The sequence below is a fragment of the Mitsuaria sp. 7 genome, from assembly GCF_001653795.1.
In the GTDB taxonomy this organism is placed as follows: Bacteria; Pseudomonadota; Gammaproteobacteria; order Burkholderiales; family Burkholderiaceae_C; genus Roseateles.
Map to the genome: position 1 here is coordinate 507,291 of NZ_CP011514.1, position 230,686 is coordinate 737,976.

The following is a 230,686-nucleotide window of genomic DNA, read 5'->3' on the forward strand; positions in this document are numbered from 1 at the left end:
GCGCAACGGCCGCGAGGCGGTCGAGATGTTCGAGATCCATCGGCCCGACATCGCCTTCCTCGACGTGCACATGCCCGGTCTGAACGGGATGGAGGCGGCGCGGCAGATCGCGCGCCAGGCGCAGGTGGTGTTCGTGACCGCCTTCGAGGACTACGCGTTGCAGGCCTTCGAACGCGGCGCGATCGACTATCTGGTCAAGCCGGTCGACGAGGTCCGCCTGGCCGACACGGTCGGCCGGCTGAAGGATCGTCTGGCGGAGCTGCCCCAGCGCTCGCGCGCGGACGGCAGCCAGGCGGCGCTGGAAGCGGTCATCGACGAGCTGGCCCGGCGCATGGCCCGCCCGCCGGGCGCGGCCGCGCCGACGGCCGGCGGCCTGGCGACCGACACCGGCCCGCTGCAATGGATCCGTGCCTCGGTGGGCTCGACGCTCAAGCTGATTCCGGTCGACGAGATCCTGTTCCTGCGCTCGGACGAGAAGTACACGCTGGTCGTCACCGCCGAGGGCGAGGCGCTGATCCGCACGCCGATCCGCGAGTTGATCGAGCGGCTCGATGCGCAGCGCTTCGTGCAGGTCCACCGTTCGGTCGTGGTGAACCTCCACGCGATCAGTCATGTCACGCGCGGCCCCAACGAGACGGCGGACCTTCACCTGAAGGCCAGGCCCGAGGTGCTGCCGGTCAGCCGCAGCTACCTGCACCTGTTCCGTCAGATGTGAGACGGCCCGGGGGGCCGGCATGGCCGGCCCTGAGGCGTTCAGCGCCGGGGCTGCGCCTGTTCCAGCGGCTGCGGCGCGGCGGGCAACGGCAGCTGCTGCGCCTTGCCTTGCACGACGACAGGCTCCAGCTGCCACATCGGGGCGGCGACGTTGACCATCTGCACGACGGCCATCACGGCCACCGCGATGATCGCGGCCATCAACGCGGTGTGCATGGCGCCGTCGGAGAAACGGTGCAGCTCGCGTTCGTCGTTGGTCGACGGCCGATGTCGCGCCAGTGCGCGCCAGCCGTTCCACGCTTGAGAGAGTCGGGTGTCCATGGTCTCTGCTCCTCGTCGACAACCTGCAACAAGTCTAGGTGGCGGCATGGAGCGCTTCCAGCGAAGCCGGACGTAAAAAAGCGCGGCTCAGCCGCGCTTTTCCGCTGTCCGTCGCATGGACGGTCGGACGCTCAACGTTGCAGCGCTTCGGTGCGGGTGTTCAGCCACGCGAGCGCCTCGCCCTCGACCAGCGGCGCCAGGCGGCGGCGCACTTCGGCGTGATATGCATTCAGCCAGGCGAGTTCTTCTTCCGACAGCAGGGCCACTGCGATGCAGCGCGTGTCGATGGGGCACAGCGTCAGCGTCTCGAAGGCCAGCATCTCGCCGAACTGCCCCTTTTCGGGGGTGTCGAAGGCCACGTTCAACACGAGGTTCTCGATCCGCACCCCCCATTGGCCGGGGCGGTAGAGGCCGGGCTCGATCGACGTGATCATGCCGGGCTCCATGGCCATGTTCGCATCGGGCACAGCCTTCGAGATGCTCTGCGGGCCTTCATGCACGTTCATGAAGTAACCGACGCCGTGGCCCGTGCCGTGGCCGTAGTCCAGGCCATGCGCCCACAGCGGCGCGCGGGCGATGGCGTCGAGCATGGGGCTCAGCGTGCCGCGCGGGAACGCGGCGCGCGACAGCGCGATCGTGCCCTTGAGCACCAGCGTGTAGTCGCGCCTGTGGTCGTCGGTGATGGTGCCGATCGGCCAGACGCGGGTGATGTCGGTCGTGCCGCCGAGGTATTGGCCGCCGGAGTCGATCAGCAGCAAGCCGTCGCCGTCGATCTGGGAGAAGGACTCGGGCACCGCGCGGTAATGCGGCATCGCGCCGTTGGCGTTGAAGCCGGCGATCGTCGAGAACGACAGGCCCACGAAGCCGGGGCGCCTGGCGCGCTCGGCGCTCAGGCGCTCGTCGATGGTGAGCTCGGAGATCGCCTCGCCACGCGCCATCGCTGCCTCGAACCACGCGTAGAACGCGCACATCGCGGCGCCGTCCTGCTCCATCGCCTGACGGATGAACTGCGCCTCGGCGGCGTTCTTGCGGCTCTTCAGCAGCGTGCTGGGATTGATGGCCTCGACGACGGCCGCCGATGCGGGCAGCGCTTCGCGCAGGCCGAGCGTCACGCGGCGCGGATCGATGAGGACCTTCGCATCGGCGGGCAGGGCGCCGAGCGACGCGCGCGCATCGGCATAAGGCGCGAGCCGCACGCCGTCGGCCGCGAGCCGCTGCTCGAGCGCCGCATCGATCTTGCCGGGCTGCACGAACAGCGTCGCGCCGTTCCTGTCGAGCAGCGCGTGCGCGAGGAACACCGGGTTGTAGGTGACGTCGGAGCCGCGCAGGTTGAACAGCCAGGCGATGTCGTCGACGCTGGAGATCAGGTGATGCGAGGCGCCATGTCTGGCGATGCCTTCGCGGACCTGCTGCAGCTTGTCGGCGCGGCTGACGGTGGCTTGCGGCGCGGCGTGTTCGTAGATGGGCGCGTCGGGCAGGCCGGGACGGTCCTCCCAGGCCTGGTCGATCAGGTCGAGTGACGTGTCGATCAGCACGCCCTTGGCGCCGAGCGCCGCGCGCAGCTGCTGCGCGACGGCGAGTCCGAGCACCTGGCCGTCGACGACCAGTGTCTGGCCGCTCTGCAGCGTGTCGGCGATCCAGGTGATGTGCTGGCTGGAGGCGCCGGTGGGGATCTTGAAGAGGGTGATGCCGCTGTCGGCGAGTTCGCGTTCGGCGGAGGTCCAGTAGCGGCTGTCGGCGAAGAGTTGGGCGTCATCGAGCGTGACGACCAGCGTGCCCATGGAGCCGGTGAAGCCGGAGAAGACTTCGCGGGCCTGCCAGCGTCGCGGCAGGTATTCGGAGAGATGCGGATCGGCCGAGGGGACCAGGATGGCGTGGGCGCCGGCGTTGCGCAGCGCGTCGCGCAGTCTGGAGATGCGCAGCTTGATCTGGGAAAGGCGGGTATCCATGGCGGGCCTCGGCGGGTTGGCGGGCAGACCGCGGGCGGCCGGATAGGCCGCCCACATCGAAGCCGTCGATTGTAGGAGGCTCCGTCAGAGCTCCGTCACAGTTCGGTCCGCAAGGCCCACAGCTCCGGGAACAGCACGACGTCGAGCATCTTGCGCAGATAGCTGACGCCGCCGGTGCCGCCGGTGCCGCGCTTGAAGCCGATGACGCGTTCCACGGTCGTGACATGGCGGAACCGCCAGAGCCGGAAGGCGTCTTCGAGGTCCACGAGTTCCTCGCCCATCTGGTACAGGTCCCAATGCGCCTTCGGATCGCGGTAGACCTCGAGCCAGGCGGCCTTGACGCCGTCGTCGGCGGAGCGCGGCTGCGTCCAGTCGCGGTCGAGCGCCGCGGCGGGCACGTCGATGCCGCGGCGCTTCAGCAGCCGCAACACTTCGTCGTACAGCGACGGCGCCTCGTAAGCCGCCTGCACCTCGGCCAGCAGATCGGCGCGGTGCGCGTGCGGCTTGAGCATCGCGGGGTTCTTGTTGCCGAGCATGAACTCGATGCGCCGGTACTGCGCGCTCTGGAAGCCGCTGCTGTTGGAGAGGTAGGGCCGGATGGCCGAGTACTCCGGCGGCGTCATCGTGCTGAGCACGTCCCAGGCGTGGACGAGCTGCTCCATGATCCGCGACACCCGCGCCAGCATCTTGAAGGCTTCGGGCAACTGGTCCGAGGCCACATGCGTCACCGCGCCATGCAGCTCGTGCAGCATCAGCTTCATCCACAGCTCCGAGGTCTGGTGCTGGATGATGAAGAGCATCTCGTTGTGGTCAGGCGAGAGCGGGTGTTGCGCGCTCAGCACCTGGTCCAGGCGGAGGTAGTCGCCGTAGCTCATGTCCTTGGAGAAGTCGAGCTGCGCGCCTTCCTCGCGGACGATGGCCTCGCCGCCTTGTCCGACGTCTTTCCCCGCCTTGTCGTCCGCCGCGCCGGCGCCATGTCCCATCGGGCAACTCATGTCACTGCCGCCTTCTTGTTGAAGCGCGCCTCGCGCCATTCCCCGGTGGCCAGCACCTGATGCAGATGCTCGACCGCGTCCCACGCGTCGGTGTAGCCGATGTACAGCGGCGTGAAGCCGAAGCGCAGGATGTGCGGCACCTCGTCGAGCCGCGTCGGGTCGCCGGCGCGGAAGTCGCCGATCACGCCGCGCTCGATCAGCGCCTGCACGACCGCGTAGCCGGTCGTCTCATGCAGCGGTGCCTTCAGCGCGAGGCAGACCTGGCTGCCTCGATGCGCGGCCTCGCGCGGCGAGACGACGTAGACGCCTTGCCCGCCGCAGCGCTGCTCGGCCAGGCGCGCGAAGAGCTCGGTCAACGCGATCGACTTCTCGCGCAGCGCGGCCATGCCACCGAAGGGCTCGGCCGCCAGCAGCGTGTCGACGCCGCACTCCAGCGCCGCCGTCGACAGGATCGCCGGCGTGCCGCAGATGTAGCGCTTGATGCCTGGCGCGGGCGCGTAATTCGAGGTGAACTGGAACGGCGCCGCATGGCCCAGCCAGCCTGACAGCGGCTGCCAGAAGCGGTCCGCGTGACGAGGATGCGCCCAGACGAAGGCGGGCGCGCCGGGGCCGCCGTTGAGGTACTTGTAGCCGCAGCCGATGGCGAAGTCCGCATCCGCGCCGTTCAGGTCGACCGGGATCGCGCCCGCCGAGTGCGCGAGGTCCCACACCGTCAGCGCGCCGGCCGCGTGCGCCGCGGCCGTCACCGCCTTCATGTCGTGCTTGCGGCCGGTGCGGTAGTTGACCTCGGTCAGCATGAGCACGGCGAGCTTGTCGTTCAGCAGGCCGGGGATCTCGTCGACGTGGTCGACGAGGTGGAGCGTCATGCCGAATTGCTCGGCGAGGCTCTCCGCGATGTAGAGGTCGGTGGGGAAGTTGCTGCGCTCGGAGACGACGACCGTGCGGCGGCCGTCAGCGTCGCCGGCCCTGACGATGCGCAGCGCCGCGCTCAGCACCTTGTAGAGGTTGAGCGAGGTGGAGTCCGCGACGATCGTCTCGCCGGGTTTCGCGCCGATCAGGCGGCCGATCTTGTCGCCGATGCGTGAGGGCAAGTCGATCCAGCCGGCGGTGTTCCAGCTCTTGATCAGGTCGCGGCCCCATTCCTCGGCGATCACCTGCTGCACGCGCGCCGCAGTCGCCTTGGGCATCGCGCCCAGCGAATTGCCGTCCAGGTAGAGCGTGCCCGCGGGCAGCGAGAACTGGTCCTTCAGCGGCGCCAGCGGATCGGCGGCGTCCAGGGCCAGGCAGTCTTGTCTAGTGGTCATCGATGTTCCAGATGATGTCGGAAGAGGGTCACAGCGAGCGCAGCACCGCGCGCACCGGCGACGCGCAGGCGCCGGCGAGCTTGAGCGGCAGCGCGATCAGTTCGTAGTCGCCTTCGGGCACGTCGTCGAGCACGAGGTTCTCCAGCACGCGCAGGTCCAGCCGCAGCAGGCGCTGATGGCTGTCCAGCGTCTTGCTGGTGGCGGGATCGACGCTCGGCGTGTCGAGTCCGATCAGCTTCACGCCGCGCGCGGCCAGCCACTCGACGGTCTCGGGCGCATAGGCGCTGAACTCGGGATTCCAGACGGTGTCCGCGCGCTCGTTGCAACGCACCAGCACACGCGCCGGAAGATCCTGCGCCGCGTGTTCCAGATGCTCGACGCGGATCAGCGGTCCGCAGCCGATCGCATGGATCACGCGGCAGGGACCGAGGTAGGGATCGAGCGCGACCTCCGCCGCGCTCGCGACGCCGTCGGCGTAATGCAAGGGCGCATCGGCATGCGCGCCCACATGCGGCGACATCGTGATCGCGCTCAGGTTCACCGGGCACTCCGGCGACAGCCGCGCGGTCCACTTCAGCGCGTAGGGCTCGTCGCCGGGAAAGATGGGCGCGTCGGGCGCCACCACCGGCGAGATGTCCCACAGCGAGCGTGGAGAGGATCGCTCGGACGATCGTTGGGAGGATGGGCTGGTTGACTTCATCTGCTGCTCCTGCCGGGCCTTCGGCTAGACGGCGCGCACCTTAGCGCGCGGTCCTGGACCGTGGTGTCGGTTAATTCCAACAAGGCCGGGTGCTTTGCGCAAGCCGCCCGGGGCGGCGACGTCGACGGGTTCAGGGTTATCTAGCGCCCGTCAATCGTTGACACCTCAACTATCCAGGCCTAAAGTGATCCCGTCAAGCAGTCCTCGCCCGACGCTCGCCGGGTTTTCCACCATGCGTATCACCTGCATCGGCGGCGGTCCCGCCGGCCTGTACTTCGCGCTGCTGATGAAGCGGCAGAGCCCGGCGCACGAGGTCACGGTGCTGGAGCGCAACCGCGCCGGCGACACCTTCGGCTGGGGCGTGGTGTTCTCGGACCAGACGCTGGCCGCGCTGCGCGAGGCCGACCCGAAGACGGCCGAGCAGATCCTGCAGTCCTTCAACCACTGGGACGACATCGCCGTCCACATCGACGGCCGCACGATGGTGTCCGGCGGACACGGCTTCTGCGGCATCGGCCGGCGCAAGCTGCTGGACATCCTGCGCGACCGCTGCGAGGAACTGGGCGTCGTGCTGCGCTACGAGACCGATGTCGCCGACGACGCCGACATCGACGCCGACCTGATCATCGCGGCGGACGGCCTCAACAGCCGTCTGCGCCAGAAGTACGCAGCGACGTACCAGCCCGACATCGACCTGCGGAACTGCCGCTTCGTGTGGCTGGGCACGACCCGGCTCTTCGACGCCTTCACCTTCGACTTCCAGAAGACCGAGTGGGGCTGGTTCCAGGCGCACGCCTACCGCTACGACGACACGCATTCGACCTTCATCGTCGAGACGCCGGAGCAGGTCTGGAAGGACGCCGGCCTCGAGGACATGAGCAAGGAAGAGGGCATCGCCTTCTGCGAGCGGCTCTTCGCGAAAGTGCTCGACGGCCATCCGCTGATCTCGAATGCGGCGCATCTGCGCGGCTCGGCGCAGTGGATCCGCTTCCCGCGTGTCGTCTGCAAGCGCTGGGTGCATCACAACGGCCGTGCGCCGGTCGTGCTGATGGGTGACGCCGCGCACACGGCGCATTTCTCGATCGGCTCGGGCACCAAGCTCGCGCTGGAGGATGCGATCGCGCTGGCGCGCGACATCGAGCGCCATGGCGGCGGCGTCGACAGCCTGCCCGCCGCGCTGGAGGCCTATGAAGCCACGCGCGCCATCGACGTGCTGCGCATCCAGAATGCCGCGCGCAATTCGACGGAGTGGTTCGAGAACGTCGACCGCCACGCGCGCCTGGCGCCGGAGCAGTTCGCGTACTCGCTGCTGACGCGCTCGCAGCGGATCTCGCACGAGAACCTGCGGCTGCGCGATGCGCGCTACGTCGGCGAGTACGAGTCGTGGCTCTCGCGACGCGCGGGCCTGGACCGCGCCGCGCCGCCGATGTTCACGCCTTTCCAGCTGCGCGGCACACGGCTGAAGAACCGCGTGGTCGTGTCGCCGATGGCGCAGTACTCCTGCGAGGACGGCCAGCCGGCGGACTATCACCTGACCCACCTCGGCGCCCGCGCGATGGGCGGCGCGGGGCTGGTGTTCGTCGAGATGACCTGCGTCTCGCCGGACGCGCGCATCACGCCGGGATGCCCCGGCCTGTGGAACGACGCGCAACGCGACGGCTGGAAGCGCATCGTCGATCACGTGCACCGCAGCTCCACCGCGAAGATCGCGCTGCAGCTCGGCCACGCCGGCGCGAAGGGCTCGACGCGCGTGGCCTGGGACGGCATCGACCAGCCGCTGGACGACGGCAACTGGCCCTTGATCTCGGCGTCGCCGCAGCAGTACCTGGACGGTGTCAGCCAGTGGTCGCGCGAGATGACCCGTGCGGACATGGATCGCGTGAAGGCGGACTTCGTCGCCGCGACACGGCGCGCCGCGGAGGCCGGCTTCGACTGGCTGGAGCTGCACTGCGCGCACGGCTACCTGCTGTCGAGCTTCCTGTCGCCTTTGACGAACCAACGTAGCGATGAATTCGGTGGTTCTCTGGAGAACCGCCTGCGCTACCCGCTCGAAGTCTTCGCGGCGATGCGCGCCGTGTGGCCGCAGGACCGGCCGATGTCGGTGCGGATCTCCGCGAGCGACTGGGTGCCCGGCGGCACGACGACCGAGGATGCGGTCGCCATGGCCGAGGCCTTCAAGGCCGCGGGGGCCGATCTCATCGACGTCTCCTCGGGTCAGGTGAGCAAGCAGGAGCGGCCCACGTACGGGCGCATGTGGCAGACGCCCTTCAGCGAAAGCGTGCGCAACCGCGCCGGCATCGCGACGATCGCGGTGGGCGCGATCTCCGAAGCGGACCACGTCAACAGCATCATCGCGGCCGGCCGCGCGGACCTGTGCGCGATCGCGCGTCCGCATCTGGCCAATCCGGCCTGGACGCTGACCGAGGCCGCGAAGATCGGTTACCTGTCGGGTCCGGGCCTGGACTGGCCGATGCAGTACCTGTCCGGCAAGAGCCAGATGGAGCGCGAGTTCGAGCGCCAGCGCGCCACGGGCGGCGGCGCCGCCGCGCAGGAACAGGCCAACAAGGCGCTCGGTGTCTGAGGCGGTGGTCATGACAACAGCAGACATCGGCACGACGGGACACATCGGCAAGGAGTCGGCATGAGCAACAGGTATCCGCTCGAAGGCCTGCATGCCGTCGTCACCGGCGGCGGCTCCGGCATCGGCGCCGCGATCGCGCAGGCGCTGATCGCCGACGGCGCGCGCGTCACGTTGATGGGCCGGCGCATCGGGACGCTGAAGGCGCAGCGCGACAAGCTCAACGTCGACGGCGGTCCGTCCGTCGAGCTGCAGGTCTGCGACGTCGGCGACGAGGCCAGCGTGCGCGAGGCCTTCGCAGCGGCAGTGGCCGCGGCCGGACCCATCGACCTGCTGGTCAACAACGCCGGGCAGGTCGAGACGGCGCCGCTCGCGAAGACCTCGCTCGATGTCTGGCAGCGCCTGCTCAACGTGAACCTGACCGGCAGCTTCCTGTGCAGCCGCGAGGTGCTCCCCGCGATGACTGAGCGCCGCTTCGGCCGCATCGTCAATGTCGCGAGCACCGCCGCGCTGAAGGGCTATGCCTACGTCGCCGCCTACTGCGCGGCCAAGCATGGCGTGCTCGGCCTGACGCGCGCGCTGGCGCTGGAGACGGCGCGCAAGGGTGTGACCGTCAACGCGGTCTGCCCGGGCTACACCGAGACCGACATCGTCGCCGGCGCCATCGACACCATCGTCGCCAAGACCGGCCGCACGGCTGACGAGGCGCGCGCCGAGCTCGCCTCGGTCAATCCGCAGGGACGGCTGGTCGATCCGGCGGAAGTCGCCGCGTCGGTGGCGTGGCTGGCGCGTCGCGACAGCGGTTCGATCACGGGCCAGGCGATCGCCGTCGCCGGCGGGGAGGTGATGTGATGCGCGACGCGACCCGGAATGACGACGAGTCAGACGCCGGCCCGGCACTCGTTCCGGACCTGGAGTCGCGCATGCACGACGGCGACCACCAGGCCCTGCGCGTCTGGCTGCGTCTGCTGGCCTGCACGACGCGCATCGAGGACCAGATCCGCCAGCGCCTGCGCAACGACTTCGGCACGACGCTGCCGCGCTTCGACCTGCTCGCGCAGCTGGAGCGCAGCCCTGACGGGTTGACGATGCGCGAGCTGTCGCAGCGGCTGATGGTCACCGGCGGCAACGTCACCGGCATCACCGACCAGCTCGAGGCCGAGGGTCACGTCGTGCGCGAACCGCATCCGTCGGACCGGCGCAGCGTCACCGTGCGCCTGACGCCGGCCGGCCGGCGCCAGTTCAAGCGCATGGCTGCGACGCATGAGGGCTGGATCGTCGAGCTGCTGGCCGGCTGGCCGCCCGAACAGAAGACGCAGGTGTACGAGCTGCTCGCGGGGCTGAAGGGCCACCTCGCGCAACTCGACGCCGCCCGCAAATGACCGTCACCGGCTCATGACCGCCATCGGCCACTGACCGCCGCAGACGAATCCAAGGAATAACAGGAGTACTCATCGATGGACAGCCATCTCATCAGCGGCAACACGCGCAGCCTGAAGGGCTTCGAGCCGAAGCACTTCAGCTGGCGCCAGGAGGGCGCGGTCGGCGTCGTCACGCTGAACCGCCCCGAGCGCAAGAACCCGCTGACCTTCGAGTCCTACGCCGAACTGCGCGACCTGTTCCGCACGCTGGCCTATGTGGACGAGGTGAACGCCATCGTCGTGCAGGGCGCGGGCGGCAACTTCTGCTCCGGCGGCGACGTGCACGAGATCATCGGCCCGCTGACGAAGATGTCCATGCCGGACCTGCTGGCGTTCACGCGCATGACCGGCGACCTGGTCAAGGCGATGCGCGCCTGTCCGCAGCCGGTGGTCGCCGCGATCGACGGCGTCTGCGCCGGCGCGGGCGCGATCATGGCGATGGCCTCGGACCTGCGCCTCGGCACGGCGCGCAGCAAGACGGCCTTCCTGTTCACCCGTGTCGGCCTGGCCGGTTGCGACATGGGCGCCTGCGCGCTGCTGCCGCGCATCGTCGGGCAGGGACGCGCGTCGGACCTGCTCTACACCGGCCGCAGCCTGGGCGGCGACGAGGCGCTCCAGTGGGGCTTCTTCAACCGCGTCGCCGAGCCGGACGTGCTGGAGGCACAGGCCGTGGCCTGGGCGGCCGAGATCGCCGCCGGTCCGAACTTCGCGCACGCGATGACCAAGCGGATGCTGCATCAGGAGTGGACCATGGGCGTCGACGAGGCCATCGAGGCCGAGGCGCAGGCGCAGGCGATCTGCATGATGACGCAGGACTTCCACCGCGCGTATCACGCGTTCGTCGCGAAGCAGCGGCCCGAGTTCAAGGGCGATTGAGGACGGCCATGAATCATCTGAAGCATCTGGACTGGCCGTTCTTCGAGGACAGGCATCGGGCGCTCGCGAGCGAGCTGGACGGCTGGTGCGCGCGCAATCTGGCGCACGGCTCCGTCGATCACGAGGACGTCGACACCAGCTGCAAGTCGCTGGTGAAGGCGCTCGGCGCCGGCGGGTGGTTGAAGCACGCCGTGGCGGGCGAGGGCGAGGCCATCGACACGCGCGCCATCTGCCTGCTGCGCGAGACGCTCGCACGGCATGACGGCCTCGCGGACTTCGCCTTCGCGATGCAAGGGCTGGGCTCGGGCGCGATCTCGCTGATGGGCACGCCGGCGCAGCGCGAGGCGTATCTGCCGCGCGTCTCTCGGGGCGAGGCGCTGGCGGCGTTCGCGCTCTCGGAGCCGGAGGCCGGATCCGACGTCGCCGCGATGCAATGCGCCGCGCGTGAGGACGGCGAACACTACGTGCTCGACGGCCAGAAGACCTGGATCTCCAACGGCGGCATCGCGGACTTCTACGTCGTCTTCGCTCGCACGGGCGAGGGCGAACGGTCCGAGGGGGCCGTTCGCGGCTCGCGCGGCATCAGCGCGTTCATCGTCGACGCCGGAACGCCGGGCTTCGAGATCGCCGAGCGCATCGATGTGATCGCGCCGCATCCGCTGGCGCGGCTGCGATTCACCGGCTGCCGCGTGCCGAAGACCGCGATGGTCGGCGCGCCGGGCGAGGGCTTCAAGGTGGCGATGCGCACGCTGGACGTGTTCCGCACCTCGGTCGCCGCGGCGTCGCTGGGCTTCGCGCGACGAGCCCTTGAGGAAGGGCTGAACCAGGCCAAGGAACGCGCGATGTTCGGCGCCACGCTGGCCGACCTGCCGCTGACGCAGGCCAAGCTGGCCGACATGGCCTGCACCGTCGACAGCAGCGCGCTGCTGGTCTACCGCGCGGCGTGGGAACGCGACCAGGGCCGCACGATCACGCGCGAGGCCGCGATGGCCAAGCTGATGGCCACCGAAGGCGCGCAGCGCGTCATCGACGCCGCGGTGCAGCTGCACGGCGGCCGCGGCGTGCGGCGCGGCGAGATCGTCGAATCCCTCTACCGCGAGATCCGCGCGCTGCGCATCTACGAAGGGGCCAGCGAGGTCCAGCAGCTGATCATCGGCCGAGACCTGTTGAAGAACGGCTGAGCACGAACGAGCACGCAAGCACGAGCACGGACAAGGACTTCCTCATGCATCGCACTGCCCACCAGGACACTTTCGCTCGCGACCACCTGCCGCCGCAGGACCAGTGGCCGGCGCTGGTCTTCGACCTGCCGGAGCTGCAGTTCCCGGAGCGCATGAACTGCGCGTGGGATCTGCTGGACCGCTGGGTGGACGAAGGGCAGGGCGGTCGGACCTGCGTGATCGGCGGCGACGGTCGCGGCGGCGAGATCCGCTGGACCTACGCCGAGCTGCAGGCGCAGGCGAACCGCATCGCCAACGTCCTGGTGAACGAGCTGGGTGTCGTGCCCGGGAATCGCGTGCTGCTCCGCGGCGCCAACACGCCGCAGATGGCCGCCTGCTGGTTCGCGGTGATGAAGGCCGGCGCGATCGCGGTCGCGACGATGCCGCTGTTGCGCGCGAAGGAACTCGGCCAGGTCATCGAGAAGGCGCGCGTCTCGCATGCGCTGTGCGACGCGGCGCTCGCCGAGGAGCTGGAGACCGCACGGTCGCAGTTCCCCGTGCTGAAGCGGGTGTGCCTGTTCCGCAGCGATGCGGCGGACGGACTGGAAGCGCTGGCCGAGCGCCAGCCCACGAGCTTCGACAACGCGGACACGGCGTCCGACGACTGCGCGCTGATCGCGTTCACCTCGGGCACGACGGGACAGCCCAAGGGCACGATGCACTTCCATCGCGATGTCATCGCGATCTGCCGCTGCTGGCCGGTGCATTGCCTGCGCGCCCGTGCCGATGACGTGTTCATCGGCAGCCCGCCGCTGGCCTTCACCTTCGGACTGGGCGGCCTGCTGCTGTTCCCGCTGAGCGTCGGCGCGACCGCGGTGCTGCTGGAGAAAGCGTCGCCTGATGCGCTGCTGCCGGCGATCGCGAAGCACCGCGCGACGGTGTGCTTCACCGCGCCGACGTCCTATCGCGCCATGGCGGCCCAGGCCGCGTCGCACGACCTGTCCTCGCTGCGCAAATGCGTGAGCGCCGGCGAGGCGCTGCCCGCCGCAACGCGCCAGCTGTGGAAGGACACGACCGGCCTGGAGATGATCGACGGCATCGGCGCGACCGAGATGCTGCACATCTTCATCTCGCACACCGAAGAGACGGCGCGCCCCGGCGCGACCGGCAAGCCGGTGCCGGGCTACCGCGCCCGCGTGGTCGACGACGACGGCAACGACGTGCCGCAGGGCAGCGTCGGCAAGCTGGCCGTGCTCGGTCCGACCGGCTGCCGCTACCTCGCCGATGACCGCCAGCTGAAGTATGTGCAGCACGGCTGGAACCTCACCGGTGACGCCTACCTCATCGATGCCGACGGCTACTTCGTCTACCAGGCGCGCACCGACGACATGATCATCTCCGGCGGCTACAACATCGCCGGCCCGGAGGTCGAGTCCGCGCTGCTCGCGCATCCGGCGGTGGCCGAGTGCGCGGTGGTCGGCGTGCCCGACGACGAGCGCGGCCAGGTGGTGAAGGCCTTCGTGGTCCTCAAGCCGGGCGCGATCAGCGGGACCGACGACGCCGCGCTGATCAAGGCGATCCAGGACTTCGTCAAGGCCACGATCGCCCCGTACAAGTACCCCCGTGCGATAGAGTTCCGCGCCAGTCTTCCCCGCACCGAAACGGGCAAGCTGCAGCGCTTCCGCCTGCGTGAGCAGTAACCGCAGTCTTCCGACCGACCGTCCCCCGATCGTCCCGTTCCCTCTCCGGAGAAGCCGATGAAGATGCCGTCGAAGTCCCCCGCGTTCCTGCCCGTCCAGACCGTCGTCCCTGCAGCGCTCACGGCGCTCACGGCGCGTGTGACGATCACCGCGCTCGTGACGCTCACGGCGCTGGCCGCGTCTGTCCCCGCTGCTCATGCGGCCGACAAGCTCAAGGTCGGCATGCTGAGCACGCTGTCCGGCGCGGGCGCCGGGCTGGGCGTGGACATCCGCGACGGCTTCGCGCTCGCGGTGCAGCAGAACGGCGGCAAGCTCGGCGGCCTGACGGTGGAGACCGTCATCGCCGACGACCAGCAGAACCCCGAGGTCGCCAAGCAGTCCGCCGAGCGCCTGCTCAAGCGCGACAAGGTCGACGTGATGACCGGCATCGTGTTCTCCAACGTGATGCTGGCGGTCGGCCCCGGCGTCTTCGCCGCGCAGGTGCCCTACATCAGCGCCAACGCCGGCCCGTCGCAGTACGCGGGCGAGCAGTGCAACCCGTACTTCTTCAACGTCGCCTGGCAGAACGACAACCTGCATGAGGCCATCGGCAAGACGGTGATGGACAAGGGCTTCAAGAAGGTCGTGGTGCTTGCGCCCAACTACCCGGCGGGCAAGGACGCGGTGGCGGGTTTCCGCCGCTACTACAAGGGCGCGGTCGCCGACGAGATCTACACCAAGCTCGGCCAGCTCGACTATTCGGCGGAGCTGGCGCAGGCCCGCGCGGCCAAGCCCGACGCGATGTACATCTTCCTGCCCGGCGGCATGGGCATCAACTTCATCAAGCAGTTCGTCGGCGCGGGGCTGTCCAAGGACATCACGCTGTTCGGACCGGGCTTCTCCGCCGATGAGGACGTGATCAAGGCCGTCGGCGAGCCGATGCTGGGCATGTTCAACAGCTCGCACTGGGCGCACGACCTCGACAACGCCGCCAACAAGCGCTTCGTCGCGGACTTCGTGAAGGCCTACGGCCGGCTGCCCTCGCTGTACGCGAGCCAGGGCTACGACGCGGCGCTGCTGATCGCCGCCGCGGTGCGCGACGTGAAGGGGAAGATCGAGGACAAGCCCGCGCTGCTGAAGGCGCTGAAGGCGGCGAAGTTCGAGTCGGTGCGCGGAGCCTTCCGCTTCAACCACAACCAGTACCCGGTGCAGGACTACTACCTGCGCGTGATCACCAAGGACCCGCAGGGCCGCGTGACCAACCGGACGCTGGGCAAGATCTTCGAGCAGCACGCGGACGCGTACGCGCCGCAGTGCAAGATGAAGTGATGGCGCAGGGACGTTGACGTGACCCGACGACCGCCGCTCGCGATGACGTCTTCCCGGAGCGTTCCGCCATGGACCTGATCCTCGTCGCCGAACAGGCCCTCAACGGGCTGCAGTTCGGGCTGATGCTGTTCCTGCTGGCCGCCGGCCTGACGCTGGTCTTCGGCATCATGGACCTGATCAATCTCGCGCACGGCTCGCTGTACATGATCGGCGCCTACCTCGCCGCGGCGGCGATCGCGGCGGGCGCGTCCTTCCTGGTCGCCGTGCTCGCGGCGGTCGCGGGCACGGCGCTGTTCGGCATGCTGCTGGAGGTGACGCTGCTGCGCCGGCTCTATCAACGCGACCACCTGAGCCAGGTGCTGGCGACCTTCGCGTTGATCCTCATGCTCAACGAGGGCGTGCGCATGATCTGGGGCGAACAGCCCTTGCTGCTCAACACGCCGGCCGCCTTGTCCGGACCGGTCGAGCTGCTGCCCGGCCTGATGTACCCGGCCTACCGGCTCCTGATCATCGGCGTGGGACTCGCGGTGGCCGTGGGGCTCTATCTGCTGGTGACGCGCACGCGCTGGGGCATGTGGGTGCGCGCCGGCGCGTCCAACCGGGCAATGACCACGGCGATGGGCGTGCCCGCGGACCGGTTGTTCACGGCGGTCTTCGGCATCGGCGCGGCGCTGTGCGCGCTCGCGGGCTCGCTGCTGGGACCGCTGCTGGCGGTGCAGGTCGGCATGGGGGAGAGCATCCTCATCCTGGCCTTCGTCGTGATCGTCATCGGCGGCATCGGCTCGATCCGCGGCGCGCTGGTCGGCGCGCTGCTGGTGGGGCTGGTGGACACCGGTTCGCGCACGCTGCTGCCGGCGGTGCTGCGGCAGGTCGCGTCGCCGGAGGTGGCGTCCACGCTGGGCCCGTCGATCGCGGCCATCCTGATCTACGTGCTGATGGCGGCGGTGCTGTTCTGGAAACCGCGCGGCCTGTTCCCCGCGAGAGGCTGATCCGATGACCGAGTCCCTGCGCCCGCGTCGCACCCTGCTGCATCACCGCGCCGGCGGAGCCTGGGTCTGGGCGCTGTTCGCGGCGCTGGCGGCCTTGCCGCCGCTGCTGCAGGCGGTGGGCCTGGAGTTCTACACGGTCGTCGCCACACGCGTGCTGATCTTCGCGATCGCCGCCGCGAGCCTGAACCTGATCCTCGGCTTCGGCGGCCTGGTGAGCTTCGGCCATGCGGCCTTCGTCGGCATCGGCGCGTACACCGTGGGCGTGCTCGCGGACGCGGGCGTGGCGTCGGCGTGGGTCTCGTGGCCGGCGGCGATGCTCGTGTCCGGCGCGGCGGCGGCCGTCATCGGCGCCATCAGCCTGCGCACGCGCGGCGTCTACTTCATCATGATCACGCTGGCCTTCGCGCAGATGTTCCATTACCTGGCCGTCTCGCTGAAGGCCTACGGCGGCGACGACGGCCTGCCGGTGCCGGCGCGGTCCGCGTTGAACGGGCTGCCGGTGAACCTGGCCGACGACGCGTCCTTCTACTGGGTCGCGCTGGTGCTGTTCGCGCTGGTCTTCGCGGGATTGCGGCGGCTGGTGAACTCGCCGCTGGGCTGGCTGCTGCAGGCCGCGCGCGAGAACGAGACCCGCGTCGCCGCGACCGGCGGCCGCGTCTTCGCGGTGCAGTGGACGGCCTTCGTCGTCGCGGGCGCGATCGCGGGCCTCGCCGGCGCGCTGCTGGCCAATCTCAACGGCCTGGTCTCGCCGCACCTGATGCACTGGTCGCAGTCGGGACAGCTGATGGTGATGGTGATCCTGGGCGGCGCCGGCGCCTTGTGGGGCGGACCGGTCGGCGCGGCGGTGTTCCTGCTGCTGGAGGAACTGCTCTCCGGCGTGACCATCCACTGGCAGTTCGCGCTCGGGGCGATCCTGCTCGCCGTGGTGCTGTTCGCACCGCGCGGATTGGCGGACCTCTTCGATCGCTTCGGTGTGAAGAGGGCGGATGCCAAGGGAGCTGCGAATGCGTGAGGTCGCGACTGTCTCCTTGCCAGCGGCGTTGCCTGAGCTGTCGCTGCTCCAGGTCCATCGCCTGGTGAAGCGCTTCGGCGCGCTGACCGCGACCGACGAAGCGGGCTTTGATGTCCGCGCCGGCGAGACCCACGCGCTCATCGGCCCGAACGGCGCCGGCAAGACGACGCTGATCCACCAGATCTCCGGCGCGCTGGCGCCTGACGGCGGCGGGATCTTCTTCGACGGCGAGGACGTGACCGCGTTGTCGATGCCGCGCCGCGTGCAGGAGGGCCTGGTGCGTTCCTTCCAGATCACCAGCATCTACAAGCGCTTCACGGTGCTGGACAACGTCGTGCTGGCGGTGCTCGCGCGGCGGCCGAAGGCGCCGCCGTGGTGGCGCACTGCGCGCGCGGATGAGGCGGCGTATGCCGACGCGGAGGCGATGCTGACGCTCGTCGGGCTCGCGCCGATGGCCGACCGCGTCGCGGGCAGCCTGGCCCACGGCGAACAGCGCCAGCTGGAACTCGCCCTTGCGCTGGCCGCGCGCCCACGCCTGCTGCTGCTGGACGAGCCGATGGCCGGCATGGGGCCGGACGAATCCGCGCGGATGGTGGAACTGTTGTCCGCCCTGAAGGCGCAACACCTGACCCTGCTCCTGGTCGAGCACGACATGGACGCCGTGTTCAAACTTGCCGACCGGGTCTCGGTGCTGGTGAGCGGGCGCGTCATCGCGACCGGCACGCCCGACGAGATCCGCAACGATGCTGCGGTCAAGCAGGCCTACCTCGGCGACGAGGCGACGGAGGAGTCTGCATGAGCGACGCGCTGCTCGAGATCGACGGCCTGCGAGCCGGTTACGGCGACAGCCAGGTGCTGTTCGGCCTGGACCTGAGCATCGCCCCGGGCGAGGTCGCGACGCTGCTGGGCCGCAACGGCATGGGCAAGAGCACGACGCTGCGCTGCCTGACCGGCTGGCTGGCGCCCAGCGGCGGTCGCATCCGTTTCGCCGGCGAGGACGTCACCGGCTGGCGCGCCGACCGCATCGCGCGACTGGGGCTGGCGATCGTGCCCGAGGGCCGGCAGATCTTCCCCAACCTCAGCGTGCTTGAACACTTGAAGGCCTTCGAGGCCAACCGCTGCCGCGCGACGGAACCGTGGACGGTCGATCGCGTCTTCGCGCTCTTCCCGCGGCTGAAGGAGCGCGCCGCCAACATGGGTCAACAGCTCTCCGGCGGCGAGCAGCAGATGCTCGCCATCGGCCGCGCGCTGGTGACCAATCCGCGGCTGCTGGTGCTGGACGAAGCCACCGAGGGCCTCGCGCCGCTGATCCGCGAGGACATCTGGCGCTGCCTGGACACGCTGCGGCAGGCCGGGCAGACGATCCTGGTGGTCGACAAGTACGTGAAGCGGCTGATCCGTCTGGCGGACCGGCACAGCATCCTGGAGCGCGGGCAGGTCGTGTGGCGCGGGGACTCGGCGGCGCTCGCGGCCGATCACGGGCTGTGGCATCGGCATCTGGGCGTCTGAGTGGAGAAGGAACGACATGACGAGGAGGACGACATGACGGCAGCTTTCGAGCGCGAGGTATTGATCCGCTTCGGGCACTGCGACCCGGCGGGCATCGTGTTCTTCCCGCGTTACTTCGAGATGCTCAACGCCTTCGTCGAGGACTGGTTCAACGAGGGGCTGAGCGTGCCGTATGCGGAGCTGCTCGGCCCGCGCCGCGTCGGCCTGCCGACGGTGCAGCTGCAGACCAACTTCGAGCGCATCAGCCGCCAGGGTGAGCGGCTGACGCAGCGGCTGTGGATCGAGCGCGTGGGGCGCAGCTCGCTGTCGCTGCGCGTGAGCTTCGACGGCGCGGACGGCCCGCGCGTGAGCTTCGGCCAGGTGCTGGTGTGCACCTCGCTGGAGACGCACCAGTCGCAACCTTTCCCCGAGGACGTCCGCGCCGCGCTGGTGCGGGCGGTCCAGCAGCAGCAATCCCATCAATCGTCAGAGCAGTAGAGGAGTCAAGACGATGAACGACAACAACGAGAAGACGAGCACGGGCACCGGCGCCGGCAGGAACGCCGGCACGAGCGCCGCCAAACGCGTGCTCCAACCCGCGGGCTGGGCGGCGCCGCGCGGCTATGCGAACGGCGTCGCTGCGAGCGGCACGCTGGTGAGCGTGGCCGGCCAGATCGGCTGGAACGGCCAATGCCAGTTCGAGAGCGACGACTTCATCGACCAGTGCCGCCAGGCGCTGCGCAACATCAAGGCGGTGCTGGCCGAAGCCGGCGCCGAGCCGCGCCACATCGTGCGCATGACCTGGTATCTGCTCGACAAGCGCGAGTACGTCGCGCGCGGCCGCGAGGTAGGCCAGGCCTACCGCGAGGTGCTCGGCAGCGAGTACGGCATCGCCATGACCGCGGTGCAGGTCGCGGGTCTGATCGAGGATCGTGCGAAGGTCGAAATCGAGGTGACAGCGGTGGTGCCGGCACGGGACTAGGATCGGTTTGAACGCATTCAAGAACGGAAGAGACACATGAGCCACGCATCCAAGGCCGCGAAGGCCGCATTCCACTGGGACGATCCGCTGCTGCTGGACCAGCAGCTGACCGACGACGAACGGGCCGTGCGCGACGCGGCGGCGGCCTACTGCCAGGACCGTCTGGCGCCGCGCGTGCTGGAGGCCTTCCGGCACGAGAAGACCGACGTGGCGATCTTCCGCGAGATGGGCGAGCTGGGCCTGCTCGGTCCGACCATCCCGGAGGAGTACGGCGGCGCCGGCCTCAACTACGTCTGCTACGGCCTGGTCGCGCGCGAGGTGGAGCGGGTGGACAGCGGCTACCGCTCGATGATGAGCGTGCAGAGCTCGCTGGTGATGGTGCCGATCAATGAGTTCGGCAACGAGGCCACCAAGCGCAAGTACCTGCCCAGGCTGGCCAGCGGCGAGTGGATCGGCTGCTTCGGCCTGACGGAGCCGGACCACGGCTCGGACCCGGGCTCGATGGTGACGCGGGCGCGCAAGGTCGACGGCGGTTATGCGCTGACCGGCAGCAAGATGTGGATCACCAACAGCCCGATCGCCGACGTGTTCGTGGTCTGGGCCAAGGACGACGGCGGCCAGATCCGCGGCTTCGTGCTGGAGAAGGGCTGGAAGGGCCTGAGCGCGCCGGCCATCCACGGCAAGGTGGGCCTGAGAGCGTCGATCACCGGCGAGATCGTGATGGACGAGGTCTTCTGCCCGGAGGAGAACGCCTTCCCCGACGTGCGCGGCCTCAAGGGTCCGTTCACGTGCCTGAACAGCGCGCGCTACGGCATCGCGTGGGGCGCGCTGGGCGCGGCGGAATTCTGCTGGCACACGGCGCGGCAGTACACGATGGACCGCAAGCAATTCGGCAAGCCGCTGGCGGCCAACCAGCTGGTGCAGAAGAAGCTCGCGGACATGCAGACCGAGATCACGCTGGGCCTGCAAGGCTGCCTGCGGCTGGGTCGCATGAAGGACGAGGGCACGGCGTCGGTGGAGATCACGTCGATCATGAAGCGCAACAGCTGCGGCAAATCGCTGGAGATCGCGCGCACGGCGAGGGACATGCTGGGCGGCAACGGCATCAGCGACGAGTTCGGCATCGCCAGACACCTGGTCAACCTGGAGGTGGTCAACACCTACGAGGGCACGCATGACATCCATGCGCTGATCCTGGGGCGGGCGCAGACGGGGATCGCGGCGTTCTGAGACGTCAGTTTCCAGAGGAAGAGAAGGGCGCTGCGGCGCCCTTTTTCGTACCCAAATCATATGCAGAAAGTTGCAAAATTGCGTCTTTCTGCGTATGGATTGGGCGATCTGAAATCGTCAGAGGTGCCTGTTCATCGATGGTCTGAGCCAATGCGAGGCGAGCTTCATCAGACGCGATCGACGAGGACCTGAAGCGTCATGGCGACGATGTTCTGAAGCACGTGGGGAATGAGAAGGACCAGGAAGTGCACCGAGCGTCCCGAGTCTCTCCATCCCAGCCATGCCCACGCGAAGACGGTGAACGATGCGGCGGTGGACAGTCAAGATGAACGCTTCACGCGTTACTTGAGTCAACACCGCAAGGCATCCGACGATCTGTCCTGAATGCGACAGCGACCCAGGAAGTCCGGTAGCACGATCCGCCGCTGACCGGCCCCGTTCGAGGGTCCGGCGCGATCTGGAGACGCTCATGGACGACATCACCGCCCGCATCCCTTCGCTCAAGGGCCAGGTCAGCGACGCCGAATGGCAGCTGCGCGTGGACCTCGCCGCGTGCTACCGGCTGGTCGCGCGCTACGGCTGGAGCGACCTGATCTTCACGCACATCAGCGCGCGGCTGCCCGGCGACGCGCACGAGTTCCTGATCAATCCCTACGGCCTGATGTTCGACGAGATCACGGCCTCCAGCCTGATCAAGGTCGACGCGTCCGGCAACAAGCTGCAGGAGACGCCGTTCCCGGTGAACCAGGCCGGCTTCATCATTCATTCCGCGATCCACGCCGCCCGGCCCGACGTGGGCTGCGTGCTGCACACCCACACGCGCGCCGGCGTGGCCGTGTCGGCGCAGAAGGGCGGCGTGCTGCCGATCTCGCAGCAGTCGACCTTCGTGCTGGCCTCGCTCGCGTACCACGACTACGAGGGGGTGGCGATCCGCCCCGACGAGCAGCCGCGACTGCAGAACGACCTCGGCGACAAGATCTTCTACTGCCTGCGCAACCACGGGCTGCTGACCGTCGGCAAGTCGATCGCGGACGCCTTCCTGTCGATGTACACCTTCGAGAGCGCCTGCCAGATCCAGATCGCGGCGCAGGCCGGCGGCGTCGAGCTGACGCCCGTCCACGACGCGATCATCCGCGGCACCGCCGAGGCCATGCGCGTGCAGACCGGCGGCCTCGGCGGGGCCTTCGTGTGGCCCACGCTGCTGCGGCAGGCGCAGCGGCAGTGCCCCGGCTTCGACGTCTGAAGACGGACGGACATCCGTTCGGAACGGGCGCGATCAGGGCTTGATCGTCGCGAGCAGCGCGATCGCGACGACGCCGACGATGGCGATGACCGGTGCCTGGCGGATCCAGCCCGGCGCAGGGCGCTCGCTCTGCTCGAGGTGTCGGCGCAACGTCGCCGACAGCACCCCGTGCAAGCCCGACAGCACCACCACGATCGGCAGCTTCGCGTTCAGCCAGAGCGCGCCGAACCAGCCGCCCCAGCTCGCGAGTGCGATGCCCAGGGCCCAGACGGCCAGCATCGCCGGCGTGGTCACGCGCCGGTCCCAGTGCAGGATGGCCGTGCCGAGGCGTTTCTCGTGGGGCAGCAGGACCGAGTCCTTGACGGACCGCAGCGCGGCCGTCGTGACACCCAGCAGCACCAATCCGCCCACCCAGGTCAGCACGGCCGCGAGGTGCAGCCCCTTGAGCCACAGGTACATCACCGCGCGGCCTCGCGACCCAGCGCGAACCAGCTGTAGAGGCCGCCGAGCGGGATGACGGCCGCGATGAGCAGTCGCCATGCGGTCGCGCCGTCGACGGCGCGCTCCGTCGCGGCCTGCGCAAGCTGCCAGCAGAAGACGAGGAAGGCCATCCCGTGTACCGGACCCATCACGGACACCGCGATCGGCAGACCCGCCAGGTGCTTCAGCGGCACTGCGACCAGCACAAGCGCCAGCAGCGTGAAGGCCTCCAGCAGACACAGACGTCGGAGCACGGAGAGGCGCGGGTGGGCGTTCGGGCGAGGCGGATGAGAACGGTACGAATGAGGCAACTGGCACTCCGTTAGGTCCGTGAAGAACAGGAGGATTCTTCCCATCGGACGCCATCGATGAAAGTGGCTGAATCGACGGCCTTCGACTGTTTTCAGCCAGCTGCGTGGAGAATGACGGATCGCCCACGCCTGGCGTCTCACGCCTCGCGCCTTCCGCCCGGAGTTCTTTCCCATGCCCGCCTCACGATCCCCTCGCTCGTCGCTCCGAACTCCCTCTCCCGCATCGCGGGAGATGGCGGGGGGTGAGGGCCAACCCCAGGTGGCCGTGCTCGCTCTGCCCGGCGTGGTGCCGTTCGACCTGACGATCGCCGGCGAGGTCTTCGGCCGCGTCGTGCTGGACGACGGACGCAAGGGCTACACCGTTACCGTCTGCGGCGAGCACGACGAGATCGACGTCGGCGGCTTCACGATCGGTGTGAAGCGCCGCCTCGCGACGCTCAGGCACGCGCACACCATCGTCGTGCCGGGCATCGAGTCGCCCGCAACGCCGATCAGTCCGGCCGTGAAGCACGCGCTCGTGGCGGCGCACGCGCGCGGCGCGCGGATCGCATCGATCTGCACGGGCGCGTTCGTGCTCGCGCAGGCCGGGCTGCTCGACGGCCTGCGCGCGACGACGCACTGGGCTGCCGCGCCCTTGATGGCGCGGCACCATCCCGAGGTCGACCTCGATCCCGCAGTGCTCTTCGTCGACAACGGACGGATCCTCACCTCGGCCGGCGCGGCCGCCGGCATCGACCTCTGCCTGCACATGGTGCGCAACGACTACGGCACCGCCGTCGCGGCCCGCATGGCGCGCCTGTCCGTCGTGCCGCTGCAGCGCGAAGGCGGCCAGGCGCAGTTCATCCAGCCCGCCGACCTCCCGCCGGATCGCGACCTGCAGCCGGTCATCGCCTGGGCGCTGCGGCAGTTGCACCGTCCGATCTCGATGAGCGAACTGGCGGGCAAAGGCTGCGTCAGCCCGCGCACGCTCCACCGGCGCTTCCAGGAGCAGCTCGGCCTCGCGCCGGTGCAATGGCTGATCCAGGCGCGGGTGCGCCGTGCGCAGGAGCTGCTCGAGACCGGCTCCTCGAGCATCGAGCAGATCGTCGAGGCCGTCGGCCTCGGATCGGCCGCGAATTTCCGGAACCAGTTCCATCGCATCGCCGGCGTCAGTCCGAGTGCCTATCGCAAGAATTTCGGAGCACGCGACGCGCGCCGAGGTCCCCGGACACCTTAACGGCCGCACAACGCTCACCCCAGGCGGCCGCGCTACATTCCGCGGTTTTCCGCCTGCACCTTCTACCTGTACCTTCTGCCGTGACCCTTCGCCGACACCACTTCCTCCGCCTGGCCGCCGCCGCGGCCGCCGTCATCCTGGCCGGTTGCACGATGACCCACGCGACCGGTCGCAAGAACGACGACCGGGAGCCCGCCGCCCGCAAGCTGGCCGTCGTTTTCGTCGCCGGACATTTCGGCGGCGCCAACCTCGCCACCATCAAGGGCGAGGGCGACACGACAGCGTTGCTGCCTCACCTCGCGGAGCGGATCCCGCTGGTCTTCCAGAACAACGGCGTGCCGACGCGCACGCTGGGCTACGTGGAGACGCCGGAGCAGGTCTTCGAGCGCTACACGCTGCAGCCGGGCGAGCAGTTCCTCGTGCTGGCGCCCAACCGCGCGACGGTGTGGAACGGCAAGACGCTGTCGTTCAAGGCGCAGACCTTGATCGAGCCGCAGCCCAAGGGCCCGACCTGGACCGGCGAGGTCAAGCTGATTGCGCATACCTTCGTCACCTTCGATGCGAAGACGGCCGACGGCTTCGCGCTCAAGCTGCTGGAGCAGTTGCGCACGGACAAGGTCGCGCGCGTGAAGGCCGGGCCCTTGAATGCGCCGTGAGCCGCCATTCATGCGCTGAGGCCTGCGCGAGCGCCGGGAGGCGGGCGGCGATCCATTCCCTGTGGGAACGAATGAATGATCCGGACCGACATGCCGGTCCCCTGGCCCCGGCCTAGGATGGGGCGACCCCGGCGCACGACCGGGGCCTCACAGGAGACAAGATGATTCGCAGATCCCTGATCGCGGCGGGCTCGGCAGCGCTGGCGGCGGCGCTGCTGCCGGCGAGCGCCTTCGCGCAGACCTACCCGGACCGCCCCGTGCGGCTGATCGTGCCCTACGCGCCCGGCGGCAGCGCCGACATCGTCGCGCGACTGATCTCGGACGAATGGGGCAAGGCGCTCGGCAAGCCCCTGGTGGTCGAGAACAAGGCGGGCGCGGGCGGCAACGTCGGCGTGGCCGAGGTCGCGAAGTCCGCCGGCGACGGCTACACCATCGGCCTGCAGACGGTCTCGCTCGCGATCAATCCGGCGCTGACGCCGAAGATGCCCTACGACACGCTCAAGGACCTGGCGCCCATCGGCATGGTCGCGAGCTCGCAGCACGTGCTCGTCGTCAACGAGCAGGTGCCGGCGAAGACGGTCAAGGAGCTGGTCGCGCTGGCCAAAAGCAAGCCGGGCAAGCTCTCCTACGCGTCGGCCGGCACGGGCAGCACCTTCCACATGTCGGCGGAGCTGTTCAAGGCGGTGGCGGGCGTGAGCATCGTGCACATCCCGTATCGCGGCGGCGGTCCCGCGCTGAGCGACACGATAGGCGGGCAGGTCGAGATGTCCTTCCCGGTGCTGTCCGCGGCGCAAGGCCATGTGGCGTCCGGCAAGCTGCGCGCGCTGGGCGTGACCGGCCCGAAGCGTTCACCGCTGATGCCGGACGTGCCGACCATCGCCGAGGCCGGCGTTCCCGGCTACGCCTTCGAGACCTGGTTCATGGTCTTCGCGCCGGCCAGCACGCCGCGGCCCGTGATCGACAAGCTGAACGCGACGCTGCACGCGGTGCTCACGGCGCAGACGGTCAAGGATCGGATGGCCAAGGAAGGTTTCGAGGCCACGCCGTCGACGGCGGCGCAGGCGCGCGCACGGCTGGAGAAGGAACTGCCGCAGTGGGCGAAGCTGGTGAAGGAGCGGGGGATCACGGCGGATTGATCCTGCCGCAGGGGATAGCCACGGCAGGCGCGGCCCTGGCACGAGTGCCAGGTCTTGCGCGGTCAGAGCCAGACGCGCGGTCTCCGGCCGAGGCTCGCATCGACGAGCAGCTTGTGCGTCTTCTTGTCGATCGCCTCCGGCGGCACGTGCGCGAGCACGAGTCTCGCGAACTCCGGCAGGCCGGTGAGGGTGGACGACACCCGGGCCTTGTTGCTCGCGTCGTCCGTGAGCACGAACCACTTCATCGTCGGCGAGAAGCGCACGAGCCGCACGTCGGCCCAGCGCATCGTGCCGCGGCCGCCGAAGCGGCGGCCGAAGTCGATGGCCTCGTCCGACAGGTGATGCCGGGCGAAGAAGTAGTCGGCCACCATGGGCAAGGCCATCAGCCCGAGCCCGACGAAGCAGAGCGTGGTGCCGAACGTGGCCGCGGGATGCTGGCCGGTGGTGAACGACACGGCGGCGAGCCAGAAAAAGAACGCCGCGCTGATCGTGCCGATCACGAGCGAGCTCATCGGGTGGCGCAGTGGGATCGACGTCGGCGGGGTTTGTTCCATGGGACTGGCATGCAGCGCTGTGAGTCGCGGGCGCCGAGTATCTACGCGGCCACCTTCGGCCGGACCAGCGGCTGGGCGTTGAGGAACAGCACCAGTCCGCGCACGGTGGTGGTGTCCTTGTAGAACGGATTGGAAGCCCAGTCGTCCAGCGACCGGCACGCGCGATTCGCGACGGTCGGGGCCACGCTCAAGTCGAGGTCCTCGGGATCGATGTGGAGGTCGGCGACCATCCGGTCGTCGGCGCGGACGGGAAAACCGGTCAGGCCGAAGGCGCCTTCCATCTCGCTCTGAAGCTCGTCGTAGACCGCTCGCACGATCCACGGATCGACCGCGCGGAGATCGAAGTCGCGCGAGAACTCGCAGATCGACTGGCCGGCGCGGGCGGCCGCCAAGGCGCGTACTGCTTCCTCCGTCTGTTTGAACCGCGGAAGGCCCCATCCGTAGTGCCATAGGGCAGACGCTCCCGCGAAGGCGATGGTCGCGCCGAGGACTGGGATGGGCGCTTGAACCAGCGCCTTCAGAAACCACCCCGCGATGGCCAGGAGCATGGCGCCCAATGCCGCCATTGCGACGACCCGCCGCCAGCCGGAAAGCGGCTGGTGATGGGACTTCGACATTCGGCGGGAGGGGATGCGCATCGGGGGATTCTCTGCGATGGAGATGCAGGGGCGCGTCGTCCGGTCAGTCCGCGTTCGCTGATGCCGTCAAGCGGGCCGGAGGCCCGATGCGAGCAAGCGCCCACGCGGCGTACGCCTCTGCGGCAATGCGTGCAGCGGCATCGACATGGGATTGAGGATTCCCCTTTGCAATCAAACGGCGGTAACGATCTTCCGAAATGGCCCCATGGGTGGCGACCGAGTGGACCAGGTTGACCATGTCATTGTTATTCATGTCCACCCTGCGATTGACCTCACGGTAGATCCCATCGAAGAGCCTCTCGTAGTCGGCTTCCTCGTCCAGTGCTGGCGTGGATTCAGTTGGGTTCATGTTGTGCGCTGAGCTGATTTTGGAAGCCGGCATCGTTCCTAAATTTGAATCGTTGGTCTCTGCGAAAAGTCAAAGACGGAGCGAATCAAACTTCAGAGGGAAATGCCTTTGGAAGCGGGGGACTCGCGCTTCAGTTCGACCTCAGTCTTTCGTCTCCACACACCCCAGCATCGCCGCCACCAGCGTCGCCCCCTGCCGCTCCCGCAGGCAGTAGAGATACTCACGCACCAGCGGCATGTCCTGCGCGAAGGGCAGGGCGAGGAGGTCCGGGTGCCGCCCGGTCTCGTGCGCCGCGAAGATGCTCAAGCCGAGCCCTCGCACCACCGCCTCGCGCAGCGCCTCCCGGCTGGCGATCTCCATCTGCGCCTTCGGGCGCACCCCCGCCGCGTCCAGTGCCTGCTCGGCCAGCGCGCGCGTCATCGAGCCGCGCTCACGCACCAGCAGCGTCTCCTCCGCCAGCGCCGTCAGCGGCACCGTCGCACGGCGCGCCAGCGCATGGCCGCGCGGCAGCAGCAGCACCAGCGGATCGGCGCCCAGCTCGACACGGTGCAGCCGCGCGTCGTCCACCAGGTGGCTGGAGGTCGCCAGGTCCACCTCGTAGGCCAGCAGCGCATCCACCATCTGCCGTGAATTGCCCGCCGCGATGCTCAGCTCCACCCGCGGGTGCCGCGTCCTGAAGCGCTGCGCCAGCGTCAGCGTGTAGTACGGCGCCGTCGCGCCCAGCCGCAGCGTGCCGCCGCGCAGCTCGGCCGAGTCGCGCAACGCGAACTCGATGTCCAGCTCCTGCTGCAGCAGCGCGTCCACCTGCGGCATCAGCCGCCGGCCCGCGTCGCTCAGGCTCAGCCGCCCGCCGCCCCGGTGGAAGAGCTCCACCCCGTACTGCTCCTCCAGCGCGCGGATCTGCGTCGTCACCGTCGGCTGGGACAGGCCCAGCTGCCTGGCCGCGCCGGTGATGGACCCCAGCCGCGCCACGGCGAAGAAGGCCTTCAGCTGGTTCACGAGCACTGCGGGCCTCCCCGATCTCCGGCGTCTCCGGCCTCTGCGGAACCTCCCGAATCGTCCGGATCGCTCGAATCCCCCAAAACGGCCAATACCGGTTTCCGGGAACTTGGGGCGTTTGACGCGTCAATGACATATGCCATTCCTACAGTGTCCCCCATCCCTCCCATCGACCTCCCCGCTGGAGCGCCCATGCCGATCACCTCCCTGTCGACCACCCGGTCGTCCCCCCTGTCCACCGTCCTCCACGCCGCCGCGGCGCTGGCCCTGGCGGCGATCGCCGCATTCACCAGTCCCGAGGTCCGCGCCCAGGGGACCCAGGGCGCCCAGGGCAAGACCGAGCTGCTCGTCTACAGCGCCCTCGAGGCCGACCAGATCAAGGCCTACAAGACCGCCTTCGAGCAGGACCATCCCGCCATCGAGCTCAAGTTCGTCCGCGAGTCCACCGGCATCGTCACCGCCCGGCTGCTGGCCGAGAAGGCCAACCCGCAGGCCGACGTCGTCTGGGGCCTGGCCGCCACGTCGCTGATGCTGCTGGACAAGGAAGGCATGCTCGCCGCCTACGCGCCCAAGGGCCTGGAGCAGGTCCGCGCGACGATGCGCGACCCGCGTCCGCAGCCGACCTGGGTCGGGATGGACCTGTGGTCGTCGGCCGTGTGCTTCAACACCGCCGAGGCCGCGAAGCACAACCTGCCCAAGCCCACGTCCTGGGCCGACCTCACGCAGCCGGTCTACAAGGGCCTGCTGACGATGCCGCATCCGGCCTCCAGCGGCACCGGCTACCTGATGGTCTCCGCCTGGCTGCAGATGATGGGCGAGACCAAGGGCTGGGCCTTCATGGACGCGCTCCACCAGAACATGGGCGTCTACACGCACAGCGGCTCCAAGCCCTGCCGCCAGGCCGGCGCCGGCGAGTTCCCGGTCGGCCTGTCCTTCGAGTACCGCGCCAACAAGACCAAGAAGGAAGGCGCGCCCATCGACATCGTCTTCCCGAAGGAAGGCCTGGGCTGGGACGTCGAGGCCACCGCCGTCATGAAGACGACCAGGAAGCTGGACGCCGCCAGGGCGCTGGCCGACTGGTCCGTGACGCGCAAGGCCAATGAGCTCTATGCGAAGAACTTCGCCGTGCTGGCGCTGCCCACGGTGCAGGAGCAGCTGGAGTTCGTGCCGTCCGACCTCGACAAGCTGCTGGCGAAGAACGACTTCAACTGGGCCGCCGCGAACCGCGACCGCATCCTCGCCGAGTGGTCGCGCCGCTACGAGGCCAAGGCCGAGAAGAAGTAATCGCAAAGAAGTCATCCGGACCTCCCCATGCTGCATCTGCGCCAGATCACCAAGCGCTTCGGCCTGCAGTCGGTGCTGCAAGGCATCGACCTCGACCTCGCGCAGGGCGAGTTCGTGTCGCTGCTGGGACCGTCGGGCTGCGGCAAGACGACGCTGCTGCGCGTCGTCTGCGGCATCGAGACGCCCGAGGCCGGCCAGGTGCTGATGCACGGCCTGGACATCACCGCCTGGCCCGCGTCGCAGCGGCGTTTCGGCGTGGTGTTCCAGTCGTATGCGCTGTTCCCCAACATGACCGCGCGCGAGAACGTCCGCTACGGCCTGAACGAGCGGCCCCGGCGCGAGGCCGCCGCCCGCGCCGACGAGATGCTCGCGCTGGTGGGGCTGCTGGAGCAGGCCGGCAAGTTCCCCGCGCAGCTGTCCGGCGGCCAGCAGCAGCGGGTGGCGCTGGCCCGCGCGCTGGCGCCGGGACCGAAGCTGCTGCTGCTCGACGAGCCGCTGTCGGCGCTGGACGCGCAGGTCCGCCAGGAACTGCGCACCGAGATCCGCGCGCTGCAGCAGCGGCTGGGCATCACGACGCTGATGGTCACGCACGACCAGGACGAGGCGCTGGCGATGTCGGACCGCGTGGTGCTGCTCGCCAAGGGACAGATCGCGCAGCAGGGCGCGCCGCGGCAGCTCTACGAGCAGCCGGCGAGCGCGCTGGTGGCCGGCTTCGTCGGCCGGATGAACTGGATGGACGGGCAGGTGGTGGCGGAGGGACGCGTGCGGGTCGGGACCACGCTGCTGGACTGCGACAGCCGCGTCTACAAGACCGGCAGCCTCGTGCGCGTGGGCATCCGGCCGGAGGCGATCCGCCTGATCGACGGGGAGGGCGCGATGATCCGCGCCCGCATCGAGACGCTGCAGTTCCACGGCGCGGTCACGCAGGTGCTCTTGCGCTGCGAGGCGCTGGGCGCCGGTGCCGGAACCGGCGCGGGCGTCGGCGGCGCGCTGATGCTCGAGATCCCCAGCGGCGAGGCCGCCGGCCTCAGCGAAGGCGAGATGCGCGGCCTGCGATTGCCGGCCCAGGCGCTCCAGCTCTTCGATGCGCCGCTGTCGATGCGGAGAGCCGCGTGAGCCTGGTCTTCGATCCGTCGGCGCGGGCGCCCGAGCTGCCGCGGCCGCGCCCGCAACGCCGGAATGTCGAGGCCTGGGTGCTGCGCGCGCTGCTGGCGGCGGGGCTCGTCGCGCTGACGGTGATCATCCTCCTGCCCCTGGTGTCCCTGCTCGCGCAGAGCGTGCTCGACGGACAGGGGCGCTTCGTCGGCGCCTCGCATTTCATCGCGTACTTCTCGACCGGCCGATGGAGCGCGCTGTGGAACAGCGTGGCGCTGTCGGCCGTCTCGGCCGTCGTCTGCGTCGCACTGGCCTACGGCTATGCCTGGGCGCTGACGCACACCGCGCTGCCGGCCAAGGGCCTGTGGCGCGCGCTGGCGCTGCTGCCGCTGCTCGCGCCGTCGCTGCTGGCGGCCATCGGCCTGGTCTACGCCTTCGGCAACCAGGGCCTGCTGAAGGCGACGATGCAGGCGCTGGGCATCGCCAGCATCTACGGGCCGGCCGGCATCGTGCTGGGCTCGGTGCTGTGGACTTTCCCGCACGCGATGCTGATCCTCGTCACCACGCTGTCCAGCAGCGACGCGCGGACGATCGAGGCCGCGCGCTGTCTCGGCGCGAACGGCTGGCGCGTGTTCCGCACGGTGACGCTGCCGGCCAGCCGCTACGGGCTGCTGATCTCGCTGGTGGTGGTGTTCGTGCTGGTGCTGACCGACTTCGGCGTGCCCAAGGTCGTCGGCGGGCAGACCGCGATGCTGGCCACCGACATCTACAAGGAAGTCGTCGGCCAGCAGCGCCTGGACCGCGGCGCCGTGGTCGCGCTCCTGCTGCTGCTGCCGGCGCTGGGCGCCTTCGTGCTGGAGCAGCGGCTGCGTGCGCGGCAGCGCGCGGTGCTGAGCCTGCGCGCCGTCCCGCATGTGCCGTCGCCGAGCGCGGGACGCGACCTCGCCGCGCTGCTGTACTGCGCGCTGATCGCGACCGCGCTGGTCGGCGTCTTCGGCATCGCGGTCTACGCGTCGTTCGCGCAGTACTGGCCGTACCAGCTCGCGCCGACGCTGTCCCACTACCAGTTCGACATGAGCGACGGCGGCGGCTGGGCGAGCTACGGGAACTCGCTGCGTCTGGCCGTGTGGACCGCGCTGGCCGGCACGGGCCTGAGCTTCGTGCTGGCCTGGCTCGTGGACAAACCGCGGGGCTTCGTCGCCGCGCGCGGCGTGCTCAACGCGCTGGCGACGCTGCCGATGGCGGTGCCAGGTCTTGCGCTGGGCCTGGGCTACATCCTGTTCTTCAACGCGCCGTGGAATCCGCTGCGCGGCTGGTATGGCGGACTGGGTCTGCTGGTGCTGTGCACGGTGGCGCATTACTACTCGGTGGCGCATCTGACGCAGTTGGGCGCGCTGCGGCAACTCGACCCCGAATACGAACGTGTCGCCGAGTCGCTCGGCCTGCCGTTCTGGACGCACCTGCGCCGCGTGCACCTGCCCATCGCGATCCCGACGCTGGTGCAGGTGGCGGGCTACTTCTTCGTCAGCGCATTGACGACGGTGTCGGCGGTGGTGTTCCTGTACTCGCCGGATACGACGCTGGCCGCGATCGCGGTGCTGGCGATGGACGACGCCGGGGATACCGCGCCGGCGGCCGCGATGGCGACGCTGCTGTTCGTGACGGCGGCCGCCGGACGCGGCGTCATCGGACTCGTCGGCCACGTCCTCATTCAACGGACCCAGCGCTGGCGCGCGAGATGAGCGCCAGCGGCTCCTTTCTTACTCCCTCTCCCGCTTGCGGGAGAGGGCAGGGGTGAGGGCCAGCAGACTCGGCAGTCAAAGGGCTTCCTTACTTCCGCCGCCGCTGACCCTCACCCCCACCCTCTCCCGCAAGCGGGAGAGGGAGTAACGAGCACCGAGCTTCGTTCATTCGAGGCGTCTTCATTCGATTGGTTGTCTCATGACTCATGACCTTCTGGTGGTCGGCGCCGGCATCGTCGGCCTGGCTCACGCGTGGGCCGGCGCGAAGCGCGGCTGGCGCGTCGTCGTCGTCGAACGCGACGCGGCCTGCATCGGCGCGTCGATCCGCAACTTCGGCTTCGTCACCGTGACCGGCCAGCAGCGCGGCGCGCACTGGCGCCGGGCGCGGCGCTCGCGTGATCTGTGGGCCGAGCTCGCGCCCCAGGCCGGCCTGCGCATCGAGCACGCCGGCCTGCTGCTGGCCACGCGCTGCGAGGAATCGGAAGCGCTGCTCGATGCCTTCCTCGCCACCGAGATGGGCGAGGGCTGCGAGTGGCTGAGCGCCGCTGGCGCAATCGATCGCCAACCCGGTCTGCGCGCTGACGGCGCGCATGGCGACAGCTCGCACGGCGACGCCTTGCGCAGCGACGCCTTGCGTGGCGCCCTGTACAGCCCGCACGAACTCCGCGTCGAATCGCGCGACGCGATCCCGCGCATCGCCGCCTGGCTCGCCGAGCAGCACGGCGTCGAGTTCCGCTTCGGCGAATCGGTGCTCGAGGTCGAGGCCCCGCACGTGCGCACCTCCCGCGCGAACTACCGCGCCGAGCGCGTCGCCGTGTGCTCGGGCGCGGAGCTGCACGGCCTCTTCGCCGACCGCTGGACGCCGCATGCCTTGTCGCTGTGCCAGCTGCAGATGCTGCGCGTGCGACCGCCGTCGGGCTGGCGTCTGAACGCCGCGCTGATGGCCGACCTGAGCCTGGTCCGCTACGAGGGCTACGCCGCGCTGCCCGAGGCGCAGCCGCTGTTGCGGCGCCTGTCGGCGGAGCGGCACGACGCGCTGGCCCACGGCATCCACCTGATCGCGGTGCAGAGCGCCGACGGCACGCTGGTCGTCGGCGATTCGCACCACTACGGTCCGGTGCTGCCGCCTTTCGCGAGCGAGACGGTGGACCGCTTGATCCTCGATGAGTTGCACCGCCAGCTGGCGCTGCCTTCGCTGGAAGTGGTCGAGCGCTGGACCGGCGTCTATCCGGTCAGCGCCGCGGCGCCGTGCCTCGTCGAAGCGCCGGATGAGCGCACGCGACTCGTGATGGTCACCAGCGGCACGGGCGCCAGCACCGCGTTCGGCCTGGCCGAGGAAGTGCTGGCCGGATGGTGAGCTCAGCCGTGCGGCGACCCGAGCAGCAGGTGCTGCGCTTGCACCGGTGCGGCGTGTTGTCCGGACGACCCGGCGACCGCGTGGCCATCCCCGTCCGCGGCGCCCGCCTGCGTCAGCAGACCGGCCAGCACGGCATTGCGCGCGGCGGCGGGTCGCGCGGTGCACGCCGGTGGCGAGTGCCGAGCATCCTTCGCGCCGACCTCCGCCGTGGTGAAACCCACTTCGGAGATCCACGTCCCGTCGGGCCATTCGGCGGGGATCCCGTCGATCCGGTAGCGACGGTACGGGACGGCACTGTCGAGCGCGATCGTGTGCTCAGAGGTCTGCCCAGAGGTTTGCGCTGAGGTTTGCGCTGAGGTCTGCGGCTGGATGAGGACGGGCTCGGAGACCTGGATCCACTGGCCATCGCGGGCCTGCGCCCGGACCGTCCAGCGCCCCAGGCCCGCTCCGCCCGCGGCTCGGGGCTTGGCGTCGACAGGAACGGCGGCGTCCCGCGCCAGATGCAGGCTCACGGTGGACAGCGCGACGGGGTGTCTGAAGTCGAACTGGAGGGCGCGGATCGCCTTCCCGACATCGGCACCGGCACCGGCGTCGCCGGACGACGTCGCGAGACCGTCAGGCGGCCGCCAGGCCGTCGCCTCTCCTGCCTTGGCGACGCCGTCGACCAGGTTCCCTGGCGTGCTGAATCCCTGGCCGTCGCTGCCCGGCAGCGTGACCTGCTCCACCGACACCAGGCCCTTCGCTGCCATCGCGTACAGCGACGACGGTTCGAGGAGGCTGGTCCGCAAGTGCCGGGGCCAGAACAGTTCCCGCGCGCTGGTGGACGGGGCCCACCGGTCGAGCAGCGTGCGGGGGCGATCGACCTCATCCCAATCCCGGTCGAACTTGGCGCGCAGGGACTTTTCAAACCGCGCCCGCCGCTCACCCACGAGCGGATCCGGCGATGCGCCCGTCGCGTCGAGGAGCGTGCCGGGCGTCAGGTCGTAGACCCGGCCCCTGCCGGGAACGGCGTCGGCGATGAATCCGTCGCCCGCGTCGTCCAGCCGCAGATGGTCCTTGACGACGTATCGCGTGGCGGTGGTCGACGCCGTCCTGAGTCCTGGCGTCGTGCTGACCTCGATCAGGTGCGCGCGGTTCGTCATGCCTTCGTAGGCCCGTCGATGGGCGTTGCCGATGACCACGTCCTGCACCGGCACGCGGGCCGCCCGCAGGCGTCGCAGCGACCCGTGATCGGTGACGCCGGCCTGCAGCATCCCGTCGACCCAGTCCTCGTCCAGCGTCCCCGCGGCGACCATCGCCGCGGCGAGCGGTCGTGCGATCTCACGGGGCCGGCCCCTGAGCTGCAAGACCATCTCCAGCAGCGCGGTCGTGTCCTGTCCCGAGACCGTTGCCGATACCGTGTCCGATGCCGTGTTCGATTCCGTGTCCGAGACCGGCCGCGCGTCCGGCCCACTCGACAGCAGCCGGGCGAATCCGTCCAGACGGTCCAGCGCAGCGGGCGCATCCAAGGCCTGCCCCGGCCACTGTCGGGCGCCCGCCTCGAAGGCGGCGACCTGCTCCGTGTCCAGCCCGTGGCGCAGCACGCGCTCGGCGTAGGCCCAGGGCGTGCCGTCCGCGGCGAGGTGCCGGAGCAGGGCGCCGTCGACCGCCTCCCGCCGCGGCAGGTCCAGCGTGCTCGCGGCGTAGGCATCGAGGAACGCGGCGGGCAGCAGCGGCGCGGCAACGGCCGTCGCTGCGAGGAGGCTGCGCAGCCGCCGCAGTTGCCAGGGCGTCGTCGATCGGAGGGCATCGGCCACGGTCGACGGCAGGCCCATCATCCGGAAGTAGGCGCGGACGGCGCCCGGCTCGCGCGGGGCCGTGTCGAGGGGGTGCGGAGCGCCGATGAACAGACGGTGGACGCGGGCGATGCCCCTGAGCAGAACGGGATCCGCGATGCCGTACAAATGCGGCAAGGCAAATCTTGCAGGGGAAAATTCCCGGTCCCGTTGAATGTCCGACGGCGAGAACGCGAAGCGGGCCGGGGCGCGGGCGTAGTCCTGCACGAACACAGTGGACGACGGACTGCCGGCGGGGGATTCGATGATCAGTGAAACGCCCGCCCTGTGGAAGGTGGCGCTGGCGCGCAGGCTCACGTCGACCGGGCCCTCGGCGGCGTCCGTCCATGCGGCCCCGGGCAGGGCCGGGAGCAGATGGATCCCGGGCACGAACGCCGGCACGCGCTCTTGCGTGCGCGACGGGTCGTACACCATCACGCCGCTGTGGTGAACCGTCGGCAGCGCGTAGCGGATCGGGGACGGGGCCGAGGAGGGCGCCGTCAAGACCAGCGCGAGATGCCGGGACATCGGATCCACCGCGTGGCGGCGCAGCCGCACGGTGCCGCCATGGCCGTGGATGAGCAGGTCGTCGCCGTCGCGCCGCAGACGCAGTTGATCGGCCGTCATGGGCAGTTCCAGCACGTCCGTCGCCAGATCGGCGGCGGCGTTGTCGATCACGACCGACCGTCCCGCCGGTACCCGATAGGTGTCGGCCCCGTTGCCGCCGGCGAGCACGACGGCATCGGCCAGCGATGCGGCATCGAGGACATCGTCGAGCGGCGTGCACAGTCCCGGGGGCCTCGTTCCAGGGCTTCCCTCGCCGTCCGGCAAGCGCTGCGCCGCAGGGGCCGGCGTCGGGGTCGACTCGTGCTGGCCGCCCCGCGTGCGCATCGGTCCCTCGCGCGGTCCGTCCCCCTTGTCGTCGTCCTTCTTGTCGTCGCGCGCCGGGAGTTGCAGCAGCGCCAGACCCGCCGGCCCTTCACCGGCCCGGGCCCACAGCGTCGGCACGTGGTGCGCGGCGCGCGCGTCGTCGTCGGCTCTGCCGTTGCGGTCGTGCTCGCGGCCGTTGAAGCCGGGCAGTGTCAGGGTCGTCGGCCGGTAGCCCGGCGACGCATCCTGGGGCGGTGTCTCCTCGATGATCAGGTCGTCGCCCGCTTCGCGGTAGCGAAGTCTTTGCACGGCGATCTCGAAGCCGATCTCCAGGGGCCTCGCGGTCCGCGGCACCGCCCGGAAATCGCCCGCGCCCGCGGCGAGGTAGTGCCGCGTGCGGCCGTGCGCCCCCGTCAGCGTCCGGCGCGCGGCGTCCGTGCCGGCATCGAGGAAGAGATGCCGGTCCATCGCCGTCGACGCCTGCGGCCGGTCGCCCACGGCGCGCAGGTCCTGCAACACCATCTGCGTGCCCAGCGCATCGAGGAGGACCAGGGTCGGATCCTGCATGGGAAGCAGACCCGCCTGTGCCTTCGCCTGGGCCTGCGCTTGCGTCTCCGAATCCGTGACCAGGCTCCTCGCCACCGCGGCGCGCCGGCCGTGCGAGAAGAATCCGTTCAGTTGCAGCGTGTCGTCGCCTGCCAGCACGAGCAGGTCGTCGCCGTTCTGGCGGAACGACAGCGCCTCGTGCAGCACGTCGACCTTGAGCAGCAGGGTGACGGGCTGGAGGGGCGCGTAGACGGAGGACGGGTCGATGTCGAGCGCGACGACCGCGCTCACGCCGCTCCCCCAGACGAACGCGTCGCTGGACGTGCTGAGCACGCGCACGCCCGGGCGCAGCACGTAGGTGTTGCGCCCGCCGCCGCCGGCGACCTGGCCCTCGCGCGCCTGGACGTCGTAGCGCTCGTCGCCGTCGGTGCCTTGGACATGCGCGGACTCGGCGTTGCGGATCACCACGCTCTCCACACGCGCCATCCCCATTCCCATTCCCATTCCCATTCCCATTCCCACGCCGATGCCCATCCCCTGGGCATCGCCCCGGCGCACCGGCGGCGAGCGATCGCAGGTCAGGCTCCACCAGTCCGGCGAACCGGCGCGCAAGGTGACGTGACCGCCCGTCGCGTCCATCACGACTTCGTCCATCCCTTCGCCGCCGTCGATGAAGCCCCGGCTGGCGCCGTCGATGAGAAAACGGTCGCGGCCCTTGCCGCCCGTGATCTCGCCCGCAGCGCCCTGGAGTTCGAACATCTGGTCCGCCGCCATGGCGGTCAGGGCTCCGATCCGGCGGAGATCCGCCCCGGACAGCCCGATCCATGCCGTGGCGACTTCCGCGGGCGCGGCGGGCCCGCCCCGCCGCGTCTCCTTGAAGGGACCGGGCTCGAAGTCGCCGTCCTGCAGGACGAAGGTGTAGCCCGACTCCAGTTCCGGCACCTTGAACGTCGCCTGCCGGACCTGACGCTTTGAAGCCGGCGACCGGATCGAGCCGAAGCCGGAGGTCGCCAACTGCTCCGACCGGATCTCGACGTAGCGATCCCAGTGCGCTTGGAGCGCCTCGGCACGCGCGCCGGCGGCCTCGACGGCCGCCTTCTGGACCTCCGCGCGCTGGGTGACCGAGGTGCCGAACCCGAAGAATTTGGCCAGCACCGCGGCCACGATCTGGCCGTCGGAGGTCGACGGCCGGATGTGGTCGCCGAACTCATGGATCCATTGGGACGCGTTGACCGCCCCGAAGACCGCCATCGTGAGCAAGGCCACCGGCAGCGCCGCCGCCCCGACCGCGCCCGCGGCGGCACCCAGCGCGGCGCCGGCGCCTCCCGAAAAGGCCGCCGCGAGCTGCACGCCGCTCATCGCCAGGCTGACGGTGGTGAAGGTCCCGACCATGGCCGTGTTCGCGACCAGGGACCGGTACGCGAAGCTGTCGGTGCCCAGTCCGCTCTTGTTGAATTCCTCCCATTGCAGGCCGATCACGACCAGGCCGAGGCCCGACAGTCCGATGTCGGCCACGCCGCCGGCCAGCGCCGTGGAGACCACGCCCAGCAGGCGGCTGCGGCCCACGGCCCCCAGCGTCGAGAGCCAGGCCCCCAGCCTCATGCTCATCGGCGTGACCACCAGCCCGCTCATCTGCGCGAGGGTCAGGCCTTGCATCGGCGCCTGCATCAGGTGCCAGTCCCGGGCCAGCTGGAAGGCGCCGATCACCGTGTTCACCAGGCCCAGTCCAAGATTCGTGGCGTGGAGCCCGTCGAGGTCCGATCCCTTCGCTCCGGGAGTTGCTCCCGCAGTCGCTCCCGGCGTCGTTCCCAGCCTCGCGCGCAGCGCCGTCCGCATGGCGCGGGCCTTGTCGAGGAACGGCCGGCCCGGGTCGCCGGCGGACGACGACAGACGGTCGAAGACCGCGTCCGACACCCGGAGCAGGCCCGCCGCGCCGCGCAGCGTCGCCGCCTCGTCCTGGCCCGCGCTCAACGCCGACAGGCGCGCGGCGTTCAGCCGCGGTCCGCCGTCCGCGTCGACGTCGATCAGCCCGCGGGCCCGCAGTTCGGACAGGGCATCGTCCGCCGTCCACCCGGCCAGGTCCTGCAGATCGAACGGATCCCTGGCGACATCGGCGGCGATGGCGGCCATCTCGCGCTCCAGCGGCGTGCCCGGCGACGCCTTCGGCGCCGGGCGACCCAGGGCGGTGTCGGCCACGTCCTGGGTCAGGTCGATCGGCTCGGCGCGCGACGTCCCGGCGGCGTATTTGTCCCTGCGCCGGAGCGGCTTTTTGTTTACCGGTCTATCGGTGACGATGGTGCTGCCCCTGGCCCGGATCTGCACGTGCTCGCCGGACAGCGTCGGCGCAGCGCGACGGGTGGACATCGGTGAATCGTCCGGGAACAGCACCGGTCGGCTGAAGCTCGTCAAGGCGAAGCGGGGCGTCGAGAGGCCCGCGTCGGTGAAGCGCATGAAGAACTCCTTGGAAAAGCTCGACAGGGCCAGCGGGCTGTCCAGCGCGCAGGAGAGCAGGGTCGCCTTGTGCACCCGGGTGCCCGCGCCGAACCTCTCCCTCAGGACGCGCCTGAGGTGCTCGGTCAGGGTGTCGGCGGTGTAGCCGCTCAGGCGACGGTGGTGATCGACGTCGGTGGACGCCTCGCCGACGATCATCAGCTTGAGCTCGGGGTTCAGCCCCGCTCGGGCCAGCGCGGCTTCGCCCATGACGATCCGGCTGTCGCCGTGGCGGTCCAGCTGGATCCAGACGGTCGAGTCCTCGCGCTTGGTCGCGTGGCGCAGGGCTGCCTCGAGCGATGCCGGTTCGTCGTCCATCTGCAGCACCAGTTGCAGCCCCTCTCGACGGGACCGCTTGGGCGCGGGCGGATCGACGGGCGCGTTGGCGGACGTGTCTGCGGACGTGTCTGCCTGCGCATGAGCCAACACTTGAGCCAGCGCGTCCCGCCATTCGGCCGACCCGGCGTGCGCTGGCGTCAGCGCGTTCCTCCAGGCGGTCACGGCGGGTGGCGCGGTGTCGACGCTCCGGACCTCCCCCAGGAACGAACGGACCTGCCTGAAGCCCTCCGGATCGGCACGCAGGGTGCCGTCGGGCTGGCGCACCGCGAAACGCACGACGGGTTCGCTCAGGCCGTCGGCGGCGTAGAGATGGCCGGCCTCATCGGATTTGATCCGTCGCAGCATCCGCTCCGCCTGGAAGCCGTCCTTGCCGGGGAACAGGCGCAGGCTCCACTCGTCCACGTCGTCGGCGAGCGTGGTCAGGGACCATGCCGACGTGGGCTTCACGTGGATCGCCAGGAGACTTCGTTGCCCGCTGCCCTGTCCCCCCGGTAGGCGCAGGCTCAGCTCGATCCGGGATTGCTTCTCATTGAACTGAGGTCCTTTGCCTTGGCTGTTCTTCGCGGTCGAGAAACGCTGGAAGACGTGCCATCCCGGCATGGGCGCGTCGGGACGGACGACGCGTCCTCCCTGCGGCGTGACGGCAGGATCGAGACCCAGCAGCGCACGTAGCGGACGGGCGGTATCGACGCGCACCTCGGCCTGGGCCGTGCCGTCAGGAGCGGCGCCGGCCGCGTGGCGCGACACGGCGACCAGCGGGCCGAGGACCCCGCGTCGCGACAGGTCCTCCAACGCGGGAAGCAGTTGTCGGAAGTGATCCGCGGCGCCGGCGCCGTCGGCCAGCCAGGCCCGTGCGAGGTCGATGTCCACGTGGAAAGGCTGGCCCGCCCGGGCGGCCTGCGCGCCGTAGAGCGTGATCTCGGCGACCAGTCGCGCGGACGACCATCGGCCCTGCGTCGCATCCGGGCCCGTGGCATGGGCCTCCTGCAGGTAGGCCAGCGTGTCGGCGACGGACCAGAGTTCCATCGCGTCTACGTTCACGCCCTCGTTGCCGCCGTTGTTCCCGGCCTCGAGCGCCTGCCGCGCGTCGTCGCCCAGCAGCCCGGCGACACCGGCGCGCACCGGCCCGACGGGAGCCGGGATCACGCCCTGCGCGATCCGCCGGAGGTGATCGTGCAGGCGCAGGAAGGCCACGGGCTCCGTCCTGCCCTTGCCGAACAGCGGCGTGAACCAGTGGTTGGGATCCGCGGGCCAGTCGACCGACAGGACGCCCTGAGCCGCGGTGTGCATGGCCTCCGTCGCCGGGCCGATGGTGCCCCTCATGAGGCGCGTGACGAACCAGGATCGCAGCTTCTCGTGCGAAAGCATGACGGGTGGCAGAAGCAGCGGCGGACCGCCGACGGCCTGCATGGTCAGGCGTCCCGCGACGAGCGCTTCGGCGGCCAGGGGGTTGTCCCAGGCCAGAAGGGGAGGCCGTGCCGGCACCGGCTCCGGCTCCCGCGTCGTGGGGTTCGAGGGCCCCGGCATGGGCTGCGGCTGCGGCTGCGCATCGGGCGCATCGGGCGCGGAGGGCGACGAGGGCGACGAGGGCGAGGAGGGCAGGGCGCCCCCCTCGTCGGGCGCGGCGACGACGGTCTTGTCCTGCGTGGGTCCTGCCGCCTGGGCGCTGAGTCGCCGGGACAGTCTGTCGATGGCATCGCCGCTGGCGTCGCTGCCGGCCCCGAAGTTGGAGTCGAGGCTGAACTCGCTGCCGAAGCTGAGGCTCGCCGGCAGCTCGATGTCGGACCACCTCTGTCCGCTGCTGGTGTTGGAGACCGCGGTTCTGATCGTCGGCTGCGGATCGGCGAGGCCGGACTGGCCGGAGGGGCCTGCCGAAGGCTCCTGGTTGCCGGTCGCGGACGAGCCCGGCGACGGCGGCTGGATCACGATGGCGGGCGTCTCCACCGGGGCGCTTCCGAAGGTCCTGGCGTGGACCGGCACGAAGCCGTCCTGGGCATCGAAACGCCAGGTCGGGCTGACGTGCGCCCGCACGTCGTCCTCGCTCTGGAAGCGCGCGCCGACGGCAGTCCAGTGACCGAAGGGCGGGGCATCCGCCGACTCCCAGACCACGCGTCCGATCAGCCGGCTGTCGCGCAGACGCAGCAGGGCGTCGTGCAGCTCCAGCGGGACGCCGACCCTTGCCGCCTCCAGCGGCGTGGCATGGTCGGCCGGAACCAGGGTGTGCGACGCCAGGGGCTGGATCAGCGTCTGCCCCGGCGGGCAGTCGACCGCGGCGATGAACAGCTCGCCCAGCGCGCGCGAGGTCGCCAGGGCCTGCGGCATCTGCCGCTGGTCGAAGAGCGTCCAGGCCTTGTCCAGCAGACGCTTGAAGTAGGTCGATCCCAGCGCCTGCGCTCTCTCCGTCTCGGCGACGCTCGCGAACGACGACGACGACGACGGTCCCGACTCGGGCACTGCCGACAGCGCCCCCAAGGCGTCCCGATAGCGCAACATCGAGTCGCCGAGCAAGGCGTCGACGATGTGCCCGCAGGCCATGTCGCGATGGACGGGGGACAGCTCCGGCATCGCCTGCGCGGCGAAGCGGGCCAGTTTGAGCACCAGCTCTTGGGCCTGCGCCCGCTCATAGGGGAAGGTCCGACGCCAGCCGGCCATCGCCGCCTGCATCTCCGAGGCGATGGCTGTCGGGCGCGCCCTGACCATGAAGGCCGCCAACTGCTGCGTCAGCGGCGTCAGGTCCTTGGGCGGTGGCGCCGACAGGCCCTGGATGAACGCCGCCAGCAGGGCTTTCGCGCGGACCTGGCGATATTCGCTGTGCTCCGGCCATACATGGATCACCAGCAGATCCGTCAAGGCGAGGAAGGCGGTGAACGGCGAGCGTCCCCGGCTGGCCAGACCGTTGAAGGCCAGCGAGACGTGCGTGTACGCCGCGGCGAAATCTGCGAGGGAGCCCCCCTTCGTGATGCCGTCGCGCAGTCGCTGCATGGCGCTCGCGGCGGCTTCGCGGAAGCGGGGCGATCGATACCTGTGGTCGAGGATGGAGTCGAAGGTGTTCGTCAGCTCGCACAGGACATCGGTGGGCCCGAGGGTCGGGCCGTCGACATCGGTGACCGCCGCCTGCAGGGTCTCGGCCACGTGCTCCGCCCAGGCCGTGGAGGGCGACTCGACCATGCGCCGGGTGGTCCGGCCGGCGCCGGGGTTCTGCAAGGCGGGAACGTCGGAGAGCAGGAAGAAAGCCATGGGTGCCTCGCGCAGGGATCGATGAGGCGCGGTGAGTAGGCGACGCACGTGCATCGCGTCGCCGCCCACCGTGCCTTCCCGCGTCCTACCGCGCTCTCCCGCACCCTCCCGCGTCCAGGCTTCCCGTGCGCCCTCAGCGCTCCTTCAGGCTCTCGCTGCGCACGTGTTCCAGCGGACTCAGCAGGAACTCGATGACACGCCGCTCGCCGGTGCGGACCTCCGCGCTCAGGGCCATGCCGGGTCGCAGCGGCACGCGCGCGCCGTCGACCTCGATGTCGCGCGCCTCCAGCGTCAGCGTCACGGCGAAGCGCGGCCCCAGCTGTTCATGGTCGATCGCGTCGGGGCTCACCCGCGTGACCGTGGCCGGCAGCGTGCCGTGACGCGTGAACGGGAAGGCCTCCAGCTTGATCGCCGCCGCGTCGCCCACGCGCACGAAGCCGATGTCCTTGTTCTCGAGCATGACCTCCGCCGTCACCGGCGCGTCGTCGGGCACGATGACCATCAGCGCCTGCGCCTCGGTCACGATGCCGCCGGCCGTGTGGACCGCCAGCTGCTGCACCGTGCCGTCCACCGGCGAGACGAGCCGCGTCAGTTCCTCGCGCCGGCCCGCCTTGCGGCGCTCGGCCTCGACCTGCGCCAGCCGCGCGGCGGCCTGCTCGCGCGCGGTGTGCCAGCGCTGGCGGACCTCGGCGATCAGCGCCGCGCGGGTCGCCCGGGTCTCGGTCAGCGCGGCGTCGGTCTCGCGCGACCGCGCACGCTGGGTCTCGAGTTCGCCGCTGAGGTCCAGACGCTCGCGCCGCCTGTCCTCCCACGCATGCGTGGAGGCGAACCCCTCGCCGTGCAGGGCGCGCAGGTCGTCCTCGCGCCGGGTGGCCTGCGGCAGCGCCGCCGCCAGCCGCGTCGCCGCGGCCAGGGCGGTGTCGCGTTCGGCGCGGCGGCGGTCGGCCTCGGCGTCCAGACGCTCCAGCCGGGCCTGCAGGTCGGCCCAGTCGGCGCGCAGCATGGCCAGCGCCTCGCGCCGTCGCGCGGCGGGCCAGTCGTCCGGCGGAACGTGCGTCGTCTGTGTCGTGTGCGTCGTGGGTGTCCCCGCGCCCGCCGACCGCGCGACGGTCGGCCCGGCGCCGCGACCCTCGTCGATGGATTCGAGCGTCCGGATCGCGGCGATCGCCTGGAGCGAGGCCAGCAGCCGTTCCGCGCGCCAGCCTTCGGCCAGCGCGGCCAGGCGCTGTTCGTCCAGGCTCTCGCGGTCCGCGGCGGGCGCCGTCGGATCGAGCTCGACCAGCGTCTCGCCCTTCGCCACCTGTTCGCCGTCGCGCACCCGCACGCGCTGGACCACGGAGCGCTCCAGCGGCTGGACCACCTTGCTGCGATCGCTGACGACCAGCCTGCCGTCGGCCACGGCGACGATGTCCACGCGGCCCACGAGCGACCACACCAGGGCGATCGCCGCCAGCGCGATCAGCACGAAGACCGTGCGCCGCGGCGCCGGGTGCAGCGGCGTGTCGCGCACCGCCAGCGCCGCGGGCAGGAAGGCGGCTTCCTCGGCATGGCGCGCCGGCCCGACGAGGTCGCGGCGCGCGGTCCAGGCGGCGGCCAGCACCTCGCGGTAGCGGCGCAGCACTTCCACCGGCGCGCCGAAACGATGCGACAGCGCTTCGCCGAGGTCCTTCAGTCGTCGCAGATGCTTCAGGCGCTTCATCCGTGAAGCGGCCGCCGCGTTCCAGCGGGCCTTCCATCGGCGGTTCATGCGCGTGCTCCCGGACCGTCCTGCATGGACCACAGCCGCCGGTACAGGCCGTCGGGCAGGGTCAGCAACTCGTCGTGAGGCCCTTGTTCGACGACGCGGCCGCGCTCCATCACCACGATGCGGTCGGCGTGGCGCACCGCGCTGAGCCGGTGCGCGATGATCAGCACGGTCCGGCCCCGGCAGATCTGCGCCATGTTGCGGTGGAGCACGGCTTCGCTCTCATAGTCCAGCGCGCTGGTCGCCTCGTCGAGGATCAGGATGCGCGGGTCGGTGAACAGCGCGCGCGCGATCGCCACGCGCTGGCGCTGGCCGCCGGACAGCGAGCCGCCCTGTTCGCCGACGACGGTGTCGTAGCCTTCGGGCAGTTCGCTGATGAACTCGTGCGCGCCCGCCAGGCGCGCGGCGTGCACCACCGCCTCGATGGGCGCCGCCGGATCGGCGATGGCGATGTTCTCGCGCAGCGTGCGGTTGAAGAGCACGTTGTCCTGCAGCACCACGCCGATCTGGCGCCGCAGCTGCGCCGCGTCGATCAGGCCGCTGTCGACGTCGTCGATCAGCACGCGTCCCTCCTGCGGAAGGTGCAATCGTTGCACCAGCGTGGTCAGCGTGCTCTTGCCGCTGCCGGAGCGGCCGACGATGCCCACCACCTCGCCGGCGCGTATCGACAGGTCGACGCCGCGCAGGGCCGGCGCGGCCTCGGGCCGGTAGCGGAAGCTCACGTCGCGCAGCGCCACCGCGCCGCGCAGCGCGGGCAGCTGCGCGGCGCTGGCCGGCGGCGCCTCGGTGCGCGTGTTCAGGATGTCGCCCAGCCGCGCCATCGACAGGCCGGTCTGCTGGAAGTCCGTCCACAGGTTGGCCATGCGCATCACCGGCTGCGCGACGTGCTGCGCGAACATGTTGAAGGCGACGAACTGGCCCACCGTCAGCGCGCCGTCCATCACCTCCTGCGCGCCCCACCACAGCGTCGCGGCCTGCGTCAGCTTGCCGACCAGGCCGACACCCTCGTGGCCCCAGGCGCCGAGGTTCTGCGTCCGGAAACTGGCCGAGACATAGGCCGCCAGCTGCCGGTCCCAGCGCCGCGAGAAGGCCGGTTCGAGCGCGCCGGCCTTCACCGTCTGGATCGCGGTCACGGATTCGACGAGCATGGCCTGGTTCTCGGCGCCGCGCGCGAACTTCTCGTCCAGGCGGCGCCGCAGCACCGGCACGATCAGCACGCTCAGCAGCACGTAGCCGGGCAGGCTGGCCAGCACGATCAGCGTCAGCGGCACGCTGTAGAGGAACATCACCGCGATGAAGACGATGGAGAAGAACAGGTCCAGCACCACGGTCAGCGCCTGGCCGGTGAGGAAGGCGCGGATGTGTTCGAGCTCGCGCACGCGGGCCACGGAGTCGCCCACGCGCCGCGCCTGGAAGTAGGCCAGCGGCAGCGCGGCCAGGTGGCGGAACAGCCGCGCGCCCAGCTCCACGTCGATGCGGCTGGTCGTGTGGCTGAGGATGTAGTGGCGCAGGCCGGAGAGCAGACTCTCGAACAGCATCACCACGACCAGGCCCACGACGATGACGTGCAGCGTGGACAGCCCGCGGTGCACCAGCACCTTGTCCATCACGACCTGGAAGAACAGCGGATGCGCGAGCGCGAAGCCCTGCAGCACGAACGAGATCAGCAGCACCTCGCCGAGCAGGCGCCGGTGCTTGACCAGCGCGGGGATGAACCACGAGAAGTCGAAGTGGGCCATCTCGCCCACGAGGCTGGCGCGGCTGGCGACCAGCATCAGCTCGCCGTTCCAGCGCGCGAGCAGCGCCTCGCGGGTGAGCTTGGCGGGGCGGCCGGCGTCGACGGCGGGATCGGCGATCAGGGCCTCGCTGGCGCCGAAGCGGCCCAGCACGAACGGGTGCACGGGGGCGTCAGGCGGATCGCCGTCGTCGCGCAGCCAGATCACTGTCGGCAAGGGCACGCGCGCGAGCCGGGCGGCGTCGCCGCGCAGGCGGCGTGCCTTCAGGCCGAGCAGCCGCGCGGCGCGCAGCAGGTCGTCCGGCCCGACGGGTTCGTTCGGCCCGAGGCCGAGCTGGTGCGCCAGCGCTTCGGGTTCTGCGGCGATCTCATGGAAGGCGGCCACCAGGCACAGCGCCGCGAGCGGGGAGACCCGTCGCGGCGTGTGCCCGGGCGTCGGTTGCGGCGGCGCCAGTCGGGGAGGAAAAATCGTATCGGCCATCGGGACTCACGGTCTCGGGAAAGACGCGTCAGTGCAGACGACCGGGCCTCCGGGTCGGCGATCAGGTCGATGAGGTCGACAACATCGCCATCGCGTCGGGACGGGGCGGGGCGGACGGCGTGGAGACGCCGCCGCCGAGACCGTCCTCGCCCTGCGCGGCGATCTCCTGCGCCAGCACGGCCGCCAGCCGGTCCGAGGTCACGGGCTCCCGCCAGGTCACGTCCTGTAGCCGCTTCGTGCTCACGCCACTGACGCGCGGAAGGTCGGCCACGCTCAACCGGTGGAGATCGTTCGCCGCGCGCATGAACACCCGGGCCTCGGCGATTTTCTGTGGCGTATCGAAGCCGTCGATCGGCAGGCTGAGGGATTTTTCGTCACGCGCGCGCCGGAGCACCTCCACCGCGAGCCGCAACGGTGTCAACGCCTCGACGGCCTTCCGTTCCCCCGCCGAGACCTTCAGCCGCGTGAGCATCCCTTTGTACAGATCGGCCACGGCATCGAGGATCGTCGACACCGCCGGCGCCTGCTCGAGGGCCTCGGTGAAGGCCGCCGTCTCGCCGCAGAGCGCCTGGAGCATCAGGTCCGCGATGTCTGCCGAGGCTTGCGGACTCATCGAGGTGGCGAGGTGTTTCGCGATGTCGGCGCGCAGCGGCTCGACGTCCGCCGGCGCGAACACGTGATCGCTCCACGTCCTGTACGGGAGCCGGTCAAGCACCAGTCGCGCCCTTTCCTTGTCCGACACGCCGTCGCCGAGGATCTGGAAGACCTCTGTCGTCGCCAGTCCCAGGTGCCGCATGCGACGCATCCAGCGGACATTGCCGGCATCGAGGACGGGGCGCGGGTCGCTCAGCGCCCAGGCGATGCCGAGATCCTCGTCGGGCAACGCCTTGCTGAACTCGAGGAAGCGGTCGACCAGCGCGGCTGTGCGGAGCCCCGCGGCGAGCAGTCCGTCGATGCTCCTCGCGCTCAGGCCCCGTATCAGCAGGTAGACGGCGGGCTCCCGGAACACCAGGGGCAGGGCAGCGTCCGTGGTCCATGCCTTCGAATGGGCACGCTGCTCCCAGGTCAGCGCACCGAACTCGGGTTTCTCCTCTGCGCTCACCCGCACCTTGAGCAGACCGGCTTCGCGGGCGGCCTGGATGTCACTGGCGCTGCGAGACCGGACGAAGACCTCGGCATTGTTCGGCGACAGTTCGGGCGCGAGGGGGAGGCCGGAGCCCGAATGCCTTCGCCTGAACGGGACCTCGGCAAGATCGGGGGACGGCAGGCGGAATTCATACGGCGTGTCCGACGCGACAGCCTGGAGCATGTCCGCGACCATCGCCACCGGGAGGGTGTAGATCGCATGGGTCTGCAGGCTCAGGTGTTCGAAGGTGGATCGCCACCGCCCCAGCACGGTCCGGAGAGCCTCGCCCAGCGACGACAGCGCGAGCTCCTGGGTCGCCTTGTCGACCGGTACGTCGCGCAGGGGCCGCGTGCCGGAAGCGTCGCCCGCACGGAGGTGGTGGGCGAGGCTGCCCGCCAGCGGCGCCGCTTCGAGCAGCGCGTCGCGGTCGCCGTTCGCCGATCGGAGGACCAGGTCGGACAGCCGCCACAGGGCTTCGTCGACCTGGGCCGACGGCGGCGTCCCGACCCCCGCGAGCAGGCGCTCCGCCAGCGATCGCTTCACGTCGGGCTTGAAGGGGGCGAGGACGCGGATCTCCAGACGGCCATAGCCCCAGTCGCGGTAGGACAGGTGGCCGATCAAGGCCATTGCCCGCTGGATCGGGCCCGGTACGGACGGACCTTCGGCATCGGGAGACGATGCGAATGAAAGATCCTGCAGGGGAAAGTCCAGGGTCAGGCCTTGCGCGTCAAGGCCGCCTTCCGCATCGCCCTGCGCAGGGGAGCGGACCGGCATCGACGCCGCGAGCGACGCCAGACGCCTGCCTTCAGCCTGCCCGATGGCGTCCGGCAGGGGCATGTCACCGATGTAGATCTTCTGGTGCGAACCCGCGCCGTGCGTCCCCGCCCAATGGCTCGATGCCGGATCGGGTGCGAGGGGCGAGGCGATCGCGACCCTCAGCAGACCGAGATCCTCGGCGGTCTGCAGGTCGGCGGCGACGTCCTTCAGCAGGGACCGGATCGCCTCGTCCCGCAGCGACGGGCCTGCCGGGAGTGTGAGCCTCAGGGGCGGCGCCATCGCACCGCTTTCCGCGCCGCCTTCCGGCACGGCGCCGAGCGCGGCGAGCAGCAGGAACGAGGGCAGGGTGGCCGCCAGGGCGTCGCGTTCGCCTCCCTGGTCCTGCCTGTTCCGGATCTGCCTGTACAGATCGTCCGCAAGCCGGGCGAAGGTGGTGACGGCAAGGTGGACGGCCGCTGTCCGGAGCACCGGGCTGGGCCCCTGGTCCTCCAGGACGCCGTCGATGAGCCTGGCCACCGGCGCGGATCCCCAGGTCGGCGGCGTCGGGACGGCGGCGAGGCCTGCGGGCGTGTGTGCCTCCAGCCGCAGAAGGGCCCGGCCCAATGCGCCGCGATCGGTGCCGGCCGCCGCCAGCAGCAGCAGGTCGGCGACCTCGGCCAGGACCGGCGTGAAGGCGTCGGTCTTCAGCCCGTCCTGTCCCGCCTTCAGCCAGTCGATCACCTGCTGCCGGCGAGAGGCCAGCAGGTCGGCTGGGACCGCGGAAGGCGATCCGGCGCGGTGCGGCAACGATGCGATCAGCAGACGCATCGTCTGGCTGGGCGACGCCGTGTCGCGGAGGAGCGCCAGGGCGTTCCCGGCTGTCTCGCCGACCTTCGCCATCTGGCGCAGCAGCGACCCGTCGCGCGGGGTCAGGTCGTGCGCCAGCACATCCTGCGCGACGAAAGCCGGCGGCAGCGCGCCGAAGATCCCGCGCAGCGTGACCGCCCGTTGCACCATTTCCTCGGACTGCACGCCCAGCGTCAGCAGGGCCTCGGCCTCCCGCCGGTCGTATCCGCCCGCCTGCAGCCGCGTGAGCAGCGGGCTGGCGCCGACCTCGGCCGTCGTGAAGCTCACCTCCTTGAGCCAGAGTTCCCCCGGCAGATCGTGAGGGATGCCGACGATCCGGTAGCGTCGATAGGGAACGCCGTCTTCCGCCGGCACCCAGCGGTCGTCGCGGTTCTGCGCCTGGAGCGACCAGGCTTCGGTGACGCTGCCGCCGCCCGGGACCTTGCCGTCATGCTGGAGATCGACCTGCCAGCCCGACAAGGCGACGGGATGCATGAAGTCGAACAGGATCGCGCGTTCCTGCGTACCGCCGGAGGACGAGGACACGGCGGGCAGACCCGCCGGCGGCCGCCAGGCGGTCGCTTCTCCCGCCTTGTCGACGCCGTCGACCAGGTTGGCAGGACTGCTGCGGCCGAAGCCGTCGCTCCCGGGCAGCGTCGTCTCGCTCTCCGTGACCAGAGCGTTGTCGTTGATCTTCGTCTCGACCATCGCGTACAGCGACGAGCGTTTGGCGTAGGCGCCGAACCGGGCTTCGGGCCAGTACTTCTCGCGATCGGAAGCGGGCCTTTGATCGCGGGTGCTGAGAATGTTCGAAGAGTCGTAGTACGACCTGGACGCCGGCTTCTCGAGGTCGTCATGCTTCCGGTCGAAGGCCTTTCTGGCGTCCTTCTCGAGCTTGTCGCGTCCTTCCCGGTCGAGCAGCGCCGGCGATTGTCCCGAGGCATCCAGCAGCATGCCGGGAATGAGGTCGTAGCCGACACCGGGCAACGGGATGTCGTGCGCCGTGACGAACTTGTTGCCGTTGCCGTCGAGCGCCAGGTAGCGCTTCACCTCGTACTGCGGGACCTTGATGGCGGGCGTCCTGAAGGCGTCGCTCACGCCGACCTGGATGAGGCCGCCGCGATTGCCCTTGCCTTCGTAGCTCAGCCGGTTGGCGTTGGCGAGCAGGACGTCGCGCACCGGGACACGCCCGTTCCACAGCTTGCGCAGCACCGTGTGATCGATGACGCCCGCCTGGAGCATGCCATCGATCCAGGCTTCGTCCAGGGACACGGCGACCATCGCCCGGGCCATCTGCGCCGCCACCTCATCGGGCCGGCCTTTCAACTTCAGCGCGACCAGGAGCAACTCGTGCGTGTCCGCCGTGGTCGCGTGGCCGTCCCCGAACCCGGCGAGCAGGCGGCTGAATTCCCGCAGGCGCGTCGCCGACGCGTCGTCGCCCAAGATGCCGGCATCCCGGCTCGCGGCCCAGGTCTCGAAGGCGTCCAGGGCGTGCGGCGACAGCCCGCCGCCCACCACGGCCTCCTGATAGGCCCAGGGCCGTCCGGCCGCCGTGAGGCGACGCAGCATCGTGCCATGACGCGCGGCCGACACCCTCAGGGGGGCGGGGCTGGCGGCGCAGTCGTCCAGCAGCGATGCCGGGGGCCAGGTCTTGCCATCGGCCATGGCGGCCAGCAGCCTGCGCATCCGCCGCACCTGGCCGATCGACGTCGAGCGGACGGCGTTGACGATGTCGACGGGCAGGCCGCTCATGCGGAGGTAGTCGCGGACGGTCTCGACCGGATGGGTCTTCTCTGGCGCGATACGGCTGTTGTCCAGGTTCCGTCTCAATTCGATGACGGCTCCCATCCGCGGCACGTCGCGGATGCCGGCGTCCTCGAACCCGCGCGCCTGGAGGATGCCGCCCGGCAGGCCCGCCTGCTCCTGGCGTTCGAAGGCCTCACGCCAGGCCGGGTCGAGGATCTCGGGCGCGAGCCGCAGCGACGATCTGTCCGGCTGTTCGAGTTGGAAGGCGCCAGCCTCCTGCGCGAATGAAGGGAGATCCTTCAGGATCACCCGGCTGCCCGTTCCGGCGGACTCGAGATCCACGCTGCGGCCGATCCGGCCCGCCTTCGAGACGGAGGTCATGACCACGGACCGGAGGACCGGCGTCGTCGACCACGCGGCATCGACGGCCATCTGCACGACATGGATGCCGGGCAGCGTGGCGAGGACGTCGCCGTCGCCGTTGCCGCCGTCCGGCCCGTAGACCATCACGCCGGTGGCGTTGATGACCGGCAGGACGTAGCGCCTGCCGCCGAACTCCATGGACAGATGCCGTGCCAGCGGATCCACCGCATGGCGGCGCACGGTGACGCTGCCGTCCAAGGTGTCGATCACCAGGTCGTCCCCTGATCGCCGCAGCCGCAGCGGTGCGGCAGCGAGCTTCAAGACGTCACGGGTCGACGTTAGCGCGGTGTTGTCGATCACGACGTGAGTGCCTTCGGCGATCTCGTAGACGTCGGCCCCGTCGGTGCCGGTGCGATGGTCCGCCGGGACGGTGGTCGTGGCCGTGTTCGCGCTCGCGCTCGTGCTCGTGTTCGTGTTCGTGTTCGTGTTCGTGTTCGTCGGTGTCAGTGTCAGTGTCGGTGGCGTTGCGTTCGTCGTCCCGCTCTCGGGGGCGTCCGGTGCCGCCCCCTGCATCCGGCCCTGGTCCGGGTCGCCCGGCGCGGGATGGCGCAGCTTGATCGCGGCGCGCGCGCCCTTGTCCTGGCTACCGCGCGCCCACAGAGCCAGCTGGCCATGCATCGCGGCCCAGTCCCGCGTGGCGTAGCCGGGCAGCGTCAGCCGCAACGGGGTGAAGCCGGCTTTCGTGTCGGCGGGCGGGGTTTCGGTGATCACCAGATCGTCGCCTTCGCGGCGGTAGCCCAGGCGGTCGACGGGCAGGTCCAGCGTGACGTCCATGGGCATGGACGTGCGGGGTCTCAGCCTGAAGTCGCCGCCGCCGGACGCGAGGTGGTGGCGCGTGTGGGCCTGGTCGCCGCTCAGCGTCCTCCGGAAGGCCGGCGTGGACGCGTCGAGGTAGAGGTGCTTGTCCACCGAGGACGACGACGCCAGCCCCGTGGGCAGGCGGCGCGGATCGACCAGCGTCAGATGGGTGCCGAGCGCGTCCACGATGAAGAGGGACGCCGTTGCGGCAGCGGGCGCGCCGGGCGACGTCGGGGCCGGCGTCGGGGTCGGCGTCGGCAGGGCCGGGAAGAAGTTCTCCAGCCTCAGCTGCATCACGGCGTTCGTGCTGATGATCAGGCAGCGGTCCTCGCGTTCGAAGTACAGGTCCTCGTGCGGCACATCGACCTTGAGGAGCAGATTGCCGGGTCGCCCGCCGGCGAAGCGGAGGACCGCGTTCACGGTGCCGTTCCAGATCGCGGCGTCGTCCGACACGCTGCTGATGTCGTTGCCCTCGCGCAGCACGTAGGTGTTGCGCCCGCCGCCGCCGGTGATGGTGGAACGGCCGGCGCCCACGTCGAAGCGCTCGTCTCCCGGTCCGCCGGTCACGTCCGCCTCGGCGGCGTTCCGGATGGTCACGTTTTCAATCCCGAACAGGGAATGGACCCTGTGGCTGCCCGACGGGAGCGCCGAGCGACCCTTGGCGAGGGTGAGCGCACCGGCGATGGCCTGAGCGCCGACCTTCACGTGCAGGCCGGTGGCGTCCAGGTCCACCTCGTCCTCGCCGCCCTTGCCGTTCACATGCACGCGGCTGCGCCCGTCCAGCAGGAAGAGGTCGCGTTCGCTGCCGCCGTCGACGTTGCCGAGGGCCCCCTGCAGTTCGAACAGTTGCGCCGCCGCGCCCTTGCTCGTCAGCTTGGCGGTGCCGAAGTCGTTGCGCAGGTCGAGCCAGGCTGTTCCGGTACGCGGGGCATCGCCCGCCGATGGCGGCGCCTCCCAGGCGTCGAAGCGGTCGGAGGCGAGCGGCTGATCGACCCGGGACAACAGCCCCCGGTCCTGCAGGACGAAGGTGAAGTTGGGATCGTTGCCGGGCACCCGGAAGCTGGCATGCGCGACCTCGTGCTTCCGGCGGGGATATTTCACCGTCCCGTAGCCGGCCTTCGCGAGCTGCTCGCCGCGGAAGACCATGTAGTCCCGACGCGCCTGGTCGAGCATCGTCGCGCGCGCCTTCGCGGCCGTGTCCGCAGTTTTCTCGATCTCCGCGCGACGGAGCACGTCGGTCTCGAAGCCGAAGAACTTGGCGAGGCCGGCGCCGATTGCGTCGCCGAGGTCGGTCGAGGTACGGATGTAGTCGCCGAATTCCTCCGTCCACATGAAGCTGCCGACCGCGCCGTTGACCGCGATCATCAGCAGGGCCAGCGGCAGCGCCGCTTCGGCCAGCACGCCGGAGACCAGGCCGAGCGCCGTGCCCGCGATGGCTTCCGCGCCGCCGGCGAAGGCGGCGCCGACCTGCACGCCGGCCGACACCAGCGAGGTCGCGGTGAAGAAGGTCATGATGGTCGTATTGGCGACCAGGTTGCGGAAGGCGAAGCTGTCCGTGCCTTGACCGCTCTTGCGGAACTCGTCCCACTGCAGCCCGATCACGACCAGGCCGAGCGCGGACAGGCCCAGATCGGCGGCGCCGCCTTCCAGCGCCGTGCCGATGGTGGCGAGGGCGGACTCCAGCGTCGTCGCCGCGCGGGCGCCGCCCGACAGCTGCGAGGCCGCGGAGAGCTCGCGCAACCACTGGCCCACCTTCACCGTCAGCGGCGTGATCACGATGCTGGACGTCTGGGCCGTGAGCAGGCCCTTCATCGCCGCATCCATATGGCGCCAGCCCTGCACGAGCTGCGCGGCGCCGATGACCGTGTTCATCACGCCCACGCCGTGGCCGGCGACCGCTTCCGCGATGCCGCCGGACGGCTCGGAGAAACCTCGACGGACGTCGCGCGCCTTGTCCAGCAGACGTTCCCCCTCCAGGCCCGCGCCGGCGCGCAGGCTGTCGAACACCTCCTCGGGCAGGTGAAGCAGCGCGGCGCCCGCGCGCATCAGGCCGGCGTCGTCGTTGCCGGCCACGAGCGCCTGCAGTTGCGGCTCGATCAGCTGCACGCCGCCGTCGCCGTCCAGGCCCACGACGCCGTTCTCCAGCAACACGGGCAATGCGCCCTCCGGCGTGATGCGCGAGGTCTCATCCAGGCCGAGGGTGTCCTCGTCGAGCGTCTGGCGGACCAGTTCGTCCAGATGACGCTCGTCCCGCAGGGCGCTCAGGACCGGCACCTCCCGGCCGTCGATGTCGAGCACCTGCCCGGCGAACGAGTCGGCGAGCAGCTTGTACGCCGGGACGGTGGGACGCTCGGCCTCGGGCACGGCTTCGATCGCCGTCGCCAGATCGGCTTCGAGCTGTCGTGCTTCGGCGGGATCACTGGCGATGCGACGCAGCCGGTCCAGGTCGACTTCGCCGTCGGCGCCGGTGAAGAGCCGGACCAGCTCCGTCGGTACCGTGCCGCGCAATGTCGCGTCGTACAGGAGCTGCATCTCGGCGGCGGGTCGCTGCCATTGCGAAACCGAGTCCAGTTCGGGGTCGACGTACTTGTCGGTGATCTCGATGGCGCCGGTCTCCGGGTTCTTGCGGATCAGCTTCGTGTCGCCCGGCAGCCGGTGCCTCAGCATCAGGCGACCCTCTGCATCGAGGCGGCCCGTCAGCTTCATGATCGCCGTCGGATCCTCGCCGACGTCGACCTCGACTTCCGCCATATGGACATGGCCCGTCCTTGCCGTCACCTCGGCGTCTTGCGTCCAGAGGGCCGCGTCGGTCAGGTGCTGGAAGAACTCGACGGCAAACGACTTCTCCAAGGATGGCGAGTGCAGGTCGCAGGCGACCAGGCTGGCGCGACGCAGTTTGGGCGAGCTCTGGAATCCGTCGCGGAACTGCTGGCTCAGCCCGCTGGCCAACTCGCCCGGCCCCCAGTCGCTCAGGGTCTGCTGTTTCGCGAACCGCATCACGGAGTGGCCGACCACGTAGATGTCGACCTGGGTCTTCGAGCTCGCCTTGGCCTTCAGCTCGTGCCCGGCGCGGATGTGCATGTTGGGCACATCGTGGGGGGCGGCCCCCCGATCCATCTGCACCCAGGCCATCTGCCCCCGGTACTTCCTGGCCAGCAGCATGGCCGCCGTCTCGCTGTGTTCGTCGCGCCCGACCTGGACGATCAGCTTCAGGGTCAATGGCGCTTCCACGGGCCAGGGTTGCGACAGATCGAACAGCTCTTCGCTGAATGACGGACCGCTCCGGCCCGGCGTGGCTCGCAGGGGCCGGATCGCCGACTCGACGCCGTCGGGATCGACGACCCAGGACGCGACGCCGGTGACGTCGTCGACGTCCGGCGCATCGCTCGACCGCCGGGCAACCACCGTCTCGTTCACGCTGAACTCGCCGTTGCGCAGGCTCATGAGGCGCGGCAGGTGTCCCAGGGCATGGGCGAGGTCGGGCGCCACCAGCGGCGTGGTGTCGAGGTGGCGGATGATCAAGGCCTCCGCGGTCCGGATGTCGGCATCCTGAAGGGCCATGGCGGCCAGTTCGCTCCCGCCGTCCGATCGGTAGGCGCTCAACGGGTCGACCTGCAGCACCGTGTCCAGACGCGTGGCCGGATAGTTCACCCGGATCCGGCCCGTGGCGCGGTCCAGTCGCTGGCGCACCATCGGCGCCCGCTCCACCAGCGCCGCCAGCGGCCGGTCTTCGGGCAGCAGGTCCAGGGACTCGGGCTTGGTGGCCGGTATCTCGTCGACCAGGTAGCTGGAGTACTTCCGGAATTGCGTCTCGAGCACCCTCATCGTCCGGCCGTACGTTCTCCTGACCTGTTCCACCCGATCGGGCGCAACGTCCTGAAGCAGCCGCTCCACCGTCGCCGCATCGAGCGCATCCCGATGCAGGGGCTGGACGCCGCCGTGCGTCAGGATCTCCGCCTTGATCGCGTCGAACGTCCACGCCTGCTCATGTTCGCCGGCGCCGTGCAGACGCTGGAGGCGCCCCCGGATGTCGTCGGCCAGCGCCTTGAGGGTGGTAGCTTCGGTCGAGCCGGCGGGGGCTTCGGTCTCCCACCGGCGCAGCGCTTCCTCGGCCTCCGCCAGCGACTCCTTCATCTGGATCACGTCGATGGCGATCGTCTGGGTCCCCAGGGTGGACCAGTAGACCTCCCCCTGCCGGATGCCACGCATCATGGGGGGCAGGGCTTGCCCGATCAGCGCGTCCGTGAAGGGCGCCTCCTGGACGTGGACGTCGCGCGCGCCATGGCGGCGGGTGGCGGGGAGGCGGACGGCCTTCAGGGAACTCCATCCTTGCCCGGTCGGTCGCGGATCATCGAAGGTGATGGCGACCACCCGGTTCACCGCGCCGACGTCCTGCAGATGGCGAAGCGCCGTGCGGGCACGGAAGAGCTCGATGTCCCTGGATTCCTGCCAGGCCGAATGGTCCTCCGGCCTGATCCGGGAGAGGTCGACATAGAGCGTGCCGTTGGTGGCCGCGGCCCCGACGACGGACTTGAGCAGGTCGCTGCGTCCGTAGATCCTGTGGTCGATCTCCCGGACATTCGGACCGGCGGCGAAGACGCTGTCCCGGGCCGCCACGAGCGCGTCGATGAACACGGCGGATCCGGTGCTGATCCTGACCCAGTCGTCGCGCACGGTCGGGTTCAAGGTCTCCTTCGCCAACTGCGAGTCGTTCGCGCGGGCCCGCCAGGCGATCGGCGAGTCGTAGGGCCGCTGGTTGACGGTCAGGCCGAGGACGGCGTCATAGGCCGGCAGCAGCAGCGACATGTCGAAGAGCACGCCTTGCGTGATCTGGTCGACCACCGGGCGCAGCCGGGCCAGCAGTGCTTCGTCTTTCAGGCCCAGCTTGGTGGACAGCCGGTGCAGGATCGCCGTGCGCATGGCGACGGCGCGTTGACCGTCGTCGACCTGCCAGGAGAAGGGCTCTTCCAGCGGAATCTGCCCGAGCACCGCCAGGGCCTGGCGCACGCGCCGGGTTTCAAGGGCCAGTTGTTGCGGCGTCAGCCGGGCTGCGGCCCTCGCCGCAGCGGCTGCGGGGTCGACGTCCAGGGCGGTGTCGAGGGCGGCGGTGGTCTGCGCCTCGGACAGGCGATTCAACTGGCGGTTGTCCGGATACTTGGGCCGCGGGATGAGCTGATCCTTTCGCCGGACGGCATCCACGTGGGTGACGAAGACGCCCTCCCTGGCGCGGTTCACCGCCTGGGTCTCGCCGAAGGGCAGCGTCCATCGCCGGGTCAGCGCGGGGCCGTTGGCCGCATCGGCGGAAAACAGCACCTGACCCTGGAAGGTGGTGATGTCATAGTTGGTCCCGGGCTGGAAGGAGTCACCGAACTTCCGGGAAAAATGGTGGCGCGAATACGGGGACTCCAGGTCGCATGCCAGCAGCGTGACCTTGGTGGCCCGGGGACGCGACCCGCCGAAATGCAGGTCCAGGGCCCTGTCCACCCGCACGCTCAACTCGTGGCCGCTGTAGCCGCTCAGATGTCTGGCCTGGTCGTCGGCGGTGGACCCCTGGCCGATGACCACCAGCTTGACCTCGGTGTCGTGGCTCGTCGTGCCGGTCAGGCCTTTGCCGGCAACGATCCGGGACGCGCCGTGGCGGTCCAGCTGGAGCCAGAGCACGCGCCCCTTGTTGTCGGTCTGCAAGGCGTGGCGCAGGCTGGCCTCGAAGGCCTGCGGTGAATCGTCCATCTGCAGGACGACCATCTTCAGATCCAGCCGCGGCTGCTTGGCCGTCGGCCCGGCAGCCGTCAGCCCGTCGCCCGCCGAGGCCCAGGGCGCGGACGGCAGCCTGTCGGGCGGCAGCTCGTCGCGCCATCTGGAGACCGGGCGGTCGAGCACATCAGGGGACGCGCCGACGTCGTCCGCGAAGTGGCGGTAGCGCCGGATCTCGGCTTCGTTCGGGACCAGCGTGCCGTCCGCCAGCCGTTCGAACAGCCGCGGCAGCGGGCGCAAGCCATGCTGCCCGTGCCGCGCGGCCACCAGATGCTGGTTGTTCCAGGACAGGGCATAGGGCAGCCGTCGCGACACCGGCCCGTCGCCGATGAGACGGGCGATGGCCAGGTCCAGGTCCATCGCCGATTCCTCCGGGTTCTGCGGGTCACGCAGACGGTACTCGTAGTAGCGCCTTTTCCTGTCCCGCAGGACCGTCAGGGCCACCGTCCCCGGCACGCGGTTCTTGAGCAGCAGGTGGGCGTTGGGAAAGGTCGGATGGTGGGGGCTGCGCCAGTTGATCGTCGACGTCAGGTGGACGCCGGGAAGCACGTTCCGGGGACTGTAGACGCGGGACTTCACGGCACGCTGCCCCAGGATCTCATGCAGCGGGCTGCCGGAGACGTGGCGGCTGCCCTGCTCCCGCCAGACGCCGTGCTGGCGGGCGGTTGCCGTGGAGGAGGTGCAGAGCACCCCGCCGATGACGCCGCGCCGCGAGAGCTCCCGCAGCACGGGCTCCAGGTCGGCGACGTCCTTGACCGTCGACTGGTCGGGCGGGCCGCCGAGCGGTCCTCCCGCCACCAGGCCGTCGACGTCGATGTGCAGATCCGTCCTGTTGCGCGCCGCCTCCACCGTGTCGAACAGGATCTTGGCCAGCACGCCCAGCCGGGATCCTGGCGCGGACGGCGCGCGATCCTTGTCGAAGAGGGCATTCAGGAAGGAGACGGTGTCGGTGCGCGACCAGGCTTTTTCCCGTCCTCTCATGGCGGCGAGCTCGCTCAACCGGGCGTCCAGGTGCAGCATGCTGTGGACGTCGTCGGCGAGGTAGGCCATCGGCAGGACGGGCTTCGAGACACCGGGCAGCCCGCAGGCCTCCAGCGCCGCGATGATCCGTTCGTCGCTCGGCGCGCTGTCCTTCTGGCTCGGCGCGCTGTCCTTCTGGCGCAGTGCGATCCAGACCGGCTGGAGGCTGAACGGGTGCCACTGTTTCAGGAACCACGACTCGATCATCATGTCCATCGCGGAGATGGGCTCGCGGAGCGGGCCGCCGTCGGCGGCGGTTGTCGCAGGACCGGGCGACTGCGTGACCCTGTCGCCGGTCACCGGATCTGGGCTGCCGCCGGAGCCAGGGCCTTCGGGCGGGCGCGTGGTGGACGCGGTCGTCCGGTCGGTCTCCTCCATCACATCGCTGGGTCCCGCGGCGTCCTTGTCGTTCCTGGGATCGAAGGGCTCCGTGGCGTCGGTGTCCTCGGCGGGGTCGACCGTATCCGTGACGTCCCGGCCGGACGTCGAGCCGACGACGCTGAAGTCCGCCTCGGCGCCGGTGTCCGTGGAGGACGACCCACCGGCGTCCGCCGGGCGCGCGCGGGGCGGCGGCGGGTCGATGCGGCTGGCGAGCAGGTCGCCGCCGACGGTGCGCAGTTCACGGCCGTCGTAGCTCAAGGCCCACGGCAGGTCGACGAGGTTCAGCGGGCCGTCGGGGGAGAAGCGGCGGACGGTGACGAAGACGTCCAGCTCCCGCAGCGCCTGGTCCTGTTGCCAGGTCTTCGCCGGTCCGGCGTCGGCCTTCACGGGCAGCTGCCAGGTGACGGTAGTGCCGCCCTGCGTCAGGTGGATCACGCCCGCGGCGCGGTCCACTTGCTGCGACACCCCCGGCGCGATGCGGCGCAGCAGGGGCAGCGGCAGGGCGTCATCGACCGCGGGCCAGGTGCCGCGGCCGAAGGCGGCCTGCTGGGCGGGCGTCGCCGCGGCGGCCGCGGCCTTTTCCGTGAACGCCACCAGATCGTCCGCGTTGGTGAGGACCTCCTCTCTCACGCCCTGCTTGTGGATCTCGTTGCGGATCTCCTTCGACGCCGCCACGCGGCGGGACCACGCCGCTTCGTCCATCGCGGCCGACCGGTCGGCGGGCGGTTTCCCGAGCAGTTCCTCCAACTCGTCGCCGATGTCACCGGCCTGCTCCGTGATGCGGTTGAGGGCCTCGTTGTCCTCGTCGTTGTCGTACCGGATGGCGTTCAACTCGGCCTCGAACTCATGCCAGCCTTTCACCAGATGCTCCTTCTTGAGCACCCGGACCGTCCCGGTGGCCGGCTCGACGCCGGCGCTCGACCATCGCTCGGCGAGCAGGTCCTCCTCCGTCGTCCAGCGGTTGCCCTCGCGCCGCCATTCGGAACTCTCGTCGGAAGGGACGAGCCTGGCGACATAGCGGACCGGACCGATGACGCCGGTGGCGGTCATCACGCGGAGCTGATCGCGCAGGGACAGCACGAGACCGGCATACCGGGTGGATGCGGGATCCTTGACGTGGGGACGTTCCAGCGCGTTCCGCAGCCGTTCGACATCCAGCGTGAGCGGGGCGTCGAGGGCGGCGGAGGTCAGCAGGTCCGCCATGAAGCCGGCCAGCGGGCGCCCCGGATGGCCGCTGATCGACGCATGCCGGGCGTCGGGCAGGCCCGCCAGGAAGCGGTCGGCGCTCGCTTGCAGCTTGCTGAAATCCTCGGCCGCCTGCCGGCGCAGGGTCGCCTGATCCAGATCGGTCCCGGCCGCACGGACGATCAGGTCATACGCCCGACGCAGCGTGGGCACGGACGCGTCCAGGACGCCGGACAGGAAGGTCTCCGCCACGGGGCGCATCGACAGCGGGCGGCGGGCCTCGTCGAAACTGCTGCTGAAGGGCTGGAGACCGAAAGCGTCGATGAGCGCCGTCTTTTCCTCCTCGGTCAGGCCGGCCGGCGCGGGCAAGGGGGCATTGGCCGTGTGCAGCAGCGAGGTGATCACCACGGCGCGGCCGGCGCCGTGCGTGGCGGGCGGCGCTGCGGCGCCGGCGGCCTCCGGGAGGCGCCGCGCCTGGAGCGGCGACCTCTCGAAGCGCCAGCTTGAATCGATGCTGTGGGCGATGACGCCCCGCTTGTCGAGAAACTGCCCGTCGGCCAGCCGCAGGTTGGGCGGCAGCGCATTCAGGTCTGCAGCGCGGGCGCGTGCGACATGCGCCGAGACCAGCAGGTCGAGCTCACGCAGCTGCGCATCCGCTGTCGCGGTATCGGCCGGCGAGTGCGCTTCGTAGGTCAACTGGACATATCCGCGAACGCCCCGGGAGGTCCAGGCGAGCCGCACAGTGCCCGCGGCCCTGTCCAGCGTCTGCCTGACGTCGGGGGCCAGCACGGCCAGGATGCGAAGCGGTCGGGCGTCGTCGATGGGCGCCTGCTCCACCGCCTTGGAGACGCGGCGTTGCAACAGTCCGGAGTCGGGCTGGAAGTTCCATCGAGCCCGCAGGCCGGGCATGGGGTCGGTCGACGTGAATCCGGCGCTGGTGTGCGTCCATCGCCCCTCGTCCTTCGGCTTGACGGCGATCCAGGTGACCGGTCCCGTCAGTCCCGCGCGTTCGAGTTGCCTGAGGACGTCGTACAGCTGGAAGACGACGCCCGCGGCGAAGTCGGCTGGCGCCGGGAGGTTGTCCCTGGGATACCAGCGCATCTGGTCGGCGTCGAGCGTGAGCGGCGTGCCGGGTGGGGCGTTGACGGTGGCGAGGTAACGCTCGACCAGCGCAAGGGACGTGGCGGTCCGGCGATCGGGGCTTGCCTTCGCGACCCGCTCCCTGGCCAGTTGCTTCAGCGCGGTGAACCGGGTCGAGGCGTCCGCCAGATCGGCCGGCGTGCGCCGGCGCGACGGATCGACGGCGTCGAGCAGGGTCAGGTAAGCGTCGCGGGCATGCAGCGGTGAACCCAGGAGCAGGGCGTCCAGCAACTGGGCGCTCGCCGTTTCCACCGCGCGGGCCGGCACGGTCTTGAGTCGCAACGACAGGTTGCCCGCGCCGCGCAGCATCGGAAGCAGTTCCTTGCGCAAGGTGGCGGCATTGAAGAGCGCCAGGTCCCACGCGCCGGTGACCGTCTGGAAGGCCGCCGCGATCGTCGTGGCCCGCTGCTCGATGGTCAGCGCGCCGGTGGGATCCTGCGACCAGCGCGAGGGCGGCGGGGCGGTGTCGACGATCGTGGCCGTGCCCTTGCTCGTGCCCGGTCCTGGATCCCTGCCCGACGGCGGGTGGGTGGCCGACTCGCTGACCGGCACCTTCTTCGCCTCGTCGAAGGTGGGAACCGGTGTCGGCTCCGAATCGGCATCCGATGTCGAATCGGACGAGGACATCGGCAACTCCCACGGCTGCGGACTGGCCGCCGGCCGCAGCGGCGGGCCCACCAGGGTCGTGGTGTCGTCGACGGACGCGAAGCCCTCGGCGATGGCGCCGTTGACCGTCAGGATGCCATCCTCCAGGATCATCACCTCGGGGACGTCATCGAGCGACCGGACGTCGCCGCGCCAATGGCGGCGGATGAGGGCCACATCCATCTGGCGCAGCGACATGTCCAGCGCGATCCGGGGCCCGTGATCAGCCTCCTCGGGCAGCGCCTTGACCCACAGGGCCCGCTGGCCGCCGACCCCCAGGTCGAGTTCGACCATGCCCGTGGAGCGATCCAGCCGTTGACCCACCTCCGGCGCCAGCGCGGCCAGCAGGGGCAGGGGCCGCTCGGGGGTCACGGTCTCCAGCGCATGCTGGCCGAGTTCGGACTCCCGCACCCACTCGCCGTTCAACAGCGCCGGGAGTGCGGTCGTTACCACGTTTTCCAGGAGCACGGTGAGATGACGGACCGCGGGGTCCAGCAGCGTAGCGTCGGCGCGCAACGCCGCGATCAACGCGTGGGCCTCGGCTTTCTGGGCTTCCCTGGCTTGCGGTCCCAGTTGGGCGGCCCGATCCAGCGGCGGCAGATTTTCCGCATGGATGACCTGGTCGAGCATCCTCCCCCCCAGATCGTCCAGCCGGGCGAGGGCCTTCTTCGAGCCCGCGTCTGGCGGCTGGGCGGTCTTCGCGATGGCGAGGACGAAGTCGTACCACGGTTCCACCAGGAGGTCCCAGTCCGGCCGGACGATCAGCGCCTTCGCGGGATCGAAGTAGCTGCCTGCCAGCGCACGGTCCGCGCCGGTGGCGGTGGTCGCAAGGCCGCCGTTGATGGGGGTCCAGGGGACCTTGTCGTCGGGCGTACCGGACGGCCTGGACGCCGCCGCGTACCGCATCGGACCGATCACGTGGGCGGCGCTCAGCAGGCGCAGGCGCTCCAGCGCGGCCAGCCGCAGGCCGGCGCGGATCCGCAGGGACCGGTCCAGGCCGGCGTCCTGCGCGTGGTGGAGCTCATCCAGCCTGACCGTGAACGATCGGCCGGGACCGATCGATGCCAGCATCTCGCCGAAGAAGGCGGCGAGTTCGCGGCCCCGTACCGTCCTGCTTCGGGCCAGGGCGTCGGCATGCGTCATGAGGAGCTGCGCCGCTTCGTCGACCAGGCCCTGGAAGCTTTTCGCCGCGCGCACGTCGGCGCCGTCGCTGCCCCGATGCGCCTGCTCGGATTCGAGCAGCGAGGTGTAGACCTGACCCATGGCCAGCGGGTTCTCGTCCAGGATGGCGTTGAACAGCGCCTTCGCCAGTTGGCGCAGATCCGTGGAGTCCAGCTGGGCGTCGATCATCGACAGGTCCGCGCGGCCGAAGGCCTCGACCAGCCCGGTCCTCAGCGGGTCCGGCAGTGCGGGGTCGTCGGGCCACGACTGCGTGAGCCGGTCCAGCATGACCGCGATCACCGCGCCACGGCCGGGATCGGCCGGGCGCGCGGCGGCCATCGGCGGTGGCGCGATGGCGGAGGAGGTCGCGACCGGCTCACTCAGCTTCTGGAGGAAGGTGTCCGCCAGGGCCTTCGACGCGGCCCTTTCATGCGGCGCAACGGCTTCTTCCGGCATGAGGAGACCCTCGACCACCTTGTCCTTCAGGACCCCGAACCGGCGGAGCGCCTGCTCTTCTGCCCGCTGCGGCGTGAGGCCCTGGCGCACGCTGGTCTCCAGCAGGGACTGGTAGGCCACGGCGAGGTCGTCGAAGTTCCCGTTCAGCATGCCGGACACGAGATGCTCGGCCGCCTTGACCAGCAGACCCGACTCGTCGTGGAAGAAAACGTTCTGGGCGACCACGCCGAGCCACCGGCCGATCCGATGTGTCTGTTCCTGCTGGGGGGCCTGCAGCGGCGGGGTCTTCAGATCCTGCTGCAGCGTGCGGGCCAGCGCGGCCGTGCGTCGCTTGACCGCTGACAACACGTCCGCCTCGGCGGACGGAGCGACGGGGTCGTGGGAAGCGGGAAGGGGGAGTGTCATGGCGGCGTCTCACGCGAAAGAGTGAAACGCCTCAGTGAATGACGCCTGCGGGGCGGCATGACACCCGCCGCCGGCACGGCTGCGGCTTCAGCCGCTGGCAGGCCGCCTGCTTCACGCCTTGCGCCGGCCGCGCCGGCGCGCGCTCAGCGGCTGTGCGCCGTCAGCTTGGCCAGCGGCGAAGCCAGGCTGATGCCGGGCGCGGCGCGGTGCGCGCCGGCGCGTCCGTCCGCGTCGGTCTCGTCGAGCTCCGGATGCGCCGCGCCGAGCGCCAGTCCGGACGCACCGGCGTTGTCACGCCGCATCGCGACGCCCACCGCCAGCATGTCGATCACCAGCAGGTGCAGGATGCGGCTGATCATCGGCAGGTGCGTGGCGACATCCTCGACGTGGTCGACGATCAGCGCCGCGTCGGCCTTCTTGGCCAGCGGTGACTGGCTGGCGGTGATCGCCAGCACGTAGGCGCCGCGCTCGCGCGCCGCGTCGGCCACGGCGATCAGCTCGGGCAGCTTGCCGCTGCTGCTGATCAGCACGGCGACGTCGCCCGTCCTCAGCGTCTGCGCGGCCAGCAGCTGCAGCCGCGGCTCCACATACGCATTGCACGCGACACCGAGTCGCAGGAACTTGAACTGCGCATCCTGCGCCACGACGCCGTAATGGCCGATCGCGAAGAACTCGATGCGCGAGGCCTTGAGCAGCAGCTCGATGCTGCGGTCGATCATGTCGCGGTTGAGCTGGCTGCGCACCTGCAGGATCGCCGAGGCGGTGTTGCCCAGCACCTTCTCGCCGAGCTCCACCATCGAGTCGGCCTGCGTCACCTGCGTGTGGCTGACCGGCACGGTGCCGGTCAGGCCCGAGGCCAGGCGCAGCTTGAAGTCGGACAGGCCCTCGCAGCCCAGCGAGCGGCAGAAGCGGATCACCGTGGGCTGGCTGACGCTGGCCGCGCGGGCGATCTCCGCGATCGGGTCGTTGAGCACCCTGCGCGAGTGCGCCAGCACGTGGTCCGCGACGCGCTGCTCGGCCGGCGACAGGCCGTCGCGCGCGCGCCGGATCTGGCTGACGATGGCCGAGGCGCCGCCGCTGCTCTGCAGGCTGCGCAACTGCGCTTCGAGGATCGCCGAGGCGCCCTTGAAGGTCGCGTGCTCGGCCGTGATCACGAAGGTCGGGATCGCGGAGACGTAGTCGGAGAAACGGCCCTTGTCCTGGAAGCGCTCGCGGAAGCGCGAGCGGTCGAAGTACTCGCCGAGCCGCGGCACGATGCCGCCGCCGATGTAGATGCCGCCCAGCGCGCCCAGCGTCACCGCCAGGTTGGCCGCGGCGGTGCCCAGCAGCGTGCAGAACAGGTCCAGCGTGGCCTCGCAGACCGGGTCGGCGGCCTCGAGCGCGCGGGCGGTGATGTCCGGCGCCGTCAGCGGCTCCGACGGGCGCTGGAGGTAGTCCGCCATCGCGCGATGGATGAGCTCAAGACCTGGCCCCGAGAGCAGGCGCTCGAAGGAGACGTGTTCGTGCTCGTTCCACGCGAAGCGCAGCAGCGCGATCTCGCGCTCGTCGCGCGGCGCGAAGTTGGTGTGGCCGCCTTCGGAGCCCAGCGAGATCCAGCCTTCGCCCGCCGGGATCAGCCCCGACACGCCCAGCCCGGAGCCCGAGCCCAGCAGACCGATGACGCTGTGGGGGCGGGCCTCGCCGCCGCCGATCTGGCGGATCTCGCTGCCGCGCAGCCGGGGCAGGGCCATCGCCAGCGCGGTGAAGTCGTTGACGACCACCAGCGTGTCCAGGCCGAGGCGCTGACGCGCTTCCTCGATCGAGAACTGCCAGTGGTAGTTGGTCATGCGCACCAGGTCGCCCTCGACCGGATTGGCGATGGCGATCGCCGCGTGCGCCACCTTCAGCTGGCGGGGCAGCCGGTCCATGTAGGCGCGCACCGCCGCATGGAAATCGGCATGCTCGGCGCAGCGCAGCAGCGCGATGTGCTCGAACTCTCCCGGAACGGTTTCCAGGGCGAAGCGGGCGAAGGTGCCGCCGATGTCGGCGATGAGCCGTGGACTGTCGAATTCACGCATGAAGCGGCGATTATGGCGTGCCGTCCCGCCGCTCCCGGAAGGGGTTCGCCCTAGCCGCGCCGCGCCGTCGTCATGCTTCGTTGTGTAGCGTGACTACAGCGTGGAAATCAGGCGAGAATCCGCGTCGCTGAATGAAAAACTCCTTCAGTGACAAGCCATTGAGCGCGAGATGCGAAGTGTCGACATCGCGGGAGAAGCGGCCTCGGAGCGCCTTGGCAACATCTCTCTTGTGTGACTGATGTAGTTTTGCTACCTTGCGCGGATTCGCCGCGGACGCGGTCTCGGACGTGCCCGAACGGCACGACTTCCAGTCAGAGAGCAGGACAAGAACAGTGCAAGCAGAACAGGGTGTGCAGGGTGGGGATGCCGCGGGTTATCCGTGGCTGGTGGCGGACATCGGCGGCAGCAACGCCCGCTTCGCCTGGGTCGATGGTCCCGGCAAGGCCGTGGACCACGTGCGCAAGCTGCCGGTCTCCCACTACGAGTCGCTGCGGGCCGCGGCCGAGGCCTATCTGAAGGAGCTCGCCGGCCTGGGCGTGACGGCGCGGCCCAGGCGCGCCTCGCTGGCGCTGGCCACGGCGATCAACAGCGACCGCATCGAGCTGACCAACAGCCACTGGACCTTCTCGCGCAGCCAGTTGCAGGCCGACCTGGGTCTGGACGAGCTGCGCTTGCTGAACGACTTCGAAGCGCTGGCGCTGTCGCTGCCGGGCCTGCGCGCGGACCAGGTGTCGGCCGTGCCGGGACCTGCGCTGTCCACGCCGCGCGGCACGCTCGCGGTGATCGGCCCGGGCACGGGCCTGGGCGTCGGCGGCGTGATCGAGACCTCGGGCGGCTGGGTCGCGCTGCCGGGCGAGGGCGGTCACATGACGCTGGCGCCGACCAACGACTACGAGAGTGAACTGCTGGCCGCCGCGCGCAAGGAGTTCTCCCATGTCTCCGCCGAGCGCTTCCTGTCCGGCATCGGTCTGCCGACGCTGCATGCGGCGGTGGCGGCCGTGGCCGGTCAGGCGTCGACGCGGCGCCTGACGGCCGAGCAGATCGTCGAGGGCTCGTTGTCCGGCGACGCCATCTGCGTCAAGACGATGGACCAGTTCTGCGCCTTCCTCGGCAGCTTCGCCGGCAGCGTCACGCTGGCGCTGGGTGCGCGGGGCGGCGTCTACATCGGCGGCGGCATCGTGCCCCGCCTGGGCGAGCGCTTCTTCCAGTCGTCCTTCCGGGCGCGCTTCGAGGACAAGGGCCGCTTCGCGCCCTACCTGGCCTCGGTGCCCTGCGTCCTGATCACCGACACGCTGACCGCCCTGGCGGGCGCGGCCTTCGCGCTGGAGCAGTCGGTGCGTTGAGCGTGTAGTTCAGGCAAAGGCTGGTTGTAGTCCAGCTACATCACCCTCTCTTAACGGCGGCCCGCGTGGCCGCCGTTTTTCATTTCTTCTCCCTAATTCACAGGTTTGTAGGTGGAAACCCGACGTAACTTCGTCGTTTTTCCGCCATGGCGCCTGTGGTTTGCGACGTCCAGGGTTTGCGAGAGCTTGGATCGTGATCTAGTTTTAGTACAGAATTCTTTTCAGAACGTTGGGTACCGTCGTTCAAACAGGAGACAAAGAAATGAAGACATCGCACGCCTCGCGCGAGTTGTTCCGGGTGCAGCCCGTCGCTGCCGGTTGCCTGATGACGCTGGCCCTCATGGCCGGCGCCGCGCACGCGCAACAGGCTCAGACCGAAGCCGACAGGGCCGCCGCCGAGAAAGCCGCCGCCGACCGCCAGCTGGAAACCGTGACCGTCACCGGCATCCGCCGCGGCATCGAGGCCGCGATTTCGGTGAAGAAAAACTCCGACTCCATCGTCGAGGCCGTCTCGGCCGAAGACATCGGCAAGCTGCCCGACGTGTCGATCGCCGAATCGATCGCGCGCCTGCCCGGTCTGTCCGCCCAGCGCGTGGCCGGCCGCGCGCAGGTGATCTCGGTCCGCGGTCTGTCGCCGGACTTCGCGACCTCGCTGCTCAACGGCCGCGAGCTGGTCTCCACCGGCGACAACCGCAGCGTCGAGTTCGACCAGTACCCGTCCGAGCTGCTCAGCGGCGTGGTCGTCTACAAGACGCCGGACGCCGGCCTGGTCGGCCAGGGCCTGTCGGGCACGATCGACATGCAGACGGTCCGTCCGCTCAACTTCAGCAACCGCGTGGTGACGCTGAACGCGCGCGGCCAGCGCAACTCGCTGGGCAAGGCGGCGGACGCCAGCGCCTTCGGCAACCGCCTGAGCGCCAGCTACATCGACCAATTCGCCGACCGCACCATCGGCGTGTCGCTGGGCTACGCGCACCAGGAAACGCCGACGCAGGAAGAGCAGGTCGGCCTGTACGAACCCTGGGACACCTCGGCCCGCACCGGCCTGGCCGCGGGCACCTACAACTCGGGCGGCATCAAGGCGCTGCGCCGCACCGGCAAGACCGAACGCGACGCGCTGATGGGCACGATCGAGTTCCGCCCGACCAAGAACTGGACCAGCGTCGTCGACGGCTTCTGGACCAAGGCCAAGGCGGAAGACACGGCCAACCAGTTCGAGATGAGCATGACCTGGAACGGCAACAACGCGCCGCTCGACTGGTCCGGCGTCACGACCAACAGCGCCAACACGCAGACCGGCGGCACGCTGCTGAACGCGTACCCGCTGGTCCGCGGCATGTACAACAAGCGCGACGACAAGATCGTCGCCACCGGCTGGAACAACAAGCTGAAGTTGGCCGGCGGCCTGACGCTGACGGCCGACGTCAACTACTCGCGCGCCACGCGCAACGAGATCAACCTCGAGAACAACACGCAGCTGCTGGCGGTGCCGGGCGCGATCCCGCTGGACAACGTCAAGCTGGCGTTCAAGTCGGGCGACTTCTCGCAGATCGTGCCGGGCCTGAATTATTCGGACCCGACCAAGCTGTACCTGCAGAACACCATCTACGGCTCGGGCTACGGCAAGACGCCCAGCGTCAAGGACGAGCTGACCGGCTTCAAGCTGGTGGGCAACATGCCCGCGCCCGCGCTGGTGAACGGCTGGTTCTCGGACATCGACGTCGGCCTGAACTACGCGGACCGGTCCAAGAAGAAGCGCCAGCCCGAAGGCGCGATCAACGTCGGCGCGCAGGGCAACACGGCGATCGGATCGGAGTTCCAGTACAGCCCGGTGGACCTGAGCTTCGCGGGCCTGGGCATGATCCCGGCGTGGAACGTGCCGGGCGCCGTCGGCCGCTACATGACCTTCAACCCGACGGACACGGAGAGCTACCTGATCTCCAAGGCCTGGGACGTGAAGGAAAAGGTCGCGACGCTGTTCTTCAAGGGCAACATCGACTCGTCGGCCTTCGGCATCCCGATGCGCGGCAACGTCGGTCTGCAGGTGATCCACACGGACCAGTCGTCGCAGTCGAACTACTTCGACGGCACGGCCCCGGCGGGCCAGCAGGTCAAGCCGCTCAACGGCGGCAAGAAGTACACCGACTACCTGCCGGCGCTGAACCTGGCCTGGTCGCTGACGGATGACCAGACGCTGCGCTTCGCGGTCGCCAAGCAGATGGCCCGCGCGAAGGTGGACCAGCTGCGATCGGCGCTGGACTTCGGCGTCGACTCCAACACCGGCAAGCCGGGCGCGAGCGGCGGCAATCCGGAACTCGATCCGTGGCGCGCGAATGCCGTCGACCTGTCCTGGGAGAAGTACTTCGGCTCCAAGGCCTATGTGTCGGTGGCGGGCTACTACAAGGACCTGCGCAGCTACATCTACACGCAGGGCAACGACCGCTACGACTTCTCGCGCTTCGTCGCCGGCTACACGCCGCAGCCGGGCCAGCCCGCCGCGCAACCGATCGGCACCTACACCGCGCCGTACAACGGCCAGGGCGGCAAGCTGCGCGGCCTGGAGTTGACCGCCTCGCTGCCGTTCAACCTGATCAGCCAATCGCTGAACGGCTTCGGCATCGTCGCGAGCGCCAGCTTCAACAGCAGCAACATCCAGATCAAGGATCCGGAAAGCGCGAGCAGCGTGGGCTCGGGCAACATCTCGCTGCCGGGCCTGTCCAAGCATGTGTACAACCTGACCGCGTACTACGAGGCCAACGGCTTCGAGGCCCGCATCAGCCAGCGCAAGCGCTCGGACTTCATCGGCGAGATCGGCAACTTCAACGGCGCGCGCACGCTGCGCTACGTGGTCGGCGAGAGCATCGTCGACGCGCAGATCGGCTACAACTTCACCGAAGGTCCGCTGAAGGGACTGGGTCTGCTGGCGCAGGTCAACAACCTGACCGACGAGGCCTACCGCACCTATGCGGCCACGAAGGACCGCCCGCTGGAATACATCAAGTGGGGCCGGACCTACCTGATCGGCGCAACGTACAAGTTCTGATGAGCCTCTGAATCGTCAGGCTCCGATCGGTCCACCGGTTCAGGTCCTGCGAGCGATGAAGCCCCGTCCGGCGATAGCCGGACGGGGCTTCATTCCTTGGCTGTGCTCCGCGGCTGACGCGAGGCCTGCACCGAAGGCCAGGTCTGCTCGAACCACTGCCTGGCGGCCCGTGCATCGGCAACGGCCCAGCCTTTCCTGATGAACAGGTCGAGGTCGTACAAGGGTCCTTCCCGGAGGTCCTCCTCCTTCTGGAGGTGGGTCAGCGTCCTGCGATACCAGACGGTGGCCTGCGTCGGGTCCGATGCCAGCAGGAAGCTGTGCCCCATGTTCACGAGCGCATTGGCATGGGTGGGGTCCAGGTCCACCGCCGTCTGGCACAACGGACGGGCATCCAGCGGCTGATTGCGTTCCAGCAGGGACCAGCAGAGGTTGTTGTAGTCGTTGCTCGTGGCGCCGGGGCGTTTGACGAGTTCCTGCCTGGCCTCGGCAGCCTCGACGTTCTTGCCCTGTGCCGCGAGTACGCGGGCGAGCTGCCGCCAGTCGGAGGCGTCGCTCTGCGATTGCGCCACCATCCGCCGCGCCACGGCCTCGGCCGCCCTCCAGTCCTTGGCCTTGGACGGCGCCTCGAATTGCTGTCGCAGGTCGGCCAGCGACTGGGCCTGCGCCGCGGGAGTCCATGAAGTGCTCAGCGCCAGCGTCAACAGGCCGGCGGTCGCGCGAAACGTGAGTCGTGTCCGCGTGATCGCGGTGGATTCCTGGCGCATGGTGTTGTCTTCGTCGATGGGGAGGGCGGCGCGCGGTCAGCCGCCTGCCACGGCCGGCCGCGCATCCCGGCACCCAAGGACGTCCCTCAGAAGTCCATGCGGGCGCCGATCGAGACCAAGCGTACATTGGATCGCTCGCCCAGCAATTTGGCACGGGTCACGTCCACGCCCGCTTCCAGACGGACGGTGTCGGTCACGGCGTAATTCAGTCCCACGCCCACGATAGGTTGCGTGCTGGTGCCGGTGTACTTGGTCCTGATAGCGCCGATGTTGGCCACCGCCTCGCTGCGGACGCGCGCGAGACCCACGCGTCCGGTCAGGCCGATGCTCGGGGTCAGCGCCGCGGTGTACGCGCCGCCCAGGGTGAGCGCCCTCGTCTTGCCGTCGAGGCTGCCGGTCGCATCGCCGCCGCTGTACTTTCCGAAGGTGGCGAAGCCGCCTTCAATGGCGAAGCCGTTGGAGAACGCATACCCGATCGTCACCTTGCCGCCGACCGCGTTGGCGTCGCAGCGCGGCACGCCGCCGCAGGCGCCGTTGAGGTGCCCCTGGCCAATCGCCACGAGGCCATAGACATTGCCGTCACCGGTCCTGGCTGATTGCGCCTGGGCGGACAGGGCGAAGAACAAGGCCGCGAGCAGGAGGGGAGTTCGATTCATGACTGCTTCTTTCCGATGTCGACATCGGTCGTGCTGAAGAAGGGGCACATCGATGGAGATGGCCCGTGGATAAATGCGAGCAACTCGTCGCATTTAAAGAATAGAAGGATTCGCCTTTTCCGCCTATTCGCATTCAGGCGCCATCGACATCGGAGCAGCGGCGACGCAAGGAATGCAGAGCGACGCTCTCGATCAGACGGGTGTGGACATGCGAGAACAGTCCGACGCCGGCAAAGGCTTCGACCGGCCGCCTCGTCGCGTTTGTCGCGTCAATCCCCGACCAGCACGCGTCCCGACATCGGTCCGATCTCGACCAGCAGCTTCCCGTTGGCCCCGGCTTTCATCGGTGCGCCAGGCGTCATGGCGTCGATGAACGGCGTGCCGCGCAGCGCGGCCGGCAGCGTGAGCTCGACGCGCATCGGCTCGGCGGCGTTGTTCATCGCGACGATCGCAGTGCGCTGGCCGTCCTGGCGCAGCAGCACGATGACGTGCTCGTCGAGCCACATCGGCGCCGACAAGGTCCCGTGCCGCAGCACGGGTTGCGCGTGCCGCATCGCCACCAGGCGCTTGAACTGTTCGCGCAGCGCGAGGTCGGGCTGGCCGCCTTCATCGGCCCACGGATAGGGCGCGCGGTTGTACGGATCCTCGCCGCCGCCCAGGCCGACCTCGTCGCCGTAGTAGATCGTCGGCGCGCCCGGGTAGCTCATCTGGAAGAACACCGCGAGCAGCAGGCGGCGCTTGGCCTCGGCAATCTTCTCCGGCGGGCTGTCGTCGCGCACGCCGAAGTGATGCAGCGCGCGCGGCTGGTCGTGCGACGAGAGCAGCGTCATCGACGCGAACAGCGACGGCGCCGGGTAGGACTCGCGCAGCAGCTCGAGGTTCTGGTAGAGGCGCTCCGCGTTGCCACCGGCGGCGTAGTCCAGCACCGTGTTGCGGAAGATGTAGTTCATCGTCGCGTCGAAGGTGTCGCCGAGGAAGAACTTGCTCGCGTCGAACCAGGTCTCCGCGATCGTCAGCGCGCCGGGCTGGTGGCGCTTCACGGCGATGCGCCAGGCGCGCCAGAAGTCGTCCGGCACCCACGGCGCCACGTCCATGCGCCAGCCCGCCGCGCCGCGGTCCAACCAGAACTGCATCACGCCGTCCCGGCCGAAGGCGTAGTCGCGGAACGCGCGGCTGGACTTGTCGAGCTCGGGCAGGTCCTTGATGCCGATCCAGGCGGCGTACTGGTCGTCGGGTGTCGTCTTCGTCAGGTCGAACTTGAACCAGCTCGCGTAGGGCGAGGCGGGGTTGGGTTTGCCTTTGTCGAAGGCGCCGCCGACCGGGAAATTGCCGAAGCGGTTGAAGTAGGGCGAGTCCGCGCCGACGTGGTTCAGCGAGGTGTCCGGGATCACGCGCAGGCCGCGCTTGCCGGCCTCGCTGGTGAGGCGCTCGAAGTCCGCGTTGCTGCCGAAGGCCGGATCGATGCGCTTGTAGTCGCCGGTGTCGTACTTGTGGTTGCTGGCGGCCTGGAAGACGGGCGTGAGGTAGAGCGCGTTGGCGCCGAGGTCGCGCAGATCGTCGAGCTTGTCGATGATCCCGGCGAGGTCGCCGCCGAAGAAGTCGTTGTTGTAGACCGCGTCCGAGCCGTCGCCGCTGCCGGGCTTGTACGGCCGGTCCAGCCAGCGCGGATGGCGCTCGATGCCGTGGTCCTGGTACTTCGCCTTCCCGACCTGCGGATCGTTGGTCTTGTCGCCGTTGCGGAAACGCTCGGGGAAGACGTAGTAGTAGACGAGGTCGCGGGCGAAGTCCGGCACGGCGAAGTCGGAGGCATGGATCGTCTGCCGGTAGCGACGGATCGCGAAGGGCGGCACCGGCCCCTTGGCATCGGGGCTGTCGGGCATCGGAGCCACGGTGGCCGCGCCCATCGACCCCTTCTCCTTGGTCCAGTAGATGGTGTCCGCGTTGTTCTGCACGACGTAGCGCGCGCCGGCGATGGTGGCGACGAAGTAGTAGCCGTAGACGCCCGGCGCGCCGAAGCGGTGGCGCGCCTTCCACACGTCGCGACCGGCAGCGGCGCCGGCTCCCGCGCCGGCCTTGTGAAGCGGCACGCGGGCCTCCTCGGCGTAGGCGATCAGGTCTTCATTGCCTTCGACGCGGCGACGCTCGACGACGAGTTCCAGCTTCTCCACGCCGGGCAGGGCGGTCAGCTGGAAGTCGATCCAGCTCTTGGCGGGCAAGGCGCCGAACGGCTTCTTGAACTCCGCGAGGCGCGAGTCGTAGCGCAGGCTCGCGGCGATCGGCGTCAGCGCGGGCAGGGCGGCCGCGGAGGCTGAGGAAGCCGGAGCTTCCGCCGCCGATGGCACCGGTGCCGGCACCGGCGCCTGGGCGAGCGCGAGCAGCGGCATCAACAGCGACATGCACGACAGGCGGCGGGGCAAGCGGCGAGGAATGCGGAGGAGCGGTGTCATGGGCCGACGCTACCCCGAAGCGACGCGCAGGGATGCTGGTGTTCTTCCGCATCCCGGCGTGCCCGGCCGGGCCGGCCTCAGTTCCCGCGAGCTGCGCCCGATGCGGGTGCCGATGCCGGTGCGGGAGTCGGTGCCTGTGTCGCGCCGGTGGGCGCTGTCGACCCGGTCGCCTTCCTCCAGCTCGCCAAGGTGTTGGCGAACTCGATGACCGCCATCGCGTAATAGCTGCTCTGGTTGTAGCGCGTCACCGTGTAGAAGTTCTGCGTGCCGGCCACGTACACCGGCGCGGCGCCGCCCATCTGGAGCTCGATCAGCGCCAGCGGCCCGGCGTGCGTGCGGCCCTGCGGCGAGAGCTGCGCGCCGACCGATTCGAACTGCCGCGCGTCCAGCTGCGGCAGCACGTCGCTGATCAGCAGCTGCGCCCGCGCCGCGGTGTCGTTGGGCACCTGCACCTCGTAGTGCGTGGGCATGCCGCGCTGCCAGCCGTGCTCCTTCAGGAAGTTGGCCACCGAGCCGATCGCGTCGACCGGGCTGTTGATCAGGTCCACGTGGCCGTCGCCGTCGAAGTCGATCGCGTAGCGGCGCCAGCTTCCCGGCATGAACTGGCCCCAGCCGATCGCGCCCGCGTACGAGCCCTTCATCGCCATCGGGTCCAGGCCGTTCTCGCGCGCCAGGATCAGGAACTGGCGCAGCTCTTCGCGGAAGAACGGGCTGCGGTCACGCGCACCCGGCGGCAGCGGCGAGGGGTAGTCGAAACTCAGCGTCGCCAGCGCGTCCAGCACGCGGAAGCCGCCCATGATGCGGCCGTAGAAGGTCTCCACGCCGATGATCGAGGCGATGACCTCCGCCGGCACGCCGTAGGTCGCCTCGGCGCGGGCGAGCGCCGCCTCGTGCGTCGCCCAGAAGGCGAGGCCCGCCTGCAGCCGCTGCGGCTCGACGAAGCGCTGCCGGTACGCGCCCCAGTCCTTCGCCTGCCCGGGCGGCCCCGGGAGGATCAGCCGCTGCACCGAGGGTTGCGGGCGCGCCAGCGCCAGCACGGCGCGCAGCTCCTCGCGCCGGTAGCCGAGCGATTCGGCCTGCGCATCGGCGAAGGCCATGACGTCGGCGCGATCGCCGTATTCGGGGAGCACGGCCGGTTTCTTCGCGGGCTTCTTCGCCGGCTTCGCCGGCTTGGCGGACTTGGCCTTCGATGCGGCGTGCGGTGCGGCATGAGGTCCGGCCGACGCCGGCGACTGCGCCATCACCGGCGTCGCGGCCAGCGCGGCCATCAGCGGCGAGGCGCTCATCGCGGTCTGCAGGAGCGTGCTCAGGAACACGCGGCGGGGGGAGTAACTGCGGGTACGGCGGAAGGCGGTCATGCGGGCGATGAAACGGATCAGCGGGTCAGGACTTGCCGGAGCGCGGCGCATTGCTCCGCGAACAGACGCTGCCATTGTGACGTGGCGGCGACGAGGTCCTGGCGATAGCGCTGCGCTTCCAGTTGCAACAGCGAGGCCGCGACGGCCTCGGCCCGCGGGCCGTGGCGTTCGACGAGCGAAGCCGCCCAGCGGCGCGGCGTCTCGTCGTCGCGGGTCGCCAGGCCGAGCCGATCGAGCTCGCGTCGCACCCGCAGGCGCTGGCGCGACCACGGATCGTGGGGTCTGCGCTGCCAGGCGGCCACGCCGGCGCCGATCGCGGCCGTCGCCGTCAACAGGGCGCCGGCGACCTGTCCCAGCGTGGTCCAGTCCGGGTTGTCGAAGCCCAGCCGCTTGAGCAGGCTCATCTGGTCGCCGGTCGAAAAGTTCAGCACCGTCCGCTGCCAGCGGGCGTTGAGGCCTTCCCACGCGGCGCGCAGGTCCGTCAGCAGGCCGGGACGGAGCTGGTCGAGCGCGCCGGTGAACAGGCCGGGTTCGGGCCGCAGTGGCCGGCCCTCGATGCGTTCCGGAGAGACCGCTGCGGTCGGGTCGGCGCGTTGCCAGCCGCGCGAGGGCGTCCAGAACTCGGCCCACGCGTGCGCCTGGCTCATGCGCACGATCAGGTCGCCGTCCTGCAGGTTCGGATCGGCGCCCTGGAAGCCGGTGACCACGCGGGCCGGCACGCCCGCCGCGCGCATCAGCACGACGTAGGCGGACGCGAAGTGCTCGCAGAAGCCGAGCTTGCGGTCGAACCAGAACTCGTCGATCGCATCCGGTGTCGTCTCGCCATAAGCGCCCGGCGCCAAGGTGTAGCCGAAGCCGTCGCGACGGATCTGCGTCAGCAGTTCCCGGCTCACCGCCTGGGCGAGCGCGTCCTCGTCCAGCGCGGCGAAGCGCTCGTTCAGCGACGCGCCGTAGGCGCGGACACGCGGATTGACGCCCGGCGGGAGACTCAGGGATTCATTGCGGTCGGCGCGTCCCAGCCGTGTGCTCGGTGCCGCGCGCGGCCAGGCCTCGTGCCGGAAGCGCAGGACCTCGGCGACCGGCAGCCCGACCTGCCACTGGCCTTGCGGCAAGCGGGTCGCGATCAGGCGCCCGACCGGCAGCCGTGCCCCGGTGGCGCCGGGACTGAATTCCAGCAGCGGGATCACGCTGACCCGCAGCGGATCCATGGTGACCTCGTAGCGGAACACGGGCCCTTCGAGCGCGGGGGCGTCGTCGCCGGGCGCCCAGGTCACGCGCGAGGTGGTCCAGGTCTTGCCGTCGAAGCGGGTCAGCACCTGCGCGCGGAAGTACAGCTGCGGCTGGGGCGGCGGCGCGCCGTCGAAGCGCAGACGCATCGCGATGGTGTCGTCGACCGCGACATCCGCGAACGCGCCGAAGCTCATAGAGTCCGACAGCCCGGTGCGCGCGCCCGAGTCCTTGGGCAGTCCCCACAGCGGCGGGAACCGTGGGAAGAGCAGGAACAGCGCCACCATCACCGGCAGCCCGATCAGCGTGTTGCGCGCCGCGATGCGGGCGGCGAGTTTCAGGCTGGGGACGCCCTGCGGCATCTGCGCCAGCACCAGCGCCGACAGCAGCGCCCAGACGCAGCCGATCATCCAGAGCGCGATCAGCGGCGACTGCGAATACAGGAACTGCGTCAGCACCAGGAAGAAGCCGAGGAAGAACACGACGAAGGCGTCGCGCCGGGCGCGCAGCTCGAGCGTCTTCAAGGCCATCAGCATCGCGAGCATCGTGATGCCGGCCTCGCGGCCGAGGATGGTCTTGTGTGTCGCGAAGGTCAGCCCGATGACGAGCGCGAGCACGGCCAGCAGGCTCCAGCGTCCGGGGAGCGCCTCGCTGCGCCACGCCAGGCGCGCGCGCCATCCGAGCATGAGGGCGGTGAGCAGGCTGCACCACCAGGGCAGATGGCCCGCATGCGGGACGAGCGTGGCCGCGATGATCGCGAGCAGGAACAGCGTGTCGCGCGCTTCGCGCGGCAGCGGACTGCGGTGCTTGATCGCGCCGGCCGGCGCGGCGGTGGGGAGGGAGGCGCTCATCGCGTCGGCGTCCGCGTCACGAGGTGACGCGGCGGCGGTTCAGGGGATTGCTCGGAAGGACGCAACGTAGCACACCTCGGACTGACTCGCCGGCGGCGCGCCGGAGAAACGAGGCGAGACGATCAACGGGAAAACCTTCGAAAGATCTCAGATCACGGGGAGTGGCATCCGGATCGTTCCTTCCAACGCGGCTCGATGCCCTTCTCGCAATGGACCGCCAAGTTGAGCGAGGAGTCGTCCCGCAGCGGTGAGGAGTGGATCGTGCTTCCCTTGGACGGCGAGCGCCATGGCATTTGTCAGTTCACTGAAGTACACCGGGTCATGGTTGCGAAGCCGCGAGATCGCATGGGATTTCCGGAAGCCACCCGCACCCAGGAGGCTGAGCAGGATCTGCTGGACCACGTTGTGGAGATCGAGGGCGACGGCTGTCCCTTCGACAGGATCGTCACACTGCTTCAAGTCGTCCATGAGGCTGGTCAGCACGTGGCGGAAGTCGTTCCGATCCGCGAGAAGCGGTCCTGCCTTCCGGATCCGCTGGGCCGCTGTCTTCAATAGATCGGATCGGGGCGTCGGCAGGGGGAGGACGCGTGAGGTCAACACAATGTCGAGCATCACGTGGTTGCGACCCGTGCGACCGGCATGGATGAGGCCGTTGAGACTCTCGATGTCATAAAGCCAGCTGTCGAAGAGATGGCCTCGCCATCGTCTGGTCTCGCGAAACGGGTGGATGGCTTCCGGAAATACCAGCACCAGATCGATGTCTGAATGCTCACGGGCCATGCCATGTGCCGTAGATCCAAAGTGCAGCACGAACTCGAAGCCGGGGTAATGGGTCCGGGAGAATTCCAGGATATCTTGCTCATCCATGAACGACTCCTGTGACGAATGATTGGCGTGGCGCGCGCAGGCGCTTGATGGCGAGTAAGCCTGTCCAGCCAGCAAAGGCGATCGCCGCGGCCATCACGCCGTTGACTTTGCCGAAGTTGTCAGCGACAAGCATCGGATAGACCTGAACCCCGTCGATGCTGATGCCGAAGATTGCAGCCGTCAGCACGTTGTAGACGAAGTGCAGGGTGATGGCAGGCCAGAGCGAACGATTCTTGAGGTAGATCAGGCTCAGTGCACACCCCGCAAAAGCGGCATGGGACATCTGACTCCACGCGACGGGACCGCTATCCAGATGCACAAGGGTGAAGAGAAGCACCTGAACCGTAAAAGCCAAGGGTATGCCGGCGACCTGCGCGAGACGTCCCAGCAGAACGAAACGGAAGAGGACTTCTTCGAAGACGGCGGTTCCGATTCCGAAAGCTGTCAGGTAGCCAAGCTGCGTCCAGGTGAAGCCATGCCAATGGCCCTGCGTGTTCGGTGTTGCCACCACTGCGCCGACTCTCGCGAGGATCGCCGCAATGGCGATGATCGGGGCGATGCGCAGCGACCCCTTGCGCTTCGCAGGGTGTCTGGCGTCGCTGCGGAAGGCATAGGGAAAGAGGAGCCAGGCCATGCAGAGCGTCACGAGCGCGCGCGTGACGCCGGCGCCAACAACCAGATGGGTTTCAAAGGGATGGGGCAGTTGCTCCCATGCTCGCAGCGTCAGCCAGGGGGCAACCCCACCTGCAAAGAGCACCATCAAGACGACCCGGAGCGCGATGCCGGCCCGCGTGAAGATCAACTGTCCTTGCATCTGCATCGCAAGCTCCAGGTCGTCGTTGGCCGATCAGAAAGCGTTGCCGTACTTCATGGCGAAATCGAAGCAGTACAAGCTCCAACCTCCGGAGGCTTGGCACTGGGCGCCCAGCCAGGAACGTTCGTTGGTGATTTCTCCCCAGGGATTCGTCCCGTTGATTCGCGTGGCTGCGGCATCCCCGCCGGACACCATCTCGAGTTCATGAAGTTCAAGTTCGCGCATGTTGATTTCCAAGAGGGCGCATGAGAGGTGGCGCCCGAACACCAACCCTGGTTGCGTCGGCATCCTTTCGATGAAGGATGTGCAACTGAGCTGATGCACAGTCTTGCGGGGTCAGGGCTTGCCAGCTATGGCTGATGAAAGCCAAATTGCCTGCAGGTGCCAGCACATTGGGTCATCAGACTCACTGAAACCTGTGGGTTTTCCGAATCCAGCTCTTCGCGGAATCGCTCAGATTCAGGCCGTGACTCGGGATCAGAGGATGTACGTCGGCAGCCGCCGCGGTCGTCGGATGTTCCACAGCATCCAGATCGACAGGCAGGACATGAAGACGGCGCTGGCCTGGTGGCTGTGGCGCAGGGAGAAATCGTCGCCGACCATCATCGGGGAGAGGGCGAGCCCGTCCAGCGAGGCACCGAAGGTCAGCGAGACCAGCACGTTGTAGGCCAGGTGCAGGGCGATCGCGCCGAGCAGCGATCGGCTCCAGAGATAGAAGGAGCCGATCATGACGGCGCCCAGGGCCAGGTGGCTCGCCGCGCGCAGGTCGAGCGGCGGTCCGAACAGGTGGAGGTAGACGAAGAGCAGGATCTGCAAGACGAAAGCGGGCGCCCGGCCGACGATCTGTCCGAGTCGGTCGAGCACGAGGAATCGGCAGAGGAGTTCTTCGGACACCGCGGCATGGAACGAGCAACCGATCAGGTAGACCCACTGGACGTGGCGGGTGTCCTGCGGGGTCCACTGGACCCCGCCGAACATCGCCCCCAGGACCATCGACGCGACGAGGCCGATGGCCATCAGCACGCCGAGCTGAACCGGACGCCGGTCCGGTCTGCAGCCGGCCAGCCTCACCACGAGCCCGCGCCCGAAGAGCAGATGGACGACGACGAGATCCAGCACGGCGGTCAGCACCGACGCGCCCAGGAGCGCATGGAGGGGCGGGACGTGCAGGAGGTCCAGGCAGACCCACAGGCTCAGCCGGTAGGTGACGTTGCCGAGCAGGTAGAGACCGAGCAGTACCCGCGCCAGGGAGGCTGTGCGTTGACGGAGAGTCATGACGCATAGTCTTGCGGGGTCGGGTCTTGCCGGCTATGGCCGATGAGAGTCAACTCCGCAGCCGGAACCACCGGATTGAGCCAAGCCAATCACTGATTCCTGTTGGCGCGGCGGGTGCTGCGCTGGTCCGCGCAGCAAGCTCGAACTACTCCTGGACCAGCGTCAACGCTTCCATGCAGACGCGGAAATGGTCCGGTCCCAGGTCCGGCTCGATCGCGATGTCCCGCAGCTTCAGGCCGTAGGGCAGGCCTTCTTCCTCCGCCCGCTGCACCCAGGCCGTCAGGCGCGACACGCGCTGCTCGAAGGGCAGGCCGCGCGTCGCGGCGAGGTCCAGCCACTGCTCGCTGGCGCGGCTGCCCAGACGTTCGCGCACCAGCAGCGGGGCACCGCCTCCGCCACCGCTGCCGCCGCCGGTCGGCGGCTGCGGCTGCGCCAGCGCGAGCGCCGACTTCTTCCAGAGGATCTGCCGCGGCGAATCGCCGTGCCGGTAGGGTCGCAGTCCGGGGTCGTCGCCCAGGCCCGGCTGGCCCTGGCCTTGCGGCAGGCCTTCCTCGACCGCGGCGGCGGGCGGCGCGTCCAGCTCCGGGGTCGGATAGACCCAGGCCTGCGCCGCCGGGCGCCAGTAGCTCCAGGTCACGAACAGCCCAAAGGGGAAGTGCGATTCGATGCGCAGGCGCGGCAGCGCGTGGCGGCCGCGGGTCGCGAAACTCAACTGGAGGTGCAGCTGCGCGTGCCCCTGCACCGGGACGTCCGCGTAGGCGGCGTCCGCCGTCTTGGTGTCGGGCAGTCGCAGACCGACGCCGAAACGCGCCGCGCCGGTGTTGTGCAGCCGGATGTCCAGCGCCAGCGGCTGGCCGGCATGTGTGGCGGACGGCGTCTTGAGGTCCAGCTTCAGGCCGCGCAGGTTGGCGTGCGTCGCGTTCATCGACGCCATGCCCGCGCCCGCCAGCACGAAGGTCAGCAGGTAGCCCAGGCTCAGCTGGTCGTTGATCGAGGCCAGCAGCAGCACCAGCAGCGTCGCCACGAAGGCGGCGCCCGGGCGGCTCGGGATGATGTACAGGTTGCGCTGCGTCAGCGCGGTCGTGTCGCTGGCCGGGTGGCGGCCCTGCCACCACTTCTCCCAGCGGCGCTGCCACGGCCAGCGCACGGCGGGCAGCTTCAGCGAGGGGAACTTCCAGGAAGGCACGCGCACGTCAGTCCAAGGCAGTTCAGGGCAGCGGCACCGCGGCCATCATCGCGCGCACCTGTTCGCGCGCGCCGCGGGCGCTGCCGCCGCGCGGGCGCAGCCGGTGCGCGATGGTCTGCGGCAGGATCGCCTGCACGTCGTCCGGGGAGACGTAGTCCCGCCCGCTCAGCAGCGCCTTCGCACGCGCCGCGCGCAGCAGCGCCAGGCCGGCGCGCGGGCTCAGGCCTTCCTGGAACCACTCGCCGGAACGCGTCGCCTCCAGCAGCGCCTGCACGTAGTCCAGCAGCGCCGGCGAGACATGGATGGCCAGCACCGCGCGCTGCAGCGCGCGCAGCTGGTCCGGCGTCATCACCGGCTTGAGCGAGCGCAGCAGCTCGCGGCTGTCGCCGCCCATCAGCAGCTCGCGCTCGGCCTGGCGGTCCGGATAGCCCAGGCTGATGCACATCAGGAAACGGTCCAGCTGCGACTCCGGCAGCGGGTGCGTGCCGAGCTGCTCGCTGGGGTTCTGCGTCGCGATGACGAAGAAGGGCAGGGGCAGCGGATGCGTCGTGCCGTCGACGCTGACCTGGTATTCCTCCATCGCCTCGAGCAGGGCGCTCTGCGTCTTCGGGCCGGCGCGGTTGATCTCGTCGGCCAGCAGGACCTGGCTGAACACCGGGCCCGGGTGGAACTGGAAGGGATTGCCCCCGGCCGCCTGCGCGCCGGGCTGGTAGATGTTGACCCCGACCAGGTCCGAGGGCATCAGGTCGGTGGTGAACTGCACGCGCGAGAAGTGCAGCCCCAGCGAGATCGACAGCACATGCGCCAGCGTCGTCTTGCCGACGCCGGGCAGGTCCTCGATCAGCAGGTGGCCGCCGGCCAGCAGGCAGGCCAGACAGTCCTCCGTCTGCGCCTGTTTGCCCTTGATGATCGTGCTAATCTGCCGGCGCAGGTCGGTCAGCGGCTGGGAGGCGAGGGTCGGAGCGTCTGAACTCATCGGCGCACGATATCGCAGAATGCGTTCGCTCCGGCGAAGCGCCGTGCGTGTCCCGGCCATCCCCTGATCGCGATCCGACCGTGCCCCGCCCCGTGCCCCGACCGTGCCAGAGCCGACCATGAGCACCGCCTTCATCAGCCACCCCGACTGCCACCGTCACGACATGGGCGCCGGTCACCCGGAATGCCCGCAGCGCCTGGGCGCGATCGAGGACTGGCTGATCGCGAACGGCGTCGATGTCGCGCTCGACCGCCATGAGGCGCCGCGCGCTGAACTCAGGTCGCTGGAGCGCGCGCATACAGCCCGTTACGTGGCCGAGCTGAAGTCCGAACTCGAGGCGCTCGAGGCGCAGGCCAGGCAGGGCGTGCCCAACCCGATGAAGGCGCTGGACCCCGACACCTGCGCGAACGCGCATACCTGGTCCGCGGCGCTGCGCGCGGCGGGCGCGGCGGTGCAGGCGACCGACCTGGTCGTCGACGGGAAGGCCGAGAACGCCTTCTGCGCGGTCCGCCCGCCCGGGCACCACGCGACGCGCGACCAGACGATGGGTTTCTGCTTCTTCAACAACGTGGCCGTCGCGGCCCGGCATGCGCTGGACGTGCGCGGCCTGGACCGCGTCGCGGTCATCGACTTCGACGTCCACCACGGCAACGGCACCGAGGACATCCTGGCCGGCGACGACCGCGTGCTGATGGTCAGCATCTTCCAGGACCCGCTGTATCCGTACTCCGGCACCGAGCCCAAGGGCGCCAACATGCTCAACGTGCCGGTGCCGCCGTACACGCGCGGCGCGGAGGTGCGCGAGATGATCGAGTCGCTCTGGATGCCGGCGCTGGAGCGCTTCAAGCCGCAGATGATCTTCGTCTCGGCCGGGTTCGACGCGCACCGCGACGACGAACTGGCGCAGCTCGGCCTGGTCGAGGCCGACTACGAATGGATCACGCTGCGCATCATGGACGTGGCCCGGCGTCACTCGAAAGGCCGCATCGTGTCCTGCCTGGAGGGCGGCTACGACCTCGGCGCGCTGGCGCGCAGCGTCGGCGTGCACCTGCGGACGCTGGCCGGCATCTGAGCCGGCGCCACAATCCGGCCCGGACCGGCCGCAACTGCCCGCAACTGCCCGCGCGCTGGCGCCCACCCAGAATCCCCATCGACTGAACGACCCGGCCCGCGCCGGACGCCGACTTGATCTCCTCCTTGAACAACGCCTTGGGTACCACCTCTTCCCTCAACCACACGCTGAGCCTGCGCGAACTGGAGTCGCTGCTCACGATGCTGGCGCGCCCGCAGGCGCTGATCGAATTCGGCCTCGTGCTGGCCTGCCTGGCGCTGTCCTGGCTGATCGTCTACCGCATCAGCAAGCATGTGACGGCGGCGCCGGGTCATCACTCGGTGCTGCTCGGCCATCGCGTCTTCGACGGCGTCCTGTTCCCCGTCATCGCGCTGCTGCTGGCGCTGGGCGCGCGGCGGGTGATGCCGCTGCTGGGCGAGCCGGTCGCGCTGTTCCGCGTCGTGATCCCGGTGCTGCTGTCGCTGGTGGTGATCCGGCTCGTCGCGCGCGTGCTGCGGGCCACGATGCCCGACTCCGTCGGGATCAAGCTGCTGGAGCGCAGCGTGTCGTGGATCGCGTGGCTGGGATCGATCCTGTGGATCATCGGCGTGCTGCCGATCCTGATCGACGAGCTGCAGGACGCGGATCTGACCTTCCTGCCGAAGAACGGCAAGGCCTACATCACGGTCTACGACGTGCTCCTGGGCGTGCTGCAGGTCGGCGCGGTGCTGCTGGTGGTGCTGTGGCTGTCGTCGGTGATCGAGTCGCGGCTGCTGCGCGGCAAGTCGGTCCTCGACCTGTCGATGCGCAAGATCGCGGTCAACCTGACGCGCACGGCGCTGCTGGTGGTCGGCACGATGGTGGCGCTGAACACGGTGGGCCTGAACCTGAGCGCGCTGTCGTGGCTGGGCGGCGCGGTCGGCGTGGGCCTGGGCTTCGGCCTGCAGAAGATCGCGGCGAACTACGTCTCCGGTTTCATGATCCTGGCGGAGCGTTCGCTGCGCATCGGCGACATGGTGAAGGTCGACAATTTCGAAGGCCGCATCAGCGACATCAAGACGCGCTACACGGTGATCCGCGCGCTCAACGGCCGCGAGGCCATCGTGCCCAACGAGTCGCTGATCACGACGCGGGTCGAGAACCTCTCCCTCGCCGACCCGCAGGTGAACGTGTCGACGGTGGTGCAGGTGGCTTACGGTACCGATGTGGACGCGCTGTTCCCGCAGCTGATCGAGGAAGTGAAGCGCGTCCCGCGCGTGCTGTCCGAACCGTCGCCGTCGGTGGCGCTGAGCAACTTCGCCGCCGACGGGCTGGAGCTGACGATCGGGTTCTGGATCTCCGATCCGCACAACGGGCAGGGCGGGGTGCGCTCGGACGTCAACCTGGCGATCCTGCGTTTGTTGAATCGCCTTGAGATCGATATCCCGTTCCCGCAGCGGGTGTTGCGGACGGTGGTGGAAGGCCCCGTGGCGCCGGTCGTTCCCGCGGAGAAGTAGGCACCATCGACAGGCGGGCTACGCTGCGGTGAAGCGGATCACCCGATGGGAGGCTGGCTTCTCCCGAAGGCGCGTGAGCGCTTCCCCCTCCGGAGCGGATTGCCAGCTGGCGCGACCCAGCGTCGCGAGGTCGTCATAGCCGCCCAGCCGCTCGAAGCGTTCGAACACGAACGGCAAGCCTTCACCCGTGTTCGGCACACATTCATCGCTGAGGTGCAGATGCAGATGGGGACCCGTGGAGTCGCCGCTGAATCCGAGTGCTCCCAGCACCTGCCCCTGCCGCACGCGATCGCCGGGGCGCACGGTCAGGCTGCCGGGGCGCAGGTGCTCGTAGAAGACGTGCCCTCCGCCCGCGAGCGACAGCACGACGTGATTGCCCGGCGCATCGATCAACGGATGACGGCGGTTGCCGGCAATCGAGGTCGTCTCGGTCATGTCGTTCCGCGTGGCGCTCACGACGCCGTCCGCGACGGCCAATACCGGGGCCCCGTAGCCGAAGTGGTTGGCGGGTCTGTCGGCGTCGCCTCGCGCGATGCGTCCCTCCGCATCAACCTGGACGAAGTCGATCGCATGTCGGCCGGGAATCGTCCAGCGATCCGTCTGCTGGAATCCGACACGCCGGTGACCGCGCGCCCAGGCTGGATCGTGGATCGCGACCCAGAGGCCGTCTCGGAGCGGAGGACCGAAGACCGTCACGCCCTGCGCCGGCACGGCGAGCACATCACCCCGGATCTCGCGATCCGGACCCCGCGCGAGGATGGGCAACAGGCGGGAGGGCAGGGGGCGCCCTGGTCGCGAACGCAGCTCCACGTGGATGACGATCCGATCATCGTCGATGCGCGCGAGACGCCGCGTCAGCGCGGCGTCCTCGAACTCCGCGAAGGTATCGCCGCGATCGTCGCGACCGTCGCGATCGGCTTCGAGCAGTCGCAGTGCTGTCGGTGACGGCTCGCCGGCGGGACAGGCGAAGTGGATCTCGCCGACGAGTTCGTCCACGCCTTCCACACACACGGCGCCTCCGGGCGCGATCAACCGTGGACGGCTCAGTCGCGTCGCCGCATCAGCGTCGACCGTTGTCGCCATCGTCGTCGCCCTCGCGAAGGTCGGCGGCGTGGCGAGCATCGCGATGGCGGCGCCCGTGAAGGTTCGGCGCGGAAGGCGCGCCCGCCCGTCGAAGGGATCGTTCATGCCCGCAGTGATACGCGCGATGCGGTCGCGACGCGAAGTGCCGGAAGGCACGCCGCACGCGGGGCGACAGCAAGTTCGGTCAGGACGCGCGCCCGCTGCCTTTGAGATGATGATCCGCATGGACAGCACGACGACGCCTCCCACCACTGACGTCCTCTCCGACGTGGTCGCCTGGATCGAGCAGCAGCTCGACCAGCCGCTGACGTTGGAACAGGTCGCGGCGCAGGCAGGCCTGTCGCCGTATCACTTCTCGCGGCTGTTCACCGCGCGCATGGGGCGCAGCGTCATGTCGCATGTGCGCGGACGCCGGCTCGTGCGCGGTGCGCGGCGGCTCTGCCATGACCCCGATCTCCCCCTCGTCGAGCTCGCCTTCGACTGCGGCTTCGAATCCCAGGAGGCGTTCACGCGTGCGTTCAAGCGCGTGTTCGGCGTCTCGCCGGGGCGCTTCCGCAGCGGATTCGCCGTCGACCCCATTGAAGGCCAATTCCCAATGACTCTCCCGATCGCCCAGGACACCTCGGTCATCCGACTGCCGGAGCTTGCGAAGCTCCCTGCCTTCCGCGTCGCCGGTCCCACGCGCCGCTTCGACCAGGCCACCAAGGCCGAGATCCCTCAGCTGTGGTCCGCGCTGATCGGCCGGTTGCCGTTCGAGGGTCAGGTCGCGAGCTGGGCCACCTACGGCGTCGTCTCCGACGTCGATCAGGCGGAGGGCGGCTTCCAGTACATGGCGGGCGTCGGCGTCGAGCCGGACTGCGTGCCGCCGCCCGGCTTCTCGGCGATGGAGATCCCGGCCGCGACCTACGCGGTGTTCCGCATCACCTTGAACGGCACCGCGCTGCATCCGCAGGTCAAGCAGGCCATGGCGATGATCTGGGGGGAGCTCCTCCCAGCCTCCGGCCTGAAGGTCATCGACGGGCCCGACTTCGAGCTGTACGACGGCCGCTTCGATCCTCAGGAGCCGGGCTCGGTCATCGACTTCCACGTCCCTGTGCAAGCCTGATCGATCCGACCAGCGCGGCATCGACGACGCAATGAAAAAGACCACCCGAGGGTGGTCTTGTCGTTCGTGATCGCGACGCTGGCGATCACGCGGGGCAGGGCGTTCAGCCCGCCGCCACCGGGATCTTGATCGGCTTGCCTGCGGCGATGCGCTGCTGCCACTCGGCCGGGCCGGTGATGTGCGCGCTGGTGCCGCCGGCGTCCACCGCCACCGTCACCGGCATGTCGACCACGTCGAACTCGTAGATCGCTTCCATGCCCAGGTCCTCGAAGCCGACGACCTTGGCGTGCTTGATCGCCTTGGACACGAGGTAGGCCGAACCGCCCACCGCCATCAGGTAGGCCGACTTGTGGTTCTTGATCGACTCGATCGCGACCGGGCCGCGTTCGGCCTTGCCGATCATCGCGATCAGGCCGGTCTTCTCCAGCATCATGTCGGTGAACTTGTCCATGCGGGTCGCCGTCGTGGGACCGGCCGGTCCCACGACTTCATCGCGCACCGGATCGACCGGGCCGACGTAGTAGATGACGCGGTTGGTGAAGTCCACCGGCAGCGGTTCGCCCTTGGCCAGCATGTCCTGGATACGCTTGTGCGCGGCGTCACGGCCCGTGAGCATCTTGCCGTTGAGCAGCAGCGTGTCACCCGGCTTCCAGCTGGCGACTTCGTCCTTGGTCAGCGTGTTCAGGTCAACGCGCTTGCTCTTGTTGTAGTCCGGCGCCCACTTCACGTCGGGCCACAGGCCCAGGCTCGGAGGCGTGAGGTAGCTCGGGCCCGAGCCGTCGAGCACGAAGTGCGCGTGGCGCGTGGCGGCGCAGTTCGGGATCATCGCGATCGGCTTGGAGGCCGCGTGCGTCGGGTAGGTCTTGATCTTGACGTCCAGCACGGTGGTCAGGCCGCCCAGGCCCTGCGCGCCTATGCCCAGCGCGTTGACCTTCTCGTACAGCTCGATGCGGAGTTCCTCGAGCTTGTCCTTCGGACCGCGCTCGAGCAGCTCGTACATGTCGATGTCGTCCATCAGGGCTTCCTTGGCCAGCAGCGCGGCCTTCTCGGCCGTGCCGCCGACGCCGATGCCCAGCATGCCGGGCGGGCACCAGCCCGCGCCCATGGTCGGCACGGTCTTGAGCACCCAGTCGACGATGTTGTCGCTCGGGTTGAGCATGTAGACCTTGCTCTTGTTCTCCGAGCCGCCGCCCTTGGCCGCGACGATCACGTCGACGGTGTTGCCGGGCACGACCTCCATGAAGATCACCGCGGGCGTGTTGTCCTTGGTGTTCTTGCGCTCGAAGATCGGATCGCTGAGCACCGAGCCGCGCAGCTTGTTGTCCGGGTGGTTGTAGGCCTGGCGCACGCCCTCGTTGACGGCGTCCTGGATGGAGCCGGGGAAGTCGCCCCAGCGCACGTCCATGCCGATCTTGAGGAACACGTTGACGATGCCGGTGTCCTGGCAGATCGGACGGCGGCCTTCGGCGCACATCTTCGAGTTGGTCAGGATCTGCGCGATCGCGTCCTTCGCGGCCACGCTCTGCTCGCGTTCATAGGCGCGCGCCAGATGCTGGATGTAGTCGGCCGGGTGGTAGTAGCTGATGTACTGCAGCGCGGCGGCGACGCTTTCGACGAGGTCGGCGTAGCGGATGGTGGTCATGGTCTTTGCGGTCCTCAAGGATCAACCACCCATTATCGCAAGTGCCCCGACACCCTGCTGGCGCTGGGAAGAGCTGTGGTCAGGTGCTCGCACGGTTTCTGAGGGTCTCGCACACTTGCGCAGCCTGCCATAGGGGCAAGAGCGCGTAGGGATTATAAACCAAGCGGCTAATACCTTTTTGCACAAGCCAGCTTTTGCACAAAATGGCTTCAACAACCCGCTCAGGTATCCGGGGTTGAGTGAGCGGCTTCGCGTTCCTTATTGAGGAGTCCGCTTCGAGAATCGGAGTCGTGTGCCAAGTTCACAAAGTATTTGACCCTAGCGCGGTGGTTGCAGACTTGCGCAAGTTGCATACCACAACGCGACTAAATCTTGTCCCTTACCGTTCGCAACGGAATTTGGCACTTCCACAAAAATGATCAACGGCCAGAACGTGGCCCGTTCCACCAAGATCGGTGATAAGAAGCTGGCGGAGAAGTCGCTTTGAAGATTGAAAGCGAATTCGTCACCTCGGTGGTTATGCAAGGTGTCAAGCCCGTCCGCTTGTACGAGGCCATTACTGCGCTTCTTGTGCGCGCAGCCTTGCGCAGGTGCCTCTTTACCCTCATAACCTAACACCCCGCTTCGCTCAAATTTCAGGCAGCTCAGAGGCTCCCTGGTTCGCAGGGTCACCGCTTACGCACTTCGCCTGCGGCATCCGCCGAAGCTCCGTGTCAGGTGGTGGTGGTCGCCTTTGACTCGGACGCAACTTATAGCGGAGGCGATGCCCGCTCTCGCCCCTACGCTTCCAGCGCGATCCCAACACCCTGATCAACCGCTTGGTCGGAAGGACTGCGACGTAGCGGAAACGGAAGGCAAGGGCAACTACTCCACCGAGATCATCGCCAAGCAGATGCAGAAGGTTGCGCTCGTGGATGGCAAGAAGCGCACGGCGCTTCGACGGTAACCAGCTCAAGATCAACGACAAGGACGTCGATGGCCGGCGTGCGACTTCCCTCGATCACGATCCGCTTCGACCGCGTGGAGTTGTACGTCGCTTATCGAGGCGGGGAACGGGTTGGGACGGTGTCCTTCGAGAGGGATCGACCTGCGTGGTGGACGGGACCGGAGAGTCTCGATAGGTTCTGAAGGGGCAGAAAACGTCTGGGAATGGTGCCGCTAGCTTCGGTCATATTTCGGCAGACAACGGCTGAGTAAGGGCGTGCTCGCGCGCATTGCGGACATGCTGCGCAATCGCAGAAGGTCCCCCGCGCACGTACAGTGATGTACATGCCTATTGTTGACCTCAGTTCTGCTCCACGGTTAGCTAGATCTGGAACAGCTCGATCTGCGAAAGTAAGTCGCAGGCAGTGAAAACTTTCTCTCCGTATAACCGTCCAAGCCCCGTCGGCGAATCAACGTTGAAGGAACGAACATGGAAGCGAAATTTTTAGCAGTTGTTGGCGCCGTCTTTGGAAAGAAGAATCGTAAAGATTGGGTTCCATACCTAAGTGATCATCCAAAAGAGATTGTGCGCGTGGTCATTTGGGAAAACATTGAGAGCATCGCCAAGACGTTGATCGTTGGTGTTGCCATGGTCTTAGTTGCTTGGTTATCCAAGTGACATCTTCGAGCTGTTTGCTGGATCAGTTGGTTTGGCGACGAAGGCGCTTTGCGAGCGCGATTTCGCTTAACTGCTTGCCGGTGGGCTTGTCGTACGCCCAGGCCTGGGATCATACTGAGTACTAGACGATGGCAAATCCAACGTTGATCGCGGGCAAAACTTCATAACGATCAGCAATTGACGATCGCCGCAGCAACTTCTCTTGCAGCCTTGACGGCTGCCGTGTTCATAACCTTTCTCCTTGACCTCTCGTGCAGGTCTTCCTCGGTGTTTGCTGAGCCTTGGGCTCCGAGTTTTCTTTGTCGATGCCGAACTCAAACGCGAGCTGGAGATCTTGCAATTCTGGGAAGCCCGCAATTCAGCCGGCGAGTTGGGAAGGAATGGGCTCTGGCCGGGGTATTCGCTGCGTCGCGCAATTAAATCGAACACCCGCTGCACTTCGCATCCCAGGGGCGGCATCCGCGCTGGGTAGGCGCGTTCAACGACGCGGCAATTGACTGGCGCTAGCTAGCGCGAGCCACCAAGGTTGAGTCCAGGCGACGCTACAGGGACAGGAAGCCCGAAAAGCATTGATCCGTTCAGCTATTCTTCCGAGTGGAGGAAGCCATGACACCTGACGAACTCAAAGCCATCTGGAATTTGGTCGGTACGCTCGGCACGGGCGCACTAATCGGAGCGGTGGCGCTGTACTACTTGGGAAAATCGCTCGGTGCTTACTCGGCAAAAAAAGGGCGAGAATTTTGCCACTAAGGAAGACATCGGGAAAATCACCGACGAGATCAAGAAGGTCGAGCATGGCTATAACGTTATGCTCGAAGAGATGAAGAGCCACAACACGTTGCGCGTTGCAGCGGTTGAACGCAGATTACAAGCGCACCAAGAAGCTTTTGCGATGTGGCGAAAACTTGTTGTTCACTCCAAGGCCGACTTCCACGAGGTGCTGATCGAAGTTCAGGATTGGTGGGAAAACAATTGCATGTATCTGGGCAAGGAAGTTAGTAATGCATTTGTGACGGCGTACCGCAACGAAAATCTTCGTTTGGAATATCTGAAAATTGGTGCGACCGCAGATCAGATTATTGAGGCGGCACACAAGGTCCAGGCGTTTCCCGACATTGTGTTTGCAGCTTGCAAGCTTCCACCTCTCTCCCAAGAGGTGAAGGACGAGATTATTCCAAAGACGTTGACGGAACCGGTTCCGAACCGTGAGTAAATAGTACTCCGTCGTTACGCGGAAAGGGATTCACGCCGCCATACACCAGTTGGATTGCAGGCAATGGTGGCGACAGCTTCGCGCGTGAATCGACACCATCCCAGCAACAGGCATTCGTCGCGGAACTTGCCGTCGAAGCTCTCTAGATGTCGTTAGCGGTCAATCACGTTGATAAGCAGTACAACGAGTGGCACGCTGACAACAACGAAGCTATTTGGAATTCGAGAATCCAAGCTTCGTGAAAAACGAAATGAGGTGTTTGCTAGGAAAAAATGAGTGCATTTGGCCCTTTAGTTGCGTTGTGTTTTGACCTAAACCTGAAAGGCCTTACACTGGCGGCGCTTAACTTTTCTGCGTATAGGGCTGGTTTGTTGGTGTCAGTAGCCCCTCTTTTTGGGGTGTCCCGCGTTGCTGGTTCATTGCTTATATTGCAGGTGTCCTGTGTCGCCTTTGTGCTCGGGACGTTTCTTTAAGCAATTTCGATTGGAATTTCAAATGGACGATATTCAAGAGATCAGCTTGGATGAGCTCGAAAGCGTGAGCGGGGGTTTCCTGCGCGGTTTCATCGGCGGTAAGTTGCTGGACTACGCAATCGACGCCACCATCGGCTACAACAACTCTGGTGCTGCTGCTGACTTCCAGCAGGGCGCAGGTTCTGGCGCCGGCACCTTCGGCTGATAATGAGCAAGGGGCCTCCTGTGAGGCCCCTTTCGTATTCAATGAATTTCGTTCTGAGTTCTTTTCAAGGACTGCGCTCAACAAATAGCTGGCTGAGATTCTCAGTCTTGACGGCCGCGATCGCTTGGCTTGCGGCCTACCTATTGCTTGCGTGCGTTTCTTGGCTGATGACGGCACCGCCGGAGTCTTCACCGCGCTCAGCCGTTGAGATCCTATTTGGCGGGGTCATGGGTGCTCCGCTACTCGAGAATTTGCTCGTTGTGGCCGCCCTGGCTGTTCTAGGCAACTGGTTTTCCGACCGGGTCGCAGTGGTCCTGATGACCGTCATCGCTGTTGCCTTGCATGCAGTCTTCGCGTCGTGGTCCGGCCTCGCAGCCCTGGTGCTGTTTATGACGATGGGAGTGAGCTACCAACTGTGGAAACCACAAGGAGCGAAGCTCGCATTCCTCGTGATCTTCTTACAGCACGCGTTGTTCAATCTGCCCGGGACTGCGGAAGCGGCCTTCCACGCACTGTCGTGAGACGTGCCGGTTGGAACCTTGCTCGCGGCTACGATGTCGCCCGCTGCGAGAGGCAGCAACGATCACCACAAGAACCGATCCCGCCCGACCGGGATCAGAGGGAGCTCTCTTGAAGACATCCATCGCGGCCGTGCTGGCCGCCTCCGCCTTTGCCATGCCCGCGGCGCATGCCGAATTCAGCGTGCAGTTCGACGTCGGCGCGAGCCAGTTCTCGAAGTCGCTGTGCCCGGGCTCCGATCCCTGCGACCGTCACGGAGAGTTCGGCCGTCTGCTGGCGGGCTACCACTTCGACAACGGTCTCGGCATCGAGATCGGTCGCGTGGACTACGGCACCGTCCGCGTCGAGGCCGACAACTGGATGTGGGGTGTGCTCAAGAGCCGCGCGCTCACGGCGGGCCTGTCATACCGGCAACCGGTGTGGCGCCGGCTGGGCGTGGTGGCGCGCGGCGGCGTGTCGCGGCAGAAGGCGGAACTGATGAACCCCGCGTACGGCCGGTTCTCGCGCACGTCCTCCCAGCCCTACGCGGGTCTGGGCCTGACCGTCGCCGTCAAGCCGTACTGGGGGGTGGAGCTCGGCGCGGACGTGAGTCGCGCCAGACACTTCGATCTCTATGTCGACGACAAGCGCACCCTCAGCGCCTGGTACTTCGGGACGCGCTTCAACTTCTGATCTCGCGGGGCCGACGCGCACGTCTGGATCGGCCCGCCCGGCGTGACCTCTCAGTGCCCGCCGCCGCTGCCCGGATTGCTGGCCGTCGGCCTGATCTGCGTCTGCAGCTCCGAGGCCATGCGGGCGCGCTCGGCCTCGCTCAGCGCGGGGCCGCACTGCTTGCGTCCGAGCATCGATCCGGTCTTGACTTCACGGTCGCGCTCGCAGGTCTCGGCCTTGGCGGTCGAGGCCTTGTCCGTGTCCGGCGCTGCGCACGCGGTCAGCGCCGCCACCAGCGGCAGCGCCGCATAGGTCCAGAATTTCATCGCGTTCTTCTCCCTGATCTTCGGGGCAACCCGCCCCGGCCGAGAATGCTATCGGCACCCGCCGGCCCCCCGCCTCGGGATGAACGCGGAGGCCGTGGCCCCGGGGCGGGACGCGCACCGGCGATGATCCGATCCTCACGGCGTGTTCTGCCCCGATGAGCCATAGCCGCAACGCGCCCGCTCTGTTGTACTGCCGGCCCCGCCTATCCTGCGGGGCCGTCTTCTGGAGGAACCTTTCTTGACACCAGGACTCAAACGCTTCTTCGCCAGCGAATCGGCCGGCGGCATCGTGCTCGCCATCGCCGCGGTCGCCGCGCTGATCCTGTCCAACTCCCCCTGGCGGGAGGCCTACGCCGCCTTCACGCGCATCCAGGGCGAGGTGCGCATCGGCGCCGACTGGCTGGTGCTGGCCAAGCCGCTGCTGGTCTGGGTCAACGACCTCTGGATGGCCGTCTTCTTCTTCCTCGTGGGACTGGAGATCAAGCGCGAATTCGTCAGCGGCGAGATGTCGGAACGGTCCCAGGCCGTGCTGCCCATCGTCGCCGCGTTCGGCGGCATGGCCGTGCCGGCGCTGATCTACGCGGGCCTCAACCTCGGCGACCCCGTCGCGCTGCACGGCTGGGCCATCCCCGCGGCGACCGACATCGCCTTCGCCATCGGCATCGTGATGCTGCTGGGCAGCCGCGTGCCGGCCTCGCTGAAGGTCTTCCTGACGGCGGTGGCGATCATCGACGACCTCGGCGCCATCGTCGTCATCGCGCTCTTCTACACGAGCCAGCTGTCGCTGACGGCGCTCGCGGGCGCCGCCGTCTGTCTCGCGGTGCTCTTCGCGTTGAACCGCGCGAAGGTCCGGCGCGCCGACGTCTACATCGTCGTGGGCCTCGTCCTGTGGACCTGCGTGCTGAAGTCCGGCGTCCATGCCACGCTGGCGGGCGTCGCCACCGCGCTGTTCATCCCCTCCGACGACGACGGCCACGGCCACTCGCCGGCCGAGGACCTCGAGCACGCGCTGCATCCCTGGGTCGCCTTCCTCGTCCTGCCGATGTTCGCCTTCGCCAACGCGGGCGTGTCGCTGCTCGGCCTGAACGCCGGCGACCTGCTCCATCCCGTGTCGCTGGGCATCGCGCTGGGCCTGCTGCTGGGCAAGGCGATCGGCGTGTTCGGGAGCTCGTGGCTCATGATCCGTTCGGGGCTGGCGCAGAAGCCGGGCGGCGCCGACTGGGTCCAGTTCTTCGGCGTCTGCGTGCTGTGCGGCATCGGCTTCACGATGAGCCTGTTCATCGGCGGCCTCGCGTTCGAAGGCCACGGTCCGGACTGGGAAACCCGCGTGAAACTCGGCGTGCTCGGCGGGTCCCTCCTGTCGGGCATCGCGGGGACGCTGATCCTGATGCGCAAGCGCGCTTGAAGACCTCGCACCACCAATGAAGAAGGGGCCCGAGGGCCCCTTCGTCGTTCCTGCGCCGGCCGATTCGCCGGCCTATTCGCCGGCCCCTTCGTCGGCCCATTCGCCGGAGCGCTTCGTTGCTCAGTGCTTCTCGGCCGGACCGTGCGACAGCAGCTTGTCCGTCATCGCGATCGCCAGCGCCGACAGCAGGAAGGCGAGGTGGATGGCGGTCTGCCAGATCAGCGTCTTCTCCTGGAGGTTCTCGACGTTGATGAAGGTCTTGAGCAGATGGATCGACGAGATGCCGATGATGGCCGTCGCCAGCTTGACCTTCAGCACCGAGGCGTTGACGTGGTCCAGCCACTCGGGCTGGTCGGGGTGGCCTTCGAGATGCAGCCGCGACACGAAGGTCTCGTAGCCGCCGATGATCACCATGATCAGCAGGTTGGAGATCATCACCACGTCGATCAGCGCCAGCACGGCCAGCATGATGATGGTCTCGTTGAGCTTGGTGACCTGGACGTCGGGCTGGTAGCCGACGCTGCTGACCAGCAGCTTCAGCGCTTCCTGGTTGCCGAACGCCGCCTCGACGAGGTGCACGAGCTCGGTCCAGAACTGGAAGACGTAGACCGCCTGCGCCAGGATGAGGCCGATGTACAGCGGCAACTGCAGCCAGCGGCTCCCGAACATCAGATGCGAGAGCGGGTGCATGCGCTGGCGTGCAGTCTCGGCCGGGGGCGTCGGGCGGTCGGTCATCGGGGTAAGTCCTTCAAGTCGTAACTGGCGGGAACCGCCAAACCGGGCGATTTTAGTGAGAGCATCGCATCGGCTCTTCTACAAGAGTAAGCACATCGTCAGTGTGAAAGTGGAGAGTTCGGCCCAGTCTGAACCCGAGTTCGAAGATCCCTGCCTGTACGGAGACATAGGCCATGAGTGACAAGATCTACAACCCCCCCGCATCCGCCGTCCAGGACGCCCATGTGTCCGGCCTGGCCGCCTACGAGGCGCTGTGCAAGGAAGCGGAGACCGACTACGAAGGCTACTGGGCGCGTCTGGCGCGCGAGCTGCTGAGCTGGAAGCAGCCCTTCACGAAGGTGCTCAACGACGCGGACGCGCCGTTCTTCAAGTGGTTCGAGGACGGCAGGCTCAACGTCTCCTACAACTGCCTGGACCGTCACGTCGAGGCCGGCCGCGGCGACCGCGTCGCGATCATCTTCGAGGCCGACGACGGCACCACCACCCGCGTCACCTACGCCAAGCTGCTCGCCAAGACCGCGCAGCTGGCCAACGCGCTGAAGGCGCGCGGCGTGAAGAAGGGCGACCGCGTCGTCATCTACATGCCGATGTCGGTCGAGGGCGTGGTCGCGATGCAGGCCTGCGCGCGCATCGGCGCGACGCACTCGGTGGTGTTCGGCGGCTTCTCGGCGCAATCGCTGAGAGACCGCGTCCAGGACGCCGGCGCCGTGATGGTGCTGACCGCCGACGAACAGGCGCGCGGCGGCAAGTCGCTGCCGCTCAAGGCCATCGTCGACGAGGCCCTGGCCGACAACAGCTGCCCCACGATCAAGCACGTCATCGTCTACAAGCGCACCGGCGGCAACATCGCCTGGATCGAGGGTCGCGACGAATGGCTGCACGACGCGGTGTCCGGCCAGCCCTCGAGCTGCGAGCCGGAATGGGTCGAGGCCGAACATCCGCTGTTCCTGCTCTACACCTCCGGCTCGACCGGCAAGCCCAAGGGCGTGCAGCACAGCACCGGCGGCTACCTGCTGCATGCGGCGCTGACCACGAAGTGGACCTTCGACCTGAAGGACTCGGACGTCTTCTGGTGCACCGCCGACATCGGCTGGGTGACCGGCCACACCTACATCACCTACGGCCCGCTGGCGCTGGGCGGCACGGAGGTCGTCTTCGAAGGCATCCCGACCTTCCCGGACGCCGGCCGCTTCTGGCAGATGATCGAGAAGCACAAGGTCACCATCTTCTACACGGCGCCGACGGCGATCCGCTCGCTCATCAAGGCGGCCGAAGCCAACGAGGCCGTGCACCCGAAGCGCTACGACCTCGGTTCGCTGCGCATCCTGGGTTCGGTCGGCGAGCCGATCAACCCGGCCGCGTGGGAGTGGTACCACCTGCACGTGGGCGGCGGCCGCTGCCCCATCGTCGACACCTTCTGGCAGACGGAGACCGGCGGCCACATGATCACGCCGCTGCCGGGCGCGACACCGCTGGTGCCGGGCTCCTGCACGCTGCCGTTCCCCGGCATCACCGCGGCCATCGTCGACGAGACCGGCAACGACGTGCCCAACGGGCAGGGCGGCATCCTGGTCGTCAAGAAGCCGTGGCCGTCGATGATCCGCACGATCTACGGCGATCCGGAGCGCTTCAGGAAGAGCTACTACCCGCCGGAACTCAAGGGCTACTACCTGGCCGGCGACGGCGCCATCCGCGACGCGGACAACGGCTACTTCACCATCACCGGCCGCATCGACGACGTGCTGAACGTGTCGGGCCACCGCATGGGCACGATGGAGATCGAGTCCGCGCTGGTCAGCTGCACCGAGCTGGTGGCCGAAGCCGCCGTCGTCGGCCGTCCCGACGACACCACGGGTGAGGCGATCTGCGCCTTCGTCGTCCTCAAGCGCGCGCGTCCGAGCGGCGACGAGGCCAAGGCCATCGCCAAGCAGCTGCGCGACTGGGTGGCCAAGGAGATCGGCCCCATCGCCAAGCCCAAGGACATCCGCTTCGGCGACAACCTGCCCAAGACGCGCAGCGGCAAGATCATGCGTCGCCTGCTGCGCTCGGTCGCCAAGGGCGAGACGGTCACGCAGGACACCTCGACGCTCGAGAACCCCGCCATCCTGGAGCAGCTCGGTCAGGCCTATTGAGGACCCCGGTCGATGCCACGCGCAGGATGCGCGTGGCATCTGCGTTGTCATCGGTTCCTCCGACCCTTCTCCTCTGAAAACACGGGCAGCCCCGCTTTTGCGGGGCTTTTTCTTGCGCTCGCGCAAGCCGACAACCCCCGGGACACCTCCACTCTGGGGATGCGCTGGCCTTCTCGTGGCAGCGCAGGGGTCATCCACACTCCCTCGGGTTGTGGAACACGGAGCCGCGCGGGCCAAGAATCCCGGCTCCGTTCCTTCAGGAGCGGTGCCCGCGATCATGGCGGCGCTCGGGCGACACGGCGCGCCAGACGCTGACCTCACAGAAGGAGTCGTTTGTGGAATATTCGTTCACGCTCAAGGTCCAGATGCCGCCGTCGGACTGCGAGGAGGAGCCGTTGAAACAACGGCTGGTTTCCGTCGGCTGCAAGGACGTGCGGGTCGCCGTGGGCCTGCGCGGCCGGGTGATGTTGAGCTTCATCCGGGAGGCCGAGCGCGCCGATCAGGCCTTGCTGGGCGCGCTGCGCGAGGTCCGCAAGGCCATCCCCGGCGCGCGGCTGATCGAGGCGGGGCCGGACATGGTCGGTCTCACCGACGTGGCGACGCTGGTGGGCGTCTCCCGCCAGAACATGCGCAAGCTGATGCTGACCCACCCGATGAGCTTTCCGTCGCCCATCCATGAGGGCAACTCGTCCTCGGTGTGGCACCTGTGGGACGTGCTGCGCTGGATGCAGGGGCGCGGCGGCTACAAGATCGACGAGGCGATCCTCGAGCTCGCGACGGTGGCCAAGGCGGTCAACCTCGCCCGCGAGAGTCGTCATCTCGACGACAGGCGGCGCGACGAGCTGCTCAAGCTCGTGGCCTGACGGGCGCGCTCGGCGCCCTCGGCGACCTCAAAAAAGGAAAGGCCCCGGAGGGCCTGCAGCTTCCGAAGGGCAGGGGCGTCGTGGGACGCCCCTGTTGCCCTGGATACCCCGGATACCCTGGATACCGTGGATACCCGGTTCGACGCTCACTTCGTCGACAGGATCCACTTGGCGAGTGTCTCGGCCTCGGCCGGGCTGACCTGCGTGTTGGCCGGCATGGGCACCGGACCCCAGACGCCGGAACCGCCCTTGATGATCTTCTCGGACAGCTTCTTCACGGCGTCCTTGTCCGAAGCGTACTTGGCCGCGACATCCTTGTAGGCCGGGCCGACCAGCTTCTTGTCGACCGCATGGCAGGCCATGCAGTTCTTCTTCTGCGCCAGTTCGGGGCTGGCGAAGGCGCTGGGGGCGCTCAGCGTGGCGGCGAGGGCCGCGGCAATGAACAAGGCGTTTCTCATGGCATCCTTTCAGGTGTTGCCGGGCCTCCGAATGGCGCCACAATCGCCGTCGCGACATGGGTTGGACATGACGCGACGCAGGTCGACGAGTGGCTGGGGGGATCCGGGCTCGCGCGATTGTAGTGTTGGGGGACGCGCCGGGCAGGAGCGCGCACGAGGAGAACGACGATGTGGTTGATGGTGATCGGTGTCTTGTTGATCGTTCTCAAACTGGCCGCTGTCGGCCCGTTTGAAACGCTGAGCTGGTGGTGGGTGCTGTCGCCCTTCCCGGTGGCCGTCGTGTGGTGGGAATTCGCCGACAAGACGGGCTACACCAAGAAGCGCGAGATGGACAAGATGGACGAGAAGAAGGAAGAACGCCGCCAGCGCCAGCTCGACGCCATCGGGCAGGGCGACAAGACGCGCAAGAAGCGTTGATCCCTCACTCGAACTTGTCGAGCACCGCGCCCGAACTGGCGCTCGATGCGTTCTTGGCGAACTTCGCCAGCACGCCGCGGGTGTAGCGCGGCGCGGGCTGTTGCCAGACCGCTTTGCGGCGAGCCAGCTCGGCGTCGTCCACGTTGAGCTGCAGCAGCAGCTGCACCGCGTCGATGGTGATGGAGTCGCCCTCGTTCACCAGCGCGATCGTGCCGCCCGCATAGGCCTCCGGCGCGACGTGGCCCACGACCATGCCCCAGGTACCGCCGGAGAAGCGGCCGTCGGTGATCAGGCCGACGCTCTCGCCCAGGCCCTGGCCGATCAGCGCGCCGGTCGGCGCCAGCATCTCCGGCATGCCCGGGCCGCCCTTGGGGCCGAGGTAGCGCAGCACCATCACGTCGCCCGCCTTGATCTGGTTGGCCATGATGGCCGCGAGCGCCGACTGCTCGTCGTCGAAGACGCGCGCCGGGCCGGTGATGACCGGGTTCTTGAGGCCGGTGATCTTGGCCACGCAGCCCTCGGGCGACAGGTTGCCCTTCAGGATGGCCAGGTGGCCTTGCGCGTAGATCGGGTCGGCCACGGCGCGGATCACCTCCTGATCGGGCGAGAGGTCCGGCACGTCGGCGAGGTTCTCGGCGACGGTCTTGCCGGTGATGGTGATGCAGTCGCCGTGCAGCAGGCCGGCCTTCAGCAGCTGCTTCATGACGGCCGGAATGCCGCCGGCCTTGTGCAGGTCCACGGCCAGGAAGCGGCCGCTGGGCTTGAGGTCGCACAGCACCGGGATCTTCGTGCGCATGCGCTCGAAATCGTCGATGGTCCAGTCCACCTCGGCCGCGTGCGCGATCGCCAGGAAGTGCAGCACCGCGTTGGTCGAACCGCCGGTGGCCATGATCACCGCGACGGCGTTCTCGATGGCTTTCTTCGTCACGATGTCGCGCGGCTTCAGGTCGGCCTTGACGGCGGCGACCAGGTAGTCCGCGGCGCGTTTGGTGTTCTCGACCACCTCGTCCTCGACGTTGGACATGCTCGACGAGTAGGGCAGTGACATGCCCAGCGCCTCGAAGGCCGAGCTCATCGTGTTGGCGGTGTACATGCCGCCGCAGGAGCCGCTGCCGGGGATGGCGCGCTTCTCGATCTGGCAGAAGTCCTCTTCGCTCATCTTGCCGGCGCTGAACTGGCCGACCGCCTCGAAGACGCTGACGATGTTGAGGTCCTGGCCCTTGTAGTGGCCCGGCTTGATGGTGCCGCCGTAGATGTAGATCGCCGGCACGTTGGCGCGCAGCATGCCCATCATGCCGCCGGGCATGTTCTTGTCGCAGCCGCCGATGACCATCACGCCGTCCAGCCACTGGCCGCCGACGCAGGTCTCGACGCAGTCGGCGATGACCTCGCGCGAGACCAGCGAGTACTTCATGCCCTCGGTGCCCATGGCCATGCCGTCGGAGATCGTCGGCGTGCCGAAGAGCTGCGCGTTGGCGCCGGCGGCCTTCAGGCCGATCACGGCGGCGTCGGCCAGCTTCTGCAGGCCGGAGTTGCACGGCGTGATCGTCGAGTGGCCGTTGGCCACGCCGATCATGGGCTTGCCGAAGTCGCCTTCCTCGTAGCCCATGCCGTAGTACATCGAGCGGTTGGGCGCGCGAGCGACGCCCTCGGTGATGTTCTTCGAGCGGCGGTTGGGCGCGTCGTCGTGGGGCGCGGCGGTCGCGCCGCGGGAGGCGTTGTTCTTCGGATCGGTCATGGTGTCGTCCTGGCGAGCGAGGCTTGGAGCGCGCCAGTATGCGTCGCGGCTTCCTGCGGGTCCAATATATAGTCGAAGGCGTTTTGATTCATGTGATGTATCGATGATCGAACTCCGCCCGCTGCGCCAGTTCCTGGTGCTGGCCGAGGAACTGCACTTCGGCCGCGCCGCCGAGCGGCTGCACATGACGCAGCCGCCGCTGAGCCTGGCCGTGCAGAAGCTGGAGGCGCAACTGGGCGTCCAGCTGCTGGAGCGAGGTCGCCGGGCGGTCGCGCTGACGGCGGCCGGGCAGGCGCTGGTCGAGGCCTCCCTGCGCCTGGTGGAGCAGGCCGACCAGGTGCCCGCCCGCGTGCGCGCCGCGGCCAGCGGCGAGGCCGGCCGGCTCAGCCTGGGCTTCGTGTCGACGGTCGGTTACGGGGACATGCCGCGCTGGCTGCGGCTGTTCCGCGAGGCGCTGCCGGACGTGCAGCTCGCGCTGCGCGAGGCGACGCTCGACGTCCAGTTGCGCGGCTTCGAGACGGGCGAGCTCGATGCCGGCTTCGCGATCCATGCGCCGGGCGCGGAGCCGGCCGGCTTCGAATGCCTGACCGTGTCGACCGAGCCGCTGGTGCTCGCGCACGCCGAGGACTGGGCGCTGGCGCGACGCCGCCGGCCCTCGCTCGAGGACGTGCTGCGCGAGCCGCTGGTCGTGTTCCCGCGCGAGATCGCGCCCTCGCTGTTCGATGCGCTGCTGGGCTTCTACCGCGCGCACGGCGCGACGCCGCACATCGCGCAGGAGGCCATCCAGATGCAGACCATCGTCAACCTCGTCTCGGCGGGCATGGGCGTGGCCTGGGTGCCGCAATCGGTCTGCGCGTTGCAGCGGCCCGGCGTGCGCTACCGGCCGTGGCCGTCGGCCCGCGTGCCGGCCTGCGACACCAGCCTGATCTGGCGCCACGACGCCTCACCGGTGGTGCATCGCTTCGTCGACCATGTCCGCGGGCAGGTGAAAGTCAAGGCGTGACCCCGTCCGGACCCGCCCCGAAAGGGCAGGTCCGGCCTGTCGGTTGCCGGTGGGAAAGACGAAGGTGAAGTTCCGTATCCGGCATGCCGTGGGCATGCAGGGCCGGCGGACTTCTGCGACCATCCGTCGATGAAAGGACGTCTCCCCGTGAAAGCTCCCCGCAAGAACGACGACACCGCCCGCCGCGGTACCTGGCGACGCCTGATCGGCGCGATCTGCGTCGTGACCGGCTTTTCGATGCTCATGAGCGTGGCCTTCGCGACGCCGGCGCAGGCCGCGGTGCTGAAGGACGCGGCGCTGCAGGCGCTGCTCGACGCCGGCCGCGCGGACGATCTGGAGAAACTGGCCGGGGAACGGCTGAAGGCCGAACCGGACGAGCCACAGGCAGTGGCCGCGCTGGCGCTGGCGCAACTGGACCTGGCCGACGGCGCCGCGTTGAAGCAGAACACCCAGCGACTGGAGCAGTGCGTGCAACGCACGCCGAACGAGGGCGCGTGCCACTACGCGCTGGCGCTGGCGCTGGTGATGCAGGCGCGGGGTGGCAGCAAGCTGAAGGCGCTGGGCTCGCTGGGTCGTGTGAGCGAGCTGGCGCAACGCGCGATGGCGCTGCTGCCCGACGCCCCCGAACCGCGCAGCGCGCTGCAGCAGTACTACCTGGCCTTGCCCAGCTTCATCGGGGGCGGGGAGTCGAAGGCGCGCGCGCTGGAAAGCGACGTGAAGGACCCGGCCCAGTTGAGCCTGATGCGCGCGCGGGTGGCGGCGTCCAGGAAGGACTGGCCGGCGATGGAGAAGGCCTTGCGCGCGGTGCGCACGCAGCGGCCCGAACTGCTGCTGGAGCTGCGCGTCCTGTGGAGCGATTACGGCCGCAACCTGATGTTCAGCGAACAGAAGGAGCGGGCGGTGCCGTGGTTCGAGGAACTGCTCAAGAGCCAGCCCAACCAGGCGATGGGCGCCTACGGCCTGGGCCGCGCGTACGACGCGCTGGGCCAGTACGACAAGGCGGTGGCTTCGTTCGAGCGCGCCCGCGGCATGACGGGCGCCGAGCAGCTGGGCCTGGACCGTCGCCTGGGCAGCGCGTTGGCGGGCAAGGGCGACAAGGCTGGCGCGCGCGTGGCGCTGGAGCGCTGCGTGGACAGCCGCCGAGGCAGCCCGAGCGACATCGAAGATTGCCGCAAGCAACTGACGGCGCTCGGTGCTCCGTGACGAGCACCTCGGTGGTTCCGGAGCGAGGCAGGCCGGTGCCCCTTGGAGCGAATTCCGAGCGGCGAGGAGGAGATTGAGCGGAAAGGGGCACCGGCCTGTCTCGCGGGCGCTGCTCCCGTGCCATTTATGATTCGCGCCTTCTCGACGCGGTAAAGCTCCTTCATGTTGGTCCATCCCAAGTTCGACCCTGTCGCCATCGAAATCTTCGGATGGCCGATCCATTGGTACGGGCTGATGTACCTGACGGCCTTCGGCCTGTTCCTGTGGCTGGGCAACCGCATGGTCCGCAAGCCCTGGAACGCGGCGCGCGGCTGGACCCGGCGCGACATCGACGACCTGCTGTTCTACGGCGTGCTCGGCGTGGTGCTGGGCGGCCGGCTGGGCTACGTGTTTTTCTACAAGCCCGGCTACTACATGAGCCATCCGGGCGAGATCCTGGCGGTGTGGCAGGGCGGGATGTCCTTCCACGGCGGGCTGCTGGGCGTGATCGTCGCGCTGGCCTTCTTCGCGTGGCGGCGCGGCTTCAACTTCCTGGAGGTCGGCGACATCGTCGCGCCGTGCGTACCCACCGGCCTGGCCGCGGGGCGTCTGGGCAACTTCATCAATGGCGAGCTGTGGGGCCGCGCGGCCGATCCCAGCCTCCCCTGGGCGATGGTGTTCCCGCAGGCCAACGACGCGGTGCCGCGTCATCCCTCGCAGCTCTACCAGTTCCTGGGCGAAGGCGTGCTGCTGTTCATCGTGCTGTGGCTGTTCGCGCGCAAGCCCAGACCGATGGCGGCGGTGTCGGGTCTGTTCCTGGTCGGCTACGGCGTGGCGCGATTTGTCGTCGAGTACTTCCGCGAGCCCGACAGCTTCCTCACGCTGGACAAGCAGCCGCTGCACCTGAGCCAGGGCCAGTGGCTGAGCGCGCCCATGATCGTCATCGGCGTCCTCATGATGCTGTGGGCCTACCGCCGCGCGGCACGCCTGCAGGCGGCGCCTGCGACCCGCTGAGCTGCCGGGCCGAGCACACCACCTTCGAGAACCGACATGCGTCAGATCTTCTTCGACACCGAAACCACCGGCCTGAATCCCGAATCGGGCGACCGCGTCGTCGACATCGGCTGCGTGGAGATGGTGAACCGTCAGTTGACGGGCCGCCATCTGCACTTCTACCTGAACCCCGAACGCGACATGCCCGAGGAGGCGTTCCGCGTCCACGGCCTGAGCATCGAGTTCCTGTCGGACAAGCCCAAGTTCGCGCAGATCGTCGACGAGTTCCTCGAGTTCATCCGCGACGCGGAGCTGATCGCGCACAACGCGGCCTTCGACGTCGGCTTCATCAACGCCGAGCTCAAGCGCTGCGGCAAGGCCCCGCTGCACGAATGCGTGGAGAGCGTGCGCGACACGCTGCTGATGGCGCGGGACATGTTCCCGGGCAAGGCGAACTCGCTGGATGCGTTGTGCCGGCGGCTTGAGGTCGACAACAGCAACCGCGGCCTGCACGGCGCGGTGAAGGACGCGGAGCTGCTGGCCGAGGTCTTCATCCGCCTGACCCGGGGTCAGGACTCGCTGGTCATCGACGACAGCGGGTCCTCGTCGGGCGAGGGCGGTCAGCTGGAGGTGGCGGCCATCGACTTCAGCGCCTTCGACCTGCCGGTGATCGCGGCGACGGCCGAGGAGCTGGCCTTGCACGACAAGGCGCTGGTGGACCTCGACAAGGCCAGCGGCGGCAAGCGCATCTGGCAGGTGCCCGTCGCGGCCTGAGACGCGAGGCCCGGAAGTCGAGGCTGAGAGGCTGGACTGAAAGACGAGAGTCAAACAGTTCTTGAATCGACTCCAATTCTCATGGCATAATCTTCGACTTTCCCGGACATCCAAAACCGCAGTGCACGCAGCAATGCAAGCCGTGGTGATGGACGACAAGACCGGGCGGTTAGCTCAGCGGTAGAGCACTGCCTTCACACGGCAGGGGTCGCAGGTTCGAACCCTGCACCGCCCACCAAAGTCTCTTCAGAGCGTCTTTGGATTCTTGTTGGAAGTTTGAGGAAGACCCGGTCCAGATACCGGGCGGTTAGCTCAGCGGTAGAGCACTGCCTTCACACGGCAGGGGTCGCAGGTTCGAACCCTGCACCGCCCACCAGATCAACCCCGTCAACGCAAGTTGGCGGGGTTTTTTCTTTGCGAATCTTCTCTGCATGTGCCCTGTCGGCGAGGGTGGCAAGGCAGTCGATGAAAAAGCAGCCCCAAAGCGTTATCAGCAAAAGAATCAGGCAATAGCCAGGAGTGAAGATCCTCGCTTTTGGGGCGCCACTGGGCGACCGCATTGCTTCGTCGTTGTTGGTCATGTGCGTTTCCTGAAAGGGCGGGATCATCCTGCGTTCACGGGGTCTCGTCTCTCGCACATTTCAGTCATTTGTGGGGGAGGCGCGGAGAGAATCAGCGCATGCCTTCGCTGTTGCCGCCCTCGCTTGTCGCCGTGATTCCGCGCTGCCTGCAGCTCGCGAGTCAGCCGGTGCCGGGCGGACTCCTGCCGTTGAGATTGGGAGACGTCACGATCGGCCGGGTGCATCCGTTGCGTCAGGTCTTGCTAGGCGAAGTCTGGCCTGAACTCCAACGTCGCGATGGCGCGTTGTGTTGGGAGGCGGAGGGGCTCGATGTCCAGGCCCGGTCCCAACGTATCGGCGAGGTGGCGCTCGCGCTGAAAGAGCGCGGTGCGATCACCGGCTGGCGCGGCGAGCGCTACGCCTGCGAGCGGCCCGTCGACGATCCTTGCACCGGGCGCGGCGAGGTGCTGTTCCGCCTGGAACGCGCCGCCTTCCGCTTCTTCGGACTGATGAGCCGCGCGGTGCACATCAACGGCTTCCTGCCAGGAGCGCGGCTCGTGTGCGGTCGACGCGCGCTGTCGAAGGCGACCGATCCCGGGAAGCTCGACAACCTCGCCGCCGGCGGTCTGACAGCCGATGAGGATCTTGTCGACTGCGCTCGCCGCGAGCTGCTGGAGGAGGCGGGAGTGCCGCTGACGATCAGTGCTGCGGTGCAAGCGCGCGGCGCGTTGCGCAGCACGCGCATGGAGCCCGAGGGCCTGCACGACGAAGTGCTGCATGTCTTCAGCCTTCAACTGCCGGGCGGCTTCTCGCCGCGCAATGGCGACGGCGAGGTCAGCGAGTTCCTGACGCTGGATCTGGAAACCCTCGCGCAGCGGCTCGCCGCCGGCGAGTTCAGCCACGACGCCGCCGCGGTGAGCGCCTTCGGGCTCCAGCATTCGCACGCGCTGGCCGACCTGCGCGCCTGATCGCGACCTGAACGCGCACTGAATCGAAGAGGCTGGTCACAATCGCCCGCATGGATCAAGTCGATGCAGTGGTGATCGGGGCCGGCGTCGTCGGCCTCGCGGTCGGCCGGGCGCTGGCGATGCGCGGGCTGGAGACGCTGGTGCTCGAGCGCGAGCTCAGCATCGGCACCGGCGTGAGTTCGCGCAACAGCGAGGTCATCCACGCCGGGCTCTACTACCCGGCGGGATCGCTGAAGGCGCGCCTGTGCGTGCGCGGCAAACAGCTGCTCTACGCGCACTGCGAATCCCACGGCGTGCCGCATCGTCGTTGCGGAAAGCTTGTCGTCGCGACGTCGGCGGATCAACTGCCTGGCCTGCACGCGCTGCGGGCGAAGGCTGCCATCAACGGCGTCGACGACCTGCGCTGGCTCACGCGCGAGGAGGCCATCGCGCTCGAACCCGAACTGCAATGCGAGGCTGCGCTGCTGTCGCCGTCCACCGGCATCGTCGACAGCCACGGGCTGATGCTCTCGCTGCAGGGCGACCTGGAGCGGCACGGCGGCGCGGTCGCGTTCGGCGCGAGGGTGACCGCGGTGCGGCGTGACGGAGCGGCGCATCTTGTTCACACGGACGACATGACGTTGGGAGCCCGCGTCGTGGTCAACGCGACCGGACTGCATGCGCCGCTGCTCGCTGCTGCGATCGAAGGCCTGCCGCCACCGCCCGCCGCGCGCTTCAGCAAGGGCTGCTACTTCGCACTACAAGGGAAGGCGCCGTTCTCACGGCTCGTGTATCCGATGCCGCAGGACGCGTGGCTGGGTGTTCACCTCACGCTGGACCTCGGCGGACAGGCGCGCTTCGGGCCTGATGCGCAGTGGCTGGACGTCGAGAACCCCGACGGCATCGACTACGCCGTCGATCCCGCCCGCGCCGACGTCTTTTACGACGATGTGCGCCGCTACTGGCCCGCGCTGCCGGACGGCGCGCTGCAGCCCGCGTACAGCGGCGTTCGGCCGAAGATCCACGCGCCGCACGAGCCCGCACCCGACTTCCGCATTGACGGTCCCGCGCAGCACGGCGTGCCGGGTCTGGTGAACCTGATGGGAATCGAGTCGCCTGGGCTCACGAGTTCATTGGCGATTGCCGAAGAGGTGGTGGCGCGTCTCGACTGACGACGCCTAATCCGCCGGCACGCGCAGCGCGCGTTCGCGCTCCTTCGCGATGCGCGCGGCGAAGTCCGCCGCCGGGCCGCCCGTCGGCAGGTTGCTGACGTCGAGGATTTTCGAGCGGATCTCGGGCAGGCGCAGCGCCTCGTTGACGACCGCGTTGATCAGTCGCAGCCGCTCCTCCGGCACGCCGCGCGGCGCGAAGAGGCCGAAGGTCGAGACGAGGTTCGCTTCCGGATAGCCGAGCTCGGCCAGCGTGGGCACGTCGGGCAGCACCGGCAGCCGCACCGGCGAGCCGATCGCCAGCGCCTTCAGCCGGCCCTGCCGCACGAACTGCAGCTGCTGCGACGCGACGTTCGAGGACAGCAGCTCGAACTGCCCGCCGATCGCATCGGTCAACTGCTGGCCGCCGCCCTTGTAGGGCACGTGGATGATGTCCACGCGCGCCGCGGTGCGCACCTGCGCCAGCACCATGTGACCGACCGTCGCCTGGCCCGACGTCGCCCAGCGCAGCCGGCCCGGCGCGGCCCGCGCCGCGGCGATCATCGCGGCGAAGTCCTTCGGTTTGAACGACGGATGCGCGAGCACCAGCACCGGCGTGTCCATGATGCTGATGACGGGCGTCACATCGGGCGCCGTCGCGGCGAGGGATGCGCCGGCGGGGGCGAACACCAGCGGCGATATCGCGCAGTAGGCCAGCGTGTGGCCGTCCGGCGCCGCGCGCGCGAGCGACTCCAGCGCGGTCAGGCCGCCCGCGCCGGCGCGGTTCTCGACGATCACCGGCACCTTCAACCGCGTGCCCATGTGCTGCGCGAGCGCTCGCGCGGTCTCGTCGCTGACGCCGCCGGGCGGGTAGGCGACGATGAGGTGGATCGGACGCGTGGGCCAGGGTTCGCCCGCAACGGGCGCGCTGCCCGTCTGCGCCAGCGTCTGCGTCCACGGCGCAAGACCTGGCACCAGGGCGCCCGCCGCGGCGTTCAACAGAGCGCGCCTACGCATCGCGGTGCTCCATCGCGATGCGGTGGGCCAGCGCGAGGAAGGTCGCCGTCGGCCCCTCCTGGTCGTGTGAGCGATAAGCCAGGGTCAGCGGCGCCTCCAGCCGCGCGTGTTTCTCCAGCGGCCGGAACACGATCGAATGCGCATGCACGCCGCGCATCGACGCCGGCACGACCGTGATGCCGGCGCCGGCCGCCACCAGGTTGAGGTTCATCATCATCCGGTCGACCTCGACGAAGCTGCGCGGCTTGACGCCGTCGCGCTCGCACAGCGCCAGCAGGTTGGCGTAGAGGCCGGGCGCGCCCGGGCGGCGCACGAGGATCAGGTCCTCGTCCTCGAGCTCCGCCAGCGGCACCGGCGTGGACCCCGCGCGCGGCACGGTCGCGAGCCGGTGGTCCAGCGGCAGCGCCAGCAGCGCGGGCTCGGTCAGCAGCGTCTCGAAGCTGACGCCCTCGGGCTGCGCGACCGGCACGCGCAGGAAGGCGCAGTGCAGCCGCGACTTCACGATCGCCTCGATCAACCCGGCGGCATGGTTCTCGGTCATCGTCAGCGCGATGCCCGGATGCTCGCCGCGGCACGCGCGCAACACCGCCGGCGTGAACGCATGCGCCGCCGCCGAGCTCGTGAACCCGATCGCCAGCAGCCCGTGCTGTCCGCCGGCCAGCCGGTCCATGCGGTCGCGCATGTCGTTGTAATCGCGCAGCAGCCGTCGCGCCTCGTCCAGGAACTGGCGCCCGCCGTCGGTCAGGCTCACGCCCTTCGGATGGCGGTGCAGCAGGGCGATGCCCAGCTCCTGCTCCAGCGTCTTGATCTGCTGGCTCAGCGGCGGCTGCTGCATCCCGAGCAGCGCCGCGGCGCGCGTCATGTGGCCGGTCTCCGCGACCGTCACGAAGTAGCGCAGATGTCGGAGGTCCATGTCTGCGTTGTCTCCTGGTCCTCGGGCTCGCCGTCGCTCTCCCAGGTGCAAACCATGCGGAAAGCTACGTACGTCCCATATTCAAAACGTCTCGGACTCTGCGGATCAGTGTATTTGACGCTATGGAGGGCCGTCACTAAGGTCCGCCCCGGATACGGAGAAAAGCGATCCAAGAACCGTCCGAGAACGGTCCCACTGCGGTCGGGTGAGCAGTACGACGAGCGGTCCCGAACGAGGACACGACGACAACCAGACGGAGACAACGTTGATGAACACGAAACGACATTCGAGGAACGCGTGGCATGCACGCAGGGCCCTGGTCCTGGCCGCCACCGCGGTGGGAGCGGCCGGCGCGGCGCACGCGCAGAGCGGCAGCAGCGTGCAGGTGTTCGGCCTGCTCGACATCGGCGTGCAGGCGCTGAAGGCCAGCGGCACCGACACGCGCTACCTGGTCAACAGCGACGGCAACACGTCCAGCCGTTTCGGCGTGCGCGGCACCGAGGACCTGGGCGGCGGGCTGAAGGTCGGCTTCTGGCTGGAGTCGGCCGTGGCCGTCGACGACGGCACCAGCGGCGCGACCAGCACCAACAACAAGGACTCGGTCAGCGGCGGCCTGACCTGGGGCCGGCGCGCGACGGTGCAGATCTCCTCGGCCGACTGGGGCGAGCTGCGCCTGGGCCGCGACTACGTGCCGTCCTTCGGCAACCTGACCACGTCCATGCATCCGTTCGGGACGAACGGCGTGGGCAGCTCCGGGATCATGTACTACCCGGTGCCCGCCAACGGCACGACGGCGCGCACCAACGTGCGGGCGTCCAACTCGATCGGCTACTTCACGCCCTCGGGCATCAACGGCTTCTACGGCCACGCGATGCTGGCGCTGGGCGAGCAGGCCGCGGGACCGACGCGCAAGGACGGCCAGCTGACCGGCGTGCGCATCGGCTGGCGCAACGAGACCTTCAACGGCTCGGCGGCGATCTCCAAGACGCGTTACGCCACCGGCGACTACACGCAGAGCAACGTGGGCATGGCGTACACCTGGGGACCGGCCAAGCTGATGGCGCTGTGGGGCCGCAACGAGGTCGGCATCACCAGCACGACCGCGACGATGCTGGGCACGCAGTGGCAGGTCTGGCCGCAGGGCGAGCTGCGCTTCGCCTACACCTGGCTGAAAGCGAAGAACGTCGCCAGCGACGCGACGCACATCGCGATCGGCTACGTGCATGACCTGTCCAAGCGGACGGCGCTTTACACCAACCTCGCCAAGGTGGACAACAAGGGCCGCGGCACGCGCTTCAACGTGGGGCTCGCGACGACGCAGCCCGGCGGCGACAGCGGCGGCTTCGAGGCCGGCGTGCGCCACAACTTCTGACCGCCGCCTGATCCAGGCCTGACCCCAGTCCGACCGCTGTCCGACCGCTGTCGGACATCCGCCTCACCTCGGCTTCAACCAGCAGCAACGAAGGAGCACGACCATGTCGACCACCATGCTCTCCCAACCCCTGAGCCGGACCCGCGCGGTCGTGCTCGCCTTCACCGCCCTGGCGGGCCTCGCGGCGTTCGCGCCGACAGGCGCCCACGCCGAGGCGACGAAGATCCTCTTCGTCGGCAACAGCTACACCTTCGGACGCGTCGATCCGGTGATGAGCTACAACGCCGCCAACGTCCACGACCTGACGGCGGCCATGTACGCCAGCAACCCCAGCGGCGCCAACAGCTTCGAGCCCCATCCGTGGGGCGGCATCGCCGGCATCTTCAAGCAGTTCACCGTGCAGGTCGGGCTGGACTACGACGTCTCGATCTCGGCGCGCAACGCGGCCTCGCTGCGCGGGCAGTTCCTCAACACCAACAACGCCGGCTGGGACCTGCGCGGCAACATCGGCTCGCAGGCCTGGGACAAGGTCGTGCTGCAGGAGCAGAGCGACGAGCCGCTGACCAAGCAGCCCGGGCTGGCCTCCAATCCGGCCTACTTCAACACCTACACCAACCTGATCGAGAACTGGATCCACCAGGGCAATGCGCTCAGCTACCGCGAGCGCGACCTGATAGGCGGCACGAACGCGAAGTGCGCGGAGATCACCGGCGCGTCGACGGGCACCTGCTCGCTGCTGCGCAACGTGCCGGCGAACGCGAATGCCAACGCGAACGCCGATGTCTACCTCTATCAGACCTGGGCGCGGCCCAACCTGGTCAACGCGCCCAGCACGACGGTCACCGACGAGAACACCGGCGCGGTGACGCCGACCGGTCAGCCGGCGCCCTCGTTCTACCCGACGCTGCAGGCGATGACCGACGACCTGAAGCAGGCCTATGCCAACGCCGCGCTGATGGCGGGCGCGGACGGCTCGGGCGGCATCGCGGGCGTGGCGCCGGTGGGCGAGGCCTTCATGCGCGCGATCGCCGCGGGCGTCGCGACGCCCGACATGTATGCGTCGACGGCGGCGACGGACGGGCTGCTCGACCTGTGGTTCGACGACGGCACGCATGCGAGCAAGTACGGTTCCTACCTGAGCGCGCTGACGCTGTTCGGCACGATCACCGGCCTGGACCCGTCGGTGCTGGGCCTGAACGAGATCGCGGCGCGCGACCTCGGCATCAGCGCGGCGCAGGCGCTGCTGCTGCAGCGCGTGGCCAGCGACCAGCTCGGCTTCGCCGCCGCGGTGCCCGAGCCGGCCTCGTTCGCGCTGGCGGGCCTGGGTCTGGGCCTGTTGTGGATGATGCGCCGCGGTCGCCAGGAGCGACTGTCGGCAAGGGGCGCGATGCCCGCGGTGCCCGCATGACCGCCACCGCGGTCCGGGCTTGATTCCTGAAGGGAAATGAAGGGGATGAGGATGCTGATGACACAAGGGGCCGGCAGCGGCGCGTGGGGACCGACTGCGCGTACGGCGACGAGGGCGGCCGCGACCGCCGCCGCACTGGCGATGGGCGTCCTGGGCCTGACGGCCTGCGCGCCCGTCGCCGTGGCGAAGAAGCCGCAAGGCCCGACCTTCGACATGGCGCGCGAAGCTGCGCCGGCGCCGACGGCCTGTCCGTCGGGTGTCGGCGAGGGCGCGAGCTGCCTGTCGGGCACGGACAGCGCCGGCGCGATCTACATGATCGTGATGCCCAGGCAGTGGAACGGCGACCTCGTGTTGCACGCGCACGGCGGTCCCTTCCTCGGCGCGCCGACGGTCAAGCGCGTGACGGAGGACGTCGAGCGCTGGACCATCATGCCGCGCCTGGGCTACGCCTTCGCGTCGTCGAGCTACCGCCAGGGCGGTGTCGCGGTGAGCGCCGCGGCCGAGGACAACGAGCGCCTGCGGCGCCTGTTCATCGACAAGGTCGCCAAGCCGAAACACGTCTACCTGCATGGCCAGTCCTGGGGCGCGAGCGTGGCGGCGAAGGGCGCCGAGCTCTTCGCCGACGGCAAGCCCTACGACGCGGTGCTGCTGACCTCGGGCGTGCTGGGCGGCGGGACGCGCAGCTACGACTTCCGCCTGGACCTGCGCGTGGTCTACCAGTACCTCTGCCACAACCACCCGCTGCCGAGCGAGCCGCAGTACCCGCTCAACATCGGACTGCCGGCGGACTCGCCCTTGAAGCAGGCGGACCTCGCGAAACGCGTCGACGACTGCCTGGGCCTGAACAAGCCGGCGGCGGAGCGTTCAGCGGAGCAGACGGCGAAGATCAAGACCATCGTCGACGTGATCCACATCCCCGAGCGCAGCATCCAGTCGCATCTGAACTGGGCGACCTGGCACTTCCAGGACATCGCGCAGAAGCGCACCGGCGGCGCGAGCCCGTTCGGCAACGTCGGCGCGGTGTATGCCGGCTCGAGCGACGACGCGGCCTTGAACGCCGGCGTGCTGCGCTACAAGGCCGATGCGAAGGCGGTGGCGACCCTGTCCGCCGATGCGGACCTGGGCGGCAGGATCCCGGTGCCGGTGCTGACGGTGCACGCGATCCACGATCCGACGGCGATGGTGGAGTTGCAGGAGAGCTTCGGCCGCACGATGGCCGCGGCGGGCCGCGGCGACGCGCTGGTGCAGACCTTCACCGGCGACAAGGACCACAGCTACCTCAGCGACCCGACCTACGCGGCGTTGATGGACGCGCTGACGACCTGGGCCACGCAAGGGAAGAAGCCGACGCCCGAGTCCATCGCCGCAGGCTGCGAGAAGGCGAAAGAGAAGCTGGGCCAGACCTGCCGCTTCGAGCCGAAGTACCAGGTGAAGGCCGTCGAGACGCGGGTGCCCAAGCGCGATCGGCCTTGACGCGCCCTTGAGCCGTCACTGGCGCGGTGATCGGCTCGCCACACGCCGCCTTCCAGACATCAGCGCCGGGATGCGGCGTCGAAGACACCGGCCTTGCGCCGGTGTCCCCATTTTGGGAGAAGCGAAGCGCGACGATCAGGCGAAGAATCGGCCCGTTCGAATCGACAGGAGCCCGCCATGTTCACCGACCTGATCCGCACCGGCCGCGAGGACGCGCCGCAGGGCAACCGCCGCGACTTCATGGAGGCGGCCGCCGCCCTCGGGATCAGCGTGATGGCGGGGCCGGTGCTCGCGCAGTCGGGGCAGGGCGGCGCGCCCGACCTCATCCTGCGCAACGGCCGCATCACGACGATGGATCCGGCCAAGCCCGAGGCGACCGCCATCGCCCTTCGCGACGGCGTCGTGATGGCCGTCGGCACGGACGCGGAGATCGCCAGGCTCGCCGGCGCGAAGACGCGCGTCGTCGACGTCGAGAAGCGCCGCGTGATCCCGGGGCTCACCGACTCGCACATGCACATCATCCGCGGCGGGCTCAACTTCAACATGGAGCTGCGCTGGGACGGCGTGCGCTCGCTGGGCGCGGCGCTGCAGATGCTCAAGGACCAGGCCGCGCGCACGCCGGCGCCGCAGTGGGTGCGGGTGGTCGGCGGCTGGAACGAATTCCAGTTCGACGAGAAGCGCATGCCGACGATCGCCGAGCTCAACGCCGCGGCGCCGGACACGCCGGTGTTCGTGCTCAACCTCTACAACCAGGCCTTCCTGAACCGCGCGGCCTTGCGCGCCGTCGGCTACACGAAGGACACGCCGCAGCCCGCCGGCGCCATCATCGAGCGCGACGCGCGCGGCGAACCCACGGGGCTGCTGCTGGCCGAGCCCAATGCCTTCATCCTCTACAACACGCTGAACCTCGGGCCCAAGCTCGATCCGGAGCAGCAGCTCAACTCCACGCTGCACTTCATGCGCGAGGAGAACCGGCTGGGCGTGACCTCGGTCGGCGACGCGGGCGGCGGCTTCCAGAACTACCCCGACGACTACGCGATCATCGACAAGCTGGCCAAGGAGAACCGCCTCACGGTGCGCATCGCCTACAACCTGTTCCCGCAGAAGGCCAAGCAGGAACTGGCGGACTTCCAGCGCTGGGCCAGGATGGGCAGACCCGGCGACGGCAGCGACTTCTACAAGCTCAACGGTGCAGGCGAGATGCTGGCCTTCAGCGCGGCGGACTTCGAGGACTTCCTCCAGCCGCGTCCCGAGATGCCGGCGGCGATGGAGAACGACCTCGAAGGCGTGGTGCGTTTCCTCGCCGGCAACGGCTGGCCGTGGCGCATGCACGCGACCTACAACGAAACGGTCTCGCGCAGTCTGGACGTGTTCGAGAAGGTCCATCGCGACCATCCGATCGACAAGCTCGGCTGGTTCTTCGACCACTGCGAGACGGTGACGCCGCAGAACCTCGAACGCATCAAGCGGCTGGGCGGCGGCATCGCGGTGCAGAACCGGATGTCGATGCAGGGCGAGTACTTCATCCGCCGCTACGGACTGAAGGCGACGGCCGAGACGCCGCCGGTCAAGCGCATGCTGGAGATGGGCATCCCCGTGTCGCTGGGCACCGACGCGACGCGGGTCAACAGCTACAACCCGTGGCAGGCGCTGTACTGGCTGGTGTCGGGACGCACCATCGGCGGCACGCTGCTGTATCCGGAGGAACGCCGGCTGGACCGCGTCGCCGCGCTGCGGCTGATGACGGCGGACGGCGCCTGGTTCTCGCGGGAGACCGGGAAGAAGGGCGTGCTGAAACCGGGCGCGTTCGGCGACCTGGCGGTGCTGGACCGCGATTTCCTGACCGTGCCCGAGGATCAGATCCAGGACATCACGTCCGTGCTGACCGTGGTGGCCGGCAAGCCGGTGCATGGCAGCGGCGCGTATGCGTCGCTCGCGCCGGCGCTGCCGCCGGCGATGCCGGACTGGTCGCCGGTGAAGACCTACGGCGGCTACCAGGCGCGGAAGTCGTCGGTGGCGTCATCGCTGAGCGATGCCGAGCGCCGCTACCAGTACGCCGCGCAGTGCGCCTGCGCGAGCGGCTGCGGCGTGCACGGCCACGATCACACGGCGGTCGCGAGCGCGGCGCGCGATGCGACCTCGGCGCAGGCGTTCTGGGGCGCGCTGGGATGCAGCTGCTACGTGTGAGGCCTCACCCGGTCATCATCGCCGTGTAGCGCCGCTGCATTTCCTCCGGCGCGACGTCCTCGATCGAATGGCCCAGCAGCCACGAGTGGCCGAAGGGATCGCGCAGACGGCAGGAGCGTTCGCCGTAGAACTGGTCCGTGGGCGGCATCGTGATCGTCGCGCCGGCGGCCACGGCGCGCTCGGCCATCGCGTCGGCGTCGTCGACGTGCAGGTGGACGGTGCAGCCGGTGAAGGTCCCGTTCTGCGGACCGACCATGCCGTACTCGGGGAACTCGTCGCACACCATCAGCACCACGGGACCGAGTTGCAGTTCGACATGCCCGATGCGCCCCGAGGGCTCGACCAGGCGGAAGCGTTCGATCGCCCCGAAGGCCTGCTGGTAGAACGCGATCGCCGCCGTGGCGTCGCGCACCATCAGGTAGGGGAACACCTCGTGGATGGCGTTCATGACGGCAACTCCTGTGCAATGCGGCATCGGGCCGCGGTGACCGCAGCGTAGGTCACCCGGGGCCGGCCTGTATTGGACATTTTTTCAGGTCCGCAGCGCCACGTGGGTCGGCTGGTCGATCTGCACCGGCTGGTAGGCGCCGGGTGCCACGCCGGCCAGTTGCCGGAACTCGCGGATCAGGTGCGACTGGTCGGCGTAGCCGCCATCGGCGGCGATCTGCGCCCAGTCGCGCGGACCGCAGCGCACGAGCGTCGGCAGCAACGCGCCGAAACGCAGCACGCGGGCGTAGCGTTTGGGCGTGAGGCCGACCGCCTGTTCGAAGCGGCGGATGAACTGCGCCGGCGTCAGGCCGCTGGCGCGCTGCACCGGACCGACCTGGGCGAAAGAGGGGTCGCGGCGGAACGCCTCGAGCGCGAACGTGGCCAGCGGATCGATGGGCGGTGCGTTGCGCAGCCGTCGCAGGAGGTCGTCGTGCAGGACGAGCAGGGCGTGCCGCGGTGACGCGGCGGCCTGCAGGCGCTCGCGCAGCAGGCGGGCGCCCGGCCCCCAGAGGTCTTCGAGCAGCTCCGTGCGATTGCGCAGCGCCGGCAAGGCGCCGCCGAAGAACGTGGCGGCGCCGGCCGGCGTGAAGTGCACGCCGACGACGGCCGACGGACCCTCGGTGCCGCGCACGCCGAAGCGGTCGAAGGCGCCCTGCACGATCGCGCCGCGCAGCCGGCGCGCGACCGGATCCTGTTCGTCGTCGTAGCGGATCAGGTGGTCCTGCAGCAGCGGCACGACGATGTCGGCGCAGCCCGTGGGCAGGCTGCGCTCGCGCGTGTGCGGCAGCTCGCCGCGGGCGCTGTACCAGAGGCACGCCACATGGGCGGCCAGCGGGGCGGCAGGGCGTTGGCGCAGGACCATGATGAACGCCTCCAGTCGAGGGGACCGGAGCCGATTCTCACCCAGTCGCTGACCCGGTCAGTCAGGCGATGGCGCGCTCACTCGATCGACAGCAGCGTCACCGACCTCGCCGGCAGCGTCAGCGTCCGGCCCAGCGTCCGGCGCTCGCCGGTCATGACGTCGAGCGCCTGGTCGCCCTCGCGCAGCATCTCGGGGAAGCGCGTCAGGTCCAGTTCCCGCGCTTCCTTCGCCTTGCTCATCACGAGCATCAGGCGCTTGCCGCCCAGGCCCTTGGCGGGGTCATAGCGGAACAGCACGTAGCTCTCCGCCAGCGGCGCGTACTGCATCAGCGCGCCGTCGTGCACCAGCGTCTCCGCCTTGCGCCAGTTCAGCAGCCGCTTCAGCCACGCCTGCGCGCCGGCCTGGCGCTCACCCAAGCCCGCGCCGGTGAAGGCGTTGACCGCATCGCCGGCCCAGCCGCCGGGGAAGTCCCCCCGCACCGCGCCGTCGTCACGATGGCGCGGGCTGGTCATCAGGATCTCGGAGCCGTAGAAGAACTGCGGGATGCGCCGCACGAAGGACAGGTAGGCCCAGGCCATCTTCGTCAGCTCGAGGTCGTCGTGCAGCACGCTGTAGACGCGCGGCGTGTCGTGGTTGCCTTCGAACAGCACCAGGTTCGCCGGGTCCGGATAGACGAAGTCGTGCGCCAGCGCCTCGTAGAGCTTCATGAATCCGCCGTCGTGCGCGTCCTGCTGGTTCAAGCCGGCCAGCAGCGCCTCCTGCAGCGGGAAGTCCATCAGGCTGGGCAGCGAGGACACGTAGCCGTCGTGGTTGTGCTTGCCCGCCTGCCAGTAGGACACCACGGCGGGATGCGGGCTCCATTCCTCGCCGACGATGTTCAGCTTGGGGTACTCGTCCTTCAGGCGGCGCGACCACGCGGCGAGGAAGTCCTTGTCGGAATAGCTGTAGGTGTCCGTGCGCACGCCGGCGAGATCGGCGGTCTCTATCCACCACAGGCTCATCTGCGTGAGGTAGGTCGCGACCAGCGGCTGGCGCTGGTTGAGGTCGGGCATGCCGGGGCTGAACCAGCCGTCGCTGAACCGCCGGCGGTCGCTGGGCGCCGCGTACGGGTCCTGCAGCGACATGCGCGCGTGATGCGTCTCGGTGTACTGGGGCCAGGTGTTGACCCAGTCCGCCGTCGGCAGGTCGGCCATCCACCAGTGGTGCACGCCGATGTGGTTCAGCACGATGTCCTGGATCAGGCCGAGGCCGTGGCGCTTGGCCTCCGCGCCCAGCCGCACGTAGTCGGCATTGCTGCCGAAGCGCGGATCGACCTGGTAGAAGTCCGTCGCGCCGTAGCCGTGGTAGCTCCACTTCGGGCTGTCGTTCACCGACAGCGGCGTCGGCCACAGCATGGTGAAGCCCATCGCGGCGATGTAGTCGAGGTGGGCCGTCAGGCCCGCGAGGTCGCCGCCGTGGCGGCCGCCCGGATCGGCGCGGTTCAGGCCTTCAGCCAGCCCCGGCACGACGTCGTTGGACGGATCGCCGTTGGCGAATCGGTCCGGCACCACCAGGTAGATCGCGTCCTTGGGGCCGAAGCTCGCGCGCTGCGCCGAGCCCGGCGCGCGCTGACGCAAGGCGTAGGGATGCTCGAAGACGACCTTGCCGTCGCGCTTGAAGCGCAGCGTCAGCGTGCCCGGCTTCGCCGACGCCTCGATCCGCAGGTCGACGAACAGGTAGTTGGGGCTGTCGCCGCGCCGCGTGCCGACCAGCGTCACGCCCGGTGTCGGGACGAGTTCCGCCTGCAGGGCGCCGATGCCGGCACCGTGCAGCATCACCTGCAGGTCGGGCGACTTCATGCCGACCCACCAGTCCGGGGGCTCGACGTGGGCGAGCGTCACCGGGGCGGAGGACGAGGCGGATGCGGCGGAGGCGGCCGTCGCGGCGGCGGCGGGAGCGTGGGTCATGACGAGAAGGCTTGAGGCGAGAAAAACGAGGGAAGCGAGTGAGGACGACATCCTGCACGCCCTTCAGCGAAGACGGAAGACCTGCACGGACAAGGGCGCGGCGGTGAGCGTGAGTCGGCCGCGAGCGTCCACGGCAGCGACCGCTGACGACGGGCGCTGCGGATACAACGGACGCAGGCGCGCCTTCGACGGCAAGCCGGGCAACGAGACCTCGGCGGCATCGCGGCCGTAGTTGATGAGGACGAGCACGCGCTGGTCCTTGTGGACGCGCTGGAAGCTCAAGACCTGACCCTGCGCGAGCGGTGCTTCGTAGCGGCCGCGCGCGATCGCCGGCTGGCTGTTGCGCAGCGCCAGCATCGCCTTGTAGAAGTTCAGCAGCGAGACCGGGTCAGCGGCCTGCGCCTGCGCGTTGTGCGTGGCGATGTTCGGCGAGGCCGGCCGGAACGCCGTGCCCGTCGAGAAGCCGCCGGGCTCCGAGGTCCAGCTCATGGGCGCGCGCAGCGGCGCGTCGCCCGGCAGCCCGGCGACGCCGGCCTGGCCGATCTCCTCGCCGTAGTAGATGAAGGGCGTGCCCGGCAGCAGCAGGTAGGTCGCGGCGGCGAGCTTGTAGCGCGCCTCGTCGCCCTCGAACTGGTCCCAGGCCCGCTTGCCCGCGAAGATGTCGTGATTGCTCAGCATCGTGGCCATCGACAAGGGCGCTTCGGTGAAGAAGCGCGCGACCTTGGCCACGGCCTCGACCGAACCGTCGCCGCCCTTGGCCGCATCGATCACCGCGCGTTCCAGCCCGAACGCGAACGCGCTGCCGCAGATGTCGTCGCGGGTGTAGACCTTGGGCTCGGCGGTCGCCTCGCAGACGACGAAACGCTGCGGGTAGCGCTTGATCAGCCGCGTGAACTCGCCGGTCAGCGCGCGGCTCTCCGGCTGGTCGTTCCAGTCCTTCGCGCTGTTCTCGATCAGGTGCGGCACGGCGTCCAGGCGGTAGCCGTCCAGCCCGCGGTTGAGCCAGAAGCGCAGGCTGTCCGCGTGGTACTTCACCACCGCGGGGTTGCGCATGTTGAAGTCGGGCATGTGCGGCCCGAACACCGCGAAGTAGCGCGGCGAACCGGCGGGGGCCTGGGCCGTCGATTCCGGCTTGGGTGGCGCGCTGGCGCCTTCCGGCAGGTCGGGCACTTCCTCGCCGGGCAGGTACCAGGGCGTCTTGCCCCAGATGTCCCAGTCCTTGAGCTCGCCCAGCGGCTGCGAGGTCCAGACGAACCAGTCGCGCCACGGGCTCGCGGGATCGGCGACCGCCGAACGGAACAGCGGATGCTCGCGCGCGCTGTGGTTGATCACGTAGTCCATGACCACGCCGATGCCGCGCCGGTGGGCCTCGCGGATCAACTCGTCGAAGTCGGCCAGCGTGCCGTACTGCGGCTCGATCGCGCGGTAGTCGGTCGTCGCGTAGCCGTGGTCGCGGTCGGCGCTGGCGGTGATCGGCATCAGCCAGATGCCCTGGATGCCGAGGGCCTTCAGGTAGTCGAGCCGCTGCGTCACGCCGCGCAGGTCGCCGATGCCGTCGCCGTCGCTGTCCTGGAAACCGCGCACGAAGATCTCGATGAAGGCGCCGTGCTGCCAGCCCTCGGGCAGCGTGCTGCGTCCGTGCACTTCCTTCACCGGCGAGAGGTCCACCGGTGCGGCGCCTGCCATAGACGCGGCCATCGTCGTGGCCATCGCAGCGGCCAGCATCGTGGCCATGGTGATGGCATTGGGGCGACGCGTCATCTTTCGGTCTCCTGATCTTGTTGCTTGATCTGTAGCAAAAGTACAGATTCTAATGAGGCCTGAAAGGGTCTCGAAGGCATCTTCGCGCCGCAGCATAGAAGGTATGTTCCATGAAGGGAAGTCCTGATCCTCCGTGTATGTAGTTTTGCTACCATCGAAAACACAGTGCCGGCACGAGCGACCAGAAGCGCGTTGCTGGCGGCAGAACAACACCTTGCTGGAGATCCGATGGGCGTGCGCTCGACCTTGTCCCGTGCCTGGCCGCGTCTGGCGGCATTGACGCTGAGCGGCATGGCCGGGATGCCGTTGGCGATGGCGATGGCCGCTGCCGATCCGTCGCTCGCCGCATGCGACGTTGGGCCGGTGACGATGCTCAGACCCCAGGCGCCGACGCTGCCGACGCAGACCGGGACGTCGGCCACGCCGCAGCCCGTGTGGCTCGATGCGCGCCGTCTACGGTGGCCGGGCCTGACGCTGGCCGCCGGCGAGGTCGTCCGGTGGCATCACTCGGCCACGGGCGGACTGAGCTTGAGCGATGGGCATGTGAGCGGAAGCGACCGCAGCGTCGCGCTCCGGACCGTCGATGCCGCACGCGAACCGCTGGACGCTGCGCTCGCCGCGCAGAGCGCCTATCTGGGCGCCGGCGCGGAGTTCGCGCTGGAGGAGGGCGTCGATCCCGCCGCGTGGCAGCGGGGTCAGGCGTTGATCACCGTCGAAGACGCGCAGGGTCGTGTGATGCGCTGGAGCGCGGCGCAGACCGCGCGTGCGCTCGATGCGATCTACGCAGCAGCTGAGGACGAACCGGCGCTGGGTGTGACGGTGACGGCCAAGGGCGCGGCCTTCAAGCTGTGGGCGCCGACAGCCGATCGTGTCGAACTCTGCGCCTATCCAGGACCTGACAGCGCCGCCAGCGCCCGTCTGCCGCTGAACCGCGACGAGCGCACGGGCATCTGGTCCGTCGATGCGCCGTCCGTGCGCAGCGGCTCGTACTACCGCTACCTCGTCGAGCTCTTCGTGCCGGGCGTCGGTCGCGTGCGCAACCTGGTGACCGATCCGTATTCGGTGAGCTTGTCGGCGGACTCGGCGCGCAGCTACGTCGCCGACCTGTCCGAGCCGCGCCTGCAACCGCGCGGCTGGGCGACCAGCCGCATCCCCGACCGCGTGAAGACGCCGACCGACATGGTCGTCTACGAGCTGCACGTGCGTGACTTCTCGCGCGACGACCGCAGCGTGCCTGTCGCGCAGCGCGGCAAGTACCTGGCCTTCACGCAGTCCGGTTCCGCCGGCATGCGCCATCTGCGCGCGCTCAGCGAGGCGGGTCTGACGGACGTCCACCTGCTGCCGATCTTCGACCTGGCCACCGTGCCGGAGCGAGGCTGTGTGGTGCCGCGCGTGCCCAAGGCCGCGCCCGACGGCGAGGCGCAGCAGGCGGCCGTCATGGCCGCCGCCGACAAGGACTGCTTCAACTGGGGCTACGACCCCTTCCACTACAGCGCGCCGGAGGGCAGCTTCGCCAGCGATGCCAACGACGGCGCGGTCCGCGTGCGCGAGCTGCGCGCGATGGTCATGGGTCTGCACGCGGCCGGGCTGCGGGTCGGCATGGACGTGGTCTACAACCACACGACGGCCTCCGGGCAGCATCCGCAGTCGGTGCTGGACCGCATCGTCCCCGGCTACTACCAGCGCCTGGACGCGCTCGGTCGCGTCGAGCGCTCGACCTGCTGCGACAACACCGCCACCGAGCACCGCATGATGGGCAGGCTGCTCGTCGACTCCGTAGTGCTGTGGGCGCGCGAGTACAAGATCGCCTCCTTCCGCTTCGACCTGATGGGCCACCAGCCGCGCGCGGTGATGGAACAGCTGCAGGCGCGCCTGCAGCGCGAGCTCGGCCGCGAGGTGCCACTGATCGGCGAGGGCTGGAACTTCGGCGAAATCGCCAGCGGTGCGCGCTTCGTGCAGGCCTCGCAGCTGTCGTTGAACGGCACCGGCATCGGCACCTTCAGCGATCGCGGCCGCGACGCGGTGCGCGGCGGCGCGGCGGGCGACGACGCGGCGACCTCGGCGCGCCGGCCCGGCTTCATCGTGCCCGCGGCGGCCGGCGACGCTGCGCGCCGCGAGGAACTGCTGCGCCAGGGCGATCTGCTCAAGCTCGCGATGGCGGGCACGCTGCGCGGCTTCGAACTGGAGACCGCCGACGGTCGTCGCATCGCCGGGGAACGTCTGCCCTACGGCGACCAGCCGGCCGGCTACGCGTCGGTGCCGGCGGAGGTGGTCAACTACGTCGAGAACCACGACAACCAGACGCTGTTCGACGCGCTGGTGCTGAAGCTGCCGCGCACGACCACCGCCGACGACCGGGCCCGCACGCAGGCGGTGGCGCTCGGGCTGAACGCGCTGAGCCAGGGCGTCGCCTACTTCCATGCCGGCGGCGAGCTGCTGCGCTCCAAGTCGATGGACCGCAACAGCTACGACTCGGGCGACTGGTTCAACCGGCTGGACTGGAGCGGTCGCGACAACGGCTTCGGCGCCGGCCTGCCGCCCGCGCGCGACAGCGCGCAGGACTATGCGCTGCTGCGGCCGTTGCTGGCCGATCCGGCGATCAAGCCCGGTCCGGCGCAGATCGACTGGACGCGGCGCGTGTTCCTCGACCAACTGCGAATCCGCGCGAGCACGCCGCTGTTCCGGCTCGCCGATCCGCAGGAGATCCGGCGCCGCCTCGTCTTCCACAACACCGGGCCGTATCAGCAGGCGGGCGTGATCGTCGCCCGGCTCGACGGCGCGGGACGCGCGGACGCGGTCTTCGAGCGGGTGCTGGTCGTCGTCAATGCCACCGCGGACGCCGCCGCGCTGACGCTGCCGGCCGAGGCCGGCTTCGGCTGGCGCCTGCATCCGGTGCAGCGGGCCGCGGGCGCGGCGGATGCGCGCGTGCGGGCCGAGTCGCGGGTCGACGGCGGGCGTGGAGAGTTCCGCGTTCCGGCGCGTAGCGTTGTGGTGTTCGTCGTCGACCGTCGCTGAACGTCGCTGAGCGTCCCCGGGCGTTGCCGGTCTGGACCTTCGCCGGGCGGCTTTCAAGCCCGGGATCACCCCACCCGTCGCACGGGGGTGCGCGCGCTGCGCAGCGGAGTAGCATGACTGATCAGCGGCCCCGTCAGAGGTCGCGTCGGAGACGGTCATGGGAACGATCCAGGCGATGCAGTCGGTCCGCAAGGCGGTGATGGTCGGGGCGGCGCTGCTGTCCGCGCTGGCGCTGACCGGATGCGCCACGGCGCCCGAGGCGCCACCGGAGGCGGAGGCCGCCTCGCTGGTGCACGACGAGCTCTTCCCGCCGTCGCCCGACCTCATCGACCCGGCGCAGGTCATGGCGATGACGCCGAAGATGCGCGAGTTCCTCCGCAGCCGGATCCCGAACGCGAACAGCGGCACGACGCTGATGATGGATGCGCGCGACATGCGCCACCTGCTGCTGGACGCGCTCTACAACCGCAGCGAACTCCAGCTCGAATACGACGCGGAGACCACGCGCACGGCCGCCGAGGCCTTCGACGCCAAGGCGGGCAACTGCCTGTCGCTGGCGATGATGACGGCGACCTTCGCGCGCGAGATGGGCCTGCCCTTCGTGTTCCGCCAGATCTACGACGAGGAGCAGTGGAGCCGCGTCGGCGACCTGCAGGTGGTCTCCGGGCACGTCAACATCGCGTTGGGCCGGCGCCGGTCGGAGTTCCGCGTGCTCGGCAGCGACGAGCCCTCGCTGGTGGTCGACTTCCTGCCCGGCGCGCAGATCTCGCGCCAGCGCGCGATGCCGATCGACGAGCGCGGCATCGTCGCGATGTACATGAACAACCGCGCCGCGGAGCTGCTCGCGCAAGCCCAGATCGCCCGCGCCTACTGGTGGGCGCGCGCCGCCTGGCTGCACGATCCGCGGATGCTGACGGCGCTCAACACGCTGGGCGTGATCTACCGCCGCCATGGGGACACCGCGCTCGCCGAGCGCGCCTTCCGCCATGTGCTGGCGCACGAGCCGGCGAACGTGCAGTCCATGTCCAACCTCGCCCAGGCGCTACGGTTCCAGGGGCAGTTCGCCGAGGCGCAGAAACTCGAGACGCAGCTGGCGTTGCTTCAACCGTATCCGCCGTTCAAGTTCTTCGATCTCGGCGTCGCGGCGATGAAGGCCGGCGACTACGCCCAGGCGCGCGACCTGTTCGCCAAGGAGATCGACCGCTCGGCCTACTACCACGAGTTCCATTTCTGGATGGCGCTGGCCAACGTGGGACTGGGCAAGTGGGATGTCGTGCGCACCGAGCTGGCCAAGGCCGAGGAGTACAGCGTCACGATGCCGCAACGCCGGCTCTACGCGGCCAAGCTGGAAAGCCTCAAGGCGAAGATGCAGCCGGCGAAGGTCCAGGTCCGCTAGCCAGCGGCTGCGTGGGCGCTCAGGCGTTCGCTCAGGCGTTCAGCGGCGGCAGGCCGTGACGGGCCCGGGCCCGCGCGCAGGCGTCGTCGCCGATGCCCAGCGGCGAGCGCATGCCGAAGTCGCGGCACGGCGACGGCCGCCATTCGTAGATGCCGCAGCCGGCGCGCTCGCCGACCTGGCCCTGCAGGGCGGCGCAACGCGGCCGCGCGTGGTCGGTGCCGCGCATCCGGCATGTCGAGTCCGTGACCTCCACCGTCAGGCCGTCCGGCACCGTGCCGCCTTCGCTCAGCAGCTCGTGACGGGAGAAGTCGACGCGAAAGCTCGCGCAGCAGGCGCCGCAGCGGGTGCAGGGGTTGTCGGCGAAGGCGGACATGGCAGACGAGGGCAGAGGGGGAGATAGGGGGAGCGGGAAGGAGAATGGAACGACCGGAGGCGTTCAGTTCGACGCCGACGGGCTGATCAGCGTGCTGTCGGGCGCGGGCGTATCGTCGGGCAGCACGGGTTCGCGCACGACGGTGACGGTGCAGGCGCACTGCGAGACAACCTGGGCCGACACGCTGCCCAGGTAGCGCCGCATCATCGAGCTGGCGCGCGCGCCCATCACGACGTGGTCGACGCCGGTCTTCGCGGCGAACTCGATCAGCGCATCGGCGGCGTCGGGCGCTTCCAGCACGTGGAAGGTCAGCCGGCCGTCCTCGAGGGCCAGCTCGCGCGTCATCGGATGCGCCCAGTTCTTCAGCGCGATCAGCTGCTGCACGTGATGGCTGCGGCCCTGCGCGTCGGTGAGTTCGTCCATGCCGATGCGGTTGGTCTTCATCACGCCGACGCAGGCCAGTCGCGCGCCGGGCTCGGTCTGCATCAGGCGGCGCACGATCTCGCGCAGTTCCTCGAGCAGCGTCGGCGTGGCGCCCAGCACGTCGACGGCGGCCATGATCACCGGGCTGCGTGCCACCTGCGCGCCGACCGAAGCCGGCGCCTGCGGCTCCTCGCCCATCGCCAGGAACCAGCGCTTGAAGCGCCGCACCATGCCGCTGCGCTGCAGCTTGTGCGCGCGCGCCGTCAGCGGCACCGCGTCCGGCCGCTGCAGGTCCAGCGCGAGTTGCGCGGCGCTCTGGTAGCGGCGTTCGGCGCGCACTTCCAGGCAGTGCAGGACGATCTCCTGGAACCAGGGCGGGAGCTCGGGCCGGATCGCGCGCGGCGGGATCGGATCGACGTAGAGCCGCCGTCGCAGCTGCCGCACCGACGTGGGCTGGCCGAAGGGCCGCTCGCCGGTGGAGAGGTGGTACAGCATGACCCCCAGCGCGAAGAGGTCGCTGCGCGGATCGTTGCGGACGAACTGGACCTGCTCCGGCGACATGTAGGGGCCGGTGCCCATCGGCAGCGAGAACTCCTCCTCCAGCAGGTCGGGCAGGAAGTCGTGCCGCGACAGGCCGAAGTCGACCAGCACCACCGTGCCGTCCGGGCGCAGCAGGATGTTGCTGGGCTTGATGTCGAGGTGGACCAGGTGCTGGCGGTGCAGGTCGGTCAGCGCGTGCGCGACCTGGATGCCGATCTCGACGACCTCCACCAGCGGCAGCGGCGCCTGGTCCAGACGCGGGCGCAGGCTCTCGGCCTCGATGCGCTCCATGACGATGTAGGCCTGGCGGCGCCAGTCGCCGCGCGCGACGAAGCGCGGCACGTGCGGCCCCTTGAGCGCGGGCATGATCATCTGCTCGACCTCGAAGCCGACGATGCTGGCCGGGTCCTCGCCGCCCTTGATGCGGGGGACCTTCATGATCAGGGGGAAGTCCTCGACGGGGTGGGCCGGGTCCACGGGATCCTGGCGACGCACCTGCCAGAGGTTGGCCATGCCGCCCTGGTGCAGCCGCGCCTCGAGCACGAAACCGTCCAGCACCTGGCCGGGTTGCAGCGGCGAGGTGATGGGAACGGGGGCTGAAGTTGAAGCGTGCGTCGGGTGGGCGTCGTTCATCGATTCATTGGCACTTCCACCGCCGCTGGCCCTCACCCCCGCCCTCTCCCGCAAGCGGGAGAGGGAGCAAGTGGGTGGTCATCATCGGTGGCATCGGTCCTCGTCGGTCCTCGTCGATCCTCATCGGCCCAGCACCAGACGTTGAGCGAGCCGGTCCGCCAGGCCTGCGGGCAGGCCGGGCGCGGCGCGCAGCGCGGCGGCGGCGGCTTCGACATCGTAGGGCACGCGCTGGAAGCTGAGTTCCTCGCTGTCGTGGTCGAACAGCGCGTAGGCGGCCGCAGGGTTGCCGTCGCGCGGCTGGCCGCAGGCGCCAGGGATGACGAGCCACTGGCGGTTGGGCAGCAGCGGGATCGGCACGCCGGGCTGCGGCTTGAAGTCGCCCGCCTTGCCGGTGCCGGAAAGGTGGTACAGCATCGGCTCGTGCATGTGGCCGCAGAAGGTGTAGCGGCACTCGGTCGCGTGCAGGCTGCGCATCGCCTCCAGCCGGCCCTGCACGTAGGCGAAGCCGGTCGGGTCGAACGCGTTGGCGTGCACGTACAGGCAGTCGTCCTCTTCCTCCGACATGGGCAGCGAGGACAGGAAGGCCATCTGGTCGTCGGTGAGCCGCGCACGCGTCCAGGTGATCGCGGCGCGGGCGTCGTCGTTCATCGTGGGGCGGGGGCCCTGCGTCACGCCGAGGTCGTGGTTGCCGGCGACGACGATCGCGCCCTCCGCGCGCAGCGCCCGCACCTGGTCGACCACCCAGCCGGGGTCGCTGCCGTAGCCGACGTAGTCGCCCAGGAGCGCGAAATGCCGGGCGCCCTCCCGCCGGGCGTGGTCGATGACGGCCTCGAAGGCTTGCCGGTTGGCGTGCAGGTCGGAGATCAGGGCAGTCTTCATGGAAGCGGCATGGATGCGAACGCCAAGGATGCCACGCATGGCTGACGTCAACCTTCGCAAGACGGCGAGTGGCGGACGGTCAGGGTGGTGAGCCCCCCGAAGCGGAGGGGCTCGCCCCCTCCGGATGGGCGATGGATAGTGGCACTCGCGGGTTTGACGCGTTGTGGTCGCGCGGGGCTTTGCTACTCTGGCCGGTGACATGGGACGCCAAGGGGGCGATGTGGCGAGAGCGCAGCGCCGACGGCAGTTCCGGCACGGGAGAGAAAAAAGATGAACAGGTTCGAATTCGGGTGGCCGGGCTGGCCCGCGCGCGTCGCGCGTTCCGCACATGTCGCGGGCGGCCTGGCGCTGGGGCTGATGCTGGCGTCGGTGAGCCTGTGCGCGCGGGCGGACTGCTCGCGGCCGATCCGCGTGCCGGTGGCCCCCATCGGCATGAGCGTGGTGACCTCCGGCGGCGAAGTCAGCGGGGTCTATCCGGACCTGCTGCGCAAGGTCGCCGCGGAGACCGGCTGCCAGTTCGAATTCGGCGTCGTGCCGCGGGCGCGGGTCGAGGCGATGTTTGCCGCCGGCGGGGCGGACGTGCTGGTGCCGGCGACCAGGACCACGCAGCGCGACCTGCACGGCGACTTCATTCCGATGATGAAGGCGCGGCCGATGCTGATCTCCTTGTCTTCGGACCGCGCGCCGGTCGAGAGCCTGGCCGAGTTGGGCGAGCGGCGCGAGCTGCGCGTGGCGGTGGTGCGCGGCTTCGACTACGGCGAGCCCTACCAGCAGTTGCTGAGGACGCTGAAGGCGCAGCGCCGGCTGGTGGTGGAGGCCGACGCGGCGGCGGTGGTGCGCACGCTGGAGCGCAACCTGGCGGACGTGACAGTGATGGCGCCGTCGATCCTGGCGGGCACGCTGCTGCAGGACTCGAAGACGCGGCCGCTGCTGGACCGGCTGCGCCTGGAGGCCATGGCCGAGCTCAACTGGACCGACAGCGGCATCTACCTGTCGCGGCACCTGCCGGCGAAGGACCGCGAGGTGCTGAGCGACGCGCTGGAGCGGAACTCGCGATCGGGCACCGTCTGGAAGGCGCTGCAGAAGCATTACCCCGCCGGGTCGTATGAGGAAGGGCTGAAGGCGATCGTGGCGCCGAAGTAGCGGCGACGATCGAGGCTGGATGCAACAAGGCCCGCACTCGGCGGGCCTTGTCACTTCAGGAGCGGGGCAGGGTGCTCAGCCGATGCGTCCGAGCAGCAGGTACTCCATGAGCGCCTTCTGCACGTGCATGCGGTTCTCGGCCTCGTCCCAGACCACCGACTGCGGGCCGTCGATCACGTCGGCCGCGACCTCTTCGCCGCGGTGCGCCGGCAGGCAGTGCATGAACAGCGCATCCGGCTTGGCCTGCGCCATCATGTCCTTGTCCACGCACCAGTCCGCGAACGCCGTGCGGCGCGCCTCGTTCTCGGCCTCGTAGCCCATGCTGGTCCACACGTCCGTCGTCACCAGGTCCGCATCGCGGCAGGCTTCCTTCGGGTCCTTGAAGACCTTGTAGCAGCGCGTGTCCTTGATGCCCGCCACCGCCGGGTCGATCTCGTAGCCGCTGGGCGTGCTCACGTGCACGGTGAAGCCCAGGATCTCCGCCGCCTGCAGCCACGTGTTGGCCATGTTGTTGCCGTCGCCGACCCAGGCCACCACGCGTCCCTTCAGGCAGTCCATGTCGATCGCGCCGCGTCGGTCCATGCCGCGCTGCTCGATGAAGGTGAACAGGTCCGCCAGGATCTGGCACGGGTGGTACTCGTTGGTCAGCCCGTTGATCACCGGCACCCGCGAGTGCGCCGCGAAGCGCTCCAGCTTGGTCTGCTCGTAGGTCCGGATCATCACGATGTCGACCATGCGGCTGATCACGCGCGCGCTGTCCTCGATCGGCTCCGCACGGCCCAGCTGGCTGTCGCCGGTGGTCAGGTGCACCACCGAGCCGCCCATCTGGTACATGCCCGCCTCGAAGCTCACGCGGGTCCGCGTGGAGGCCTTCTCGAAGATCATCGCCAGCGTGCGGTCCTGCAGCGGCTGGTACTTCTCGTAGTTCTTGAAGCGGCGCTTGATCGTCGCCGCCCGTTCGAACAGGTGGGTGTACTCCTCCGTGCGCAGGTCCTTGAACTGCAGGTAGTGACGCATGAGCGTGTTCCCCGGTTTCATGGCGCCGAGGGCGTTGCCGGGGGCGCGGCCAGGAAGGCATTCACCAGCGGCACCAGACGCGCGGCGATCTCGGCGGCTTCCCCGCTCGTGAGGATCAGCGGCGGTACCAGGCGGATGACCTTGTCGGCCGTCACGCTCAGCAGCAGGCCCGCTTCCATCGCCTGCGTCAGCAGCACGCCGCAGGGGCGGTCCAGCTCGATGCCGATCATCAGGCCATGGCCGCGGACCTCGACGAGGCCAGCCTCGCCCGCCAGGCCGTGCTCGATCGCGGCCTTGAGCTCGGCGCCGACGGTCGCGGCGTTGGCCAGCAGGCCGTCCTCTTCCATCACCGTCAGCGTCTCGACGCCCGCGCGCATCGCCAGCGGATTGCCGCCGAAGGTCGTGCCGTGGTTGCCCGGTCCGAAGACCTTGGCCGCCTTCTCGCCGCACACCACCGCGCCGATGGGCACGCCCGAGCCCAGGCCCTTGGCCAGCGGCATCACGTCCGGCACGATGCCGGCCCACTGGTGCGCGAACCACTTGCCGGTACGGCCGATGCCGCACTGCACCTCGTCCAGCATGAGCAGCAGGTCGTGCTCGTCGCACAGCTTGCGCAGGGCCTTCAGGAAGTCGATGTGCGCCGCGTTGATGCCGCCTTCGCCCTGGATGGTCTCCAGGAAGATCGCGGTCACGTTCGGGTGTTCGGCGATGGCCTTGCGGATCGCCTCGATGTCGTTCAGCGGCACGCGGACGAAGCCCGGCACCAGCGGGCCGAAGCCCGCCTGCACCTTCGGGTTGCCGGTCGCGGACAGCGTCGCGATCGAGCGGCCATGGAAGGCCTTCTCGAACACGATCACCTCGGGGGCCGTGTTGCCGCGGTCATGCCCGTACTTGCGCGCGATCTTGAGCGCGGCCTCGTTGGCCTCCAGGCCGGAATTGCAGAAGAAGGCGTTGGTCAGCCCCGACAGCGCGCAGAGCTTGGCCGCGAGCTGCTCCTGCAGCGGGACGTGGTAGTAGTTGCTCGTGTGGATGAGCTTGCCCACCTGGTCCCGCAAGGCCGCCACCAGCTTCGGATGGTTGTGTCCGAGCGTGTTGACGGCGATCCCGCCGAGGCCGTCCAGGTATCGTCGGCCGGCCGTATCCCAGACCCAGGCGCCTTCGCCGTGCGACAAGGCGATCGGCAGGCGGCCGTAGGTGTGCATCACATGGGGTTCGGTCGGGGTGGCGAACGAGGAGTCCGGGGCGTTCATCAAGTCTCCAAAGCGTGGGAGGGGTGGGGGGAAATCTCCAGGAAGGCTCCCGGCAATTCCCGGTCCGGGACCGGGGTGGGGAGCCGATCGATTCTAAGGGTCGACCCTGCCGGGCGAGGAGATTCCTCCTGCACAGCGATGGAAGCCGCGCTGACCAGCAGAAGCGAGGTCACCCCGCCGAGCATCGGGGCGAGCAGAAGCCCACGTGTGCTGCGGCGCAACACATCCAGGGCACAATAGAGTTTTTGCCGGGACGCGTGAGACCGTAGCCAATGACTGAGCAGCCCAAGCCGCGAGAAGTGTTCATCCAGGGGATCACCACGGATGGCCGCACCTTCCGCCCGAGCGACTGGGCCGAACGTCTGGCTGGCGCCATGTCCTGCTTCCGTCCTGGCGGCACGCGCAGCGGCCGCGACGCGTACCTCGGCTACTCCCCCTACTGCGTGCCGCGCGTCATCGACGGCGTCAAGTGCGTGATCGTCAACGAGGCGCTGAAGTCCGTTGAACCGATGGCCTGGGAGTTCGTCATGAACTTCGCCCGCGATAACAAGCTGCAGGTCGTCGACGCCTGCCTGCTGCCCGGGGACCGGGAATCCGGCAAGGCCTGACGGGCTTCGCGCATCTCGCACACCTTCGCGCTCTCCGCGCTCTCCGCGCTGTTGCTTCTGGCCCGATCGGGCCATCGCCTGACGGCCTCGGTGCGACTACGCTGACTGGTTCGCCGCGACCTCCCCACCGGGCTCCCTGGACATGGCCGTCTTCACCGCCGACGCGGGCTCCCGGGCCGCGGCCGTCCTGCCGGAAATGCAGCAGCTGCTGCGCCTGATCGATCAGGGCGGGACGATGCTGCAGGCCCGCGAACTCGCGACCGTGGACACCCTCGGCGGCCCGCTGCCGGTGATCGGTGTGACCTTGGGCAACCCTGACCCCAAGGTGCCGGCGCTCGGTTTCATCGGCGGCGTCCACGGGCTGGAGCGCATCGGCGCGCAGGTCGTGCTGGCCTACCTCGGCAGTCTGGTGCGGCGGCTTCGATGGGACCTCAGCCTGCATCAGCAGCTCGAGTCGCTGCGGCTCGTCTTCCTCCCGGTCGTCAATCCCGGCGGCGTGCTGGCGGGCTCGCGGGCGAATCCGCAAGGCATCGATCTGATGCGCAACGCGCCGCAGGATGCGGACCGGGGCGTGCCCTTCCTGGTCGGCGGCCATCGGCTGACGCGGCTGCTGCCGTACTACCGGGGGCGGGCCGATGAGCCGCTGCAGGTCGAGAGCGACGCGCTCTGCCGCTTCGTCCGCGAGGAACTGCTGGGGCGTCCGGTGTCCGTGGCCATCGACTTCCACAGCGGCTTCGGCCTGCGCGACCGCATCTGGTTCCCGTATGCGCGCACGCGTCGTCCGATGCATCACCTCGCCGAGATCCACGCGCTGTGCGAGGTGCTCGATCAATGCCTGTCCCCGCATCCCTACGTCATGGAGCCGCAGAGCCGGCATTACCTGACCCATGGCGACCTGTGGGATCACCTTTACGACGAGTCCCTCTCCCTTGATCGAGGGATCTTCCTGCCGATGACGCTCGAAATGGGGTCATGGCTGTGGGTGAAGAAAAACCCGCGACAGCTACTCTCCCGGCACGGCATGTTCAACCCGCTGATCGAACATCGACAGCAGCGCGTGTTGCGACGGCACATGGCCTGGATGGACTTCATGACCCGTGCGACGCAGAGCGCGTTGCGGTGGTTGCCAGGGCCGGACACAAGAATCGATCACGGGGAGCAGGCGTTGATTCGCTGGTATCGGAGGACCGCTCGATGAGCGTCCACACCTGGGTGCTGTTGCGCGGGCTGACCCGCGAGAGCGGCCATTGGGGGGATTTCCCCGCGCGCCTGCTGCGCGCGCTGCGGGTGCAGCAGCCGGAGGCCCGGCTGGAACTGCTCGACCTGCCCGGCAACGGCGACAAGCATCGCCAGAGCAGCCCGACCCACGTCGACGCGATGATGGAGGCGTGCCGTGCGGAGCTGCGGCGTCGCGGCGTTCCCCCGCCGTATCAGGTGCTGGCCATGTCGCTGGGCGCGATGGTCGCCAGCGAATGGGCGGCGCGCCATCCCGGTGAGCTTGAAGGCATCGTGTTGATCAACACCAGCCTGCGACCCTTCAGCGCGTTCTTCCGGCGGCTGCGGCCGTCGAATTACTGGTCATTGCTGCTGCTGAGCCTGACGCGGCTGAGCCTGCGCCGGCGCGAGGCCAAGGTGCTGCAGATGACGACGCGGATGCAGCGTCAGCCGGACCAGGTGATCGATGACTGGGTCTCGATCCAGCGCCAGCATCCGGTGCGGCGGCGCAATGCGCTGCGGCAGCTGCTGGCGGCGGCGCGGTATCGCGCCAGCCTCGCCAAGCCGCAGCCGCCCATGCTGCTGCTGTGCAGCCAGGGCGACTCGCTCGTGGACTGGCGCTGCTCGCAGGCCATCAGCCGGGCCTGGGGCGCGCCCTTGCGGCTGCACCGGCACGCGGGGCATGACCTGCCACTGGATGATGGGGATTGGGTGGCGCGCAATGTCGTGGACTGGCTCCACGTGCGCGAGGTCGTCGGACAGATCACGACGCCGATGCCGCTCTGAACGGGGCGGAGGCCCCAACGAAAAAGCCCGCCGTCAGGCGGGCTTTTTCTTGCACCAGAGCTGGATCTGTCTATCAGGCGGCGAGCGCCTTGATCTTCGAAGACAGGCGGCTCTTGTGGCGAGCAGCCTTGTTCTTGTGGAAGATGCCCTTGTCGGCGACCGAGTCGATCACGGGCTGGGCGGTCTTGAACAGGTCAGCGGCCTTGGCCTTGTCACCCGTGACGATCGCCTTTTGCACGTTCTTGATGACCGTGCGGAACTTGGAACGCAGCGCCGAGTTGGCGGCGTTCAGCTTGACGTCTTGACGTGCGCGCTTGCGGCCCGAGGCCAGACGCACGGTTTTCTTCTTGGCTTTGGAAGAGCTTGCCATTGTGTTATTTGTCCAGTTGGTGCAAAGACGGCGAGTATAGCAGCCAGGATTTGAAAAACCAAATGCGCAGTACTGCGCCCGCACTGGCACACCCATAATGCGCGGTCTCCGGCCGGGCCCCGACGCCTCGTCCGCACCGTCCCACGCTCCGCCCCAGTATCGCCTCCGCGCCGACGCCTGAATGAACCTGCTCCGTACCGCTTCCGTCGTTTCGGTCTTCACGCTGCTGTCGCGCATCACCGGGCTGGTCCGCGAACAGATGGTGGCCGGACTGTTCGGCGCCAATGCGATGACCGACGCCTACAACGTGGCGTTCCGTATCCCCAACATGCTGCGGCGGCTGTTCGCCGAGGGGGCGTTCTCGCAGGCCTTCGTGCCCTCGCTGGCCGCCGCGCGCGCCAAGGACGGCGACGAGGCGACCCGTCACCTGATCGACGCCGTCGCGACCGTGCTGCTGTGGGCGCTGCTGGCCACCTGCGTGATCGGCGTGATCGGCGCGCCGCTGCTGGTCTGGGCGCTCGGCGCGGGGCTGTCCAGGGATGCGCACGAGGCCGCCGTCGTGATGACGCGGTGGATGTTCCCGTACATCGGCTTCATGTCGCTCGTGGCGCTCTCGGCCGGCATCCTGAACACGTGGAAGCGCTTCATCGTGCCGGCGGTGACGCCGGTGCTGCTGAACCTGGCCTCGCTGGCCTGCGGCTACGGGCTGACGCCGGTGCTGGCGCACTACGGCTACGAGCCGATCTACTCGCTGGCGCTGGGCGTCATGATAGGCGGCATCCTGCAGCTGGCGGTCCAGGTGCCGGCGCTGCGGCGTCTCGGCCTGATGCCGCGTTTCGCGCTGAACTTCGCCGGCCTGCGCCGCGCCGCCGGCGACGACGGCGTGCGCCAGGTCTTGCGCAAGATGGGGCCGGCGCTGCTGGGCGTCGGCGTGGCGCAGCTGTCGCTGCTGGTCAACACGCAGATCGCCATCGCGGTGGGCGAGGGCGCCGCATCCTGGCTGACCTATGCCGACCGGCTGATGGAGTTCCCGATCGCGCTGCTCGGCGTCGCGCTGGGCGTCGTGCTGACGCCGCAGCTGGCGGCGAGCACGGCCAAGGGCGAGACGGCCAAGTATTCGGGGTTGCTCGACTGGGGCCTGCGCCTGACCCTGCTGCTGGCGCTGCCCTGCGCGGTCGCGCTGCTGGTCTTCGCCGAGCCGCTGGTCGCGGTGCTCTACCAGCGTGGGGCCTTCCGGCCCGAGGATGTCGCCCACACCGCACACGCCGTGATGGGCTACGGGCTGGGCCTGATGGGGCTGGTGTCGATCAAGGTGCTGGCCCCCGGCTTCTACGCACGTCAGGACATGCGCACCCCGGTTCGCATCGCCGTCGGTGTGCTCATCCTGACGCAGGTGTTCAACGCGATCTTCGTCTTCGGATTCAAGATCGGCGTCGCCGGCCTGTCGCTGTCGATCGGCCTGGGCGCCGTCGTCAACGCGCTGCTGCTGCTGCGCGGGCTGCGCAAGCTCGGCACCTACACGCCGGAGGCCGGATGGCCCCTGTTCCTGCTGCGTGTCGCGATCGCCAGCGCCGCCATGGGCGCGCTGCAATGGTGGCTCGCCGGGTACTTCGGCTGGGTCGGCGGCAAGGGCTTCCACTTCGAACTGGCGCGCGCCGGCTGGATGGCGCTGAGCCTGGGCGCCTCGGCGCTGCTGTACTTCGGCGTGCTGCTGCTGCTGGGCGTGAAGCTGCGCCAGTTCGCCCGCCGGGCTTGAGCGGCGAACGCGCGACGGGCCTGAAATCGGGGGCGTCACGCTCGGGATCCGGCGACGGTGGCGGGCGTAGACTCCGACGCATGAGTTCGCCTTTGCAGTGGACGGTGCCGTCGGCGCTGGACTATTTCTCGACGCTGGTTGCCGAAGACGACACGCTGAACCTCGCCGAGGCCGCCACGGCGATCGCGCTCGACGAGGTGCCCCGGCTGGACGTGCAGCAGGTGATGGCCGAGCTGGACCGCCTCGGCGAACGGCTGAGACATCGCCTGCCCGCCGACGCGCCGCCCAGCCACCGGCTGCGGATGCTCAACCAGTACTTCCACGGCGAACTCGGCTTCGCGGGCAACGTCAACGACTACTACGCCGTCGGCAACAGCTACCTCCACCAGGTGCTCGCCACGCGCCGCGGCATCCCCATCACACTGGCGATCATCTACATGGAACTGGCCTCGCACGTCGGCCTGCAGGTCAAGGGCGTCAGCTTCCCCGGCCACTTCCTGATGAAGCTGCGGCTGCCGCAGGGCGAGGTCGTGCTGGATCCGTTCAGCGGACGTTCGCTGGGGCGCGGCGAGCTCGACGAGTTCCTCAGCCCCTGGCGCGAACGCGCGGGCCTGATGCCGGAGGAGCCGATGTCGCTGGACGCCTTCCTGGGCACCGCGCCGCCGCGGCAGATCCTGGCGCGCATGCTGCGCAACCTCAAGCAGATCCACATGGACCAGCAGGACCTGCCCCGGCTGCTGGCCGTCCAGCGCAAGCTGGTGGCGCTGCTGCCCGACGACCGCCTGGAGCGCTCCGAGCTCGAGCAGTGCCTGCAGCAGCTCCGTGATGCGGGTGGCGGACCGGCCACCCTCCATTGAGGGAGTCGACGGGGGAGGGGCCGTCGGGCGACGCTTAGAATCCCGTTCTTCCTGAGGGTACGAGCGCCCGGTCGCCGACCTTCCTGTTGCCGACCTCCGGGTCGCCGACATCGCCCCGCCATCCAACGCTGAAGTGGTTTGAAGCAGATCCCGCTGTCGCTCGGTCCCGAGCCCGACTACACCTTTGACACGCTCCTCACCGGTGCCAACACCGCGGCCCTCACGCATGTGCTGGCCCTGGGGACGGGTTCGCCGCCGGTGTTCCTGTGGGGGCCGCCCGGCAGCGGCAAGACGCACCTGCTGCGCGCGCTGGCGCGCCACTGGCAGCAGGCCGGCGCGCAGGTCGGCTGGTACGACGCCGACACCCCGCTGCCGTGGGAACTGCCCACCCACCCGAGCCTGCTGCTGCTGGACGACGCGCAGCGCTTCGATCCGGGCCAGCAGCATGCGGCCTTCGCCCTCTTCGTCGAGGCGGCCACGCTGGGCCTGGCCGTCGTCTCGACCGGCACCGCGCCGCCGGTGGACCTGGACCTGCGCGAGGACCTGCGCACCCGCCTCGGCTGGGGGCCGACCTTCGCGCTGCAGCCGCTGTCCGAGGCCGAGGTGCGCGCCGTGCTCCGACGCGAGGCCGACCGCCGCGGCATCGCGCTGAGCGACGAGGTCATGGACTACCTGCTCACCCGCTACGCCCGCGACCTCAAGCACCTGATGACGCTGCTGGACGGGCTGGACGAATTCGCCATGGCCAGCAAGCGGGCGGTCACCGTGCCGCTGCTGCGCCAGATGCTCGCCGACCAGGGGGCGCTCGCCTGAGGGCGGCGCCGCCGGTTGCACCGATTTCAAGGTTTTTCAAGGACAAGACCCGTGGACCTGACCCTGTTCGACCTCGACGGCACGCTGATCCCGCAGGACTCGGACCATGCCTTCGGCGGCTACATGGTGGAGATCGGCTGGGCCGACGGCGCCGCCTGGGCCGCCCGCAACGACGGCTTCTACGCGGACTACCAGCGCGGGGACCTCGACCTGGACGAGTACGTCGAGTTCGCGACCTCCGTCTGGCGCGCCCGGCCGCTGGCCGAGGCCGAGGCGGCCCGCGCCGAATTCATGGCCCGGATCGTCGCGCCGATGTTGCGCGACAATGCGCGCGCACTCGTGCAGCGCCACCTGGACGCCGGGGATCTGGTGGTCGTGGTGACGGCGACCAACGAATTCGTGACCGCGCCGATCGCCAAGGCCTTCGGTGTCGACCACCTGATCGCCGTGCAGCTGGAGCGCGACGCGACCGGGTCGTTCACCGGCCGCGTGCAGGGGACCCCGTCCTTCCAGGCGGGCAAGATCGTGCGCGTGAACGAATGGCTGGCGGCGCAGGGGCGCCGCTGGGAGGATTTCGAGCGCGTGCATTTCTACAGCGACTCGATGAATGACCTGCCGCTGCTGGAGCGGGTCAGTCATCCGGTGGCGACCAACCCCACCTCGGCCCTCGAGGCGCTGGCGCGCGAGCGCGGCTGGCCGATATTGAAGCTGTTCGAATGATCAAAAAATTTATCAACAAGCTGTTGGGCAAGTCCGAAAGCACCGCCACGCCGCTGGGCAAGCGCGTGGAAGTCACCGCGGAGGAACACCGCATTGACCCGGCCCTGCTCGATGAGCGCGGCGTCAAGGTCGTCAAGGGCCTGACCGACGCGGGCTACGAGGCCTTCATCGTCGGCGGCGCGGTGCGCGACCTGCTGCTGGGCCGCCGGCCCAAGGACTTCGACGTCGCCACCGACGCCACGCCGGAACAGGTGAAGAACCAGTTCCGTCGCGCCTTCATCATCGGCCGGCGCTTCCGCATCGTCCACGTGGTCTACGGCCGCGGCCGCGAGCACGAGGTGATCGAGGTCTCCACCTTCCGCGCGCTGCTGAAGGAAGACGACGCCGAGCAGGTGCAGGGCAACGAGAAGACGTCCAAGGGCGCGCTCGAAGGCAAGTCGCACGTCGTCGACGCGTCCGGCCGCGTGCTGCGTGACAACGTCTGGGGCCCGCAGATCGAGGACGCCGCGCGACGCGACTTCACCGTCAACGCGATGTACTACAACCCGGAGCGCGAGCTGGTGGTGGACTACCACGGCGGTCTGGCCGACGCCCGCAAGAAGGTGCTGCGGATGATCGGCGACCCGGAGACCCGCTATCGCGAGGACCCGGTCCGCATCCTGCGCGCCGTGCGCTTCGCCGCGAAGCTGGGCTTCACGATCGAGCCCAAGACCCGCGCGCCGATCGCCGTGATGGCGCCGCTGCTCGCGAACGTGCCGCTGTCGCGCATGTTCGACGAGATGATCAAGCTGCTGCAGACCGGCCATGCGCTGGCCAGCATCGACGAACTGCGCAAGCAGGGTCTGGCGCGCGGCGTGTTCCCCATCCTGGACGCGGTGCTCGACAAGGACGGCGCGCTGCCGGACAACGTGCACGGCAAGTTCGTCCGCCTTGCGCTGGAGGACACCGACAAGCGGGTGGAAGAAGGCCGCTCGGTGGCGCCCAGCTTCATGCTCGCCTGCATGCTGTGGGGCGAGGTCCAGCAGCGCTGGACGCGCCTGATCGACGGTGGCGAGGGCGCGGTGGCGGCCTTGCAGCAGGCGATCGACCTGGTCTTCGACGCGCGCGTGGGCGACATCTCCGGCCGCGGCAAGCTCGCGGCGGACATGCGCGAGATCTGGATGATGCAGCCGCGCTTCGAGCGTCGCACCGGCAGCGGCCCGCACCGCCTGATCGAGCAGCCGCGCTACCGCGCCGGCTTCGACTTCCTGGCGCTGCGCGCCGAGGCGGGCGAGATCGATCCGGCGCTGGCCGACTGGTGGGAAGACTTCGCGCTGGGCACCGAGGACGAGCGCCGCGCGCTGCTGGAACTGGCGCGCGAGACGCAGCGCCAGGGCGGCCCGCGCAGCAAGCCCAAGGCGGGCGGCGGGCGCGTGCACTCGGTGCCGCGCGGCGCCGTGAGCACGTCCTCGACGATGCCGGTCAGCGGTGAGTCCGCAGCGGGCCTGCCGATCGATGCCGAAGCGGTCGATGTCACGGAAGGCGAGGGTGGCGTCGGTCATCCCGCCAAGAAGCGCCGTCGTCGTCGCAAGCCCAAGGCGGCGGGCGGCTCGGCCGGCGGCGCAGGTCCCGCCGATTCGGGCCCGTCCAACGACGAGTGATCGACCTCGAATGACCACGGCCTATGTCGGCCTGGGCGCCAACCTCGGCGACCTGCGGCGCACGCTGGAGGCGGCGCTGGCCGACCTCGCCGACGTGCAAGACCTGACCCTGGACGCCGTCTCCTCCGCCTGGCGCAGTGCGCCGGTCGGCTGTGAAGGCCCCGACTACCTGAACGCGGTCGCCCGCGTGGCGACGACGTTGCCGCCGCTGACGCTGCTCTCGGCGCTGCAGGTCATCGAGCTGCGTCATGGTCGCGAGCGGCCGTTCGTCAACGCGCCGCGCACCCTCGACCTCGACCTGCTGCTTTTCGGCGATCAGATCGTCGACCTGGACAGGCTCGTCGTCCCGCATCCGCGGCTGCACCAGCGCGCCTTCGTGCTGCGTCCGCTGCTGGAGCTGGATCCGACGCTGGACGTGCCGGGTCTCGGCGGCTTGGCAGGCCATTTGCCCTCGGTCGTCGATCAGCTCGTCGAGCGCGAAGACATGCCCTTGCGTCTTCCCTGACGAATCGCACCCACGTCCAACCATTTCTTCGGGAGCTCGCCCCATGTTCGCAACCGCCGCCGGCTGGCAGATGGTCGCCCTGCTGACGCTGTCCAATGTCTTCATGACCTTCGCCTGGTACGGCCATCTGAAGGAGCTGGCGTCCAAGCCGTGGTACGTCGCCGCGCTGATCAGCTGGGGCATCGCGCTGTTCGAGTACCTGCTGCAGGTCCCGGCCAACCGCATCGGTTATGACGGCGGCTTCACGCTCGCCCAACTGAAGATCACGCAGGAGGTGATCACGCTGGGCGTGTTCGTCCCGTTCTCGATGCTGTTCATGAACCAGCCGTTCAAGACGGACTTCATCTGGGCCGGCCTGTGCCTGATGGGGGCGGTCTACTTCATCTTTCGAAGCTGATTTCCGCTCCTCGCATTGATGGGGGAGGGTGGGGGAATGTCGGGGGATGGCTCCAACGGGCCATGGGCGGCTACACTCGCGGGTTTTCCGTGACACGGAAATGACTCAATGGTGACGGTCCGGCGCGGATCGCACGGCGCGGAGCCTCCCCCCATGTTTTTCGGCAAGCTGCTGCCCCGAGAGGGCAATTTCTTCGAACTGTTCAATGAGCACGGCACGCAGATCGTGGAAGGCGCGCGCGCCTTCATGCTCATGATCCAGAACTACAACGACCTCACGCTGCGCGAGAAATACGCCGCCGAGGTCGACAAGGCCGAGCACCACGCCGACCGCGTCACCGCCGAGGTGAACCGGCTGCTGCATCGCACCTTCATCACGCCGATCGACCGCGAGCAGATCCACGGCCTGATCAACGCGATGGACGACATCCTGGACCTGCTGCAGGACTCCAGCGAAACGATGCAGCTCTACGACGTGCGCACCATCCCCGAGGAAGTGCTGCGCCTGGGCGAGCTGTCGGCCAAGTGCTGCGAACGCGTGAAGCACGCCGTGACGCTGCTGCCCAAGCTGAGCGAGCCCAAGACCGCCGAAGCCGCCATCAAGGCCTGCGAGGAGATCGACCAGCTCGAGTCCGACGCCGACCGCGTGATGCGTGCCGCGATGTCCAAGCTGTTCCGCGAACAGGAGGACGTGCGCGAGCTGATCAAGCTCAAGGCGATCTACGAGCAGCTGGAGTCGATCTCCGACCGCTGCGAGGACGTCGCCAACCTCATCGAGGGCATCGTCCTCGAGAATTCCTGACCCGGTCGCGGAGCGTCTCCCATGGGAACGATGCACGTGGCCTTCTGGGTCGTGGCCATGCTCGTGGTGCTGGCCGTCGCCTTCGACTTCATGAACGGCTTCCACGACGCGGCGAACTCCATCGCGACGGTGGTGTCGACCGGCGTCCTCAAGCCGCAGCAGGCCGTGCTGTTCGCGGCCTTCTTCAACGTGATCGCGGTGCTGTTCTTCGAGCTGAAGGTGGCGGCCACCATCGGCAAGGGATCGATCGACGCGACCATCGTCGATCACCACGTGATCTTCGGCGCGCTGATCGGCGCGATCGCCTGGAACGTGATCACCTGGTTCTACGGCATCCCGTCGAGCTCGTCGCACGCGCTGATCGGCGGCCTGGTCGGCGCGGCGATCGCCAAGGCGGGCACCAAGGGCCTGATCATGAGCGGCATCGGCAAGACGGTGCTGTTCATCTTCGTCTCGCCGCTGCTGGGCTTCCTGCTGGGCTCGCTGCTGATGGTGGCGGTGGCCTGGCTGTTCAGACGCAGCTCGCCGCTGCGGGTGGACAACTGGTTCCGAAGACTGCAACTGGTCTCGGCCGGGCTGTACAGCCTGGGTCACGGCGGCAACGACGCGCAGAAGACCATCGGCCTGATCTGGATGCTGCTGATCGCCTCCGGTTACGCAGGCGCCGGCGAACATTCGCCGCCGACCTGGGTCATCGTCATCTGCTACCTGGCGATCGGCCTGGGCACGATGTTCGGTGGCTGGCGCATCGTCCGCACGATGGGACAGAAGATCACCAAGCTCAAACCGGTCGGCGGCTTCTGCGCCGAGACCGGCGGCGCGATCACGCTGTTCCTGGCGACCTCGCTGGGCGTCCCGGTGTCCACGACGCACACGATCACCGGCGCCATCGTCGGCGTGGGCTCGACGCAGCGCGCGTCGTCGGTACGCTGGGGCGTGGCAGGGAACATCGTCTGGGCCTGGATCTTCACGATCCCGGCGTCGGCGTTCATCGCCGGACTGTTCTACTGGATCAGCTTCACGCTGTTCTGAGCGCAGGCGGCTACTGGCTGATCTCGCGGGCGGCTTCGACCTGCGATTCGAAGTAGCGTTGCGCTGAGAAGGCGATCGTCGCCATCAGGCAGGCGCCGCCCACCATCAGGCAGGCAATGACGCCCAGGATCGGCAGCCAGCCGGTCCTGTGCACCGCTTGTCCGGGGTTGAAGCGGTCGGCCCAGCGTTCGTCGGGCATCAGCCCGTACACGATGCCCGCCAGCATGCTCTGGGCGATCATCAACCCGAGCATCGGAATCAGGAACCAGGCCGCGACGTCGTCCTGGCCGAGCGTGTCCATGCGGTGCACGCCATACAGGCCGAGGAGCGTCGGCAGCGGATGCAGCCAGGCGAGCTTGTCGCTGAATCCGTGCAGATAGAAACGATGCGCCCCGAGGCTGCCGAGCGCAAAGCTCAGCCAGGTGGCGACGGTCTTGGACTTGCGGTCCGCCGCGCCGCCGGCGTCAGGGGCGACGGCGCTCATGCGGCGGGCGTCTCGGCAGGCGTGGAGGGTGCCGACGGGGGAGTCGCCGCGGCGGCAGGCGTCGCTCCGGTGGGCGAACTCGTGTCCCCTTGACCCAGCTGGCGTTGCATCAGCACGACATCCAGCCACTTGCCGAACTTCCAGCCGGCGGCCTTCATGACGCCGATGTCCTCGAAGCCGTGGCTGCGGTGCACGCCGATCGACCCGAGGTTCTGCGAGTCACCGATCACGGCCACCATCTGGCGCGCGCCGGCCGCTTCGCAGCGGGCGATCAGTTCGGCCAGCAGCAGGCGGCCGACGCCCTGGCCCTGGGCCTGGGGCGAGAGATAGATGGAGTCCTCGACGAAGTAGCGGTAGGCCAGCCGCGGACGGAAGTAGTTGGCGTAGGCGAAGCCGAGCACCTGCCCGTCACGCTCGGCGATCAGGTACGGCAGGCTGCGGCTGAGCACCTCGGTGCGGCGGCGGCCCATTTCGGCGCGGTCGGGCACGTCGGTCTCGAAAGTGCCGGTGCCGTGCAGCACCGCGTGCTCGTAGATCTGCTGGATGGCGGCGATGTCACCCTCCAGGCTGGGTCGGATCAGGAGGGGGGAGGAACTGCTGGTGGTCGTCGTCATTGGGGGAGGAGGACAAAGCGTCAAACGCGAGTTTATAATGCTTGGTTTTGGCGCTGGCCCCTGGGTGTGGCTGTCACGCTTCGAAGCTCCCTGAAACGGAGCATGCGGGCGATGGACGGACCGGGGGCGTATCTACGGAGCCAGCTGTCGACCTGCCGTTGGGAATCGATGCGCGACGCACGCGTACCCGACGAAGAGTCGATCCAATCTCTGCTTGCCCCTGTGTGTCTCCCTGGTGCGGTGGAACGCTCAAAACCTGAAGGATAGATCATGGTCGTTATTCGACTCTCCCGCGGTGGCTCCAAGAAGCGTCCGTTCTACAACCTCGTCGTGACGGACAGCCGCAACCGCCGTGACGGCCGCTTCATCGAGCGCGTCGGTTTCTACAACCCCGTGGCCACCGGCAACGCCGAAGGCCTGCGCGTCTCGCAAGACCGCGTGGCCTACTGGGTCGGCACCGGCGCCCAGCTGTCGCCGGCCGTCGCCCGCCTGGTCGACGTCGCCAAGAAGTCGGCTGCCGCTCCGGCCGCCGCCGTCGCTGCTTAATCCTCCGGATCGCAGTCGATGAAGCAGGCGCCTGACGACGTGATCGACAGTTCCCCGGCATTCCCGGAGGACGCCATCGAAGTCGGGCGCGTGCTGGACGCCTGGGGCATCAAGGGCTGGCTGAAGATCCTCAGCCATTCCCCGGATGCCCAGGCGCTCTTCGCCTCTCGCCGCTGGTTCATGAAGCCCAGCGAGAAGGCCCTGCCGGGCAAGCCGCATGTCGTGCCGCCCGTGCTCAAGGTTCTGTCCGTCCGCGACCACGCGGACGGCATCGTCGCCCAGGTCGAAGGCCTGGCCGACCGCAACGGTGCGGAGGCGCTCAAGGGCGCCCGCATCTTCGTCTCGCGCAGCGTGTTCCCGGACACTGACGAGGACGAGTTCTACTGGATCGACCTCATCGGCATGAGCGTCGTCAACAAGGACGGCCGGACGCTGGGCGAGGTGATCGACCTGATCGACACCGGCCCGCACTGCGTGCTGCGCATCCTGCCCGCCGGCAAGACCGCGCCGGTCAAGCCGGACGAGGAAATCCTGATCCCGTTCGTGAACGCGTTTGTCGGCGACGTCGACAAGGCCGCCAGAGTCATCCCGGTCGACTGGGACACGGACTACTGAAGCGCGGGGCCGGATGCCCATGCGCTTCGACGTTCTCACCCTTTTCCCTGAGCTCTTCGACCCCTTCCTGCGGGTCGGCGTGACGCGTCGTGCGTACGAGAGCAAGCAGGTCGACGTTCGCCTGTGGCAACTGCGCGACCACGCCGAGGACAACTACCGTCGTGTCGACGATCGCCCCTTCGGTGGCGGTCCCGGCATGGTGATGCTGGCCGCGCCGCTGGAGCGTGCGTTGGCGGCGGTGAAGGCCGACCGCGCGGCCACGCATCCCGGCGCGCCCGCCGTGATCCATTTCAGCCCGACTGGACGCAAGCTCGACCAGGCGTTGGCGCGTGAGCTGGCGCAAGGCGAGGGCGCAATCCTGCTCTGCGGCCGCTACGAAGGCATCGACCAGCGCGTGCTGGACCGCCACGTGACGATGGAAATCAGCCTCGGCGATTTCGTGCTGTCCGGCGGCGAACTGCCGGCCATCGCCATGCTCGATGCGATCGCCCGTCTGCAGGAAGGTGTCCTGAACGACGCCGCCTCTCACCAGCAGGACAGCTTCTCGGACGGGTTGCTGGACTGTCCGCACTTCAGCCGCCCCGAGGTCCTGGAAACGCCCGAGGGCCCGTTGCCGGTGCCGCCGGTGCTGCTGTCCGGCCATCACGCCGAGATCGCCCGATGGCGCCGCGAGCAGTCGCTGGCGCTGACCCTGCGCCGCCGGCCCGAACTGATCGAGGCCGCGCGCCGCGACGGCAGGCTCGACAAGAAGGACGAGAAGTTCCTCGCCTCCCTGCAGGCTGCGCCCGGCAAGGCGGCAGGCAAGGCGCCAGTCAAAACGGGCGGCGGCACGGGCGAAGTTTGACGATCGCCCAACCCCGTCTATAATCTTCGGTTTTCCGATCCTCTACTGGGCTGATGGGGCAAGGGCGGTGCTTTGACACCGTTGGTTGAATCCCCACGCGGGCGGCGCCGAAGAATTCCTTCGAAGGTGTCCTGTCCTGGAATCATCCTGATTCGCGCCGGCAAGATCACAGGAGATCCTCGTGAATCTGATCCAGACCCTTGAGCAAGAAGAAATTGCTCGCCTGAACAAGACCATCCCCGTTTTCGCCCCTGGCGACACGGTGATCGTGAACGTGAACGTCGTCGAAGGCACCCGCAAGCGCGTGCAGGCCTACGAAGGCGTCGTGATCGCCCGCCGCAACCGCGGTCTGAACTCCAACTTCATCGTCCGCAAGATCTCGAGCGGCGAAGGCGTTGAGCGCACGTTCCAGCTGTACAGCCCGCTGATCGCTTCGATCGAAGTGAAGCGCCGCGGCGACGTCCGTCGCGCGAAGCTGTACTACCTGCGTCAGCGTTCGGGCAAGTCGGCGCGTATCAAGGAAAAGCTGGCCATCAAGACGGTCGCCTGATCCTCGGCACAAGCCACCCCCCAAAGCCGCTCCAAGGCCCTGCCCGGAGCGGCTTTGTCGTTTCTGGCGTCCAATCGGGGCTTCGCGCCTCGAGCGCCCACGAACAAGTCCGGCGCACCGGACGCCCCTGCCGCATGCCGACGCCTCCTTCCAGCCGTCCCGCCAGCCGTCCCCCCATCCAGGATCCCCGCGCCATCCCCGTCACCGGCACCGATGCGCATCTCCCCTCCGTCCCCCGCGAGCGCCTGACGCCGGCCTGGTTGCGCGATCGCTTCCTGCATCCGCCGAGCGTCGAGCCGGAGCTGCCCGGCGACGGTGGCGTCTTCCCCGGCCGCACGATGACGCAGGCCGCGGTGCTCATCCCGCTGGTGCAGCGGGCCGAGGGTCTGCATGTGCTGCTGACGGAGCGCACCGCGCATCTGCGGGACCACGCCGGCCAGATCAGCTTCCCCGGCGGCCGTGCCGAGCCGGAGGATGGCTCGCCCGAGCGCACCGCGCTGCGCGAGGCCGAAGAGGAGATCGGCCTCGACGAACGCTACGTCGACCTGATCGGCCAACTCCCCGTCTATCGCACGGTGACGGCCTACGAGGTCACGCCGGTGGTGGGATTGATCCGTCCGGGCTTCTCGCTGCGGCTGGACGCCTTCGAGGTGGCGGAAGCCTTCGAGGTGCCGCTGGAATTCCTGATGAACCCCGCGCATCACCAGCGCCATACCTTCGAGCTCGACCCGGCCGGCGAGGCGGGAGGCCAGGCGGCAGCCGACAGCGGACCCTTGAAGGGACGTCGCCAGTTCCTGTCGATGCCGTGGACGGGGCCAGGTCTTGCGGTGTCGAATGCGGACGCCGACGTGGCGCTGACAGTGGCCGCTTCGAAGGAGTTCTTCATCTGGGGCGCGACCGCCGCGATGTTGCGCAATCTCTACCGCTTCCTGCAGGTCTGACCTCCTGTGACGGAACGAGGGGCACGATCCCCCTTCAGAGGGTGTGAGGGCCGCTATCATCCCGGGCCATGAACTTCTTCGCGGTCTTGCTTGCGCTGGTGTGCGAGCAGCTCAAGCCACTGCCGCACGGGAATCCGGTCCACCAAGGCATGATCGCCTGGGTGCGCTGGACCGGGCGCAACTTCGACGCGGGACGGTCGCACCATGCGGCCGTCGTGTGGACGATCACCGTCGTCGGTCCGGCCCTGCTGGTCGGGGCGATCTACGCGCTCGTGCGGCCCTACAGCCTGCTGCTCTCGCTGGCGATGGACGTGCTGGTGCTCTACCTGACGCTGGGCTTCCGCCAGTTCAGCCACTACTTCACCGACATCCGTGACGCGCTGGAGCGCGGCGACGAGCTCGAAGCCCGCCGCCTGCTCGCCGAATGGCGTCACCTCGACGCCAGCGAACTGCCGCGCACCGAGCTGCTGAGGCACGTGCTGGAGCACTCGCTGCTGGCGGCGCACCGGCATGTCTTCGGGGTGTTCTTCTGGTTCGTGCTGTTCTCGACGCTGGGCCTGGGTCCGGCCGGCGCGGTGCTATACCGGATGGCCGAATTCGCCGGTCGCTACTGGGCCTTCAAGAGCCGCACGCTGGATGCGCCGACCAACGAGCGCCTGATGGAACTCTCGCGCAAGCTGTTCGGGATGATCGACCACATCCCTGCACGCCTGACGGCGACGGGCTTCGCGATCGTCGGCAACTTCGAGGAGGCGGTGAGTTCCTGGCGCCGCGATTCGGCGCTGTGGGCCCACGACAACGAGGGCATCATCCTGGCCTCCGCCGCAGGCGCGGTCGGCGTGCAACTGGGTGGCAGCGCCGCGCCGGGCGTCACGCCGGACCGCAGCAAGACCTTCGAGTCCGGCGGCGACATGGACGCGACGAGCGCGGAGGGCTCCACCGCCGGCGTGCCGCCACAACTGGGCCACCTGCAGAGCGTGGTCGGACTCGTGTGGCGCTCGGTCGTGCTGTGGATGATGCTGCTGGCGCTGCTGACGCTGGCGAACCTCGTCGGCTGACCAGGCCCGGACTCAGGCGTCCCGCACATCGGCCAGCACCTGCTGGCCGAAGTCGTTTCTGGCGAGGAACTTCAGCACCTGCGTCGCGGTCGCTTCGGCGCTGGCCAGCTGTCCTTCGGCCTTGAACGCCGCGAAGCGGTCGCGGTCGGGGAACTTCGCCGAATCGCCGCCGCGGAGCTGGGCCTGCATGTCGGTGTCGATGATGCCGGGCGCGAGCGAGACGACGCGCGCGGCGCGCTCGCCCTGGGCGGCCTTGTGTTCCTCGTCCAGCGCCATGGCGCGGCTGAGGTTGTCCATGCCGGCCTTGGCGGCGCAATAGAGCGCGCTGCCGGCCATCGCGCGGCGACCCAGGCCGGACGAGATGTTCAGCACCTTGCGCTCGGCGGGCCAGTCGCGGGTGGCATCGAGGAAAGCCGCGCTCAGCAGCACCGTCGCCTCCAGACCGACGCGAAGCGCGGCGGACAGCGTCTCCAGCGACTCGCCGTCGACGGGCCCGGGCGTCGTGACGACGCCGGCGTTGTTGATCAGCGTCGCGGCGGCCCAGTCGTGCGGCTGCGCGCGCAGCGTGTCGGCCAGGTGCTGCGCGATCGCCAGCGGACTCGACAGGTCGGCCTGCCACTGCTCCAGCGGCAGGCCGCGCTCGCGGGCGAAGCGCTCCAGCGCCTCGCTGCGCCCGCGGGCGATGCCGATGACCACCTGGCCGGCTTCGAGCGACTGGCGCGCCAGCGCCTCGCCCAGACCGCGCGAGCTGCCGGTGATGACGGTGAGGGAACGAGGCCGTGAAGGCCGGGAGGTCCGGGAAGAGCCGGTGGATTCGGTGGTGGACATGGGAATGCTCCTGGGTCGGATGGCGGATCGCGCGGCTCAGAAGCCGGGCGGCGAATGCAGTGACAGCGCCGGCGCATCGAGCACCGCCGGCAGGCTGAGATCCCGTGCATGCAGCAGCAGGCGGGGCGCTTGCGCGAGGACTTCCGGCGGCGCATACAACGCGTCGCCGAGGATCGGATGGCCGGCGGCCAGCAGATGCACGCGCAGCTGATGCGAGCGGCCGGTGACCGGCTCCAGCTCGACGCGCGTGGTGCCCGCCGCGACGTCGCGCCGCAGCACCCGCACGCGGGTCAGGCTGGGTTTTCCGCGCTCGTGATCGATCATCTGCCGGGGCCGATTCGGCCAGTCGACGATCAGCGGCAGGTCGATCTCGAAGGCGTCCTGCTCGACGAGGCCCGCCACGACCGCTTCATAACGCTTGTCGACCAGCCGCGCGGCGAAGGCCTCGCTGAACGCGCGCTGCATGGTCGCACCGCGCGCGAAGACGATCAGGCCGGAGGTCGACTGGTCCAAGCGATGCACGATGAGCGCGTCCGGATATTCAGCGGCGACGCGTGCCCAGGCGCAGTCCTGCTTGTCCTCGCCGCGGCCCGGCACGGACAGCAGGCCGGAGGGCTTGTCGACGACGACGCGCCACGCATCGGCATGGACGATGGTCTGCGTCAGCAGGGGAGGATCAATCATCGAAGCGTCGTTGAAGCGCCGTTGAAGAGCGTCATGCAGACGTCGTCGCTCAGAACTGATGGATCCAGCCCGACTGCAACGCCGACTGCGGATTCGATCCCGCCGCGCTGACGGCTTCAAGCGCCTGTGCAGCAGGCATGCCGAGATGCTTCAGCACGCACGCGGCCATGGTGCCGGTGCGGCCCATGCCGGCGGCGCAGTGCAGCAGGACGCGGTCGCCCATGCGCAGGCCCTGCGCGATGTGCTCCACGCCTTGCTTGAAGGCCGCGCTGTCCGAGGCGAGTCCGAAATCGCGCATCGGCACATGCAGCCAGCGGAAGGGCAGCCGGCCTTCGGCGATCGCCTTGTGATACGACGGCGAGAGCTCGGCGACTTCCTCGAGCGGATTGAGGCAGACCACCACGTTGAGCTGGTTCAGGCGCGCCTCGTCGAGGAAGGCGCCCCAGGACTCGCGGCGGCCCGGCATCGACTGCAGCCACAGCCGGCCCGGGGTGGCGTCGGGGAGGGGAAGGGGTCGGAAAGCCATGGCACCGATTGTCGGGTCTCCCTGCTGATGGCGATGTTAATAAACTAAAAGTTTATTTAATTGCGAGGCGGAGTGATCATGGCGACACGGCGTCGGCGACCCGTTCGGCGCCCCCGTTCGAAGCCACAACAAAGCAAGCAGAAGGAGCTCGCCATGATCAGGATCCAGGGAATCGACCATCTCGTGCTGCGCGTGCGCGATCTGTCCGCCGCGCTGCACTTCTACGTGGACCTGCTGGGCTGCACGGTCGAGCGACGGCAGGAGGAGATCGGACTGGTCCAGTTGCGCGCCGGCGCGCAGCTGATCGACCTCGTGCCGCTGGACGGCAAGCTCGGGCGCGTGGGGGGCGCGGGCCCCGGTGCCGAAGGGCGCAATGTCGACCACGTCTGCCTGCGGGTCGAGTCGCTCGACGAGCCCGCGCTGCGACGCTGGCTGACGTCGCAAGGCGTGACCGTCGACAGCTACGGCTCGCGCTACGGCGCGGAAGGCGAAGGCCCGTCGCTGTACCTGTTCGATCCCGACGGCAACGCCCTGGAGCTCAAGGGCCCGCCGTGGCCGGCCGGGCTGCACGAGGCGCTGGACCAGTCGGTGAAGTTCGGTCCGATGTATGGCACCGAGGCACTGCCGCTCTTCAACCACCTGCCGATGGCGCTAGGCGCGCTGGGCCGGCTGGGCGCGCCGCGCGAGGCGCTGCAGCGTCACATCGACCATTGGGCGCCGCTGTCGCGTCCTGCGGACGATGACGGCGTGCCGCCACCGTCCATCGAGGAAGCGTTGCGCCGCGTGCTCGCCGCGCCCGAGGCGCAGGCCTTCCACGTCGCGATCCGGCTCGCGTACGCGTTGCAGTCGGGGCATCGGCAGGAGCTCGACGCGGCGCTGAAGACGACGATCGGGTTGGAGAGCCCGCTAGGCGCACCCGTGCCGGCGGGGCAGGGACGTGAGAGCCTGCGGGAGGTCATCGATGCCGTGCGCGCCGACCCGGCGCTGGCGATGCCGGCGATGCCGGGCACCTTGATCACCACGCGCATGCAGCATGCGGCCAGGCTCCCGGGCTTCGACGGTTATGTCGAGCGCCCGCGGCTGACGCTGGACGCGCTGGCCGAAGCTTCGCTGGCGGTCTACCTGACGCGGCACCAGTTCGCCGCGCTGCATCTGGTGACGGGCACGCATGCGCTGCGCGTGCTGCTGGAGGCGGCCGCCTCGCGCGGTCTGGAGGTCGACGAGGGCCAGGTCTTGCGCACGGCATGGCGCGCATGGCTGGGCACGTATCTCTCGGAACTGCGTCCTGCGCCGGCCTGGGCGCTGGTCCAAGCGGGCCAAGCGGCGGAAGACGACTGGACCCGTGCACTGCCGTCGTTGCACGCGTCGATGAACGATCACCGCATCAAGGTCGCCGACGCCGCGCGCGAGGAATGGCGTCATCGCGGCTGGCCCGGCTATGCCTTGTGTCTGCGCGCCGAAGGGGCTGCAAAATGAGCGCCGTGCTGTCCCCCTCCGAGTCCCCCGAGTCCGCCGCTGCTTCCACAGCTGCTGCGTCGCCGGCGCCGCTGCGCCATCCGCACCTGCTGCTCTGGGCCGTCTGCGCGCTCGCGCTGATGAGCACCGCCGGCGTCGCGCTGCCGTACCCGATCCTGGCGCCGATCTTCGTCGGCGGACCGGTCGACGATTTCACCCACTTCCTCGGCCTGCGGCCGGAGCTGCTGATGGGGTTGGCCCTGGCGGTGAATCCGGCCGGCATCCTGGTCGGCAGCCTGGTGATCGGACCCATGTCCGACCGCTACGGCCGTCGCCGCGTGCTGAGCGTCACCATCACCGCGACGCTCGTCGGCTACGGGCTGAGCGCGTTCGCGCTGGCCTCGCGGGACTATCCGCTGTTCGTGCTCTCGCGTTTCGCGACAGGCCTGACGGAGGGGAACGTCGCCGTCGTGCGGGCACTGCTGGCCGACTGGCATCCTCAGTTGGAGCGCACGCGCAGCTTCGCGTGGCTCAACGCGAGCCTGTACATCGGCTGGCTGGTGGGGCCGCTGCTCGGCGGCCTGACGCTTCCATTGGGCGAGGCGGTGCCCTTCATGGTCGCGGCCGTCGTGATCCTGCCCTGCCTGGTGCTGCTCGGTTTCGGGTTGCCGGACGACCGTCCCGCGGCCAAGCCGGAGGGCGGGATGCTCGCCGCGATGCGCCGCCAGCAGTCGCTGGGGCTGATCGCGCAGGATCCGGTGCTTCGCCACCTCGCGCTGCTGCAGCTGGCCTACACGCTGGGGGTCAACGCGCTGTACGAGTTCGCGCCGTTGTGGATGCTGCAGCAGGCGGGGCTGGACAGCCGCGGCATCGCGCTGGTCACCGCGGTGCAGTGCGCGGCGATGACGGCGGCCAGCGTCTTCGCGGCGCGCATCGGCTCGGGGACGACACCGTTGCACCGCGCGGCGCGGTTCGCGGTGGTCGCGGCTATCGGGTTGCTGGCGCTGAGCCTCGCGCCGTCGTGGATGGGGCTGGCGTTGATCCCGTTGCTGGGCATTCCGCTGTCGTTCTACAACGCGCTGATGCCGGCGTGGATGTCGGACCGATTCGCGGCCTACGGCCAGGGCCGCGTGATGGGCCTGCTGACGACGGTGTTCTGCCTGTCCAACACCTTGATCGCCTTGATCGGCGGCGCGCTGGGCATGCTGTCGGCGCGCTGGATCATGCTGCTGGGCGGCACGATGTGCCTGGGCGCGGCGATCGGCTTCATCCGCTTCGCGAGGCGTCATTCATGAGCCAGGGCAACGAGGACCGGCTGCTGTTCGAGCTCAAGAGCCGCGGTCCGCAGGCGGCCGCGGCGCTGGCCGCGACCGTCGCCATCACGCCGATGGGCGCGCACAAGCTGCTCGCGCGATTGGAGGAGCAGGGGCTGGTCGAGGCTCAGGACGACCAGCGCGGCGAGGCCGGACGGCCGCGCAAGCTGTGGTCGTTGACGGCGGCGGGGCACGGGCGCTTTCCTGACCGGCATGCCGATCTCACCGTGCAGTTGATCCAGCAGGCGCGGGCGGTCTTCGGCGAGGCGGGGCTCGATCAGTTGATCGCTGCGCGGGAGCGCGACAGCGAGCTGCGCTACCGCGCGGCGATCGACCGCTGCCGCACGACCGGCGACCGTGTGCGCGAGCTCGCGCGGCTGCGCGCCGAAGAGGGCTACATGGCGCGCGCCGAGCGCGTGGGCAAGGACTGGCTGCTGGTGGAAGACCACTGCCCGATCTGCGCCGCGGCGCAGAGCTGCCAAGGCTTCTGCCGATCGGAACTGGCCTTGTTCGAGCGATGCCTGGGGCCTGGACTCACCGTCGAGCGCACCGAACATCTGCTCGCTGGCGCGCGTCGATGCGCCTATCGGATCAGCGCGGTCTAGTTGACTGCAGAGGCCGCTGGCCCTCACCCCCGCCCTCTCCCGCAAGCGGGAGAGGGAGTCCGACCGGCTCACTTCTTACCCCCTCTCCCGCTTGCGGGAGAGGGCAGGGGTGAGGGCCAGCAGCCGTCGCAGTGCGACGACCTGTCTTCTTCACGACACGATGTACGCCGCCGCCCCGGTGGCCAGCAGCCGGCCCTGTTCATCGGTGAACGCCATGCGCGTGTTGGCGACGCGGCTGCCCAGCCGCATCACTTCCGCCTCGCAGCGGAACAGCGCGCCGATGGCCGGACGCAGGTAATCCACGCGCAGGTCGATCGTGCCGAGCTTGGCGAAGCGCTGCAGCCGCTGCTGCGGCGGTTCGTCGAGATGCCGCGCGCCGATCGCCGCCATCACCGCCAGACCGCCCATGGAATCGAGCGTCGCGCTGATCACGCCGCCGTGCAGCCGGTTGTGGGCGTAATGCCCGATCAGGTCCGGCCGCATGGGGAGGTGCGCCCGCACGATCTCGTGCTGCAGCTCGTCGACCTTCACGCCGAGCACCTGGTTGAAGGTGATCAGGCGCTCGAAGATCTCGCACAGGGCGGTGGTGAACTCGGGCTCGAAGGGGCTCTTCACGTCGGTCATGGGCGCGGACCATAACGCAAGGTCGCGCGTGGAAGGAGAGCGCTCGCCCTAATCCACGCGTGCGCCCGACGCCTTCACGATCGGCTCCCACCGCGCGATGTCCTGCTTCAGCATGGCCGCCAACGCAGTGGGCCCGCCGCTGAGCGGCTCCACGCCCAGCGCCTTGAGCTTGGCGAGCGCATCCGGCGCGCTCATCACCGAGGTCACATCCTCGGCCAGTTGCCGCGTGATCGCGTCCGGCGTCCCGTGGAGCGCGAAGAGTCCGACCCAGAGCTCGCCCGCGAATCCGGGGACGACCTCGCCGATCGCCGGAACGTCGGGCAGCGCCGAAGACCGCTTGGGCGAGCTCACGCCGAGGGCCACCAGCTTGCCGGCGCGCACGAATTCGAGGCAGGACGGCAGGCTGGCGAAACCGACGCTCACCTGGCCGCCGAGCATGTCGGTCAAGGCTGGTCCGACGCCCTTGTACGGCACGTGCTCCAGCTGCAGTCCGGCGGAGCGGTTGAGCATCTCGCCCAGCAGGTGGTTGAGCGAGCCGTTGCCGGCCGACGCGTACTGGTAGGACGGGCTCTTCGCCTTCGCCGCCGCGATGAAGCCCTTGAGGTCCTTGGCCGGGAAACTGGGATGGACGACCAGCACGTTGGGCACGACGCCGATCGGCGCGATGGGATCGAAGTCCTTCACCGGGTCGAAGCCGGTGCGCCGGTACAGCGCCGGATTGATGGCCTGCGTGCTGCTGATCGTCAGCAGCAGCGTGTAGCCGTCCTTGGGCGCGCGCGAGGCGAGCTCGGTGCCGATGTTGCCGCCCGCGCCGGCGCGGTTGTCGATGTTGAACACCTGCCCGTATTTCTCGGTGAGCTTCTGCGCAAGGATGCGGCCCACCGCGTCGTTCGTGCCGCCCGGTGCCTGCGGCACGACGATGGTCACCGGCTTGCCGGGATAGGCCTGCGCGCGTGCCGCGGGCAGGACCGCGCTGAGCACCGTGAAGGCGCAGAACTCTCGCTTCGTCAGCATGACGTTGTCTCCTGTTGTTGTAGGGGATCGAGTCCGGCCTCGATGAGCAGGGCCTTCGCGCGCAGGACCACCGGCTTGTCGATCATCAGGTCGCCGAGCTTGGTCGCGCCGAGGCCGTCGCGATCGGCGATGTCGAAGGCGGCGACGATCGCCCGCGCCTGCGTGATCTGCGCCGCCGTCGGCGTGTAGCAGGCGTTGATCGCGTCGACGAACTTCGGATGCACGACCACCGCGCCGCGGAAGCCGAGCGTGCGTGCCTCCTGCAGCAGGGCTTCGAATGCCTCGATGCTGCCGAGATTGGCGATGGAGCCGACGAAGCCCACCGGCAGCACGCCGGCCGCGCGGGCCGCGTACAGCACCATCAGGCTCGGTGCGAGCAGGGCCTGCGGCGTCGGCAGGCCGCCGACGTCGAGCGAGAAGTCCTCGCTGCCGAGCATCATCGACTGCACGCGCGGCGAGGCCGCCGCGATGTCGTGGAGCCGCGGCAGCGCCGCGGCGGACTCGATCTGCAGCAGGAAGCGGACTTCGCCCGATGGCAGACCGGCCGCGCGTTCGAGTTCGTCGACGACGCCGGCCAGCAGCTGGACATCGCGAGCGTGCTCGACCTTCGGCAGCACCAGCAGGCGCAGGCCCGGCGAGACAGCGGCGCGCAGGTCGTCGATGGCGGTGTTCAACGCGCCGTTGATGCGCACCGCAGCGGCCTTGCCGGCCGCCTCCACGCGCGTGATCGCGGCGGCCACGCCCGCGCGCGCGGCCACCTTTCTGCTTGGATGAACGCCGTCCTCCAGATCCAGGATCACGACATCGGGCGTCTTGTTCAACGCGCTCTGCAGCAGGCGTTCGTTGTCGGCCGGGACGAAGAGGTAGGAGCGATAGGGGCGATGAGCGCGATGGGCGCCATGAACGCGATGAACGTGAGGTGAGCGCGGATCGTTGGGCGTGGTGTCGCTCATCATTGATCCTTCAGCCACTTGTCGTTGTCCTGGCCGAGCGCGGGCGCGGGCCGGCGCACGGGCGGCCTCGCGCCGTTGATCTTGAAAGGCACGGCATGCACGGACACCGTGCGGCCGTCCGGCGTGGGCGTCTCCAGCAGCAGCTCGCGCTCCAGGATGTAGGGGTGCTTGAGCAGGTCCTCGATGTTGCAGACTTCGCCCGCAGTGATGTCCCGCGCTTCGAAGAACGCCAGCGCTTCAGCGAGTGTGAGCGTCGACAGATGTCCCTGGATCAGGTCGTCGAGCGCATCGATGTTGGCCAGGCGGGCCTCATGCGTCGCGAAGCGCTCGTCCTTCAGCGCGTCGGGATGTCCGATGCCCGCGAAGAGCCGCTGCAGCGTGCCCGCCATCCCTGCGGACAACGCGACCCAGCGCCCGTCCTTCGTCGCATAGACGTTGCGCGGCGCATGCGTGGGCGAGCGGCTGCCGGAGCGTTGCGTGGCCTGGCCGGTGAGCTGGAACTCCGAGGCCTGCGGGCCGAGCATCGAGAACAGCGGCTCGAAGAGCGACAGGTCGATCTCCTGCACCGTCGGCGACGGATTCGCGCGCTGGCGCAGCAGCGCGGCGAGCGCCGCCGTCGAGCCATGCAAGCCCGCCACCGAATCGGCGAGCGAGAAGGGCGGCAGCACCGGCGGCCGGTCCGCATGGCCGTTCATGGCGGCGAAGCCGCTCATCGCCTCGATCAGCGAGCCGAAGCCGCCCTTCTTCGCGAAGGGGCCGGTCTGGCCCCAGCCGGAGATGCGGACCACGATCAGCCTCGGGTTGAGCCGCTGCAAGGCGTCGACCCCCAGCCCCATCTTCTCCAGCGTGCCGGGCCGGAAGTTCTCGACCAGGATGTCCGCGCGCGCGATCAGCGAGCGCAGCGAGGCCATGCCGTCTTCCGAGCGCAGGTCCAGCGCGACGCTGTCCTTGTTGCGGCTGTACTCCATCCAGTAGGTGCTCACGCCCTGGCGCTGCCAGGCGCGCAGATCGTCGCCGCGTCCGGGCGACTCGACCTTCACGACGGCCGCGCCGAGGTCCGCGAGCACATGCGTCAGCACGTTGCCCGACACCAGCCGCGACAGGTCGATCACGAGGACATCCGACAGCGGCTGGCGCTCGTCGGGGAGGGGGGGCTCAGAACTCATGGAGGCGCTTCCTTTCATGGAAGCAGCCTACGGACGCGTGCCGCCGCTGGGAAATACGGATGTCGGCTAGGCGCTAGCCGGTTCCGGACTAGCGGCGTCGCCTCACTCGCCTCACTCGCCTCACTCGCCTCACGAAGATCCCGACGAAGACCCGCACGATCGCCCAGCCTTGCAAGCTTGCTGAAACCTTCCAGCGCCTCAGACGGCCATACTCGTGCTCCTGATGGCGGGGCGGCTCTCGAGCCCCCCGCTTGACGCATTCCTCGGGCCCGCACGGCGGGCCACTTTTTCGCTCGGGAACAACAATGAGTCTCACTCACGTCGATCCGCAGACCGCCCTCCGGATCGTGCGCAAGATCCTCACCGCGGGTCTGATCCTGCTCGGCCTGGCCTTCGGCGGCACGGCGAGGGCCGCGGAGGCCGACGTGCGGCGCGTGTGGCAGATCCTCGACTACCTCGCGGTCGACTACGCGGGCGCGGTGCAGGACGGCAAGATCGTCGCGCAGTCCGAGTACGACGAGATGCGGGAGTTCGCGCAGACCGCGCACGACAAGATCGCCGCGTTGGAGGACAAGCCCGAACGCGCGGCGCTGCTGCGCGAAAGCGAAGCCCTCCAGTCGGAGATCGCCGCCAAGTCCGATGTCGCGAAGGTCGGTGGCTTGGCCAAGGCCCTGGCCAATCACCTGATCGCGGTCTATCCGGTCCCGCTCGCACCGACCGCGCTGCCCGACCTGAAGCGGGGCGCCTCGGTCTACGCGGCGAACTGCGCTTCATGCCATGGCGCATCGGGCAACGGAGACGGTCCGTTGGCCAGGCAGCTCGATCCCCGGCCGATCGCTTTCACCAACCACGAGCGGGCGCGCCAGCGCAGCGTGTTCGCGCTGTACCAGGCGGCCAGCCAGGGGATCGCGGGAACGGCGATGCCGGCGTTCGGCCAACTCTCCGAGGAGGAGCGGTGGGCGGTGGCGATGTACCTGGGCACCTTCGCGCATGACGACAGGCAGCGCGAGCAGGGGCAGCAGCTCTGGAAGGAATCGGAGAAGGTGCGCGGCGAGGTGACCGGGATGGATCACTTCGTCCGCCTCACCGAAGCCGAACTCGCCGGCTCCCTCGGCGACGACCAGGCCGCCGCGACGATGGCCTACCTCCATGCGCATCCCGAGGCGCTTGCCGCGCCCCGAACGAACCGCCTCACGCTGGCGCGCGAGCGTCTGCATCAGAGCGCGGCCGCGTTCAAGGCGGGCAATCCCAAGGAGGCCGCCGAGCTCGCGTTGTCCTCTTATCTCGACGGCGTCGAACCCTACGAACAGGCGCTCGCAGCGCGTGAAGGCGCGTTGAAGGACCAGATCGAAGTGGCCATGGGCCAGTACCGTTCGCTGATCGCCGCCAAGGCCCCGGTGCAGGAAGTCGAAGCGGCCGCCGCCCGCATCGACGGGCTGTTCAATGACGCCGACCATGTGCTGGCAGCCTCCGGCGCCGATGCGACCGCGGCGTTCTTCGGCAGCCTGACGATCCTCCTGCGCGAGGGCATCGAGGCGCTGCTGGTCGTCGTCGCGATGATCGCGTTCCTGCGGCAGGCCGAGCGTCCGGACGTGCTGCCGTACGTGCATGCCGGCTGGATAGGCGCACTGGCCGCGGGCGGCGTCACCTGGGCCATCGCGACCTACGCGGTCGCGATCAGCGGCGCCAACCGCGAAGTGACGGAAGGGCTGTCCAGCCTCTTCGCCGCCGTCGTTCTTCTGAGCGTCGGCGTCTGGATGCATCAGAAGAGCGTGGCCGGCCAATGGCAGGCCTACCTGCGCGAGCGCATGTCCGCGGCGCTGGACCGCCGATCGGCCTTCTTCATGTTCGGCCTGGCCTTCGTGGCGGTCTACCGCGAGGTGTTCGAGACCATCCTGTTCTACGCGGCGCTGTGGGGCCAGGGCAATGACGGCGCGATCCTGGCGGGCCTGGGCGTGGGCGTGCTTTGCCTCGTGGTCATCACGGTGCTCCTGCTGCGCTACAGCGCCCGGCTACCGATCGGGAAGTTCTTCTCCATCAGCTCGTGGCTGGTGGCCATCCTGGCGGTCGTCCTGACGGGCAAGGGCGTGGCCGCGCTCCAGGAAGCGGGCTGGATCGCCCCGAGCGCCTTGTCCTCGCCGCGCCTGGAGGTGCTGGGCATCTATCCGTCCGTGATCGGCCTGACCGCGCAGGGCGTGGTGCTGCTGCTCGTGCTGGGCTTCTTCCTGCGCAATGCCAGATCGAAGCCCGCGAGCGCGGGCCGATGAGCGGAGCCTTTCAAACCGACAGCGTCGCCGGCCACTGCCCGGTCAGCACCAGCTCGCGGATGACCTCGTCGACGAGGTCGCTCACGGCGCGCGCCGCGGGTCCCGGCGAGCGCGTCAGCGCGAAGCAGCTGCAGATGGTCCGCCGGATCTCGGGATCGCGGATCACGGCCTGGCGCAGCTGACCCTGACGCAGTTCCTCGCTGACTGAACCCGGCGAGAGGATCGTGTACGCGAGGCCCGCGGCAACGGCGGTCTTCACCGCGGGCAGCGAGTCGATCTCGGCCACCACGTCGAGCACCACACCGTTCGCCCGGCAGGCCGCATCGATGATGCGGCGCAGGCCGTGTTCGGTGTTGGGCAGGATCATCGGCAGGCGGCTCAGCTCGCGCAGCGAGACCTCGCGCGGCATCGGCGGAATCGACGGCATCCCGGCGCCGGCGGCACCCGCAGCACCTGCCGCACCGACCAGGACCAGTTGTTCCGTCAGCAACTGCCGCTGCGACAACCACGGCTCCTGGCGGTCCTCGAAGAGGATGCTGAGTTCCAGCCGCCCCGCCTGCAGCCATTCGCGCAGGAAGCCGCTGTGGCTCTCGACGATGCGCAGCCGAACGAGCGGCAGCCGCGTGCGCACGAGCCGCAGCAGCGGCACCGTCGCCGCCAGCGCGACCGTCGTGGGCAGGCCGAGGATCACGTCGCCGGTGAGCTGCTGTCCTTCGGTCTGGACCGAGGCCTTGGCGGCCTCGAGTTCCGCCAGCACCTTGCGCGCATGCTCGACGAAACGGCGGCCGTTGTCGGTCAGCGCCATGCCGCGGCTGGAACGGACGAACAGCGTCGCACCGAGTTCCTCCTCCAACGCGACGATGTGCTGGCCGAGCGCGGGCTGCGCGAGGTGCAGCAGCTTGGACGCCTTCAGCAGGCTGCCGGCGTCGGCGACGCCGATCAGGTACCTCAGCTGGCGCAGTTCCACGACTTGATCTCCGGTGATGCGGGACGTCCCCGTCGGGACGGCGACCTTCGCACCATACCTTCGCGCCGCCGCGCCGTGCGCGGGCTGCGGTCTTGCGACGATGCGCCCATCGCGCATCAGGGGTCTTGGCACAATGCGCGGCATGAGCGACACGACTTCCCCCGAGACTTCCCCTGAGATTTCCGCAGCGCCCGACAGCGCCCGTCCCGACGGTTTCCTCCGTGTGAGCGCTGCGCTGCGCGCGCTGTCCCACGAACACGAGCCGCGCTGGCTCGAGGTCTCGGCCCGCAGTTCGCAGGAGGCGGCCGACGCCCTCGGCGTCGCGCTGGGGCAGATCGCCAAGAGCGTCGTGTTCAAGCGCAAGTCCGACGGCGCCGCCGTGCTGGTGATCGCCTCCGGCGACAAGCGCGTCGACGAGCGCAAGCTCGAAGCCCACACCGGCAAGCTCGGCCGCGCCGATGCCGACTACGTGAAGGCCAGCACCGGCTTCTCGATCGGCGGCGTGTCGCCGCTGGGCTTCCAGCCGGCGGAGCAGGGCGCGCTTCCGAGGCTGTTCATCGATCAGGAGCTGTTCCGCTTCGACGCGATCTGGGCCGCGGCCGGTCATCCGAACGGGGTGTTCCTGATGTCGCCGCAGCAACTGGTCGCGCTGACCGGCGCGCCGGTGATCGAGGTGGCCCAGTCGTGAGCGCTTCGACCTTGACCCCTGTCACCGCCGACAACGTCGCACGCACGCCGGAAGGCCGCGTCGCCTCGCCTTGCATCAACATCTGCAAGATGCACGAGCCCACCGCGCTGTGCCGCGGCTGCGCGCGCACCATCCCGGAGATCGCAGGCTGGAGCAAGTCCGACGACGAGTCGCGGATCCGTCTGCTCAACCTGTTGCCCGAACGACGCGCGCTGCTGATCGCGCACGGCGCGCTCGCCACCGAGCCGCTACCCAAGGCCTGAACGGAGCGACGATGGTCACGATCGATTTCTACTTCGACCCGATCTCGCCCTACGCGGCGCTCGCCTTCGAGCGCTTGCCCGAGGCGCTCGCCGGTCGCAGCGTCGCGGTCCGGTACGTGCCCATCCTCTTCGGCGCGATGCTGAAGTCGCTCGACAACAAGGGCCCCGCGGAGATCCCCGGCAAGCGCGACTGGACCTACCGCCAGGTGTCGTGGCTCGGCCACCGGCTCGGCGTGCCGCTGGACCTGCCGGCGGCGCACCCGTTCAATCCGCTGCCCCTGCTGCGCTTGCTGTGGGCCACCGCGCCGACGGGGCAGACGCCGGGTCGCTACGCGGTCGAGCGCGTCTTCCACCACGTCTGGCGCGGCGGCCTGGATGCGGCGGACCCGCAGCGGCTCGTCGAGCTGACGGCGGACCTCGCGCCGACGCACGACCCCGCCTCGGCCGAGGTCAAGGCCGCGCTGCGCGAGGCCACCGACGCCGCCGTCGCGCGCGGCGTCTTCGGCGTGCCGACGATGGCCGTCGACGACAAGCTGTTCTGGGGCCTCGATGCGATCGACATGCTGACCGGCTACCTCGATGGCGACGCATGGTTCGACGGTCCCGCGTGGGAGGCCGCGCGGACCTTGCCGGTCGGCGTGCGGCGCGGCTGAGCGCGAGAGGTCGCCGAGCGGTTGCCGAGAGGTGCGCGGCGTCGTTTTCCCCTCGAATGTCGCCGTAGGGACATACCCTCTGCTGCGGCGCACAGGGACCGAAATTCCGCATCGAGAAATCCGAAGCGAGGGTTGCACCCGGGTTTGTCAGCCAGAGGCAAGCAAGTCGTCAGAAACGGGTCAGAGCGCGCTCGGATAGTCGCGCCCCAAGGGCCATCGGTCGATGGCTCTGGGAAATCCCGAGGAGACAATCCCATGGCAACTGCAAGCGCAGTGACCACCAATGCGCCGATGACGGCCGAAGAGAAGAAGGTCATCTTCGCCTCTTCGCTGGGCACGGTGTTCGAGTGGTACGACTTCTACCTGTACGGCTCGCTCGCCGCGATCATCGGCAAGCAGTTCTTCACCGGACTGGATCCGACAGCCCAGTTCATCGCGTCGCTGATGGCGTTCGCGGCGGGCTTCATCGTGCGTCCGTTCGGCGCGCTGGTGTTCGGCCGTCTGGGCGACATGATCGGCCGCAAGTACACCTTCCTGGTGACCATCCTGATCATGGGCCTGTCGACGTTCATCGTCGGCGTGCTGCCCACCTACGACACCATCGGTCCCGCCGCGGCGGTGATCCTGGTCGGCCTGCGCCTGCTGCAAGGCCTGGCACTGGGCGGTGAATACGGCGGCGCCGCGACCTACGTCGCCGAGCACGCTCCGCACGGCAAGCGCGGTGCGTACACCTCGTGGATCCAGACCACGGCGACGCTGGGCCTGTTCCTGTCGCTGATCGTCATCCTGGGCACCCGCACGGCGCTCGGCGAGGCGACCTTCGCGCAGTGGGGCTGGCGCATCCCGTTCATCGTGTCCATCCTGCTGCTGGCCATCAGCGTGTGGATCCGGCTGTCGATGAACGAGTCGCCCGCCTTCCAGAAGATGAAGTCCGAAGGCAAGACCTCCAAGGCGCCGCTGTCCGAATCCTTCGGCCAGTGGAAGAACCTGAAGGTCGTGCTGCTGGCGCTGTTCGGCCTGGTGGCCGGCCAGGGCGTGGTCTGGTACACGGGCCAGTTCTACGCGCTGTTCTTCCTGCAGAGCGTGGTCAAGGTCGATCCGGCCGCGGCCAACATCATGGTGGCCGTCGCGCTGCTGATCGGCACGCCGTTCTTCGTCGTGTTCGGCACGCTGTCCGACAAGATCGGCCGCAAGCCGATCATCATGGCGGGCCTGCTGCTGGCGATCCTGACCTACTTCCCGCTGTTCAAGGCGCTGACCAACGCGGCCAACCCGGATCTGGCGAAGGCCCAGGCGACCGCGCAGATCACGCTGACGACGGATCCGGCGCAGTGCTCGTTCCAGGGCAGCCCGATCGCGCGTGACGTGGACTTCGTGACGCCTTGCGACATCGCCAAGCGCGCCCTGGCGCAAGCCGCGGCGAACTACGAGACCCTGCCCGGCGCGGCCGGCAGCGGCACGCTGAAGATCGGCGACAAGGTCATCGAGGCGCCGAGCGCCACGCTGACCGCCGGCGGCCACAAGTTCGACGAGGACAGCGCGAAGAAGATCGCCGCGTTCAAGAAGGACCTGGGCGATGCGATGAAGGCGGCGGGCTACCCGGCCAAGGCCGACCCGGCCAAGGTCAACACGCCGCTGGTGATCGCGATCCTCGCGGTGCTGGTGCTGTACGTGACCATGGTCTACGGCCCGATCGCCGCGATGCTGGTGGAGCTGTTCCCGACGCGGATCCGCTACACCTCGATGAGCCTCCCGTACCACATCGGCAACGGCTGGTTCGGCGGTCTGCTGCCCTCCATCAGCTTCGCGATGGTGGCGCAGAACGGCAACATCTATCACGGCCTCTGGTACCCGATCGGCATCGCCGCGCTCACCCTGGTGATCGGCCTGCTGTTCGTCCGCGAGACCAAGGACGTGGACATCTACGCCCGCGACTGAGCGAGAGCGCAAGCACGACGGCATCGGCGCTCCGGCGCTGATGCCGCCAACGACAAGGGCGGCCTCTAGGCCGCCCTTGTTCCTTTCCGCGCTTCAGTCTCAGCTTCAGCCGGCGGCCTTCATCTGCTGCGCCTTCGCCAGTACCGAGGACGCGTACTCGGTGGCCTTGATCTCGCGGCCGTAGGAGTCGGTCGCTCCCGGGGTCCAGTTGTCGCCGCCGTTGTACTTCTGCAGCATGTTGGTGGCGTCGCCGCCCTTGTCCGCGAGGATCACGCCGGCCATCGCGACCTGGTCCTTCGGATCGTTGTGGTCGTAGGCGTGTCCCATCTTTTCCTGGAACTTGCCGGCGTACGCCTGACGCGTGCCGGGCTCGACCTGCATCAGGCCGTCGGCCACGCTCTTACTCTTGCCATTCTTCAGGCCTTCGCCGAACTCACTCTCCTGCGACATCTGCGCGGCCAGGATGTAGGGATCGACGCCCGTCTTCTTGCCGGCCTCCTGGCAGTCCTTCCACAGCTCCGCCGGCATGCCCGCGGGGGCCTTGCCGCCGCCGCTGGTGGAGGAGACGTCACCCACGTTCGACGGCGCAGCGGCGTTGGACACCGGCGGGGCATAGGTCGGCTGCTGTGCCTGATAAGCGTTGTTGGGCTGGTAGGCGTTGGAGGGACCTTGCGGGTCGCCGGCGCCCGGTGCGCCTTGGGGACCACCGACTCCCTGCGGTGCGCCTGCGCCCGAGGCACTGGACGGTCCACCGGCCGCCGACGGGCTGCCGCCTCCGCCTCCACCACCGCCTTGCGCGCCTTGCTGCTGCTGTTGCAGCGTCTTCATGATCTCGTTGATCAGGAGGTTGAGGATCTGGAGGATCACCTCGGTCAGTTTGGCCTGGATCTCGGCGGCGCCGCCCGGCCCTTGCGACAGGCCCTGGAGGCCTCCCGCCTGGCCGAGGGAATCGAGGCCGCCCAGGCCACCCAGGCCTCCGAGCGGTTGGGTCTGGAAGCTCACGGACATGGCAGGTCTCCTTCTGGGGTTGCTGACGACAAAAGGCCATCTTGGGCACTCGTGAGCGCGCCGTCGGCCAGATCCGAAGCGGCGTCCGGAATCGCGAAGACATGGGGAAGACATCGGGCCGACGGGCGCCGGCCCCGCTGCTTCGCGTCGAGGGCGAAAGCTTCGCGATGCGCGCCGCCGTCGCCTCGGCCGCATGCAAGGCTAGTCCAGAGCGGCCATCCTGAGCACCCCACCATGTACCTGCAGTCCCCGCCTTCCTTCGACAGCAACGCCCCGTTCGATCCCATGTCGGGCAGCGGGGGCGGGTTCCCTTCCGTGTTCATCGCGCCGGAGGCGTCCTGGACCGGACGGCGCATCCTCTCGGCCTGTCTGCTGCTCGCGTGCCGGATCGGCCGCCACGACGAGGCCGCGCCGATCGCCGCGGCGCTCGCACTGGAACTGGGCGACGAGCGGGCGGTCAAGGTGCTGATGGCGGTGGGCGCGCTGCTGGGCGGGGATGCCTCGGTCGGCCGCGCCGAGCTGGCAAGGGAACAGCATTCCGGCGAGGCCGACGCGGCCACGCTGGTGTTCGCGATGGTCGACCGGCTGGCGGGCGGCCAGCACGAGTGGCAGCCGCTGGTCCAGCGGGTGCTGTCCACCAGCAGCGATCCGACGTGGCGCGCGATCGCTTATGCGATCGAGCAGATCGGCTGAAATCAGCGGCAGCGCATGACGGGGGGCGGCGCTGTTCGCGCCTTTGCCCTCTGCCGCGACAGCGGGTGCGCGGACCGGATCGATGAAGGGTCTTCCCTGAAGTCAAGGTCTGACCCTGTTCGTCGAGAATCGCGAACACTGGTCGAATTCATGGCGCACGCCCGGCAGGATGTGCTCTACCTCATCTCCGAACTTCGATGGCTGGCCGAGATGTTGAAATTCCAATGACGAATCAACAACGCCTTGTCGACGCCCAGCAGAAGATCTGCGAAGACTACGGCGCGCCGTATGTCCTGTGTGACATGAACCTCAAGGTGGGTATAGCGAGGAATGTCCGGACCGGAATGGTGCCGATCAACGGATTGCGTGTCGCCATTGAAGGCGGTACGTGTGGGTGGTACATCTGGGCCGGCGAAGATTGGTCTGATGATGAGAATTTCTTCGTGCCCCTTCACGCAGGACATCTGGAGGAATGGGCTCCCATCGTCCTTCCCTATCTGGGCCTGGCACCCGGGTGGCGTTTCCTCCTGACCGACTCGTATCGGGATGTGTGGCACGACGAGACCTTGGTTCTTTGAGTTGGTGGAAGGGCCGCGAAGCCCACCTGATCCTTGATGATGAACGAGACCGAATACCAGCGTGTTGACGCTCGATTCCGACGAGTTTTTGACCGCTATGCTGCGCAACTTTCTGAAGAGAGCCAGACGAACATCTGCCATTTTCTCGAGGTTGCCGAGATTGAGATGGCCTGCGAGTCGTTTGTGCTTTCCCTGCTTGAGGAGGAAATCCAGCTGTCCGTCGACGTGAAGCGAGAGCTTTTGGATCTGGCGCTTGGATTGCAGCTCGACAGGGAATCGGTCTTTCGCTCAGACTTCTGGCAACTCGCCAGCACCGCCTTCGCGTCCGCCTCCACCTCTACACGACGCCTTCCGCTTTCCTGAACACGCTGCACAAGGAAAGCCAGGCGCATCAGCCAGCCTGCTGTCAGGCTTGCTTCCCACAATGGCTTCCGACCCGGTCAGTCTGTCGCGACCGGCAACCTCAAGAGGATCTCGGAATCATGTGGAAAATCGTCGTTGGATTCATCGTCTTCGCTGCCATCGCGCTGTTCGTGCTGATGAAGAGCGGCGGCAACATCGACCTCACGGGCGAGAAGCACGATGTGACCGGCGGTCACGTGGACCAGGCCGCGAGCGATGCGGCCTCGGCGGCGATGGCGGCGGCTTCCGCGGCGCTGCCGGCTGAAGCGGCCTCCGTGGCCGCGTCGGGCGCGTCGCAGTAAGCAGCGGCCCCAGCGGGATCTTCCGCGACGCAGCAGGCGTCGCGGAGCCGGGGACCGGTCAACCGATCCGGTCCTCGCTGGCCGCGCGCAGCGGCGCGTCGACCGGCAAGCGCATCATCATCCACGTGCCTTCGCCGGGGCGCGAGATCACCTCGATCTGACCGCCCAGCACGTTCGTCACGATGTTGTGCACGATGTGCATGCCCAGGCCCGAGCCGCCCTTGCCGAGCTTGGTCGTGAAGAAGGGATCGAAGATCCGACGCACGATCGACGCGTCCATCCCGAGACCGTTGTCGTCGACGCAGAGCTCCACCATCGCGTCGTCGAGCCGGTGGCAGCTCACCCGCACCTCGCCCTCCGTCTCGCCTTCGAAGGCGTGGACGAGCGTGTTCATCAAGAGGTTGGTCAAGACCTGACCCAGTGCGCCGGGGTAGCTGCTCATGCGCAGCGCCGGCTGAAGGTCGGTGACGATGCGGAAGGGCGTGTGCTTGAAGCTCGGCTCGACCATCACGAGCACGTCCTCCACCACCTGCGCGAGCTCGAAGTCGCGCCGCGTGTCGCTGGTCTGGTCGATGGCGACCTGCTTGAAGTCCCGCACCAGGTCCGCCGCCTTCTGCACGTTGCGATGCAGGATGTCCTGGCCGCGCCGCGTGTCCTTGACGAGTTCCTCGAGCTGGCTGCGCCGCATCGGCGTGTTGTCCGTCAGCATGCGGTCGAGCTTGCCCCAGCGGTCCTCGAGCGCCGACACCACCGTGAGCGCGTTGCCCAGCGGCGTGTTCAGCTCGTGCGCGACACCGGCGACCAGCCGGCCGAGCGAGGCCAGCTTCTCCGACTCGACCAGCTCGCGCTGCGCGGTCTTGAGGTTGGCCAGCGCCTGCGTGAGCTCGGCATTGGATTCGGTCAACTGCGCGGTGCGCTGCGTCACCTGGTCCTCGAGCGTGCTGGCATGACCCCGCAGGTCGTCGAAGGCCTTCAGTAGCGCGAGCCGCATCCGCTCCATCGCCTTGCCGACGCGGGCGATCTCGTCCTCGCCGACCAAGGCCAGCGGCTTGTCGAGCTGCCCCGACGCGAGTTCGTCCGCCGCCTCGGACAGGCGGGCCATCGGGCGCAGCACGCGGCGCTGCATCACGACGAGGATCAGCGCCAGCGACACCGTCAGCGTCAGCAGGCTGCGCCACAGCGCGTTCCAGAGGTCGTCGCGCTTGCGCGCCATCAGCGGCTCGGCGCTCATGACGACGGTGAGCTTGGCGATCTCGCGGCCGTCGCGCAGCACGGGACGCGTCTCGCTGAGCGTCATCGCGTCGTCCGGCGTGCCGCGGTGGAACTCGACGAAGGCCTGCTGCGCGGCGTTCTCGGTGACGACCACGGAGACGAAGCGCGGATCGTCGACCTGCGCCTTCACCATCGGCTCGGCCAGGTCGGGCGAGACCTGCCAGATCGGCTCGGCCAGCGACAGCGCCAGCACCTCCGACACGCGCGACAGGTCGCGCTGCAGGTCCTCCATCACGACGCGGCGGCTCAACTGCTGCTCGTACAGCAGCACGCCGCCCGTCGGCAGGGCCAGGCCCGCCACCAGCGCCAGGATCACGGCGCTGCGCAAAGAAGTCTTCATCAGGGCCACGTCCATCCCTCTCAACCCTTGTGACGACGGATTATGCGGGTCGACGGTGACGGCCTCATGCGGCGAAACGCTCATCCGCCGCCAGCACGGTCACGCGGTTGCGACCCTGCGCGCGCGATGCCTGCAGCGCCTGGTCGGCGCGGCCGATGAAGTCCCGCGCGCTGTCCCCCTGGCCGAGCTGCGTGACGCCCACCGACAGGCTGAGGCGCCGCTCGGCATCCACGTGCAGTTGCCCGACGCCGTGGCGCAGCTGCTCGGCGAGGGTGTAGGCCTCGTGAAGACCGGCGCCGGGGATGAGCAGCGCGAACTCGTCGTCCTCGATGCGTGCGGCGACGTGGTGGCTCTGGGCGATGCTGCGCACCGTGTTGGCGACCTGCTGCAGCGTGTCGTTCAGGCGCGCTTCGCCGAGGCGCTCGCGCAGCGCGGGGAAGTCGTCGATGTCGCCCAGCAGCAGGCAGGGCGCCGTCGGCGATCCGGCGTCGGGACTCTGCAGGCAGTCCGCCAGCGCGCGGTCGAAGCCGCGACGGTTGCTCAATCCCGTCAACGGATCCAGCAGCGCCTCGCTGCGCGCGCGGTGGACCTCCTGCCGGAGCGAGGCGACTTCCTGGCGGCTCGCTTCCAGCCTGGCCATCAGGCCGTGGACCGCGTGGCCCATGTCCTGCGTGCCTTGCAGCGCGGTCGCCAGCACCTGGACGTGCTGTCCCGGCGCCGCGGCGCGCAGCGAGCGCTCCCAGCCCTGCAGCGCCCGCGCGTACTGCTGCACCTGCTGGCCCGCCTGGTCGGTGCAGTCGGACACGCCGCGCAGCACGTCGCCGACGTCCTGCGCCAGCGTGACGGCCATCTGCTCGTCCAGCTCGGCGATGTGCTTGCGGTAGAGCGCCCAGGTCTGCGGCTCGTCCAGCGTCGCGCCGTCCTGGGTCAGGCCCATCAACTCGCGGCTGAGCGCGCCGTTCATCGCGGTCACGTGCTCGTACCAGACGGCATACGTGACCGGATGCAGCGCGGCGCGCTGTCTGGACATCAGCGGCAAGGCGGTGCGCAGCGCTTGTGCGCTGGCGGCAATGCTCTCGGTGTACCTCATCGGCAGGGTCCCTCGCAGGTCCGGAACCTGTCGCTCCCGTCGGCGCGCGGTCCCTTGTCATTTCCTTTTCCCCACTACCACCGTCCGCTTCGAGGCGGCAGGCGCCTCCGGACTTCGGCCTCATGGGGCCAGGTCTTGAGGGGGCCGCCGCATATGGGCGGTGAGGGTCGCAACTATTCACGCAGCATGGGACAGGGGAAGGGACACGCCCGCCAAGACCGAGCGGAAGCCGGCGGCGCGATCGGGTTCTCCGGCAAGGCCATCATCGTCAAGCTCGCCTATCGCCACGGCGTCGACGCCGTCACGCTGCTGATGCTGCGCATGCTGCTCGCACTGCCGCTGTTCCTGCTGCTGGCCTGGTGGGCCGGCCGCGGCAAGCCGCCGCTCACCGGACGCGAGAAGCTCGCGGTGCTCGGCCTGGGCTTCAGCGGCTACTACCTCGCGAGCTTCCTCGACTTCGCCGGCCTGGCCTATGTCAGCGCGAGCTTCGAGCGGCTCATCCTGTATCTCAACCCGACCATCSTGCTGCTGCTCTCGTGGGCGATGTTCGGACGCCGCGTTTCGCTGCGCCAGGCGGGCGCGCTGGCGGTCAGCTACGCCGGCGTGCTGCTGGTCTTCGGCCACGAGCTGCAGGTCGCCGGCGCCAACGTGTGGCTGGGCGGCGCCCTCGTCTTCGGCAGCGCGGTGGCCTATGCGCTCTACCTCGTCTACAGCGGCGAATGGGTCAAGCGCCTCGGCGCCATGCGGCTCACGGGGCTGGCGACCTCGGTCGCCTGCGGCTTCTGCATCGCGCAGTTCCTGCTGTTGCGGCCGGTGTCGGGGCTGGCCGACCTCGCGCCGGCCGTGTGGTGGCTGTCGGCGCTGAATGCGCTGGCCTGCACCTTCGCGCCGGTGCTGATGGTCATGATGGCGATCGAGCGCATGGGGGCGGGTGTCGCCGCGCAGACGGGCATGGTCGGTCCCATGTCCACGATACTGATGGGCGTGCTGATCCTCGACGAGCCGCTGACCGGCTGGGTCGTCGCGGGCACGGTGCTGGTGCTGGGCGGCGTGTGGCTGCTCGCGCGCCAGCGGCGCTGACGCGCCGACACCTCTTGCTCCCTCTCCCGCTTGCGGGAGAGGGCAGGGGTGAGGGCCAGCGGCCGTGGCAGTGCGCAAGCCCTCTTGCAATTGAGAACGGAGATCGACATGGACTTGGGACTGACGGGCAAGTGGGCCCTGGTGTGCGCGGCCTCGAAGGGCCTGGGCGCGGGCTGCGCCGAGGCGCTGGCGGCCGAAGGCGTCAACGTGGTGATCACCGCGCGTGGTGAAGAGGCGCTGCAGGCGCAGGCCGCGAAGCTGCGCGGCATCAATCCGGCGGTGCAGGTCGTGGCCGTGGCCGGCGACATCACCACCGAAGCCGGCCGCGCCGCCGCGCTGGCCGCCGCGCCGCAGGTGGACATCCTGATCAACAACGCCGGCGGCCCGCCGCCGGGCGATTTCCGCGACTGGGAACGCGAACAGTGGCTCGCCGCGCTGGAGGCCAACATGCTGACGCCGATCGCGCTGATCAAGGCGACCGTGGACCAGATGGCCGGCCGCGGCTTCGGACGCATCGTCAACATCACGTCGGGCGCGGTGAAGGCGCCCATCGACGTGCTGGGCCTGTCCAACGGCGCGCGTTCCGGGCTGACCGGTTTCGTCGCCGGCATCGCACGCCAGTCGCGCATCGCCGGCCGCAACGTGACGATCAACAACCTGCTGCCCGGCGCCTTCGACACCGAGCGCCTGCAGAAGACCATGGCCGCCGGCGCGCAGAAGTCCGGCCAGCCGGTCGACGACGTGCGCGCCAAGCGCATGGGCGCGATCCCGGCGCAACGCTTCGGCAGCGCGGCGGAGTTCGGCGCGATCTGCGCGCTGATGTGCTCGTCGCATGCGGGCTACCTGACCGGGCAGAACATCCTGCTGGACGGCGGGTCGTACCCCGGCACGTTCTGATCGACGGCGCCGGCTTCGCGAGACCGGCGTTGCCCCTCGCCGAGCGTTCAGCGCTTGGCTGAGGAGACCAGGATCCCTGCCGCGATCAGCGCGAAGGCCGCGCCGTGGAACCACGCCGGCCATTCGCCCAGCAGCGCGGCCGACATCAGCGCCGCGAAGACCGGCGTGAGGTTGCCGAAAAACGCGGCCAGCGTCGGCCCCGCCTGGGCGACGCCCAGTCCCCAGCATCGGTAGGCGATGAGCGAGGGCCCGATCGCGACGTAGACCAGCGCCGCCACCAGCGGCCAGCCCCATTGCACCGACGGCACGCCGACGGCCTGCTCCACGCCCGCGGAGACCCAGCCGAAGGTCAGTCCGAACAGCATCTGCGCCATCAGCAGCGCGGACCAGTTCCAATCGGGCCGACGCTCGCCCTGCATGTGCGCGGGCGGTCGCGCCAGCAGCCAGCTGTAGAAGGCCCAGCTCAGCACGGCCAGCAGCATCAGCACGTCGCCGACGACGAACTGCACCTGCGTCAGGCGCTCCAGGTGGCCGCGCGAGATCACGAGCGCCACGCCCGCCAGCGAGAGCACCGCGCCGGCGAGCTGTCGGCGCGTCGGCCACACGCGGTAGAGCAGGGCGCCGACAGCCAGCATCCAGACCGGCAGGCTCGCGGCGATCAGCGTCACGTTCAATGCCGTGGAGCTGTGCAACGCCTGGTACTGCAGCGCGTTGTAGCAGCCCATGCCCAGCACGCCGGTCAGCGCGAAGTAGCCCCAACGGGCGCGCAGCGGGGTCAGGTCTTGCAGCAGCGCGCGCGCCGGCCGCGCGATCAGCACCAGCAGCACGAAGGCCAGCGTCCAGCGCGTCGCGTTGAGCAGCAGCGGCGGCACCAGCGCTCCGACCGAGCGCCCGACGACCGCGTTGCCCGCCCATAGCAGCGGCGGCAGCGTCAGCATCAGGGCCAATCGTGGGGTCAAGGTCATTGCGGCGATGCGCCGGAGTCGCGAGACTGGCACGATAGCCCCGATCGACGCGTCGGGCGACGCGCGAGCGACATCCACCCCTTGAGGAGAACCCTGATGAGCGACAGAGCCGTGCGCATCTCGCAACCCGGCGGACCGGAGGTCCTGACGATCGAATCCGTCGAGGTCGGCGACCCGGGCCCCGGCGAGATCCGCATCCGCCACGCGGCCTGCGGCCTCAACTACATCGACATCTACCACCGCAGCGGCGTCTATCCGCTGCCGCTGCCGACCGGCCTCGGCATGGAGGGCGCCGGCCTCATCGAGGCGGTGGGCGAGGGCGTGACCCATCTGAAGGTCGGCGACCGCGCCGCGTACGCGAGCCAGCCGATCGGCGCCTACGCGACCGCGCGCGTGATGCCCGCGAAGTGCGTCGTGAAGCTGCCGGACTTCCTCAGCTTCGAGCAGGGCGCGTCGATGATGCTCAAGGGCATGACGGTGCAGTACCTGCTGCAGCGCACGCTGCCGCAGGGCGGCCTTCAAGCCGGCGACCACGTGCTCTTCCACGCCGCGGCCGGCGGCGTCGGGCTGATCGCCTGCCAATGGGCGAAGGCACTCGGACTGAGGCTGATCGGCACCGCCGGCAGCGACGCGAAATGCCAGCTCGCGCTGGACCACGGCGCGGAGTTCGCGATCAACTACTCGACGGAGAACTTCGCCGATCGCGTCAAGGAGATCACCGGCGGCCAGGGCGTGAAGGTCGTCTATGACTCGGTCGGCGCGTCGACCTGGGAAGGCTCGCTCGCGAGCCTGCGGCCCTTCGGCCTGATGGTCAGCTTCGGCAACGCGTCCGGCGTGGTGCCGCCGATCTCGCTGAAGGCGCTGTCGGCGTCGGGGCTCTACCTGACGCGGCCGTCGCTGTTCGTCCATCTCTCGTCGCTCGAGGCGACGCAGGACATCTCAGGGGCCTTGTTCCAGGCCGTCGAGCGCGGTGCGGTGAAGATCGAGGTCGAACAGCGTTATCCGTTCGACGAGGTCCAGCGCGCCCATCGCGAGCTGGAAGCCCGCACGACGACAGGCTCAGGCGTGCTGCTGGTTTGAGCCCGAGGAGGCGAGCGGCGGATCCAGGTCGGCCGCCACCGTCTCCGCGTCCAGCATCGCGTCGTTGGCGCTGTCGTCGGTGACGATGCGCCGCGGCGCGGGCAGGTCGTCGAGGTCGGCGGGCACGGTGTCGGCGCCGAAGTCCGTGGCCGGTTCGCCGTCGAGGGACCCCGCCGTCGTCTCGTGCACGTCGACATCGACGGTCTCGGTGCGCAGCACCTCGTCCAGCACCAGCGGCTGCGAGACCTTGACTTCGAAGCTGAAGCAGGAGCCGGCGCCGGGCTGGCTCTCCACCTGCACCTCGCCGCCCATCAGCTCCACCAGGCGCTTCACGATGGTCAAGCCCAGGCCGGTGCCGCCGTAGCGGCGCGTGATGCTGCCGTCGGCCTGCGTGAAGGGGCTGAAGATCTGCGCGATCTGCTCGCGCGTCATGCCGATGCCGGTGTCGTGCACCGCGATGCGCAGGCGCAGCGGACCCGCATGGGCCGGCTCGTCGCCGCCTGCGTCCACGCGCTGGATGTCGACGCGCACCTCGCCCTTCTCGGTGAACTTCAAGGCGTTGCCGACCAGGTTCACCATGATCTGGCGCAGCCGCAGCGCATCGCCCAGCAGATGCTGCGGCACGCCCGGCTGGACGCGCGCATGCAGCTGCAGGCCCTTCTCGTGCGCCTGCAGCAGCAGCGGATGCAGCGCCTCGCGCAGGCAGTCGTGCAGGCTGAACGGCGCCTGGTCGATGATCACGCGGCCGGCCTCGATCTTGGCGATGTCCAGCAGGTCGTTGATGATGACCATCAGGCCCTTGGCCGAGCTGTGCGCGAGCTCGATGAACTTGCGCTGGCGCTCGTTGAGCTCGGTCTGCAGGACCAGCTCGGTCAGGCCCAGCACGCCGTTCATCGGCGTGCGGATCTCGTGGCTCATGTTGGCCAGGAAGGAACTCTTGGCCTGGCTCGCCGCCTCGGCGGCTTCGCGCGCGGCCTCGAGCTGCGCCTGCGTGGCCTTGAAGTCGCCGATGTCGCGCGCGTTGAGCTGCAGCACGACCTCGCCGCTGACCGGGTCGCGCATCGGGCGCGCATCGACGGCGTGCCAGCGGCGGCCGTTGGCGGTGTTGATCTCCAGCTCGGCGCCGAAGGTCTGGCCGCCGCGCACCTGCGCGACGATGCGACGCGCGAGGTCGGGCTCCGGGAAGATCGCGCTGAAATCGGTGGCGCCTATGGTCTTGCGCAGACCGTTGAAGCACATCGCCGCGGCGGGGTTGCGCATCAGCACGCTGCCGTCGCGCAGCGAGAACACCGCGATCCGCACGGAGGTGTGCTGCAAGGCCTCGACGCCGCGCAGCAGGCTCTTGTCGACGCCGCTGACCAGCGAGTCCGCCGCGAACAGCATCACCTGGCGCTTGTCGGGCGTGCGGATGCCGCGGGAGACCAGCATCACCGTCGCCGGCTGGCCTTTGGGATAGAGCGTCCATTGCTCGCGCACGAGCTTGCCCTGCGTGTGATCGGCGGCGGTCACGGCCAGCCGCTCGGCCACCGAGGGGCTCATGTCGCTGAGGTCGCGGGAGAGGAATTCCTCGGCGCTGTCGGCCCGCCAGAAACCCAGCGCGGCGGCATTGGCCCAGAGGTTGCGCTGACGCTCCTGGTCGTACACCCACATGGGCACATCGAGCCAGTCATAGTGGGTCAGGCAGGAGAAGTCGAGCATGGGAGCGTGGCCCTGTTCGGCCCTGTTCTTGGTTACGTTTGGTCGCAGCGGATTGTCGCCGTCGCCCGTGTCCTGTCCATGGCCGCGATGTCCACTTCGTCACGTCGAAGGCCCACGCGTGCCGGGCCGCCCGCGCCCGCGTGACGGCCTCCCTCCTCAGTGCAAAGGCTACGCAGACGGGCGTGCGAAAGCCAGCCCCGTTTCCCCGGGGGAACCCTAGTGGCGAGGGGCGTGCAGGGTGTCGAAGGGCGCGCTCCCGCGCGCCCGGTGCTCAGCCGCGCTTGACGCGGCGCAGCTCGTCCCAGATCAGCAGCACGGCGCCGATCGTGATGGCGCTGTCGGCGATGTTGAAGGACGGGTAGTACCAGCCGGCCCAGTGCAGCTGGATGAAGTCGACGACGTAGCCGTGCAGCAGCCGGTCGACGATGTTGCCCACCGCGCCGCCCAGGATCAGGCTGAGCGCCCAGGCGAACTGCGTCTGGTGGCCGTGGCGGCGCAGCATCCAGACGATGAAGATGGTCGCGACCACCCCGAGTCCGACGAAGAACCAGCGCTGCCAGCCCGACGCGCCCGCCAGGAAGCTGAACGCCGCGCCGGTGTTGTGGACCCGCACCAGGTTGAAGAAGGGCAGCACGTAGTGGCTGTCCCCGTACTGGAAGCTGTGCAGGATCAGGACCTTGGTGAACTGATCGGCCACGATGACCAGCAGGGCGATCGCCAGCCACTGGATGAGGCGGTTGTTCGAGGCGGACGGGGACTTGGTGGCCATGGATGCTGCGGGAAGGGGGCTGCGTGACGGGACGTCGGGCGGAACCCGCAACTGTAGCGCCCGCCGAGGCCCGGCCGTGCGGCTAGAGTGCGGGCCGGGGAAGCCGCCATCGTTGCGCTTCCGATGATGACCGGATGGTGAGAGCGGATGACGACCCGATGAGACTGCGCCTGAAGATCCTGCTACTGGCGCTGCTGCCGCTGGTCGCCTCGCTGCTGCTGATCGCGGTGGCGGTGCGCCAGCAGGAGCGCGAGCTGCTCGCCCGCGAGCACGAAGCCGTGCAGCGCGCCTACATGGACGCGCGCCGCGACGAACTGCGCCACTACGTCGAGCTGGCGGTCAGCACGCTGCAGCCGCTGTACGAGCGCTCGCCCGCGCTCGCCGCCCGGACGACCGACGCCGATGTCGAACGCGACAAGCGCGAGGCGCTGCGGCTGCTGTCCTCGCTGGACTACGGCGAGGACGGCTACTTCTTCGTCTACGACCTGCAGGGCAGGGTGCTGATGCACTCCCGCCAGCCGGAACTGCTCGGTCGCGATCTCTGGGGGCTGCGCGATCCGCTGGGCCGGCCGACGATCCAGCAACTGGTCGAGCAGGCCCGGGCCGGCGGCGGCTATGTCGAGTACCTCTGGCGCAAGCCCTCCAGCGGCGAGATGGCGCCCAAGCTGGGTTACGTCGTCGCGATGGAGCGCTGGAACTGGATGCTGGGCACGGGCCTGTACCTGGACGGCATCCGCGCGACGCTGGAGCAGCTCGACCGCGAGGCGCAGGCCAACATCGCGCGGACCATGTGGGGCATCGCGGCGATCGCGGTGTTCGGCGTCGCGTTGATCAGCGCGTCCGCGCTGGCCTTGAACCTCAGCGAACACCGCCAGTCGGAGGCCCGGTTGCGCGCGCTGGCGCACGAGGTGGTGCGCTCGCAGGAGGACGAGCGCGCGCACCTCTCGCGCGAGCTGCATGACGGCGTCAGCCAGACGCTGGTGTCGACCAAGCTGCTGATCGAATCGGCGCAGCAGGCGGGCTCGACCGCGCTGCTGCCGCGCGCGCTCGAGCGCCTCAACGCGAGCCTGAGCGAGGTGCGCGGCCTGTCGCACCGGCTTCGCCCCGCGCTGCTCGACACGCTGGGACTGCCGGCGGCGCTGGCGCATCTCGCGCGCGAGTTCGACGAGGCCGGCTCGGTGCCTGTGGCCATGAGCGTCTCCGGCTCGCCGCGCGAGCTGCCGGAACTGCTCAACACGGTGCTGTTCCGCGTCGCCCAGGAGGCCTTGACCAACGTCGCCAAGCACGCCGGCGCGGCGCGCGTGGAGATGGCGCTCGAGTTCGCGCCGGAGGCAGCCCGCGGCGATGCCGGCGCGGTGCTGCTGCGCGTCCTGGACGACGGCGCGGGTTTCGATCCCGCCGATGCGGAACGCGCCGATCCCAGCCAGGGCATCGGCCTGCGCAACATGCGTGAACGCATGGCCTCGGTCGGCGGGGTGCTGGACCTGCAGTCCAGCCCGGGCCACGGCACGCAGGTCGAGGCCGTGGTGCCCGCGTCGGCGATCAGCCGCCTGGCGCGCGACAATCCCGTGCCATGAGTGCCGACCTTTCCTCCGTCCGGATCCTGCTGGTGGACGACCATCCGCTGGTGCGCGAGGGCGTGCGCTCGCGGCTGCAGGGCGAGGCGCGCTACCTCGTCGTCGGGGAGGCCGGCACCGCGGAGGAGGCGATGATGATGCTGATCGCCACGCAGCCTCAGGTGGTGCTGCTGGACGTCGGCCTGAAGGGGCACAACGGCATCCAGCTCGCGCAGACGATGCTGGAACGCGTGCCCGATCTCCGCGTCCTGATGTACAGCATGTATGACAACCCCGAATACGTGCAGCGCGCCTTGCAGGCCGGCGCGCGGGGCTATGTGCTCAAGGATGCGCCGGCGGGGGAGATCGTCGCCGCGATCGACGCCGTCGCGGCCGGCGGCACCTTCCTCAGCCCGGGCGTCTCCAAGCGGATGTTCCGCAGCCAGCAGCCGCGGCCCATCCTCTCGCCGCGCGAGAGCGAGATTCTCTCCGCGCTGGCCCGCGGCGAATCCAGCAAGCAGATCGCCAGGACGCTCGACCTGTCCGTGAGGACCGTCGAGACCCACCGGCAGAACATCAAGCGCAAGCTCGACCTGGAAGGCCAGGCGGAACTGATCCGCTACGCCGTGGAGCACGCGCGCGGACTGCATCGCGATCCTGTCTGACGGACCCTGACGGGCGCTGACGGGCGCTGACGCTGGGGGGCGCTGTACGGGGCACCCGAAGGCGCAGACCGTGAAACCGGCACGGCGCAGGCGCCGACAGAGGGGACCTCCTGCCGACCTGCCGCGCCATGTTGTCCTCTGCGTCCGGTGCTTCCAGAAGCCCCTCTTCGATGCCGCCCGACCAGCGGCTCGCTGTCCTGCGCTCGTCCGCCTCGTCCGCCTCGTCCGTTGTCGCGGAGGCCGGTCCTGCGCCCTCTCTTGCGGCTCACCGCTGGCTGGCCGAACTCGAAGGGCCGGAGACCTGGGTGTCGACGGACCGGCCCGATCACCATGCGGCATTCCTCTTCGACATCAGCGTCTGCCTGCAGGGGATGGGCCTCTTTCCGGCCGGCATGGGCCCGCTGGTCAGCTGGGCGTTCTTCGACCGGTGCAAGGAGGGCCGCGTCCTGATGGCGCAGGATCCGGACGCAGGGTCCACCGCGTGCCGCCGTCCCTGGCTCTGCGGATTCTTCGCGTACGACGGCAGCGCGCACATCGGCCTCGGCGAAGTGCGCGAGGTCGGCGGCGAGGCCCATCCGGTGATGCGGATCAGCCGGCCGTTGTGGGCCAGCCTGGTGTTCGAACTGGCGGCCGAGGCGGCCCGACGCTGTCACGAATCCTGCGGACAGACGGCGCCGGACTGTTGTCGCGACGGCATCGCGTTGCGGGCGGGTCTGGTCCTGCAATTGCGATGCGAGCCGGCGCTCGCCGAACGGCTGGCGATGCAGCATCCGCTGGCGCGACGCTTCGTGCCGCCGCCCTTGTCCGCCGACACGGCGGAGTCGAACCGTCAGGCCGCCTTCGAGAAATTGGGGAAGAAGTCCCGGGGCTCCGACTACCGGTCCCCGATCGATCTCATGCGCGTGATGTTCTCGAACGACGACCTGCGCGAGAAGGCGCTGCGCTGCAACAACCTCGAACGCGTGGCCCGCGCGCTCAGCGTCAGCCCGACGGCGCTACGAGCCGCATTCAACGCCGAATGTGTGGGACGGCCGATGACGATGCTTGGTGCGCAGTGTCTGCATCCGGAACTGGTCCGCGGCGTTTCCGGCGCTCCGCGTGCCGGGATCTCGGAGGCGCGGGCGTGGCGGGCCGCCACCGCCATGGCCATGTTCGAGCGGGGTGAGGACCTGGCGGACGCCTTGAGTCGCGGGATCGTGCGGATGGGGGCGGTGAAGGCCACGCGGTGGGAGCCACCGGGGAGCAACGGTGGGGTCTGAGGGTTGACCCTTACGTGCTCCCACGTCCCGGACCTAGTCCGTGCAACGGATGTGAAAAACGTCACAGGAACGGAAACTGCCGCCGCAAGACAGCCCGCGCGTGTCGTCGTCCTTCGTGGCCGCCGGGCGCGCGACGATAAAAGGAGACATCGATGTCGAACATGAGTCGCCACCTCGCCTGGGCGGGCGTGGCCATCCTCGGGGCCTTCGCCCTGGCCACCGTCGCCCTGGCGAACGGTGAAGCCGTCAGTGCACTGTGGGTCGTCGTCGCGGCGATCTGCGTGTACCTGATCGGCTACCGCTACTACAGCCTGTTCCTGGCCACGAAGGTGCTGGGCCTGGACCCCACCCGCAAGACCCCCGCCTGGAAGCACAACGACGGCCTGGACTTCGTCCCGACCCACAAGTACGTGCTCTACGGCCACCACTTCGCCGCGATCGCCGGCGCCGGCCCGCTGGTCGGTCCGGTGCTGGCCGCGCAGATGGGCTACCTGCCGGGTCTGCTGTGGATCCTGGCCGGCGTGATCTTCGCCGGCGCGGTGCAGGACTTCATCGTGCTGTTCATCTCGACGCGTCGCGACGGCCGCTCGCTGGGCGACCTCGTCAAGCAGGAGATGGGCACGGTGCCCGGCGTGATCGCGCTGTTCGGCGCGTTCATGATCATGATCATCATCCTGGCGGTGCTCGCGCTGATCGTGGTGAAGGCACTGGCGGGTTCGCCCTGGGGCACCTTCACCGTGGCGGCGACCATCCCGGTCGCGCTGTTCATGGGCGTGTACCTGAGATTCATCCGTCCGGGCCGCATCGGCGAGGTCTCCATCATCGGCTTCGTGCTGCTGATGCTGGCCATCATCGGCGGCCAGTGGGTGCATGAGAGTCCCGCGTGGGCGCCGCTGTTCACGTACGACGGCAAGGCGCTGACGTGGATGCTGATCGGCTACGGCTTCGTTGCCGCGAGCATCCCGGTGTGGCTGCTGCTCGCGCCGCGCGACTACCTGTCCACCTTCCTGAAGATCGGCACGATCATCGCGCTGGCCATCGGCATCGTGATCGTCGCCCCGCCGCTGCAGATGCCGGCGTTCACGCAGTTCGCGGCCGGCAACGGCCCGGTGTGGTCGGGCAACCTGTTCCCCTTCCTGTTCATCACGATCGCCTGCGGCGCGGTGTCGGGCTTCCACGCGCTGATCAGCTCGGGCACGACGCCCAAGATGCTGGACAACGAGGTCAATGCGCGCTTCATCGGCTACGGCGGCATGCTGGCCGAGTCCTTCGTCGCGGTGATGGCGCTGGTGGCGGCCTCGTGCATCGAGCCGGGCGTCTACTTCGCGATGAACAGCCCGGCCGCGCTGGTGGGCACGACGCCCGACCAGGTGGCGGCGACGCTGTCCACCTGGGGCTTCGTGATCACGCCGGAGATGCTGGTGCAGACGGCCAAGGACGTGGGCGAGAACACCATCCTCGCGCGTGCCGGCGGCGCGCCGACGCTGGCGGTGGGCATGGCCCACATCCTGCACCAGGTGGTCGGCGGCAAGGCGATGATGGCCTTCTGGTACCACTTCGCGATCCTGTTCGAGGCGCTGTTCATCCTGACCGCCGTCGACGCGGGCACGCGCGCTGGCCGCTTCATGCTGCAGGACCTGCTGGGCACCTTCGTCCCGGCGCTCAAGCGCACCGAGTCGCTCCCGGCCAACCTGATCGCCACGGGCCTGTGCGTGGCGGCGTGGGGTTACTTCCTGTACCAGGGCGTGGTGGATCCGCTGGGCGGCATCAACACGCTGTGGCCGCTGTTCGGCATCGCCAACCAGATGCTGGCCGCGGTGGCGCTGCTGCTGGGCACGGTGGTGCTGTTCAAGATGAAGAAGGACCGCTACGCCTGGACGACCATCCTGCCGGCCGCCTGGCTGCTGGTCTGCACGATGACGGCGGGCTGGCTGAAGATCTTCAGCGACGATCCCAAGGTGGGCTTCCTGGCGCATGCCGGGAAGTACGCGGACTCGCTGGCGGCGGGCAAGGTGCTGGCGCCGGCCAAGAGCCTGGAGGCGATGGAGCGGGTGATCTTCAACGACCGGCTGGATGCGGCGCTGTGCGCGCTCTTCATGTTCGTGGTCGTGAGCGTGCTCGTCTACAGCGTGAAGGCGGTGCTGAAGGCGCGCGCCGAGCGCAAGCCGTCGGTGCACGAGACGCCGTTCGAGCGCATGCCGGAAGGCGTGACGGTGGGTGGTCATGCTTAAGCAGGCGGCCGAGGTCGCGGCGCAGGCGGCGCAAGCTGCGTTGTCGACCGCGTCCGACGTCCTGCAGGCGGGTCGCTACATGGCGCGCGGCGTGCGGCAGCAACTGATCGGCGCGGACTACGGCGCCTATCTGGAGCACACGGCCCGCACGCACCCGGACCAGACGCCGCTGAGCTACGAGGCCTTCTTCCGTGAACGGCAGGAGGCCCGCTACAGCTCCCGCACCGGCCGCTGCTGCTGAGCATCGGTGGAGATGGCGCGAGGTCGCCCGGGGCCGGCGGAGTGGCCGAGCCCCGGACTGACTTGGGGCGCCGTCTGTTCGAGCGCAGCGAACCGCAGGTGAGCGGAGCGAGTTGGCGCCCCGGCTCGGCCACTCCGCCGGCCCCGGGCGACCTTGCGCCGGGCTCGGTGACACTACGTCCCATGCCCCGCTTCGCCGCCAACCTGAGTTTCCTGTACCAGGAGCTGCCGTTCCTCGACCGCTTCGAGGCTGCGGCGCGGGATGGTTTCACGGGCGTGGAGTGCCTGTTCCCCTACGACGTCCCTGCCTCCGAGCTGCGTGCCCGCGCGGAGGGTCAGGGCTTGCGCGTGGTGCTGATGAATGCCCCGGCGGGTGATTGGGCGGCGGGGGAACGCGGCCTGGCGTCGGTCGAGGGCCGGGGAGCGGACTTCCGTGATGGCATCGAGCGCGCGCTCGCGTATGCCTCGACGGTCGCAGTGCCGCGCGTGCATGTGCTTGCCGGCCTGCTGCCCGCCGGGAGTGATCGCGACGCGGCGATGGCACGCTACGAAGAGCGGCTGCATTGGGCGGCGGCGCGGGCCGCGAGCGCCGGGATCGGGCTGACGATCGAGCCCATCAACCCGCACGACATGCCCGGTTACCTGCTTCAGCGGCAGGACGAGGCGCACGCCATCGTCGAGCGCCTCGGCTCTGTCAACCTGAAGGTCCAGATGGACCTGTACCACTGTGAGCGCGTCGAGGGCGACGTGGTCGCGCAGGTGCGCCTATACCTGCCGACGGGCCGCGTCGGTCATTGCCAGATCGCGGGCGTGCCGGACCGGCATGAGCCGGACGAGGGTTCACTCGACTGGCGAGGGGCGCTGGCCGCGATCGACGAGATGGCGGCGACGAGTGGATGGGACGGCTGGATCGGCTGTGAGTATCGACCTCGGCGCGGCGCAGTGCCCGGAGGCACCAGCGCGGGCCTCGGCTGGTTGATCCCGACTCGACGGGAAAACGCCTGACGCGGGTTGCCCCCGCCATCTACTGAGCGGCTCCATTTCAAGCGAGGAGTCGCGGTGAGAGATTGTCGAGGGGGCAGCGTGGCCCCCGCGCTGAGGCTGGTGTTCGCCTGTATCGGCGGCCTGTGCATCGCTCCAGCGGCCGATGCCGTGATGATCAGCGAGGCAAAGTTCGTCGAGCTCGGTGGCAACCTGGACGCGGTGGACCAGACCTTTCCCAAGGTTTTCTGGCCTTTGTATGCGCGCAGCCTGGCTGCAGAATTCCTGACCGTGGGGCGGATCGATCGATGTTCGGCCGCGTGGCTCGGCGAGCAAGGGTTTTACACCTATCTCTTGACGGCCTCCCATTGCATCAAGTCAGAGTACGGCGAAGCAAAGGGCAATCGCCAGACGTTTCGCGACTGGCGCGGTCGAGTCATTGCAGATGGCGATGGATGGGCCATCAAGCCGCCAAAGCCCCTTTGGATGCCCACCGGCAAGCGCTTCTCCGAGGACATCGCCTTGCTGCGATTACCGCGGGTCGATACGCCCGTTGACGCCCACGGGAGGCGACTGGAGCCGCCGACCATTGCTGAGGACGACCTTCGTATCGCGGAGACCGTCCACTTCGTCGGGCAGGGGCGGACGGGCGTGGGAAGGACCGTTCTTGGCGTGCCATCGGGCAACGCGCGAATCGCTGGCGAAGCGACCATCTCCCACCTCGTCGATGAAGGGCTGGGCGCGAGCACGACGTATCAACCGACGTCGCCGCACCCGTCATGGGCGATTCCGTACTTCGGCGACAGCGGCTCGCCGTGGTGGCATCGGAACAGGGGCTATTGGCAGCTCTCCGGCGTTACCGCCGGTGGCGGCTCTCGCGGGCAGCCGGAGTGGGCGACATCGCCCCAGGTGTCGCGCTATGCGGCGTGGATCCATGCAGTCTTCCCAGGGGCAGTCCTGTACTCGGAACGGATGTCGGTGTCTGCTTTGACGCCGTTCGTGTCGCGGAACCATGCCCTCGACCCATCGGGCCACGACGTCTTCTTTCTCATTCCGCCGCAGACCGGCGCTGTCGGGCCTGCCGTCGGTCGATGGTCAGGCGAGTCCGGAATGAGCACGATCACGGTGAACGTGAAAGAGTCCCGCACGGGCGCGGCCGCCAGAATCCAGCTCCGCGCGCTCCGTGATGCAGGATGTCGCCGCGCGCCCATCGAGGATGCCGCGCCTTGCCCCGGATCGAGGGACAACCGATTGAGGGTGGCTTTTCGAGCGGAGGACAACCCCGGCCTGAAACCCGGCACCTATGTCGGCCGCTTCGATGTCGACGCGTTGTCCTGGCTGGATCGTTCCCGCCGTGAGCGCGTGACCCTCCATGTCGATATCCGGCATCTGCTGCGGGGTCAGGTCTCGACCACGACGGCATATGTCTCGCCCAACCTGGCCAGAGAAACCAGACGTGGCTCGGTCTACTACACGGTGCCTCCCCAGGATAGTGCGCGGGGACCGGCGACCGGCCTGTGGAGCGGCAGTCACGGCCCCAGCAGGATCGACGTGACGGTGCGCGATGCGGTGAGCCAGCAGGAACGACAGGTCGTGTTGCGAGCGCATCGCGATCCCCTGTGCGGCGGAACGACGGCCCGCATGGAAGACGGCTTTTCCTGTGGCCGCTCGGCCGGATCAGTGACGGTGCGCTTCCATACCGAAGACAACCCGCATCTGCCGCCCGGTCTCCACCGGGGACGACTGACCCTGCAGGCGCGCGGCTGGACCGATTGGCGCTTCGATCAACTGATCGAGCTCGATATCGATCTGGACACGCTCGGGCCGCCGCCGCCGCCCGTCCCCGTCAAGCGATCGTCCGCACCTCGCCGTCGCCGTAGAGATTGCTCTCGCAGCGGCCGCAGATCGTCGGATGCGCCGGATTGGCGCCGACGTCCGCGCGGTAGTGCCAGCAGCGCTCGCACTTCTGATGCTGCGACGGCGTCACCGTGATGCTCAGCTCGCCGGCCAGCGTCGCGCTTGCCGCGGACGTGATCAGCACGAACTTCAGGTCGTCGCCCAGGCTCTGCAGCAGGGCCAGGTCCTCGGCGTTCACGCCCAGCGCGACCTCGGCCTGCAGCGACGAGCCGATCGCGCCGGTCGTGCGCACTTCCTCGATCGCCTTGTTCACCGCATCGCGGATCTCGTGGATGCGGTTCCACTTCGCGATCAGGCCGTCGTCGTGCGCGACGCCGACCGACCAGTAGGTCTCGGTGAAGATGGTGTCGCCGGCCTGTTTGCCGGCGAAGACCTTCCACGCCTCCTCGGCGGTGAAGCTCAGGAACGGCGCCATCCAGCGCAGCATCGCGTTCGTGATGTGCCACAGCGCCGTCTGCGCCGATCGGCGTGCGGCCGACTTCGGCGCGCTCGTGTACAGGCGGTCCTTCAGCACGTCCAGGTAGAACGCGCCCAGGTCCTCCGAGCAGTACACCTGCAGCTTCGCCACGACGGGATGGAACTCGTAGCGCTGGTAGTGCGCGAGGATCTCCTCCTGGAACTGCGCCGCGCGGGCCAGCGCGTAGCGGTCGGCCTCCAGCAGCTGGTCCAGCGGCACGGCGTCCGTCGCCGCGTCGAAGTCCGAGGTGTTGGCCAGCAGGAAACGCAGCGTGTTGCGGATGCGGCGGTAGCCGTCCACGACGCGCGCCAGGATCTTCTCGTCGCCGGCGATGTCGCCCGAGTAGTCGGACGCCGCCACCCACAGCCGGATGATCTCGGCGCCCAGCTTCTTGCTGGTCTCCTGGGGATCGACGCCGTTGCCCTGCGACTTGCTCATCTTGCGGCCTTTGCTGTCCACGGTGAAGCCGTGGGTCAGCAGACCGCGGTAGGGCGCGCGGCCGTTGATGGCGCAGGAGATCAGCAGCGACGAATGGAACCAGCCGCGATGCTGGTCGTGGCCTTCGAGGTAGAGGTCGGCCTCCGGGCCGGTCTCGTGCGCCGCGCCAGCGTGCGAGCCCTTGAGCACGTGCTGGAAGGTGGAGCCCGAGTCGAACCACACGTCCAGGATGTCCTGGCCCTTCGAGTACTGCTCGGCTTCCGCGCCCAGCCACTCCACCGGATCCAGCTTGGACCAGGCCTCGATGCCGCCGGCCTCGACCAGCTGCGCGGCGCGCTCGATGAACTCCAGCGTCTTCGGATGCGGCTGGCCGCTGTCCTTGTGCAGGAAGATCGGCAGCGGCACGCCCCAGCTGCGCTGACGCGAGATGCACCAGTCGGGCCGGCCGGCGATCATGTCGTGCAGGCGCGTCCGGCCGTTCTCGGGGTAGAAGCTGGTCTGCTCGATCGCATCCAGCGCGAGCTGGCGCAAGGTCTTGTCGGCCTTGTCCACGGTGAACACGCCGTCGCCCTCGTCCATACGCACGAACCACTGCGCGGCCGCGCGGTAGATCACCGGCGACTTGTGGCGCCAGCAGTGCGGATAGCTGTGGCGGATCTTGCTGTGCGCCATCAGGCGGCCGGCGTCCTGCAGGGCCGCGGCGATGACCGGGTTGGCCTTCCAGATGTGCTGGCCGCCGAACAGCGGCAGCTCGGCCTCATAGACGCCGTTGCCCTGCACCGGGTTCAGGATGTCCTTGAACGCCAGGCCATGCGCGACGCAGGAGTTGAAGTCGTCCACGCCGTAGGCCGGCGCCGAATGGACCACGCCCGTGCCGTCGTCGGCGGTGGCGTAGTCGGCGAGGTACACGGGGCTCTCGCGATCGAAGCCCGGGTGCACGTGCGCGAGCGGGTGCTTGAACTTCAGCAGCTCCAAGGACTTGCCCGGCGTGACCGCCACGGTCCTGCCTTCGATGCCCCAGCGGGCCAGGCACTTCTCGACCAGCGCCTCGGCCACGACGAAGTAGCCGCGCTCCGTGTCGACCAGCGCGTACGGCAGCTCGGGGTTGAGGTTCAGCGCCTGGTTGGCGGGGATGGTCCAGGGCGTCGTCGTCCAGATGACGGTGAACGCTTCCTTGTCGAGCGTGGACACGCCGAAGGCGGCCGCGAGCTTCTCCGGCTCCGCGCTCAGGAAGGCCACGTCGACGGCCGGGGAGTCCTTGTCGGCGTACTCGATTTCGAACTCGGCCAGCGAGGAGCCGCAGTCGAAGCACCAGTACACCGGCTTCAGACCGCGGTAGACGAAACCGCGCTCGAACAGGCGCTTGAGCACGCGCAACTCGCCGGCCTCGTTCTTGAAGTCCATGGTCCGGTACGGATGGTCCCAGTCGCCCAGCACGCCCAGGCGCTTGAAGTCCAGGCGCTGCTGGTCGATCTGCTCGGTGGCGTAGGCGCGGCTCCTGGCCTGCACCTCGTCGCGCGGCAGGCCGCGGCCGAAGGTCTTCTCGATCTGGTTCTCGATCGGCAGGCCGTGGCAGTCCCAGCCGGGGATGTAGGCGGCGTCGAAGCCTTCCAGCTGGCGCGCCTTGACGATCATGTCCTTCAGGATCTTGTTGACCGCGTGACCCATGTGGATCTGCCCGTTGGCGTAGGGCGGGCCGTCGTGCAGCACGAACTTGGGCTTGCCCTGGCGCGCGACGCGCAGGCGCTGGTAGAGGCCCTGGTCTTCCCATTCCTTCACCCAGCCCGGCTCGCGCTTGGGCAGGTCGCCGCGCATCGGGAAGGGGGTGTCGGGCAGGTTGAGCGTGGAGCGGTAGTCGGCTTTCGCGTCGAGGGGGGCGTCGGGCTTGGAGGCGTCGGTCATGGCGGCGGCAATCGAAGGAGCGGCCGGAGGAGGGGGCCGCGAGGGAAGAGGGGGTGGCGCGCTGGGCAGGGGGCTGTGGAAGCAGGGCCGCGCGCCGGCTGAGCAGTCGAAATGAGCGGTCGAGGTGAGCAGTCGGGTGCTCAGCCCTTCAAATTCGGTCGCGGGTGGTCTGTCTGCGGACGGCGGCGTGGGTGGTCGCCGGTTCTGCGAAGTACGCGCGAGCCTGACGGACGTCCTCACGGATCGCGGCGGTCAGGGCGTCAAGGCCGTCGAAACGGGCTTCGTCACGCAGTTTGTGCAGGAGTTCCACGCGCACGAGTTTACCGTAGGCCTCGCCCGGCCCCAGGCGGTCGGCCAGCGCCGCCGGCCAGTCCAGCGCGTGGACCTCCAGCAGCACGCGGCCGGCGTCCTCGACGGTCGGCCGCACGCCCAGCGAGGCGACGCCGTCCAGCACGATCCCGCCCGCCCCGCCGAGGTTGCGGTCCTGGCCGTCGAGGCCATGCACGCGCACGGCGAAGATCCCGTGCGCCGCCGGCTTGTCGTGGTCGAACTTCAGGTTCAGCGTGCGGAAACCGTCGCCCTGGCCGGGCGCGCTCTCCGCCAGCTGCCGGCCCAGCTTCTGGCCGTGGATCACATGGCCCGAGATCGCGTACGGCCGCCCCAGCAGCCGCGCCGCGCCGTCCATGTCGCCGGCGGCCAGCGCCTCGCGCACGGCGGAGCTGGACACCCGCAGGCCGTGCACCTCATAGCTCATCATCCGCGCGACGTCGAAGCCCAGGCGCTGCCCGGCGGCGTCCAGCGTCGCGTAGTCGCCCTGGCGCTTGGCGCCGAAGCGGAAGTCGTCGCCCACCAGCACGTACCGCGTCCCCAGCCCGTCGATGAGCACGCGCTGGATGAAGTCCTGCGCGGGCAGCGAGGCCAGCGCCTCGTCGAAGCGCAGCACCACGACCTGGTCGATGCCGCAGCGTTCCAGTTCCTGGAGCTTGTCGCGCAGCGTGGCGATGCGCGCGGGCGCCAGTTCGGGCTTGCCGAGCTTGTGCGCGAAGAAGTCGCGCGGGTGCGGCTCGAAGGTCAGCACGCAGGTCGGCAGGCCGCGGTGTCGGGCCTCCGACAGCAGCAGCGCCAGCATGGCCTGGTGGCCGCGATGGACGCCGTCGAAGTTGCCGATCGTCAGCGCGCACTGCGCCGCGATGCCGGGATGGTGGAAGCCGCGGAAAACCTGCATGGGCGGGGATTATCAGCCGCCGCGCGAGGGGCCGCCGAGCAGGGGTGGATTCAGGCGGATCGAGCGGATCGAGCGGAGCGGATCGGACCGCTCAGGCGGCCGCGGCGGCCGGCGAGGCCGGCAGGTGCTGCGCGACCACGGCCAGCAGCTCGTCCATCTCGAACGGCTTGACCAGGTGGCCGTCCATGCCGCTGGCCAGGCATCGGGCGCGGTCGTCCTCGACGGTGCTGGCGGTCAGCGCCACCACCGGCGTGCGCGGCAGCAGCCGGCGCGCCTCCTCCTGCCGCCAGGCGATCGTCGTCGCATAACCGTCCAGCTCGGGCATGTGGCAGTCCATCAGCACGAGGTCGAAGCGCTGCGCGCGCAGATGTTCGAGCGCCTCGCGCCCGTGTTCGGCCGGCACGACGCGCAGGCCGCAGCGCTCCAGCATCGTCGTGGCCACCAGCAGGTTGACGGGGCTGTCGTCCACCAGCAGCACGCGGCCCTCCAGGCGGGGCAGCGGCTGCGGCGGCGTTGCGGCGGAGGGCGCGCGCGGCGGGGCCGCCTCGGCGGCGCAGGTCTGCAGCGGCAGGGTGAACTCGAACACCGATCCCTGGCCCGGCGTCGACGCGCAGCGCAGGTCGCCGCCCATGGCCCGGGCGATCTCGCGGGAGATCGTCAGCCCCAGTCCCGCGCCGTCCCGGCGGGTCCGGTCGGCGCCGGTCCGCCCCGCCTGCTCGAAGGGCGCGAAGATGCGTTCGAGCTGGTCCGCGGGGATGCCGTCGCCGGTGTCGCGGACCGCGAAGTGGAGCAGGGTGCCGGCGCGCATGTCCAGCACCGACGAGACCTCGAGCGCGACGCGGCCGTGGTCGGTGAACTTGATGGCGTTGCCCACCAGGTTGTGCAGCACCTGCTGGATGCGCGAGGCGTCGCCCATCGCGCGGGTCGGGAGCTGCGGCGCGACGCTCAGCGTGAAGTCCAGGCCCTTGGCCCGCGCGGACTCGCCCAGCAGCCGGGCGACGTCGCCGGCGACCTCGCGCAGGTCGAAGGGCCGGGCCTCGACGACCAGCTTGCCGGACTCGATGCGCGCCAGGTCCAGGATATCGTTGACCAGCGTCATCAGATGCCGGCCGGAACGGCGCACGATCTCGACCTGCTCGCGCTGCTGCGCGCTGAGGTCGCCGCGCTCCAGCAGCTGGGTCATGCCGATGATGCCGTTGAGCGGCGTGCGGATCTCGTGGCTCATCACCGCGACGAAGCGGCTCTTGCTGTTGCTCGTTTCCTCGGCGGCGTCGAGCGCCAGCCGGCGCTGCTCGGCCAGTCGCGCCTGCTCGAAGCGCAGGCGCAGCAGTTCCAGCGTGCCGGCCTCGATGCGGCGGGATTCCAGCACCGTCAGCAGCCAGAACATGGTCAGGCCGCCGACGCTGAGCCAGCCCGTCACGCCGCCTTGCAGCGCGAGCCGGATCGCCAGCGGCGCGATCACCAGCGAGGCGAACAAGGCCTGACCCCGCGCCCAGTGGCCCAGCGACACCATCGTGAAGGCGACCAGGCCGACCAAGGTCGTCATGACGGCGCCGTCGATCTCCGGCAGGTTGGGCGTGGCGAAGAGCGCCCCGATCACGCCCCAGGACAGGCCGTCCAGTCCGAGCAGCGCCAGGTAGCGCCGCTCCTCGCGCGGCGACGCGCGTTCCTGCAGCGGCAGGGCGAGGAAGCGTCGGGCCTGGACGGTGCGCCACAGCGAGATGATCCAGCGCGCGCCCAGCCAGCCCAGCAGGTCCGCGACGGGCAGGTGCGGCCACAGCAGCACGACGGGCAGCAGCCCGAACAGCGCACCGACGGCCGCGGGCATGGCCACGCGGGCCTGCAGGCTGCTCAGCCGCTCGGCCCGGACCTGGATCGCCACGCTGGCGGCGGCGCTGTCCTCGTGATGTTCGATGTCTGAGATTCCCATACGACCCGGCCGGCGAGGGGTTCCGGCCGATGCGCCTCCTGGCTGTTGGCGCCGCTCCATGGCGCCGCTCAAGGGCGGCGCTTCGATGGCGCGTTTCTACCCAAGGAAGATGACACCTTGCCTCGGGGACTTCCCGGGTGTGACGGCGGATCGCACGGTGCAATGAATGGCGGTGTCTTTTGACATCCATCAAGGATCGGGCAACCGCGAGCGGTCGGTGTCGCGGGAAAGCCGCACCAACCGAACTTCACAGTTCGATAGGCGGTGCTTCATCATGACCATTCTTGACACTCTCCGGGCGGCAATTTCCTCATTGGCGGAGACCAGCCCGTCCCAGGCTGGATCGCCGAAGCGGGGTCAGGACCTGCTGAATCAGCTCGATTCGAAGACCCGGTCATTTGACCGCGACCAAACCGTATTCGGGACGGGACGCGATGCGTTGGCCGTCAACCTGGACGGGCTCATGCGCGCCGGCGGAATGGGGACCAAGGGGCGGGAACTGGACGCCACGCACCTCTCCCCCAGCGCGTCGGTGATGGCGGCCCCGGAGCACCGTTCTGATGCCACTGCCTTCGTCGAGGCCTGTGTCAATCACCAGATCACGCACGTCATCGACCTGACGCAGGAGAACGCGGTCAGTGGCAAGCGCGAAAAGGCGATGCGGTCCTGGGCCGAAGAACTGGGGGGCAACCAGAGGAGTGTGCATTTCCGGCCGGCGGAGATGTCGGCACCCGCGAAAGGTCTGGGGGATACGGCCACCCACCGGCAGGTTCAACTGGATCTCAAGGAATCCGGCGCAACCCGGACCCAACAGCTCTCGTGGACCCGGGTGGAGTCTGAGGGCGGCGAGCCGATCGATCCCCGGCGCTTGCTTGCCGTGTGCCAGCGGATCCGCGCGCATGAGGGGATGGTGCCGACGGGGCCGCAGGATGCGAAGGTGGCGTTCATGGACGGCAACGGCGGTGACACGGCGGCCGCCTTCGCGGTGGCGAATGCGATGTTCCGCGACAATGACCGCCGTGAGCTGTCCGCTTCCGACGTGGATGCCGAGGTGATCAGGCACTGCGCGCTGTTGCGATCGTCGCGGAGTTCGGACCTCTTCACGAAGCGGCCAGACATCCTGGACAGCCTCAGTCAGTTCGCTCAACTGATGATCAAGGAACGCACGGCGACCCCCGAACGTTTCGATGGAGAGGGCAAGCTCCCCGGGCAAACGCCTCAGCGCAAGGTCCACTTCGGGACACACGTGCAGGTCACGAAATTCAAGCCGGACGAAGGCATCGAGGGTGCCGAGGTTCAAAGGAAGTCCAAGGGTGTGGATTTCCGCGAGGACAAGCCGAGGCTCCTCACTCGCGAAAGCCTTGCGCGTCGCGACACCCCGCCGATCCGGTCAAGAGCGTTTCAGCAGAGCGTGACCTCGCAGCAGCTTCAGCGTGAAGCGGCAGCAGCCTTCCGTGCAGTGGACGACGACAAGGACTGACCCTCAGGCGTCGGGCTCCGACATCGCCAGCTCCCGCTGAGCCTCGTCCAGCCACATCCAGCCGCCTTCCTTCAGCCCGGCCGGCAGGTCCAGCGCGCCGATGCGCTGCCGGTGCAGGCTCAGCACCCGGTTGCCGACCGCCGCCACCATGCGCTTGGCCTGGTGGTAGCGGCCCTCGGTGAGGGCCATCTGCAGGCGGCCGTCCGGCAGCCGTTCGGCTGAGACCGCGCGCACCGGTTCCTCGGCGAGCTTCGGGTTGCGCTCCTCCAGCAGCACGCCCTCCACGAGCTTGCGCAGCTGCGCGTCGTCCACCTCGGCCTTGCACACCGCCTGGTAGACCTTGGGGACGTGGTACTTCGGGCTGGTCAGCTTGTGCTGCAGCGGGCCGTCGTCGGTCAGCAGCAGCAGGCCGGTGGTGTCCTCGTCGAGGCGGCCCACCGGCTGGATGTCGCGGTTGCGCACCGGCTCGGGCAGCAGCGAGAACACGCTCGGGTGATGGCTGGGCTTGCGCGAGCACTCGTAGCCGGCGGGCTTGTACAGCAGGATCAGCGCCTTCTCGTGGAAGGGCCAGGTCTGGCCTTCCACCTCGAAGACGAGGCCGGCGGTCAGGAAGCTCTGGTCCGGATCGTCGACGACCGTGCCGGCGATCGAGACCAGCCCGTGCCGCAGCAGCGCGGCGCAATGCCGGCGGGTGCCGAAGCCCTGGCTGAACAGGATCTGGGCGATCGCCACGGGTTTGGCGGACTTGGCGGGCTTGTTGGGAGGAACGGAACTCGAGGTCATGGGGAGGAATTGTCGCTTCGCGGATGAAAGTGTTCAGGAATTGAGCGATATCAAGCTTGGAGGTTCACCTGCGAGATGGTCTGGTGCATGCGGAGCACCCACACGGCACCTCCGAAACGGTTCCCGCTGCCATGACTTCCATCGTCCAGAGCACTTCCAGAACTTCCAGGTCCTTCAACAGGCCAGTCGATCGCGGCGCCGACGCCCACGATCAGGTCGAGGCCAGGCGCCTCCATGAGCAACTCGGAGGCGAGACGTCGACGCTGCCGCGCTGTCCGCTCGCGCCGGCGGGCTTGCGCGCCCCCGCACATCTCAACGAGGAGACGCTGCTGGGCGACGGATTGCCCCACGCCAGCCGCCTGCGCGACGGTCCGGTGCTCATGGCATCGCCGACCGTCCAGGAGGCATTGTCCTTTGCCCATGCCTGCGTGAAGCACCAGATCGGCTGGGTGGTGGACCTGCGACCGTCGCAGGACACGCCGTCCGCTCCCGCGAGTCCCCTGGATGGCGGCGATTCGCCCTTCGTCAGTGAAGAAGGGGTCGCACGCTTCGCACGGAAGGGGCGGGAGACCCCGCTGGGCGTCGGCGGGCGAGGCACCCCCGAGGACCACGTCCGCAAGATCGAGCTCAGCCTCAAGCCCGGTCGGAACACGCCGGCGGCGGATGGCCATGAGCCGCGCGACGTGTCGCATGCGCTGGACTGGATCCGGGTCCCCGTGGACGACGGCCAGCCCATCCCGCCCAAGCGGTTGTTCGACACCAGCATGCATCTGGCCCGCACGGCCTCCCCGGAGCAGGTGGCGTTCCAATGCGCGCAGGGTCAGCACACCGGCGCCACGTTCGCGGCCGCTCACGCCTTGCTTGTGGCGCATCGCGGCTTGGCGATCCCCGCGGGTGACCTGGAGGAAGTGGTGCTGGACCAATGCATCAGCATCCGTCGCGATCGCGGCCCGGAGCTGTTCCGGCCGGAGGACCTCGCGTCGCTGATGGCCTTCGGCCGCCTGATGCTGCAGGCGAGGGATCTGCCATGACCGCGATGCGGCCGTGGCCCGTTTGAAGCCTCAGATCGGCCGGGCCGGGACCGCATCCACGATCGCCCGCGCGACGACTTCCGCGGCCACCGCGCCCAGCAGCGTCATGTCGCCGTCGACATCCGCGGCGCCGGTGGCGAGCGCGAACATCACGTCCCCGTCCATCACCGTGTGAACCGGATGGATCGCGCGCGCCAGGCCGTCGTGCGCGATCTGCGCGAGCTTGGTGGCTTGCGCCTTCGTCAGGCGCGCATCGGTGGCGATGACGCCGATCGTCGTGGCGCTGCCCTGCAACCCGCCGCCCGGGCGTTCGCCTGCCAGCAGCGCCTGGACCGTCGAACGCGGCCTGCCGTCGGCGCCGCGCGTGCCGGCGAGCACCTCGCCGCCCCGCGGATCGACCACGTCCCCCACCGCATTCACCGCCACCATCGCCGACAGCGTCACGCCGCCGATGCGGACCGAGGCCATGCCGAGCCCGCCCGGCATCGAGCGCTCGACGCCCAGCAGCTTGCCCACGGTCGCGCCGGTGCCGGCGCCCACGCGTCCGCGCGAGCGCTCCCCGGCCGACGCCGCATCGCAGGCCGCGCGTCCGGCCGCCGCGTCGGGTGCGGTCTGCGCGCCGTGAAGCCAGAGATCGAAGAGCACGGCCGCCGGCACGATGGGCACGCGCACCTGACCGACAGCGAAGCCGTGACCCCGCTCCGCCAGCCAACGCATCACGCCGTCCGCGGCCGCCAGGCCGAACGCGCTGCCGCCGGTCAGCAGGATCGCGTGGACCTGCTGCACGGTGTTCTCGGGACGCAGCAGTTCGAGGTCGCGCGTGCCCGGCGCGGCGCCGCGCACGTCGACGCCGGCGGTCGCGCCGGCCTCGCACAGCACGACGCTGCAGCCGGTGGGCACGGACGGATGCGTGAAGTGACCGACCTTCAGGCCGGCGACATCGCAGAGGGCGCCCGCGTCCGCGGGGTCGTCCGAGTGCCCGCTCAAGGCTTGCCGCCCTGCGGCTTCAGCGAGCCGCAGTCGCTGCCCAGATAGCGCGCCTCGCCGGTGGAGCGCAGCAGCTCGGTCTTGCCGTCGCGCTGCGCGCGGATCTCGCTCTTGGTCGTGTAGTGGTCCGGGCCGAGGAAGGTGATCTCGTTGGTCCCTTCCGAGGCCGGGTTGGTGCAGCGGAAGTTCACCAGCATCGTGTCGCCGGTGCGCTTGCTGTCGTGCGTGCACTTGCCGTCGGTGCGGGGCATCGCCGCGCGATCGGCCTGTTCCTTGGTGACGCAGGACTTGAGCGTCAGCTCGCCGCCCTGGAAATTCATGCTGACGCCGTGCTGCGACATCATCGATTCCATCTGCTTGCGCTGCTCGGGCGGCAGCGCCGCCATCTGCTTCTGCATCTGCTCCATCTGCGCCTGGCGCTGCGGATCGAGCTGGGGCTTCTGCTTGATCTCCCACAGCCCGGGCTTGAAGTCCTGGGCGGAGGCGGTCATGGCGGCGGCCGCGAGCAGCACGCCGGCGATCAGGGAGGCGGGCGCGAAGGAAGGCGCGAATGAGGAAGCGAAGGAAGACGCGAAGGAGGAGGGCGCAAGCGACATGGCGGGCTCCCTCGCCGCGGGGGCGGCGAGCTCCTCGCAGTTTATGCCCGCGTCACGCGAAGACGCCGGCCGTGTCCTGCATGCGTGCGCTGACCTCGCCCAGGTGATGGAGCGAATCGCCGTACTGCATCTCCATCACCGCCAGGCGCTTGAAGTAGTGGCTGCCGATGTACTCGTCGGTCACGCCGATGCCGCCGTGCAGCTGCGTGCATTGCTGGCCGACGAAACGCATCGACTGCCCCAGCTGCACCTTGGCCTGCGAGACGGCCCGGCGGCGCGCGTCCGCCGGCTCGTTCAGCTTGAGCGTGGCGAAGTAGCTCATCGAGCGCGCCAGCTCCAGCTGCATCTTGATGTCGGCCATGCGGTGGCGCAGCGCCTGGAAGCTCGCGATCGCGACGCCGAACTGCTTGCGCGTGTTCAGGTATTCCGCCGTCAGCGCGACGAAGCGGTCCATCGCGCCGACCGCTTCCGCGGCTTGCGCGGCGATGGCGATGTCGACGGCATGCTCCAGCACCGCGAGCCCGCGGTCGGGCCCGACCAGCAGCGTCGCGGGCGTGTCCTTGAGCGTGAGCTCGGCGGCGCGCGAGCCGTCGTGCAGCGCGTACCCGCGCAGCGCGACACCGGCCGCGTCTTTCGCGACGAGGTACAGCGCGATGCTCGCGCCGGCGCCGCCCGCGCACGCCGGCACGATGAACGCGTCGGCCGCATCGCCGGCGGCCACGACGCTCTTCGCGCCCGTCAGCCGGTGATCGGCGGTCGCGACCGTGTCGCAGACGTCGAGGCGATAACGCGCCTTGCGCTCCTGATGCGCCAGCACGACCAGCGCTTCACCGCCCGCGATGCGCGGCAGCCATTCGCCCTGCGCGTCGTCGCCCGACTGCGCGAGCACCGCCGGCGCGACCAGCCCGCCCTGCGCGTACGGCTCCATCACCAGTCCGCGGCCCAGTTCTTCCATGACCACCATCGCCTCGGCCGGGCCGAAGCCCAGGCCGCCGTGCGCCTCGGGCACCGCCAGCGCGGTCAGGCCCAGTCCCGCGAGCGCGTTCCAGGCGTCCCGCGAGAAGCCGCCGGCCTTGACGATCGCGCGGCGCTGCTCGAAGCCGTAATCCTTGTCGACGTAGCGCCGCACCGCGTCGCGCAGCGAGTTCTGGTCTTCGGTGAAATCGAAATCCATGTCGTGTCTCCTGCCTCAGCCCAGAACGGTCTGCGCGACGATGTTGCGCTGAACTTCGTTCGAGCCGCCGTAGATCGTCGTCTTGCGATAGTTGAAGTAGTGGCCCGCGAGCGGCGCGCAGTGGGCCGCGCCGACCTGGTCGCCCTGCCAGCCGGCCTCCATCGCTTCCTGGATGAAGGGCGTCGAGAACGGCCCGGCGGCCAGCATCATGAGCTCGGTGTAGCGCTGCTGGATCTCGCTGCCGCGGATCTTCAGCAGGCCGGCCACGTCCAGCGACTGCTTGCCGCTGGACTCGGCCGACAGCACGCGCAGCACCATCATCTCCAGCGCGACGATGTCCACCTCCAGCAGCGCGATCTGGTCGCGGAAGCGCGCGTCGTCGTACACGCCCTCGGCCTTGGCGATGCGCTTCAGGCGCTCGAGCTCGCGCTTGCCGCGGTTGACGTCGGCGATGTTGGTGCGTTCGTGCGCGAGCAGGTACTTGGCGTAGGTCCAGCCCTTGTTCTCCTCGCCGACGAGGTTCTCCGCCGGGACCACCACGTCGTCGAAGAAGACCTCGTTCACCTCGTGCTCGCCGTCGAGCATGGTGATCGGCCGCACGGTCACGCCCGGCGACTTCATGTCGATCAGCAGGAAGGAGATGCCCGCCTGCGGCTTCACGCTCGTGTCGGTGCGCACCAGGCAGAAGATCCAGTCGCCGTACTGGCCCAGCGTGGTCCAGGTCTTCTGGCCGTTGACGACGTAGGTGTCGCCGCGGCGCTCGGCGCGCGTCTTGACCGAGGCCAGGTCCGAGCCCGAGCCCGGTTCGCTGTAGCCCTGGCTCCACCAGACGTCGCCGCTCATGATGCCGGGGAGGTGGCGCTCCTGCTGCTCGCGCGAGCCGAAGGCCATGATCACCGGCGCCACCATCACCGGCCCGAAGGGCACGACGCGCGGCGCGCCGGCCAGCGCGCATTCCTCTTCGAACAGGTGGCGCTGCACGGCGTTCCAGCCGGGACCGCCGAACTGCTTGGGCCAGGCCCAGCCGTGCCAGCCCTGCTGGCCCAGGATGCGCGCCCAGCGCTGCAGATCGTCCTTGTTCAGCCGCAGCGCGTTGTGCACCTTGTGGCTGATGTCCTTCGGAAGATGCTCGGCCACCCACTGGCGGATGTCGGCCCGGAAGGCTTGCTCCTCGGGCGTGAAGTTCAGATCCATGCTCGCGTCTCCTGCGGTCCTTGATGTCTTGTCCAACGCGTCTCGTGCGCATCTTGTGCGTATGTCGTGCGTGTCTCGGGACTGCGGCGGGTTTTAGCACGAGCGTTCGATTTTTTCCTGTCCCGACCGGGACAAAGCCAGGGGCATCCCGGGGGCGGGGGAGAATGCGCCGCTTCCGGGCTCCGAAGATCCGCCATGACCGCCTCGCTCCCGACCGCATTCCGGACAACGCTTCCGAACGCGCTCCCGACCCTGTTCGCGACCTCCCTGCCGCGGCCCGTGCTCGCCATCCACGGCGGCGCCGGCACGATCCGCCGCGCCAGCATGAGCGCGGACATGGAGGCGCGCTATCGCGCCGCGCTGGCGGAGATCCTGGCCGATGGGGCGTCGCGCCTCGCACGCGGCGACGCGGCGATGGACGTGGCCGTCGAGGCGGTGCGCCGGCTCGAGGAGTGCGAGCTCTTCAACGCCGGCAAGGGCGCGGTCTACACGGCGGACCAGCGGCACGAGCTCGACGCCAGCGTCATGGACGGCCGCGACCGCGGCGCCGGCGCGGTGGCCGGCGTCACGCGCGTGCGCAATCCGGTGCTCGCGGCGCGGGCCGTGATGGCGCACAGCGGCCACGTGCTGCTGATCGGCACGGCGGCGGACAGCTTCGCGTTCGAGCAGGGCCTGGAGCGCGTGACGCCGGACTGGTTCGGCACGCCGCAGCGGCTCGCGCAACTGGAACAGGCGAGGGCGTCGGCCTCCGGCCAGATGCTGGATCACGACGGACAGCAGTCGGTCGCTGACGCCGGCGGGACTGTCCGCACCGCGGGGACTGCCGGGGCGGCCGGGACCGCGGGGAGTGGCGAGGGCCCCATCGACGAGCAGACCAAGTTCGGCACCGTCGGCGCGGTGGTGCGCGATGCGGCGGGCCACCTGGCCGCGGCGACCTCCACCGGCGGGATGACCAACAAGCGGCCGGGCCGCGTCGGCGATTCGCCGATCCCGGGTGCCGGCTGCTATGCGGACGACCGCAGCGTCGCGGTGTCCTGCACGGGCACCGGCGAGGCCTTCATCCGCGCCGCGGCGGCCCACGAAGTCGGCGCGCTGATGCGCATCGGCGGGCTGCCGCTGGCCGAGGCCTGCGCCCGCGTGGTCTTCGACGAGCTCCCGACGGTGGGCGGCGACGGCGGCCTGATCGCGGTCGACACGCTGGGCAACGTCTGGCTCGGCTTCAACACCGAGGGCATGTACCGCGGCTGGGTCGAGGCCGGCGGCGCGCCCGTGGTCGGCGTCTACCGGGACGAATGAGGACGATGAAGTCAATGAAGACGATGAAGACGGATGAGGCCGACTGACGCCATGAGCCACCGCGCCGCCGTCCTGCTGATGCTGCTGGTCACGCTGCTGTGGAGCACGGCCGGCGCGGTGTCGCGTCACCTGGACTCGGCGCGCGGCTTCGAGGTGACCTTCTGGCGCAGCGCGTTCAACGCGCTGGCGCTGACGGTGCTGCTGCCGCTGCTGCGCGGCCGGGACTACTGGCGGCACGCGCTGCCGCGCCTGCGCCGTTCTCCGCCGGTGCTGGCCTCGGGCCTGTGCTGGGCCGTGATGTACACGGCCTTCATGCTGGCGCTGACGATGACCGGCGTGGCCAACGTGCTGGTGACGATGGCGCTGGGCCCGCTGCTGACGGCGCTGTTCGCGCGGGTATTCCTCCATCAGCGCCTGGCCGCGCGGACCTGGGTGGCGATCTGGGTCGCGAGCGCCGGCATCGCGTGGATGTTCGCCAGCGAGATGAGCGCCGGGCCCTCCGCGTGGCTGGGCATGGGCGTCGCGCTGGCCGTGCCCGTCGCCGCGGCCAGCAACTGGACGCTGCTGCAGGCTGCCGCCGTCGCGGCCCGCGCCCGCACTCAAGCCGACACGGACGCCGACGCCAATGAGGGCGACGGCGGCATCGACCTGCTCCCCGCGGTCTGGCTCGGCGCGCTGCTGTCGGCGCTCGCCACGCTGCCGCTGGCCTGGCCGTTCGCGGCGTCGGGCCGGGACCTGCTGCTGCTCGCGGGCCTGGGCGTGTTCCAGCTGGCGCTGCCGTGCCTGATCGTCGTCCGGCTGACGCGGGTGCTGCCCGCGGCGGAGGTGGCGTTGCTGGGCCTGATGGAAGTGCTGCTGGGCGTGCTGTGGGCCTGGCTGCTGGCGGATGAGGCGCCGTCACCGGCGGCGCTGCTCGGGGGTGTTATGGTGCTGGCCGCATTGATTGGTAACGAGCTGCTGGCCGCGTGGCGCCGCCCGGCAGCTTCTACGAGTGGAGAGATGTCGCTGTGATTCCGTCGCTGCAATCCGAAGGACTGGTCCTGGCCGAGGTCAACGGCTGCCTGGGCCTGATCACCTTGAACCGTCCGCAGGCGCTGAACGCGCTGTCGCTGGCCATGATCCGCGACATGACCACGCTGCTGACCGCGTGGGCGCAGGATCCCGCGATCCAGGCCGTCGCCCTGATGGGCGCCGGGCGTGAGGGCAAACCCGCGGCGTTCTGCGCGGGCGGCGACATCCGCTTCTTCCACCAGGCCGCGCTCGCCGGCGGTGACGCGATGGACGCGCTGGACGCGTTCTTCACCGAGGAATACGCGCTCAACCACCTCATCCACCAGTTCCCCAAGCCCTTCATCGCGCTGATGGACGGCGTGGTGATGGGCGGCGGCATGGGCATCAGCCAAGGCGCGCGGCTGCGCGTGCTGACGGAGCACTCCAGGCTCGCGATGCCCGAGACCAACATCGGCCTGTTCCCGGACGTGGGCGGCGGCTACTTCCTGTCGCGCTGCCCCGGCCGCAGCGGCGAGTGGCTGGCGCTGACGGGCCAGGTCATCGGCGCGGGCGACGCGATCGAGCTCGGCCTGGGCGACGTCTTCGTCCGCAGCAGCGAGCTGCCCGCGATCGTCGAGGGCCTGCGGACCGGCGTGCAGGACAGCGCCGAACACGTGGTCGCGACGGTGATGGAGCGCGTCGACCTCGCGCCGGTCGCCGAGCACTGGAACTCGCGCGCGCTGATCAACCGGCACTTCTCGGCGGCCTCGGTGCCGGCGCTGTTCGCGTCGCTGGAGGCGGATGCCGATCCCTGGGCGCAGCACACGCTGGCGACGCTCCGGCAGCGCTCGCCGCTGATGATGGCGGTCACGCTGGAGCAGATCCGGCGCGCCGGGACGATGAGCCTGGCCGACGACCTGCGCATGGAGCGCGACCTGGTGCACCACTGCTTCCACCTGCGGCCCGGCGCGGCCAGCGAGACGGTCGAGGGCGTGCGCGCGCTGGCCGTCGACAAGGACCATGCGCCGAAGTGGAACCCCGCCCGCATCGAGGACGTGACGCGCGCCGACGTCGAGGCTTTCTTCCAGAGTCCGTGGAAGGCGTCCGGGCATCCGCTGCGCGCGCTCGACTGATCGCGGGTCCATGGATCGCCCGCGCTGTCCCTCACGGGAGTGACGGGCAATACCCGACCCCGCGTTTTCAGAGAATCTTCACAACCGCTCCCTAGAGTCGCCGCACGCCGCACCCCACGTGCGGATTGATTTCGGAGCGACGGACGGATGACGATCAGGCGAGGGCCCGGTGCCGCGAACAGGGCGCGCTTAGGCGCGGTGGTGTTGGCGGTCTGCGGCCCCGCGTGTGCCCAGATATCAGGGATCGTCGCCAAGGCGGAGCCGGTCACCCTCGACCGCGTCGAGCTCAGCGGTCGCCACTACGAGAACGGCATCGGCACGACGGACGCCGCCTCGCAAGGCGCCGTGCGCGCCGAGCTGCTGAAGAGCCGCCCCGCGCTGCGACCCGGCGAGGTCCTCGAGTTCGTGCCGGGGCTGATCGTCACGCAGCACAGCGGGGACGGGAAAGCCAACCAGTACTTCCTGCGCGGTTTCAACCTCGACCACGGCACCGACTTCGCCACGACGGTCATGGGACTGCCGGTCAACATGCCGAGTCACGCGCACGGGCAGGGCTACTCGGACCTCAACTTCCTGATCCCCGAACTGGTCGAGCGCATCGACTACCGCAAGGGCCCGTACTTCGCCGGCAACGGCGACTTCGCGGCGGCGGGGTCGGCGGACATCGGCTACTTCCGTCGGCTCGACGATCCCTTCGTCGCGCTCACGTTGGGGGAGGGCAGGTACCGTCGTGGCCTGGTGGCGGGATCGACGGACGTGGGCGGCGGCATGCAGCTGCTCGGCGCCGTGGAAGCGATGCGCAATGACGGTCCGTGGAAACTGCCCGAGGACCTGAACCGGCGCAATGTCGTGCTGAGCTTGTCTGGCGGCACGGGAGGCACGGGCGGCGCCCGGGGCACGAGCGGCGATCGTTGGCGCATCGGACTGATGGACTACCGCGCGGACTGGACGTCGACGGACCAGATCCCCCAGCGGCTGATCGATGCGGGCACCTTCGAGGGTCGACCGTTCGGTCGCTTCGATGCGATCGATCCGAGCGACGGCGGCGACACGCGTCGCAGCAGCCTCTCCGCGGAATGGCAGCGCGACACGGACGGCACAACCACGCGTTTCGCTGCCTACGCGATGGCCTACAAGCTGGCGCTGTACTCGAACTTCACCTACGCGATGGAGCGCCCCGACGCAGGCGACCAATTCGCGCAGAAGGACGACCGCAAGGTCTACGGCCTGAGCGGCAGTCACGCGTTCGACCACACGCTGGGCGGCCTGCCGGCGCGCTCGGAATTCGGCTTCCAGATGCGCCAGGACCGGGCGCGGGTGGGGCTGTTCAACACGATGGCGCGCGCGGTCGTCGATCCGGAGACCGACACGACGCGCGACGACGACGTGCGCGAGACGCTGGCCGGCGTGTACGGCCAGACGAGCATCGAACTCACGCCCTGGGCGCGTTCGGTGCTCGGCCTGCGCGCGGACCAGGGACGCTTCCGCGTGGACCACCGCGCGGGGGAGGGCAACTCCGGCAACGCGCGCGAGACGCTGGTCTCGCCGAAGTTCTCGCTGGTGCTGGGGCCGTGGGCAAAGACCGAGTTCTTCGTCAACGCCGGCCGCGGCTTCCACAGCAACGATGCGCGCGGCGTGACGAGCGCGATCGATCCAGCGCAAGGTCTGGTGAAGGCCAAGGGTTACGAGCTCGGCCTGCGCAGCGAGATCGTGCCGGGTCTGCAGAGCTCGGTGGCGTTGTGGAAGCTGGACTTCGACTCGGAGCTGGTCTACGTCGGCGACGCTGGCGCGACCGAAGCGAATCGTCCGAGCAGGCGTCGCGGCATCGAGTGGAACAACCGCTACGTGCCGCTGCCCTGGCTGCTGATCGACGCGGACCTCGCGTGGACTCACGCGCGCTTCTCCGACGCCGATCCTGCGGGCAATCGCATTCCGAATGCAGTCGACAAGGTCGCTTCGATGGGCGTGACCGTGCGCGAGTTGGGACCGTGGTCGGCGAGCCTGCAATGGCGCTACCTCGGCAGCGGCGCGCTGATCGAGGACAACAGCGTCCGTTCGCATTCCTCGCTGACGACCAACCTGCGCGTGAGCCGGCGTTTCGGCACGAAGACCGAGCTGACGCTGGACGTCTTCAATCTCTTAGCCCGCAAGGTCAACGACATCGAGTACTTCTACGAATCGCAGCTGCCGGGCGAAGCCGCGCCGGTCGCCGATCGCCACGTGCATCCCGCCGAACCGCGCACCTGGCGCGTCACGCTGCGCCGCAGCTTCTGACGCGGCGCTGAATCAATGACCTCTTCTGCGTAGACGCAGGGGGACTGACCTACTTCAATCAACGCCCCCCATCGGAACGCCCTTTGGAGGGAATCGACAAACGCCTCTTCGATCCGACACTGCATGCATTCGAGCCGTGAGCTCAGTGGTTGTTGAAGTGGAAATGGAGAGATGCAATGGCGTTTGCAGAAGTGGAATTTGATTTGGAGATGGAGCCGGAGGCCGATTGGCTGGATGAGCGGGTGACCGAGCCAGAGACGGCATCGGCGCATTCCTTGTCGCCTGGCAACCCGTCGACCGCGGCGGAGCTTGAGTCGCTGGAAGACCGGCCCGGGCTGGCTCGGCTGATTCGCATGTTGCGCGCGCCCGAAGAGTTCTTTGGAACTCCGTCCGAGCGCAAGGCCAGGGACCGGGGAGAAGTGGTCGACTGGGCATCGGCGCCGCACGAGATTGGCGACTTCCTCGACTATTGGGGAACTCGCTGCAGCGATGTCTTGTTCCACCTGCACTTGGGGGCTGAAGTGCTCCTCAAGAACGGTGTCCGAATCTGCGCCGGAGAGATGGCGATTCTCTTTCTCTATGAGGAGGACACCATGGACATCTTCATCGAGTTGAGCGTCGATGCCAACTGGAAGCAGGCCAGTGACTTGACGCGTGAACTCGACAGGGTGGCCACGCAGCTTGGGGTGCCGTACCACGGCTTCTGCTTCAAGTTTGTTCAAGGAGCCGGGGACGAAGAAACGGATGAACGTTTCGATTGGGATCACGATCTGGACTGAGGAGCCCACATGTCAATCAAACCCGAAGACCTTCTGAAAATCGCGAACGAGCAATCCCGCCAGGATGGCGAGCCGTGGCGCCGTTCTGCCATCTCCCGCGCGTACTACGCGTCTTTCCATCGATGCCTGGCGTGGGAGCGTGGGTTGGCCCGGCGTGGCAAGGCCCCGAAGCAAGGCGGTATTCACCAGCGACTGATCGACAGGCTCGGTGCTCCAAGTGGGGTGTGTACGCTGAAGCAGAAGAGTCAATCGATCGATCTGCACCGGCTCCTGATCCGGCAGAAGGACCAGCGCGTGATTGCTGACTATCGTCTGCGCCGCTCGGTGAGCGAGACCGATCTCAAGGAACAACTCCGCGACGCGCGGCTGCTCTTCAAGACCTGCGGGAGCTGATGACGATCAATGCGCCTCCCGGCGCATTGATCGTCGTCGCGGGGCCGGGGAGGTCCCGGCGGGGATTTACTTCGGCTGCTTGCGCCGCGCCACGAATCCGACGGCCGCGAGGCCGGCGAGCATCAACGCGTAGGTACCCGGCTCCGGCACCGCCGTGATGGCGATGTTGTCGATCGCGCCATTCAGACCGCCGCTGAACACCAGCGAGCGTCCTACGCCGGCGAAGCTCACCGACGCCAGGTCGAAGTGGCAGTACGACGAATCCGTGCAGCCCAGTTGCGCGTTGTTGGCCAGCGAGAACGAACCCAGGATGGATCCCGTGCCGTTCAGGCCGCTGTAGATCGTGACCGCGCTGGCCAGCGCGCTGGCCGACGAGTAGTACAGCGACACCTCGCCGGTGAAGCCCTTGGCGACGTTCATCAGGCCGGTCTCGCCCATGTTGTTGAACATCACGCCGCCCATGGTCGGGGCGTTGCTGAAGTAGTTGCCGCTCGGGCTGTCGGCCAGGCCGTCGTTGGCCAGGCCCAGGATGGAGCCGCTGAAGGACACGCCCAGGTTGACGCCGCTCAGGCCGGCGCCGTCGGTGCCGCCGTTGTAGTAATCGGCGACCGAGGCGAAGCTCGTCGGGCCGTCGAAGTCGATCCAGGCGTTGGCGGCCTGCGCCGGCGCCGCGGACAGGGCGAGGGCCGACAGCGCGGCCAGGGACATCAGGACGGGGGAAGCAGCACGCTTCATGGGAGTTCTCCGGGTGGGGGTCAGGGGTTGCCTCCCGCATGCGGACCTGGACGACCGGTCGGATCGGGCACGCACGTTGGGACGCTTCGGCCGCGAGTCTCGAATCCGTCCAAGGCAGTCGCGTGACGGAAGTCTCGTTCCACGGGTTTCCCGCGTCCCTGGTTTCAGGGGACGCGTTTCCGGCAGCTGCCACGGCGCTGTCACGGCTCGGTCAAGCCGGCTTTCTACGCTCCGCGTGACTTTTTCCTCATCCGGTCCTCGCCGACTCCTGGAGCAACCACCATGCGCTTCCCCTTCGCCCGACGCGACGTCGCCCTCGCCGCGCTCGCCGCCCTCGGCTCCCTCTCGCTGAGCACCGTCTCCGCGCCAGCCGCCGCCGCGGGCAAGACCCCCGGCCGCTACGTCAGCGGCGACTTCCACAACCACACCACCTGCTCGGACGGCTCGATCTCGATGCAGAAGCTGGTCAAGAAGGTCACCGACAAGCAGGACACCCCCTGGGGCCTGGACTGGTTCGTCCAGGCCGGCCATGGCGGCAACGGCAACCGCAACTGCACGCTGGTGGAGGACGCCTCGCTGTCCACCCCGTCCTACCCGTTCGTGCAGGGCCAGGGTCCGACGACGACCTGGACCGCCAGCATCGGCGCGGCCGCGATCAAGGGCGACGGCGGCGGCGTCGGCGGCAACGGCAACATGTGGCGCTGGCAGTCGCTGCAGGAATTCCAGTACCCGCTGCTGGAGTACCTGTCGGTCGCCAAGAACGTCCCGCTGTTCATCGGCATGGAATCGGTCGTCGCCGGCCATGAGCACTCGTCGATGTCCATCGTGACCGGCCAGATGCCCGTCGGCATCGACACCGTCACGCTGCCCGCCAGCGGCAGCTTCTCCGCGCTGGGCAACGCCGACGCGCTGGCCCAGTGGTCCTACTGCTTCGACCGCGGCGACACCGACCGCAGCCGCGGCAACGTCACCGGCAGCACCGTGGGCAACAACTGGAACTGCGCCGTCGCGGGCAGCAACAGCCAGGCCGATGTGAGCTGGAACGCCCAGGCCCAGAAGCTGATGCCCGCCAGCGGCGCCGGCGTCGGCACGCGCGGCCACCTGAAGACGGTCGAGGCGCTGAAGTGGATGGCGCAGAACCATGCCACCGCCAGCTACTACGTGCCGGCCCACCTGGAGCGCGCCGGCCCGTTCTACGCCGACGGCAACCAGGGCTTCAACGTCGAGCACCTGCGCAACTTCAACAACGCGGCCCCGGGCATCGCCTTCGGCTTCGAATCGCAGCCGGGTCACGGCGCCTCGGCCAACCGCGGCGAGTACCAGGTCAACCGCAACACCTTCGGCACCGAGAAGGTCGACTCGGTCGGCGGCACGACCTTCGGCGGCACCGGCGTGTATGCGGGCGTGGTCGGCGGCGTGTGGGACGCGCTGCTGGGCGAAGGTCGCAACTTCTGGTTCTTCGCCAGCTCCGACTGGCACAACCGCGGCAGCTTCGGTCCTGACGACCGCCGCTCGACGCAGGACTTCTACCCCGGCGAATACCAGCGCACCTACGCGATGGTCCGCAACGGCACCGACAAGCTGCGTCCGCAGTCCATCGTGAACGGTCTGCGCTCGGGCAACGCGTGGTCGACGACCGGTCAGCTGATCGACCGCCTGGCCGTGGTCGTCTGCGCGTCGTACGCCGGCCCGGGCGCGCGCAGCAGCGCCTCGGTCGAGCAGCTCGCGCTGAACGCCGCCTCCGGCAACACCGACACCGACGTGACCGGCTGCGCCACGATGGGCGAGAAGCTGGTGGTGCGTCCGGGCGCCGAGCTCGTCGTCGCCGTCGCGGTGCGCGACCCGGCGGGCACGAACTACTCGCCCTACAGCTTCCCGAATCCGTCGCTCAAGCAGGTGGGCATCGAGCAGCCGATCAACCAGCCGGTGCTGGACCACATCGACCTGATCCGCGGCCTGGTCAGCGGCTACCGCGCGCCGGGCTCGGCCGACTACGCCGGCGAATGGCCGCGCAACACCAACTGGCTGCGCACCGACGGCACGACCACGGGTCTGGCCAGCGTCCCGGCCGCGGCGAAGAACACGACGGCCGCGGTGATCCGCACCTTCAACGGTGCCGGCTCGTCGCCGTGGGTGAAGGTGAACTCCGGCGCGGACAGCACGCAGTTCCTGAAGATGAGCTACCGCATCCCGGCGGTGACCGCATCGCAGTACGTGCGCCTGCGCGGCACCAACCTGCCGGCGTCGGTGCCGTTCGAGACCGACGGCAGCGGCAACCCGCTGGCCGACCTGTACACCAACGCCAACGACTCGACCAAGCTGCGCATCGCCTGCACGACGGTGGGCACCAATGTCCCGGCCAACGGCGGGACCTACACCGGCACGACGATCGACGGCTGCCCCAATCACCTGCCGACCGTCGGCGGCGTGAAGTACGTGGCCTACGACGTGGCGGCCTGGTCGGACCTCTGGTTCTACAGCAACCCCGTCTACATCGAAGTCAGCGGTTCGACCCAGGTGGCCGGCGTGAAGTAAACGCCGGGCCCTGAAGCCCTCTGCGCCGCGCGTTTCGACGCGCGGCGCATTTCCATTTTCAGAAGTGATCCGATTGCCATGTCGATGACGATGCCCCCTGCGACCGAAGCACGTGCCGTTTCCTCCTCCTCTTCTTCGCACAAGGGTCGATGGCCGGCGTGGACGCGCGAACCGCTGCTGCATTTCCTGCTGCTCGGCGGCGTGCTGTTCGGCGTGGACCATGTGATGGTGAGCCGCGCGGACGATCCGATGCGCATCGTCGTCGGCCCCGAGGTCGACGCCGAAGCGACGCAGGTCTTCACCGCCTCGCGCGGCCGTGCGCCCGATGCCAAGGAACTCGCCGCGCTGCGCCAGGTCTGGCTCGACAACGAGGTGCTGTATCGCGAAGGCCTCGCGTTGCAGCTGGACAAGGGCGATACGGCGATCCGTGAACGCGTGATCTTCAAGTCGCTCAGCATGATCGACGCCGGCGTGAAGCTGCCGCCGGCCGACGACGCGCACCTGCGGGGCTGGTTCGAATCGCACCGCGAGAAGTACGACGATCCCGCGCGTTTCGACTTCGAGGAAGCGGTGCTGTCCGGCGAGGCCGACGAAGCGACGCTGCGCGCCTTCGTCACGAAGCTCAACGGCGGCGTGAACGGGGGCGCCTCCGCCGACACCGGGGCGGGTCTGCGCGTCTTCAAGGGCCGGCCGCATGCCAACCTCGTGCAGAGCTACGGCGCGGACTTCGCGAAGGCGATCGAGTCATCGACCGTCGGCGAATGGCGGGTGTTTCGGACGGTGGAGGGCGGCAACCCTGCGTGGCGCGCGATGCGGCTGGTCGCGACGGCACCGGCGCGGCCCGGCGACTTCAACCGCCTGCGCGGCGTCGTTCTGCAGGACTGGACCGACGCGACGCTGTCCGAGCAGCGCAGCGCCGCGGTGCTCGCGCTGAGCCGCAAGTACACGATCCGCCGGGAGAGCGCTGCGACGACCACGTCGAACGCGTCGACCACCGCGCCGGCCGTCGCCGTCGGAGGCGAATCGAAATGAGCCGTTGGATGCGAGGACTCTTCAGCCTGCTGACGGGCGCAGCCGCGCTGGTGAGCGGCAGCGCGCAGGCGCACGAGATGAGCATGGCCGAGATGCAGGTGCGCGAGACCGCGCCAGGTGAATTCATCTGGCAGTGGACGGCGAGCGAGAAACGCGCCGCCGACGAGGTGCTGGCGCCCGCATGGCCCGAAGGTTGCACGGCGGAAGGCCTGAACCTGCACTGCGGCAGGACCGGCCTGACGGGCACGCTGACGATGGACGGCGTCGGCCGCCAATACTCGGCGGCGCTGGTGAAGGTGTTCTGGATCGACGGCCAGACCAGCGTCTACACGCTGACGGCGGGACAGCCGTCGGTGCAGCTGTTCGGCTCGGCGCAGGACAGGCGCGGCATGGGCGAGATCGCCCGCGCGTACACGCTGCTGGGCGTCGAGCACATCCTGGCGGGGATCGACCATCTGATGTTCGTGATCGGGCTGCTGTTCCTGGTGGGCTTCCGGCGCCAGCTGCTGTGGACGATCACCGCGTTCACGGCGGCGCACAGCCTGACCCTGGGCATGAGCGCGCTGGGCTGGCTGCAACTGCGGCCGCCGCCGGTGGAGGCCACGATCGCGCTGTCCATCGTGCTCGTCGCGTGCGAGGCGCTGAAACCCGCACGACGTCGCGACGGCAGTGCAGGGAGCGCAGGCGGCGACACGCTGGCGCGCCGCTGGCCGGCGCTCGTGGCATTCCTGTTCGGACTGGTGCACGGGCTGGGCTTCGCCGGCGCGCTGCGTGAGATCGGTCTGCCGGAGAACCACCTGCTGGTCGCGCTGCTGACCTTCAACGTCGGTGTCGAGATCGGCCAGCTGATGACCGTCGGCGCGTGCTGGGCGCTGTGGCGCGTGTCTCACCGCTGGTCGTGGACCGCGCGGCTGCGCACGGCGCTGCTGTACCTGATCGGCTCGGCGGCGGCCTACTGGTCGTGGCTGCGCATCGCGGCGATCGTCGGGTGAGGGGCGCGTCGATGAGTTCCTCTGAAACCTTCAGCCTGTTCCCCACGCCCGTGATGCGTGTCGCGGGCGCCTTGCCGCCGGCGCTGGTGGCGGCGCTCGTGGCCCACTTCAGCGCGGAGGCGGTGCGCGACAACAACAGCTCGAAGAAGCTGGTGCACACGCGGATGCTGCAGCCGGGCGACAACCCCTTGCTGGTCGACGTCGCGGCGCTGCTGGCCGGGCCGATGTCGGAGTTCGGCGCGCTGCTCTTCGGCGAGCGCATGGCCTGGGGCGTCAAGGAACTCTGGGTCAACGTGATGGCGCACGGCGGCCATCAGGCGATGCACAACCACGCCAACAGCTTCGCCTCGGGCATCGTCTACTTGACGGGGACGGACGACTCGTCGCGCACCGTGTTCATGAAGTCGCCGGGCGGCACGGACTTCAGCTTCAAGAACGACCACCCCGGCATGGTCGCGGGGCCTTTCAACGCGGAGAAGTGGATCAGTCCCTCGCCGTCGCCCGGCGACCTGGTGCTGTTCCCGAGCTACCTGATGCACGCCGTGCCGCCGAACGACGGGCAGACGCGCATCAGCCTCGCGTTCAACGCGATCCCGGCGCGGCTGAACTCGTGGGGATACACGGTCGGGTTCAGCGGATGACGACACGCGCGCGCAGCGTCGCGCTGGCGCTGATGGGCCTGTCGGGCTTCGCGGGGCTCGGCTACCAGATGGTCTGGACGCAGCAATGCGCGCTGTGGCTCGGATTCGAGGCCGCGGCCGTGCTGGCCGTGATCACGGCGTTCTTCGGCGGGCTCGCGCTGGGCGCGATCGCCTTCGGCGGTCGGATCGAGCGATCGAGCTCTCCCTTGCATTGGTACATTGCCTGCGAGGCCGTGATCGGCTTTTGGGGACTGGCGCTGATCGTGCTGATGCAAACGGTCGGCGATGCGGTCGAGCACTGGATCGGCGCGGAGCCGACGGCGTGGTGGCAATGGACGGTGACCTTCGCCGCGAGCTTCCTGCTGCTGCTGCCGGCGACCGCCGCGATGGGCGCCACGCTGCCGGCGATCGAACGGATCCTAGGTGCCGAAACGGATCTCCAAACGGATCCCCAAACGGATTCCAAAAGGGATTCCGAAACGAGCGCGGCGCGTCAGGGGAAACGTTCCATCGCCGGGCTCTACGCCGCCAACACGCTCGGCGCCGTCCTCGGCGTGCTGCTCGCGACGTTCTGGCTGGTGCCCTCGCTCGGACTCGCCGCGACCGCCGGCGTCTGCGTGGCGATGAACGCCCTTTGCGCGATCGGCGCGTGGAAGTGGCTTCACTCCGCGCGGTCGAGCGCGGCCCTGCACGATGCATGGAGGCTCCCGTCCGGGACCTCCACGCACCGTTCCGGTCCCGCCAGCGCTCGCTGGACGCGGGCCTTGGCCTTGACCTTGCTCGCTGTCAGCGGCCTGCTGGGCATCGGGTACGAGGTCGTCGTCGTGCGCGTGCTCAGCCAGCTCAACGAGGACACGGTCTATACCTTCGCTCTGCTGCTGGCGGTGTACCTCGTCGGCACGTCCATCGGCGCGGCAGGCTACCAACGTTGGTTGCGACGATGGGATGAGTTTCGCCTCGCATCCTTGCTGCCCGCGGTCCTCGGCGCCGCCTGCCTGCTCGGCCTCGCTGCGTTGTGGACGGCGCCTGCACTGAAGGCCGGCGCCATCGATGCCCTCGGCCCAGGCTTCGCCCCGGCGCTTGGCGCCGAGGCGCTGCTCGCGGTGACCGCCTTCGGCCTGCCGACGCTGGCGATGGGCGCGTGGTTCAGTCATCTGAGCGCTCAGGCGATGGGGCAGGGCGTGGCCTTCGGCCGCGCGCTCGCGGTGAACACGCTCGGTGCGGCGATGGCCGCGCCGCTGTTCGGTGTCGTCATCGCGCCGTGGTGCGGTCCGAAAGTCGCCTTGCTGCTGATCGCCGGCGGGTACCTGGTGGCAGCCATGGTCGGATCGACACGAGGGCTGTCATCGACAACCGCGCCGAGGACGACGATGACGACGAGGCCGACGGGAGCCATGGCCACAATCCCGTTCGCGCGTCAGGGCGCGATGTGGACCGGGATCGGAGTCGGCCTGGGCGGTCTCGTCTTGATGGCGGTCTTCGGTGCGCCGCTCGCGTTCGTCGACCTGCCCGCCGACGCCCGCCTCGTCAGCTACGCCGAGGGCAGCATGGCCGCGGTCAGCGTCGTCGAGGATGGTGCGGGCGTCTCGCGCCTGCGCATCAACAACCGCCAGCAGGAGGGCAGCAGCGCGAGCCTGTTCGTCGATGGGCGTCAGGCCTTGCTGCCGGTGCTGATGCACCCGGCGCCGCGTCGCGCGTTGTTCCTGGGACTGGGCACCGGCGCGACCTCCGGCGTCGCGGCGCAGGATCCGACGCTGCAGGTCGATGCTGTCGAGCTGCTGCCCGAGGTGATCGAGGCGTCGCCGCATTTCACGCGAGCGCTGGGGTTGGACGCTGCGATGCCGCGCCTCGTCGCGGGGGACGCGCGGCGCTTCGTGCGCGCGTCGGAGGGGCGCTACGACGTGATCGTCTCGGACAACTTCCATCCCGCCCGCAGCGGTTCAGGCGCGCTCTACACGCGCGAGCATTTCACTGCCGTGCGCGAGCGTCTGGCATCGGGCGGTCTGTTCTGCCAATGGCTGCCGCTGCACCAGCTCGACCTGGACAGCCTGCGCAGCGTCACGCGCGCCTTCCTGGCCGTGTACCCCGATGCGATCGCGGTGCTGGCAGCCAACAGCCTGGAGACGCCGGTGATCGGGCTCGTGGGCCGTCGTGATGCAAATACGTCGAATGCGTCCGCGTCATCGGCATCGACGTTGGCGCCCTGGCGCGCGCGATTCGAAGGGGCGCCCGCGCGGCGCGATGGTCGGACCCTGGCTGACTTCGGACTCGACGACGAATTCGCGCTGCTCGGCGGCGTCGTCGCAGGACCCCGATCGCTCGCTGCCTTCGCGGGCCAGGTGCCGATGAATACGGACGATCGTCCGATCGTCGCGTACCTTGCACCGCGCCTGGTGTACGCGCCGACATCGACGCCGAAGGCGCGGCTCTTCGAGTTCCTGCATGAGGTGAGCGCGTCGCCGTCGGACATCGGCGTGCAGTCTCCGGACGAAGCGCGTCGCCTCGCCGCGTACTGGCAGGCGCGCGATCGATTCCTCGAGGCCGGGCGTTCAGCGCATCCTGTCGGCGATCCTGCGGCGATGCTCGCGCAGGTGGGCGGGCTGCTGCTCGACGCGGTGCGCCTGAGTCCGGATTTCCGACCCGCCTACGACCCGTTGCTGCGGATGGCCGTCGCACTGGCGCCGCACGATGCGGCGACGGCCAAGCGCGTTCTTACCGCGCTGCGAGACGTGCAACCCGCGCGCCCCGAGGCGGCACAAGCACTGCGAGCCGTGGGGCAGTGACCCTCGCAGTGATCCTCGCAATGGCCCTCATGAGTATGTGCAGGGGGACTCACCTACTCGAAGTGATTTCCCCCATCGATTCGCCCTTCGAGGGGAATCGACAAACGCGCTTCTGATTCGACACTGCATGCCTTCCCGGGTCGAGGACTCGGATGCAGGAGTGGCTTGATGACGATGAATGTGCAGTGGGAACGGGCGAGCAATCTGGTGATGCGCCTGCCTCCGGTGGGGCCGCGGCCCGTGGCGGAGTTCGATGAGGTCGTGGCGCTGTTGGCGGAGCCGACTGCGTTGTTCGGCCCGACGTCAGACATGTGCGACGGCACCTGCGCCGGTCGATCGGCGAGCAGGAACTGGTCTCGGATTGCGGAGGATCTCCGCGTGTTGCTGAATCGATACCACCTCCGTCATTCGCATGCGATCCAGATGTTGCAGGTGGCGGCGCAGGTGCTTGCCGAGCATTCTTTGAAGCTCTGCAATTGTCCTCCGCGAGTGACGATGTCGCCACTTGGACTCGCTGCGCCGTCGATGCGTTATGAGTTGCAGATCGATGCGCCCGAACCTGTCGCGCGCGACGTCACGGAGGCGTATCTGGCGCGCTTGACCGCGATGGATCTCCAGATCGAAGGGGTGCGGATCTCGTTCAACGGAAACGGGGAGGGCGGTCAGCGAGACATGGCCGTGCTGGAACGTGCGAATCGGGTGGTGGCGAGTCTTCCGCCATTGGCGCCGAGGCCTCAAGTCAACTGTGCCGATCTGGCCGCGGTCCTTCTGGAGCCCCGCTCATTGTTCGGAGAGCCAAACGCGTCCAAGCGTATCGCCACCGACGAAGGGGCCTTGCTCGACGCAGAAACGCTGGCCGAAGTGCTGAATCAGATCACGTGCGCCCACAACCTGGCGTGCTCGACGATCATGGAGGTCCTGCAGATGGCGGCCGCCTTGGCGCAAGAGCGGTCGATGCGCATCTGCGACGGCCAGAGTTTCAAGATCCAGATCTCGGATGTCGAGGATGAGGAACTCAGGCTGCGGTACATCCTGCGCCTCGACGCGACCAGTGACGTCGCCTATGAACTAGATGATGAATTGCTCTGGCAGCTGTGCGAGCTCGACACTAGCCACAGCGGCTTCGACTTTTCCTTTTCTGGTGAGTGGACGCGGAAGGATCGCCAATGTTCGCGCGATGTCCCGGACCACCAGGAGCCGATCGAGGAGGGCGCACGAGATGCCAGTGTCCTGCCGTGATCTCTTGAGGCAGGCCAAGGAGCAGGAGGCGTCTCCCGAGGCTCATCACCGCCTGCTTGCCGGCCGCGCCTACTACGCCTGCTATCACCGGTGCCAAGACTGGGAGAAGACATTGCCGCACTTGGGCAGCGTCCGGCCGGAAACGAAGGGGGTGCATCAGGAGCTCATCGACCGTCTGCGGCGACCTCACAAGAGTTGTTCCCCGGACCAGGTGAAGCGGTCGAAATGGTTGGGAGCACGGCTCATCGAATTGCGCAACTTGCGCGCACGCGCGGATTACCAGCTAGAGGATGAACTCACAGAGGACGAAGCGGAATTGCAGGTGGAAATGGCGGAAGCGGTCTTCAATCGATGCGACTGGGACCGCAGTCAGCCGCGCTGAGTGCGGAGGACCTTGCAGTTGCGTGGCGCGTCGGCAAGGCCTGACCCCAACCACTGTTCGCACAAGCCCCTTTCCCCTTCACGGCTCGTTCACAAGACGGAAGTTCTGCTGCTACACTTTGTTGAGAATAATTCTCATCCGTTCTGTAAGTGTTTGAAGTTAAAAAGCAAAAGCAGTCCTTCCGTCAAGTTCGCAGACATCAACGGTTCCGCCTTCTTCCCCTCCTGAGCACCCTGATCGCGCCCGCCGCCTGGGCGGACGAAGCGCCTGCAACGCGTTCCGCGAGCGCGGTGGTGGCCCCGGCGCCTGCTGCATCCGCCGCGTCGGCGCCCACGGTCACGCTGTCCCAGGTCACCGTCTACGGTGTCCGCAGCGTCGCTCCGGGCAAGACCACGATCACCCCGAACGAGATCGAGCGCCAGCAGGCGCTGACCGTTCAGCAGTTGCTCGACAACCTCCCGGGCGTCGATCTCAACGGCAGCTTCCGCCCCGGCGGCCAGAGCCTGAACATGTGGGGCTTCGGCGATGTCGAGGACATCCGCGTGCAGCTCGATGGCGCCAACAAGGGCTTCGAGAAGTACCGGCAGGGATCGATCTTCATCGAGCCCGAGCTGATCAAGCGCATCACCGTCGACAAGGGCGCGCACTCGGTGCGTTACGGCAACGGCGGCTTCGGCGGCACGGTGCTGGTCGAGAGCAAGGATGCCGAGGACCTGCTGCGCCCCGGCGAGCGCCTCGGCGGCCTGGCCAAGCTCGGCTGGGCCAGCAACGACGACCAGCGCATCGTGTCGGGCAGCGTCTTCGCGCGCGCCGAGCCCGGCACCGCGCTGCCCTGGCAGTTCCTCGTCGCCGTCACCGGCCGCGACTCCGGCAACCAGGAGCGCGCCGACCACACCGTCTACGAGTTCTCCGAGACCCACAGCCGCTCCGCGCTCGCGAAGCTGACGCTGCAGCTCGGCGAGAGCCGGTTGACGCTGTCCGACATCGAAGGCCGCAGCAAGGCCTGGGCGCCGTTCGCCGCCAAGCGCGACGAAGTGCCCGCGCCGACCCCGGCCGAGATCGCGAAGTACGGCGAGCGCGAGGCCTGGCTGCGCAAGGTGCTGTGGCGCGACCAGACGGACCGCACGCAGTCGCTGGTGTGGCGCTACGCGCCCGCGGCGCAGCCGCTGCTGGACCTGCAGGTGCGGCTGACCCAGTCCTCCAGCCGCCAGGATGACCAGCGCCCCGACAGCATCACCAGCGACTTCGCGGCCAGCCTGGGCAAGGAGAGCCACGCGACCTACCGCGACCGGCAGGTCGACGTGACCAACACCGCGCGCTTCGACCTCGCCGGCATGAGCCACGCGCTCGCCACCGGCCTGCAGGCCCAGCGCCACGACCGCGACACGCTGATGTTCCTGCACACCCGCACCAAGGACGCCAGCTACAACTACGGCTGGCTGCAGCCGTACTACATGCCGTCCGGCGAGCAGCGCACCGTGTCCGGCTGGGTCGAGGACGAGGTGCGCGTGGGCGCCTGGACGCTCACGCCGGGCCTGCGTTACGACCAGGTCCGCACAGCGGGTCAACCGAACTTCGCGCCGCGCTACAACGACCCGGCCGCCGGCCATGACTACAGCGCCGTCCATCACAGCGGCTGGTCGCAGCACCTGTCGGCGAAGTGGCAGGCCACGGCCGCCACCGCGCTCTTCGCGGACGCCGGCAAGACCTGGCGCGCGCCGGTCATCGACGAGCTCTTCGAGGTCCAGTCCGCCGCGAGCAGCGCCCCGGCGACCAGCCGCGGTCTGCGCAAGGAACGCGTCACCGCCTTGCGCGGCGGCCTGAAGCACGAACGCACGGACTGGCTCAGCAGCGGCGACGCGTTCGCCGCGACACTGACCGTCTTCCGCAACCTCGTGCACGACAACATCCACAAGCGCTTCGGCATCTTCGTGGAGCCCGGCACCGAGCGGCCGCCCAACCTGCCGTTCTACCGGAACCTGCCCGGCTACCGCAGCGAGGGCGCGGAGGCGGAGACGCACTACGAGCAGCGGCGCGGTTTCGCCAGCCTGTCGCTGGCCTGGATGCGGGGCGAGCATCGCGGTTCCATCCGCGATCCGTGGGCGGTGAAGAACCAGCCGCTGATCGACATCGGCGCGCCCAAGGCGGTCGTCGTGATCGGCGGGAAGTGGCCGTCGCTGGGCCTGGCCGCAGGCTGGCAGGGCAAGTTCGTCGCGGCGCAGAACAAGGTGCCGGACGACGAGGTCGTGCCGTATGCGCTGCCGCCGGCGAAGGGCTACGGGTTGCACGGGCTTTTCGCGCAATGGCAGGGGCGCGGCGCGTGGGCGGACACGAAGGTGCAGCTCGCGGTCGACAACCTCTTCAACCGCAGCGTGCAACCCTACCTCGCAGAACAGGTCTACGCGCCGGGCCGCAACATCAAGCTCACGTTCAGCCAACGTCTGTGAAGGCGAAGGCGAGGGCGGGGCGCTGAGCGCCCGGATGCACCGCGCGCGACCGGGCCGGTCGTGACCTTCGGCACGCGCAAGGCCCGCAGCAAGCCCTGACCCCTCAAGCGTGGGGGCGCGTTCTGCAAGCGCTTTCTTCACACTCCGCGCCGAGCGGCCGAAGAGTCGTCTTCTCCACTCTCGGGACTTATTCATGAGCAGATCCGGCGTGCGCGTCGTCGACATGACGGCGCGCCTGGGCGGCCTGGCCATCGGCCAGACCGGCGCGACCTTGTCCTCCACGGAAAGCCGTCAGGCGATCGCGCTGAGCACGACGCCCGGCATGCCCACCATCGACTGGGTGCGTCCGCCGTATCCCAACGACGACCTGGGCGCCGTCGACGGCCCCGCGGGGCTGCTGGTGATCGTCGGTCCGGGCTCGGTCCACGGCGCGCTGGACCTGCTGCGCCGCGCGTGGGCCGCCGAGGTGCCCGCCGTGCGCCTGCTGCTGATGCCCAGCGCCATCGTCGAGGAGATGACCCTCGTGCCGATGGTCACGGCGGACACGCCGACCACCGTGCTCTACCGGCTGCCCGACAGCAGCCCCGAGACGCTGTGGTTCGTCCTCATCGAGGAATTCAACAAGCTGACGAGCCGCTTCGGGCTCACCTCCCTGCAACCCACCCCCTCCCTGAACAAAGACACCATGAGCAATCTGAAGCAGTCGATCGACGCCGCCATGACCATCGACGGCGCGCTGGCCGCCGCGCTGGTCGATTTCCGCAGCGGCATGTGCCTGGCCCAGGCCGGCACCGCCGTGAACCTGGACCTGGCCGCCGCCGGCAACACGCAGGTGGTGCGCGCCAAGCTGCAGACCATGGAGTCGCTGGGCCTGCGCAAGGGCATCGAGGACATCCTGATCACGCTGACGGACCAGTACCACCTGATCCGCCTGGTACCCAACAACGCCGGCCTGTTCCTGTACCTGGTACTGGACAAGAACAAGGGCAACCTGGCCCTGGCCCGCTACAAGCTGACCGAGATCGAGCGCGCGCTGCAGGTCTGACCCCCACGTTCCACCGTCCTATCGCTCCCGCGATCGGATGCCACAGCCGGCCGCGCCGCCTCGATGTCGAGGCGGTCGGCCGGCTGTGTCGTTGCGGGCCCGTGTTCCGGGTTACTCGCTGATCGTCTTCGTCGAGAAGGCCGTGTCCTTGGCGATGTCGGCCTCGGAGAACGGCACCTTCTGCCACTGCCCGGCGCTGTAGGCGCGCGTGTAGTCGCTGTAGTGCGCCGAGACCGGATCGTCCGACTGCGAGAAGGTCAGGAAGGTGTAGGCCTCGACGTCGCCGGCGGGGAAGCGCACGACTTGCATGTAGCTGTTGGCGCTGGTCGCGGTGTTGAGGTCGTAGCCGCCCTGGTCCAGCCGGCTGAGCGCGCAGGCCACCGTGTAGTAGCCCTGCGGCTGGCCGCAGCCGCCGAACAGCGGGATCTTGTCGCTGCCGCGCGTGGCGAAGAGCGTCTCGCCGCGCGTCGCGTTGAGCGCGAAGCCGCTGGCCTGCACGCGCAGGATCGCCGCGCCGAAGGCTTGCTGCAGCGTCGTCTTCATGGCGACGTTCAGGTCGCGCGGCGTGTGCAGCGGATCGGCGCTGCTGAAGGGCACCGCGAACAGCGAGGCCTCCGGGATGCGCGAGGCGCGCGTCCAGAACTCGTCCCACACATGCGCGCCGCGTGAGGCGAGCAGCGCCTTGCCGTCCCACGCCTGCAGCACCGCGCAGGCCTCGGTGGGATCGACGCTGCGCGCCGGGCTGAAGGTCTCGCCGGTGGCGGGATCGCCGTTCACGGTGAACGCCGTCGGCGGTGCGCAGAACATCGCGAGCGCCTGATCCCGGAAGAGCTCCGAGGTCAGCGTGCGGCTGTTGAGCACCATGGCGCGCACGGTCTCGCTGGTGGCCTTGTTGCCGGCATAACCGTCGGTGCCGGCCAGCCGTCCCTGGGCCAGCAGATGCGCCAGTCGCGTGCGGAAGCTGATCGAGCTCGTGCCCGCCGGTCCGAGGATGTCCGGGAATCCGGTCAGCGGCGCGGCCGTGTTGGCCAGCCAGTAGCTGTCGTTGCTGTTGAGCACGTAGTCGTCGCGCAGCAGGCTGGGCATGCGGGCGGGGCCGATCGCGCCGGGCTGCTTGGAGTCGGGGTCGGTCAACCAGTCGCAGCTGCTCTTGGAACCGTCGAGCACCGGCGTGCGCGGCAGCGCGGCGCTGAGCGCGTTCGTGAGCGGTGTGGCGCAGCTCGAGAGCTGCGCGGCGGAGACATTGGGCATCGCGCCGATGTCGGCGTACCAGGCCTGGCTGCCGCCGCGTCCGACGGCGACGGTGTTGACCCAGGGGATGGCGGACTCTTCGCGCTGGATGGACTGGAACTCCTCGAGCGTCTTGGCCTGGCTCCAGCGCATCCACACGCGGAACACGCGGAAGTTGTCGCCGTTGATGTCCCGGATCGCGAAGGCGGTGTTCGTGTTCCAGCCCAGCGCCGCGTTGAGCGGACCGAGGTTGACGATCGGGCCGTACTGCGACTCGTAGAGCGTGCGCGACACCGGCGCGACGCTGCCGTCGCCCTGCTTGACCTGCACGGTGATGGCGCGGGCGGTCATCTTCACGGCGGCACCGTCGCGCTGGTAGCTGGTCGGGTCGCCGGGCGTCAGCGTGAGCTGGAACAGGCCGTAGCGGCGCGCGGCGGAGACGGTGTGGCTCCAGGCCACGTTGTCGTTGTAGCCGATGAGCACGATCGGCTGGGCGAGGAAGGAGGCGCCGGCGACGTTGAGCTCCCCGGGCACGGTCAGGTGCGCCTGGTAGAAGCGGTCCGGGCCGCGCCAGTACCAGTGCGGATTGCCGAACAGCAGCGGGCTGGCGTCGCCCGTGGCCGCGGTGCCGAAGCCGATCATGTTGCTGCCCACGCCGTCGTTGCCGCCGACCTGGAAGTCCGGCAGATGCGCGGTGGCGATGGTGAGCGGTTGTGCGGCCGCGTTGCGCGCGCGCCGTCCCGCGTGCGTCTTGCCTGCCGTTCCTGCGGCCATGGCCATCGTGGGCGAAGCGGCTGCGGGTGCCGTCGCATTGGCGATCTGCGCGACGAAGTTGCTGTAGCCCGCCGCGAAGTGCGCGCCGTACATGCGGCGGAAGATGTCCGTGTCGGTGACGGGCACGACCCAGGCCTCGTTGCGGCAGGCCGCATGGGCGGTGGATTCGGCGCCGGCCTTGATCTCACGGACGTAGCGGTTGTAGCCGGCGGCAAAGCCGGCGACCATCTGCTTGAGCTTGTCGGGCTGCGCGGCGATGAAGCGCTGCATCACCTCGTCGTTGAGGACGTGGCGGTGATAGAAGTCCGAGTCGAGGTTCTTCGGTTGTCCGATGGTGCCCTGGAAGGGGATGACGGCATCGGCGCCGAAGTGGCGCGAGCGTTCCCCGCGGAAGGTGAGCATCGAGTTGGCGATGGTGCACAGGTCGTCCTGCGCCTGCGCATAGCCGTAGCCGTAGCCGGCGCCGCCCCAGTCGGCGGCCTTGATGTGCGGCACGCCCATGGCGGTGCGCCGGATCTCGGCGTTGTACTTGAAGGCGGGTGGCGTCCCGTCGCCATCGTCATCGCCGCCGCAGCCGGCGAGCAGCGCGGCCGATCCGACGGCCAGCGCCAAGGTCATTGCATACAGCGGGCGCCTGCCGCCTCGAATGGAAAGTCGCATGGTGTCTCCCTTTGCTCTTTGATAGTCGGCGCGCCGGGGCGGGCCGGTTCGTCTCAAGCATAGGGGCATCGAAGCAATGACTTGTATCCGTAGGCGCAGGGGGAGTGACTCACACGAAGGTGTGTCCCCCATTTAATCGCCCTTCGAGGGGATTCGGCATCGGCGGATCGGCTCCGACACTGCATGCATTCGGGTTGAACGCATTCAGGAATGCGAGAGAAAGCGAGGACGACGATGGCGATGAATGTGATGTTGGAACAGGCGAAGCAACTGGTGAATCGACTGCCGCCGGTGGTGGGTCGGCCCCAGGCGGAATTCGACGAGATCGTGGCGTTGCTCGCAGAGCCGACCGCGCTGTTCGGAGAGCCGACCGCGCTGTTCGGAGAGCCGTCGACAGCGTGCTACGGAAGCTGCTCCAGCGTGACGGCGGTGGTGGATTGGTACCGGCTGGCGGAAGACATGGACCAGGTGTTGCGGCATCACCGTTTACGTTGGCCTCAGGTGATCCAGATGCTGCAGGTGGCGGCGCAGGTGCTGAAGGAGCACTCGCTGCAGCTGTGCAATTGCCCGCCTCGTATCACCCGGTCTCCGAAAGAGACGGAGTTCGTGGCCATGCGCTACGAGCTGAGCGTCGACGCGCCGTGGGAGATGGGTTTTGTACTCACCAGCGATTGCTCGTGGCGCCTCATCGATCTCGATCTGCACGAGCTGGGCGTGAGGATCGCGTTCAGGGGGCGTTGGGATGGACCGTTTGAAGAAGAGCTTGCTATCGATGCCGTCGTCGAGGATGGCGACGACGAAGACGAGGAGTACGACTGATGGCAACGTCAACCAAGGATCTGTTGGCGCAGGCCCTGGGAGCAAGTCACCACGGGGCCGAGGCGCGGCGTCGCGCCACGATCAGTCGCGCGTACTACGCGGCGTACCACCGATGCCGGGAGTGGGCACTATCGCTGCCGCGGTCGACTGAGACCGTCTCGAAGGCGCATGGCGTGCACGAGCAACTGATTGATCGTCTCGCCAATCCGCCCCCTTCATGCCCACGGGAGAAGCGCAAGGTGGCGCGTCAACTGGCCGGTCAACTGTCGGCATTGAAAGCGCGGCGTGTGGCGGCGGACTACAAGCTCAGGCGCGCCATCTCCGAGAACGAGATGCGCATGCAACAGAGCGAAGCGCAGGAACTCTTCGCGTGGTGCGACGGCTCGCGCCGACCAGTTCGCGGGCCCTGAGCTCATTCACTGCCGCTTGAAGTACTGCACCTCCCGCTCGTGTTTCTCCGCGGCCTCGCGGGTGTCGAAGGTGCCGAGGTTGCGGCGTTTCCCCGTCTTCGGATCGGGGTTGCGGGAGTAGAGGCGGAACTGGCCGTTGCTGAGCTTGCGGATCATGGGGTGCTCCTGATGCTCGACGGCCGTGGTGGCCGGATGCACGGAGTCTTTGCCGATCCCTGACCGGTGTCTGTAGGACGAGGAGCCGCCGCTAGCGAGAGGCCGCCGACACCGGCCCCGCCGAGCGGCCCGGCAGCAACGAGGCACGCGTCTCGGCCTGGCGCACATAGTCCTCGTACGCCCGCGTCGCCTCGGCCGAGTCCCGGCTGCGCAGCATGGCGACCACCGAGCCCTGCCGGGTGAGCGACACGAGGTACTGCGAACTCTCGGCGTTCCAGACCAGGCGCGCCACCTCGTCGCCGAAGCGTGCGCGGCGCAGGGTCTCGACGGCGGAACCGGCCACGCGCGGCTCCACGGATTCGCCCGTCGTCGCGGAGATCTCGCGCGCGGCCATGGGCGTGTCGCTCCTCGGCGTGGGCGCGTCGCCCCTTGTCGACGGCGCACGCGCGATGGCTCCCTCATCCGGTGCGCCGATGGCGGCGATGGCCACGGGCACACGAGGCGGCGGCGGCGTCAAAGGCGCCGTCGTCGGCAGGGGCGCCGTCGCAATCCCGGTTGCAATCCCAGTCGCCGACGCCGACGCCGACACGACCGTCACCGGCATCTGCTGACCCAGCAGCACCGGTCGCCCCACCTCGCCGAGGCCGGCCATGCGGCGGAAGCTGTCGTAGCTCCGCCAGGCATCGGCTTCCTCGTTGGCGGTGAGCGTGCGTCGCACCGTGCCCTGCTGCGTCACGGCGACGTAGTATTTCTTTGGGAGAGTCGTCCGCGCCCAGACCTGGATGGCGATGTCGCCGTCCTCGGCATGCCGGGTCACGACCACCGTCTTGGCGGCCATCCGCTTGCGCAGGTCGGCGATGTCGGCCAGTTCGGACTTCGCCAGGTTCGACGCCGGCTGCGCGGCGGGGAGGCTGGGCGTCCCGGCCTTCGCCGCACCCGGTTGCGTCCTGGCCTTCGCCTGCGTTGCCTGCGTCGCATGCGCCGACGGCAGCGCCACCCCCGCGGCGATCAGCAGCGCGAGAACGGGAACGTGGAGGCACGGGAGGCCGCTGGCGGAGCCAGTCGGGCGGCGGAACGGGAACATCGGACGTGAGGCAGAGACCGGCGGAGGCGGCGGGAATGTTACGACGGACGCAAGACCTGGCGTCGCCCGGTTCAGGGGCTCCGATGCAATTGGAAACAAGCCTCTGCCTCCAAGGAGGGGTGACCGGCGCTGGTCATCGGCGGTACGGGGTGGTAGCGGTACGGGGCCTACACTCGCCACGGGCCGCTCGGGCCTGACAAGGGGCCCTCATGTGCAATACGACGTCCATCCTGCCCGCGCTGGAGGCCATGAAGCCGGGTGACCACTACTGCGGCCTCTTCCGGAGCGACGCCGATCAGCGCCACATCACGGTGGATTTCGTGCGCCTGGGCATGGAACGTCACGAGAAGATGCTCTACCTGGTGCATCTCCAGACCGCCGAACGCCTGCGCGCCACCCTGATCGACGCCGGCATCGACGTCGACGCCCTGGTGGCGAGCGGCCAGCTCGTCGTGCAGGCCGCCAAGGACGTCTATCTGATCGACGGCGTCTTCGATCCCCGCATGATGATCGCGATGCTCGGTCGCGAGACCACCAGCGCCATCGAGGCCGGTTATGCGGCCCTGCGCGTCACTGGCGAGATGTCCTGGGCCCTGGAAGGGGACCCGGGCACCGAGCGTCTGGTGGAGTACGAGGCGCTGCTCAACGACTTCTACGCCACCGGCGCCAAGACCTATTCCATCTGCCAGTACGACCAGCGGCGCTTCGACGCGGAGCTCCTCCTGGACGTGCTGCACACGCATCCCCGCGTGCTGCTGGACACGGAGGGCATCGACAACTCGTCGATGTACTACGTGCCGCCGCAGGCCTTCCTGGCCGCGGACCGCAACGGCGGCATCCTCGAGACCCGGCTGGCGAACCTGACGGGGGCGACCGCCTCGGCTCCGGCCTGAACGACCGCGTCGTGAGCTTCGACCTGACCGGCTTCGTGCAGGAACTGATGGCGCTGCGGCGTCCGCAGGACCTGCTGGAGCACGCGCGTCGCGCCGCAGCCGCCGTGACGCGCCAGCCGGCCTTCGCGTCGCATCTGCAACCGGGACGGAGCTGGGAGCAGGCGACGGTCGCGCGGGGCGACAGCGTCGACGCGGCCTCGCTCGTGCCCATCCGCTCCGCGCTGCATGCCTTGCATCGCCGGCTGTCGATGACCGGCGGTCCGCTGCAGATCGCGCGTGGCGCGGAAACCGCGTCCATCTTCCACGCCTTGTTTCCCGACGGCCCCATCCACCTGGCCGTGGTGCCGCTGCGCAACCGCGCCGGGCGGCTGACCGGCGCGCTCGTGGTCGGCGGCGATGGCGACGGCGACGGCGATGTCGATGTCGATGTCGATGTCGATGCCGGCGTCGCAACGACGGCGTCCGACACCCTGCAGACCATCGCCACGCTGGCGGGCTCCGCGCTGGAGACCGCCTGGCAGCAGGCGGCGGCGCTGCGTGACCAGGAGCGGATGCAGCTCTTCTCCGAGACCACCGAGGAAAGCCTCTGGGACTGGCATGTGGCGCTCGACGACCTCTGGTGGGGGGGGCACGTCGACCGGCTCTTCGGGGGGGCGACCCGCAGCGGCATGCGGTCGGACTGGCGCCGCACGCGTGTCCACCCGGAGGACGTGGAACGCGTCACCCGCGCCTTCGACGCCGCCCTGCGCGGCGAGGCGTCCGCATGGAACGCGGAGTACCGGCTCCGCGATGTGGACGGTCAGGCCGTCCATGTCCGCGAGCACGTCTATTTCCTGCGCGAGGCCGATGGGCGCGCGCATCGCGCGATCGGGACGGTGCGCGACATCACCGCCTTGAAGGTGCTGCTGCTGCGCGAGACGGCGGCGCGTGCCGACGCGGAGCGCGCCAGCGGAGTGAAGGACGAGTTCCTCGCGATGCTGGGCCACGAACTGCGCAACCCGCTGGCGCCCATCGTGTCGGTGCTGACGCTGCTGGAGCGGCGCGCCGGCGCGCCGGACCGGCCGCTGGAGATCCTGCGCCGCCAGACGCAGCATCTGATCCGGCTGGTGGACGACCTGCTCGACGTCTCGCGCATCAGCAGCGGCAAGGTCGAACTGAGCCTGCTCCGCACGGACATCGGGCCGCTCGTCCATCGCGCGCTGGAGATGGTGCACCCCCTCATCGAGCAGCGGCGCCATCGGGTCGTCCTCGAACTCGACGAGGACCTAGCGGTCGATGTCGACGCCGCGCGCATGACGCAGGTGCTGTCCAACCTGCTGGCGAACGCGGCGAAGTACACCGAGCCCGGGGGACTGCTCACGGTCTCCGCGCATGCGGAGGCCGGCGTGGAGGGAGAGGCCACAGAGGCCGGCAAGGACGGAGAGGGCGGCGACGTCGTGATCACCGTCCGGGACGATGGCATCGGCATGTCCGCCGAGGCGCTGGTGACGGTCTTCGACCTGTTCACCCAGGGGCGGCAGGCCCTGGACCGCGCGCAGGGCGGCCTGGGACTGGGGCTCAGCATCGTCAGGAACATCGTGACGCTCCACGGCGGCACCGTGGAGGCCCGCAGCGACGGCATCGGGCAAGGCTCGTCGGTGGTGGTGCGGATTCCGCGCTCCCGGTCGTCGTCGTCCGAGGTGCGGACCGGCGCCGAGCCCGAGGCGGCCCGGGCGGTCCCGGCGAGCGAGCTGCTGGTGATCGACGACAACGAGGACGCCGCGAACCTGCTGGGACAGCTGCTGGTCGAGCAGGGGCATGCGGTGCGGATCGCCCACCATCCGGACGAGGCGCTGCGTCTCTTCGCGGAACAGGCGCCGCAGGTGGCTTTCATCGACATCGGCCTGCCGACGATGGACGGCTACGAGCTGGCGCGGCGTCTGCGCGCGCAGACGCCGGGCGACGGGTCCAAGCTGGTCGCGCTGACCGGGTACGGACTGGCCTCGGACCGGACCAAGGCCCTGGCCGCGGGCTTCGACGAACACGTGGTGAAGCCGGTGTCGCCGGAGCGCCTGGAGGCGCTCATCACGCAACTGACCCGCGCGCCGGACTGAGGACGGGCATCGCGGGATAATCGGCCCCATGTCCTCGAAGTTCTCCCCCTGGCGCCTGTCCGTGGCGCCCATGCTCGACTGGACGACGGCGGATTGCCGTTATCTGCACCGGCTGCTGACCCGCCACACGCTGCTCTACACCGAGATGGTGACGACCGGCGCGATCCTGCACGGCGACAAGCCCCGGCACCTCGATTTCAACGAGCAGGAACACCCCGTCGCGCTGCAGCTCGGCGGCTCGGAGCCGGCCGATCTCGCCGCCTGCGCGAAGCTGGCCGAGCAGTGGGGCTACGACGAGGTCAACCTGAACTGCGGCTGCCCCAGCGAGCGCGTCCAGCGCGGCGCCTTCGGCGCCTGCCTGATGGCGGAGCCGGCGCTGGTGGCCGACGGCGTCAAGGCGATGCGCGACGCGGTGTCGATTCCCGTCACCGTCAAGCATCGCATCGGCATCGACAGGATCGAGAGCTACGACTTCGTCCGCGACTTCGTCGGCCAGGTGTCCGAGGCTGGCTGCGAGGTCTTCCTCGTCCATGCGCGCAACGCGTGGCTGCAGGGCCTGTCGCCGAAGGAGAACCGCGACATCCCGCCGCTGCGGTATGAGCTCGTCCATCGCCTCAAGCAGGAGTTCCCGCATCTGACGATCGCCATCAACGGCGGCCTCAAGACGGACGACGAGATCGCGGAGCAGCTTGAGCACGTCGACGGCGTGATGATCGGCCGGCAGGCTTATCACGAGCCCTGGCAGATGGCGCAGTGGGACCAGCGCTTCTTCGGCGAGGCGCAGGCGCCGGTCGCGAGCCGCGAAGCGGTCGAGGCGCAGTGGCTGGACTATCTCGACAAGCAGGTCGTGCTGGGCCGCCCGTGGTCGCAGGCGATGCGTCACGCGCTCGGCCTGTGGAACGGTCTGCCCGGCGCGCGCCGCTGGCGCCAGGTGTGGTCGGATCACAAGCTCAAGGCGATGGCGCCCCGCGAGGTCGCGAAGCTCGC

Annotated in this window: 184 protein-coding genes, 2 tRNA genes and 2 pseudogenes (2 of these 188 only partly in view); 115 read left to right on the plus strand and 73 right to left on the minus strand. The window is 69.0% G+C overall.

The genetic code is table 11. The features are described 5' to 3' along the window. Nucleotides 1-715 carry the 3' portion of a LytTR family DNA-binding domain-containing protein gene (locus tag ABE85_RS02345; protein WP_067269727.1) on the plus strand. Its footprint begins 122 nt before the window's first position, so 715 of the gene's 837 nt are visible here — the last part of the coding sequence; its start codon lies beyond the left edge, outside the window; its stop codon occupies nt 713-715. Between the two features lie 38 nt (nt 716-753). Here the strand turns inward: ABE85_RS02345 and ABE85_RS02350 are convergent, their stop codons facing one another. The 5 genes from ABE85_RS02350 to kynB form a co-directional block, all read right to left on the minus strand. Then, complete coding sequence (locus tag ABE85_RS02350; protein WP_067269731.1) at nt 754-1,035, minus strand: hypothetical protein; 282 nt, start codon at nt 1,033-1,035, stop codon at nt 754-756. Between the two features lie 131 nt (nt 1,036-1,166). Then, the gene (locus ABE85_RS02355) at nt 1,167-2,984 is read right to left on the minus strand and encodes an aminopeptidase P family protein (protein WP_067281656.1); all 1,818 of its coding nucleotides are present in this window, start codon (nt 2,982-2,984) and stop codon (nt 1,167-1,169) included. Nucleotides 2,985-3,079: 95 nt separating this feature from the next. Next, the gene (gene kynA / locus ABE85_RS02360) at nt 3,080-3,967 is read right to left on the minus strand and encodes a tryptophan 2,3-dioxygenase (RefSeq protein WP_067269732.1); all 888 of its coding nucleotides are present in this window, start codon (nt 3,965-3,967) and stop codon (nt 3,080-3,082) included. An 8-nt stretch (nt 3,968-3,975) separates the two neighbouring features. After that, nucleotides 3,976-5,283, minus strand: coding sequence for a kynureninase (gene kynU / locus ABE85_RS02365; RefSeq protein ID WP_067269733.1), 1,308 nt, complete (start codon nt 5,281-5,283; stop codon nt 3,976-3,978). 28 nt (nt 5,284-5,311) lie between these two features. Then, entirely contained in the window at nt 5,312-5,983 is a 672-nt protein-coding gene (kynB, locus tag ABE85_RS02370; RefSeq protein WP_067269735.1) for an arylformamidase, read from the minus strand. A 232-nt stretch (nt 5,984-6,215) separates the two neighbouring features. Here kynB and ABE85_RS02375 point away from each other — a divergent pair, with 232 nt between their 5' ends. The 15 genes from ABE85_RS02375 to ABE85_RS02445 all read left to right on the plus strand — a co-directional run bounded on the left by ABE85_RS02375 (nt 6,216) and on the right by ABE85_RS02445 (nt 21,970). Beyond that, nucleotides 6,216-8,564 (plus strand): bifunctional salicylyl-CoA 5-hydroxylase/oxidoreductase, encoded by a 2,349-nt coding sequence (locus ABE85_RS02375; RefSeq protein ID WP_067269737.1) that lies wholly within the window; start codon nt 6,216-6,218, stop codon nt 8,562-8,564. A gap of 60 nt (nt 8,565-8,624) precedes the next feature. Beyond that, nucleotides 8,625-9,413 (plus strand): SDR family NAD(P)-dependent oxidoreductase, encoded by a 789-nt coding sequence (locus tag ABE85_RS02380; protein ID WP_067269739.1) that lies wholly within the window; start codon nt 8,625-8,627, stop codon nt 9,411-9,413. Then, nucleotides 9,413-9,943, plus strand: coding sequence for a MarR family winged helix-turn-helix transcriptional regulator (locus ABE85_RS02385; protein WP_067269741.1), 531 nt, complete (start codon nt 9,413-9,415; stop codon nt 9,941-9,943). The genes ABE85_RS02380 and ABE85_RS02385 overlap by 1 nt, the downstream gene beginning before the upstream one ends. Nucleotides 9,944-10,018: 75 nt before the next feature. After that, nucleotides 10,019-10,858, plus strand: coding sequence for an enoyl-CoA hydratase family protein (locus ABE85_RS02390; protein WP_067269743.1), 840 nt, complete (start codon nt 10,019-10,021; stop codon nt 10,856-10,858). Between the two features lie 8 nt (nt 10,859-10,866). Further along, nucleotides 10,867-12,039 carry an acyl-CoA dehydrogenase family protein gene (locus ABE85_RS02395; RefSeq protein WP_067269745.1) on the plus strand — a complete coding sequence of 391 codons (1,173 nt, stop codon included), beginning with the start codon at nt 10,867-10,869 and terminating at the stop codon, nt 12,037-12,039. A 44-nt stretch (nt 12,040-12,083) separates the two neighbouring features. Next, nucleotides 12,084-13,718, plus strand: a complete 1,635-nt coding sequence (locus tag ABE85_RS02400; RefSeq protein WP_067269747.1) for a benzoate-CoA ligase family protein — start codon at nt 12,084-12,086, stop codon at nt 13,716-13,718. A gap of 57 nt (nt 13,719-13,775) precedes the next feature. Beyond that, entirely contained in the window at nt 13,776-15,026 is a 1,251-nt protein-coding gene (locus ABE85_RS02405) for an ABC transporter substrate-binding protein (RefSeq protein WP_082938248.1), read from the plus strand. 68 nt (nt 15,027-15,094) lie between these two features. Continuing rightward, complete coding sequence (locus ABE85_RS02410) at nt 15,095-16,015, plus strand: branched-chain amino acid ABC transporter permease (RefSeq protein ID WP_067269750.1); 921 nt, start codon at nt 15,095-15,097, stop codon at nt 16,013-16,015. Nucleotides 16,016-16,019: 4 nt separating this feature from the next. Further along, the gene (locus ABE85_RS02415) at nt 16,020-17,027 is read left to right on the plus strand and encodes a branched-chain amino acid ABC transporter permease (protein ID WP_082938249.1); all 1,008 of its coding nucleotides are present in this window, start codon (nt 16,020-16,022) and stop codon (nt 17,025-17,027) included. Further along, the gene (locus ABE85_RS02420; RefSeq protein ID WP_067269752.1) at nt 17,020-17,826 is read left to right on the plus strand and encodes an ABC transporter ATP-binding protein; all 807 of its coding nucleotides are present in this window, start codon (nt 17,020-17,022) and stop codon (nt 17,824-17,826) included. Before ABE85_RS02415 ends, ABE85_RS02420 begins: the two co-directional genes overlap by 8 nt. Next, nucleotides 17,823-18,536 carry an ABC transporter ATP-binding protein gene (locus tag ABE85_RS02425; RefSeq protein WP_409072570.1) on the plus strand — a complete coding sequence of 238 codons (714 nt, stop codon included), beginning with the start codon at nt 17,823-17,825 and terminating at the stop codon, nt 18,534-18,536. The genes ABE85_RS02420 and ABE85_RS02425 overlap by 4 nt, the downstream gene beginning before the upstream one ends. A gap of 33 nt (nt 18,537-18,569) precedes the next feature. Continuing rightward, entirely contained in the window at nt 18,570-19,013 is a 444-nt protein-coding gene (locus ABE85_RS02430) for a thioesterase family protein (RefSeq protein WP_067281665.1), read from the plus strand. Nucleotides 19,014-19,026: 13 nt separating this feature from the next. Then, nucleotides 19,027-19,497 carry a RidA family protein gene (locus tag ABE85_RS02435; RefSeq protein WP_082938250.1) on the plus strand — a complete coding sequence of 157 codons (471 nt, stop codon included), beginning with the start codon at nt 19,027-19,029 and terminating at the stop codon, nt 19,495-19,497. 36 nt (nt 19,498-19,533) lie between these two features. Further along, a complete protein-coding gene (locus ABE85_RS02440; protein ID WP_067269753.1) occupies nt 19,534-20,727 on the plus strand; it encodes an acyl-CoA dehydrogenase in 1,194 nt (397 codons plus the stop codon). Nucleotides 20,728-21,196: 469 nt separating this feature from the next. Continuing rightward, complete coding sequence (locus ABE85_RS02445; RefSeq protein ID WP_067269754.1) at nt 21,197-21,970, plus strand: class II aldolase/adducin family protein; 774 nt, start codon at nt 21,197-21,199, stop codon at nt 21,968-21,970. 33 nt (nt 21,971-22,003) lie between these two features. On the opposite strand, the gene ABE85_RS02450 is transcribed toward ABE85_RS02445, so the two are convergent. Together ABE85_RS02450 and ABE85_RS02455 are read right to left on the minus strand one after the other, a co-directional pair. Next, complete coding sequence (locus ABE85_RS02450) at nt 22,004-22,429, minus strand: CopD family protein (RefSeq protein WP_197507178.1); 426 nt, start codon at nt 22,427-22,429, stop codon at nt 22,004-22,006. Then, nucleotides 22,429-22,704 (minus strand): DUF3817 domain-containing protein, encoded by a 276-nt coding sequence (locus ABE85_RS02455; RefSeq protein WP_067269759.1) that lies wholly within the window; start codon nt 22,702-22,704, stop codon nt 22,429-22,431. Before ABE85_RS02455 ends, ABE85_RS02450 begins: the two co-directional genes overlap by 1 nt. Nucleotides 22,705-22,993: 289 nt before the next feature. On the opposite strand from ABE85_RS02455, the gene ABE85_RS02460 reads away from it, so the two are divergent. The 3 genes from ABE85_RS02460 to ABE85_RS02470 all read left to right on the plus strand — a co-directional run bounded on the left by ABE85_RS02460 (nt 22,994) and on the right by ABE85_RS02470 (nt 25,769). Continuing rightward, nucleotides 22,994-23,977 (plus strand): GlxA family transcriptional regulator, encoded by a 984-nt coding sequence (locus ABE85_RS02460; RefSeq protein ID WP_067269762.1) that lies wholly within the window; start codon nt 22,994-22,996, stop codon nt 23,975-23,977. 80 nt (nt 23,978-24,057) lie between these two features. After that, on the plus strand, nt 24,058-24,633 hold the full coding sequence (locus ABE85_RS02465; protein ID WP_067269764.1) for a hypothetical protein: 576 nt from the start codon (nt 24,058-24,060) through the stop codon (nt 24,631-24,633). Between the two features lie 161 nt (nt 24,634-24,794). Next, nucleotides 24,795-25,769, plus strand: coding sequence for a tripartite tricarboxylate transporter substrate binding protein (locus tag ABE85_RS02470; protein WP_067269767.1), 975 nt, complete (start codon nt 24,795-24,797; stop codon nt 25,767-25,769). A gap of 62 nt (nt 25,770-25,831) precedes the next feature. Here the strand turns inward: ABE85_RS02470 and ABE85_RS02475 are convergent, their stop codons facing one another. From ABE85_RS02475 to ABE85_RS02490, 4 genes are all read right to left on the minus strand, one after another. Then, the gene (locus ABE85_RS02475; RefSeq protein ID WP_157521872.1) at nt 25,832-26,323 is read right to left on the minus strand and encodes a hypothetical protein; all 492 of its coding nucleotides are present in this window, start codon (nt 26,321-26,323) and stop codon (nt 25,832-25,834) included. 41 nt (nt 26,324-26,364) lie between these two features. Then, a complete protein-coding gene (locus ABE85_RS27305; protein ID WP_157521874.1) occupies nt 26,365-26,961 on the minus strand; it encodes a hypothetical protein in 597 nt (198 codons plus the stop codon). Nucleotides 26,962-27,004: 43 nt separating this feature from the next. Then, nucleotides 27,005-27,310 (minus strand): hypothetical protein, encoded by a 306-nt coding sequence (locus ABE85_RS02485; RefSeq protein ID WP_067269775.1) that lies wholly within the window; start codon nt 27,308-27,310, stop codon nt 27,005-27,007. Nucleotides 27,311-27,451: 141 nt separating this feature from the next. Continuing rightward, nucleotides 27,452-28,315 (minus strand): LysR substrate-binding domain-containing protein, encoded by an 864-nt coding sequence (locus ABE85_RS02490; protein WP_067269778.1) that lies wholly within the window; start codon nt 28,313-28,315, stop codon nt 27,452-27,454. Between the two features lie 186 nt (nt 28,316-28,501). On the opposite strand from ABE85_RS02490, the gene ABE85_RS02495 reads away from it, so the two are divergent. The 4 genes from ABE85_RS02495 (at nt 28,502) to ABE85_RS02510 (ending at nt 33,787) form a co-directional block, all read left to right on the plus strand. Further along, nucleotides 28,502-29,593: a putative 2-aminoethylphosphonate ABC transporter substrate-binding protein gene (locus ABE85_RS02495; protein ID WP_082938252.1), complete on the plus strand. Its 1,092-nt coding sequence runs from the start codon at nt 28,502-28,504 to the stop codon at nt 29,591-29,593. Nucleotides 29,594-29,620: 27 nt separating this feature from the next. Further along, the gene (locus ABE85_RS02500) at nt 29,621-30,709 is read left to right on the plus strand and encodes an ABC transporter ATP-binding protein (RefSeq protein ID WP_067269780.1); all 1,089 of its coding nucleotides are present in this window, start codon (nt 29,621-29,623) and stop codon (nt 30,707-30,709) included. Further along, the gene (locus tag ABE85_RS02505; RefSeq protein WP_082938253.1) at nt 30,706-32,430 is read left to right on the plus strand and encodes a putative 2-aminoethylphosphonate ABC transporter permease subunit; all 1,725 of its coding nucleotides are present in this window, start codon (nt 30,706-30,708) and stop codon (nt 32,428-32,430) included. The genes ABE85_RS02500 and ABE85_RS02505 overlap by 4 nt, the downstream gene beginning before the upstream one ends. 199 nt (nt 32,431-32,629) lie before the next feature. Next, nucleotides 32,630-33,787, plus strand: a complete 1,158-nt coding sequence (locus ABE85_RS02510) for a TIGR03364 family FAD-dependent oxidoreductase (protein ID WP_067269782.1) — start codon at nt 32,630-32,632, stop codon at nt 33,785-33,787. A 2-nt stretch (nt 33,788-33,789) separates the two neighbouring features. Here ABE85_RS02510 and ABE85_RS02515 read toward each other — a convergent pair whose 3' ends face one another. The 5 genes from ABE85_RS02515 to ABE85_RS02535 form a co-directional block, all read right to left on the minus strand. Continuing rightward, complete coding sequence (locus ABE85_RS02515; protein WP_067269784.1) at nt 33,790-43,083, minus strand: C80 family cysteine peptidase; 9,294 nt, start codon at nt 43,081-43,083, stop codon at nt 33,790-33,792. 133 nt (nt 43,084-43,216) lie between these two features. Next, nucleotides 43,217-44,830 carry an HlyD family type I secretion periplasmic adaptor subunit gene (locus ABE85_RS02520; protein WP_231993210.1) on the minus strand — a complete coding sequence of 538 codons (1,614 nt, stop codon included), beginning with the start codon at nt 44,828-44,830 and terminating at the stop codon, nt 43,217-43,219. After that, nucleotides 44,827-47,043 (minus strand): type I secretion system permease/ATPase, encoded by a 2,217-nt coding sequence (locus tag ABE85_RS02525; RefSeq protein ID WP_067269786.1) that lies wholly within the window; start codon nt 47,041-47,043, stop codon nt 44,827-44,829. The genes ABE85_RS02520 and ABE85_RS02525 overlap by 4 nt, the downstream gene beginning before the upstream one ends. 61 nt (nt 47,044-47,104) lie before the next feature. Beyond that, nucleotides 47,105-64,885 carry a C80 family cysteine peptidase gene (locus tag ABE85_RS02530; protein WP_157521876.1) on the minus strand — a complete coding sequence of 5,927 codons (17,781 nt, stop codon included), beginning with the start codon at nt 64,883-64,885 and terminating at the stop codon, nt 47,105-47,107. Nucleotides 64,886-65,028: 143 nt separating this feature from the next. Further along, nucleotides 65,029-66,942: a glucokinase gene (locus tag ABE85_RS02535; protein ID WP_067269790.1), complete on the minus strand. Its 1,914-nt coding sequence runs from the start codon at nt 66,940-66,942 to the stop codon at nt 65,029-65,031. A 332-nt stretch (nt 66,943-67,274) separates the two neighbouring features. Here ABE85_RS02535 and glk point away from each other — a divergent pair, with 332 nt between their 5' ends. Further along, complete coding sequence (gene glk / locus ABE85_RS02540; protein ID WP_231993211.1) at nt 67,275-68,285, plus strand: glucokinase; 1,011 nt, start codon at nt 67,275-67,277, stop codon at nt 68,283-68,285. Between the two features lie 262 nt (nt 68,286-68,547). Beyond that, on the plus strand, nt 68,548-71,328 hold the full coding sequence (locus tag ABE85_RS02545) for a TonB-dependent receptor (RefSeq protein ID WP_197507180.1): 2,781 nt from the start codon (nt 68,548-68,550) through the stop codon (nt 71,326-71,328). Between the two features lie 89 nt (nt 71,329-71,417). Here ABE85_RS02545 and ABE85_RS02550 read toward each other — a convergent pair whose 3' ends face one another. The 11 genes from ABE85_RS02550 to ABE85_RS02600 form a co-directional block, all read right to left on the minus strand. Further along, nucleotides 71,418-72,092, minus strand: coding sequence for a tetratricopeptide repeat protein (locus ABE85_RS02550; protein ID WP_067269795.1), 675 nt, complete (start codon nt 72,090-72,092; stop codon nt 71,418-71,420). 86 nt (nt 72,093-72,178) lie between these two features. Further along, the gene (locus ABE85_RS02555) at nt 72,179-72,748 is read right to left on the minus strand and encodes an outer membrane beta-barrel protein (protein ID WP_067269797.1); all 570 of its coding nucleotides are present in this window, start codon (nt 72,746-72,748) and stop codon (nt 72,179-72,181) included. A gap of 269 nt (nt 72,749-73,017) precedes the next feature. After that, nucleotides 73,018-75,195 (minus strand): glycoside hydrolase family 13 protein, encoded by a 2,178-nt coding sequence (locus ABE85_RS02560; protein ID WP_082938256.1) that lies wholly within the window; start codon nt 75,193-75,195, stop codon nt 73,018-73,020. A 77-nt stretch (nt 75,196-75,272) separates the two neighbouring features. Then, complete coding sequence (gene mltB / locus ABE85_RS02565) at nt 75,273-76,553, minus strand: lytic murein transglycosylase B (protein WP_310732598.1); 1,281 nt, start codon at nt 76,551-76,553, stop codon at nt 75,273-75,275. Nucleotides 76,554-76,570: 17 nt separating this feature from the next. Further along, a complete protein-coding gene (locus ABE85_RS02570) occupies nt 76,571-78,631 on the minus strand; it encodes a DUF3488 and transglutaminase-like domain-containing protein (protein ID WP_067269800.1) in 2,061 nt (686 codons plus the stop codon). A gap of 147 nt (nt 78,632-78,778) precedes the next feature. After that, nucleotides 78,779-79,498: a nucleotidyltransferase domain-containing protein gene (locus ABE85_RS02575; RefSeq protein WP_067269802.1), complete on the minus strand. Its 720-nt coding sequence runs from the start codon at nt 79,496-79,498 to the stop codon at nt 78,779-78,781. Next, nucleotides 79,491-80,318 carry a CPBP family intramembrane glutamic endopeptidase gene (locus ABE85_RS02580; protein ID WP_067269804.1) on the minus strand — a complete coding sequence of 276 codons (828 nt, stop codon included), beginning with the start codon at nt 80,316-80,318 and terminating at the stop codon, nt 79,491-79,493. The genes ABE85_RS02575 and ABE85_RS02580 overlap by 8 nt, the downstream gene beginning before the upstream one ends. Before the next feature lie 27 nt (nt 80,319-80,345). Beyond that, nucleotides 80,346-80,537, minus strand: coding sequence for a hypothetical protein (locus ABE85_RS02585; protein ID WP_067269806.1), 192 nt, complete (start codon nt 80,535-80,537; stop codon nt 80,346-80,348). A 252-nt stretch (nt 80,538-80,789) separates the two neighbouring features. Next, complete coding sequence (locus tag ABE85_RS02590) at nt 80,790-81,587, minus strand: CPBP family intramembrane glutamic endopeptidase (RefSeq protein ID WP_067269808.1); 798 nt, start codon at nt 81,585-81,587, stop codon at nt 80,790-80,792. Nucleotides 81,588-81,732: 145 nt separating this feature from the next. Next, the gene (locus ABE85_RS02595; protein ID WP_067281684.1) at nt 81,733-82,773 is read right to left on the minus strand and encodes a DUF58 domain-containing protein; all 1,041 of its coding nucleotides are present in this window, start codon (nt 82,771-82,773) and stop codon (nt 81,733-81,735) included. Nucleotides 82,774-82,795: 22 nt separating this feature from the next. Then, nucleotides 82,796-83,749: a MoxR family ATPase gene (locus ABE85_RS02600; RefSeq protein ID WP_067269811.1), complete on the minus strand. Its 954-nt coding sequence runs from the start codon at nt 83,747-83,749 to the stop codon at nt 82,796-82,798. A gap of 118 nt (nt 83,750-83,867) precedes the next feature. On the opposite strand from ABE85_RS02600, the gene ABE85_RS02605 reads away from it, so the two are divergent. Beyond that, entirely contained in the window at nt 83,868-84,821 is a 954-nt protein-coding gene (locus ABE85_RS02605; RefSeq protein ID WP_067269813.1) for a histone deacetylase family protein, read from the plus strand. A 137-nt stretch (nt 84,822-84,958) separates the two neighbouring features. Beyond that, complete coding sequence (locus ABE85_RS02610; protein ID WP_231993212.1) at nt 84,959-86,296, plus strand: mechanosensitive ion channel family protein; 1,338 nt, start codon at nt 84,959-84,961, stop codon at nt 86,294-86,296. 18 nt (nt 86,297-86,314) lie between these two features. Here the strand turns inward: ABE85_RS02610 and ABE85_RS02615 are convergent, their stop codons facing one another. Next, the gene (locus ABE85_RS02615; protein WP_082938257.1) at nt 86,315-87,604 is read right to left on the minus strand and encodes a M23 family metallopeptidase; all 1,290 of its coding nucleotides are present in this window, start codon (nt 87,602-87,604) and stop codon (nt 86,315-86,317) included. Here ABE85_RS02615 and ABE85_RS02620 point away from each other — a divergent pair. Next, nucleotides 87,603-88,484 (plus strand): AraC family transcriptional regulator, encoded by an 882-nt coding sequence (locus tag ABE85_RS02620; protein ID WP_067281689.1) that lies wholly within the window; start codon nt 87,603-87,605, stop codon nt 88,482-88,484. The genes ABE85_RS02615 and ABE85_RS02620 overlap by 2 nt on opposite strands. Before the next feature lie 103 nt (nt 88,485-88,587). Here the strand turns inward: ABE85_RS02620 and ABE85_RS02625 are convergent, their stop codons facing one another. Beyond that, entirely contained in the window at nt 88,588-90,126 is a 1,539-nt protein-coding gene (locus ABE85_RS02625) for a fumarate hydratase (RefSeq protein ID WP_067269817.1), read from the minus strand. A gap of 1,414 nt (nt 90,127-91,540) precedes the next feature. Here ABE85_RS02625 and ABE85_RS27310 point away from each other — a divergent pair. The 5 genes from ABE85_RS27310 (at nt 91,541) to ABE85_RS02645 (ending at nt 94,811) form a co-directional block, all read left to right on the plus strand. Beyond that, the gene (locus tag ABE85_RS27310; protein WP_157521878.1) at nt 91,541-91,729 is read left to right on the plus strand and encodes a hypothetical protein; all 189 of its coding nucleotides are present in this window, start codon (nt 91,541-91,543) and stop codon (nt 91,727-91,729) included. Between the two features lie 709 nt (nt 91,730-92,438). After that, entirely contained in the window at nt 92,439-92,942 is a 504-nt protein-coding gene (locus ABE85_RS02630; RefSeq protein ID WP_067269819.1) for a hypothetical protein, read from the plus strand. Between the two features lie 495 nt (nt 92,943-93,437). After that, entirely contained in the window at nt 93,438-93,620 is a 183-nt protein-coding gene (locus ABE85_RS02635; protein WP_067269821.1) for a hypothetical protein, read from the plus strand. 107 nt (nt 93,621-93,727) lie between these two features. Continuing rightward, nucleotides 93,728-94,141, plus strand: coding sequence for a hypothetical protein (locus tag ABE85_RS02640; RefSeq protein ID WP_157521880.1), 414 nt, complete (start codon nt 93,728-93,730; stop codon nt 94,139-94,141). Nucleotides 94,142-94,250: 109 nt separating this feature from the next. Further along, nucleotides 94,251-94,811: an outer membrane beta-barrel protein gene (locus ABE85_RS02645; protein WP_067269825.1), complete on the plus strand. Its 561-nt coding sequence runs from the start codon at nt 94,251-94,253 to the stop codon at nt 94,809-94,811. A 50-nt stretch (nt 94,812-94,861) separates the two neighbouring features. On the opposite strand, the gene ABE85_RS02650 is transcribed toward ABE85_RS02645, so the two are convergent. After that, nucleotides 94,862-95,116, minus strand: a complete 255-nt coding sequence (locus tag ABE85_RS02650) for a hypothetical protein (RefSeq protein ID WP_067269827.1) — start codon at nt 95,114-95,116, stop codon at nt 94,862-94,864. A 238-nt stretch (nt 95,117-95,354) separates the two neighbouring features. Between ABE85_RS02650 and nhaA the strand changes: the two genes are divergently transcribed. Further along, nucleotides 95,355-96,521, plus strand: coding sequence for a Na+/H+ antiporter NhaA (gene nhaA / locus ABE85_RS02655; RefSeq protein WP_231993213.1), 1,167 nt, complete (start codon nt 95,355-95,357; stop codon nt 96,519-96,521). A gap of 120 nt (nt 96,522-96,641) precedes the next feature. Here the strand turns inward: nhaA and ABE85_RS02660 are convergent, their stop codons facing one another. Continuing rightward, nucleotides 96,642-97,211, minus strand: coding sequence for a TIGR00645 family protein (locus ABE85_RS02660; protein ID WP_067281692.1), 570 nt, complete (start codon nt 97,209-97,211; stop codon nt 96,642-96,644). Between the two features lie 218 nt (nt 97,212-97,429). Here ABE85_RS02660 and acs point away from each other — a divergent pair, with 218 nt between their 5' ends. Both acs and ABE85_RS02670 read left to right on the plus strand, forming a co-directional pair. Then, complete coding sequence (gene acs, locus ABE85_RS02665; protein ID WP_067269831.1) at nt 97,430-99,388, plus strand: acetate--CoA ligase; 1,959 nt, start codon at nt 97,430-97,432, stop codon at nt 99,386-99,388. 335 nt (nt 99,389-99,723) lie between these two features. Next, a complete protein-coding gene (locus tag ABE85_RS02670) occupies nt 99,724-100,251 on the plus strand; it encodes an AlpA family transcriptional regulator (protein WP_067269833.1) in 528 nt (175 codons plus the stop codon). 146 nt (nt 100,252-100,397) lie between these two features. On the opposite strand, the gene ABE85_RS02675 is transcribed toward ABE85_RS02670, so the two are convergent. Continuing rightward, complete coding sequence (locus ABE85_RS02675; RefSeq protein ID WP_067269835.1) at nt 100,398-100,709, minus strand: c-type cytochrome; 312 nt, start codon at nt 100,707-100,709, stop codon at nt 100,398-100,400. A gap of 168 nt (nt 100,710-100,877) precedes the next feature. Here ABE85_RS02675 and ABE85_RS02680 point away from each other — a divergent pair, with 168 nt between their 5' ends. Then, nucleotides 100,878-101,126 (plus strand): TIGR04438 family Trp-rich protein, encoded by a 249-nt coding sequence (locus ABE85_RS02680; protein ID WP_067269837.1) that lies wholly within the window; start codon nt 100,878-100,880, stop codon nt 101,124-101,126. A 4-nt stretch (nt 101,127-101,130) separates the two neighbouring features. Here ABE85_RS02680 and ilvD read toward each other — a convergent pair whose 3' ends face one another. After that, a complete protein-coding gene (ilvD, locus tag ABE85_RS02685; RefSeq protein WP_082938259.1) occupies nt 101,131-102,864 on the minus strand; it encodes a dihydroxy-acid dehydratase in 1,734 nt (577 codons plus the stop codon). A 103-nt stretch (nt 102,865-102,967) separates the two neighbouring features. Between ilvD and ABE85_RS02690 the strand changes: the two genes are divergently transcribed. The 8 genes from ABE85_RS02690 (at nt 102,968) to ABE85_RS02725 (ending at nt 109,495) form a co-directional block, all read left to right on the plus strand. Beyond that, a complete protein-coding gene (locus ABE85_RS02690; RefSeq protein ID WP_067269839.1) occupies nt 102,968-103,867 on the plus strand; it encodes a LysR family transcriptional regulator in 900 nt (299 codons plus the stop codon). A 147-nt stretch (nt 103,868-104,014) separates the two neighbouring features. Beyond that, entirely contained in the window at nt 104,015-105,070 is a 1,056-nt protein-coding gene (locus tag ABE85_RS02695) for a tetratricopeptide repeat protein (RefSeq protein ID WP_067269841.1), read from the plus strand. A gap of 162 nt (nt 105,071-105,232) precedes the next feature. Next, a complete protein-coding gene (lgt, locus tag ABE85_RS02700) occupies nt 105,233-106,063 on the plus strand; it encodes a prolipoprotein diacylglyceryl transferase (protein WP_067269842.1) in 831 nt (276 codons plus the stop codon). Between the two features lie 36 nt (nt 106,064-106,099). Beyond that, nucleotides 106,100-106,816 carry a DNA polymerase III subunit epsilon gene (gene dnaQ, locus ABE85_RS02705; RefSeq protein WP_067269844.1) on the plus strand — a complete coding sequence of 239 codons (717 nt, stop codon included), beginning with the start codon at nt 106,100-106,102 and terminating at the stop codon, nt 106,814-106,816. A 163-nt stretch (nt 106,817-106,979) separates the two neighbouring features. Beyond that, nucleotides 106,980-107,054: transfer RNA gene (locus ABE85_RS02710), tRNA-Val, on the plus strand. A gap of 63 nt (nt 107,055-107,117) precedes the next feature. Then, nucleotides 107,118-107,192, plus strand: a tRNA-Val gene (locus tag ABE85_RS02715). Between the two features lie 303 nt (nt 107,193-107,495). Further along, nucleotides 107,496-108,344 (plus strand): NUDIX hydrolase family protein, encoded by an 849-nt coding sequence (locus ABE85_RS02720; protein WP_067269846.1) that lies wholly within the window; start codon nt 107,496-107,498, stop codon nt 108,342-108,344. A gap of 50 nt (nt 108,345-108,394) precedes the next feature. Further along, a complete protein-coding gene (locus ABE85_RS02725) occupies nt 108,395-109,495 on the plus strand; it encodes an NAD(P)/FAD-dependent oxidoreductase (RefSeq protein WP_067269848.1) in 1,101 nt (366 codons plus the stop codon). Between the two features lie 6 nt (nt 109,496-109,501). On the opposite strand, the gene ABE85_RS02730 is transcribed toward ABE85_RS02725, so the two are convergent. Both ABE85_RS02730 and ABE85_RS02735 read right to left on the minus strand, forming a co-directional pair. Next, the gene (locus ABE85_RS02730; protein WP_082938261.1) at nt 109,502-110,488 is read right to left on the minus strand and encodes a tripartite tricarboxylate transporter substrate binding protein; all 987 of its coding nucleotides are present in this window, start codon (nt 110,486-110,488) and stop codon (nt 109,502-109,504) included. Continuing rightward, nucleotides 110,481-111,401, minus strand: a complete 921-nt coding sequence (locus ABE85_RS02735; protein WP_067269850.1) for a LysR family transcriptional regulator — start codon at nt 111,399-111,401, stop codon at nt 110,481-110,483. The genes ABE85_RS02730 and ABE85_RS02735 overlap by 8 nt, the downstream gene beginning before the upstream one ends. Before the next feature lie 268 nt (nt 111,402-111,669). On the opposite strand from ABE85_RS02735, the gene ABE85_RS02740 reads away from it, so the two are divergent. The 4 genes from ABE85_RS02740 (at nt 111,670) to ABE85_RS02755 (ending at nt 117,841) form a co-directional block, all read left to right on the plus strand. Beyond that, on the plus strand, nt 111,670-112,773 hold the full coding sequence (locus tag ABE85_RS02740) for a porin (RefSeq protein WP_082938262.1): 1,104 nt from the start codon (nt 111,670-111,672) through the stop codon (nt 112,771-112,773). 103 nt (nt 112,774-112,876) lie between these two features. Then, a complete protein-coding gene (locus ABE85_RS02745; protein ID WP_067269851.1) occupies nt 112,877-114,181 on the plus strand; it encodes a PEP-CTERM sorting domain-containing protein in 1,305 nt (434 codons plus the stop codon). A 141-nt stretch (nt 114,182-114,322) separates the two neighbouring features. After that, nucleotides 114,323-115,654, plus strand: a complete 1,332-nt coding sequence (locus ABE85_RS02750) for a hypothetical protein (RefSeq protein WP_409072592.1) — start codon at nt 114,323-114,325, stop codon at nt 115,652-115,654. A 273-nt stretch (nt 115,655-115,927) separates the two neighbouring features. Then, nucleotides 115,928-117,841: an amidohydrolase gene (locus tag ABE85_RS02755; RefSeq protein ID WP_067281706.1), complete on the plus strand. Its 1,914-nt coding sequence runs from the start codon at nt 115,928-115,930 to the stop codon at nt 117,839-117,841. Nucleotides 117,842-117,845: 4 nt separating this feature from the next. Here ABE85_RS02755 and ABE85_RS02760 read toward each other — a convergent pair whose 3' ends face one another. The 4 genes from ABE85_RS02760 to ABE85_RS02775 all read right to left on the minus strand — a co-directional run bounded on the left by ABE85_RS02760 (nt 117,846) and on the right by ABE85_RS02775 (nt 122,899). Continuing rightward, nucleotides 117,846-118,289 (minus strand): VOC family protein, encoded by a 444-nt coding sequence (locus ABE85_RS02760; RefSeq protein WP_067269852.1) that lies wholly within the window; start codon nt 118,287-118,289, stop codon nt 117,846-117,848. 84 nt (nt 118,290-118,373) lie between these two features. Further along, nucleotides 118,374-119,192: a helix-turn-helix domain-containing protein gene (locus ABE85_RS02765; RefSeq protein ID WP_067269853.1), complete on the minus strand. Its 819-nt coding sequence runs from the start codon at nt 119,190-119,192 to the stop codon at nt 118,374-118,376. Between the two features lie 77 nt (nt 119,193-119,269). Beyond that, nucleotides 119,270-121,138, minus strand: coding sequence for a glycoside hydrolase family 13 protein (locus ABE85_RS02770; RefSeq protein WP_067269854.1), 1,869 nt, complete (start codon nt 121,136-121,138; stop codon nt 119,270-119,272). Between the two features lie 63 nt (nt 121,139-121,201). Next, on the minus strand, nt 121,202-122,899 hold the full coding sequence (locus tag ABE85_RS02775) for an alpha-amylase family glycosyl hydrolase (protein ID WP_197507181.1): 1,698 nt from the start codon (nt 122,897-122,899) through the stop codon (nt 121,202-121,204). Between the two features lie 228 nt (nt 122,900-123,127). On the opposite strand from ABE85_RS02775, the gene ABE85_RS02780 reads away from it, so the two are divergent. Together ABE85_RS02780 and ABE85_RS02785 are read left to right on the plus strand one after the other, a co-directional pair. Next, nucleotides 123,128-125,914 (plus strand): alpha-1,6-glucosidase domain-containing protein, encoded by a 2,787-nt coding sequence (locus ABE85_RS02780; RefSeq protein ID WP_067269855.1) that lies wholly within the window; start codon nt 123,128-123,130, stop codon nt 125,912-125,914. Nucleotides 125,915-126,071: 157 nt separating this feature from the next. After that, nucleotides 126,072-127,310 (plus strand): tetratricopeptide repeat protein, encoded by a 1,239-nt coding sequence (locus ABE85_RS02785; protein WP_082938264.1) that lies wholly within the window; start codon nt 126,072-126,074, stop codon nt 127,308-127,310. A 31-nt stretch (nt 127,311-127,341) separates the two neighbouring features. On the opposite strand, the gene ABE85_RS02790 is transcribed toward ABE85_RS02785, so the two are convergent. The 3 genes from ABE85_RS02790 to ABE85_RS02800 all read right to left on the minus strand — a co-directional run bounded on the left by ABE85_RS02790 (nt 127,342) and on the right by ABE85_RS02800 (nt 130,158). Beyond that, nucleotides 127,342-127,683 (minus strand): YkgJ family cysteine cluster protein, encoded by a 342-nt coding sequence (locus ABE85_RS02790; protein ID WP_067269856.1) that lies wholly within the window; start codon nt 127,681-127,683, stop codon nt 127,342-127,344. Between the two features lie 63 nt (nt 127,684-127,746). Continuing rightward, a complete protein-coding gene (locus ABE85_RS02795) occupies nt 127,747-129,279 on the minus strand; it encodes a bifunctional serine/threonine-protein kinase/universal stress protein (RefSeq protein ID WP_067269857.1) in 1,533 nt (510 codons plus the stop codon). Between the two features lie 120 nt (nt 129,280-129,399). After that, the gene (locus tag ABE85_RS02800; protein WP_067269858.1) at nt 129,400-130,158 is read right to left on the minus strand and encodes a metallophosphoesterase; all 759 of its coding nucleotides are present in this window, start codon (nt 130,156-130,158) and stop codon (nt 129,400-129,402) included. Nucleotides 130,159-130,428: 270 nt separating this feature from the next. Here ABE85_RS02800 and ABE85_RS02805 point away from each other — a divergent pair, with 270 nt between their 5' ends. Next, a complete protein-coding gene (locus ABE85_RS02805) occupies nt 130,429-131,301 on the plus strand; it encodes an ABC transporter substrate-binding protein (protein ID WP_082938265.1) in 873 nt (290 codons plus the stop codon). 75 nt (nt 131,302-131,376) lie between these two features. Here ABE85_RS02805 and argF read toward each other — a convergent pair whose 3' ends face one another. Both argF and ABE85_RS02815 read right to left on the minus strand, forming a co-directional pair. After that, complete coding sequence (gene argF, locus ABE85_RS02810; protein ID WP_067269860.1) at nt 131,377-132,339, minus strand: ornithine carbamoyltransferase; 963 nt, start codon at nt 132,337-132,339, stop codon at nt 131,377-131,379. Next, a complete protein-coding gene (locus tag ABE85_RS02815; RefSeq protein ID WP_067269862.1) occupies nt 132,336-133,568 on the minus strand; it encodes an aspartate aminotransferase family protein in 1,233 nt (410 codons plus the stop codon). Before ABE85_RS02815 ends, argF begins: the two co-directional genes overlap by 4 nt. A gap of 272 nt (nt 133,569-133,840) precedes the next feature. On the opposite strand from ABE85_RS02815, the gene ABE85_RS02820 reads away from it, so the two are divergent. From ABE85_RS02820 to ABE85_RS02830, 3 genes are all read left to right on the plus strand, one after another. Beyond that, nucleotides 133,841-134,176: a DUF3579 domain-containing protein gene (locus ABE85_RS02820; RefSeq protein WP_067269864.1), complete on the plus strand. Its 336-nt coding sequence runs from the start codon at nt 133,841-133,843 to the stop codon at nt 134,174-134,176. A 142-nt stretch (nt 134,177-134,318) separates the two neighbouring features. Further along, nucleotides 134,319-135,374: a M14 family zinc carboxypeptidase gene (locus tag ABE85_RS02825; protein WP_067269866.1), complete on the plus strand. Its 1,056-nt coding sequence runs from the start codon at nt 134,319-134,321 to the stop codon at nt 135,372-135,374. Continuing rightward, nucleotides 135,371-136,177: an alpha/beta fold hydrolase gene (locus tag ABE85_RS02830; RefSeq protein ID WP_067269867.1), complete on the plus strand. Its 807-nt coding sequence runs from the start codon at nt 135,371-135,373 to the stop codon at nt 136,175-136,177. The genes ABE85_RS02825 and ABE85_RS02830 overlap by 4 nt, the downstream gene beginning before the upstream one ends. Nucleotides 136,178-136,250: 73 nt before the next feature. Here ABE85_RS02830 and rpsT read toward each other — a convergent pair whose 3' ends face one another. Next, entirely contained in the window at nt 136,251-136,547 is a 297-nt protein-coding gene (rpsT, locus tag ABE85_RS02835) for a 30S ribosomal protein S20 (RefSeq protein WP_067269869.1), read from the minus strand. Between the two features lie 181 nt (nt 136,548-136,728). Here rpsT and murJ point away from each other — a divergent pair, with 181 nt between their 5' ends. From murJ to ABE85_RS02880, 9 genes are all read left to right on the plus strand, one after another. Then, nucleotides 136,729-138,303, plus strand: coding sequence for a murein biosynthesis integral membrane protein MurJ (gene murJ, locus ABE85_RS02840; protein WP_067269871.1), 1,575 nt, complete (start codon nt 136,729-136,731; stop codon nt 138,301-138,303). An 80-nt stretch (nt 138,304-138,383) separates the two neighbouring features. Continuing rightward, on the plus strand, nt 138,384-139,160 hold the full coding sequence (locus ABE85_RS02845) for a SirB1 family protein (RefSeq protein ID WP_082938266.1): 777 nt from the start codon (nt 138,384-138,386) through the stop codon (nt 139,158-139,160). 138 nt (nt 139,161-139,298) lie between these two features. Then, nucleotides 139,299-139,973, plus strand: coding sequence for a DnaA regulatory inactivator Hda (gene hda, locus ABE85_RS02850; RefSeq protein ID WP_067269873.1), 675 nt, complete (start codon nt 139,299-139,301; stop codon nt 139,971-139,973). A gap of 51 nt (nt 139,974-140,024) precedes the next feature. Then, nucleotides 140,025-140,693, plus strand: coding sequence for an HAD family phosphatase (locus ABE85_RS02855; RefSeq protein ID WP_067269874.1), 669 nt, complete (start codon nt 140,025-140,027; stop codon nt 140,691-140,693). Further along, the gene (pcnB, locus tag ABE85_RS02860; protein ID WP_067269876.1) at nt 140,690-142,333 is read left to right on the plus strand and encodes a polynucleotide adenylyltransferase PcnB; all 1,644 of its coding nucleotides are present in this window, start codon (nt 140,690-140,692) and stop codon (nt 142,331-142,333) included. The genes ABE85_RS02855 and pcnB overlap by 4 nt, the downstream gene beginning before the upstream one ends. 10 nt (nt 142,334-142,343) lie before the next feature. After that, nucleotides 142,344-142,838 (plus strand): 2-amino-4-hydroxy-6-hydroxymethyldihydropteridine diphosphokinase, encoded by a 495-nt coding sequence (gene folK, locus ABE85_RS02865; protein WP_067269878.1) that lies wholly within the window; start codon nt 142,344-142,346, stop codon nt 142,836-142,838. A 43-nt stretch (nt 142,839-142,881) separates the two neighbouring features. Continuing rightward, nucleotides 142,882-143,235, plus strand: coding sequence for a DMT family protein (locus ABE85_RS02870; protein WP_067269881.1), 354 nt, complete (start codon nt 142,882-142,884; stop codon nt 143,233-143,235). A 153-nt stretch (nt 143,236-143,388) separates the two neighbouring features. Next, entirely contained in the window at nt 143,389-144,036 is a 648-nt protein-coding gene (locus ABE85_RS02875) for a DUF47 domain-containing protein (RefSeq protein ID WP_067269883.1), read from the plus strand. A gap of 21 nt (nt 144,037-144,057) precedes the next feature. Next, complete coding sequence (locus ABE85_RS02880; protein ID WP_067269885.1) at nt 144,058-145,068, plus strand: inorganic phosphate transporter; 1,011 nt, start codon at nt 144,058-144,060, stop codon at nt 145,066-145,068. A 10-nt stretch (nt 145,069-145,078) separates the two neighbouring features. On the opposite strand, the gene ABE85_RS02885 is transcribed toward ABE85_RS02880, so the two are convergent. Both ABE85_RS02885 and ABE85_RS02890 read right to left on the minus strand, forming a co-directional pair. Beyond that, nucleotides 145,079-145,552: an NINE protein gene (locus ABE85_RS02885; RefSeq protein ID WP_067269886.1), complete on the minus strand. Its 474-nt coding sequence runs from the start codon at nt 145,550-145,552 to the stop codon at nt 145,079-145,081. Further along, nucleotides 145,549-146,166 carry a GNAT family N-acetyltransferase gene (locus ABE85_RS02890; RefSeq protein ID WP_067269888.1) on the minus strand — a complete coding sequence of 206 codons (618 nt, stop codon included), beginning with the start codon at nt 146,164-146,166 and terminating at the stop codon, nt 145,549-145,551. Before ABE85_RS02890 ends, ABE85_RS02885 begins: the two co-directional genes overlap by 4 nt. A 270-nt stretch (nt 146,167-146,436) precedes the next feature. On the opposite strand from ABE85_RS02890, the gene rpsP reads away from it, so the two are divergent. The 6 genes from rpsP to ABE85_RS02920 all read left to right on the plus strand — a co-directional run bounded on the left by rpsP (nt 146,437) and on the right by ABE85_RS02920 (nt 150,720). Further along, nucleotides 146,437-146,712, plus strand: a complete 276-nt coding sequence (rpsP, locus tag ABE85_RS02895) for a 30S ribosomal protein S16 (RefSeq protein WP_067269890.1) — start codon at nt 146,437-146,439, stop codon at nt 146,710-146,712. 18 nt (nt 146,713-146,730) lie between these two features. Next, nucleotides 146,731-147,327 (plus strand): ribosome maturation factor RimM, encoded by a 597-nt coding sequence (gene rimM, locus ABE85_RS02900; protein ID WP_067269892.1) that lies wholly within the window; start codon nt 146,731-146,733, stop codon nt 147,325-147,327. A gap of 19 nt (nt 147,328-147,346) precedes the next feature. Continuing rightward, nucleotides 147,347-148,171: a tRNA (guanosine(37)-N1)-methyltransferase TrmD gene (trmD, locus tag ABE85_RS02905; RefSeq protein ID WP_067281718.1), complete on the plus strand. Its 825-nt coding sequence runs from the start codon at nt 147,347-147,349 to the stop codon at nt 148,169-148,171. Between the two features lie 181 nt (nt 148,172-148,352). After that, a complete protein-coding gene (gene rplS, locus ABE85_RS02910) occupies nt 148,353-148,721 on the plus strand; it encodes a 50S ribosomal protein L19 (RefSeq protein ID WP_067269894.1) in 369 nt (122 codons plus the stop codon). A gap of 134 nt (nt 148,722-148,855) precedes the next feature. After that, complete coding sequence (locus ABE85_RS02915) at nt 148,856-149,662, plus strand: CoA pyrophosphatase (protein ID WP_067269896.1); 807 nt, start codon at nt 148,856-148,858, stop codon at nt 149,660-149,662. Between the two features lie 68 nt (nt 149,663-149,730). After that, nucleotides 149,731-150,720 carry a CobD/CbiB family protein gene (locus tag ABE85_RS02920; RefSeq protein WP_067269898.1) on the plus strand — a complete coding sequence of 330 codons (990 nt, stop codon included), beginning with the start codon at nt 149,731-149,733 and terminating at the stop codon, nt 150,718-150,720. 12 nt (nt 150,721-150,732) lie between these two features. Here ABE85_RS02920 and ABE85_RS02925 read toward each other — a convergent pair whose 3' ends face one another. The 3 genes from ABE85_RS02925 to ABE85_RS02935 are packed head-to-tail and all read right to left on the minus strand — an operon-like array spanning nt 150,733 to nt 152,758. Beyond that, a complete protein-coding gene (locus tag ABE85_RS02925) occupies nt 150,733-151,548 on the minus strand; it encodes an SDR family NAD(P)-dependent oxidoreductase (RefSeq protein ID WP_067269900.1) in 816 nt (271 codons plus the stop codon). 36 nt (nt 151,549-151,584) lie between these two features. Continuing rightward, nucleotides 151,585-152,232 carry an RluA family pseudouridine synthase gene (locus tag ABE85_RS02930; RefSeq protein ID WP_067269902.1) on the minus strand — a complete coding sequence of 216 codons (648 nt, stop codon included), beginning with the start codon at nt 152,230-152,232 and terminating at the stop codon, nt 151,585-151,587. 49 nt (nt 152,233-152,281) lie between these two features. Further along, a complete protein-coding gene (locus tag ABE85_RS02935) occupies nt 152,282-152,758 on the minus strand; it encodes a tyrosine-protein phosphatase (RefSeq protein WP_067269904.1) in 477 nt (158 codons plus the stop codon). A gap of 153 nt (nt 152,759-152,911) precedes the next feature. Between ABE85_RS02935 and ABE85_RS28220 the strand changes: the two are divergent. The 4 genes and pseudogenes from ABE85_RS28220 to ABE85_RS02950 all read left to right on the plus strand — a co-directional run. Further along, nucleotides 152,912-153,319: pseudogene (locus ABE85_RS28220) on the plus strand (VOC family protein); the annotation flags it as partial. A 465-nt stretch (nt 153,320-153,784) separates the two neighbouring features. Beyond that, on the plus strand, nt 153,785-154,234 hold the full coding sequence (locus tag ABE85_RS28225; protein WP_231993345.1) for a questin oxidase family protein: 450 nt from the start codon (nt 153,785-153,787) through the stop codon (nt 154,232-154,234). Next, nucleotides 154,231-155,508 (plus strand): MFS transporter, encoded by a 1,278-nt coding sequence (locus ABE85_RS02945; protein WP_197507183.1) that lies wholly within the window; start codon nt 154,231-154,233, stop codon nt 155,506-155,508. Before ABE85_RS28225 ends, ABE85_RS02945 begins: the two co-directional genes overlap by 4 nt. Beyond that, nucleotides 155,505-156,131, plus strand: a complete 627-nt coding sequence (locus ABE85_RS02950; protein ID WP_067269908.1) for a metalloregulator ArsR/SmtB family transcription factor — start codon at nt 155,505-155,507, stop codon at nt 156,129-156,131. Before ABE85_RS02945 ends, ABE85_RS02950 begins: the two co-directional genes overlap by 4 nt. A 150-nt stretch (nt 156,132-156,281) precedes the next feature. Here the strand turns inward: ABE85_RS02950 and ABE85_RS02955 are convergent, their stop codons facing one another. Genes ABE85_RS02955 through ABE85_RS02970 form a run of 4 tightly spaced genes read right to left on the minus strand, consistent with a single transcriptional unit; the run spans nt 156,282 to nt 159,888 of the window. Further along, a complete protein-coding gene (locus tag ABE85_RS02955; protein WP_067269909.1) occupies nt 156,282-156,755 on the minus strand; it encodes a thioesterase family protein in 474 nt (157 codons plus the stop codon). Nucleotides 156,756-156,803: 48 nt separating this feature from the next. Further along, the gene (locus ABE85_RS02960; RefSeq protein ID WP_067269911.1) at nt 156,804-157,769 is read right to left on the minus strand and encodes a tripartite tricarboxylate transporter substrate binding protein; all 966 of its coding nucleotides are present in this window, start codon (nt 157,767-157,769) and stop codon (nt 156,804-156,806) included. Then, nucleotides 157,763-158,725, minus strand: coding sequence for a CoA ester lyase (locus ABE85_RS02965; protein WP_231993214.1), 963 nt, complete (start codon nt 158,723-158,725; stop codon nt 157,763-157,765). The genes ABE85_RS02960 and ABE85_RS02965 overlap by 7 nt, the downstream gene beginning before the upstream one ends. Next, complete coding sequence (locus tag ABE85_RS02970) at nt 158,722-159,888, minus strand: CaiB/BaiF CoA-transferase family protein (RefSeq protein ID WP_067269913.1); 1,167 nt, start codon at nt 159,886-159,888, stop codon at nt 158,722-158,724. Before ABE85_RS02970 ends, ABE85_RS02965 begins: the two co-directional genes overlap by 4 nt. 305 nt (nt 159,889-160,193) lie before the next feature. Here ABE85_RS02970 and ABE85_RS02975 point away from each other — a divergent pair, with 305 nt between their 5' ends. Further along, nucleotides 160,194-162,155, plus strand: a complete 1,962-nt coding sequence (locus ABE85_RS02975; protein WP_067269915.1) for an FTR1 family protein — start codon at nt 160,194-160,196, stop codon at nt 162,153-162,155. A gap of 10 nt (nt 162,156-162,165) precedes the next feature. Here the strand turns inward: ABE85_RS02975 and ABE85_RS02980 are convergent, their stop codons facing one another. After that, on the minus strand, nt 162,166-163,122 hold the full coding sequence (locus tag ABE85_RS02980; protein WP_067269917.1) for a LysR substrate-binding domain-containing protein: 957 nt from the start codon (nt 163,120-163,122) through the stop codon (nt 162,166-162,168). 142 nt (nt 163,123-163,264) lie between these two features. On the opposite strand from ABE85_RS02980, the gene ABE85_RS02985 reads away from it, so the two are divergent. The 4 genes from ABE85_RS02985 (at nt 163,265) to ABE85_RS03000 (ending at nt 166,664) form a co-directional block, all read left to right on the plus strand. Further along, nucleotides 163,265-163,810 carry a YbaK/EbsC family protein gene (locus tag ABE85_RS02985; RefSeq protein ID WP_067281728.1) on the plus strand — a complete coding sequence of 182 codons (546 nt, stop codon included), beginning with the start codon at nt 163,265-163,267 and terminating at the stop codon, nt 163,808-163,810. Beyond that, nucleotides 163,807-164,073, plus strand: a complete 267-nt coding sequence (locus ABE85_RS27315) for a DUF1289 domain-containing protein (protein WP_231993215.1) — start codon at nt 163,807-163,809, stop codon at nt 164,071-164,073. The genes ABE85_RS02985 and ABE85_RS27315 overlap by 4 nt, the downstream gene beginning before the upstream one ends. An 11-nt stretch (nt 164,074-164,084) precedes the next feature. After that, nucleotides 164,085-164,726 carry a 2-hydroxychromene-2-carboxylate isomerase gene (locus ABE85_RS02995; protein WP_067269919.1) on the plus strand — a complete coding sequence of 214 codons (642 nt, stop codon included), beginning with the start codon at nt 164,085-164,087 and terminating at the stop codon, nt 164,724-164,726. Nucleotides 164,727-164,981: 255 nt separating this feature from the next. Beyond that, on the plus strand, nt 164,982-166,664 hold the full coding sequence (locus ABE85_RS03000; protein ID WP_067269921.1) for an MFS transporter: 1,683 nt from the start codon (nt 164,982-164,984) through the stop codon (nt 166,662-166,664). A gap of 105 nt (nt 166,665-166,769) precedes the next feature. On the opposite strand, the gene ABE85_RS03005 is transcribed toward ABE85_RS03000, so the two are convergent. Further along, on the minus strand, nt 166,770-167,672 hold the full coding sequence (locus tag ABE85_RS03005; protein WP_067269923.1) for a transglycosylase SLT domain-containing protein: 903 nt from the start codon (nt 167,670-167,672) through the stop codon (nt 166,770-166,772). 234 nt (nt 167,673-167,906) lie between these two features. Here ABE85_RS03005 and ABE85_RS03010 point away from each other — a divergent pair, with 234 nt between their 5' ends. From ABE85_RS03010 to ABE85_RS03030, 4 genes are all read left to right on the plus strand, one after another. Next, nucleotides 167,907-168,365, plus strand: coding sequence for a hypothetical protein (locus tag ABE85_RS03010; RefSeq protein ID WP_067269925.1), 459 nt, complete (start codon nt 167,907-167,909; stop codon nt 168,363-168,365). Between the two features lie 224 nt (nt 168,366-168,589). Then, entirely contained in the window at nt 168,590-168,943 is a 354-nt protein-coding gene (locus ABE85_RS03020) for a hypothetical protein (RefSeq protein WP_067269929.1), read from the plus strand. Nucleotides 168,944-168,979: 36 nt separating this feature from the next. Further along, nucleotides 168,980-169,306, plus strand: a complete 327-nt coding sequence (locus ABE85_RS03025; protein WP_067269932.1) for a hypothetical protein — start codon at nt 168,980-168,982, stop codon at nt 169,304-169,306. A 119-nt stretch (nt 169,307-169,425) separates the two neighbouring features. Then, complete coding sequence (locus ABE85_RS03030) at nt 169,426-169,647, plus strand: hypothetical protein (protein WP_067269934.1); 222 nt, start codon at nt 169,426-169,428, stop codon at nt 169,645-169,647. 58 nt (nt 169,648-169,705) lie between these two features. Here the strand turns inward: ABE85_RS03030 and ABE85_RS03035 are convergent, their stop codons facing one another. Next, entirely contained in the window at nt 169,706-171,259 is a 1,554-nt protein-coding gene (locus tag ABE85_RS03035) for an ATP-binding protein (protein WP_197507185.1), read from the minus strand. 64 nt (nt 171,260-171,323) lie between these two features. After that, the gene (locus ABE85_RS03040; RefSeq protein ID WP_067269938.1) at nt 171,324-172,349 is read right to left on the minus strand and encodes a GGDEF domain-containing protein; all 1,026 of its coding nucleotides are present in this window, start codon (nt 172,347-172,349) and stop codon (nt 171,324-171,326) included. 186 nt (nt 172,350-172,535) lie between these two features. Here ABE85_RS03040 and ABE85_RS03045 point away from each other — a divergent pair, with 186 nt between their 5' ends. Beyond that, entirely contained in the window at nt 172,536-173,429 is an 894-nt protein-coding gene (locus tag ABE85_RS03045; protein WP_067281735.1) for a DMT family transporter, read from the plus strand. Nucleotides 173,430-173,537: 108 nt separating this feature from the next. After that, nucleotides 173,538-174,326, plus strand: coding sequence for an SDR family NAD(P)-dependent oxidoreductase (locus ABE85_RS03050; protein ID WP_067269939.1), 789 nt, complete (start codon nt 173,538-173,540; stop codon nt 174,324-174,326). Between the two features lie 47 nt (nt 174,327-174,373). On the opposite strand, the gene ABE85_RS03055 is transcribed toward ABE85_RS03050, so the two are convergent. Continuing rightward, nucleotides 174,374-175,291, minus strand: a complete 918-nt coding sequence (locus ABE85_RS03055; RefSeq protein ID WP_067269940.1) for a DMT family transporter — start codon at nt 175,289-175,291, stop codon at nt 174,374-174,376. A 96-nt stretch (nt 175,292-175,387) separates the two neighbouring features. Between ABE85_RS03055 and ABE85_RS03060 the strand changes: the two genes are divergently transcribed. Further along, nucleotides 175,388-176,371, plus strand: a complete 984-nt coding sequence (locus ABE85_RS03060) for a quinone oxidoreductase (protein ID WP_067269942.1) — start codon at nt 175,388-175,390, stop codon at nt 176,369-176,371. On the opposite strand, the gene ABE85_RS03065 is transcribed toward ABE85_RS03060, so the two are convergent. Continuing rightward, nucleotides 176,351-178,069, minus strand: a complete 1,719-nt coding sequence (locus tag ABE85_RS03065) for an ATP-binding protein (RefSeq protein WP_067269944.1) — start codon at nt 178,067-178,069, stop codon at nt 176,351-176,353. The genes ABE85_RS03060 and ABE85_RS03065 overlap by 21 nt on opposite strands. A 271-nt stretch (nt 178,070-178,340) precedes the next feature. Next, on the minus strand, nt 178,341-178,838 hold the full coding sequence (gene lspA, locus ABE85_RS03070) for a signal peptidase II (protein ID WP_067269945.1): 498 nt from the start codon (nt 178,836-178,838) through the stop codon (nt 178,341-178,343). Nucleotides 178,839-178,996: 158 nt separating this feature from the next. Between lspA and ABE85_RS03075 the strand changes: the two genes are divergently transcribed. The 7 genes and pseudogenes from ABE85_RS03075 to ABE85_RS28230 all read left to right on the plus strand — a co-directional run. Further along, nucleotides 178,997-180,415 (plus strand): cache domain-containing protein, encoded by a 1,419-nt coding sequence (locus ABE85_RS03075; protein WP_067269947.1) that lies wholly within the window; start codon nt 178,997-178,999, stop codon nt 180,413-180,415. Further along, nucleotides 180,412-181,059, plus strand: a complete 648-nt coding sequence (locus tag ABE85_RS03080; RefSeq protein ID WP_067269949.1) for a response regulator transcription factor — start codon at nt 180,412-180,414, stop codon at nt 181,057-181,059. The genes ABE85_RS03075 and ABE85_RS03080 overlap by 4 nt, the downstream gene beginning before the upstream one ends. 170 nt (nt 181,060-181,229) lie before the next feature. Next, nucleotides 181,230-182,318 carry a hypothetical protein gene (locus ABE85_RS03085; RefSeq protein WP_067269950.1) on the plus strand — a complete coding sequence of 363 codons (1,089 nt, stop codon included), beginning with the start codon at nt 181,230-181,232 and terminating at the stop codon, nt 182,316-182,318. A gap of 152 nt (nt 182,319-182,470) precedes the next feature. After that, nucleotides 182,471-184,549, plus strand: a complete 2,079-nt coding sequence (locus tag ABE85_RS03090; protein ID WP_067269952.1) for a carbon starvation CstA family protein — start codon at nt 182,471-182,473, stop codon at nt 184,547-184,549. Next, nucleotides 184,542-184,790 (plus strand): YbdD/YjiX family protein, encoded by a 249-nt coding sequence (locus ABE85_RS03095; RefSeq protein WP_067269954.1) that lies wholly within the window; start codon nt 184,542-184,544, stop codon nt 184,788-184,790. Before ABE85_RS03090 ends, ABE85_RS03095 begins: the two co-directional genes overlap by 8 nt. 182 nt (nt 184,791-184,972) lie before the next feature. Further along, nucleotides 184,973-185,794 (plus strand): hydroxypyruvate isomerase family protein, encoded by an 822-nt coding sequence (locus ABE85_RS03100; RefSeq protein WP_067269956.1) that lies wholly within the window; start codon nt 184,973-184,975, stop codon nt 185,792-185,794. A 150-nt stretch (nt 185,795-185,944) separates the two neighbouring features. Beyond that, nucleotides 185,945-186,691 (plus strand): annotated as a pseudogene (locus tag ABE85_RS28230) (trypsin-like serine peptidase); the annotation flags it as partial. A gap of 925 nt (nt 186,692-187,616) precedes the next feature. Here ABE85_RS28230 and ileS read toward each other — a convergent pair. The 3 genes from ileS to ABE85_RS03115 form a co-directional block, all read right to left on the minus strand. Beyond that, nucleotides 187,617-190,484: an isoleucine--tRNA ligase gene (ileS, locus tag ABE85_RS03105; protein WP_067269958.1), complete on the minus strand. Its 2,868-nt coding sequence runs from the start codon at nt 190,482-190,484 to the stop codon at nt 187,617-187,619. Nucleotides 190,485-190,632: 148 nt separating this feature from the next. Next, the gene (locus ABE85_RS03110; RefSeq protein WP_067269960.1) at nt 190,633-191,709 is read right to left on the minus strand and encodes a bifunctional riboflavin kinase/FAD synthetase; all 1,077 of its coding nucleotides are present in this window, start codon (nt 191,707-191,709) and stop codon (nt 190,633-190,635) included. A 91-nt stretch (nt 191,710-191,800) separates the two neighbouring features. Continuing rightward, nucleotides 191,801-193,639 carry an ATP-binding protein gene (locus ABE85_RS03115; RefSeq protein ID WP_067269962.1) on the minus strand — a complete coding sequence of 613 codons (1,839 nt, stop codon included), beginning with the start codon at nt 193,637-193,639 and terminating at the stop codon, nt 191,801-191,803. 274 nt (nt 193,640-193,913) lie between these two features. On the opposite strand from ABE85_RS03115, the gene ABE85_RS03120 reads away from it, so the two are divergent. After that, on the plus strand, nt 193,914-195,119 hold the full coding sequence (locus ABE85_RS03120; RefSeq protein WP_067269964.1) for a hypothetical protein: 1,206 nt from the start codon (nt 193,914-193,916) through the stop codon (nt 195,117-195,119). A 3-nt stretch (nt 195,120-195,122) separates the two neighbouring features. Here the strand turns inward: ABE85_RS03120 and ABE85_RS03125 are convergent, their stop codons facing one another. After that, nucleotides 195,123-195,902: a pseudouridine synthase gene (locus tag ABE85_RS03125; RefSeq protein WP_409072571.1), complete on the minus strand. Its 780-nt coding sequence runs from the start codon at nt 195,900-195,902 to the stop codon at nt 195,123-195,125. 131 nt (nt 195,903-196,033) lie between these two features. Here ABE85_RS03125 and ABE85_RS03130 point away from each other — a divergent pair, with 131 nt between their 5' ends. Continuing rightward, the gene (locus ABE85_RS03130; protein ID WP_067269966.1) at nt 196,034-196,933 is read left to right on the plus strand and encodes a hypothetical protein; all 900 of its coding nucleotides are present in this window, start codon (nt 196,034-196,036) and stop codon (nt 196,931-196,933) included. Between the two features lie 30 nt (nt 196,934-196,963). Here ABE85_RS03130 and ABE85_RS03135 read toward each other — a convergent pair whose 3' ends face one another. The 4 genes from ABE85_RS03135 to ABE85_RS03150 are packed head-to-tail and all read right to left on the minus strand — an operon-like array spanning nt 196,964 to nt 200,884. Then, complete coding sequence (locus ABE85_RS03135; RefSeq protein ID WP_067269967.1) at nt 196,964-197,920, minus strand: P1 family peptidase; 957 nt, start codon at nt 197,918-197,920, stop codon at nt 196,964-196,966. Then, nucleotides 197,917-198,516 carry a DUF3617 domain-containing protein gene (locus tag ABE85_RS03140; RefSeq protein WP_067269969.1) on the minus strand — a complete coding sequence of 200 codons (600 nt, stop codon included), beginning with the start codon at nt 198,514-198,516 and terminating at the stop codon, nt 197,917-197,919. Before ABE85_RS03140 ends, ABE85_RS03135 begins: the two co-directional genes overlap by 4 nt. 52 nt (nt 198,517-198,568) lie before the next feature. Then, nucleotides 198,569-199,690, minus strand: a complete 1,122-nt coding sequence (locus ABE85_RS03145) for an acyl-CoA dehydrogenase family protein (protein ID WP_067269971.1) — start codon at nt 199,688-199,690, stop codon at nt 198,569-198,571. 15 nt (nt 199,691-199,705) lie between these two features. Beyond that, nucleotides 199,706-200,884 (minus strand): acyl-CoA dehydrogenase family protein, encoded by a 1,179-nt coding sequence (locus ABE85_RS03150; RefSeq protein WP_067269973.1) that lies wholly within the window; start codon nt 200,882-200,884, stop codon nt 199,706-199,708. 324 nt (nt 200,885-201,208) lie between these two features. Between ABE85_RS03150 and ABE85_RS03155 the strand changes: the two genes are divergently transcribed. From ABE85_RS03155 to ABE85_RS27325, 6 genes are all read left to right on the plus strand, one after another. Next, a complete protein-coding gene (locus ABE85_RS03155) occupies nt 201,209-202,180 on the plus strand; it encodes an isoaspartyl peptidase/L-asparaginase family protein (RefSeq protein ID WP_409072593.1) in 972 nt (323 codons plus the stop codon). 51 nt (nt 202,181-202,231) lie between these two features. Further along, nucleotides 202,232-203,191 carry a DMT family transporter gene (locus tag ABE85_RS03160; RefSeq protein ID WP_067269975.1) on the plus strand — a complete coding sequence of 320 codons (960 nt, stop codon included), beginning with the start codon at nt 202,232-202,234 and terminating at the stop codon, nt 203,189-203,191. 8 nt (nt 203,192-203,199) lie between these two features. Beyond that, nucleotides 203,200-204,303 carry an enoyl-CoA hydratase/isomerase family protein gene (locus tag ABE85_RS03165; RefSeq protein WP_157522971.1) on the plus strand — a complete coding sequence of 368 codons (1,104 nt, stop codon included), beginning with the start codon at nt 203,200-203,202 and terminating at the stop codon, nt 204,301-204,303. A gap of 201 nt (nt 204,304-204,504) precedes the next feature. Beyond that, complete coding sequence (locus tag ABE85_RS03170; protein WP_231993216.1) at nt 204,505-206,577, plus strand: TonB-dependent receptor; 2,073 nt, start codon at nt 204,505-204,507, stop codon at nt 206,575-206,577. A 176-nt stretch (nt 206,578-206,753) separates the two neighbouring features. Next, entirely contained in the window at nt 206,754-207,356 is a 603-nt protein-coding gene (locus tag ABE85_RS03175) for a hypothetical protein (protein WP_067269978.1), read from the plus strand. A 9-nt stretch (nt 207,357-207,365) separates the two neighbouring features. After that, complete coding sequence (locus ABE85_RS27325) at nt 207,366-207,749, plus strand: hypothetical protein (protein WP_157521890.1); 384 nt, start codon at nt 207,366-207,368, stop codon at nt 207,747-207,749. Between the two features lie 66 nt (nt 207,750-207,815). Here the strand turns inward: ABE85_RS27325 and ABE85_RS28235 are convergent, their stop codons facing one another. Further along, complete coding sequence (locus tag ABE85_RS28235) at nt 207,816-208,484, minus strand: PEP-CTERM sorting domain-containing protein (RefSeq protein WP_231993217.1); 669 nt, start codon at nt 208,482-208,484, stop codon at nt 207,816-207,818. 282 nt (nt 208,485-208,766) lie between these two features. Between ABE85_RS28235 and ABE85_RS03185 the strand changes: the two genes are divergently transcribed. The 9 genes from ABE85_RS03185 to ABE85_RS03225 all read left to right on the plus strand — a co-directional run bounded on the left by ABE85_RS03185 (nt 208,767) and on the right by ABE85_RS03225 (nt 221,580). Then, the gene (locus ABE85_RS03185; RefSeq protein ID WP_067269982.1) at nt 208,767-211,019 is read left to right on the plus strand and encodes a hypothetical protein; all 2,253 of its coding nucleotides are present in this window, start codon (nt 208,767-208,769) and stop codon (nt 211,017-211,019) included. 84 nt (nt 211,020-211,103) lie between these two features. Next, on the plus strand, nt 211,104-212,051 hold the full coding sequence (locus tag ABE85_RS03190; protein ID WP_197507187.1) for a peptidylprolyl isomerase: 948 nt from the start codon (nt 211,104-211,106) through the stop codon (nt 212,049-212,051). Next, nucleotides 212,048-213,043 carry a HupE/UreJ family protein gene (locus ABE85_RS03195; RefSeq protein ID WP_067269986.1) on the plus strand — a complete coding sequence of 332 codons (996 nt, stop codon included), beginning with the start codon at nt 212,048-212,050 and terminating at the stop codon, nt 213,041-213,043. The genes ABE85_RS03190 and ABE85_RS03195 overlap by 4 nt, the downstream gene beginning before the upstream one ends. 11 nt (nt 213,044-213,054) lie before the next feature. Further along, a complete protein-coding gene (locus ABE85_RS03200) occupies nt 213,055-213,684 on the plus strand; it encodes a putative 2OG-Fe(II) oxygenase (RefSeq protein ID WP_067269988.1) in 630 nt (209 codons plus the stop codon). Beyond that, entirely contained in the window at nt 213,681-216,467 is a 2,787-nt protein-coding gene (locus tag ABE85_RS03205) for a fused MFS/spermidine synthase (protein WP_067269990.1), read from the plus strand. Before ABE85_RS03200 ends, ABE85_RS03205 begins: the two co-directional genes overlap by 4 nt. A gap of 168 nt (nt 216,468-216,635) precedes the next feature. Continuing rightward, nucleotides 216,636-217,706, plus strand: a complete 1,071-nt coding sequence (locus ABE85_RS03210; RefSeq protein WP_067269992.1) for a hypothetical protein — start codon at nt 216,636-216,638, stop codon at nt 217,704-217,706. Further along, nucleotides 217,693-218,088, plus strand: a complete 396-nt coding sequence (locus tag ABE85_RS03215) for a hypothetical protein (protein ID WP_067269994.1) — start codon at nt 217,693-217,695, stop codon at nt 218,086-218,088. The genes ABE85_RS03210 and ABE85_RS03215 overlap by 14 nt, the downstream gene beginning before the upstream one ends. 293 nt (nt 218,089-218,381) lie before the next feature. Next, entirely contained in the window at nt 218,382-220,535 is a 2,154-nt protein-coding gene (locus ABE85_RS03220) for a TonB-dependent receptor domain-containing protein (protein WP_197507189.1), read from the plus strand. A gap of 685 nt (nt 220,536-221,220) precedes the next feature. Beyond that, on the plus strand, nt 221,221-221,580 hold the full coding sequence (locus tag ABE85_RS03225) for a hypothetical protein (protein ID WP_067281747.1): 360 nt from the start codon (nt 221,221-221,223) through the stop codon (nt 221,578-221,580). A gap of 111 nt (nt 221,581-221,691) precedes the next feature. On the opposite strand, the gene ABE85_RS03230 is transcribed toward ABE85_RS03225, so the two are convergent. After that, nucleotides 221,692-224,244, minus strand: coding sequence for a penicillin acylase family protein (locus tag ABE85_RS03230; RefSeq protein WP_067269998.1), 2,553 nt, complete (start codon nt 224,242-224,244; stop codon nt 221,692-221,694). A gap of 234 nt (nt 224,245-224,478) precedes the next feature. Between ABE85_RS03230 and ABE85_RS03235 the strand changes: the two genes are divergently transcribed. Both ABE85_RS03235 and ABE85_RS03240 read left to right on the plus strand, forming a co-directional pair. Beyond that, complete coding sequence (locus ABE85_RS03235; RefSeq protein WP_157521892.1) at nt 224,479-225,063, plus strand: hypothetical protein; 585 nt, start codon at nt 224,479-224,481, stop codon at nt 225,061-225,063. Further along, nucleotides 225,063-225,473, plus strand: coding sequence for a hypothetical protein (locus ABE85_RS03240; protein ID WP_067270000.1), 411 nt, complete (start codon nt 225,063-225,065; stop codon nt 225,471-225,473). Before ABE85_RS03235 ends, ABE85_RS03240 begins: the two co-directional genes overlap by 1 nt. A 6-nt stretch (nt 225,474-225,479) precedes the next feature. On the opposite strand, the gene ABE85_RS27330 is transcribed toward ABE85_RS03240, so the two are convergent. Both ABE85_RS27330 and ABE85_RS03245 read right to left on the minus strand, forming a co-directional pair. Further along, on the minus strand, nt 225,480-225,629 hold the full coding sequence (locus ABE85_RS27330; protein ID WP_157521894.1) for a hypothetical protein: 150 nt from the start codon (nt 225,627-225,629) through the stop codon (nt 225,480-225,482). Nucleotides 225,630-225,720: 91 nt separating this feature from the next. Then, nucleotides 225,721-226,713 (minus strand): DUF2968 domain-containing protein, encoded by a 993-nt coding sequence (locus ABE85_RS03245; protein WP_067270002.1) that lies wholly within the window; start codon nt 226,711-226,713, stop codon nt 225,721-225,723. Nucleotides 226,714-226,922: 209 nt separating this feature from the next. Between ABE85_RS03245 and ABE85_RS03250 the strand changes: the two genes are divergently transcribed. The 3 genes in view from ABE85_RS03250 to dusA are tightly spaced (at most 28 nt apart) and all read left to right on the plus strand, a layout consistent with a single transcriptional unit that may run on beyond the window. Continuing rightward, nucleotides 226,923-227,606: an MEDS domain-containing protein gene (locus ABE85_RS03250; RefSeq protein WP_067270003.1), complete on the plus strand. Its 684-nt coding sequence runs from the start codon at nt 226,923-226,925 to the stop codon at nt 227,604-227,606. Nucleotides 227,607-227,617: 11 nt separating this feature from the next. Continuing rightward, a complete protein-coding gene (locus tag ABE85_RS03255; protein ID WP_067270005.1) occupies nt 227,618-229,699 on the plus strand; it encodes an ATP-binding protein in 2,082 nt (693 codons plus the stop codon). Between the two features lie 28 nt (nt 229,700-229,727). Next, nucleotides 229,728-230,686: the 5' portion of a tRNA dihydrouridine(20/20a) synthase DusA gene (gene dusA, locus ABE85_RS03260; protein ID WP_082938275.1), read on the plus strand. Its footprint extends 121 nt past the window's final position; 959 of the gene's 1,080 nt are visible here — the first part of the coding sequence; it begins with the start codon at nt 229,728-229,730; the stop codon falls past the right edge of the window.

Excerpts from the sequence above, each read along its gene's own strand:
- ABE85_RS02350 (WP_067269731.1), bottom strand. The coding sequence starts at position 1,035 with ATGGACACCCGACTCTCTCAAGCGTGGAACGGCTGGCGCGCACTGGCG.
- ABE85_RS02355 (WP_067281656.1), bottom strand. The coding sequence starts at position 2,984 with ATGGATACCCGCCTTTCCCAGATCAAGCTGCGCATCTCCAGACTGCGC.
- kynA (WP_067269732.1), bottom strand. The coding sequence starts at position 3,967 with ATGGGACATGGCGCCGGCGCGGCGGACGACAAGGCGGGGAAAGACGTC.
- kynU (WP_067269733.1), bottom strand. The coding sequence starts at position 5,283 with ATGACCACTAGACAAGACTGCCTGGCCCTGGACGCCGCCGATCCGCTG.
- kynB (WP_067269735.1), bottom strand. The coding sequence starts at position 5,983 with ATGAAGTCAACCAGCCCATCCTCCCAACGATCGTCCGAGCGATCCTCT.
- ABE85_RS02375 (WP_067269737.1), top strand. The coding sequence starts at position 6,216 with ATGCGTATCACCTGCATCGGCGGCGGTCCCGCCGGCCTGTACTTCGCG.
- ABE85_RS02380 (WP_067269739.1), top strand. The coding sequence starts at position 8,625 with ATGAGCAACAGGTATCCGCTCGAAGGCCTGCATGCCGTCGTCACCGGC.
- ABE85_RS02385 (WP_067269741.1), top strand. The coding sequence starts at position 9,413 with ATGCGCGACGCGACCCGGAATGACGACGAGTCAGACGCCGGCCCGGCA.
- ABE85_RS02390 (WP_067269743.1), top strand. The coding sequence starts at position 10,019 with ATGGACAGCCATCTCATCAGCGGCAACACGCGCAGCCTGAAGGGCTTC.
- ABE85_RS02395 (WP_067269745.1), top strand. The coding sequence starts at position 10,867 with ATGAATCATCTGAAGCATCTGGACTGGCCGTTCTTCGAGGACAGGCAT.
- ABE85_RS02400 (WP_067269747.1), top strand. The coding sequence starts at position 12,084 with ATGCATCGCACTGCCCACCAGGACACTTTCGCTCGCGACCACCTGCCG.
- ABE85_RS02405 (WP_082938248.1), top strand. The coding sequence starts at position 13,776 with ATGAAGATGCCGTCGAAGTCCCCCGCGTTCCTGCCCGTCCAGACCGTC.
- ABE85_RS02410 (WP_067269750.1), top strand. The coding sequence starts at position 15,095 with ATGGACCTGATCCTCGTCGCCGAACAGGCCCTCAACGGGCTGCAGTTC.
- ABE85_RS02415 (WP_082938249.1), top strand. The coding sequence starts at position 16,020 with ATGACCGAGTCCCTGCGCCCGCGTCGCACCCTGCTGCATCACCGCGCC.
- ABE85_RS02420 (WP_067269752.1), top strand. The coding sequence starts at position 17,020 with ATGCGTGAGGTCGCGACTGTCTCCTTGCCAGCGGCGTTGCCTGAGCTG.
- ABE85_RS02425 (WP_409072570.1), top strand. The coding sequence starts at position 17,823 with ATGAGCGACGCGCTGCTCGAGATCGACGGCCTGCGAGCCGGTTACGGC.
- ABE85_RS02430 (WP_067281665.1), top strand. The coding sequence starts at position 18,570 with ATGACGGCAGCTTTCGAGCGCGAGGTATTGATCCGCTTCGGGCACTGC.
- ABE85_RS02435 (WP_082938250.1), top strand. The coding sequence starts at position 19,027 with ATGAACGACAACAACGAGAAGACGAGCACGGGCACCGGCGCCGGCAGG.
- ABE85_RS02440 (WP_067269753.1), top strand. The coding sequence starts at position 19,534 with ATGAGCCACGCATCCAAGGCCGCGAAGGCCGCATTCCACTGGGACGAT.
- ABE85_RS02445 (WP_067269754.1), top strand. The coding sequence starts at position 21,197 with ATGGACGACATCACCGCCCGCATCCCTTCGCTCAAGGGCCAGGTCAGC.
- ABE85_RS02450 (WP_197507178.1), bottom strand. The coding sequence starts at position 22,429 with ATGTACCTGTGGCTCAAGGGGCTGCACCTCGCGGCCGTGCTGACCTGG.
- ABE85_RS02460 (WP_067269762.1), top strand. The coding sequence starts at position 22,994 with ATGGCGGGGGGTGAGGGCCAACCCCAGGTGGCCGTGCTCGCTCTGCCC.
- ABE85_RS02470 (WP_067269767.1), top strand. The coding sequence starts at position 24,795 with ATGATTCGCAGATCCCTGATCGCGGCGGGCTCGGCAGCGCTGGCGGCG.
- ABE85_RS02475 (WP_157521872.1), bottom strand. The coding sequence starts at position 26,323 with ATGGAACAAACCCCGCCGACGTCGATCCCACTGCGCCACCCGATGAGC.
- ABE85_RS27305 (WP_157521874.1), bottom strand. The coding sequence starts at position 26,961 with ATGCGCATCCCCTCCCGCCGAATGTCGAAGTCCCATCACCAGCCGCTT.
- ABE85_RS02485 (WP_067269775.1), bottom strand. The coding sequence starts at position 27,310 with ATGAACCCAACTGAATCCACGCCAGCACTGGACGAGGAAGCCGACTAC.
- ABE85_RS02495 (WP_082938252.1), top strand. The coding sequence starts at position 28,502 with ATGCCGATCACCTCCCTGTCGACCACCCGGTCGTCCCCCCTGTCCACC.
- ABE85_RS02500 (WP_067269780.1), top strand. The coding sequence starts at position 29,621 with ATGCTGCATCTGCGCCAGATCACCAAGCGCTTCGGCCTGCAGTCGGTG.
- ABE85_RS02510 (WP_067269782.1), top strand. The coding sequence starts at position 32,630 with ATGACTCATGACCTTCTGGTGGTCGGCGCCGGCATCGTCGGCCTGGCT.
- ABE85_RS02515 (WP_067269784.1), bottom strand. The coding sequence starts at position 43,083 with ATGGCTTTCTTCCTGCTCTCCGACGTTCCCGCCTTGCAGAACCCCGGC.
- ABE85_RS02520 (WP_231993210.1), bottom strand. The coding sequence starts at position 44,830 with ATGAACCGCCGATGGAAGGCCCGCTGGAACGCGGCGGCCGCTTCACGG.
- ABE85_RS02525 (WP_067269786.1), bottom strand. The coding sequence starts at position 47,043 with ATGGCCGATACGATTTTTCCTCCCCGACTGGCGCCGCCGCAACCGACG.
- ABE85_RS02530 (WP_157521876.1), bottom strand. The coding sequence starts at position 64,885 with ATGACACTCCCCCTTCCCGCTTCCCACGACCCCGTCGCTCCGTCCGCC.
- ABE85_RS02535 (WP_067269790.1), bottom strand. The coding sequence starts at position 66,942 with ATGCGTGAATTCGACAGTCCACGGCTCATCGCCGACATCGGCGGCACC.
- ABE85_RS02545 (WP_197507180.1), top strand. The coding sequence starts at position 68,548 with ATGAAGACATCGCACGCCTCGCGCGAGTTGTTCCGGGTGCAGCCCGTC.
- ABE85_RS02550 (WP_067269795.1), bottom strand. The coding sequence starts at position 72,092 with ATGCGCCAGGAATCCACCGCGATCACGCGGACACGACTCACGTTTCGC.
- ABE85_RS02555 (WP_067269797.1), bottom strand. The coding sequence starts at position 72,748 with ATGAATCGAACTCCCCTCCTGCTCGCGGCCTTGTTCTTCGCCCTGTCC.
- ABE85_RS02560 (WP_082938256.1), bottom strand. The coding sequence starts at position 75,195 with ATGACACCGCTCCTCCGCATTCCTCGCCGCTTGCCCCGCCGCCTGTCG.
- mltB (WP_310732598.1), bottom strand. The coding sequence starts at position 76,553 with ATGACCGCCTTCCGCCGTACCCGCAGTTACTCCCCCCGCCGCGTGTTC.
- ABE85_RS02570 (WP_067269800.1), bottom strand. The coding sequence starts at position 78,631 with ATGAGCGCCTCCCTCCCCACCGCCGCGCCGGCCGGCGCGATCAAGCAC.
- ABE85_RS02575 (WP_067269802.1), bottom strand. The coding sequence starts at position 79,498 with ATGGATGAGCAAGATATCCTGGAATTCTCCCGGACCCATTACCCCGGC.
- ABE85_RS02580 (WP_067269804.1), bottom strand. The coding sequence starts at position 80,318 with ATGCAGATGCAAGGACAGTTGATCTTCACGCGGGCCGGCATCGCGCTC.
- ABE85_RS02585 (WP_067269806.1), bottom strand. The coding sequence starts at position 80,537 with ATGCGCGAACTTGAACTTCATGAACTCGAGATGGTGTCCGGCGGGGAT.
- ABE85_RS02590 (WP_067269808.1), bottom strand. The coding sequence starts at position 81,587 with ATGACTCTCCGTCAACGCACAGCCTCCCTGGCGCGGGTACTGCTCGGT.
- ABE85_RS02600 (WP_067269811.1), bottom strand. The coding sequence starts at position 83,749 with ATGAGTTCAGACGCTCCGACCCTCGCCTCCCAGCCGCTGACCGACCTG.
- ABE85_RS02605 (WP_067269813.1), top strand. The coding sequence starts at position 83,868 with ATGAGCACCGCCTTCATCAGCCACCCCGACTGCCACCGTCACGACATG.
- ABE85_RS02620 (WP_067281689.1), top strand. The coding sequence starts at position 87,603 with ATGGACAGCACGACGACGCCTCCCACCACTGACGTCCTCTCCGACGTG.
- ABE85_RS02615 (WP_082938257.1), bottom strand. The coding sequence starts at position 87,604 with ATGCGGATCATCATCTCAAAGGCAGCGGGCGCGCGTCCTGACCGAACT.
- ABE85_RS02625 (WP_067269817.1), bottom strand. The coding sequence starts at position 90,126 with ATGACCACCATCCGCTACGCCGACCTCGTCGAAAGCGTCGCCGCCGCG.
- ABE85_RS27310 (WP_157521878.1), top strand. The coding sequence starts at position 91,541 with ATGGAAGCGAAATTTTTAGCAGTTGTTGGCGCCGTCTTTGGAAAGAAG.
- ABE85_RS02635 (WP_067269821.1), top strand. The coding sequence starts at position 93,438 with ATGGACGATATTCAAGAGATCAGCTTGGATGAGCTCGAAAGCGTGAGC.
- ABE85_RS02650 (WP_067269827.1), bottom strand. The coding sequence starts at position 95,116 with ATGAAATTCTGGACCTATGCGGCGCTGCCGCTGGTGGCGGCGCTGACC.
- ABE85_RS02660 (WP_067281692.1), bottom strand. The coding sequence starts at position 97,211 with ATGCACCCGCTCTCGCATCTGATGTTCGGGAGCCGCTGGCTGCAGTTG.
- acs (WP_067269831.1), top strand. The coding sequence starts at position 97,430 with ATGAGTGACAAGATCTACAACCCCCCCGCATCCGCCGTCCAGGACGCC.
- ABE85_RS02675 (WP_067269835.1), bottom strand. The coding sequence starts at position 100,709 with ATGAGAAACGCCTTGTTCATTGCCGCGGCCCTCGCCGCCACGCTGAGC.
- ABE85_RS02680 (WP_067269837.1), top strand. The coding sequence starts at position 100,878 with ATGTGGTTGATGGTGATCGGTGTCTTGTTGATCGTTCTCAAACTGGCC.
- ilvD (WP_082938259.1), bottom strand. The coding sequence starts at position 102,864 with ATGACCGATCCGAAGAACAACGCCTCCCGCGGCGCGACCGCCGCGCCC.
- ABE85_RS02690 (WP_067269839.1), top strand. The coding sequence starts at position 102,968 with ATGATCGAACTCCGCCCGCTGCGCCAGTTCCTGGTGCTGGCCGAGGAA.
- lgt (WP_067269842.1), top strand. The coding sequence starts at position 105,233 with ATGTTGGTCCATCCCAAGTTCGACCCTGTCGCCATCGAAATCTTCGGA.
- dnaQ (WP_067269844.1), top strand. The coding sequence starts at position 106,100 with ATGCGTCAGATCTTCTTCGACACCGAAACCACCGGCCTGAATCCCGAA.
- ABE85_RS02720 (WP_067269846.1), top strand. The coding sequence starts at position 107,496 with ATGCCTTCGCTGTTGCCGCCCTCGCTTGTCGCCGTGATTCCGCGCTGC.
- ABE85_RS02725 (WP_067269848.1), top strand. The coding sequence starts at position 108,395 with ATGGATCAAGTCGATGCAGTGGTGATCGGGGCCGGCGTCGTCGGCCTC.
- ABE85_RS02730 (WP_082938261.1), bottom strand. The coding sequence starts at position 110,488 with ATGCGTAGGCGCGCTCTGTTGAACGCCGCGGCGGGCGCCCTGGTGCCA.
- ABE85_RS02735 (WP_067269850.1), bottom strand. The coding sequence starts at position 111,401 with ATGGACCTCCGACATCTGCGCTACTTCGTGACGGTCGCGGAGACCGGC.
- ABE85_RS02740 (WP_082938262.1), top strand. The coding sequence starts at position 111,670 with ATGAACACGAAACGACATTCGAGGAACGCGTGGCATGCACGCAGGGCC.
- ABE85_RS02745 (WP_067269851.1), top strand. The coding sequence starts at position 112,877 with ATGTCGACCACCATGCTCTCCCAACCCCTGAGCCGGACCCGCGCGGTC.
- ABE85_RS02750 (WP_409072592.1), top strand. The coding sequence starts at position 114,323 with ATGGGCGTCCTGGGCCTGACGGCCTGCGCGCCCGTCGCCGTGGCGAAG.
- ABE85_RS02755 (WP_067281706.1), top strand. The coding sequence starts at position 115,928 with ATGGCGGGGCCGGTGCTCGCGCAGTCGGGGCAGGGCGGCGCGCCCGAC.
- ABE85_RS02760 (WP_067269852.1), bottom strand. The coding sequence starts at position 118,289 with ATGAACGCCATCCACGAGGTGTTCCCCTACCTGATGGTGCGCGACGCC.
- ABE85_RS02765 (WP_067269853.1), bottom strand. The coding sequence starts at position 119,192 with ATGGTCCTGCGCCAACGCCCTGCCGCCCCGCTGGCCGCCCATGTGGCG.
- ABE85_RS02770 (WP_067269854.1), bottom strand. The coding sequence starts at position 121,138 with ATGACCCACGCTCCCGCCGCCGCCGCGACGGCCGCCTCCGCCGCATCC.
- ABE85_RS02775 (WP_197507181.1), bottom strand. The coding sequence starts at position 122,899 with ATGACGCGTCGCCCCAATGCCATCACCATGGCCACGATGCTGGCCGCT.
- ABE85_RS02780 (WP_067269855.1), top strand. The coding sequence starts at position 123,128 with ATGGGCGTGCGCTCGACCTTGTCCCGTGCCTGGCCGCGTCTGGCGGCA.
- ABE85_RS02785 (WP_082938264.1), top strand. The coding sequence starts at position 126,072 with ATGGGAACGATCCAGGCGATGCAGTCGGTCCGCAAGGCGGTGATGGTC.
- ABE85_RS02790 (WP_067269856.1), bottom strand. The coding sequence starts at position 127,683 with ATGTCCGCCTTCGCCGACAACCCCTGCACCCGCTGCGGCGCCTGCTGC.
- ABE85_RS02795 (WP_067269857.1), bottom strand. The coding sequence starts at position 129,279 with ATGAACGACGCCCACCCGACGCACGCTTCAACTTCAGCCCCCGTTCCC.
- ABE85_RS02800 (WP_067269858.1), bottom strand. The coding sequence starts at position 130,158 with ATGAAGACTGCCCTGATCTCCGACCTGCACGCCAACCGGCAAGCCTTC.
- ABE85_RS02805 (WP_082938265.1), top strand. The coding sequence starts at position 130,429 with ATGAACAGGTTCGAATTCGGGTGGCCGGGCTGGCCCGCGCGCGTCGCG.
- argF (WP_067269860.1), bottom strand. The coding sequence starts at position 132,339 with ATGAAACCGGGGAACACGCTCATGCGTCACTACCTGCAGTTCAAGGAC.
- ABE85_RS02815 (WP_067269862.1), bottom strand. The coding sequence starts at position 133,568 with ATGAACGCCCCGGACTCCTCGTTCGCCACCCCGACCGAACCCCATGTG.
- ABE85_RS02820 (WP_067269864.1), top strand. The coding sequence starts at position 133,841 with ATGACTGAGCAGCCCAAGCCGCGAGAAGTGTTCATCCAGGGGATCACC.
- ABE85_RS02825 (WP_067269866.1), top strand. The coding sequence starts at position 134,319 with ATGGCCGTCTTCACCGCCGACGCGGGCTCCCGGGCCGCGGCCGTCCTG.
- ABE85_RS02830 (WP_067269867.1), top strand. The coding sequence starts at position 135,371 with ATGAGCGTCCACACCTGGGTGCTGTTGCGCGGGCTGACCCGCGAGAGC.
- rpsT (WP_067269869.1), bottom strand. The coding sequence starts at position 136,547 with ATGGCAAGCTCTTCCAAAGCCAAGAAGAAAACCGTGCGTCTGGCCTCG.
- murJ (WP_067269871.1), top strand. The coding sequence starts at position 136,729 with ATGAACCTGCTCCGTACCGCTTCCGTCGTTTCGGTCTTCACGCTGCTG.
- ABE85_RS02845 (WP_082938266.1), top strand. The coding sequence starts at position 138,384 with ATGAGTTCGCCTTTGCAGTGGACGGTGCCGTCGGCGCTGGACTATTTC.
- pcnB (WP_067269876.1), top strand. The coding sequence starts at position 140,690 with ATGATCAAAAAATTTATCAACAAGCTGTTGGGCAAGTCCGAAAGCACC.
- folK (WP_067269878.1), top strand. The coding sequence starts at position 142,344 with ATGACCACGGCCTATGTCGGCCTGGGCGCCAACCTCGGCGACCTGCGG.
- ABE85_RS02870 (WP_067269881.1), top strand. The coding sequence starts at position 142,882 with ATGTTCGCAACCGCCGCCGGCTGGCAGATGGTCGCCCTGCTGACGCTG.
- ABE85_RS02875 (WP_067269883.1), top strand. The coding sequence starts at position 143,389 with ATGTTTTTCGGCAAGCTGCTGCCCCGAGAGGGCAATTTCTTCGAACTG.
- ABE85_RS02880 (WP_067269885.1), top strand. The coding sequence starts at position 144,058 with ATGGGAACGATGCACGTGGCCTTCTGGGTCGTGGCCATGCTCGTGGTG.
- ABE85_RS02885 (WP_067269886.1), bottom strand. The coding sequence starts at position 145,552 with ATGAGCGCCGTCGCCCCTGACGCCGGCGGCGCGGCGGACCGCAAGTCC.
- ABE85_RS02890 (WP_067269888.1), bottom strand. The coding sequence starts at position 146,166 with ATGACGACGACCACCAGCAGTTCCTCCCCCCTCCTGATCCGACCCAGC.
- rpsP (WP_067269890.1), top strand. The coding sequence starts at position 146,437 with ATGGTCGTTATTCGACTCTCCCGCGGTGGCTCCAAGAAGCGTCCGTTC.
- rimM (WP_067269892.1), top strand. The coding sequence starts at position 146,731 with ATGAAGCAGGCGCCTGACGACGTGATCGACAGTTCCCCGGCATTCCCG.
- trmD (WP_067281718.1), top strand. The coding sequence starts at position 147,347 with ATGCGCTTCGACGTTCTCACCCTTTTCCCTGAGCTCTTCGACCCCTTC.
- ABE85_RS02915 (WP_067269896.1), top strand. The coding sequence starts at position 148,856 with ATGCCGACGCCTCCTTCCAGCCGTCCCGCCAGCCGTCCCCCCATCCAG.
- ABE85_RS02920 (WP_067269898.1), top strand. The coding sequence starts at position 149,731 with ATGAACTTCTTCGCGGTCTTGCTTGCGCTGGTGTGCGAGCAGCTCAAG.
- ABE85_RS02925 (WP_067269900.1), bottom strand. The coding sequence starts at position 151,548 with ATGTCCACCACCGAATCCACCGGCTCTTCCCGGACCTCCCGGCCTTCA.
- ABE85_RS02930 (WP_067269902.1), bottom strand. The coding sequence starts at position 152,232 with ATGATTGATCCTCCCCTGCTGACGCAGACCATCGTCCATGCCGATGCG.
- ABE85_RS02935 (WP_067269904.1), bottom strand. The coding sequence starts at position 152,758 with ATGGCTTTCCGACCCCTTCCCCTCCCCGACGCCACCCCGGGCCGGCTG.
- ABE85_RS28225 (WP_231993345.1), top strand. The coding sequence starts at position 153,785 with ATGCAGCATGCGGCCAGGCTCCCGGGCTTCGACGGTTATGTCGAGCGC.
- ABE85_RS02945 (WP_197507183.1), top strand. The coding sequence starts at position 154,231 with ATGAGCGCCGTGCTGTCCCCCTCCGAGTCCCCCGAGTCCGCCGCTGCT.
- ABE85_RS02950 (WP_067269908.1), top strand. The coding sequence starts at position 155,505 with ATGAGCCAGGGCAACGAGGACCGGCTGCTGTTCGAGCTCAAGAGCCGC.
- ABE85_RS02955 (WP_067269909.1), bottom strand. The coding sequence starts at position 156,755 with ATGACCGACGTGAAGAGCCCCTTCGAGCCCGAGTTCACCACCGCCCTG.
- ABE85_RS02960 (WP_067269911.1), bottom strand. The coding sequence starts at position 157,769 with ATGCTGACGAAGCGAGAGTTCTGCGCCTTCACGGTGCTCAGCGCGGTC.
- ABE85_RS02965 (WP_231993214.1), bottom strand. The coding sequence starts at position 158,725 with ATGATGAGCGACACCACGCCCAACGATCCGCGCTCACCTCACGTTCAT.
- ABE85_RS02970 (WP_067269913.1), bottom strand. The coding sequence starts at position 159,888 with ATGAGTTCTGAGCCCCCCCTCCCCGACGAGCGCCAGCCGCTGTCGGAT.
- ABE85_RS02975 (WP_067269915.1), top strand. The coding sequence starts at position 160,194 with ATGAGTCTCACTCACGTCGATCCGCAGACCGCCCTCCGGATCGTGCGC.
- ABE85_RS02985 (WP_067281728.1), top strand. The coding sequence starts at position 163,265 with ATGAGCGACACGACTTCCCCCGAGACTTCCCCTGAGATTTCCGCAGCG.
- ABE85_RS02995 (WP_067269919.1), top strand. The coding sequence starts at position 164,085 with ATGGTCACGATCGATTTCTACTTCGACCCGATCTCGCCCTACGCGGCG.
- ABE85_RS03000 (WP_067269921.1), top strand. The coding sequence starts at position 164,982 with ATGGCAACTGCAAGCGCAGTGACCACCAATGCGCCGATGACGGCCGAA.
- ABE85_RS03005 (WP_067269923.1), bottom strand. The coding sequence starts at position 167,672 with ATGTCCGTGAGCTTCCAGACCCAACCGCTCGGAGGCCTGGGTGGCCTG.
- ABE85_RS03010 (WP_067269925.1), top strand. The coding sequence starts at position 167,907 with ATGTACCTGCAGTCCCCGCCTTCCTTCGACAGCAACGCCCCGTTCGAT.
- ABE85_RS03020 (WP_067269929.1), top strand. The coding sequence starts at position 168,590 with ATGACGAATCAACAACGCCTTGTCGACGCCCAGCAGAAGATCTGCGAA.
- ABE85_RS03025 (WP_067269932.1), top strand. The coding sequence starts at position 168,980 with ATGATGAACGAGACCGAATACCAGCGTGTTGACGCTCGATTCCGACGA.
- ABE85_RS03030 (WP_067269934.1), top strand. The coding sequence starts at position 169,426 with ATGTGGAAAATCGTCGTTGGATTCATCGTCTTCGCTGCCATCGCGCTG.
- ABE85_RS03035 (WP_197507185.1), bottom strand. The coding sequence starts at position 171,259 with ATGAAGACTTCTTTGCGCAGCGCCGTGATCCTGGCGCTGGTGGCGGGC.
- ABE85_RS03040 (WP_067269938.1), bottom strand. The coding sequence starts at position 172,349 with ATGAGGTACACCGAGAGCATTGCCGCCAGCGCACAAGCGCTGCGCACC.
- ABE85_RS03050 (WP_067269939.1), top strand. The coding sequence starts at position 173,538 with ATGGACTTGGGACTGACGGGCAAGTGGGCCCTGGTGTGCGCGGCCTCG.
- ABE85_RS03055 (WP_067269940.1), bottom strand. The coding sequence starts at position 175,291 with ATGACCTTGACCCCACGATTGGCCCTGATGCTGACGCTGCCGCCGCTG.
- ABE85_RS03060 (WP_067269942.1), top strand. The coding sequence starts at position 175,388 with ATGAGCGACAGAGCCGTGCGCATCTCGCAACCCGGCGGACCGGAGGTC.
- ABE85_RS03065 (WP_067269944.1), bottom strand. The coding sequence starts at position 178,069 with ATGCTCGACTTCTCCTGCCTGACCCACTATGACTGGCTCGATGTGCCC.
- lspA (WP_067269945.1), bottom strand. The coding sequence starts at position 178,838 with ATGGCCACCAAGTCCCCGTCCGCCTCGAACAACCGCCTCATCCAGTGG.
- ABE85_RS03075 (WP_067269947.1), top strand. The coding sequence starts at position 178,997 with ATGAGACTGCGCCTGAAGATCCTGCTACTGGCGCTGCTGCCGCTGGTC.
- ABE85_RS03080 (WP_067269949.1), top strand. The coding sequence starts at position 180,412 with ATGAGTGCCGACCTTTCCTCCGTCCGGATCCTGCTGGTGGACGACCAT.
- ABE85_RS03085 (WP_067269950.1), top strand. The coding sequence starts at position 181,230 with ATGCCGCCCGACCAGCGGCTCGCTGTCCTGCGCTCGTCCGCCTCGTCC.
- ABE85_RS03090 (WP_067269952.1), top strand. The coding sequence starts at position 182,471 with ATGTCGAACATGAGTCGCCACCTCGCCTGGGCGGGCGTGGCCATCCTC.
- ABE85_RS03095 (WP_067269954.1), top strand. The coding sequence starts at position 184,542 with ATGCTTAAGCAGGCGGCCGAGGTCGCGGCGCAGGCGGCGCAAGCTGCG.
- ABE85_RS03100 (WP_067269956.1), top strand. The coding sequence starts at position 184,973 with ATGCCCCGCTTCGCCGCCAACCTGAGTTTCCTGTACCAGGAGCTGCCG.
- ileS (WP_067269958.1), bottom strand. The coding sequence starts at position 190,484 with ATGACCGACGCCTCCAAGCCCGACGCCCCCCTCGACGCGAAAGCCGAC.
- ABE85_RS03110 (WP_067269960.1), bottom strand. The coding sequence starts at position 191,709 with ATGCAGGTTTTCCGCGGCTTCCACCATCCCGGCATCGCGGCGCAGTGC.
- ABE85_RS03115 (WP_067269962.1), bottom strand. The coding sequence starts at position 193,639 with ATGGGAATCTCAGACATCGAACATCACGAGGACAGCGCCGCCGCCAGC.
- ABE85_RS03120 (WP_067269964.1), top strand. The coding sequence starts at position 193,914 with ATGACCATTCTTGACACTCTCCGGGCGGCAATTTCCTCATTGGCGGAG.
- ABE85_RS03125 (WP_409072571.1), bottom strand. The coding sequence starts at position 195,902 with ATGACCTCGAGTTCCGTTCCTCCCAACAAGCCCGCCAAGTCCGCCAAA.
- ABE85_RS03130 (WP_067269966.1), top strand. The coding sequence starts at position 196,034 with ATGACTTCCATCGTCCAGAGCACTTCCAGAACTTCCAGGTCCTTCAAC.
- ABE85_RS03140 (WP_067269969.1), bottom strand. The coding sequence starts at position 198,516 with ATGTCGCTTGCGCCCTCCTCCTTCGCGTCTTCCTTCGCTTCCTCATTC.
- ABE85_RS03145 (WP_067269971.1), bottom strand. The coding sequence starts at position 199,690 with ATGGATTTCGATTTCACCGAAGACCAGAACTCGCTGCGCGACGCGGTG.
- ABE85_RS03150 (WP_067269973.1), bottom strand. The coding sequence starts at position 200,884 with ATGGATCTGAACTTCACGCCCGAGGAGCAAGCCTTCCGGGCCGACATC.
- ABE85_RS03155 (WP_409072593.1), top strand. The coding sequence starts at position 201,209 with ATGAGCGCGGACATGGAGGCGCGCTATCGCGCCGCGCTGGCGGAGATC.
- ABE85_RS03160 (WP_067269975.1), top strand. The coding sequence starts at position 202,232 with ATGAGCCACCGCGCCGCCGTCCTGCTGATGCTGCTGGTCACGCTGCTG.
- ABE85_RS03175 (WP_067269978.1), top strand. The coding sequence starts at position 206,754 with ATGGCGTTTGCAGAAGTGGAATTTGATTTGGAGATGGAGCCGGAGGCC.
- ABE85_RS27325 (WP_157521890.1), top strand. The coding sequence starts at position 207,366 with ATGTCAATCAAACCCGAAGACCTTCTGAAAATCGCGAACGAGCAATCC.
- ABE85_RS28235 (WP_231993217.1), bottom strand. The coding sequence starts at position 208,484 with ATGAAGCGTGCTGCTTCCCCCGTCCTGATGTCCCTGGCCGCGCTGTCG.
- ABE85_RS03185 (WP_067269982.1), top strand. The coding sequence starts at position 208,767 with ATGCGCTTCCCCTTCGCCCGACGCGACGTCGCCCTCGCCGCGCTCGCC.
- ABE85_RS03190 (WP_197507187.1), top strand. The coding sequence starts at position 211,104 with ATGACGATGCCCCCTGCGACCGAAGCACGTGCCGTTTCCTCCTCCTCT.
- ABE85_RS03195 (WP_067269986.1), top strand. The coding sequence starts at position 212,048 with ATGAGCCGTTGGATGCGAGGACTCTTCAGCCTGCTGACGGGCGCAGCC.
- ABE85_RS03200 (WP_067269988.1), top strand. The coding sequence starts at position 213,055 with ATGAGTTCCTCTGAAACCTTCAGCCTGTTCCCCACGCCCGTGATGCGT.
- ABE85_RS03205 (WP_067269990.1), top strand. The coding sequence starts at position 213,681 with ATGACGACACGCGCGCGCAGCGTCGCGCTGGCGCTGATGGGCCTGTCG.
- ABE85_RS03210 (WP_067269992.1), top strand. The coding sequence starts at position 216,636 with ATGACGATGAATGTGCAGTGGGAACGGGCGAGCAATCTGGTGATGCGC.
- ABE85_RS03225 (WP_067281747.1), top strand. The coding sequence starts at position 221,221 with ATGAGCAATCTGAAGCAGTCGATCGACGCCGCCATGACCATCGACGGC.
- ABE85_RS03230 (WP_067269998.1), bottom strand. The coding sequence starts at position 224,244 with ATGCGACTTTCCATTCGAGGCGGCAGGCGCCCGCTGTATGCAATGACC.
- ABE85_RS03235 (WP_157521892.1), top strand. The coding sequence starts at position 224,479 with ATGGCGATGAATGTGATGTTGGAACAGGCGAAGCAACTGGTGAATCGA.
- ABE85_RS03240 (WP_067270000.1), top strand. The coding sequence starts at position 225,063 with ATGGCAACGTCAACCAAGGATCTGTTGGCGCAGGCCCTGGGAGCAAGT.
- ABE85_RS27330 (WP_157521894.1), bottom strand. The coding sequence starts at position 225,629 with ATGATCCGCAAGCTCAGCAACGGCCAGTTCCGCCTCTACTCCCGCAAC.
- ABE85_RS03245 (WP_067270002.1), bottom strand. The coding sequence starts at position 226,713 with ATGTTCCCGTTCCGCCGCCCGACTGGCTCCGCCAGCGGCCTCCCGTGC.
- ABE85_RS03250 (WP_067270003.1), top strand. The coding sequence starts at position 226,923 with ATGTGCAATACGACGTCCATCCTGCCCGCGCTGGAGGCCATGAAGCCG.